Origin of the sequence: Microbacterium sp. UNCCL10, from assembly GCF_000746195.1 — a bacterium.
Classification (GTDB): Bacteria; Actinomycetota; Actinomycetes; order Actinomycetales; family Microbacteriaceae; genus Microbacterium; species Microbacterium saccharophilum.
On record NZ_JQKT01000007.1, the window covers coordinates 1,300,510 to 1,526,148 of the forward strand.

At 71.0% G+C, this 225,639-nt stretch carries 223 protein-coding genes, 1 tRNA gene and 1 pseudogene (2 of these 225 cut by a window edge); 65 read left to right on the forward strand and 160 right to left on the reverse strand.

Going from position 1 to position 225,639, the window contains the following annotated elements:
- On the reverse strand, positions 1–550 hold the 5' portion of the coding sequence (locus tag BR85_RS06425; RefSeq protein ID WP_028495783.1) for a TrmH family RNA methyltransferase. The gene continues 251 nt to the left of window position 1, outside the view; the window shows 550 of its 801 coding nt (coding positions 1–550); it begins with the start codon at positions 548–550; the stop codon falls past the left edge of the window.
- Positions 551–611: 61 nt separating this feature from the next.
- Between BR85_RS06425 and BR85_RS06430 the strand changes: the two genes are divergently transcribed.
- Both BR85_RS06430 and BR85_RS06435 read left to right on the forward strand, forming a co-directional pair.
- Positions 612–1,469: a Sir2 family NAD-dependent protein deacetylase gene (locus BR85_RS06430; protein WP_051526178.1), complete on the forward strand. Its 858-nt coding sequence runs from the start codon at positions 612–614 to the stop codon at positions 1,467–1,469.
- Positions 1,470–1,504: 35 nt separating this feature from the next.
- Positions 1,505–2,110 carry a histidine phosphatase family protein gene (locus tag BR85_RS06435; protein ID WP_028495785.1) on the forward strand — a complete coding sequence of 202 codons (606 nt, stop codon included), beginning with the start codon at positions 1,505–1,507 and terminating at the stop codon, positions 2,108–2,110.
- A gap of 224 nt (positions 2,111–2,334) precedes the next feature.
- On the opposite strand, the gene BR85_RS06440 is transcribed toward BR85_RS06435, so the two are convergent.
- The 5 genes from BR85_RS06440 to BR85_RS06460 are packed head-to-tail and all read right to left on the reverse strand — an operon-like array spanning position 2,335 to position 8,311.
- Complete coding sequence (locus BR85_RS06440; RefSeq protein WP_036272521.1) at positions 2,335–3,132, reverse strand: HpcH/HpaI aldolase/citrate lyase family protein; 798 nt, start codon at positions 3,130–3,132, stop codon at positions 2,335–2,337.
- Positions 3,133–3,143: 11 nt separating this feature from the next.
- A complete protein-coding gene (locus tag BR85_RS06445; RefSeq protein ID WP_028495787.1) occupies positions 3,144–3,623 on the reverse strand; it encodes a MaoC family dehydratase in 480 nt (159 codons plus the stop codon).
- Between the two features lie 18 nt (positions 3,624–3,641).
- Positions 3,642–4,805 carry an acyl-CoA dehydrogenase family protein gene (locus BR85_RS06450; protein ID WP_028495788.1) on the reverse strand — a complete coding sequence of 388 codons (1,164 nt, stop codon included), beginning with the start codon at positions 4,803–4,805 and terminating at the stop codon, positions 3,642–3,644.
- Positions 4,795–6,702, reverse strand: coding sequence for an acetyl/propionyl/methylcrotonyl-CoA carboxylase subunit alpha (locus BR85_RS06455; RefSeq protein ID WP_028495789.1), 1,908 nt, complete (start codon positions 6,700–6,702; stop codon positions 4,795–4,797). Before BR85_RS06455 ends, BR85_RS06450 begins: the two co-directional genes overlap by 11 nt.
- 4 nt (positions 6,703–6,706) lie before the next feature.
- Positions 6,707–8,311, reverse strand: coding sequence for a carboxyl transferase domain-containing protein (locus BR85_RS06460; RefSeq protein ID WP_028495790.1), 1,605 nt, complete (start codon positions 8,309–8,311; stop codon positions 6,707–6,709).
- Positions 8,312–8,420: 109 nt separating this feature from the next.
- Between BR85_RS06460 and BR85_RS06465 the strand changes: the two genes are divergently transcribed.
- On the forward strand, positions 8,421–9,059 hold the full coding sequence (locus tag BR85_RS06465) for a TetR/AcrR family transcriptional regulator (RefSeq protein ID WP_424960583.1): 639 nt from the start codon (positions 8,421–8,423) through the stop codon (positions 9,057–9,059).
- Between the two features lie 173 nt (positions 9,060–9,232).
- On the opposite strand, the gene BR85_RS06470 is transcribed toward BR85_RS06465, so the two are convergent.
- From BR85_RS06470 to pdhA, 3 genes are read right to left on the reverse strand one after another with little or no spacing between them, the layout of a single operon-like run.
- Positions 9,233–10,618, reverse strand: coding sequence for a dihydrolipoamide acetyltransferase family protein (locus BR85_RS06470; protein ID WP_028495792.1), 1,386 nt, complete (start codon positions 10,616–10,618; stop codon positions 9,233–9,235).
- Entirely contained in the window at positions 10,615–11,625 is a 1,011-nt protein-coding gene (locus BR85_RS06475) for an alpha-ketoacid dehydrogenase subunit beta (protein WP_028495793.1), read from the reverse strand. The genes BR85_RS06470 and BR85_RS06475 overlap by 4 nt, the downstream gene beginning before the upstream one ends.
- Positions 11,622–12,752, reverse strand: coding sequence for a pyruvate dehydrogenase (acetyl-transferring) E1 component subunit alpha (pdhA, locus tag BR85_RS06480; protein ID WP_036272302.1), 1,131 nt, complete (start codon positions 12,750–12,752; stop codon positions 11,622–11,624). The genes BR85_RS06475 and pdhA overlap by 4 nt, the downstream gene beginning before the upstream one ends.
- A 169-nt stretch (positions 12,753–12,921) precedes the next feature.
- Here pdhA and BR85_RS06485 point away from each other — a divergent pair, with 169 nt between their 5' ends.
- A complete protein-coding gene (locus BR85_RS06485) occupies positions 12,922–13,395 on the forward strand; it encodes an Lrp/AsnC family transcriptional regulator (protein WP_028495795.1) in 474 nt (157 codons plus the stop codon).
- Here BR85_RS06485 and BR85_RS06490 read toward each other — a convergent pair.
- Complete coding sequence (locus BR85_RS06490; RefSeq protein WP_231478577.1) at positions 13,343–14,389, reverse strand: EamA family transporter; 1,047 nt, start codon at positions 14,387–14,389, stop codon at positions 13,343–13,345. The two genes, BR85_RS06485 and BR85_RS06490, sit on opposite strands and share 53 nt — an antisense overlap.
- A 75-nt stretch (positions 14,390–14,464) precedes the next feature.
- Between BR85_RS06490 and BR85_RS06495 the strand changes: the two genes are divergently transcribed.
- Positions 14,465–15,025: a CGNR zinc finger domain-containing protein gene (locus BR85_RS06495; protein WP_028495797.1), complete on the forward strand. Its 561-nt coding sequence runs from the start codon at positions 14,465–14,467 to the stop codon at positions 15,023–15,025.
- Here BR85_RS06495 and BR85_RS06500 read toward each other — a convergent pair.
- Entirely contained in the window at positions 14,985–15,884 is a 900-nt protein-coding gene (locus BR85_RS06500) for an alpha/beta fold hydrolase (RefSeq protein WP_028495798.1), read from the reverse strand. The two genes, BR85_RS06495 and BR85_RS06500, sit on opposite strands and share 41 nt — an antisense overlap.
- A gap of 65 nt (positions 15,885–15,949) precedes the next feature.
- Here BR85_RS06500 and BR85_RS06505 point away from each other — a divergent pair, with 65 nt between their 5' ends.
- On the forward strand, positions 15,950–16,717 hold the full coding sequence (locus tag BR85_RS06505; RefSeq protein WP_081782678.1) for an exonuclease domain-containing protein: 768 nt from the start codon (positions 15,950–15,952) through the stop codon (positions 16,715–16,717).
- Positions 16,718–16,877: 160 nt separating this feature from the next.
- On the opposite strand, the gene BR85_RS06510 is transcribed toward BR85_RS06505, so the two are convergent.
- The 4 genes from BR85_RS06510 to glgA form a co-directional block, all read right to left on the reverse strand.
- Complete coding sequence (locus BR85_RS06510; RefSeq protein ID WP_028495800.1) at positions 16,878–17,378, reverse strand: hypothetical protein; 501 nt, start codon at positions 17,376–17,378, stop codon at positions 16,878–16,880.
- A gap of 69 nt (positions 17,379–17,447) precedes the next feature.
- Positions 17,448–17,699, reverse strand: coding sequence for a type B 50S ribosomal protein L31 (locus BR85_RS06515; RefSeq protein WP_028495801.1), 252 nt, complete (start codon positions 17,697–17,699; stop codon positions 17,448–17,450).
- Between the two features lie 86 nt (positions 17,700–17,785).
- Positions 17,786–18,571, reverse strand: a complete 786-nt coding sequence (locus BR85_RS06520; RefSeq protein WP_028495802.1) for an ABC transporter ATP-binding protein — start codon at positions 18,569–18,571, stop codon at positions 17,786–17,788.
- 10 nt (positions 18,572–18,581) lie between these two features.
- Positions 18,582–19,775, reverse strand: a complete 1,194-nt coding sequence (gene glgA, locus BR85_RS06525) for a glycogen synthase (protein ID WP_028495803.1) — start codon at positions 19,773–19,775, stop codon at positions 18,582–18,584.
- Positions 19,776–19,821: 46 nt separating this feature from the next.
- On the opposite strand from glgA, the gene glgC reads away from it, so the two are divergent.
- Genes glgC through BR85_RS06540 form a run of 3 tightly spaced genes read left to right on the forward strand, consistent with a single transcriptional unit; the run spans position 19,822 to position 22,466 of the window.
- On the forward strand, positions 19,822–21,066 hold the full coding sequence (glgC, locus tag BR85_RS06530) for a glucose-1-phosphate adenylyltransferase (protein ID WP_028495804.1): 1,245 nt from the start codon (positions 19,822–19,824) through the stop codon (positions 21,064–21,066).
- Between the two features lie 25 nt (positions 21,067–21,091).
- Entirely contained in the window at positions 21,092–21,727 is a 636-nt protein-coding gene (gene serB, locus BR85_RS06535) for a phosphoserine phosphatase SerB (protein ID WP_028495805.1), read from the forward strand.
- 31 nt (positions 21,728–21,758) lie between these two features.
- Positions 21,759–22,466 carry an alpha/beta fold hydrolase gene (locus BR85_RS06540; RefSeq protein ID WP_028495806.1) on the forward strand — a complete coding sequence of 236 codons (708 nt, stop codon included), beginning with the start codon at positions 21,759–21,761 and terminating at the stop codon, positions 22,464–22,466.
- Positions 22,467–22,481: 15 nt separating this feature from the next.
- Here the strand turns inward: BR85_RS06540 and fabG are convergent, their stop codons facing one another.
- On the reverse strand, positions 22,482–23,192 hold the full coding sequence (gene fabG / locus BR85_RS06545) for a 3-oxoacyl-ACP reductase FabG (RefSeq protein ID WP_028495807.1): 711 nt from the start codon (positions 23,190–23,192) through the stop codon (positions 22,482–22,484).
- A gap of 108 nt (positions 23,193–23,300) precedes the next feature.
- On the opposite strand from fabG, the gene BR85_RS06550 reads away from it, so the two are divergent.
- The 4 genes from BR85_RS06550 to BR85_RS06565 all read left to right on the forward strand — a co-directional run bounded on the left by BR85_RS06550 (position 23,301) and on the right by BR85_RS06565 (position 25,188).
- The gene (locus BR85_RS06550; protein ID WP_231478578.1) at positions 23,301–23,750 is read left to right on the forward strand and encodes a DUF4190 domain-containing protein; all 450 of its coding nucleotides are present in this window, start codon (positions 23,301–23,303) and stop codon (positions 23,748–23,750) included.
- Between the two features lie 61 nt (positions 23,751–23,811).
- On the forward strand, positions 23,812–24,159 hold the full coding sequence (locus tag BR85_RS06555) for a DUF3099 domain-containing protein (RefSeq protein WP_028495809.1): 348 nt from the start codon (positions 23,812–23,814) through the stop codon (positions 24,157–24,159).
- Positions 24,160–24,169: 10 nt separating this feature from the next.
- Positions 24,170–24,373, forward strand: coding sequence for a hypothetical protein (locus BR85_RS06560; protein WP_028495810.1), 204 nt, complete (start codon positions 24,170–24,172; stop codon positions 24,371–24,373).
- Complete coding sequence (locus BR85_RS06565) at positions 24,370–25,188, forward strand: SURF1 family cytochrome oxidase biogenesis protein (RefSeq protein ID WP_028495811.1); 819 nt, start codon at positions 24,370–24,372, stop codon at positions 25,186–25,188. The genes BR85_RS06560 and BR85_RS06565 overlap by 4 nt, the downstream gene beginning before the upstream one ends.
- A gap of 35 nt (positions 25,189–25,223) precedes the next feature.
- On the opposite strand, the gene BR85_RS06570 is transcribed toward BR85_RS06565, so the two are convergent.
- A complete protein-coding gene (locus tag BR85_RS06570; protein ID WP_028495812.1) occupies positions 25,224–26,822 on the reverse strand; it encodes an ABC-F family ATP-binding cassette domain-containing protein in 1,599 nt (532 codons plus the stop codon).
- 144 nt (positions 26,823–26,966) lie between these two features.
- On the opposite strand from BR85_RS06570, the gene BR85_RS06575 reads away from it, so the two are divergent.
- Positions 26,967–27,602: a biotin transporter BioY gene (locus tag BR85_RS06575; RefSeq protein WP_028495813.1), complete on the forward strand. Its 636-nt coding sequence runs from the start codon at positions 26,967–26,969 to the stop codon at positions 27,600–27,602.
- An 84-nt stretch (positions 27,603–27,686) separates the two neighbouring features.
- Here BR85_RS06575 and BR85_RS06580 read toward each other — a convergent pair whose 3' ends face one another.
- From BR85_RS06580 to sufB, 13 genes are all read right to left on the reverse strand, one after another.
- On the reverse strand, positions 27,687–28,718 hold the full coding sequence (locus BR85_RS06580; RefSeq protein ID WP_028495814.1) for an ABC transporter substrate-binding protein: 1,032 nt from the start codon (positions 28,716–28,718) through the stop codon (positions 27,687–27,689).
- A gap of 23 nt (positions 28,719–28,741) precedes the next feature.
- Positions 28,742–29,566, reverse strand: coding sequence for an ABC transporter ATP-binding protein (locus tag BR85_RS06585; RefSeq protein WP_036272305.1), 825 nt, complete (start codon positions 29,564–29,566; stop codon positions 28,742–28,744).
- Positions 29,563–30,582 (reverse strand): FecCD family ABC transporter permease, encoded by a 1,020-nt coding sequence (locus tag BR85_RS06590; protein ID WP_231478581.1) that lies wholly within the window; start codon positions 30,580–30,582, stop codon positions 29,563–29,565. Before BR85_RS06590 ends, BR85_RS06585 begins: the two co-directional genes overlap by 4 nt.
- Positions 30,579–31,589 (reverse strand): FecCD family ABC transporter permease, encoded by a 1,011-nt coding sequence (locus BR85_RS06595; RefSeq protein ID WP_028495817.1) that lies wholly within the window; start codon positions 31,587–31,589, stop codon positions 30,579–30,581. Before BR85_RS06595 ends, BR85_RS06590 begins: the two co-directional genes overlap by 4 nt.
- Positions 31,586–32,530, reverse strand: a complete 945-nt coding sequence (locus tag BR85_RS06600) for a siderophore-interacting protein (RefSeq protein ID WP_028495818.1) — start codon at positions 32,528–32,530, stop codon at positions 31,586–31,588. The genes BR85_RS06595 and BR85_RS06600 overlap by 4 nt, the downstream gene beginning before the upstream one ends.
- Positions 32,531–32,575: 45 nt before the next feature.
- Complete coding sequence (locus BR85_RS15655; protein ID WP_231478582.1) at positions 32,576–32,728, reverse strand: hypothetical protein; 153 nt, start codon at positions 32,726–32,728, stop codon at positions 32,576–32,578.
- A gap of 111 nt (positions 32,729–32,839) precedes the next feature.
- Entirely contained in the window at positions 32,840–33,973 is a 1,134-nt protein-coding gene (locus BR85_RS06605; protein WP_231478583.1) for an MFS transporter, read from the reverse strand.
- Positions 33,970–35,130: a MalY/PatB family protein gene (locus tag BR85_RS06610; protein ID WP_028495819.1), complete on the reverse strand. Its 1,161-nt coding sequence runs from the start codon at positions 35,128–35,130 to the stop codon at positions 33,970–33,972. The genes BR85_RS06605 and BR85_RS06610 overlap by 4 nt, the downstream gene beginning before the upstream one ends.
- A gap of 22 nt (positions 35,131–35,152) precedes the next feature.
- Positions 35,153–35,482 carry a metal-sulfur cluster assembly factor gene (locus BR85_RS06615; protein WP_028495820.1) on the reverse strand — a complete coding sequence of 110 codons (330 nt, stop codon included), beginning with the start codon at positions 35,480–35,482 and terminating at the stop codon, positions 35,153–35,155.
- Between the two features lie 9 nt (positions 35,483–35,491).
- Positions 35,492–36,271 (reverse strand): Fe-S cluster assembly ATPase SufC, encoded by a 780-nt coding sequence (gene sufC, locus BR85_RS06620; RefSeq protein ID WP_028495821.1) that lies wholly within the window; start codon positions 36,269–36,271, stop codon positions 35,492–35,494.
- A 15-nt stretch (positions 36,272–36,286) separates the two neighbouring features.
- A complete protein-coding gene (locus tag BR85_RS06625; RefSeq protein WP_028495822.1) occupies positions 36,287–36,616 on the reverse strand; it encodes a non-heme iron oxygenase ferredoxin subunit in 330 nt (109 codons plus the stop codon).
- Positions 36,613–37,797: a Fe-S cluster assembly protein SufD gene (gene sufD, locus BR85_RS06630; protein ID WP_028495823.1), complete on the reverse strand. Its 1,185-nt coding sequence runs from the start codon at positions 37,795–37,797 to the stop codon at positions 36,613–36,615. Before sufD ends, BR85_RS06625 begins: the two co-directional genes overlap by 4 nt.
- A complete protein-coding gene (sufB, locus tag BR85_RS06635; RefSeq protein WP_028495824.1) occupies positions 37,797–39,215 on the reverse strand; it encodes a Fe-S cluster assembly protein SufB in 1,419 nt (472 codons plus the stop codon). Before sufB ends, sufD begins: the two co-directional genes overlap by 1 nt.
- A 242-nt stretch (positions 39,216–39,457) precedes the next feature.
- On the opposite strand from sufB, the gene BR85_RS06640 reads away from it, so the two are divergent.
- Together BR85_RS06640 and BR85_RS15660 are read left to right on the forward strand one after the other, a co-directional pair.
- Positions 39,458–40,579, forward strand: a complete 1,122-nt coding sequence (locus BR85_RS06640) for a COX15/CtaA family protein (protein ID WP_028495825.1) — start codon at positions 39,458–39,460, stop codon at positions 40,577–40,579.
- Positions 40,580–40,691: 112 nt separating this feature from the next.
- On the forward strand, positions 40,692–41,108 hold the full coding sequence (locus BR85_RS15660) for a hypothetical protein (RefSeq protein WP_028495826.1): 417 nt from the start codon (positions 40,692–40,694) through the stop codon (positions 41,106–41,108).
- A 611-nt stretch (positions 41,109–41,719) separates the two neighbouring features.
- Here BR85_RS15660 and BR85_RS06650 read toward each other — a convergent pair.
- Positions 41,720–42,646, reverse strand: a complete 927-nt coding sequence (locus tag BR85_RS06650; RefSeq protein ID WP_028495827.1) for a heme o synthase — start codon at positions 42,644–42,646, stop codon at positions 41,720–41,722.
- A 202-nt stretch (positions 42,647–42,848) separates the two neighbouring features.
- Between BR85_RS06650 and tkt the strand changes: the two genes are divergently transcribed.
- The 6 genes from tkt to pgl are packed head-to-tail and all read left to right on the forward strand — an operon-like array spanning position 42,849 to position 50,961.
- Positions 42,849–44,945, forward strand: coding sequence for a transketolase (gene tkt / locus BR85_RS06655; protein WP_028495828.1), 2,097 nt, complete (start codon positions 42,849–42,851; stop codon positions 44,943–44,945).
- Positions 44,942–46,066, forward strand: coding sequence for a transaldolase (tal, locus tag BR85_RS06660; RefSeq protein WP_028495829.1), 1,125 nt, complete (start codon positions 44,942–44,944; stop codon positions 46,064–46,066). Before tkt ends, tal begins: the two co-directional genes overlap by 4 nt.
- The gene (locus BR85_RS06665) at positions 46,063–47,682 is read left to right on the forward strand and encodes a glucose-6-phosphate isomerase (protein ID WP_028495830.1); all 1,620 of its coding nucleotides are present in this window, start codon (positions 46,063–46,065) and stop codon (positions 47,680–47,682) included. Before tal ends, BR85_RS06665 begins: the two co-directional genes overlap by 4 nt.
- A gap of 12 nt (positions 47,683–47,694) precedes the next feature.
- Positions 47,695–49,245: a glucose-6-phosphate dehydrogenase gene (gene zwf, locus BR85_RS06670; RefSeq protein ID WP_028495831.1), complete on the forward strand. Its 1,551-nt coding sequence runs from the start codon at positions 47,695–47,697 to the stop codon at positions 49,243–49,245.
- Complete coding sequence (locus tag BR85_RS06675; protein WP_028495832.1) at positions 49,242–50,174, forward strand: glucose-6-phosphate dehydrogenase assembly protein OpcA; 933 nt, start codon at positions 49,242–49,244, stop codon at positions 50,172–50,174. Before zwf ends, BR85_RS06675 begins: the two co-directional genes overlap by 4 nt.
- A 7-nt stretch (positions 50,175–50,181) precedes the next feature.
- A complete protein-coding gene (pgl, locus tag BR85_RS06680; RefSeq protein WP_028495833.1) occupies positions 50,182–50,961 on the forward strand; it encodes a 6-phosphogluconolactonase in 780 nt (259 codons plus the stop codon).
- A gap of 23 nt (positions 50,962–50,984) precedes the next feature.
- On the opposite strand, the gene BR85_RS06685 is transcribed toward pgl, so the two are convergent.
- The 11 genes from BR85_RS06685 to BR85_RS06735 all read right to left on the reverse strand — a co-directional run bounded on the left by BR85_RS06685 (position 50,985) and on the right by BR85_RS06735 (position 62,796).
- Positions 50,985–51,341 (reverse strand): RNA polymerase-binding protein RbpA, encoded by a 357-nt coding sequence (locus BR85_RS06685; RefSeq protein ID WP_028495834.1) that lies wholly within the window; start codon positions 51,339–51,341, stop codon positions 50,985–50,987.
- Positions 51,341–51,589: a preprotein translocase subunit SecG gene (secG, locus tag BR85_RS06690; protein WP_028495835.1), complete on the reverse strand. Its 249-nt coding sequence runs from the start codon at positions 51,587–51,589 to the stop codon at positions 51,341–51,343. The genes BR85_RS06685 and secG overlap by 1 nt, the downstream gene beginning before the upstream one ends.
- 100 nt (positions 51,590–51,689) lie before the next feature.
- Positions 51,690–52,478 (reverse strand): triose-phosphate isomerase, encoded by a 789-nt coding sequence (gene tpiA, locus BR85_RS06695; protein WP_028495836.1) that lies wholly within the window; start codon positions 52,476–52,478, stop codon positions 51,690–51,692.
- The gene (locus BR85_RS06700; protein WP_028495837.1) at positions 52,469–53,683 is read right to left on the reverse strand and encodes a phosphoglycerate kinase; all 1,215 of its coding nucleotides are present in this window, start codon (positions 53,681–53,683) and stop codon (positions 52,469–52,471) included. Before BR85_RS06700 ends, tpiA begins: the two co-directional genes overlap by 10 nt.
- Positions 53,684–53,688: 5 nt before the next feature.
- A complete protein-coding gene (gap, locus tag BR85_RS06705; RefSeq protein WP_028495838.1) occupies positions 53,689–54,693 on the reverse strand; it encodes a type I glyceraldehyde-3-phosphate dehydrogenase in 1,005 nt (334 codons plus the stop codon).
- Positions 54,694–54,796: 103 nt separating this feature from the next.
- Positions 54,797–55,423: a superoxide dismutase gene (locus BR85_RS06710; protein ID WP_028495839.1), complete on the reverse strand. Its 627-nt coding sequence runs from the start codon at positions 55,421–55,423 to the stop codon at positions 54,797–54,799.
- A gap of 144 nt (positions 55,424–55,567) precedes the next feature.
- Entirely contained in the window at positions 55,568–56,545 is a 978-nt protein-coding gene (gene whiA, locus BR85_RS06715; RefSeq protein ID WP_028495840.1) for a DNA-binding protein WhiA, read from the reverse strand.
- 41 nt (positions 56,546–56,586) lie between these two features.
- Positions 56,587–57,468, reverse strand: coding sequence for an RNase adapter RapZ (gene rapZ / locus BR85_RS06720; protein WP_028495841.1), 882 nt, complete (start codon positions 57,466–57,468; stop codon positions 56,587–56,589).
- 24 nt (positions 57,469–57,492) lie between these two features.
- Positions 57,493–59,394, reverse strand: a complete 1,902-nt coding sequence (uvrC, locus tag BR85_RS06725; protein ID WP_028495842.1) for an excinuclease ABC subunit UvrC — start codon at positions 59,392–59,394, stop codon at positions 57,493–57,495.
- 1 nt (position 59,395) lies between these two features.
- Positions 59,396–62,281 carry an excinuclease ABC subunit UvrA gene (gene uvrA, locus BR85_RS06730; RefSeq protein ID WP_028495843.1) on the reverse strand — a complete coding sequence of 962 codons (2,886 nt, stop codon included), beginning with the start codon at positions 62,279–62,281 and terminating at the stop codon, positions 59,396–59,398.
- A gap of 77 nt (positions 62,282–62,358) precedes the next feature.
- The gene (locus BR85_RS06735; protein WP_028495844.1) at positions 62,359–62,796 is read right to left on the reverse strand and encodes a MarR family winged helix-turn-helix transcriptional regulator; all 438 of its coding nucleotides are present in this window, start codon (positions 62,794–62,796) and stop codon (positions 62,359–62,361) included.
- Positions 62,797–62,834: 38 nt separating this feature from the next.
- On the opposite strand from BR85_RS06735, the gene BR85_RS06740 reads away from it, so the two are divergent.
- The gene (locus BR85_RS06740) at positions 62,835–63,071 is read left to right on the forward strand and encodes a hypothetical protein (RefSeq protein WP_028495845.1); all 237 of its coding nucleotides are present in this window, start codon (positions 62,835–62,837) and stop codon (positions 63,069–63,071) included.
- Between the two features lie 7 nt (positions 63,072–63,078).
- Here the strand turns inward: BR85_RS06740 and BR85_RS06745 are convergent, their stop codons facing one another.
- Entirely contained in the window at positions 63,079–63,501 is a 423-nt protein-coding gene (locus tag BR85_RS06745; RefSeq protein ID WP_028495846.1) for a VOC family protein, read from the reverse strand.
- A 16-nt stretch (positions 63,502–63,517) separates the two neighbouring features.
- Positions 63,518–65,587 (reverse strand): excinuclease ABC subunit UvrB, encoded by a 2,070-nt coding sequence (uvrB, locus tag BR85_RS06750; RefSeq protein WP_028495847.1) that lies wholly within the window; start codon positions 65,585–65,587, stop codon positions 63,518–63,520.
- A gap of 78 nt (positions 65,588–65,665) precedes the next feature.
- Here uvrB and BR85_RS06755 point away from each other — a divergent pair, with 78 nt between their 5' ends.
- Entirely contained in the window at positions 65,666–66,268 is a 603-nt protein-coding gene (locus BR85_RS06755) for a DUF4126 domain-containing protein (protein ID WP_028495848.1), read from the forward strand.
- Here the strand turns inward: BR85_RS06755 and coaE are convergent.
- Positions 66,235–66,864, reverse strand: coding sequence for a dephospho-CoA kinase (gene coaE, locus BR85_RS06760; protein ID WP_028495849.1), 630 nt, complete (start codon positions 66,862–66,864; stop codon positions 66,235–66,237). The genes BR85_RS06755 and coaE overlap by 34 nt on opposite strands.
- Positions 66,865–67,013: 149 nt before the next feature.
- Between coaE and BR85_RS06765 the strand changes: the two genes are divergently transcribed.
- Complete coding sequence (locus tag BR85_RS06765) at positions 67,014–67,418, forward strand: response regulator transcription factor (RefSeq protein ID WP_051526180.1); 405 nt, start codon at positions 67,014–67,016, stop codon at positions 67,416–67,418.
- Here BR85_RS06765 and BR85_RS06770 read toward each other — a convergent pair.
- The 3 genes from BR85_RS06770 to rpsA all read right to left on the reverse strand — a co-directional run bounded on the left by BR85_RS06770 (position 67,393) and on the right by rpsA (position 71,771).
- On the reverse strand, positions 67,393–68,562 hold the full coding sequence (locus BR85_RS06770) for a hypothetical protein (protein ID WP_051526181.1): 1,170 nt from the start codon (positions 68,560–68,562) through the stop codon (positions 67,393–67,395). The two genes, BR85_RS06765 and BR85_RS06770, sit on opposite strands and share 26 nt — an antisense overlap.
- Complete coding sequence (locus BR85_RS06775) at positions 68,562–70,205, reverse strand: sensor histidine kinase (protein WP_051526182.1); 1,644 nt, start codon at positions 70,203–70,205, stop codon at positions 68,562–68,564. Before BR85_RS06775 ends, BR85_RS06770 begins: the two co-directional genes overlap by 1 nt.
- Before the next feature lie 111 nt (positions 70,206–70,316).
- On the reverse strand, positions 70,317–71,771 hold the full coding sequence (gene rpsA / locus BR85_RS06780; protein ID WP_028495850.1) for a 30S ribosomal protein S1: 1,455 nt from the start codon (positions 71,769–71,771) through the stop codon (positions 70,317–70,319).
- 216 nt (positions 71,772–71,987) lie between these two features.
- Here rpsA and BR85_RS06785 point away from each other — a divergent pair, with 216 nt between their 5' ends.
- Positions 71,988–72,209, forward strand: coding sequence for a DUF1653 domain-containing protein (locus tag BR85_RS06785; protein WP_028495851.1), 222 nt, complete (start codon positions 71,988–71,990; stop codon positions 72,207–72,209).
- Here the strand turns inward: BR85_RS06785 and BR85_RS15850 are convergent.
- Positions 72,206–72,892 carry a YchJ family protein gene (locus tag BR85_RS15850; RefSeq protein WP_331280842.1) on the reverse strand — a complete coding sequence of 229 codons (687 nt, stop codon included), beginning with the start codon at positions 72,890–72,892 and terminating at the stop codon, positions 72,206–72,208. The genes BR85_RS06785 and BR85_RS15850 overlap by 4 nt on opposite strands.
- On the opposite strand from BR85_RS15850, the gene BR85_RS06795 reads away from it, so the two are divergent.
- Genes BR85_RS06795 through BR85_RS06805 form a run of 3 tightly spaced genes read left to right on the forward strand, consistent with a single transcriptional unit; the run spans position 72,891 to position 75,148 of the window.
- Entirely contained in the window at positions 72,891–73,442 is a 552-nt protein-coding gene (locus tag BR85_RS06795) for a hypothetical protein (RefSeq protein ID WP_155947961.1), read from the forward strand. The two genes, BR85_RS15850 and BR85_RS06795, sit on opposite strands and share 2 nt — an antisense overlap.
- Entirely contained in the window at positions 73,427–74,197 is a 771-nt protein-coding gene (locus tag BR85_RS06800; RefSeq protein ID WP_051526184.1) for a hypothetical protein, read from the forward strand. Before BR85_RS06795 ends, BR85_RS06800 begins: the two co-directional genes overlap by 16 nt.
- Before the next feature lie 33 nt (positions 74,198–74,230).
- Positions 74,231–75,148, forward strand: a complete 918-nt coding sequence (locus BR85_RS06805) for a 5'-3' exonuclease (RefSeq protein WP_028495854.1) — start codon at positions 74,231–74,233, stop codon at positions 75,146–75,148.
- A gap of 25 nt (positions 75,149–75,173) precedes the next feature.
- Here BR85_RS06805 and BR85_RS06810 read toward each other — a convergent pair whose 3' ends face one another.
- The 3 genes from BR85_RS06810 to trpD all read right to left on the reverse strand — a co-directional run bounded on the left by BR85_RS06810 (position 75,174) and on the right by trpD (position 77,880).
- Positions 75,174–76,166: a PHP domain-containing protein gene (locus BR85_RS06810; RefSeq protein WP_028495855.1), complete on the reverse strand. Its 993-nt coding sequence runs from the start codon at positions 76,164–76,166 to the stop codon at positions 75,174–75,176.
- 36 nt (positions 76,167–76,202) lie between these two features.
- On the reverse strand, positions 76,203–76,697 hold the full coding sequence (locus tag BR85_RS06815) for a hypothetical protein (RefSeq protein ID WP_028495856.1): 495 nt from the start codon (positions 76,695–76,697) through the stop codon (positions 76,203–76,205).
- 121 nt (positions 76,698–76,818) lie between these two features.
- Positions 76,819–77,880, reverse strand: coding sequence for an anthranilate phosphoribosyltransferase (trpD, locus tag BR85_RS06820; protein WP_028495857.1), 1,062 nt, complete (start codon positions 77,878–77,880; stop codon positions 76,819–76,821).
- A 122-nt stretch (positions 77,881–78,002) separates the two neighbouring features.
- Between trpD and ctaE the strand changes: the two genes are divergently transcribed.
- The 5 genes from ctaE to BR85_RS06845 all read left to right on the forward strand — a co-directional run bounded on the left by ctaE (position 78,003) and on the right by BR85_RS06845 (position 82,913).
- Positions 78,003–78,647, forward strand: a complete 645-nt coding sequence (gene ctaE / locus BR85_RS06825) for an aa3-type cytochrome oxidase subunit III (RefSeq protein WP_036272310.1) — start codon at positions 78,003–78,005, stop codon at positions 78,645–78,647.
- 22 nt (positions 78,648–78,669) lie between these two features.
- A complete protein-coding gene (gene qcrC, locus BR85_RS06830) occupies positions 78,670–79,470 on the forward strand; it encodes a cytochrome bc1 complex diheme cytochrome c subunit (protein WP_028495859.1) in 801 nt (266 codons plus the stop codon).
- A gap of 36 nt (positions 79,471–79,506) precedes the next feature.
- Positions 79,507–80,595: a cytochrome bc1 complex Rieske iron-sulfur subunit gene (qcrA, locus tag BR85_RS06835; protein ID WP_028495860.1), complete on the forward strand. Its 1,089-nt coding sequence runs from the start codon at positions 79,507–79,509 to the stop codon at positions 80,593–80,595.
- A complete protein-coding gene (qcrB, locus tag BR85_RS06840; protein WP_028495861.1) occupies positions 80,592–82,409 on the forward strand; it encodes a cytochrome bc1 complex cytochrome b subunit in 1,818 nt (605 codons plus the stop codon). Before qcrA ends, qcrB begins: the two co-directional genes overlap by 4 nt.
- 78 nt (positions 82,410–82,487) lie before the next feature.
- A complete protein-coding gene (locus BR85_RS06845) occupies positions 82,488–82,913 on the forward strand; it encodes a rhodanese-like domain-containing protein (protein ID WP_028495862.1) in 426 nt (141 codons plus the stop codon).
- Positions 82,914–82,959: 46 nt separating this feature from the next.
- Here the strand turns inward: BR85_RS06845 and BR85_RS06850 are convergent, their stop codons facing one another.
- The 6 genes from BR85_RS06850 to BR85_RS06875 all read right to left on the reverse strand — a co-directional run bounded on the left by BR85_RS06850 (position 82,960) and on the right by BR85_RS06875 (position 88,830).
- A complete protein-coding gene (locus tag BR85_RS06850; RefSeq protein WP_231478584.1) occupies positions 82,960–83,856 on the reverse strand; it encodes a PP2C family protein-serine/threonine phosphatase in 897 nt (298 codons plus the stop codon).
- Positions 83,769–84,203, reverse strand: a complete 435-nt coding sequence (locus BR85_RS06855; protein WP_028495864.1) for a cytochrome c oxidase subunit 4 — start codon at positions 84,201–84,203, stop codon at positions 83,769–83,771. The genes BR85_RS06850 and BR85_RS06855 overlap by 88 nt, the downstream gene beginning before the upstream one ends.
- Positions 84,204–85,967 (reverse strand): aa3-type cytochrome oxidase subunit I, encoded by a 1,764-nt coding sequence (gene ctaD, locus BR85_RS06860; protein WP_028495865.1) that lies wholly within the window; start codon positions 85,965–85,967, stop codon positions 84,204–84,206.
- Complete coding sequence (ctaC, locus tag BR85_RS06865; RefSeq protein WP_028495866.1) at positions 85,967–86,857, reverse strand: aa3-type cytochrome oxidase subunit II; 891 nt, start codon at positions 86,855–86,857, stop codon at positions 85,967–85,969. Before ctaC ends, ctaD begins: the two co-directional genes overlap by 1 nt.
- 117 nt (positions 86,858–86,974) lie before the next feature.
- Complete coding sequence (gene erpA, locus BR85_RS06870) at positions 86,975–87,340, reverse strand: iron-sulfur cluster insertion protein ErpA (protein WP_028495867.1); 366 nt, start codon at positions 87,338–87,340, stop codon at positions 86,975–86,977.
- Positions 87,341–87,435: 95 nt separating this feature from the next.
- On the reverse strand, positions 87,436–88,830 hold the full coding sequence (locus BR85_RS06875) for a dipeptidase (RefSeq protein ID WP_028495868.1): 1,395 nt from the start codon (positions 88,828–88,830) through the stop codon (positions 87,436–87,438).
- A 48-nt stretch (positions 88,831–88,878) separates the two neighbouring features.
- On the opposite strand from BR85_RS06875, the gene BR85_RS06880 reads away from it, so the two are divergent.
- On the forward strand, positions 88,879–89,448 hold the full coding sequence (locus BR85_RS06880) for a DUF3043 domain-containing protein (RefSeq protein ID WP_028495869.1): 570 nt from the start codon (positions 88,879–88,881) through the stop codon (positions 89,446–89,448).
- Between the two features lie 19 nt (positions 89,449–89,467).
- Here the strand turns inward: BR85_RS06880 and BR85_RS06885 are convergent, their stop codons facing one another.
- Genes BR85_RS06885 through dnaE form a run of 5 tightly spaced genes read right to left on the reverse strand, consistent with a single transcriptional unit; the run spans position 89,468 to position 96,905 of the window.
- Positions 89,468–90,490: a quinone-dependent dihydroorotate dehydrogenase gene (locus BR85_RS06885; protein WP_028495870.1), complete on the reverse strand. Its 1,023-nt coding sequence runs from the start codon at positions 90,488–90,490 to the stop codon at positions 89,468–89,470.
- 50 nt (positions 90,491–90,540) lie between these two features.
- Positions 90,541–91,014, reverse strand: coding sequence for a transcriptional regulator NrdR (gene nrdR, locus BR85_RS06890; protein ID WP_028495871.1), 474 nt, complete (start codon positions 91,012–91,014; stop codon positions 90,541–90,543).
- Between the two features lie 12 nt (positions 91,015–91,026).
- A complete protein-coding gene (gene hisD, locus BR85_RS06895) occupies positions 91,027–92,328 on the reverse strand; it encodes a histidinol dehydrogenase (RefSeq protein ID WP_028495872.1) in 1,302 nt (433 codons plus the stop codon).
- A 32-nt stretch (positions 92,329–92,360) separates the two neighbouring features.
- Positions 92,361–93,386, reverse strand: coding sequence for a hypothetical protein (locus tag BR85_RS06900; protein WP_081782719.1), 1,026 nt, complete (start codon positions 93,384–93,386; stop codon positions 92,361–92,363).
- Between the two features lie 48 nt (positions 93,387–93,434).
- On the reverse strand, positions 93,435–96,905 hold the full coding sequence (dnaE, locus tag BR85_RS06905; protein WP_051526243.1) for a DNA polymerase III subunit alpha: 3,471 nt from the start codon (positions 96,903–96,905) through the stop codon (positions 93,435–93,437).
- Positions 96,906–97,057: 152 nt separating this feature from the next.
- Between dnaE and BR85_RS06910 the strand changes: the two genes are divergently transcribed.
- A complete protein-coding gene (locus tag BR85_RS06910) occupies positions 97,058–97,531 on the forward strand; it encodes an NUDIX hydrolase (protein WP_028495874.1) in 474 nt (157 codons plus the stop codon).
- Between the two features lie 130 nt (positions 97,532–97,661).
- Here BR85_RS06910 and BR85_RS06915 read toward each other — a convergent pair whose 3' ends face one another.
- From BR85_RS06915 to murC, 10 genes are all read right to left on the reverse strand, one after another.
- Complete coding sequence (locus BR85_RS06915; protein WP_028495875.1) at positions 97,662–98,111, reverse strand: DinB family protein; 450 nt, start codon at positions 98,109–98,111, stop codon at positions 97,662–97,664.
- Between the two features lie 114 nt (positions 98,112–98,225).
- Positions 98,226–99,152: an RluA family pseudouridine synthase gene (locus tag BR85_RS06920; RefSeq protein WP_028495876.1), complete on the reverse strand. Its 927-nt coding sequence runs from the start codon at positions 99,150–99,152 to the stop codon at positions 98,226–98,228.
- Between the two features lies 1 nt (position 99,153).
- A complete protein-coding gene (gene lspA, locus BR85_RS06925; protein ID WP_028495877.1) occupies positions 99,154–99,714 on the reverse strand; it encodes a signal peptidase II in 561 nt (186 codons plus the stop codon).
- 9 nt (positions 99,715–99,723) lie between these two features.
- On the reverse strand, positions 99,724–100,350 hold the full coding sequence (locus BR85_RS06930) for a DivIVA domain-containing protein (protein WP_028495878.1): 627 nt from the start codon (positions 100,348–100,350) through the stop codon (positions 99,724–99,726).
- Positions 100,351–100,458: 108 nt separating this feature from the next.
- Positions 100,459–100,761: a YggT family protein gene (locus BR85_RS06935; protein ID WP_028495879.1), complete on the reverse strand. Its 303-nt coding sequence runs from the start codon at positions 100,759–100,761 to the stop codon at positions 100,459–100,461.
- 3 nt (positions 100,762–100,764) lie between these two features.
- Positions 100,765–101,220: a cell division protein SepF gene (locus BR85_RS06940; RefSeq protein ID WP_028495880.1), complete on the reverse strand. Its 456-nt coding sequence runs from the start codon at positions 101,218–101,220 to the stop codon at positions 100,765–100,767.
- Between the two features lie 30 nt (positions 101,221–101,250).
- Positions 101,251–101,934, reverse strand: a complete 684-nt coding sequence (locus BR85_RS06945; RefSeq protein ID WP_028495881.1) for a YggS family pyridoxal phosphate-dependent enzyme — start codon at positions 101,932–101,934, stop codon at positions 101,251–101,253.
- Between the two features lie 7 nt (positions 101,935–101,941).
- On the reverse strand, positions 101,942–103,090 hold the full coding sequence (gene ftsZ / locus BR85_RS06950; protein ID WP_028495882.1) for a cell division protein FtsZ: 1,149 nt from the start codon (positions 103,088–103,090) through the stop codon (positions 101,942–101,944).
- Positions 103,091–103,275: 185 nt separating this feature from the next.
- The gene (locus BR85_RS06955) at positions 103,276–104,220 is read right to left on the reverse strand and encodes an FtsQ-type POTRA domain-containing protein (RefSeq protein ID WP_081782680.1); all 945 of its coding nucleotides are present in this window, start codon (positions 104,218–104,220) and stop codon (positions 103,276–103,278) included.
- A 2-nt stretch (positions 104,221–104,222) separates the two neighbouring features.
- Complete coding sequence (gene murC / locus BR85_RS06960; protein WP_028495883.1) at positions 104,223–105,623, reverse strand: UDP-N-acetylmuramate--L-alanine ligase; 1,401 nt, start codon at positions 105,621–105,623, stop codon at positions 104,223–104,225.
- Positions 105,624–105,722: 99 nt separating this feature from the next.
- Between murC and BR85_RS06965 the strand changes: the two genes are divergently transcribed.
- Both BR85_RS06965 and BR85_RS06970 read left to right on the forward strand, forming a co-directional pair.
- Positions 105,723–106,076 (forward strand): PadR family transcriptional regulator, encoded by a 354-nt coding sequence (locus BR85_RS06965; protein ID WP_028495884.1) that lies wholly within the window; start codon positions 105,723–105,725, stop codon positions 106,074–106,076.
- The gene (locus BR85_RS06970; RefSeq protein WP_028495885.1) at positions 106,073–107,380 is read left to right on the forward strand and encodes a hypothetical protein; all 1,308 of its coding nucleotides are present in this window, start codon (positions 106,073–106,075) and stop codon (positions 107,378–107,380) included. Before BR85_RS06965 ends, BR85_RS06970 begins: the two co-directional genes overlap by 4 nt.
- Before the next feature lie 9 nt (positions 107,381–107,389).
- Here the strand turns inward: BR85_RS06970 and BR85_RS06975 are convergent, their stop codons facing one another.
- The 10 genes from BR85_RS06975 to BR85_RS07020 form a co-directional block, all read right to left on the reverse strand.
- On the reverse strand, positions 107,390–108,463 hold the full coding sequence (locus tag BR85_RS06975; RefSeq protein WP_028495886.1) for a UDP-N-acetylglucosamine--N-acetylmuramyl-(pentapeptide) pyrophosphoryl-undecaprenol N-acetylglucosamine transferase: 1,074 nt from the start codon (positions 108,461–108,463) through the stop codon (positions 107,390–107,392).
- A gap of 10 nt (positions 108,464–108,473) precedes the next feature.
- On the reverse strand, positions 108,474–109,736 hold the full coding sequence (gene ftsW / locus BR85_RS06980; protein WP_051526187.1) for a putative lipid II flippase FtsW: 1,263 nt from the start codon (positions 109,734–109,736) through the stop codon (positions 108,474–108,476).
- Entirely contained in the window at positions 109,687–111,234 is a 1,548-nt protein-coding gene (murD, locus tag BR85_RS06985; protein ID WP_028495887.1) for a UDP-N-acetylmuramoyl-L-alanine--D-glutamate ligase, read from the reverse strand. Before murD ends, ftsW begins: the two co-directional genes overlap by 50 nt.
- On the reverse strand, positions 111,231–112,340 hold the full coding sequence (mraY, locus tag BR85_RS06990; protein WP_028495888.1) for a phospho-N-acetylmuramoyl-pentapeptide-transferase: 1,110 nt from the start codon (positions 112,338–112,340) through the stop codon (positions 111,231–111,233). The genes murD and mraY overlap by 4 nt, the downstream gene beginning before the upstream one ends.
- On the reverse strand, positions 112,337–113,749 hold the full coding sequence (locus BR85_RS06995) for a UDP-N-acetylmuramoyl-tripeptide--D-alanyl-D-alanine ligase (protein ID WP_028495889.1): 1,413 nt from the start codon (positions 113,747–113,749) through the stop codon (positions 112,337–112,339). The genes mraY and BR85_RS06995 overlap by 4 nt, the downstream gene beginning before the upstream one ends.
- 73 nt (positions 113,750–113,822) lie before the next feature.
- On the reverse strand, positions 113,823–115,637 hold the full coding sequence (locus BR85_RS07000; protein ID WP_028495890.1) for a peptidoglycan D,D-transpeptidase FtsI family protein: 1,815 nt from the start codon (positions 115,635–115,637) through the stop codon (positions 113,823–113,825).
- A gap of 5 nt (positions 115,638–115,642) precedes the next feature.
- A complete protein-coding gene (locus tag BR85_RS07005; RefSeq protein ID WP_028495891.1) occupies positions 115,643–116,215 on the reverse strand; it encodes a cell division protein FtsL in 573 nt (190 codons plus the stop codon).
- Positions 116,212–117,168, reverse strand: a complete 957-nt coding sequence (gene rsmH / locus BR85_RS07010; protein ID WP_028495892.1) for a 16S rRNA (cytosine(1402)-N(4))-methyltransferase RsmH — start codon at positions 117,166–117,168, stop codon at positions 116,212–116,214. The genes BR85_RS07005 and rsmH overlap by 4 nt, the downstream gene beginning before the upstream one ends.
- Before the next feature lie 98 nt (positions 117,169–117,266).
- Positions 117,267–117,698 (reverse strand): division/cell wall cluster transcriptional repressor MraZ, encoded by a 432-nt coding sequence (gene mraZ, locus BR85_RS07015; RefSeq protein ID WP_028495893.1) that lies wholly within the window; start codon positions 117,696–117,698, stop codon positions 117,267–117,269.
- Between the two features lie 159 nt (positions 117,699–117,857).
- Positions 117,858–118,235 carry a DUF3040 domain-containing protein gene (locus tag BR85_RS07020; protein ID WP_028495894.1) on the reverse strand — a complete coding sequence of 126 codons (378 nt, stop codon included), beginning with the start codon at positions 118,233–118,235 and terminating at the stop codon, positions 117,858–117,860.
- 66 nt (positions 118,236–118,301) lie between these two features.
- On the opposite strand from BR85_RS07020, the gene BR85_RS07025 reads away from it, so the two are divergent.
- Positions 118,302–119,399 (forward strand): polyprenyl synthetase family protein, encoded by a 1,098-nt coding sequence (locus tag BR85_RS07025; protein WP_036272312.1) that lies wholly within the window; start codon positions 118,302–118,304, stop codon positions 119,397–119,399.
- Positions 119,400–119,443: 44 nt separating this feature from the next.
- Here BR85_RS07025 and BR85_RS07030 read toward each other — a convergent pair whose 3' ends face one another.
- Positions 119,444–119,794, reverse strand: coding sequence for an Rv2175c family DNA-binding protein (locus BR85_RS07030; RefSeq protein WP_028495896.1), 351 nt, complete (start codon positions 119,792–119,794; stop codon positions 119,444–119,446).
- Positions 119,795–119,947: 153 nt separating this feature from the next.
- Between BR85_RS07030 and BR85_RS07035 the strand changes: the two genes are divergently transcribed.
- Together BR85_RS07035 and pknB are read left to right on the forward strand one after the other, a co-directional pair.
- On the forward strand, positions 119,948–121,138 hold the full coding sequence (locus tag BR85_RS07035; RefSeq protein ID WP_231478585.1) for a LysM peptidoglycan-binding domain-containing protein: 1,191 nt from the start codon (positions 119,948–119,950) through the stop codon (positions 121,136–121,138).
- Positions 121,139–121,217: 79 nt separating this feature from the next.
- The gene (gene pknB / locus BR85_RS07040; protein WP_028495898.1) at positions 121,218–123,149 is read left to right on the forward strand and encodes a Stk1 family PASTA domain-containing Ser/Thr kinase; all 1,932 of its coding nucleotides are present in this window, start codon (positions 121,218–121,220) and stop codon (positions 123,147–123,149) included.
- A 32-nt stretch (positions 123,150–123,181) separates the two neighbouring features.
- On the opposite strand, the gene BR85_RS07045 is transcribed toward pknB, so the two are convergent.
- The 3 genes from BR85_RS07045 to BR85_RS07055 are packed head-to-tail and all read right to left on the reverse strand — an operon-like array spanning position 123,182 to position 126,183.
- Positions 123,182–124,519 (reverse strand): class II 3-deoxy-7-phosphoheptulonate synthase, encoded by a 1,338-nt coding sequence (locus BR85_RS07045; RefSeq protein ID WP_028495899.1) that lies wholly within the window; start codon positions 124,517–124,519, stop codon positions 123,182–123,184.
- 41 nt (positions 124,520–124,560) lie between these two features.
- A complete protein-coding gene (locus BR85_RS07050) occupies positions 124,561–125,244 on the reverse strand; it encodes a lysophospholipid acyltransferase family protein (RefSeq protein WP_051526188.1) in 684 nt (227 codons plus the stop codon).
- 3 nt (positions 125,245–125,247) lie between these two features.
- Entirely contained in the window at positions 125,248–126,183 is a 936-nt protein-coding gene (locus BR85_RS07055; RefSeq protein WP_028495900.1) for an ROK family glucokinase, read from the reverse strand.
- A 214-nt stretch (positions 126,184–126,397) separates the two neighbouring features.
- Here BR85_RS07055 and BR85_RS07060 point away from each other — a divergent pair, with 214 nt between their 5' ends.
- A complete protein-coding gene (locus BR85_RS07060) occupies positions 126,398–128,230 on the forward strand; it encodes an AMP-dependent synthetase/ligase (protein WP_028495901.1) in 1,833 nt (610 codons plus the stop codon).
- 55 nt (positions 128,231–128,285) lie between these two features.
- On the opposite strand, the gene BR85_RS07065 is transcribed toward BR85_RS07060, so the two are convergent.
- From BR85_RS07065 to BR85_RS07075, 3 genes are read right to left on the reverse strand one after another with little or no spacing between them, the layout of a single operon-like run.
- The gene (locus tag BR85_RS07065; protein WP_028495902.1) at positions 128,286–128,774 is read right to left on the reverse strand and encodes a peptide deformylase; all 489 of its coding nucleotides are present in this window, start codon (positions 128,772–128,774) and stop codon (positions 128,286–128,288) included.
- Positions 128,774–130,225 carry a MinD/ParA family ATP-binding protein gene (locus BR85_RS07070; RefSeq protein WP_028495903.1) on the reverse strand — a complete coding sequence of 484 codons (1,452 nt, stop codon included), beginning with the start codon at positions 130,223–130,225 and terminating at the stop codon, positions 128,774–128,776. The genes BR85_RS07065 and BR85_RS07070 overlap by 1 nt, the downstream gene beginning before the upstream one ends.
- 48 nt (positions 130,226–130,273) lie before the next feature.
- Positions 130,274–133,681: a pyruvate carboxylase gene (locus BR85_RS07075; RefSeq protein WP_028495904.1), complete on the reverse strand. Its 3,408-nt coding sequence runs from the start codon at positions 133,679–133,681 to the stop codon at positions 130,274–130,276.
- Between the two features lie 91 nt (positions 133,682–133,772).
- Here BR85_RS07075 and BR85_RS07080 point away from each other — a divergent pair, with 91 nt between their 5' ends.
- A complete protein-coding gene (locus tag BR85_RS07080; RefSeq protein WP_028495905.1) occupies positions 133,773–134,579 on the forward strand; it encodes a ParA family protein in 807 nt (268 codons plus the stop codon).
- A 130-nt stretch (positions 134,580–134,709) separates the two neighbouring features.
- On the opposite strand, the gene BR85_RS07085 is transcribed toward BR85_RS07080, so the two are convergent.
- From BR85_RS07085 to BR85_RS07095, 3 genes are all read right to left on the reverse strand, one after another.
- Entirely contained in the window at positions 134,710–135,255 is a 546-nt protein-coding gene (locus BR85_RS07085; RefSeq protein ID WP_028495906.1) for a MerR family transcriptional regulator, read from the reverse strand.
- A 97-nt stretch (positions 135,256–135,352) separates the two neighbouring features.
- Positions 135,353–136,039, reverse strand: a complete 687-nt coding sequence (gene ftsR / locus BR85_RS07090; RefSeq protein WP_028495907.1) for a transcriptional regulator FtsR — start codon at positions 136,037–136,039, stop codon at positions 135,353–135,355.
- Positions 136,036–136,530 carry an FHA domain-containing protein gene (locus tag BR85_RS07095; protein ID WP_028495908.1) on the reverse strand — a complete coding sequence of 165 codons (495 nt, stop codon included), beginning with the start codon at positions 136,528–136,530 and terminating at the stop codon, positions 136,036–136,038. Before BR85_RS07095 ends, ftsR begins: the two co-directional genes overlap by 4 nt.
- A 190-nt stretch (positions 136,531–136,720) precedes the next feature.
- Between BR85_RS07095 and BR85_RS07100 the strand changes: the two genes are divergently transcribed.
- Complete coding sequence (locus BR85_RS07100) at positions 136,721–137,068, forward strand: hypothetical protein (RefSeq protein ID WP_028495909.1); 348 nt, start codon at positions 136,721–136,723, stop codon at positions 137,066–137,068.
- Between the two features lie 18 nt (positions 137,069–137,086).
- Here the strand turns inward: BR85_RS07100 and BR85_RS07105 are convergent, their stop codons facing one another.
- Positions 137,087–137,476: a four-helix bundle copper-binding protein gene (locus tag BR85_RS07105; RefSeq protein WP_231478586.1), complete on the reverse strand. Its 390-nt coding sequence runs from the start codon at positions 137,474–137,476 to the stop codon at positions 137,087–137,089.
- Positions 137,477–137,598: 122 nt separating this feature from the next.
- Between BR85_RS07105 and BR85_RS07110 the strand changes: the two genes are divergently transcribed.
- Both BR85_RS07110 and lpdA read left to right on the forward strand, forming a co-directional pair.
- The gene (locus BR85_RS07110) at positions 137,599–138,150 is read left to right on the forward strand and encodes a copper resistance CopC family protein (RefSeq protein WP_051526189.1); all 552 of its coding nucleotides are present in this window, start codon (positions 137,599–137,601) and stop codon (positions 138,148–138,150) included.
- 9 nt (positions 138,151–138,159) lie between these two features.
- Entirely contained in the window at positions 138,160–139,560 is a 1,401-nt protein-coding gene (gene lpdA / locus BR85_RS07115; RefSeq protein ID WP_028495911.1) for a dihydrolipoyl dehydrogenase, read from the forward strand.
- 94 nt (positions 139,561–139,654) lie between these two features.
- On the opposite strand, the gene BR85_RS07120 is transcribed toward lpdA, so the two are convergent.
- From BR85_RS07120 to BR85_RS07135, 4 genes are read right to left on the reverse strand one after another with little or no spacing between them, the layout of a single operon-like run.
- Positions 139,655–140,320 (reverse strand): CYTH domain-containing protein, encoded by a 666-nt coding sequence (locus BR85_RS07120; RefSeq protein ID WP_028495912.1) that lies wholly within the window; start codon positions 140,318–140,320, stop codon positions 139,655–139,657.
- Positions 140,317–140,559 (reverse strand): hypothetical protein, encoded by a 243-nt coding sequence (locus BR85_RS07125; RefSeq protein WP_028495913.1) that lies wholly within the window; start codon positions 140,557–140,559, stop codon positions 140,317–140,319. Before BR85_RS07125 ends, BR85_RS07120 begins: the two co-directional genes overlap by 4 nt.
- A gap of 20 nt (positions 140,560–140,579) precedes the next feature.
- Positions 140,580–142,088: a CoA-acylating methylmalonate-semialdehyde dehydrogenase gene (locus tag BR85_RS07130; protein WP_028495914.1), complete on the reverse strand. Its 1,509-nt coding sequence runs from the start codon at positions 142,086–142,088 to the stop codon at positions 140,580–140,582.
- A gap of 15 nt (positions 142,089–142,103) precedes the next feature.
- Positions 142,104–143,069, reverse strand: a complete 966-nt coding sequence (locus tag BR85_RS07135) for an NAD(P)-dependent oxidoreductase (protein WP_028495915.1) — start codon at positions 143,067–143,069, stop codon at positions 142,104–142,106.
- Between the two features lie 147 nt (positions 143,070–143,216).
- On the opposite strand from BR85_RS07135, the gene BR85_RS07140 reads away from it, so the two are divergent.
- The gene (locus BR85_RS07140; RefSeq protein WP_028495916.1) at positions 143,217–144,152 is read left to right on the forward strand and encodes a LysR family transcriptional regulator; all 936 of its coding nucleotides are present in this window, start codon (positions 143,217–143,219) and stop codon (positions 144,150–144,152) included.
- Between the two features lie 10 nt (positions 144,153–144,162).
- A complete protein-coding gene (locus tag BR85_RS07145; RefSeq protein ID WP_028495917.1) occupies positions 144,163–144,894 on the forward strand; it encodes a glutamine amidotransferase in 732 nt (243 codons plus the stop codon).
- Positions 144,895–144,937: 43 nt separating this feature from the next.
- On the opposite strand, the gene BR85_RS07150 is transcribed toward BR85_RS07145, so the two are convergent.
- Positions 144,938–147,445: a glycogen/starch/alpha-glucan phosphorylase gene (locus BR85_RS07150; RefSeq protein WP_231478587.1), complete on the reverse strand. Its 2,508-nt coding sequence runs from the start codon at positions 147,443–147,445 to the stop codon at positions 144,938–144,940.
- A gap of 79 nt (positions 147,446–147,524) precedes the next feature.
- Positions 147,525–148,535, reverse strand: coding sequence for a YihY/virulence factor BrkB family protein (locus BR85_RS07155; RefSeq protein ID WP_028495919.1), 1,011 nt, complete (start codon positions 148,533–148,535; stop codon positions 147,525–147,527).
- A 157-nt stretch (positions 148,536–148,692) separates the two neighbouring features.
- Here BR85_RS07155 and BR85_RS07160 point away from each other — a divergent pair, with 157 nt between their 5' ends.
- Complete coding sequence (locus tag BR85_RS07160; RefSeq protein WP_028495920.1) at positions 148,693–150,363, forward strand: GspE/PulE family protein; 1,671 nt, start codon at positions 148,693–148,695, stop codon at positions 150,361–150,363.
- Between the two features lie 41 nt (positions 150,364–150,404).
- Here the strand turns inward: BR85_RS07160 and BR85_RS07165 are convergent, their stop codons facing one another.
- The 12 genes from BR85_RS07165 to BR85_RS07220 form a co-directional block, all read right to left on the reverse strand.
- Positions 150,405–151,754 carry an HNH endonuclease signature motif containing protein gene (locus BR85_RS07165; RefSeq protein ID WP_231478588.1) on the reverse strand — a complete coding sequence of 450 codons (1,350 nt, stop codon included), beginning with the start codon at positions 151,752–151,754 and terminating at the stop codon, positions 150,405–150,407.
- A gap of 142 nt (positions 151,755–151,896) precedes the next feature.
- Positions 151,897–153,174, reverse strand: coding sequence for a type II secretion system F family protein (locus BR85_RS07170; protein WP_331280843.1), 1,278 nt, complete (start codon positions 153,172–153,174; stop codon positions 151,897–151,899).
- Positions 153,132–154,271 (reverse strand): type IV pilus twitching motility protein PilT, encoded by a 1,140-nt coding sequence (locus tag BR85_RS07175; RefSeq protein ID WP_081782682.1) that lies wholly within the window; start codon positions 154,269–154,271, stop codon positions 153,132–153,134. The genes BR85_RS07170 and BR85_RS07175 overlap by 43 nt, the downstream gene beginning before the upstream one ends.
- A 1-nt stretch (position 154,272) precedes the next feature.
- On the reverse strand, positions 154,273–154,932 hold the full coding sequence (locus tag BR85_RS07180; RefSeq protein ID WP_028495923.1) for a hypothetical protein: 660 nt from the start codon (positions 154,930–154,932) through the stop codon (positions 154,273–154,275).
- A complete protein-coding gene (locus BR85_RS07185) occupies positions 154,929–155,573 on the reverse strand; it encodes a hypothetical protein (protein WP_028495924.1) in 645 nt (214 codons plus the stop codon). The genes BR85_RS07180 and BR85_RS07185 overlap by 4 nt, the downstream gene beginning before the upstream one ends.
- Complete coding sequence (gene pilM, locus BR85_RS14880) at positions 155,573–156,637, reverse strand: pilus assembly protein PilM (protein ID WP_051526190.1); 1,065 nt, start codon at positions 156,635–156,637, stop codon at positions 155,573–155,575. The genes BR85_RS07185 and pilM overlap by 1 nt, the downstream gene beginning before the upstream one ends.
- 26 nt (positions 156,638–156,663) lie before the next feature.
- Positions 156,664–157,476: a prepilin peptidase gene (locus tag BR85_RS07195; protein ID WP_028495925.1), complete on the reverse strand. Its 813-nt coding sequence runs from the start codon at positions 157,474–157,476 to the stop codon at positions 156,664–156,666.
- Complete coding sequence (locus tag BR85_RS07200) at positions 157,473–159,176, reverse strand: polymer-forming cytoskeletal protein (RefSeq protein WP_155947962.1); 1,704 nt, start codon at positions 159,174–159,176, stop codon at positions 157,473–157,475. The genes BR85_RS07195 and BR85_RS07200 overlap by 4 nt, the downstream gene beginning before the upstream one ends.
- Positions 159,164–159,706: a pilus assembly FimT family protein gene (locus BR85_RS07205; RefSeq protein WP_081782683.1), complete on the reverse strand. Its 543-nt coding sequence runs from the start codon at positions 159,704–159,706 to the stop codon at positions 159,164–159,166. Before BR85_RS07205 ends, BR85_RS07200 begins: the two co-directional genes overlap by 13 nt.
- On the reverse strand, positions 159,703–160,143 hold the full coding sequence (locus BR85_RS07210) for a type IV pilus modification PilV family protein (protein WP_028495928.1): 441 nt from the start codon (positions 160,141–160,143) through the stop codon (positions 159,703–159,705). Before BR85_RS07210 ends, BR85_RS07205 begins: the two co-directional genes overlap by 4 nt.
- A 97-nt stretch (positions 160,144–160,240) precedes the next feature.
- On the reverse strand, positions 160,241–160,657 hold the full coding sequence (locus BR85_RS15795) for a type II secretion system protein (RefSeq protein ID WP_051526191.1): 417 nt from the start codon (positions 160,655–160,657) through the stop codon (positions 160,241–160,243).
- Positions 160,658–160,905: 248 nt separating this feature from the next.
- Positions 160,906–161,202, reverse strand: coding sequence for a DUF1905 domain-containing protein (locus BR85_RS07220; RefSeq protein ID WP_028495929.1), 297 nt, complete (start codon positions 161,200–161,202; stop codon positions 160,906–160,908).
- Positions 161,203–161,260: 58 nt separating this feature from the next.
- Here BR85_RS07220 and BR85_RS07225 point away from each other — a divergent pair, with 58 nt between their 5' ends.
- Positions 161,261–162,436 (forward strand): serine hydrolase domain-containing protein, encoded by a 1,176-nt coding sequence (locus tag BR85_RS07225; protein ID WP_028495930.1) that lies wholly within the window; start codon positions 161,261–161,263, stop codon positions 162,434–162,436.
- Positions 162,437–162,442: 6 nt separating this feature from the next.
- On the opposite strand, the gene BR85_RS07230 is transcribed toward BR85_RS07225, so the two are convergent.
- From BR85_RS07230 to BR85_RS14890, 3 genes are all read right to left on the reverse strand, one after another.
- Positions 162,443–163,432 (reverse strand): aldo/keto reductase, encoded by a 990-nt coding sequence (locus BR85_RS07230; protein ID WP_028495931.1) that lies wholly within the window; start codon positions 163,430–163,432, stop codon positions 162,443–162,445.
- A 90-nt stretch (positions 163,433–163,522) separates the two neighbouring features.
- Positions 163,523–166,246, reverse strand: a complete 2,724-nt coding sequence (gene adhE / locus BR85_RS07235) for a bifunctional acetaldehyde-CoA/alcohol dehydrogenase (RefSeq protein ID WP_051526192.1) — start codon at positions 166,244–166,246, stop codon at positions 163,523–163,525.
- A 188-nt stretch (positions 166,247–166,434) separates the two neighbouring features.
- On the reverse strand, positions 166,435–167,046 hold the full coding sequence (locus tag BR85_RS14890) for a TetR family transcriptional regulator (RefSeq protein ID WP_051526193.1): 612 nt from the start codon (positions 167,044–167,046) through the stop codon (positions 166,435–166,437).
- Positions 167,047–167,174: 128 nt separating this feature from the next.
- On the opposite strand from BR85_RS14890, the gene BR85_RS07245 reads away from it, so the two are divergent.
- Positions 167,175–168,662, forward strand: a complete 1,488-nt coding sequence (locus BR85_RS07245) for an MDR family MFS transporter (protein WP_051526194.1) — start codon at positions 167,175–167,177, stop codon at positions 168,660–168,662.
- A 427-nt stretch (positions 168,663–169,089) separates the two neighbouring features.
- Here BR85_RS07245 and BR85_RS07250 read toward each other — a convergent pair whose 3' ends face one another.
- The 3 genes from BR85_RS07250 to BR85_RS07260 form a co-directional block, all read right to left on the reverse strand.
- Positions 169,090–170,112, reverse strand: coding sequence for an FUSC family protein (locus BR85_RS07250; RefSeq protein WP_028495933.1), 1,023 nt, complete (start codon positions 170,110–170,112; stop codon positions 169,090–169,092).
- Between the two features lie 246 nt (positions 170,113–170,358).
- Positions 170,359–171,141, reverse strand: a complete 783-nt coding sequence (locus BR85_RS07255) for an ABC transporter permease (RefSeq protein ID WP_028495934.1) — start codon at positions 171,139–171,141, stop codon at positions 170,359–170,361.
- A complete protein-coding gene (locus tag BR85_RS07260) occupies positions 171,138–172,196 on the reverse strand; it encodes an ABC transporter ATP-binding protein (protein WP_028495935.1) in 1,059 nt (352 codons plus the stop codon). The genes BR85_RS07255 and BR85_RS07260 overlap by 4 nt, the downstream gene beginning before the upstream one ends.
- Before the next feature lie 61 nt (positions 172,197–172,257).
- Here BR85_RS07260 and BR85_RS07265 point away from each other — a divergent pair, with 61 nt between their 5' ends.
- Together BR85_RS07265 and BR85_RS07270 are read left to right on the forward strand one after the other, a co-directional pair.
- The gene (locus tag BR85_RS07265) at positions 172,258–173,247 is read left to right on the forward strand and encodes a helix-turn-helix transcriptional regulator (protein WP_028495936.1); all 990 of its coding nucleotides are present in this window, start codon (positions 172,258–172,260) and stop codon (positions 173,245–173,247) included.
- 36 nt (positions 173,248–173,283) lie between these two features.
- Positions 173,284–173,946: a DNA alkylation repair protein gene (locus BR85_RS07270; RefSeq protein ID WP_081782684.1), complete on the forward strand. Its 663-nt coding sequence runs from the start codon at positions 173,284–173,286 to the stop codon at positions 173,944–173,946.
- 177 nt (positions 173,947–174,123) lie between these two features.
- On the opposite strand, the gene BR85_RS07275 is transcribed toward BR85_RS07270, so the two are convergent.
- The 4 genes from BR85_RS07275 to BR85_RS07290 all read right to left on the reverse strand — a co-directional run bounded on the left by BR85_RS07275 (position 174,124) and on the right by BR85_RS07290 (position 177,849).
- Positions 174,124–175,401, reverse strand: a complete 1,278-nt coding sequence (locus BR85_RS07275) for an MFS transporter (protein WP_028495938.1) — start codon at positions 175,399–175,401, stop codon at positions 174,124–174,126.
- 274 nt (positions 175,402–175,675) lie between these two features.
- The gene (locus tag BR85_RS15520; RefSeq protein ID WP_036272313.1) at positions 175,676–175,840 is read right to left on the reverse strand and encodes a hypothetical protein; all 165 of its coding nucleotides are present in this window, start codon (positions 175,838–175,840) and stop codon (positions 175,676–175,678) included.
- An 85-nt stretch (positions 175,841–175,925) separates the two neighbouring features.
- Positions 175,926–177,293, reverse strand: coding sequence for an HNH endonuclease signature motif containing protein (locus BR85_RS07285; protein WP_028495939.1), 1,368 nt, complete (start codon positions 177,291–177,293; stop codon positions 175,926–175,928).
- Between the two features lie 88 nt (positions 177,294–177,381).
- Entirely contained in the window at positions 177,382–177,849 is a 468-nt protein-coding gene (locus BR85_RS07290) for an IclR family transcriptional regulator (protein ID WP_051526195.1), read from the reverse strand.
- A 124-nt stretch (positions 177,850–177,973) separates the two neighbouring features.
- Here BR85_RS07290 and BR85_RS15670 point away from each other — a divergent pair.
- Positions 177,974–178,345: pseudogene (locus tag BR85_RS15670) on the forward strand (SDR family NAD(P)-dependent oxidoreductase); the annotation flags it as partial.
- 2 nt (positions 178,346–178,347) lie between these two features.
- On the opposite strand, the gene BR85_RS07295 reads toward BR85_RS15670, so the two are convergent.
- The 4 genes from BR85_RS07295 to BR85_RS07310 form a co-directional block, all read right to left on the reverse strand.
- Positions 178,348–178,956, reverse strand: coding sequence for a DUF305 domain-containing protein (locus tag BR85_RS07295; protein WP_028495941.1), 609 nt, complete (start codon positions 178,954–178,956; stop codon positions 178,348–178,350).
- The gene (locus BR85_RS07300; protein ID WP_028495942.1) at positions 178,953–181,076 is read right to left on the reverse strand and encodes a heavy metal translocating P-type ATPase; all 2,124 of its coding nucleotides are present in this window, start codon (positions 181,074–181,076) and stop codon (positions 178,953–178,955) included. The genes BR85_RS07295 and BR85_RS07300 overlap by 4 nt, the downstream gene beginning before the upstream one ends.
- A gap of 85 nt (positions 181,077–181,161) precedes the next feature.
- Positions 181,162–182,367, reverse strand: coding sequence for a 4-hydroxybenzoate 3-monooxygenase (locus tag BR85_RS07305; protein WP_197018590.1), 1,206 nt, complete (start codon positions 182,365–182,367; stop codon positions 181,162–181,164).
- Positions 182,368–182,457: 90 nt separating this feature from the next.
- Positions 182,458–183,288 (reverse strand): Crp/Fnr family transcriptional regulator, encoded by an 831-nt coding sequence (locus BR85_RS07310; RefSeq protein WP_155947963.1) that lies wholly within the window; start codon positions 183,286–183,288, stop codon positions 182,458–182,460.
- Positions 183,289–183,338: 50 nt separating this feature from the next.
- On the opposite strand from BR85_RS07310, the gene BR85_RS07315 reads away from it, so the two are divergent.
- Positions 183,339–183,854, forward strand: coding sequence for a hypothetical protein (locus tag BR85_RS07315; RefSeq protein WP_155947964.1), 516 nt, complete (start codon positions 183,339–183,341; stop codon positions 183,852–183,854).
- A 52-nt stretch (positions 183,855–183,906) separates the two neighbouring features.
- Here the strand turns inward: BR85_RS07315 and BR85_RS14895 are convergent, their stop codons facing one another.
- The gene (locus BR85_RS14895) at positions 183,907–184,581 is read right to left on the reverse strand and encodes a phosphatase PAP2 family protein (RefSeq protein WP_051526196.1); all 675 of its coding nucleotides are present in this window, start codon (positions 184,579–184,581) and stop codon (positions 183,907–183,909) included.
- A 114-nt stretch (positions 184,582–184,695) separates the two neighbouring features.
- Here BR85_RS14895 and BR85_RS07325 point away from each other — a divergent pair, with 114 nt between their 5' ends.
- Positions 184,696–185,094 carry a nuclear transport factor 2 family protein gene (locus BR85_RS07325; protein ID WP_051526197.1) on the forward strand — a complete coding sequence of 133 codons (399 nt, stop codon included), beginning with the start codon at positions 184,696–184,698 and terminating at the stop codon, positions 185,092–185,094.
- Between the two features lie 214 nt (positions 185,095–185,308).
- Here BR85_RS07325 and BR85_RS07330 read toward each other — a convergent pair whose 3' ends face one another.
- Positions 185,309–185,836 (reverse strand): hypothetical protein, encoded by a 528-nt coding sequence (locus BR85_RS07330; protein ID WP_028495946.1) that lies wholly within the window; start codon positions 185,834–185,836, stop codon positions 185,309–185,311.
- A gap of 194 nt (positions 185,837–186,030) precedes the next feature.
- On the opposite strand from BR85_RS07330, the gene BR85_RS07335 reads away from it, so the two are divergent.
- Positions 186,031–186,633 (forward strand): DUF998 domain-containing protein, encoded by a 603-nt coding sequence (locus BR85_RS07335; RefSeq protein WP_028495947.1) that lies wholly within the window; start codon positions 186,031–186,033, stop codon positions 186,631–186,633.
- Between the two features lie 27 nt (positions 186,634–186,660).
- Positions 186,661–187,110, forward strand: a complete 450-nt coding sequence (locus BR85_RS07340) for a hypothetical protein (protein ID WP_028495948.1) — start codon at positions 186,661–186,663, stop codon at positions 187,108–187,110.
- Positions 187,111–187,405: 295 nt separating this feature from the next.
- On the opposite strand, the gene BR85_RS07345 is transcribed toward BR85_RS07340, so the two are convergent.
- A complete protein-coding gene (locus BR85_RS07345; protein ID WP_028495949.1) occupies positions 187,406–187,678 on the reverse strand; it encodes a DUF1905 domain-containing protein in 273 nt (90 codons plus the stop codon).
- Between the two features lie 214 nt (positions 187,679–187,892).
- Here BR85_RS07345 and BR85_RS15200 point away from each other — a divergent pair, with 214 nt between their 5' ends.
- Positions 187,893–188,309: a tetratricopeptide repeat protein gene (locus tag BR85_RS15200; protein WP_197018602.1), complete on the forward strand. Its 417-nt coding sequence runs from the start codon at positions 187,893–187,895 to the stop codon at positions 188,307–188,309.
- 71 nt (positions 188,310–188,380) lie between these two features.
- Here BR85_RS15200 and BR85_RS07350 read toward each other — a convergent pair whose 3' ends face one another.
- Positions 188,381–188,608 carry a hypothetical protein gene (locus tag BR85_RS07350; RefSeq protein ID WP_028495950.1) on the reverse strand — a complete coding sequence of 76 codons (228 nt, stop codon included), beginning with the start codon at positions 188,606–188,608 and terminating at the stop codon, positions 188,381–188,383.
- A 175-nt stretch (positions 188,609–188,783) separates the two neighbouring features.
- Positions 188,784–188,857: transfer RNA gene (locus BR85_RS07355), tRNA-Pro, on the reverse strand.
- A gap of 113 nt (positions 188,858–188,970) precedes the next feature.
- Between BR85_RS07355 and BR85_RS07360 the strand changes: the two genes are divergently transcribed.
- The 3 genes from BR85_RS07360 (at position 188,971) to BR85_RS07370 (ending at position 190,692) form a co-directional block, all read left to right on the forward strand.
- A complete protein-coding gene (locus BR85_RS07360; protein ID WP_028495951.1) occupies positions 188,971–189,555 on the forward strand; it encodes a GNAT family N-acetyltransferase in 585 nt (194 codons plus the stop codon).
- A 67-nt stretch (positions 189,556–189,622) separates the two neighbouring features.
- On the forward strand, positions 189,623–190,321 hold the full coding sequence (locus BR85_RS07365) for a lysoplasmalogenase (RefSeq protein ID WP_231478590.1): 699 nt from the start codon (positions 189,623–189,625) through the stop codon (positions 190,319–190,321).
- Between the two features lie 2 nt (positions 190,322–190,323).
- The gene (locus BR85_RS07370) at positions 190,324–190,692 is read left to right on the forward strand and encodes an RNA-binding S4 domain-containing protein (RefSeq protein WP_197018603.1); all 369 of its coding nucleotides are present in this window, start codon (positions 190,324–190,326) and stop codon (positions 190,690–190,692) included.
- Between the two features lie 6 nt (positions 190,693–190,698).
- Here the strand turns inward: BR85_RS07370 and BR85_RS07375 are convergent, their stop codons facing one another.
- Together BR85_RS07375 and BR85_RS07380 are read right to left on the reverse strand one after the other, a co-directional pair.
- Complete coding sequence (locus BR85_RS07375; RefSeq protein ID WP_036272314.1) at positions 190,699–191,103, reverse strand: ribosomal maturation YjgA family protein; 405 nt, start codon at positions 191,101–191,103, stop codon at positions 190,699–190,701.
- A complete protein-coding gene (locus tag BR85_RS07380) occupies positions 191,100–191,996 on the reverse strand; it encodes an NUDIX domain-containing protein (protein WP_028495954.1) in 897 nt (298 codons plus the stop codon). The genes BR85_RS07375 and BR85_RS07380 overlap by 4 nt, the downstream gene beginning before the upstream one ends.
- A gap of 173 nt (positions 191,997–192,169) precedes the next feature.
- Between BR85_RS07380 and BR85_RS07385 the strand changes: the two genes are divergently transcribed.
- Together BR85_RS07385 and BR85_RS07390 are read left to right on the forward strand one after the other, a co-directional pair.
- On the forward strand, positions 192,170–193,990 hold the full coding sequence (locus BR85_RS07385) for a ribonucleoside triphosphate reductase (protein WP_051526199.1): 1,821 nt from the start codon (positions 192,170–192,172) through the stop codon (positions 193,988–193,990).
- Positions 193,963–194,691 carry an anaerobic ribonucleoside-triphosphate reductase activating protein gene (locus tag BR85_RS07390; protein WP_028495955.1) on the forward strand — a complete coding sequence of 243 codons (729 nt, stop codon included), beginning with the start codon at positions 193,963–193,965 and terminating at the stop codon, positions 194,689–194,691. The genes BR85_RS07385 and BR85_RS07390 overlap by 28 nt, the downstream gene beginning before the upstream one ends.
- 6 nt (positions 194,692–194,697) lie before the next feature.
- Here the strand turns inward: BR85_RS07390 and der are convergent, their stop codons facing one another.
- The 24 genes from der to BR85_RS07510 all read right to left on the reverse strand — a co-directional run bounded on the left by der (position 194,698) and on the right by BR85_RS07510 (position 220,223).
- Entirely contained in the window at positions 194,698–196,239 is a 1,542-nt protein-coding gene (gene der, locus BR85_RS07395) for a ribosome biogenesis GTPase Der (RefSeq protein WP_028495956.1), read from the reverse strand.
- The gene (gene cmk / locus BR85_RS07400; RefSeq protein WP_028495957.1) at positions 196,236–196,937 is read right to left on the reverse strand and encodes a (d)CMP kinase; all 702 of its coding nucleotides are present in this window, start codon (positions 196,935–196,937) and stop codon (positions 196,236–196,238) included. The genes der and cmk overlap by 4 nt, the downstream gene beginning before the upstream one ends.
- The gene (locus tag BR85_RS07405; RefSeq protein WP_028495958.1) at positions 196,930–198,048 is read right to left on the reverse strand and encodes a prephenate dehydrogenase; all 1,119 of its coding nucleotides are present in this window, start codon (positions 198,046–198,048) and stop codon (positions 196,930–196,932) included. The genes cmk and BR85_RS07405 overlap by 8 nt, the downstream gene beginning before the upstream one ends.
- Before the next feature lie 13 nt (positions 198,049–198,061).
- Positions 198,062–198,853, reverse strand: a complete 792-nt coding sequence (locus BR85_RS07410; RefSeq protein ID WP_051526200.1) for a pseudouridine synthase — start codon at positions 198,851–198,853, stop codon at positions 198,062–198,064.
- A complete protein-coding gene (gene scpB / locus BR85_RS07415; RefSeq protein ID WP_036272560.1) occupies positions 198,850–199,443 on the reverse strand; it encodes an SMC-Scp complex subunit ScpB in 594 nt (197 codons plus the stop codon). The genes BR85_RS07410 and scpB overlap by 4 nt, the downstream gene beginning before the upstream one ends.
- A 34-nt stretch (positions 199,444–199,477) precedes the next feature.
- The gene (locus tag BR85_RS07420) at positions 199,478–200,311 is read right to left on the reverse strand and encodes a segregation and condensation protein A (protein WP_028495960.1); all 834 of its coding nucleotides are present in this window, start codon (positions 200,309–200,311) and stop codon (positions 199,478–199,480) included.
- On the reverse strand, positions 200,295–201,128 hold the full coding sequence (locus tag BR85_RS07425; protein WP_051526247.1) for a ParA family protein: 834 nt from the start codon (positions 201,126–201,128) through the stop codon (positions 200,295–200,297). Before BR85_RS07425 ends, BR85_RS07420 begins: the two co-directional genes overlap by 17 nt.
- A gap of 132 nt (positions 201,129–201,260) precedes the next feature.
- Complete coding sequence (locus BR85_RS07430) at positions 201,261–201,872, reverse strand: vitamin K epoxide reductase family protein (RefSeq protein WP_028495962.1); 612 nt, start codon at positions 201,870–201,872, stop codon at positions 201,261–201,263.
- Between the two features lie 69 nt (positions 201,873–201,941).
- Positions 201,942–202,865 carry a site-specific tyrosine recombinase XerD gene (gene xerD, locus BR85_RS07435; RefSeq protein WP_028495963.1) on the reverse strand — a complete coding sequence of 308 codons (924 nt, stop codon included), beginning with the start codon at positions 202,863–202,865 and terminating at the stop codon, positions 201,942–201,944.
- A complete protein-coding gene (locus BR85_RS07440) occupies positions 202,862–203,500 on the reverse strand; it encodes an NUDIX domain-containing protein (protein ID WP_028495964.1) in 639 nt (212 codons plus the stop codon). The genes xerD and BR85_RS07440 overlap by 4 nt, the downstream gene beginning before the upstream one ends.
- Entirely contained in the window at positions 203,493–205,190 is a 1,698-nt protein-coding gene (locus BR85_RS07445) for a CTP synthase (RefSeq protein WP_028495965.1), read from the reverse strand. The genes BR85_RS07440 and BR85_RS07445 overlap by 8 nt, the downstream gene beginning before the upstream one ends.
- A gap of 6 nt (positions 205,191–205,196) precedes the next feature.
- On the reverse strand, positions 205,197–206,900 hold the full coding sequence (gene recN / locus BR85_RS07450) for a DNA repair protein RecN (RefSeq protein ID WP_028495966.1): 1,704 nt from the start codon (positions 206,898–206,900) through the stop codon (positions 205,197–205,199).
- Positions 206,897–207,829, reverse strand: coding sequence for an NAD kinase (locus BR85_RS07455; RefSeq protein WP_028495967.1), 933 nt, complete (start codon positions 207,827–207,829; stop codon positions 206,897–206,899). Before BR85_RS07455 ends, recN begins: the two co-directional genes overlap by 4 nt.
- Positions 207,830–207,925: 96 nt before the next feature.
- A complete protein-coding gene (locus BR85_RS07460) occupies positions 207,926–209,053 on the reverse strand; it encodes a DUF418 domain-containing protein (RefSeq protein ID WP_231478591.1) in 1,128 nt (375 codons plus the stop codon).
- The gene (gene argF, locus BR85_RS07465) at positions 209,032–209,955 is read right to left on the reverse strand and encodes an ornithine carbamoyltransferase (protein WP_028495969.1); all 924 of its coding nucleotides are present in this window, start codon (positions 209,953–209,955) and stop codon (positions 209,032–209,034) included. The genes BR85_RS07460 and argF overlap by 22 nt, the downstream gene beginning before the upstream one ends.
- Positions 209,952–211,202: an acetylornithine transaminase gene (locus tag BR85_RS07470; protein WP_028495970.1), complete on the reverse strand. Its 1,251-nt coding sequence runs from the start codon at positions 211,200–211,202 to the stop codon at positions 209,952–209,954. Before BR85_RS07470 ends, argF begins: the two co-directional genes overlap by 4 nt.
- On the reverse strand, positions 211,199–212,098 hold the full coding sequence (gene argB / locus BR85_RS07475; protein WP_028495971.1) for an acetylglutamate kinase: 900 nt from the start codon (positions 212,096–212,098) through the stop codon (positions 211,199–211,201). The genes BR85_RS07470 and argB overlap by 4 nt, the downstream gene beginning before the upstream one ends.
- The gene (gene argJ, locus BR85_RS07480) at positions 212,095–213,252 is read right to left on the reverse strand and encodes a bifunctional glutamate N-acetyltransferase/amino-acid acetyltransferase ArgJ (protein WP_028495972.1); all 1,158 of its coding nucleotides are present in this window, start codon (positions 213,250–213,252) and stop codon (positions 212,095–212,097) included. The genes argB and argJ overlap by 4 nt, the downstream gene beginning before the upstream one ends.
- A complete protein-coding gene (argC, locus tag BR85_RS07485; protein ID WP_028495973.1) occupies positions 213,249–214,295 on the reverse strand; it encodes an N-acetyl-gamma-glutamyl-phosphate reductase in 1,047 nt (348 codons plus the stop codon). The genes argJ and argC overlap by 4 nt, the downstream gene beginning before the upstream one ends.
- A gap of 571 nt (positions 214,296–214,866) precedes the next feature.
- A complete protein-coding gene (locus BR85_RS07490) occupies positions 214,867–215,841 on the reverse strand; it encodes an NAD-dependent epimerase/dehydratase family protein (RefSeq protein ID WP_028495974.1) in 975 nt (324 codons plus the stop codon).
- 58 nt (positions 215,842–215,899) lie between these two features.
- Entirely contained in the window at positions 215,900–217,480 is a 1,581-nt protein-coding gene (locus BR85_RS07495; RefSeq protein WP_028495975.1) for a hypothetical protein, read from the reverse strand.
- A complete protein-coding gene (locus BR85_RS07500) occupies positions 217,462–218,232 on the reverse strand; it encodes an ABC transporter ATP-binding protein (protein WP_028495976.1) in 771 nt (256 codons plus the stop codon). Before BR85_RS07500 ends, BR85_RS07495 begins: the two co-directional genes overlap by 19 nt.
- A 75-nt stretch (positions 218,233–218,307) precedes the next feature.
- The gene (locus tag BR85_RS15675) at positions 218,308–219,363 is read right to left on the reverse strand and encodes an alpha/beta fold hydrolase (protein ID WP_028495977.1); all 1,056 of its coding nucleotides are present in this window, start codon (positions 219,361–219,363) and stop codon (positions 218,308–218,310) included.
- 14 nt (positions 219,364–219,377) lie between these two features.
- Positions 219,378–220,223 (reverse strand): hypothetical protein, encoded by an 846-nt coding sequence (locus tag BR85_RS07510; RefSeq protein WP_051526201.1) that lies wholly within the window; start codon positions 220,221–220,223, stop codon positions 219,378–219,380.
- A gap of 126 nt (positions 220,224–220,349) precedes the next feature.
- Between BR85_RS07510 and BR85_RS07515 the strand changes: the two genes are divergently transcribed.
- Positions 220,350–221,474, forward strand: a complete 1,125-nt coding sequence (locus tag BR85_RS07515; protein ID WP_028495978.1) for an AAA family ATPase — start codon at positions 220,350–220,352, stop codon at positions 221,472–221,474.
- A gap of 28 nt (positions 221,475–221,502) precedes the next feature.
- On the opposite strand, the gene pheT is transcribed toward BR85_RS07515, so the two are convergent.
- The 3 genes in view from pheT to BR85_RS07530 are tightly spaced (at most 40 nt apart) and all read right to left on the reverse strand, a layout consistent with a single transcriptional unit that may run on beyond the window.
- Entirely contained in the window at positions 221,503–224,013 is a 2,511-nt protein-coding gene (pheT, locus tag BR85_RS07520) for a phenylalanine--tRNA ligase subunit beta (RefSeq protein ID WP_028495979.1), read from the reverse strand.
- Positions 224,013–225,053 carry a phenylalanine--tRNA ligase subunit alpha gene (gene pheS, locus BR85_RS07525; protein WP_028495980.1) on the reverse strand — a complete coding sequence of 347 codons (1,041 nt, stop codon included), beginning with the start codon at positions 225,051–225,053 and terminating at the stop codon, positions 224,013–224,015. The genes pheT and pheS overlap by 1 nt, the downstream gene beginning before the upstream one ends.
- Positions 225,054–225,093: 40 nt before the next feature.
- Positions 225,094–225,639, reverse strand: the 3' portion of a protein-coding gene (locus tag BR85_RS07530) for an amino acid ABC transporter permease (RefSeq protein ID WP_051526248.1). The gene runs 369 nt beyond the window's last position; only the last 546 of its 915 coding nucleotides appear in the window; its start codon lies off the right edge, out of view — the gene reads right to left on this strand; the stop codon is at positions 225,094–225,096.

The following is a 225,639-nucleotide window of genomic DNA, read 5'->3' on the forward strand; positions in this document are numbered from 1 at the left end:
TGCCGCCGGCCTCCGGCCATGCCGGCAGCCGCGTCCACGGCACCTGGAAGACCGTCCCCATGCTGACCCGGACGCTCCGGCGGTACAGCGGGTCGGCGCACCGCGGGGTGACGAGGACGGCGTCGGCGCCGATCCCCGCGGCCGCCCGGAACGCGGCGCCCACGTTCGTGTGGTCGACGATGTCCTCGAGCACCAGGACGAGCCGGGCACCGGCGACGACGTCGGCCACCGGCGGCAGGACGGGCCGGTGCATGGCGGCCAGGGCGCCCCGGTGCACGGCGTAGCCGGTGACCCGCTCGGCGACCTCGTCGGAGACGACGTACACCGGCGCGTCCCCGGCGACCTCCGCCGCGTCGGCGAGCCACTTCTCCTGCACGAGCACCGACCGCGGCCGGTGACCCGCGGCGACGGCACGGGCGATGACCTTCGCGGACTCGGCGATGTACAGGCCGCCCTCGGGCTCCAGGACGCGGCGCAGGGCCACATCTGTGAGGCTCCGGTAGTCCGCGAGCAGCGGATCGTTCTCGTCGTCGATCCGCAGGATGGGCATGGTTCCATGCTGTCACGGCCCGCGTAACATCCCCGAAAACGAGGGCGCGTAGGCTCGGGCCGTGGCAGCGCAGACGATCATCGACCCCGACCCGGCGGTCACCGCCGCGGTGGGGCGTGCGATCGACGCGCTGGCGGGGCGGAAGGTCGCGGTCCTGACCGGCGCGGGCGTGTCCACGGACTCCGGCATCCCGGACTACCGCGGGAAGGGCGCGCCGACCCGCACCCCGATGACGGCCCAGCAGTTCCTCTCCAGCGACGCCGCCCGCCGCCGCTACTGGGTGGGCAGCCATCTCGGCTGGCAGGCCTTCGCGGCATCCCGCCCCAACGACGGGCACACGGCGCTCGCCGACCTCGAACGCGCCGGCATCGCGACCGGCGTCATCACGCAGAACGTCGACGGCCTGCACCTGCGCGCCGGCAGCCGTCGCGTCGTCGAACTGCACGGCACGATGCGGCGCGTGTTCTGCACGCACTGCGGGCAGGTCTTCGACCGACGCGACCTCGCCGTGCGTGTGGAGGCCGACAATCCCTGGATCACGGTGCCGGAGAACGTCAAGCTCGGCCCCGACGGCGACGTGCTGCCGGAGTCCAGCGACGGTTTCGTCGTCCCGGACTGCAGCGTGTGCGGCGGGATGCTCAAACCCGATGTGGTGTTCTTCGGCGAGTACATCCCGGCCGAGAAGTTCCGCGCGGCGGAGCAGCTCGTCGGCACGAGCGACGCGCTCATCGTCGCCGGATCCTCGCTCGTCGTGAACTCCGGCATCCGGCTCGTCGAGCGGGCACGCCGCCGGCGCCTGCCCGTCGTCATCATCAACCGCGGCGAGACCCGGGCAGACGCCAAGGCGACCGTCAAGGTGGATGCCGGGACGAGCGAGGCGCTCCCCGTGCTCGCGCGGGCGCTGACCGCGCTGTCGTGATCCCGCCCGCTCCCCCCGGACCGTAGGCTCGAGACGTGACGACTCTCACGCTCGTGCGCCACGGCGAGACCGACTGGAACCTCAACCGGCTCATCCAGGGCTCGACCGACATCCCGCTCAACGACACCGGACGCGGTCAGGCCCGCGCGACCGGCCTCCGGCTGAGGGAGGAGCTCGCGGCGGAGTCGCCGCTCGTCGTCGCCTCCAGCGACCTGTCCCGCGCCCACGAGACCGCGCGCATCATCGCGGCGGAGCTCGGCGCCGCCGCGCCGCGCACCTACCCGCAGCTGCGCGAGCGCGGCTACGGGGACGCCGAGGGGGTCGGCGTGCACGAGTTCCTGGAGCGCTGGGGCGACTGGGGCACCGCCGAGGTCCCGAACGCGGAGCCGTGGGCCGACGTCCGCGCCCGTGCCGTGGCGGGCCTCCGGCGCGTCACGCGCGACGCGCGGCGTCTCACGGCCCCGGCGGCACCGTCGCTCGTGATCGTGTCGCACGGGGCGCTGATCCGCGAGCTCATCCGGCATGCGACCGGCGGCGCCTTCCCCGCCGAGGGCGAGAAGCTCGCGAACGGCTCGACGCACACGTTCCTCGTCGAGCGGGACCGCCTGAGCCTGCTCTCCTACGCCGGCGTCATCCACTGACGTCGGGGCCGTCGCGGCGGCTGCCGGCCGCCGCGCGGTGCAAACCGCAGGATGGAGTGTGACACGAGGGACGGATGTCGCCTCCCACGCCCCACCCGTCACACTCGGCCCTGCAGTTCGCCGCGCGCCGGGCTCACGGGCGCGCCGGACGCGACAGGCGCGCCGGCCAGTACGGGCGCGCCGGACACCACGGGCGCGCCGGAGGAGACGGGCGCGCCGGAGGGTCAGGCGTCGGCGCGGCGGACGAGGGTGCGGGCGTGCCGCAGGACAGGCTCGTCGACCATGCGCCCGTCGTGGGCGAACACGCCGCGCTGCCCCTCCGCGGCGGCGAGGACCTCCCGCGCCCAGGCGACCGCGCCGGGGTCGGGCCGGTAGGCGGCGCGGATCACCGGCACCTGGTCGGGGTGGATGCAGGCGGTCGCCGCGAACCCGCTGGCCGCCGCGTCCGCAGCCTCCCGCGCGAGTCCCTTCTGGTCGGCGATGTCCAGGTGCACGGCGTCGATCGCGGCCTTGCCGCGCGCGCCGGCGGCGAGCAGGACCCGTGCGCGGGCGTGCCGTGCGACGTCGCGGTACCCACCCTTGGGCTTGCGGCTCGACGTCCCGCCGAGCGAGGCCACGAGGTCCTCCGCGCCCCACATGAGCCCCACGACGTTCTCAAGCGCCGCGATCTTCTCGGCCGCGACGACGCCGCGCGCCGTCTCGCAGAGCGCGATCACGGCGAAGCGGGGGTCGAGGCGCGCGATCTGCTTGGCGGACTCCGCCTTGGCGACCATGACCGTGCGGTAGTCCGTCAGCGACAGGGTCGCGAGGTCCGACTCGATGTGCGCGCCGTCGAGCGCGTTGACGCGCACGACGGTGCGCTCGGGGTCGAGGTCGGACTCCATGACGGCGCCGCGGGCGAACGCCTTCGCGTCCGCCGAGACGGCGTCCTCCAGGTCGAGGATGACGCCGTCCGCCCGCTCCGCCGCCTTCGCGAACCGCTCCGGCCGGTCGGCGGGGCAGAAGAGCAGCGCCGGGCCCATCGCGAAGGCCGTCACGACGCGTCCTCCGCGGGCGTGCAGAGCATGAGCGCGACGCGCGTCGCGGTGGCCACGACCGTGCCGTGCTGGTTGCGTCCGGTGTGCCGCATCGTCACGAGGCCCTGACCGGGCCGCGACCGCGACAGCCGCTTGTCCACGATCTCCGTGTCGACGTACAGCGTGTCGCCGTGCAGCAGCGGCGCCGGGAAGGAGATGTCCGACAGGCCGAGCTGCGCCACGAGGGTCCCCTGGGTCACCTGCGCGACGGAGGCCCCGACCATCGTCGCGAGCGTCCACATCGAGTTCATGAGGCGTTCGCCGAACTCCTGGGTGGCCGCGTACGCGGCATCCAGGTGCAGCGCCTGCGTGTTCATCGTGAGGGCGGAGAACAGGACGTTGTCGGCTTCGGTGACGGTGCGTCCGGGCCGATGGTGGAAGACGTCGCCCACCTCGAGCTCTTCGACGTACCGGCCGCGCTGCAGGATCTCGGTCACGCTGTCACCGTACCGGTTTCACACGACGCCCAGAGCACGGGCGATGACGAGCAGCTGCACCTCGGAGGTGCCCTCGCCGATCTCCAGGATCTTCGAGTCGCGGTAGTGCCGGGCGACCGGGTATTCGTTCATGAACCCGTTGCCGCCGAAGATCTGCGTCGCGTCGCGGGCGTTGTCCATCGCGGCGTCGCTCGCGGTCAGCTTCGCGATCGCGGCCTCCGTCTTGAACGGCTGCCCGGCGTCCCGGAGGCGCGCCGCGTGCAGCCACGCGAGCCGCGCGACATGCACGCGCTGCTGCATCCGGGCCAGCAGGAACTGGATCGACTGACGAGTGGACAGGGCCTCGCCGAAGACGGTGCGGCTGCGGGCGTAGTCGGTGGCCGCCTCCAGGCATCCCTCCGCCGCCCCCGTGGAGAGGGCGGCGATCGCGATGCGCCCCTCGTCAAGGATGTGCAGGAAGTTCGCGAACCCGCGTCCGCGCTCGCCCAGCAGGTTCGCCTCCGGCACGCGGGCGCCGGAGAAGGTGAGCGGATGCGTGTCGCTCGCGTGCCAGCCGACTTTGTCGTAGCCCGGCTCGACCGTGAAGCCCGGAGTCCCGTTGGGGACGATGATCGTGGAGATCTCCTTGCGCCCGCCGGCCTCGCCCGTGACGGCGGTGACCGTGACGAAGCGGGTGACGGCCGTGCCGGAGTTCGTGATGAACTGCTTCGCGCCGTCGATGACCCACTCGCCGCCCTCCAGCCGCGCCGTCGTGCGGGTGGCGCCGGCGTCCGACCCCGCCTCCGGCTCCGTGAGCCCGAACCCGGCGAGCGCGCGGCCGGCGAGGAGGTCGGGCAGCAGCTCGGCGCGCTGCGCGTCGGTGCCGAAGCGGAACACCGGCATGGCGCCGAGGCTGACGCCGGCCTCGAGGGTGATCGCGACCGACTGGTCGACGCGGCCGAGCGCTTCGATCGCGAGGCACAGGGTGAGGTAGTCGCCGCCCTGTCCCCCGACCTCCTCGGGGAACGGCAGGCCGAACAGGCCGAGGTCGCCCATCTGCGCGACGACGTCGAGGGGCAGCGTCTTCGTGCGGTCGGCGTCATACGCCTGGGGCGCGACGACCTCGTCGGCGAAGGCACGCACGAGCCGAGCGAGCTCGAGCTGCTCCTCCTCGAGTCCGTACGTGGACAGGTCAATCGTCATCGGTTCCCTCCCGGGTCTCGGCGGCCACCTCGGCCAGCAGTTCGTCGCGGCGCACCTGCGCGCCGGCGACCGTGTGCACGCGTGCGACGCCGGCGTGCGGCGCCGTCACGGAGTGCTCCATCTTCATCGCCTCGACCGTCACGAGACGGTCGCCGGATGCCACGACCGCGCCGTCGGCGACGTGCACGGCCACGACCGTCCCGGGCATGGGGGCGCGCAGCTCGGGGCTCTCCGCCCCCGCGTCGCGGCCTCGGTCGGCGAGACGCTCGGCGAGCGCGGCCTCCCGGGTCACCGGGCGCAGACGATGCGTCGCGCCATCGGCGTGGACCCAGACGGCGCCGTCGGCGTCCACGGCGACGTCGGCCGCCGCGTCCGCGCCGGCCGCCGCGCGATGCAGCACATCGGCGTCGTCGCGCAGCAGCACCGTGCGGGGCTCGCGCCGCCCACCCTCGCGCCAGCCCGGGAGCGCGCCCCAGACCCCGGGAGTCGTCGGCTGCGGCAGGGCCGCGGCGGCGGCGGCGAGCGCATCCGCAGACGGCGGGTCGGGCTCGGGCGCCGGCATCCGGTCGATGAGGCCCGTGTCCAGGTCGCCGGCGCGCACGGCGGGGTCGGCGAGGAGGCGCCGGAGGAAACTGATGTTCGTGTCGACGCCGAGGAGGACCGTGTCGGCGAGGGCGGCATCGAGCCGGTCCAGCGCGACGGCGCGGTCGTCGCCGTGCGCGATGACCTTCGCGATCATGGGGTCGTAGTCGGCCGTGACGGCGCAGCCGGACTCCACGCCGGCGTCGGTGCGGACGCCCGCCGCCGCCCGCCACGTGAGCACGTCGCCGGTCGCCGGGAGGAACCCGCGCTCGGGGCTCTCCGCGTACACGCGCGCCTCCATCGCGTGGCCGTGGAACCGCACGTCATCCTGCGCGAAGGCGAGAGGCTCCCCCGCGGCGATCCGCAGCTGCTGCTCGACGAGGTCGATGCCCGTGACGAGCTCGGTCACCGGGTGCTCGACCTGCAGGCGCGTGTTCATCTCGATGAAGAAGCACTCGTCGGGCCGGTCGCCGGGGACGAGGAACTCCACCGTCCCGGCGCCGCGGTAGTCGACGCTCGCGGCGGCGGCGCACGCGGCGGCGCCCAGCCGGGCCCGCATGGCGGGATCGACGAGCGGCGACGGCGCCTCCTCGATGACCTTCTGATGCCGGCGCTGCAGCGTGCATTCGCGTTCGCCGAGATGCAGGATGCCGCCGTGCGCGTCGGCGAGCACCTGCACCTCGATGTGCCGGGGCCTCTCGATGAGCCGTTCCAGCAGCAGCGTGTCGTCGCCGAACGCGCTCGCCGCGACGCGCCTCGCGGCCGCGAGGGCCTCGGGGAGCTCGTCGAGCGTCCGGACGATCTGCATGCCCTTGCCGCCGCCGCCCGCCGAGGGCTTGACGAGGAGGGGCAGACCGACCTCGGCCGCCTGGGCGGCGATCGCGGCGTCGTCCAGGCCCGCGGCACTGAACCCCGGCACGATCGGGACGCCGTTGCCGGCCACCTGCGCCTTGGCGCGGATCTTGTCCCCCATGACCTCCAGGGCACGGACGTCGGGTCCGATGAAGACGATCCCGGCCGCCCGGCAGGCCCGCGCGAAGTCAGCGTTCTCGGAGAGGAACCCGTAGCCGGGGTGGATGGCCTGCGCGCCGGTCTCCCGCGCGGCGCGGAGGACCGCCTCCCCGTCGAGATAGGACTGCACGGCCGGGGCGGGCCCCAGCCGCACGGCGACGTCGGCCTCGCGGACGTGCGGGGCGCCGGCGTCGGCGTCGCTGTAGACGGCGACCGAGCGGATGCCGAGGGCCCGGAGCGTCCGGATGACGCGGCGGGCGATCTCGCCGCGGTGGGCGACGAGGACGGTGTCGAAGAGGGTCATCGCGTCACATCCGGAAGACGCCGAAGCGCGGTTCGGGCAGCGGGGCGCGGGAGACGACGTCGAGGGCGAGCCCGAGCACGTCGCGGGTGTCGAGCGGGTCGATGATGCCGTCGTCCCACAGCCGTGCCGTGGCGTAGAGCGGGTCGCCCTGCTCCTCGAACTGCGCCCGGATGGGGGCTTCGAACGCCGCGCGCGCGCCGGCATCCCACTCCTCGCCGCGCGCGGCGAGCTGATCGGCCTTCACCGTGGACAGCACGGAGGCCGCCTGCGGACCGCCCATGACGGAGATGCGGCTCGCGGGCCACGACCACAGGAAGCGCGGCGAGTAGGCACGCCCGCACATCGAGTAGTTCCCGGCGCCGAACGACCCGCCGATGATGACGGTGAGCTTGGGGACGCGGGTCGTCGCGACGGCCGTCACCATCTTCGCGCCGTCCTTCGCGATCCCGCCGGCTTCGGCATCCCGCCCCACCATGAAGCCGGAGATGTTCTGCAGGAACAGCAGCGGCACGCCCCGCTGATCGCACAGTTCGATGAAGTGCGCGCCCTTGAGGGCGGACTCGCGGAACAGGATGCCGTTGTTCGCGACGATCCCGACGGGATGCCCGTGGATGCGGGCGAAGCCGGTGACGAGCGTGTCCCCATACTCGCGCTTGAACTCGTGGAACGCGCTGTCGTCGACGAGGCGCGCGATCACCTCGCGCACGTCGTACGGCTGGTTGACGTCGGTGGGGACGGCGCCGTACAGCTCCGTGGGGTCCACGGCCGGCGGTGCGGTGGGAAGGACCGCCCAGACCGGCGCGGCGGGTGCAGGAAGGGTCTTCACGATGTCGCGGACGATCTCCAGGGCGTGCTCGTCGTCCTCGGCGAGATGGTCGACGACGCCCGACGTGCGCGCGTGCAGCTCTCCCCCGCCGAGCTCCTCGGCCGTCACGACCTCGCCGATCGCAGCCTTCACGAGCGGCGGGCCGCCCAGGAAGATCGTGCCCTGGCCGCGCACGATGACGGTCTCGTCACTCATCGCCGGGACGTAGGCGCCGCCCGCGGTGCAGGAGCCGAGGACGGCCGCGATCTGCGGGATGCCGGCGGCGGACAGCCGCGCCTGGTGGTAGAAGATGCGGCCGAAGTGATCGCGGTCGGGGAAGACCTCGTCCTGCATCGGCAGGAACGCGCCACCCGAGTCGACGAGGTAGATGCACGGCAGGCGGTTCTCCAGCGCGACCTCCTGCGCCCGGAGGTGCTTCTTGACCGTCATGGGGTAGTAGGTGCCGCCCTTGACGGTGGCGTCGTTGCACACCACCATGACGTGCCGCCCGTGCACGAGACCGATGCCGGCGATGACGCCGGCGGCGGGCGCCTCACCGTCGTAGAGCCCTTCCGCCGCGAGCGGGGCCAGCTCGAGGAACGGGCTCCCCTCGTCGAGCAGCCGTGTGACGCGGTCGCGCGGGAGGAGCTTGCCGCGGGCGACATGGCGCTCCCGGGATGCCGCCGGACCGCCCAGGGCGACGGCGGCGAGACGGTCGCGCAGCCGGTCGGCGGCCTCCTGCTGCGCCTCCTGCCGGCGCGCGAACTGCGCGTCGCGGACGAGGGCGCTCGTGAGAGTGGCCATGGCATCTCCATCGATGTCGGCGGACGGGACGGCGGACAGTGGCGCCGAGCCGATCCATCGGTTAGTGTGCACTAACTGAGAGCACCTAGGTTAGCGAGGATTAACTGACATGGCAAGGCGTTCTCCGTCCCCCTCCACCGCCACCGGCGCGATGACCGCGACCCCGCGCGAGCGCGCGAAGGCCGACCGCCACGAGGCGCTGCTGCGCGCAGCCGCGGCGCTGTTCGCCGAGAACGGGTTCGACGGCGTGAGCCTGGAGGACCTCGGCGCGGCCGTGGGCATCACGGGTCCCGCCGTGTACCGGCACTTCGCGAGCAAGCGCGCGCTCCTCGGCCGCATCCTGCTGCGCGCGAGCGAGGACCTGCTCACCGGCGGCCGCGCCGTCATCGCCGCGCACGACGATGCGGATGGGCGGCTCCGCGGCCTCATCGCCTTCCACGTCGACTTCGCGCTGGACGCCGCCGACGTCATCCGGGTGCAGGATCGCGACCTCGCCCGCCTCGACGACGAGGACCGTCACGGCGTCCGCCGCCTGCAGCGGGAGTACGTCGAGGTGTGGACCGACGTCCTCTCGGACCTGCATCCGCATCGCTCCCCCGGCGACCTGCGCGTGCGCGCACACGCCGGATTCGGTCTCATCAACTCGACGCCGCACAGCGTGCGCGGCCTCCGCGACGCGCCGGACGACGACGCCGTCCGGGCGCTCCTTGCCACGATGGCGCACGCCGCGCTCGCCACCGCGCACTGAGCCGGCCCGGGTCTGGCCGTCGCCCGCGGCATCCCGCCTGCCGGACGCAGGCGATCTGCCCGAGTCAGGCGGATGCCGGGAGGATCTGCCTGACTGCGGCGGATCGCCGGAGCCCGGCCGGCGTCCAGGTCACCGTGGATCGCCGGAGGCGGAGCCCTGCCAGCCGGCCCCGGCTACCGCAGCAGCATCGCCCGCCCCGGGTCGCCCAGCACGTCGGCGACGTCGCGGAGGAACAGCGACCCCTGCTCGCCGTCGGCGAGGCGGTGGTCGAACGACAGGCTCAGGGTGAGCACATCCCGCAGCGCGATCTCGCCCTTGTGCTCCCACGGGCGGCGGCGCACGGCGCCGAGACCGAGGATGCCGGCCTCCCCGGGGTTGAGGATGGGGGTTCCCGCATCCATCCCGAACACGCCGAAGTTCGTGATGGAGAAGGTCCCGCCGGTGAGGACGTCGAGACCCGCCTTGCCGGCGCGCGCCGTCTCGGCGAGGTCGCCGATCGCATCGGACAGCTCGACGAGGGTCAGCGCGTCGGCATCCTTCACGTTCGGCACGACGAGTCCGCGCTCGGTGGCCGCGGCGATGCCGAGGTTCACGTAGTGGTACTGGACGATCTCGCCGGCGGCCTCGTCCCACCGCGAGTTGAGTTCGGGGTGCGCGGCGAGGGCCAGGCAGACGGCTTTCGCCGCGACAGCGAGGATGCCGATCCGGTGGTCGGCGAGCCGGCGGTCGGCCTTCAGCCCGGCGAGGAGACGCGTCGTGGCCGTGACGTCGATCGTCAGGAACGTCGTGACGTGCGGGGCCGTGAAGGCGCTCCGCACCATCGCCTCCGCCGTGTGCTTGCGGACGCCCCGGATCGGGATGCGGGTCTCGCGTTCGCCGCGTTCGACGCGCGGCGCGGCGGGGCGGGCGGCGGTCGCGGCGGATTCCGCGGGCGCCGTGCGGGCGGCGAACGCCTCCACGTCGGCGCGCGTGATGATCCCCGTCGCGCCGGAGGCCTCGACGAGCGCGAGGTCGATGCCGAGGTCCTTCGCGAGCTTCCGGACCGGCGGGGTCGACCGGGGCCGCTCGTGCCGCGTGTCGTCCGGGGGCGAGGCCGTCACGACGTCGTGCGGCGCGGCCTCGAGGACCGCGGTGTCGGTCGCCGCCGCGCGCGCGCCGACGCGGGCACGCCGCTGCGGGCGGGCGGCGCCGCGCGGCGCCGCGCCGTACCCGACGAGGTTCGGCTGGGCGGACTCCTCCGACGCGGCTGCGGCGGGTTCCGCCGGGGCGGCCGGAGGTGCCGGGGCTGCCGGGGCGGCGGATGCGGCATCCGGCTCGGCGCCGGCGACCTCGAACGCGATGAGCACGTCGCCCACCGCGACGACGTCGCCGTCCGCGTGCCGCAGCTCCCGGACGGTGCCGGCGTACGGCGAGGGCAGCTCGACGATCGCCTTCGCGGTCTCCACGTCGGCGATGGTCTGGTTGAGGGTCACAGTGTCGCCCACCGCGACGTGCCACTGCACGATCTCCGCCTCGGGGAGCCCCTCCCCCAGGTCGGGCAGACGGAACTCGACGATCACCGCGGCACCTCCGAGAGACTGTTCGGGCGGTCCAGCACCCGGTCGACGCCGTCCAGGATGCGGTCGAGGTCGGGCACGTGATGCTTCTCCAGCTTCGCCGGCGGGTAGGGGATGTCGTGGCCCGTCACGCGGACGGGGGCGGACTCGAGGTAGTGGAAGCACTTCTCCGTGATGCTCGCGATGAGCTCGGCGCCGACGCCCGCCTCCCGCGCCGCCTCGTGGGTGACGACGACGCGCCCGGTCTTGCGGACCGAGGCCGTGACGGTGGCGTAGTCCACCGGCGAGATCGAGCGGAGGTCGATGACCTCGAGGGAGACGCCGTCGTCCTCGGCCGCCTCGGCGGCGTCCAGCGCCGTCGCGACCTGCGCGCCGTAGGTGAGGAGCGTGACGTCGGAGCCCTCCCGGACGACGCGCGCGACGCCCATGGGGGCGGTGTCGGCGATGTCGCCGTCGAGATCGACCTGGCCCTTCGTGTGGTAGAGCCGCTTGGGTTCGAAGAACACGACCGGGTCGTCGCAGGCGATCGCCTGGCGCAGCATGACGTAGGCGTCCTGCGGGTTGGAGACCGCCACGACGCGCAGCCCGGAGGTGTGCACGAAGTACGCCTCGGGCGACTCGGAGTGGTGCTCCGCCGCCCCGACGCCCCCGGCCCACGGGATGCGGATCGTGATCGGCATGGTGACGTTGCCGCGGGTGCGGTAGTGCAGCTTCGCGACCTGGCAGACGATCTGGTCGAATGCGGGGTACACGAAGCCGTCGAACTGGATCTCCACGACGGGCCGGTAGCCGCGGAAGGCCAGTCCCACCGCCGTGCCCATGATCCCGGACTCCGCCAGCGGCGTGTCGATGACCCGCATCGCGCCGAACTCGGCCTGCAGGCCGTCGGTGATGCGGAAGACGCCGCCGAGCTTGCCGACATCCTCGCCCATCACGACGACGCGGTCGTCGTCGGCCATCGCCCGCCGCAGTCCCGCGCCGAGGGCCTTGCCCATCGTCAGCTGGGTCATGACGCCTCTCCTTCACTCTCGAAGCCGGCGAGGTACGCGGCGAACCGCGTGCGCTGCTCGTCCAGGCCCGTGTGCGGCTCGGCGTAGACGTCGTCGAGCACCTCGATCGCGGGGCGGGTGACGGCGGTGAGCGCCGCCTCCCGCATGCCGGCCGTGAACCGATCCGCGTCGGCCTGCACCTCGGCGACGAACTCGTCGTCGAACGCCCCCCGGGAGCGCAGCAGCGCTTCGAGCCGGGTCAGCGGGTCCTTGCGGCGCCAGGCCTCGACTTCCTCGGCGGAACGGTACCGGGTCGGGTCGTCCGAGGTGGTGTGCGGACCCATCCGGTAGGTCACGGCCTCGATGAAGACGGGTCCCTTGCCGGTGCGGGCGTGGTCGAGGGCCCACCGCATGGCGGCGAGGCACGCCAGGACGTCGTTGCCGTCCACGCGGAGGCTCGGGATGCCGAACCCGGGAGCGCGGCCGGCGATGGGGAACTTCGCCTGCACCGTGACGGGCTCCGAGATCGCCCACTGGTTGTTCGAGCAGACGAACACGACGGGCGAGCGGAAGGACGAGGCGAACACCATCGCCTCGTTGACGTCGCCCTGGCTCGTCGCCCCGTCGCCGAAGTAGGCCACGGCGACCTGATCCTCCCCGTCGCGCTGGATGCCCATCGCGTAGCCGACGGCGTGCAGCGTCTGCGCGCCGATGATGATCTGCGGCGTGGCGGTGTTGAGCTCGTAGGGGTTGTAGGTCGAGTGCATCTCGCCGCGCCAGGCGAGGATGAAGTCCGCCGGCTTCGCGCCGCGGACCAGCTGGACGCCGAGCTCGCGGTAGCTCGGGAAGAGGAAGTCATCGGCCCGGCAGGCCCGCGCGGTCCCGATCTGCACGGCCTCCTGGCCCTGCGCGGGCGCCCACAGCCCGAGCTGCCCTTGACGCTGCAGCGCGACGCCCTCGGCGTCGAGGCGGCGCAGCAGCGCCATGTCGCGGTACAGGCCGCGGAGGGCCTCCGGGTCGAGGTCCTCGACCCACGGGTCGAGCTGCCGATCGGAGATGCGCCGCCCGTCGGGTGTGAGCAGCCGGGCGAGGTCGTCCAGGTCGGTCGAGGTCTCGACCGAGGGGTTCAGGGTGTGCGTCATCGTCATCCCTCCTGTTCCCGGCCGAGGGTCTTGTGGACGTCGGCCGATCCAGAGCGCCGGCATCGTCGCCGGCTGACCAGAGAGTACGTCCGCATCGCACCTAGCTCAAGCATCCCGTCGGGGGTTGAGCATGTTGCCAAAGCGCGGCGCGCAAGGCCTGCTATTGTTTCGCACTATGGGATCTTTGGACCACGTCGATCTGGAGCTGCTGAACGCGCTCGCCGATGACCACCGGGCCACCGTGGTCGCGCTCAGCGAGCGCCTCGGGCTCTCGCGCAACACGGTGCAGGCGCGCATGGCCAAGCTCGACCGCTCCGGCGTGTTCCTCTCCTTCGAGCGCGCCATGGCGCCGGCCGAGCTCGGCTTCCCCATCGAGGCCATGCTGAGCGTCACGGTGCACCAGGCCCACCTCCCGCGGATCACGACGGAGCTCGCCCTCATCCCCGAGGTGCTGCAGGCGCACGGCCTCAGCGGTCAGGTCGATCTGCTGGTCCGCGTCGCCGCCCGCGACACACAGCACCTGTTCGATGTCGACGCCCGCATCCTCGCGATCGAGGGCGTCGAGCGCACCGAGACCTCGCTCGTCATGGGCGAGGTCATCGGCTATCGGGTGCGGCCCCTGCTGGAAGAGGCTCGACGGGAGCGCTGACCCCCCCCCCCCCCCCGGCATCCATCCGCACGAGCACGACGCCGACGAGGATGAGCGCACCGCCGGCGAACTGGATCGGCGCGGGCGCCTCCCCGAGCAGCAGCCACGCGAAGGCGAGCGCGAAGAGCACCTCGGACAGGCCGATGAAGGACGCCAGGCGCGATCCGACGCGCGGAACGGCGACGACGCCGAGCGCGTAGCCGAGGGTCGTCCCGACGGCGCCGACGAACAGCAGGGGGACGATGCCGGGCAGCGCGACGCCGTGGAAGGCGACCGTGACGGCGGGAGCGGCGAAGGGCAGGATGCCGGTGACGGCGAGCACCGCCATGAACACCGCCCCCACGAGCAGCCCTCCGGAGGCGAGGGCGAGCGGCGGCAGGTCGTCGCCGGTGCGCTCGGACATGACGAAGTAGACGCACACGCAGATCGCCGCCGCGAGCGCGAACAGGGTGCCGAGGAGATCGAACCGCGCCCCCACGACGTCGACGACGAGCACGAGCCCCACGACCGCGACGGCGGATCCGGCGAGGACCAGGGCGGAGGGCGCGCGCCGCGTCCGCAGCCATACGAAGGCGACGAGGAACACCGGCGCGAGGTACTGGATGAGCAGCGCCACGGCCACCGGCATCCGCTGCATCGCGGAGAAGAACAGCAGCTGGCAGCCCGCGACGGGGATGAGCCCGAAGGCGAGGAGCGACGGCCAGTGCCGCCGCAGGAAGGACCGCTCCCGCAGGACGACCCGGACCAGCATGGGCGAGAGGATGAGCCCCGCGAGGCCCATCCGCACGATCAGCGCGGCCGACAACGACCACCCCGCTTCCAGGAGGGGTTTGACCAGCGGCCCGCTGGAGGAGAACGCGAGGGCCGAGACGACGGCGAGGACGATGCCGCTCGCCCGGCGGTCCGGCGCCGTGGTGACCAAGGTGGCGACGGAGACGGCGCCCGCGGGCGCGCCCGGGGCGGGGATGAGGGGCAGGGCTGCCGTCTGGGTCACCGTCGGTCCTCGACTGTCAGGGGTGAACTGTGTTTACACTGGTGACGGTACTGCCCGCGAGCGTCAGGAGTCAAGATGGTTTTCATCCGTGACACGGAATTGTCCCTCCGAGCCGCGACCGCCCTCGTGAACACGCTCCCCGAGACCGATTTCGAGGGCGTCGACCACCTCGCCGATCAGTCCGATCTGGCCGCGTTCCTCACCGAGTTCCCCTACACGGGGTCGATGCGCCGCGACGCGGAGGAGCTCGCGGCTCTGCGCGGCATCCGTCCCCGCCTGCACGCCCTGTGGCAGGCCGACCGGGCGGGTGCCGTCCCGCTCGTGAACGCGATGCTCCGCGACGGGCGGGCGCTGCCGCAGCTCGTCATCCACGACTCGTACGACTGGCACATCCACGCCACCGACGAGGGCGCCCCACTCGCCACGCGCATCCTCGTGGAGGCGGCCATGGCGTTCGTCGACGTCATCCGCTCGGACATGTACGACCGGGTGCGGGTGTGCGACGCCGACGACTGCCGATCGGTGTACGTGGACTACTCGAAGAACGGCTCGAAGCGCTACTGCGACACCGGCAACTGCGGAAACCGCATGAACGTCAACGCGTACCGCCGCCGGAAGGCGCGAGAAAGCGCCTGACGGCGGATGCCGCGACCCGCGGCGTCTCGTAGTGGATGAGGTGGCCGACGTCGTCGATCTCGACGAGCTCGGCCTGCGGGAACAGCGTCTGCAGGTGCCGCTCCGCCTCGATGGGCGTGATGTCGTCGCGCACGGCGGCGATCAGCAGCGTCGGCTGCGCGATCGCCGGCGCGAAGGCGCGCACGTCGTTGGACACCGACGCCACGAACGCGTCGTGCAGGACGTCGCGATCGGCGAACCGGGAGAAGTACGTGTCGTGCTGGTCGTGGATGAAGGCGCGCAGCGCGCGGTCGCTCGTCTTGGCCATCGAGACGCTCATGATCCGCACGACGAGGCGGCTGCGCAGCACCGCCTCACCCAGGCGACGCGGGAGGCGCGCGCCCGCCCAGTAGTAGAAGACGGCGAGGCGCGTGAGGATCCCGCGCGGACCCTCCAGGGCGGGCGCGCCGATGGGGTTCACGAGGATGACGCGCGGCGTCGGCAGCCCACGCGCCACGGCGGCGGCGGCGACGATGGAGCCGAAGGAGTGCCCGAGGATCTCCGCGCCCGGGGCGACGGCGGCCGCGAAGGCCGTGAGCCATTCGGCGTAGAGGTCGAGCGTGTGCCGGCGGCCCGGGACCGGTGCGGTCTCGCCGAAGCCCGGGAGATCGGGTGAGATGACGCGGATGCCGTCGAGGTGGGCGACGACCGGCTCGAGGCCGTGATGCTCGCCGCGGAAGCCGTGCACCGCGACGACGGTGACGGCGGCGTCCTCCGGGCCGTAGACCCAGTACGCCGTGGTCCCGCCGAGCACCGCGACCTCGCGCCGCCGCACGGGGATCGCGGCGAGCAGATCGGCGTACGGGTGCGGAGCGGTCACCCGTCGAGTCTACGAGTGCGGCGCGGCTCCCCCGCCGTGTCGGCGTCAGGACCTAGCGTCGGAGCATGGACATGTGGCAGCCCGAGCCGCTCGCCCTCTGGGACGACGCGTGGGAACAGGACCAGGCGCCGGCTCCCGCCCCCGCCCTTCCCGGCTGGGCGCAGGCGATCGGCGTCTTCGACCTGGAGACGACCGGTGTCGACGTCACGACCGACCGGATCGTGACGGCGCACGTCGGGCTGCTCGACGCCGACGGCGGCGTCGTGCGCGCGCACGGCTGGCTCGCCGATCCCGGCGTGGAGATCCCGGCCGGCGCGACCGCCGTGCACGGCATCACGACGGCGCGCGCACGGGCGGAGGGACGACCGGCGGCCGCAGTGGTCGCGGAGATCGTGGATGCCCTCCGTGCGCTCCTGGACGCCGGCATCCCCGTCGTCGCGTACAACGCGCCGTACGACTTCTCCCTGCTCAAGCACGAGGCGCTCCGGCACGGCATCCCGCCGATCCTCGATCCCGCACCGGTCATCGACCCGCTCGTCCTGGACAAGACCTACGACCGGTACCGCCGCGGCAAGCGGACACTGGAGGTGGTCGCGGCGCACTACGCCGTGACGCTGGACGGCGCGCACGATGCAGCGGCCGACGCGATCGCCGCGGGACGGGTGGCGCAGGCCCTCGCCGCACGCTTCGCGCTGCCGCCGACCGTGCACGAGCTGCACACGCAGCAGATCGGCTGGGCCCGGGCGCAGGCGGAGAGCCTGACGGAGTACTTCATCCGCATCGGCCGGCTCGACGCCGAGGACGCCCTGGACGGCAGCTGGCCGATCCGCTGACCGGCGGCCGTCCGGCGCCCGCGCTCACACGGCCGGGCGCGCATCCGGCCGTCGTCGGGCTCCGAGCCGCAGTCAGGCATTCCGCCGCAGTCAGGCAGATCCGGCACGAATCCGCCTGAACCGGGCGGATCGACTGAACCCGGCCGTCCGCCGCCCGCACTCACTGGGCCGGGAGGCAGCCGCCGTCCATGATGATGCCGCCCACCTCGACGGTGACGCGCTCCGCCTCGACGGCCCCGTAGACGCAGCCGCCGACCGGTCCCGCCGCCCCGAACAGGACGTCGCCGGCCCCCGTGCGGGTCTGGATCGCCGCGGCTCCGGCCTCCGCCAGGGCGGCGCGCACGTCGTCTTCGGTGAAGCCCCCGTCTGCCGTGCGGAGCTCCTCGAGGGCGAGGGTGATGGGCCCGACGAGGCGTTCGTTCGCCGCCTGCGCCTCCGCCCCCAGCGCCAGGCGCTGCCGGTACATGTCGTTCTGGGCCATCGCGGCATCCGGATCGTAGCCCGCGCAGCCTTCCGGGAGCGGCACGCCGTCCTGCTCCGGGCAGGCGGCGGTCGGCGACGCGGACGCCGACGGGGCGGCATCCAGCGTCACGGCGCAGCCGGCGGTCAGCGCCAGCAGGGCGAGGAGAGGCACGAGGAGCACGGATCGACGGACGGCCATGCCGCCCACGCTAACGGACCGCGGGCACGACGAAGGCCCCGCCGGAGCGGGGCCTTTGAGGACGGCTGCTTACTTGGAGCCGAAGTTCTTGAAGCGCTGGTTGAACTTCTCGACGCGGCCGGCGGAGTCCATGATGCGCTGCTTGCCCGTGTAGAACGGGTGCGACGCGGACGAGATCTCGACGTCGACGACGGGGTAGGTCACGCCGTCGAGCTCGATGGTCTTGTCGCTGGTCACCGTCGAACGGGTGAGGAAGGTGTCGCCGGAACCCAGGTCGCGGAACACGACGGCCTGGTAGTCGGGGTGGATGTCAGTCTTCATGATGGTCCTCTAGCCGGGTGTCCTGGATTTGGCCAGGACGGTCAAAGTCTGCGGTGCGAACGCACCAAAGAGAGATTCTATCAGGTTCAGGATGCCGCGCGCGCGGCGAAGCGTCCGCCGTCCTCGGAGAGCGCGATCTCCACGCCGAACGTCGCGGTGAGGTTCTCCCCCGTGAGCGTCTCGGCGATGGGCCCGGCGGCGACGATCGCGCCGTCGCGCAGGAGCAGGGCGTGCGTGAAGCCGACCGGCACCTCCTCGACGTGGTGGGTCACCATGATCATGGCGGGCGTGGTGGGGGCCTGCGCGTAGCCGCCGAGGAGGCCGAGCAGCTCCTCGCGGGCGCCGAGGTCGAGGCTGGCAGCCGGCTCGTCGAGGAGCAGCAGCTCCGGGTCGGTCATGACCGAGCGGGCGATCTGCACGCGCTTCTGCTCGCCGTCGGACAGTGTCCCGAACGTGCGCTCGGCGAGGTGCTCGAGCTTCCACTCGGCCAGCACGCGGCGCGCCCGGCGCTCGTCGATCGTCTCGTAGTCCTCGTTCCAGCGGCCGAGCACCGAGAACGCGGCCGTGAGGACGACATCGAGCACCGTCTCCTCCGGCGGGATGCGCTTGGCCATCGCCGACGAGGCGAAGCCGATGCGGGGCCGCAGCTCGAAGACGTCGGTGCGGCCGAGCCGCTCGTCGAGGATCGTGACGGCGCCGGAGGTCGGGTGGATGAGGGTCGCGGCAAGCTGCAGGATCGTCGTCTTGCCGGCCCCGTTGGGTCCGAGCACGACCCAGCGCTGGTCGTCGGAGACGGTCCAGGTCACGTGATCGACGATGTTACGGGCGTTGCGGCGGACGACGACGTCGGCGAAATCGAGGACCTGGGGCATGCCGTCCAGCCTATCGGCCGGCGGCGGTCACCTCGCGATACAGCGCGGCCGTGGCGTCCGCGATCGCGGCCCAGCTGAACTCCTGCGCGGCGCGCTCCCGCCCCGCGGCGCCGTAGGCGCGCGCGCGTTCGGGGTCGGAGACGACCTCGGTGAGCGTCGCGGCCAGGTCGGCGACGAACCGCTCCGGATCCAGGGGCGTCCCGGTGCCGTCCTGCACCTGCTCGATGGGCACGAGACGACCCGTCACGCCGTCGACGACGACCTCGGGGATGCCGCCGGTCGCGGTGCCCACGACCGCGGCGCCGCAGGCCATCGCCTCGAGGTTCACGATCCCGAGCGGCTCGTAGACCGACGGGCAGACGAACGTCGTCGCGGCGGTGAGGATGGCGCACAGCTGGTCGCGCTGGAGGAAGTCGTCGATCCACACGACGCCCTCGCGCGTCTGCTGCAGGCCGCGGACGAGCTCCTGCACCTCGGCCATGATCTGCGGGGTGTCCGGGGCGCCGGCGCACAGGACGACCTGCACCTCCTGCGGAAGGCGCTCGGCGGCGCGCAGGAAGTACGGCAGGCCCTTCTGCCGCGTGATCCGGCCGACGAACACGACGGAGGGACGGGACGGGTCGATGCCGTACTGCGCCAGCAGCGCGTCGTCGGACACGGGCCGCCAGGACTCGACGTCGATGCCGTTGTAGATGACCCGGACCTTCGCGGGGTCCAGCGCCGGATAGCTGCGGAGGATGTCCTGCCGCATGCCCTCGCTGACGGCCACGACGGCCGCGGCACCCTCGTAGGCGGTCTTCTCGATGTAGCTGGACACGGCGTACCCGCCGCCCAGCTGCTCCGCCTTCCACGGCCGCAGCGGCTCGAGCGAGTGCGCGGTGACGACGTGCGGGATGCCGTGCAGCAGCGACGCGACGTGCCCCGCGAAGTTCGCGTACCAGGTGTGGCTGTGCACGACCTCGGCGCCGGCGACATCGCCGACGATCTCCAGGTCGGTGCCGAGCGTCTGGATCGCGGCGTTCGCTGCGGACAGCTCCGCCGGCACCCCGTAGGAGGTGGTCCCGGGCTCGTCGCGGTCGGCGCCGAAGGCCCGCACCTCGACGTCGATGGCGGTGCGGAGCGCCTTCACGAGCTCCGTCACGTGGACTCCCGCTCCCCCGTACACCTCGGGCGGGTACTCCTTCGTGACGATGTCGACGCGCATGTGTCGAAACTAGTACAGAGCGCGAACCCGGGCCTAGGGTGGGGGCATGCCCGCAGCGCCGAAGGTCTTCGGAATCATCCTCGCCGGGGGCGAGGGCAAGCGACTCATGCCCTTGACCACGGACCGCGCGAAACCCGCCGTGCCCTTCGGCGGCCAGTACCGGCTGATCGACTTCGCGATCTCCAACCTCGTGAACTCGGGGCTGCAGCAGATCGTCGTGCTGACGCAGTACAAGTCGCACAGCCTCGACCGGCACGTGTCGCAGACCTGGCGGATGTCGGCGCTGCTGAACTCCTACGTCACCTCCGTCCCGGCGCAGCAGCGGCTGGGGAAGCGCTGGTTCGCCGGTTCGGCCGACGCGATCCTGCAGTCGTTGAACCTCATCCACGACGAGAAGCCCGACATCGTCGCGGTGATCGGCGCCGACCATGTCTACCGCATGGACTTCCAGCAGATGATCGACGCGCACATCGCCTCCGGCGCGCGCGCCACCGTGGCCGGCATCCGGCAGCCCATCGCCCTCGCCGACCAGTTCGGCGTGATCGATCTGGATCCTGCGGACAACCTGACGATCCGCGAATTCCTGGAGAAGCCGCAGAACCCGACGGGACTCTCGGACAGCCCGCACGAGGTGCTCGCCTCGATGGGCAACTACATCTTCGACACCGACGCGCTCATCGAGGCCGTCGAGGCCGACGGCGAGCTGCCGACGTCGAACCACGACATGGGCGGGGACATCGTCCCCTACTTCGTGAACCGCGGCGAGGCCGCCGTGTACGACTTCCAGCGCAACGACGTCCCGGGGTCCACCGATCGCGACCGCGACTACTGGCGGGATGTGGGGACGATCGACTCGTTCTTCGACGCCCACATGGACCTCATCTCGACGCTGCCGATCTTCAACCTGTACAACACCGACTGGCCGATCCACTCGCAGTCCGTCAACTCGCCGCCGGCGAAGTTCGTGCGGGACGGCGTCGGCCGGATCGGCAACGCGATCGACTCGATCGTCTCGCTCGGCTCCGTGCTATCCGGGACGCACCTCGAACGCAGCGTCGTCGGGCCGTGGACGCTCGCCGGAGGCGGGTCGACCATCACCGACTCGGTGCTCTTCGAGCACGTCAACGTGGGCGCCGGCGCCCGCGTCCACCGGGCGATCCTCGACAAGAACGTCGTGCTCGATGCCGGTGCGACCGTCGGCGTCGACCGCGCGCGCGACCTCGCCCGCGGGTTCACGGTGACCGACAGCGGCATCACCGTCGTCGGCAAGAACGTCCACGTCACGGGCTGAGCGAGCGCCGCGCTAGCGTGGTGGGGTGCCTGACGCCCGCTTCCTCGTCGTGTTCGACGCCGATTCCACGCTCATCCGCAACGAGGTCATCGAGCTGATCGCCGACGAGGCCGGCCGCGGCGCCGAAGTGGCGCTCGCGACGGAGGCCGCGATGCGGGGCGAGGTCGATTTCGCCACGAGTCTGCGCTCTCGGGTCGAGGCACTGGCGGGCGTCCCGGTGGCCGCGTTCGCGCGGGTCCTCGCCCGCGTCGAACCGACACCCGGCGTCGTGCCGCTGATCGAGGCGATCCACGCGCGCGGCGGCGTCGCTGCCGTCGTGTCGGGCGGGTTCCACGAGGTGCTCGACACCGTCGCGCCGTCGCTGGGCGTCGACGTGTGGCGCGCCAACCGGCTGGTCGCCGAGGACGGCGCCCTCACCGGCGTCGTGGACGGCGGGATCGTGGATGCCGAGGGCAAGGCAGCGGCGCTGCGGGGATGGGCCGCGGCGTACGGCGTGCCCCTGGCCCGGACGATCGCGATCGGCGACGGCGCGAACGACCTGCGGATGATGGCCGCCGCGGGCCTCGGGCTGGCCTTCAACGCCAAGCCCGCCGTGCGCGCGCAGGCAGACCTCGTCATCGAACGCGTGGACCTCGCCGAGGTCATCCCGCTCCTGCCCTGACGGTGTCGGCGGTCGGCGGTAACGTCCCGTCATGGACATCCTGCTGATCCCCGGTCTCTGGCTCGACGCATCATCCTGGGACGACGTCTCCCCTTCCCTGCGCGCGGCCGGCCATTCCCCGCACGCCCTCACCCTCCCCGGCGTGGGGGACTCCGCCGCGGACAGCGACGGCATCGGCATCGCGGACTGGGTGGCGGCGGTCGTCGCGGAGATCGACGCGCTGCCGGGCCCCGTGGTCCTCGTCGGTCACAGCGGCGGCGGCAACGTCGCGTGGGGCGCGGCCGACGCCCGCCCCGACCGCGTCCACCGGGTCGTCTTCGTCGACACCGTCCCGCCTCCGCCGGGCTCCGGGATCTCGGAGTTCCCCGTGGTCGACGGCGTGATCCCCTTCCCGGGGTGGGACTTCTTCGAGGACGAGGACGTGTGGGACATCGATGAGGCCACCCGCGCCGCGACGGCGCCGCGGACCCGGTCGGTGCCCGCGCGAGTGCCGACCGATCCGCTCGCCCTGACCGGCGATCGGCGCTTCGGCGTCCCGGTGACCCTGCTGATGGGCGGGATGGCGGAGGACGAGTTCCGTCAGGCGGTCGCGGAGTGGGGAGCGTACGGTGCGGAGTTCGGCGCCATCGCGAACGCACGGGTCGTCAAGCTCGGCACGGCGCACTGGCCGCAGTTCACGCAGCCGGAGCGGCTGGCGCAGGCGATCATCGCCGCGATCGGCGACGACGACACCCCATGAGGCGACGATGCAGGTTCAGTGCCCCATGCCCAGGCCGCCGTCGACGGGGATGACCGCGCCGGAGATGTACGCGGCGTCATCCGACGCGAGCCATGCGACGACCCCGGCGACCTCGTCGGCGGTCGCGAAGCGTCCCGCCGGGATGTTCTTCCGGTACTCCGCCTGAGTCGCCTCCGGCAGCTCCGCGGTCATGTCCGTCTCGATGAAGCCCGGGGCGACGACGTTGGCGGTGATGCCGCGGCCGCCGAGCTCACGTGTCAGCGATCGCGCGAAGCCGACGAGTCCGCTCTTGGACGAGGAGTAGTTGACCTGTCCGGCCGAGCCGTACAGGCCGACGACGCTGGAGATGAGGATGACGCGCCCCCACTTGGCGCGCAGCATCCCTTTCGCGGCGCGCTTGACGACGCGGAACGTGCCGCCCAGGTTCGTGGCCAGGACGGAGTCGAAATCGTCCTCGGTCATCCGCAGCAGGAGGGTGTCCTTCGTGACGCCCGCGTTCGCGACCACGATGCCGATGGGGCCGAGCTGCTGCTCCACCTCGGTGAACGCCGCATCGACGGCGGCTGCGTCGGTGACATCGGCGCGGACCGTCAGCGTCCCCTCGGGGCCCTCGCCGGAGCGGGCGGTGACGGCGACCCGGTATCCGGCGGCGACGAAGCGCTCGGCGATGGCGCGGCCGATGCCGCGGTTTCCGCCGGTGACGAGGACGACGCGATCCGTGGACATGGCTGCTCCCTGCTCGTGGTGAATCCGCACCAGCCTATCCGCGGCGCCGCGCGGCGCAGGTGAGCGCCCACCGGTACGCTGGAGATCCCGGTCAGAAGGAGCAGTCCCGTGAGCGAGCCCACCCCGCAGCCCCAGAACACGCAGCCGCCCGCCGCGCCCCCGGCCTACGTTCCGCCGGCCTACCCGCCGGCCGCCCAGACCCCGCCATACGCGGCGCCCGGCGCCTACCAGCCGCCCGCCTACCCGGGCACGGCCAACCCGTACGCCTACGGCGGGTACGCGGCGGCGCAGAAGACGAACACGCTCTCGATCGTGTCCTTGATCGCCTCGATCGCCGGCTTCATCTGGATCCTGCCGTTCGTCGGTTCGCTCGCCGGCGCCATCATGGGCCACATCGCGCTGAACCAGATCAAGCAGACCGGCGAGAAGGGCCGGGGCATGGCGCTCGCGGGCGTCATCGTCGGCTGGGCGGGACTCGCGCTCGTCGTCATCGGCGTCATCATCTTCTTCGGTCTGATCGCCGTGGCAGGTTCGACGACCGGCTTCTCCACCTCCTGACCGGAGCCATGCCCGGTGCGCAGGCGTACGCTGGAAGCACCAGAACACGTCGGGATACACCGTGAAACCGCACACGCCGCAATCGGCGACTTCGCTCCCTCGCGCGCCGCGGGACGAGGCCCACACCCGCATGACGAAGTACTTCGCCATGATGGCGGTGCGTCTCACGTGCTTCATCCTCATGGTCGTGGTGACGCCGTACTCCTGGTACACCTGGGTCTTCGCCGCGGGCGCCATCTTCCTGCCGTACTTCGCCGTCGTGATCGCGAACGTCAGCTCGGGGCAGGACGAGCCGCGGCTCGTGCCGCCGGAGCGGCAGATCGAATCGGGTGCACCCCCCGCCGCGCCGGAGCCGGCCGCTCCGCCGGTCATCCGCATCCGCGAAGCCGATCGCACGGACGAGTCGTGACGGACGAATCATGACAGGGGCGATCTGCTCCCGCGCCGGTTGCCGGGCGGGCGCGAACTGGCAGGTGCTCTGGCGGAATCCGCGCATCCATGGCCCGGAGCGCCGCAAGGTCTGGACGGCGTGCGACGAGCACGTCGACTACCTGCGTTCCTTCCTCGCGACCCGGGACTTCCCGGTCGAGGTGCGCCCGCTCGATGAGGCGGTGACCTCGTGAACCGGCAGACCGCGCTGCGATGGTCGGGGTACGTCGCCATCGCCGTCGCGTTCGCGATCGCGTGCGGGTTCCTCTCGAACTGGCAGTTCACCCGCGACGCCAGCCGCTCGACCCAGCTGCGGCTCATCGCCGACAACTACGACGCCGACCCCGTGCCGCTCGCCGAGCTGCTCCCCGCCGGAGCCGAACTCGACCCGGACGATCAATGGCGCCCCGTCATCCTGCAGGGCGAATACCTGCCGGACGACCAGCTGCTCGCCCGCAACCGCGCGCACGGCGGGACGAGCGCGTTCGAGGTGCTCGTGCCGTTCCGCACCGCCGACGGCCGCGTCTTCATCGTCGACCGCGGCTGGGTCGCGCCGGGCGCCGACCAGCCCGAGCCCGACGAGGTCCCGGCGGCACCCACCGGGACGACGGAGGTCGTGGTACGGCTGAAGCCCGGCGAACCGCTGCCGAACTCCGGCCGGTCCGCGCCGGAGGGGCAGGTGCCCACCATCCACCTCCCCCTCATCGCCGACGCGATGCCGGGCGATGACGTCGTCACGAGCGCGTACGGCCTCCTCGTCTCGGAGGACCCGGCACCGGCGACCGCGCCGTCCGCGCTGGAGCCGCCGTCGGAAGACCCCGGACCCCACCTGTCCTATGCGATCCAGTGGATCCTCTTCGCCATCATGGGCTTCGTCTTCATCTGGTACATGATCCGCACCGAGCGCCGGCACCGTCGCGAGGATGCCGAGGAACGCGCCGCGCGGACGGAGCGCCGCCGCGACCGCGACATGCAGGAAGAGGACGCCCTGCTCGACTCCGCGCGCTGACCGCGCGCCGCGTCACGCCAGGGTGCCGGACCGCGTCACGCCAGGGTAATGAGGTCGATGTAGTCGCGACCCCAGATGTCCTCGACGCCGTCCGGCAGGATCAGCACCCGCTCGGGGTTCAGCGCCTGCACGGCGCCCTCGTCGTGCGAGACGAGGACGACGGCGCCCTCGTAGTGCGCGAGCGCCCCGAGGATCTCCTCGCGCGACGCGGGGTCGAGGTTGTTGGTGGGCTCGTCGAGGAGGAGCATGTTGGCGCTGGAGACGACGAGGGTGGCGAGGGAGAGGCGCGTCTTCTCGCCACCGGAGAGGACGCCGGCGGGCTTGAGCACGTCGTCGCCGGTGAAGAGGAACGAGCCGAGCACCTTCCGCGCCTCGACCTGGGTGATGTCCGGCGCAGCCGACATCATGTTCTCCAGGACCGAGCGGTTCACATCCAGGTTCTCGTGCTCCTGGGCGTAGTAGCCGATCTTCAGGCCGTGCCCGGGCTCGAGCTGGCCGGTGTCGGGCTTGTCGACGCCGGCGAGGATGCGCAGCAGCGTCGTCTTGCCAGCGCCGTTCAGGCCGAGGACCACGACCTTGGAGCCGCGGTCGATCGCGAGGTCGACATCCGTGAAGATCTCGAGCGAGCCGTACGACTTCGACAGGCCGGAGGCCATGAGCGGGGTCTTGCCGCAGGGCGCGGGCTTCGGGAACCGCAGCTTGGCGACGCGGTCCTCCTGACGCACCTCGTCCAGCCCGGCCAGCATCTTCTCCGCGCGGGCGACCATCTGGTGCGCCGCGGCGGCCTTGGACGCCTTCGCTCCGAAGCGCGCGGCCTGCAGCTGCAGGGCCGTGGCCTTCTTCTCGACGTTGACGCGCTCCTTCTTGCGGCGCTCCTCGTCGGCCACCCGCTGCCGCAGGTAGTTCTTCCAGTTCATGTTGTAGACGTCGATGACCTGGCGCATGGCATCCAGGTAGAACACCCGGTTCACCGTCTCGCCCACGAGTTCGACGTCGTGGCTGATGACGATGAGGCCGCCCTTGTAGTTCTTGAGGAACTCGCGCAGCCACACGACGCTGTCCGCGTCGAGGTGGTTCGTCGGCTCGTCGAGGATCATCGTCTGCGCGTCGGAGAAGAGGATGCGCGCGAGTTCGATGCGCCGGCGCTGACCGCCGGAGAGCGTCTTCAGCGGCTGATCGAGGATGCGGTCCGGCAGCGACAGGTTGTGCGCGATGGATGCCGCCTCAGCCTCGGCCGCATAGCCGCCGAGCGCCTCGAAGCGCTCGGTGAGGTTGCCGTAGCGACGCATCGCGCGGGCCGCGACCGCGGGGTCGTCGGAACCCATCTCCAGCGACGCCTCGCTCATGCCGAGCGCGAGCGTGCCGAGGCCGCGCGCGTCGAGGATGCGGGTGCGGGCGAGCATCTCGGGGTCGCCGGAGCGCGGGTCCTGCGGGAGGTAGCCGAGCTCGCCGGAGCGCTCCACCTTGCCGTCGGCAGGCATGAGGTCGCCCGCCAGGACCTTCGTCAGCGTCGTCTTGCCGGCGCCGTTGCGGCCGACGAGCCCGATCTTGTCGCCGTCGGAGACGCGGAACGACACGTCCGACATGAGGGTGCGAGCGCCTACGCGGATCTCGAGATCGTGTACGGCGAGCACAGCAGACGTCCATTCATCGCGGGTGGAGGGGGCGGCCGAACGGCCAGCCTCCCAGTATAGGTCGGGATGCCGCACGTCGCCTGAGCATGACGGTATGACGCGCGCGTTCCAGGACCAGTCGCCCGTGCCTCTACGCTGAGAGCCATGTCAGCCATCGCCGCCGCTCCCCCGTCCCGCCGCGTCCTCGCCGACGTCGTCGCACGTCCGTCCTCGCGGGCACGCGCGTTCGCCCTGGACGCCGCCCTCGTCACCGCCGGCGCCGCCGTCGTGGCGCTGCTCGCCCAGGTCTCCATCCCCCTGTGGCCCGTGCCGATCACGGGCCAGACGCTCGGCGTCGTGGTCGTGGGCGCCGCCCTCGGCGCACGCCGCGGCGCCGCCGCCCTGATCACCTACCTGCTCGCCGGGCTCGCCGGCCTCCCCGTCTTCGCGGACTTCACCGGGTCGCTCGCCGCCGTCGCGAAGCCGAGCTTCGGGTTCGTGATCGGGTTCATCGTGTCGGCCTTCGTGGCCGGCTGGTTCGCCGAGCGCGCGTGGGACCGCCGTCCCGCACTCGCCTTCCTCGGGTTCGCCGCCGCGAGCGCGGTGCCGTTCCTCTTCGGCATCCCCTACATGGCGCTCATCCTCAACGTCGTGCTGGGCCTGGACTACTCCTTCATCGGGATCCTGGATGCGGGTCTGTTCCCGTTCCTCGTCGGCGGAATCGTGAAGGCGGCGCTCGCGGCGCTGCTCATCCCCGGCGCCTGGGCGCTCGTGCGGAAGGTCGACGCCGCCAAGAAGTGAGCGGATGCCTCCCGCGGAGGCATCCGGGAATGGGAGAGCCCCGGCCGTTCCGGCCGGGGCTCTCCTGTGTCACCGGGACCGCACTCAGCCCTTCGCGGCCGTCGCGGCGGCGAGCTGCTCGACGATCTCGGGCAGGATCCACGGCACGGTCAGCGCGGTGGGCGAGATGGCGGAGACGTTCTCCTCGCCGACGATGGCGCCGACGGCGCCCTTCGCGACGGCGGGGATCAGCTGCGTGCGAGCAGACGTCAGGAACGTGTTCAGCGCGTCCTCGCTCTCGACCTGCGTGAAGATGACGTCGGCGTCGATCTGGTCGAGCTTCTCGCCACTGACGGTCGTGTAGAACGTGGCGGCGCCGTCATCGAGGGCGGTGACCGACGGGGCGGTCACGAAGCCGAGGTCCTCCAGGATCTCCACGCGCGGGTCGGCCGGCAGGTAGAGGTAGAACGTGTCCACGTCATCCGCCGCGTAGGCGATGGTCGTGCCGGCGAACTCCGGGTGCGCGGCGGCGGCGTCGGCCACCTGCTGGTCGAGGCCGGCGAGCAGCTCCTCCGCCTCGGCATCCATCCCGAGCGCCTTGCCGGTGTCGGTGATCACGTCGCGCCACGGAGTGGACCAGAGCGCCTCCTCGGGGGCCACGACCGGGACACCGGCGTTCGTGACGGCGTCGTACTCCTCCTGCGTCAGACCCGAGTAGGACGCGATGAGGACGTCGGGGTCGGTCGCCAGCAGCTCTTCGATCGACAGCTCGTAGGTCGCGCTGTCGAGGATGACGGGCTCCTCCCCGCCGAGGTCGGCGATGGCATCCTCGACCCACGGCGTGATGCGGTTCTCGCCCCCGCCGTAGTCCATGGAGGACACGGCCACCGGGACGATGCCCAGCGCCAGTACGGCGTCCGTCACGCCCCACCCCCACGTCGCGACGCGTTCGGGGGCGGACTCGATCGTGGTGGTGCCGTAGATGTGCTCGAACGTGACCGGGAACCCGTCGGCGGTGCCGGTCGCGGCGTCCGACGTGGACGCCGGGTCGGTCTGCCCGGCGCAGCCGGACAGGACGAGGCCGCCGGCCACGGTGAGCGCGACGAGCGCTCCGAGGCGTGAGGTGCGTGCGGACATGGGTGCGTTCCTTTCGAATCGCGTCAGGCCTCGTCCGCGGCGGCATGGGCGCCGCCGGGGACGGGGATGACGAGGGGGGTGGAGGTGAGCGGGTCGGGGATGACGAGGGCGTCGAGGTCGAAGGCGCGGGCGACGACCTCGGAGGTCAGGACGTCGGCGGGGGCCCCGTGCGCCACGATCCGCCCTGCCTGCATGACGACGAGCTCGTCGGCGTAGCGCGCCGCGAGGTTCAGCTCGTGCAGGACGACGACGATCGTGGTGCCGTCGCTGCGGTTGAGGCTCCGCAGGAGGTCGAGGACCTCGATCTGGTGGCTGAGGTCGAGGAAGGTCGTCGGCTCGTCCAGCAGAAGGATGCGCGGCTCCTGCGCGAGGGCCATCGCGATCCACACGCGCTGGCGCTGACCTCCGGAGAGGTCGCCGACCGCGCGGTCGGCGAGGGGTGCGACGCCCGTCTTCGCCATGGCGTCGTCCACCCGGGCGGTGTCCGCTGCGCTCCAGCGCTGGAAGACGCCGCGGTGCGGGTGCCGGCCACGGGAGACGAGCTCCGCGACGGTCAGGCCGTCGGGCGCGGTCGGATGCTGCGGAAGCAGCCCCACGGTCTGCGCGAAGCGCCGGCGCGACAGGCTCGCGACGTCGGTGCCGTCGAGTTCGACGCCGCCCGCGAGCGGTGCGTTGACGCGCGCGAGGACGTTCAGCAGCGTCGACTTCCCGCACGCGTTGGCGCCGATGATCATCGTGATGCGGCCCGGCGCGATGTCGAGGTCGAGGTCCTCGATCACTCGGCGACCGGGGTAGCCCGCGGCGAGTCCTCGCACGCTCAGGCGCGGCGGGGCGGAGTCGGGAGTCACAGCTGTCGTCCTTTCGACGTCGCGAGCAGCCAGAGGAGGAAGACGGCGCCGATGGCGCCCGTCACGACGCCCACGGGGAGGGAGTAGCCGGGCAGGGCGAACTGTGCGACGAGATCGGCGGAGGTCAGGAGGAACGCGCCGACGGCGGCGCTCGTGCCGATCCCGACGGCGCCGTGTCCGAGGAGGGGACGCGCGATGGCGGGCGCGCACAGCGCGATGAAGGCGATCGGCCCGACGAACGCGCAGGTGACCGAGGTGAGGAGGACGGCGGCGAGGACCGCGACGATCCGCACGGTCGACGGCGGCACACCGAGGGAGGCCGCCGTCGCCGCGCCCATCTGGGTGAGCGGGAGCCAGCGGGCGCACGCCACGACCGCGGGGACGGCGAGGAGGACGGCCCCGGCCACGATCGCGACATTCCACCAGGGGGTGGAGGCGAGGCTGCCGGTGAGCCAGATGAGCGCCGCCTGGGCGAGCTCGACCTTGGCGCGCACCATCAGGTAGTTCGTGACGGCGACGCAGAGGAAGGCGACCCCCACGCCGGCGAGGATGAGGCGGAACCCGCCGTCGGCGCGGCGGCTGCCGGCCAGGAGCAGGAACGCCGCGACGACGAGGCCGCCGGCGAACGCGGCGATGGCCAGGAGCGGCCCGGTGAGACCGAGGATGAGGATCCCGAAGACGGCGGCCGCACCGGAGCCGGCGCTGATGCCGAGCAGGTCGGGGCTGGCCAGCGGGTTCCGCAGCAGCGACTGCAGGAGCGCGCCCGCGGCGCCGAGGGCGGCGCCGACGAGGAGCGCCATGACGAGGCGCGGCGCGCGCACCTGGAAGACGACGTAGGACTGCAGGCGATCGCCGCCGCCGAGCAGCGTCCGCCACAGCTCCGCCGGCCCGATCGCGTAGTCGCCGAGCGAGAGAGACACGATCGTCACGACGAGCACGGCGGCCAGCACGCCGGCGAGCACCGCGCCGCGACGGCGGCCGACGCGTGCGCGGATCTCCTGCACGGACGAGGTCACAGGCTCACCCGCCCACGGCGGAGCACGAGGGAGACGAGCACGGGGGCGCCCACGAAGGCCACGACGAGACCGGCCTGGATCTCGCCCGGCGGCGCGATGACGCGGCCCAGCACGTCCGCGGCGAGCAGCACGATCGCCCCGGCCGGCGCCCCGATGGCGAGGAGCCACCGGTACTCGCCGCCGATGAGGGCGCGGAGGGCGTGCGGCACGAGGAGCCCGAGGAAGACGATCGGGCCGGCGATCGACGTCGCGGCGCCGCACAGCAGCACCGCCGCGATGATGCCGAGGACGCGCGTCCGCGTGACGCTGTGCCCCAGTCCGGTGGCGGTGTCCTCGCCGAGGGCGAGGAGGTCGAGCCCGCGCGCGGAGGTGAAGGCGATGACGGCGCCGACGAGGATCGGGAGGACGACGACGGCCACGGTGTCCAGGCCCCGGGCCGTGAGACCGCCGACCTGCCAGTAGCGGAACACGTCGAACGCGGTGATGGAGGTCGTGAGGATGAGCGTCGTGACGGCGGTGAGCCCGGCCGTGACGGCAGCCCCCGTGAGCGCGAGTTTCGCGGGGTTCGCTCCGTCCGGACCCCGCGTGCCGATGAGCGCGACGGCGACGGCGGCGAGCGCCGCGCCCCCGAACGCGAACCAGACGAACCCGGCCGGCGCCGTGATGCCGAACAGGGTGATGGCGGCGAGGACGGCGACGGAGGCACCGGCGTTGACCCCCAGGAGACCCGGGTCGGCGAGCGGATTGCGGGTGAGGCCCTGCATGAGGGTGCCGGCGAGAGCCAGCGCGGCGCCGGCGAGCACGCCGATGACGGTCCGCGGCACCCGCTGTATGAGGATGATGGAGTGGTCGGCCAGTGACAGGTCGGGGCGCAGCAGGGCGTCGATCACGATGCCGGGGGCGACCGAGCGCGCCCCGATCATGAGGCTCACGACGATCATGACGGCCAGCAGGGCGATCGCGCCGGTGAGCAGCAGCCGTCCGCGCCGATCGCGCGCCGTGCTCATTCCTGCCGCTCGGACTGGCCGAGTCTCCAGTACCCCATGAAGGCGACGCGCTTGCGGTCCACGCCGCACCCCTGCACGAGGTGCCGGCGCAGGCCCTTGACGGTGGCCGCCTCGCCGGCGATCCACGCGTAGAACTCGCCCTCGGAATCCTCCGGGCTGTCCCACAGCAGGTCGTGGTCGACGTCGATGTCGGCGAGCTCCTGGCGGCGCGGCGCGGCGGCGCGGGCGAGGACGTCGCCCGCCGTCGCGCTCCACGCGGTGAGCGCCTCGGTCAGGGCGGCGCCGTGCGGGCGATCCGCGCGCGGCAGCCATGACACGCGGAACGTGTCGGGCACCGCGAGGTCAAGGTGATCGGCGACGGTGGGAACCTCGATGAAGGCGTCGACCTCGTAGGAGGCGTCGAGCGCCTCGAGGATCGCGCAGATCGCCGGCGCGGCGGTCTCGTCCCCGGCGAGCACGACGCGGCGCGCGGTCCCGGGGTGCCAGTCCAGACCCTGCCGGCGGTTCTCGCTCCGCTGATCGGGTCCGACGATGACGATCCCCTGCCCGGGGGCGGCCTGCTCCGCCCAGCTCCCGGCCGGTCCCGCATCGTGGTGGACGACGAAGTCGACGGTGAGGCGGCGCGCGACGGGGTCGATGCGACGGACGGTGTAGGTGCGCAGCGGGCCCCGGGTCGCGAGCGGCATGGCGCGCCAGAGGCTGTACCACTCTCCCGCATCGATGACGTCGGCGTCGTGCTGGCCGATGTCGCTGAGGGTGCCGTCCGGCAGCGGGAGGATGAGCTTGATGCGCTGGTCGAGACCAGCCGTCCCGAAGAGGTCGAACTCCTCACCCGTGAAGACGACACGCGTGAAGTGCGGCGACAGCCGCTGCACCTCGGCGACCGTCGCGGCGTACGGACGGTAGGCGGGGCGCGTGCGGACGTCCTCGGAGATGCTCACATGGTTAGGGTAGCCTTGCCTCTCCCTGGCATCCAAATCGGTGCGTCAGGCGGCGGGGCCGGCACCCGCGTCCGCGCGGGGACTGCGGTCCAGCCGCAGCCCCGGCACGAGCCCGAGCAGCGCGAGGGCCGTCGCGATGAGGAACACGACGGGGAACCCGGCGCCCGTCCCGGCGAGCGCCGTGAAGGTGAGGCCCATCGCCGCGATGGTCGCCGATGCGCCCACCGAGTCGGAGATCGACAGGGCGGAGGAGTTGAAGCCCTGGTTCTGCGGGGTGGAGTACGCGAGGGTCAGGACCGTGAGTCGGGGTTACATGAGGCCCATCCCGCCGCCTGCGAGCGCCCACCCGGCGATGAGGATGACCGGCGGCAGATGCAGCCAGGCGGTGAGCGCAGCGATCGCGGTCGCGCCGACCAGCTGCGCCGTGCCGATGAGCGAGATCCGGGTGCTGCCGATCCGGTCGCCGTAGCGGCCCTGTACGTCGGAGCCGGCCGCCCACAGGAGTGCGGCGACCGTGAGGGCGAGCCCGGCCCAGGTCGCGGAGAAGGCGTACTCGTCCATGAGCAGGTACGGGACGTAGATCTCCGCGCCGAACAATGCCCCCGCGATGAGGGCGCGCATCGCGACGACGCTCGGGAGCCCGCCGCGCAGACGCAGGGTCCCCGCCGGCACCAGCGGGCGGATGGCGACGGCGATGACGACGAGGGATGCCACGACCAGCACCGGGGCGAAGGCGCCGGCCTCCCCCGCGAGGCTCAGCGCGAGCGCGCCGATCGCGACGACGCTGGCCCAGCCGAGCCGCGCCGCCACCGGATCGGCGGCCGGGTGGTCGGTGCCGAGCGGGCGGTCGTGCAGGCGGGCCAGGACGAGCGCGAAGGCCACGACGGTGAGCCCCGCGACGCCCAGGAACACCCAGCGCCAGTGCAGGTACTCCGCGACGGCGCCGGCCAGGAACGGGCCCACGATCGAGGGCACCACCCAGGCGGCGGAGAAGGCCGCGAACACGCGGCCGTGCAAGGCGGCCGGATACACGCGCGCCACGACGACGTAGAGCGCGACGGTCTGCCCGCCGGTGCCGAGCCCCTGCAGGAGGCGCCCCGCGACGAGCACCTCCATGGTCGGTGCGGCGCCCGCGACGACGAGCCCGGCGACGAAGAGCACGACCGACGTGGTGAGCGGGAGGACGGGGCCGGCACGGTCGCACCACGCCCCGACGGCGACCATCCCGATGACGCTCGTCGCCAGCGTGCCGGAGAAGGCGACGGCGTACAGCGCCGCGCCGTCGAGGTCGGCACTGACGAGCGGCATGACGGTCGTGACGGCGAGGGACTGCGTAGCGGCGAGGAAGATCATCGCGACCGCGCCGATCGTCACCCACACGTAGCGCGGATGCCAGATGCCGCCGGCCGGGACGGTCCCGGGGTCTGTGCGCGCGTCGCTCACGTGCGGGCCAGCGCCCCGATCCGTCGCACCGCCTCCGTGAGCACCTCGGGCGCGCACCCGAAGTTCAGCCGGACGTGCCCGACGCCCTGCGGACCGAACAGCGGCCCGTGGTGCAGCGCGACCTTCGCGTCACGGAGGATACGGCGGGCCGGATCGTCGCCCCAGCCGTACGCGGAGACGTCGATCCAGGCCAGGTACCCGGCATCCGGTGTCCGGTAGCGGGCGCGCGGGAGATGCTCGGCGAGGAGGTCGGCCAGGAGACGGCGGTTGACGTCCAGGGCGGCCATCTGCGCATCGAGCCAGGCATCCGACTCGGGCGAGAAGGCCGCGACCCCGGCGAGGGCGCCGAAGAGCCCGGTGCGCCACTCGACCTCCGGCCAGAGCCCGTTGACGACGGCCGCCGTCCTCTCGGAGGCGCTGATCATGAGCGCGCACTTCAGGCCGGCGAGGTTGTACGCCTTCGAGGCGCTCGTGACGGCGTATCCGACCTCCGCGGCGGTCGCCGACGCCGCGAGGAAGGGCGTGAAGGTGCCGCCGGGATACACGAGCGGTGCGTGGATCTCGTCGCTGATGACGACGGCGCCGAACCTCTTCGCGAGGTCCGCGAGCGCGGCGAGGGTCTCGCGGGAGTGGACGGTGCCGGTCGGGTTGTGCGGGTTGCACAGCAGGACCGCGCGCGCGCCGCCGGCGAGGGCCGCCTCGATCCCCCGCAGGTCGAGCTCCCAGGCATCGCCGGTGTCCCGCAGCGGCACTTCTTCGACGACGCCCCCCGCCTCCGGGATGCACATCGAGAAGGGCGGGTAGACCGGCGGCGCGATGACGACCCGGTCGCCGGGCCGGATGGTGGCACGGAGCAGCTCGACGACGCCCATCATGACGTCGCCGGTCGAGCGGATCCGGGTCGGCTCCATCTCCCAGCCGTAGCGCCGGGCCGCGAACGCCGTGAACGCGCCTCGCAGACCGGGGTCCGGCGGCGTGTAGCCGGTGTCGCCGCGGGTCACGGCCTCCGTGAGGGTCCGCGCGATGGCCGGCGCGAGAGCGAAGTCGGTCTCCGCGACGAACATCGGGATGACGTCTCCCGGGTAGGACCGCCACTTCGTGCTCGACCGCTGACGCAGCTCGTCCAGGGGCAGGGCTTCGAGGGGGCTGACACTCACGCCCCGAGCCTACCGGCGCCCGTCAGATGGCGAAGCCGAGGGCGCGCATCATGTCGCGGCCGTCGTCGGTGATCCGTTCCGGGCCCCACGGCGGCATCCACACCCAGTTGATGCGGAACTGCGCGACGACCTCGTCCAGTGCCTGCGCCGTCTGCTCCTCGAGCACATCGGTCAGCGGGCAGCCGGCGGAGGTGAGCGTCATGTGGATGACGAGGGCGTCGTTCTCCTCATCCCAGGAGAGGTCGTAGATGAGGCCCAGGTCGACGACGTTGATCCCGAGCTCGGGGTCCATGACGTCCTTGAGCGCTTCGGTGACCTCGTCGTACTTCTCGGGGGTGAGGGTCGCGGTCATGAGGGGATCCTAGCTCTCGACCTCGACGGCGGGCTCGGCGACGGGGAGGTACCGGTCGTAGCCCTCGTCCTCGAGCCGGTCGGCCAGCTCCGGGCCGCCTTCCTCCGCGATCCGGCCGTTCACCATGACGTGCACGTAGTCGGGGGTGATGTAGCGGAGGATGCGGGTGTAGTGCGTGATGAGCAGGACGCCGAGGTCGGTGCTCTCCTTGGCGCGGTTCACACCCTCGGAGACGATCTTCAGCGCGTCCACGTCGAGCCCGGAGTCGGTCTCGTCGAGGATCGCGAGCGCGGGCTTGAGGAGCTCGAGCTGGAGGATCTCGTGGCGCTTCTTCTCCCCGCCGGAGAAGCCCTCGTTGACGTTGCGCTGCGCGAACTTCGGGTCCATCCGCAGATTCTTCATCGCACCCTTGACGTCCTTCGTCCACGTGCGGATGGCCGGGGCCTCGCCGTCGATCGCAGTCTTGGCGGTACGGAGGAAGTTGGTGACCGTGACACCGGGGATCTCGACGGGGTACTGCATCGCGAGGAAGAGCCCCGCGCGGGCGCGCTCGTCGACCGTCATCGCCAGCACGTCCTCACCGTCGAGGGTGATGGTGCCGGAGGTCACGGTGTACTTCGGGTGACCGGCGATCGTGTACGCCAGCGTCGACTTGCCGGAGCCGTTGGGGCCCATGATGGCATGGGTCTCACCGGTGCGCACCGTGAGGGTCACGCCGTTGAGGATCGGCGTCTCACCGGCATCCGTCTCGACCGTCACATGCAGGTCGCGGATCTCGAGAACAGACATTGCTGACTTCCTTCTTCAGTTCACAACTTTGGTCACGGCGGGGTCGATGAGCACGTCATCGCCGTCGATCGTGACCTCGTAGACGGGGACCGGCTCGTACGCCGGGAGGTTGAGGGGGCGTCCGGTTCGCAGCGAGAACGCGGAGCCGTGCGCCCAGCACTCCAGCGTGTCGCCCTCGACGAACCCGTCGGAGAGCGAGATGTCGCCGTGCGTGCACGTGTCGCCGATCGCGTGCACGTCGCCGTTGGAATCGAGCACGACGGCGATGGGCACGCCGTCGACCTCGACCCGCACAGGCGTGTCCTGCTGCAGGTCGCCCATGGTGAGCACCTTCTGCGCGGTCATGCGTCAACCTCCTGGGCGAGTTCCGCCTCGATGGCAGCGGTCAGCTCGTCCTCCAGCGCAGGGATGCCGAGCTTCTGGACGATCTCGGTCAGGAACCCGAGCACGACGAGACGGCGGGCCTCGTCCTCGGAGATGCCGCGCGCCTGCAGATAGAAGAGCTGCTCGTCGTCGAACCGGCCGGTCGCGCTCGCGTGCCCCGCACCGACGATGTCGCCGGTCTGGATCTCGAGGTTCGGGATGGAGTCCGCGCGTGCGCCGTCGGTGAGGACGAGGTTGCGGTTCGCCTCATAGGAGTCGGTGCCGGTGGCGTCGGGGCCGATGAGCACATCGCCGATCCAGACGCTGCGCGCGCCGGCGCCCTGCAGGGCGCCCTTGTACAGGACGTCGCCGACGGTGTGGCGGCCCTTGTGGTGGAGGTAGACCTGGCTCTCCAGGTGCTGGTCGGCATCGGCGAACGACAGGCCGTACAGCTTGCCGTGCGCGCCGTCGCCGGCGAGCTCCACGGAGGGGTTGATCCGCACGACGCCGCCGCCGAGGCTCACGACGGCGTGGGTCAGGGTCGCGTCGCGGTCGACGCGGGCCTGGTGCGCGCCGGCGTGCACGGCGTCGTCGTCCCAGCGCTGCAGGGAGATGACGGTGAGCGCCGAGCCCTCGCGGGCGATGATCTCGACGTTCTGGGCGTGCACGGCGGTGCCTTCGTGCCGGATCACGACGACGCCGCGGGCGTTCGCCTGCGCCTCGATCACGACGTGCGCGTGCGCGAGGCCGCCGGTGCCGGTGAGGCGGATGATGACGGGCTCGTCGAGCTCGACACCCGCCGGGATGCTGATGAGGGGCGCGGACTCCTCCTGCGCCCAGGCGATCGCGCTCGGCAGGTCCTCGGGGCGGAAGACCTCGCCGCGCGGCGCCTCGCCCACGCGCAGACGGCGCTGCTCGACGACCGCGGGGGCGGTGACGTCGACGCCGATGACGTCGTGCGGTCCCGCCTCGTCGACGAAGAGCTGCTGCAGACGCGCGACGGGCGTGTGCTTCCAGTTCACCTCACGGCCGGTCGGCGCGCCGAAATCGGCGGGCTCGAACGACCAGGGACGCTCCGAGCGGGTCTGGACGGGGACGAATGCCGCCGCAGGGTCGATGTGGCCCTCCGCGACGCGCGCGGGGGCCGGGGTCGCTGTCGTCATCAGCCGACGGATCCTTCCATGCCCATCTCGATGAGCTTGTTGAGTTCGAGGGCGTACTCCATCGGCAGTTCGCGCGCGATGGGCTCGATGAACCCGCGCACGATCATGGCCATGGCCTCGGCCTCCGGCATCCCCCGGCTCATGAGGTAGAACAGCTGCTCTTCGCTGACCTTCGAGACGGTGGCCTCGTGGCCGAGCTGCACGTCGTCGACGCGGATGTCGATCGACGGGTACGTGTCGGAGCGCGAGATCGAGTCGACCAGCAGCGCGTCGCAGCGGACGGTGTTGGCGGAGTGGTGCGCGTTGGCGTCGACGCGGACCTCGCCGCGGTAGCCTGCGCGGCCGCCGCCGCGGGCGATCGACTTGGAGACGATGGAGGACTGCGTGTACGGCGCCATGTGGATCATCTTCGCGCCGGCGTCCTGGTGCTGCCCGGGACCGGCGAAGGCGACCGAGAGGGTCTCGCCCTTGGCGTGCTCCCCCATCAGGAAGATCGACGGGTACTTCATCGTGACCTTCGAGCCGATGTTGCCGTCGACCCACTCCATCGTCGCGCCCTCGTGGGCGACGGCGCGCTTGGTGACGAGGTTATAGACGTTGTTCGACCAGTTCTGAATCGTCGTGTAGCGCACGCGGGCGTTCTTCTTCACGATGATCTCGACGACGGCGGAGTGCAGCGAGTCGGACTTGTAGATCGGGGCCGTGCACCCTTCGATGTAGTGCACGTAGGAACCCTCGTCGGCGATGATGAGCGTCCGCTCGAACTGGCCCATGTTCTCCGTGTTGATGCGGAAGTAGGCCTGCAGCGGGATCTCGACGTGCACGCCCGGCGGCACGTAGACGAACGACCCGCCCGACCACACGGCGGTGTTCAGCGCCGCGAACTTGTTGTCGCCGGCGGGGATGACGCTGCCGAAGTACTCCTCGAAGAACTCGGGGTGCTCGCGCAGGGCCGTGTCGGTGTCCATGAAGATGACGCCCTGGTCCTCCAGCTCCTTCTGGATCTGGTGGTAGACGACCTCGGACTCGTACTGGGCCGCGACACCGGAGACGAGGCGCGAACGCTCCGCCTCGGGGATGCCGAGCTTCTCGTACGTGTTCTTGATGTCGTCCGGGAGGTCCTCCCAGGACTGCGCCTGCTTCTCCGTGGAGCGCACGAAGTACTTGATGTTGTCGAAGTCGATCTCGGAGAGATCGGCGCCCCACGTCGGCATCGGCTTGCGGCCGAACAGCTGCAGGCCCTTCAGACGGGTCTTCAGCATCCACTCCGGCTCGGACTTCAGGGCCGAGATGTCGCGCACGACACCCTCGCTGAGACCGCGGCGGGCGCTGGACCCGGCGGCGTCGGCATCGTGCCAGCCGAATTCGTACACCCCCAGGCCTGCGAGCTCCGGACGGTCGATGAGCACATCCGACATCGTTTACCTCCTCTAGGCCGCAACGGTGTCAACCGTCCCGGCATTCCCTGTCCCTCGTGGAGTTCCGCGGGTGGGATGCCGCTTGCAGGGCCGCTCTTGTGGCGCTGACGACGCGCCTAGACTTGGGGTGGACCCGGCACGCCGCGCGCGCCGTCGTCACAACCCCTCAAGTCTACAGGCAACGTCTGCCCGCGGCGTGGCCGCTCCGTGGACGCAGGGGCGACACACAGGAGGACCCGCGCATGACCCTCGCGCAGACCGCACCCCGCTCGGCCCACCGCCCGGACCGGGTCGGCCGACCGCTGCGGATCCTGGCGTGGGCGTCCTTCGTCGCCGAGGTCGTCATCATCGGCACCGGCGGCGCCGTGCGCCTGACCGGGTCGGGGCTGGGCTGCACGGAATGGCCGCTCTGCACGCCGGACTCGCTCGTCCCGCTGCAGGCCCAGGGCATCCACGGGCTCATCGAGTTCGGCAACCGTCTGATGACCGGCGTCGTGGGGATCATCGCCCTGGCCGTGCTGCTGCTCACGATCGCGGCCTTCGCGGGGCGGCGCCTCGTGACCCGCGCGCTGTGGTTCGCCGCGGGCGGCATCGTGCTGGGCGTCGGCGCCTACGTCGTGGCGAACCCGGTGGGCCTCGGGGCGTTCGGGTTCTCGAGCGCGCTGCTGCTCGCAGTCCTCGCCGCCATGGTCGACTCGGTGCGGCGAACGGAGCGCCGCCGCGACCTCCTCGTGCTGGCGTGGATCGTCCTGGCGGGCGTCATGGCGCAGGCCGTCGTCGGGGGCCTCGCCGTCGTCAGCGACCTCAACGCGTTCGTCGTGGGCTTCCACTACACCGCGTCGCTGCTGCTCGTCTGTGTGACCGCCGCGTATCTGGTGCGTCTCGCCGCCGTCCCCGGGCCCCGCGAGCGGGCCGTGCCGTCCTGGTTCGCGATCCTCGCCCACGTCACGACGCTCGCCCTCGCCGCGACGATCTTCTTCGGCGTGCTGACCACGAGCAACGGGCCGCATTCGGGTGACGAGGATGTCATCCGCAACGGCTTCGACGCGACGTTCCTCGCGCACGTGCACGCCTGGCCGGGCTACATCCTGGCGGCGCTCGTGGCCGTTCTGACCGTCGTCGCGTGGGCGCGACGCCTGCCCGTGCGGCGCTGGCTGCTCGTCCTCGTCGCCGCCGTCGCCGTGCAGATCGTCGTCGGCGTGTGGCAGGCCCGGGAGGGGCTGCCCGAGCTCCTCGTCGGCATCCACATGGTGCTCGCCTCCCTGTCGGCGGCGGCGATGACCGTCGTCATCCTGAATCTGAAGGCGCCGATCGGCGTCCTCTCCGCGCCGTCGACCGACGACGCGTCCACAGTCGTTTCATAGGCGACGCATCGGCCCCGCACGGACGGGACCGCAAGAGTATCCGGATGCCGTTCCGCCGGCCGCGGACGCATTGCGCCGCCGCACGGCCACCCCAACCATCAAGGAGAACCACATGAACCCCCGCCCCCGTCTGACCCGCAGCATCCCGTTCTGGCTACTCGTGGCCGGATCGCTCGCCTCGGTGGGCGTCGGCTCGTACGTCCTGACGACCAACATCGGCACCATGGTCACGACCCTCACCGACGGCACCGCGACCGGTGTCGAGGTCTACGCCGGACAGGTGTGGGGCGTTCTCGGCGCCATCCTCATCGGCGTCGGCCTCATCGGCCTGGCCCTGGCCCTGACGCTCGGCGCACTGCGCGCCTTCGCCCCGGCCCCCACCGTCGAGGTCATCGAGGCCGCCGCGTGGGACGAGCCCGTCGAGGCGACCTCTCCCGTCGCGCCCGTCGCCGAGGCGCCGGCCGAGACCGTCGTCGCGCCGGCTCCCGCCGCGGACACCGAGGTCGCGGAGACCCCCGTCACCCGCTGACGTCCCCGCGTCAGCGTCGCACCGCGCCGCATCCCGGACCCAGGCCCAGCCTCGGGTCCCCGGATGCGGCGCGGTGCTGTCTTGACGGCTTCGCGCCGCGGCGTCCCGCCGGCCCGCGGCGTGGCGCTCACCCGCCGCGTGGCGCTCACCCGTCGCGCGCGCTCGCGCCGCGCTCCCCCGCCGCCGCGCACCCGCATTGCGCTCCCCGCATTGCGCTCCCCGCCGCCGTGCTCAACCGCGCCGCCTCTTCGCCCACCCGCGCCGAATGGCGGGTGCTCGCACCCCGCACCCGCACTTCGACGCGAGTGAACACGGGCGCCGAAGGCGGCGCCGCTCGCGCCTGCCCGCCCCACGCCCATCGCGCTGCGCTCCCCGCCGCCGCGTTCGACCGCGCTGAAGTGTGGGTGTCGCGGCATCCGACCCGCCATTCAGCGCGGACGAACGGCCACCCCGGCACTCACCCGCGCCGAATCGCGGGTGCTCGCACCCCGCACCCGCACTTCGGCGCGACTGAACCTGGGCAGCGAACGCGAGCCACTCAGGTCCCGGGTCCGGCGCGGGTCACATCAGGTCGCGGCAGCACGGCAACGGCCGCGCCAGGGTGCCCGGCGCTAGAAGGGCAGCAGCGGGTCGACCGCGATCGCGACGAACACGAGGGTGAGGTAGGTGATCGACGCGTGGAAGACCCGCATGGCGGTGGTGTCGGCACCGCGCACGGCGCGGTTGTAGAGCACGTGAGCCTCGTAGATGAACCAGGCGCCGAAGACGACCGCCGTCACCGAGTAGACGAGGCCCATGCCGGCCACCGGGATGAGCAGCAGCGAGGATGCCACGGTCGCCCACGCGTACAGGATGACCTGGAGCCCCACCTGCGAGCCGTTGCGCGTCGCGCCGAGCATGGGCACGTCGACCTCGGCGTAGTCGCCCTTGTACTTCATCGACAGCGGCCAGTAGTGCGGCGGCGTCCACAGGAAGACCAGCAGGAAGAGGATGAGGGCCGCCCAGCTGAGCGAGCCGGTCACGGCCGACCAGCCGATGACGACCGGGAAGCAGCCCGCGATGCCGCCCCACACGATGTTCTGCTCGGTGCGGCGCTTCAGCAGGATCGTGTAGATCACGACGTAGAAGAAGATCGCGAACGCGCTGAGCGCCGCCGCGAGCCAGTTCGTCGTCACGAGCAGCCAGACCGTGGATGCCACGGCGAGCGTCCAGGAGAAGATGAGCGCGCCGCGCGGAGTGACCTCCCCCGTGACCAGCGGCCGGTTCACGGTACGGTGCATGTGCGCGTCGATGTCGCGATCGAGGTACATGTTGAACGACGCGGCCGAGCCGGCGCTCATCGAGCCGCCGATGACGGTCGCGAGGACCAGCCACAGGTCAGGCAGTCCGCCGGCCGCGAGGATCATGACCGGAACCGTCGTGACGAGCAGCAGCTCGAGGACCCGCGGCTTCGTCAGCGCGACGTACGCGCGGACGGTACGGCCCAGGGACTGGCGTGTCGAGGCGTGCTCGACCTCGCGCGTCGTCGTGATGTCCATCGCCCCCGCCGCTGTTGATCGGTCCTGTCCAGTCTATGGCATCCGCTCCGGAGGGATCGGCGTCACGCGACGCCATCCATGACCCGTCGCGCATACCGACTCGTTATGCTGAGGGGCATCTGCGCGCCCGCGCCGGTCCCCTCCTCCTGAGGCCGCGATCCGGCCCGCATCGGGCGCACATCCCCAGACGAAAGGCGACCGAGTGTCAGAGCTGCAGTGGGACGAGATCGATCGACGCGCGGTGGACACCGCCCGGATCCTCGCGGCGGACGCCGTGGAGAAGGTGGGCAACGGTCACCCGGGCACCGCGATGAGCCTCGCTCCCGCGGCCTACCTGCTGTACCAGCGGGTGCTGCGCCACGACCCGACCGACACCGACTGGCTCGGCCGCGACCGCTTCATCCTCTCCGCGGGACACTCCTCCCTGACGCAGTACGTGCAGCTCTACCTGGGCGGGTTCGGTCTCGAGCTCGACGACCTGAAGTCCCTGCGCACGTGGGGCTCGAAGACGCCCGGCCACCCGGAGTACGGCCACACGGCCGGCGTCGAGATCACGACCGGCCCGCTCGGCCAGGGCCTCGCCTCCGCCGTCGGCTTCGCGTACGCGGCCCGCTACGAGCGCGGCTTGTTCGACCCGGAGGCGGAGGCCGGTGAGAGCCCGTTCGACCACTTCGTGTACGTCATCGCGGGTGACGGAGACCTGCAGGAGGGCATCACGAGCGAGGCCTCGAGCCTCGCCGGCCACCAGCAGCTCGGCAACCTCATCGCGCTGTACGACTCCAACCAGATCTCCATCGAGGACGACACCAACGTCGCCTTCACCGAGGACGTCGCGGCGCGCTACGAGGCCTACGGCTGGCACGTGCAGACGGTGGACTGGAAGAAGACCGGCGAGTACGTCGAGGATGTCGCGGAGCTCCACGCCGCGATCCAGGCGGCGCAGGGCGAGACCGCGAAGCCGTCGCTCATCATCCTGAAGACGATCATCGGCTGGCCCTCCCCCGGCAAGCAGAACACCGGCAAGATCCACGGCTCCGCCCTCGGCGGCGACGAGCTCGCCGCGACCAAGAAGGTCCTGGGCTTCGACCCCGAGCAGACCTTCGTCGTCGCGGACGACGTCCTGGAGCGCACGCGCGGGCTCGCCGACCGCGACGCCGAGGCCCGCGCCGCGTGGCAGAAGTCCTTCGACGCCTGGGCTGCGGCGAACCCCGAGCGCAAGGCCCTCCTCGACCGCGTCCAGGCCCACGAGCTCCCCGCCGACATCGACGGCGCCCTGCCGTCGTTCGAGGCCGGCAAGGACGTGTCGACGCGCGCCGCGAGCGGTCTGGTCATCAACGCCCTCGCCGAGCAGCTCCCCGAGCTGTGGGGCGGCTCAGCCGACCTCGCCGAGTCGAACCTCACCACGATCAAGTCCGGCAAGAGCTTCATCCCGGCCGAGTGGTCCACGCACGAGTGGTCCGGCGACCCGTACGGCCGCGTCCTGCACTTCGGCATCCGCGAGCACGCCATGGGCGCCATCGTCAACGGCATCGTGCTCCACGGTCCGACGCGCGCGTTCGGCGGCACGTTCCTGATCTTCAGCGACTACATGCGCCCCGCCGTGCGACTGGCAGCGCTCATGGACGTCCCGTCGATCTTCGTCTGGACGCACGACTCCGTCGCGCTCGGCGAGGACGGCCCCACCCACCAGCCCATCGAGCAGCTCGCGACCCTGCGCCTCATCCCGAACTTCACGGTGGTCCGCCCGGCCGACGCGAACGAGACGGCGGCGGCGTGGCTCGAGATCCTCCGCCGGCACGGGCGCCCGACCGGCATCGCGCTCACGCGCCAGAACATCCCGGTCTTCGCCCGCGGCGAGGGCGACGCGGACGGCGACACGTTCGCCTCCACCGCCGGAGTCGCCCGCGGCGCGTACATCCTCGCCGAAGCCCCCGGCGGCACGCCGGATGTCATCCTCATCGCCACCGGCTCCGAGGTGCAGCTGGCCGTCGAGGCGCGGGAGACCCTCCGCGCCGAGGGCGTCAACGCCCGCGTCGTGTCGGCTCCGTCGCTCGAGTGGTTCGCGGAGCAGGACGCCGCCTACCGCGAGAAGGTGCTCCCGGCATCCGTCACGGCACGCGTCTCCGTCGAAGCCGGGGCCACGGGCCTCTGGCGCGGCGTCGTCGGCGACCGCGGCGTGTCCGTGGGAATCGACCACTTCGGCGCATCCGCCGACTACAAGACCCTGTTCGAGAAGTTCGGCGTCACCGCCGACGCGGTCGTCGAGGCCGCACGCGCCACTGTCAAGGAGAACTCATGAGCACCCCCACCAAGGCACTGTCCGACGCCGGCGTCAGCATCTGGCTCGACGACCTGTCCCGCGCGCGCATCGAGTCGGGGAACCTCGCCGAGCTCATCGCGACACGGGATGTCGTCGGCGTGACGACGAACCCGACGATCTTCCAGGGCGCGATCGGCAACACCGCCGACCACTCGTACGACGAGCGCATCGCCGCCCTGTCGGCGCGCGGGGCCGACGTCGATGAGGCGATCTTCGAACTGACCACGGAGGACGTGCGCGACGCCGCCGACCTGTTCCGCCCGGTGTACGACGCCACGGCGGGCGTCGACGGTCGCGTGTCGATCGAGGTCTCCCCCGACCTCGCGCACGACACCGACGCGACCGTCGCCGAGGCGAAGAAGCTGTGGGCGAAGGTCGACCGCCCGAACACGCTCATCAAGATCCCCGCGACGAAGGCCGGCCTTCCGGCCATCACGGCGGTCCTCGCCGAAGGCATCTCCGTCAACGTCACGCTGATCTTCAGCCTCGAGCGCTACGCCGCCGTCATCGACGCGTACCTGGCCGGCATCGAGCAGGCGCAGGCGAACGGCCACGACGTGTCCGGCATCCACTCGGTCGCCTCCTTCTTCGTGTCGCGCGTCGACACCGAGATCGACAAGCGCCTGACGGCGATCGGCACCGAGGACGCGCTGGCCCTGAAGAGCAAGGCCGGTGTGGCGAACGCCCGCCTCGCGTACGAGCTGTTCGAGCAGAAGTTCGCCGACGCCCGCGCGACCGCGCTGACGGATGCCGGTGCGAACGTGCAGCGGCCGCTGTGGGCCTCGACGGGCGTCAAGGACCCGAACCTGCCCGACACCCTCTACGTGACCGAGCTCGTCGCGCCCGGCACCGTCAACACCATGCCGGAGAAGACGCTCGAGGCGACCTTCGACCACGGCGTCGTCACGGGTGACACGGTCACCGGGAACTACGCCGACGCGCACGCCGTCTTCGACGGCCTCGCCGCGGTCGGCATCGACCTCGTCGACGCCACCCAGCTGCTCGAGGACGAGGGCGTCGAGAAGTTCATCGCCTCGTGGCACGACCTGCAGGGCACCGTCACGGCTGCGCTGCAGTCGGCGCCCGAGGGCGCACGTTGAGCTTCGAGATCCACGTCTCCGGCCACGTCAAGGACGTCGTCGATCAGACTCTGCCGGGGCTCGTCGCGAGCCTCGTGGCAAGCGGCATCACCGCCGGCGACGCGGACCTGTGGGGTCCCGCCGCCGCCGAGGAGGCCGGACGCCGGCTCGGGTGGGTGGAGGCCGTCTCGGTGTCCCGTCCGCTCGTGGCGGAGATCGCCGCGCTGCGCGCGGAGCTCGTCGCCCAGGGCCTCACGCGGATCGTCCTCGCGGGCATGGGCGGCTCCTCGCTCGCGCCCGAGGTGATCGCCGCGACCGCCGGCGTGCCCCTCGTGATCCTCGACTCCACGGCCCCCGGACAGGTCCTCGCGGCCCTCGACGGCGACGCCGAGAGCGGCGGCCTCGACAGGACGGTCCTCGTGGTCGCGTCGAAGTCCGGCTCCACCGTCGAGACCGACTCCGCCAAGCGGGCGTTCGAGGCCGCCTGGAGCGACCTCGGCATCGACCCCGCGGAGCGGATCATCGTCGTGACCGACCCGGGCTCGCCGCTCGATGAGGCGTCCCAGGCCGCCGGGTATCGCGTGTTCCACGCCGACCCCGCCGTCGGCGGGCGCTACTCGGCGCTCACCGCGTTCGGCCTCGTCCCGGCCGGTCTCGCCGGCGTCGACATCGCCGAACTCCTCGACGAGGCCGAGGCGACGCTCCTCGAGGTCGCCATCGACGACCCGAAGAACCCTGCTCTCGTGCTCGCCGCCGCGATCGCCGGCGGCGCGCCGCGCCGCGACAAGATGGGGCTCGTCAGCGACGGCACCCACATCGTGGGGCTTCCGGACTGGATCGAGCAGCTCGTCGCGGAGTCGACGGGCAAGATGCGCACCGGCATCCTCCCGGTCGTCCTGCTGCCGGTCTCCCCCGAGGTCGAGCAGACGCCCGCGGACCTGCAGATCGTCCGCCTCGTCGACGACGCGCAGCACTTCCAGATCCTCGAGCAGCACCCCGACGAGGTGCTCGTCAGCGGATCCCTCGGCGCCCAGTTCGTCGTGTGGGAGTACGCCACGGCGATCGCGGGTCGCGTGCTCGGCATCAACCCGTTCGACCAGCCCGACGTCGAGTCCGCCAAGACCGCGACGCGCGGGATGCTGGAGGCCGCACCCGCCCCGGGCGCACCGGCGTTCACGGAGAACGGCGTCGAGGTGCGGGTCACCGACCCTGCCCTCGCCGCCTCCGGCACCCTCGCCGGGGTCCTCGACGCGCTGTGGCGCGCCGTGCCCGCCGACGGGTACGTCGCCGTCCAGGCGTACGTCGACCGCGTCGCCGTGCCGCAGCTGTCCGGCTTCCGCGAGCTCGTCGCCGCCGATTCCGGTCGTCCGACGACGTTCGGCTGGGGTCCCCGCTTCCTGCACTCCACCGGTCAGTACCACAAGGGCGGTCCGGCGCACGGCGTGTTCCTGCAGATCCTCGAATCGACTGACGTCGACCTGGAGATCCCGGGACGCCCGTTCACGTTCGGGCAGCTCATCCGCGCGCAGGCCGCGGGCGACGCCGAAGTGCTCGCCGCACACGGGCGCCCCGTCGTCACCCTCACCCTCACCGACCCGCAGGCCGACGTCCTGACGCTCTTCGAAGCGGCACAGTAGGAGTTCCCCCAGATGACTGTCGAGATCTCGCGCGGGCGCAATCCGCTGCGCGACACCGGTGACCGCCGCCTGAACCGCATCGCCGGTCCGAGCGCGCTGGTCATCTTCGGCGTGACGGGTGACCTGTCGCGCAAGAAGCTCATGCCCGCCGTCTACGATCTCGCCAACCGCGGGCTCCTGCCTCCCGGTTTCGCGCTGGTCGGCTTCGCGCGCCGCGACTGGGAGGACCAGGACTTCGCGAAGGTCGTGTACGACGCGGTCCGCCAGAACGCCCGCACGCCGTTCCGCGAGGAGACGTGGGGGCAGCTGCTGCAGGGCATCCGCTTCGTCTCCGGCGAGTTCGGCGACCCGGACGCGTTCCGGCGCCTGCGGGAGACCGTGGAGCGACTCGACGTGGAACGCGGCACGATGGGCAACCACGCCTACTACCTGTCGATCCCGCCGAAGGACTTCCCCATCGTCGCGAAGCAGCTGAAGGACTCCGGGCTGGTCGACGACACGGCCGACGACGGCGAGAGCTGGCGGCGCGTCGTCATCGAGAAGCCGTTCGGCAGCGACCTGCAGTCGGCGCGTGAACTCAACGACGCCCTCGAGGTGGCCTTCCCCTCCGACTCGATCTTCCGCATCGACCACTACCTCGGCAAGGAGACGGTCCAGAACATCCTGGCCCTGCGCTTCGCGAACGAGCTGTACGAGCCGATCTGGAACGGCAACTACGTCGACCACGTGCAGATCACGATGGCCGAGGACATCGGCGTCGGCGGACGCGCCGGCTACTACGACGGCATCGGCGCGGCGCGCGACGTCATCCAGAACCACCTCCTGCAGCTCCTCGCCCTCACGGCCATGGAGGAGCCCATCTCCCTGGACGCGAAGGACCTGCGCGCCGAGAAGGAGAAGGTCCTCGCCGCCGTGCGGCTGCCCGAGGACCTGTCCACCGCGACCGCGCGCGGTCAGTACGCCGGTGGGTGGCAGGGCGGCGAGCGGGTCACCGGGTTCCTCGCCGAGGACGGCATGGACACCGACTCGCACACCGAGACCTACGCGGCCGTGAAGCTCGAGATCGCGACGCGTCGCTGGTCGGGCGTGCCGTTCTACCTGCGCACCGGGAAGCGCCTGGGCCGTCGCGTCACGGAGATCGCCGTCGTCTTCAAACGCACCCCGCAGCATCTCTTCCTGCGCAGCCAGACCCTCGAGCTCGGCCAGAACGCCCTTGTGATCCGCATCCAGCCGGATGAGGGCGTCACGATCCGGTTCGGCTCCAAGGTCCCCGGCGCTGCGACCGAGGTGCGCGACGTCACGATGGACTTCGGGTACGGTCACGCGTTCACCGAATCGAGCCCGGAGGCGTACGAGCGTCTCATCCTCGATGTCCTGCTGGGCGACCCGCCGCTGTTCCCGCGGCACGAGGAGGTCGAGCTGTCCTGGAAGATCCTCGATCCTGTGGAGGAGTACTGGGCGGCGCAGGGCGGTCCGCTCGAGCAGTACTCCCCCGGCTCGTGGGGTCCCGCATCCGCCGATGAACTTCTGGCCCGCGACGGCCGCGTCTGGAGGCGCCCGTGATCGTCGATCTGCCCGACACCACCGTGTCGAAGATCGCCCGCTCCCTCGTCAACGTGCGGGAGGAGGGCGGCGCCGTCGCGCTCGGCCGCGTGCTGACGCTCGTCATCGTGACGACCCACGGCCTGCAGGAGGATGCCATCGAGGCGGCCAACGACGCCTCCCGCGAGCACCCCATGCGCGTCATCGTGCTGATGTGCGACCCGGAGGGCGAGGCGAAGCTCGACGCCCAGATCCGCGTGGGCGGCGACGCCGGCGCGAGCGAGGTCATCGTGCTCCGCGCCAAGGGCGAGGCCGCGAGCAACGAGGAGAGCCTCGTCACCGGCCTTCTCCTGCCCGACGCCCCCGTCGTGGCGTGGTGGCCGGACGAGCCACCGGCCCGGCCCGCGCAGTCGCCGGTCGGGCGGATGGCGCAGCGCCGCATCACGGATGCCGCCACGAAGCCGTACGCGAAGGACCGCCTGTCCCGCCTCGGCCCCTCCTACGCGCCCGGCGACACCGACCTCGCGTGGACCCGTCTCACGCACTGGCGCGAGCAGCTGGCCGCCGTCCTCGACCAGCCGCCGTACGACCCCGTGACCGATGTCGAGGTCGTCGGCGCGGGCAGCTCCCCGTCGACGGGGCTGCTGGCCGCCTGGCTGCGCCTCAAGCTCGACGTCGACGTCACATGGCGGTACGCACGCAGCGACGTCTGGGACCACGGCATCAAGAGCGTGCGTCTCGTGCGGGCCTCGGGCGACGTCGTCCTCGAGCGCAGCAACGACATCGACGCGACGCTGACGCAGCCCGGCCAGCCCTCGCACGACATCGTCCTGCCCCGCCGGACGCTGCGCGAATGCCTCGCCGAGGAGCTCCGCCGCCTCGATCCCGACGTCCTGTATGGTCGGGTGATCACCGAGGGCTGGGAGCTTTTGGGACCCCCCACGATCTAGGAGTCAGATGGCCGAGTTCTGGACCGAGAAGCGGGTCGTGATCAGCCCGGATGCCGATTCCCTGGCATCCTCCGTCGCGGCACGCTTCCTCGATCGCGTCGCGAAGCGCACGGCGGACGGCAAGCGCATGCACGTCGCGCTGACCGGCGGCGCCATCGGCACGCACGTGCTCGAGGCGATCGGAACCCACCCCGGGCGCACCGCGATCGACTGGTCCGGGGTGCACTTCTGGTGGGGCGACGAGCGTTTCGTGCCGCGGGCGAGCCCCGATCGCAACGAGGCGATGGGCCGGCGCGTGCTGCTGGACGCCCTCGACGTGCCCGCGCCGAACGTGCACGCGATGGCGGCATCCGACGACGGACTCGACCTCGAGGGCGCCGCGGACGTGTACGCCGCCGAACTCGCGGCGTTCGGGACTGCGGAGCGCGCCTGGCCGTCCTTCGACATCTGCTTCCTGGGGGTCGGACCCGACGCCCACATCGCGTCGCTGTTCCCCGACCGTGGCGAGATCCAGGTCACCGACCGCGCGGTCGTCGCGGTGCGCGACTCCCCCGCCCCGCCGGCGGAGCGCATCACCCTGACGCGCCCCGTGATCAACGCCTCCAAGCGGGTGTGGATGGTGCTGTCCGGGCCCGACAAGGCCTCGGCGCTGGGCCTGGCCCTGGCCGGCGCGAGCTACGCGAGCGTTCCGGCCGCGGGAGCCAAGGGGCGCAAGCGGACGATCCTGTTCGTCGACGAGGCCGCCGCCGCACAGGTCCCGGCCGAACTCATCGACCAGGAGTACTGAGCCTCAGCTCAGCTGAGCTCAGCTCAGCTCTGGCCGCGCCGCTCGCGGAGCTGCTGCAGCGCGTCCTCGAGGAGCGCGTCGGCCTCTTCGTCGGTGCGGCGCTCCTTCACGTAGGCGAGGTGCGTCTTGTACGGCTCCGCCTTGGCGAGCGCCGGCGGGTTCTCCTTGTCGCGACCGGCGGGAAGCCCGGAGTGCGGGGAGTCGATCGTCTCGGGGATCTCCTCCGCGGCGATGCCGGCGGCGAAGTAGCGCACGGTCTCGTTGCCGAGCGCATCCCAGTACGACACGGCGACGCGGTCGGCGTGGTGGCCGTGATCCTGCTCGCCCATCGGACCGGCACCGACACGGGTGCCGCGGATTGCATTTCCTCCGGTTGCCATCAGATCCCCTGGAACTTGGTGATGAGGCCGAGCGCGACGATCGAGACGAACCAGACCAGCGCGAGCACGACGGTGAAACGGTTGAGGTTGCGTTCGGCGAGACCCGAGGAGCCCAGCGCGGAGCTCATGCCGCCGCCGAACATGTCGGACAGGCCGCCGCCGCGCCCCTTGTGAAGAAGGATCAGGAAGGTCAGCAGGAGGCTGGTGATGCCCAGCAGCACCTGCAGCACGAACTCGAGGGTCTGCACAGTCGTTGAAGCCTTTCGCGGCGATCACGTCCGATCGCACAAGGGTCGAGTATACCGGCTGGGGCGGCGCGGCCCGGTGTCCCGGGCCGCGCCGCTCACATCAGACGCCGACGTGCTTCTGGAAGCGGATGATCGCGGCGAACTCGTCGGCGAGGAGGCTGGCTCCCCCGACGAGCGCGCCGTCGACATCCGGCTCCCGCATGAAGCTCGCGATGTTGCCGGACTTGACCGAGCCGCCGTACAGGACGCGGGTCCGCTCGGCGGCCTCGGCGCCGAGCGCGGCGCCGATGACCTGCCGAAGCTTGGCGCACACGTCCTGGGCCTGCTCGGGCGTGGCCGCCTGTCCGGAGCCGATGGCCCACACGGGCTCGTAGGCCACGACGATGTCGGCATCCGCCGGGACGCCGACGAGGGCCTTCTCGAGCTGTCCGACCGGGACAGCCGACGCACCGAACTCCTCGAGGTCGGCCGCGGTCTCGCCGACGCAGATGACCGGGACCAGGCCGTGCTTCAGCGCGGCCTGCACCTTCGCCGCGACGACCTCGTCGGTCTCGTTGTGGTACTCGCGCCGCTCCGAGTGACCGATGATGACGTAGGTGCAGTCGAGCTTCTTCAGGAACGCACCGGAGACCTCGCCCGTGTAGGCGCCGGAGTCCTTCGTCGACAGGTCCTGCCCGCCGAGGGCGAACGGGATCTTGTCGGCGTCGAGGAGCGTCTGCACGGTCCGGATGTCGGTGAACGGCGGGAAGACCGCCACCTCCACCGAGCCGTCCTCGTGCTTGGCCTCCTTGAGGGTCCAATGCAGCTTCTGGACGAACGCGACCGCCTGCAGGTGGTCGAGGTTCATCTTCCAGTTGCCCGCGATGAGCGGGACTCTGCTCACTGCCATCCGAGGATCTCCAATCCGGGCAGCTTCTTGCCCTCGAGGAATTCGAGGCTCGCGCCACCGCCGGTCGAGATGTGCCCGAACCGGTCGTCGGGGAACCCGAGCTGACGGACGGCGGCCGCCGAGTCGCCGCCGCCGACGACGGACAGGCCGTCGACATCGGTCAGCGCCTGTGCGACGGCCTTCGTGCCCGCGGCGAACGCCGGCATCTCGAACACGCCCATGGGGCCGTTCCAGAAGACCGTCTTGGCGCCGCGGATCGCGTCCGCGAAGAGCTCCGCCGTCCGGGGGCCGATGTCCAGGCCCATGCCGTCGGCGCCGAACGCGGTGTCCTCCAGCGCGTCCGCGGCGGCCACCACATGGTCGGCGTCCGCGGCGAACCCGGATGCCATGACGGCATCCACGGGGAGGACGATCTCGACGCCGCGCTCCTGCGCCGTGGCGAGGTAGCCCTTCACGGTGTCGAGCTGGTCCTGCTCGAGCAGGCTCTTGCCGACCTTGTGGCCCTGTGCGGCGAGGAAGGTGAACATCATCCCACCACCGACGAGGACCTTGTCCACGCGCGGCAGGAGGTGCTCGATGACGCCCAGCTTGTCGCTGACCTTCGAACCGCCCAGCACGACGGCGTACGGCCGCTCCGGCTTCTCGGTGAGGCGGTCGAGCACGTCGACCTCCTTCTCGATGAGGAAGCCGGCCGCGGACGGCAGCAGCTCGGCGAGGTCGTAGACCGACGCCTGCTTGCGGTGCACGACCCCGAACCCGTCGGAGACGAGGGCGTCGCCGAGTTCGGCGAGCTGCTGCGCGAAGGCGCCGCGCTCGGCGTCGTCCTTCGCGGTCTCCCCCGCGTTGAAGCGGAGGTTCTCGATGACGGCGATCTCGCCGTCCTCCAGGGCGGCGACGGCATCCTTGGCAGAGGGGCCGACGGTGTCGCGCGCGAAGGCGACCGGCTTGCCGAGCAGCTCGGACAGTCGCTGGGCGACCGGCTCGAGGCTGTACTTGGCGTCCGGCGCGCCGTCCGGGCGACCCAGGTGCGAGCAGGCGATGACCCGCGCGCCCTGGTTGATGAGGTGGTTCAGCGTGGGCAGAGCCGCCCGCACGCGGCCATCGTCCGTGATGACGCCGTCCTTCAGGGGGACGTTGAAGTCGACACGGACGATGACGCGCTTGCCGGCAAGCGAACCCAGTGAATCGAGGGTGCGCAGAGCCATGGTCGTCAGAGCTTGCTGGCGACGAGCTCGGTGAGGTCGACGAGGCGGTTGGAGTAACCCCACTCGTTGTCGTACCAGCCGACGACCTTGACCTGGTTGCCCATGACGCGGGTCAGCCCGGCGTCGAAGATGCAGGAGTGGTCGTCGGTGACGATGTCGCTGGAGACGATCTCGTCCTCGGTGTACTTCAGGATGCCCTTGAGGGGACCCTCGGCGGCAGCCTTGTACGCGGCCTTGATCTCGTCGACCGTGACCTCGCGCGACAGCTCGACCGTGAGGTCGGTGGCGGAGCCGGTGGGCACCGGCACGCGCAGGGCGAAGCCGTCCAGCTTGCCCTTCAGCTCGGGCAGGACGAGGCCGATGGCCTTGGCCGCACCGGTCGAGGTGGGGACGATGTTGAGGGCGGCGGCGCGGGCGCGACGCAGGTCGCTGTGCGGGCCGTCCTGCAGGTTCTGGTCGGCCGTGTAGGCGTGGACCGTCGTCATGAGACCGCGCTCGATGCCGAAGTTGTCGTTGAGGACCTTGGCGAGCGGCGCGAGGCAGTTCGTCGTGCACGACGCGTTGGAGATGATGTGGTGCGTCTCCGGGTCGTAGTCGCCCTCGTTGGCGCCGATGACGAAGGTCGCGTCCTCGCCCTTGGCCGGAGCCGAGATGAGGACCTTCTTCGCACCGCCGGCGAGGTGCTTCTTGGCGTCCTCGGCATTGGTGAAGCGGCCGGTGGACTCGATGACGATGTCGACACCGAGCTCGCCCCAGGGGAGGTTCGCGGGGTCGCGCTCCTCGAAGACCTTGATCGTCTTGTCGCCCACGGTGATGGAGTCGCCCGTGTAGGTGACGTCCTGGTCGAGGCGGCCGAGGATGGAGTCGTACTTGAGCAGGTGCGCAAGCGTCTTGTTGTCGGTGAGGTCGTTCACCGCCACGATTTCGAGGTCCGCACCCTGCGCGAGAGCCGCCCGAAGGAAGTTGCGTCCGATTCGGCCGAAGCCGTTGATTCCGATCTTGACAGTCACGGAAGTTCTCCTGATTTTGTCGTGCGCTCATGCGCGGTTGTTGCGGTTTCAATCAATGGACAACGGCGTCCAGGCGGGCCCCCCGCAGGGGCGGCCTCCATGATCATGACAGTACCAGGAGGCCCTCGGTCTTCTGGCGGGCCGTGTCAAAGCGGGTCTGCACGTTGGCCCAGTCGGCGATGTTCCAGAACGCCTTCACGTAGTCGGCGCGGACGTTCTTGTAGTCGAGGTAGTACGCGTGCTCCCAGACGTCCAGGAGAAGCAGCGGGACGGTGCCGGCGGCGAACTGCGACTGCTGGTCGAAGAACTGCTGGATGATGAGGTTCTGGCCGATGGAGTCCCAGAAGAGCCCCGCCCAGCCGGAGCCCTGCACGCCGAGGGCGGCCGCGGTGAAGTGCGCCTGGAACTTGTCGAACGAGCCGAAGTGGTCGGTGATGGCGGCCTCGAGCTCGCCGGTCGGCTTGTCGCCGCCGTTGGGCGAGAGGTTCGTCCAGAAGATCGAGTGGTTGGTGTGGCCGCCGAGGTTGAACGCGAGGTCCTTCTCGAGCTTGTTCACGTATGCGAAGTCGCCCTTGTCGCGCGCTTCGGCGAGCTGGTCCAGCGCCGTGTTCGCGCCGGTGACGTACGCCTGGTGGTGCTTGGAGTGGTGCAGCTCCATGATGGTGCCGCTGATGCTGGGCTCGAGCGCCGCGTAGTCGTAGGTGAGTTCGGGGAGGGTGTACTTCGCCATGATCTCTTCTTCCTATCGGCGCCGCGACGGATCGCGGCGGGGGACGTTGTCATCCTATTGACTGGCAACGTCGCGGGCATCGGGTTGCTTCCCCCGCTGACGGGGTGTAACGCGACGGGGCGGACGGCAGCCCGGCGCGGGGCGTCAGTCCTCGAAGCCGGCGGGGACGGCGGACTCGGTGTCCGGGATGCCGTCGACGGCGGCCTTCTTGTCGGCCATCGCGAGGAGACGGCGGATGCGGCCGGCCACGGCGTCCTTCGTCAGCGGCGGGTCGGCGTGGTGGCCGAGCTCGTCGAGGCTCGCGTCGCGGTGCGCGAGGCGCAGCTCGCCGGCCTGCTTGAGGTGATCGGGGACCTCGTCCGCGAGGATCTCCAGCGCCCGCTCCACGCGCGCGCAGGCGGCGACGGCGGCCTGCGCGGAGCGGCGCAGGTTGGCGTCGTCGAAGTTGACGAGGCGGTTGACGCCCGCGCGCACTTCGCGCCGCTGACGCAGCTCCTCCCAGGACGCCGCGGTGCGGGCGGCGCCCATCGCGGAGAGGGCGAGGCGGATGGCCTCCCCGTCTCGGACGACGACGCGCGGGACGCCGCGCACTTCGCGGGCCTTCGCGGCGATGCCGAGGCGATGGGCGGCTCCGACGAGGGCCATCGCGGCCTCGCCGGACGGGCAGGAGATCTCCAGGGCGGCGCTGCGTCCGGGCTCGGACAGCGATCCGGCCGCGAGGAACGCGCCGCGCCACACGGCGGCGAGGTCGGGGCGTGCGCCCGTCGTGAGCTTGTTGGGGAGGCCGCGCACGGGACGCCGGCGCTGGTCGAGGAGGCCGGTCTGGCGCGCGAGGGTCTCCCCGCCTTCGATGACGCGGACGGCGAAGTGCCCGCCGGCGCGTCCGCCGGACGCCTGCACGCGGTGCAGCTCGGGGCGGACCCCGTAAATCTCCATGAGGTCGCGCGCCACCCGGCGGGCCAGCGGTTCGGTCTCGACCTCCGCCTCGACGGCGACGCGTCCGGCGATGGAGTGCAGTCCGCCGGAGAAGCGCAGGAGCGCCGTCAGTTCGGCGACCCGGGCCGTGGGTCGAGCGTCGCGAACGGCTGCGAGCTCGCTCTTCACGTCAGCGGTCAACGGCACGGCGATCCTTCGCTTCGGGGGTTCGGGGACGAAGGTCCAGCCTACTCGCGACCCAGGTCGCGGTGTTTCACCCGCACGGCCACACCGGGCACCTGACCGAGGCGCTCGGCGAGTTCGCGCGCCGTCACGACGGAGCGGTGCTTGCCGCCCGTGCAGCCGATCGCCACGACGGACTGGCGCTTGTTCTCGCGCTGGTAGCCCTCCAGGACGGGGCGCAGCGCCACGGCGTAGGCGTCGATGAACTCGCGGGCCCCCTCCTGGGCGAGGACGTAGTCGCGCACGGCCTCGTCCTCGCCGGTGAGGGCCTTCAGCTCCGGGATCCAGAACGGGTTCGGCAGGAAGCGCATGTCGGCGACGAGGTCGACGTCGGGCGGCAGGCCGTACTTGAATCCGAAGCTCATGACGGTCACGGTGTGCCGCGCGGCGCCCTCTTCGCTGAACGCCTCGATGATGCGCGTCGCGAGCTGGTGGACGTTGTCGCGCGACGTGTCGACGATGAGATCGGCGCTCTCGCGGATGGGGGCGAGCCGCGCGCGCTCCCGCCTGATGCCCTCCAGGATCGTCCCGTCCCCCTGCAGCGGGTGCGGGCGGCGCACCGACTCGAAGCGGCGGACGAGGACGTCGTCGGCGGCATCCAGGAACAGCACCCGCAGGTGCCGGCCGTCGCGCAGCGCCCGCGTGATCTCCGGCAGCTGGGCGAACAGGTCGCGCCCGCGCACGTCCACGACGGCGGCGATCTTCGGCAGCGCGCCGACGGCGAGGCCGGTGAGGTCCATGAGCGGTCGCAGCATCTGCGGCGGCAGGTTGTCCACGACGTACCAGCCCAGGTCTTCCAGGGCGTTCGCGGCCGTGGTCCGGCCGGCACCCGACATGCCCGTGACGATCAGCACCTCGCCGACAGCCGCTTCGTCACCCGTGCTCATCGCCCCAGTTCCTCCGGGTCCAGCCTACCCGGCGGACAGATGCTGGTGGATCGTCGCTGCGAGCTTCGGGCCGACGCCGGGCAGCGCCTCGATCTCCTCCGTCGTGGCGGCCTTCAGCGCCGCGACGGAGCCGAAATGCCGCAGCAGCGCCTTGATGCGCGCATCTCCCAGGCCCGGCACCTCGCTGAGCACCGAGGTGATGTCTCGGCGGCGGCGCTTGCGCTGGTGCGTGATCGCGAAGCGGTGCGCCTCGTCGCGCAGTCGCTGCAGGAGGTAGAGGGCCTCCGAGGTGCGCGGCAGGATGACGGGGTACTCCTCCCCCGGCAGCCACACCTCCTCGAGGCGCTTGGCGATGCCGCACAGGGCGACCTCGGTGTGACCGGCATCCAAAAGCGCCCGGGCGGCGGCCTCGACCTGCGGCTGCCCGCCGTCGACCACGAGGAGCTGCGGCCGGTAGGCGAACCGGGGCTTGCGCCGGGTCGTCACGACCTCGCCGTCGGCCATCGGATCGGCGGGGCGCTCCTCCTCGTCCTCCTCCGGACGGTCGAGGTAGGCGAGCCGGCGCCGCAGCACCTGGTACATCGAATCGGTGTCGTCGGTGGTCTCCGCGACGCCGAACGACCGGTACTGGTCCTTGCGCGGGAGCCCGTCCTCGAACACCACCATGGATGCCACGACGTTGGTGCCGCTGAGGTGGGAGACGTCGAAGCACTCGATGCGCAGCGGCGCCTCCTCGAGCCCCAGCGCCTCCTGCAGGTCGGTGAGCGCCTGCGAGCGGGCCGTGTAGTCGCTCGTGCGGCGCGTCTTGTGCAGCATGAGCGCCTGCTTCGCGTTGAGGGTCGCGGTCCGCATGAGGTCGGCCTTGCGCCCGCGCTGGGCCACCTGGATGCTCACCCGCTTGCCGCGGCGCTCGCACAGCCACTGCTCCAGCTCGGCCTCGTCCTCGGGCAGGACGGGGACGAGCACCTGGCGCGGGATGTCGGCGGCGGACGCCTCCCCGTACGTGCGCTGCAGCACCTGATCGACGAGGTCGGCGCCGGAGATGTCGAGCTCCTTGTCGATCGTCGTGGCGCGCACGCCGCGCACGCGTCCCCCGCGGATGACGAAGTGCTGCACGGCCGCGGACAGCTCGTCCTCGGCGATGCCGAACAGGTCGGCGTCGGTGTCGGAGGCGAGGACGAGCGCGCTGCGGTTCAGGACCGCGTCGATCGCCTGCAGCCGGTCGCGGTAGAGCGCCGCGGACTCGTAGTCCATCGCCGCCGACGCCTCGTTCATCCGCTTGGTGAGCGCCTTCGTGAAGCGCTGATCCCCGCCGGACATGAAGGCGACGAAGTCGTCGACGATCGCGCGATGCTCCTCGACGGTCACCTTCATCGAGCAGGGTCCGCCGCACCGGCCGATCTGCCCCGGGAAGCACGGCCTCCCGGTGGCCATCGCCTTCTTGTAGGACGCGTCGCTGCACGTGCGGATCGGGAAGACCTTGATCATGAGGTCGATCGTGTCGTGCACGGCCCACACCTTCGGGTACGGGCCGAAGTACTTCGCGCCGCGGATCTTCCGGTTGCGCGTGACGATGACGCGGGGCGCCTCGTCGGCGAGCGTGATAGCCATGTACGGGTAGGACTTGTCGTCCTTGTAGCGGACGTTGAACGGCGGATCGAATTCCTTGATCCACATGTACTCCAGCTGGAGCGAGTCCACGTCGCTGTCGACGACGGTCCACTCCACGGAGTTCGCCGTCGTGACCATCCGGCGGGTGCGCTCGTGCAGCGTGTGCAGCGGGGCGAAGTAGTTCGACAGCCGCGCGCGCAGGTTCTTCGCCTTCCCGACGTACAGCACCCGGCCGTCGGCGTCGCGGAACCGGTAGACGCCGGGATTGGTCGGGATCTCCCCCGGCCGCGGCTTGTAGGACAGCGGTGATGCCACGTCAGCCGGCCTTGCGCGCCGCTTCGACTCCCAGGAGCTCGGCGAGGAACATGCCGGTGTGGCTGCCCGGGATCGACGCGACCCGCTCGGGGGTGCCGGTCGCGACGACCTGCCCGCCGCCGGCGCCGCCTTCGGGTCCCATGTCGATGACCCAGTCCGCGGACTTGATGACGTCGAGGTTGTGCTCGATGACGATGACGGTGTTGCCCTTGTCGACGAGCCCGTTCAGCACGCCGAGCAGCAGGCTCACGTCCTCGAAGTGCAGACCCGTGGTCGGCTCGTCGAGGACGTAGATGCTGCGCCCGTTCGAGCGGCGCTGCAGCTCGGTGGCGAGCTTGACGCGCTGCGCCTCGCCGCCGGAGAGCGTCGTCGCCGACTGCCCGAGCCGCACGTAGCCCAGGCCCACGTCGACGAGGGTCTTCAGGTAGCGGTGGATCGCCTGAATGGGCTCGAAGAACTCCGCGGCCTCCGCGATCGGCATGTCGAGCACCTCGGCGATGTTCTTGCCCTTGTAGTGCACGGCCAGGGTGTCGCGGTTGTAGCGCTGCCCGTGGCAGACCTCGCAGTCGACGTAGACGTCGGGCAGGAAGTTCATCTCGATCTTGATGGTGCCGTCGCCCGAGCAGGCCTCGCACCGGCCGCCCTTGACGTTGAAGCTGAAGCGGCCGGGCTGGTACCCGCGCGCCTTGGCCTCGGGCGTCTCGCTGAAGAGGGTGCGGACGCGGTCGAACACGCCCGTGTACGTGGCGGGGTTCGACCGCGGGGTGCGGCCGATCGGCGCCTGGTCGACGTGCACGACCTTGTCGAGGTTGTCGAGGCCCGTGACGCGCGTGTGCTTGCCGGCGACCCGGCGCGCGCCGTTGAGACGGGTGGCGAGCACTTCGTACAGGATGCCGTTGACGAGCGAGGACTTGCCCGATCCGCTGACGCCCGTGACGGCCGTGAGCACGCCGAGCGGGAAGTCGACGGTGACGTTCTGCAGGTTGTTCTCCCGGGCGCCCACGACCGTGACCTGGCGGCTCTTGTCCACCTTGCGCCGACGGGCCGGCGTCGGGATGGCGCGGCGGCCGCTGAGGTACGCGCCCGTGAGGGAGTCACGGTCCTCCAGGAGCGAGGAGAGCGGCCCGGAGTGCACGACGCGTCCGCCGTCGACGCCCGCGCGGGGGCCGATGTCGACGACCCAGTCGGCCGCGTGGATCGTCTCCTCGTCGTGCTCGACGACGATGAGGGTGTTGCCGAGCCCCTTGAGCTTGAGGAGCGTCTCGATGAGACGTCGGTTGTCACGCTGGTGCAGACCGATCGACGGCTCGTCGAGCACGTACAGGACGCCGGTCAGGCCCGACCCGATCTGGGTGGCCAGGCGGATGCGCTGCGCCTCGCCGCCGGAGAGCGAGCCCGCGGACCGGCTGAGGCTCAGGTAGTTCAGGCCCACCTGGATGAGGAAGTCGAGGCGGGCGCGGATCTCCCGCAGCACGGCGGCCGCGATCTGGGCTTCGCGGTCGGTGAGTTCGAGCTTCGCGAAGTACTCCTGCGCCTCCCCGAGGCTGAGCCGCGAGGCATCGGCGATCGAGTGACCGTGCACGAGCACGGCGAGGACCTCGGGCTTGAGCCGGTCGCCGTTGCAGACCGGGCAGGGCACCTCGCGGAGGTACTCCGCCCAGCGCTGGCGCTGCGTGTCGGATTCGGCCTGGGTGTACTGCCGCTCGATGTACGGCACGACGCCTTCGAACCCGGAGGTGTACCGCATCTCCCGGCCGTAGCGGTTGCGCCACTTGACGGTGACCTTGAAGTTCTCGCCGCGCAGCACCGCGTTCTTCGCGTCGGCGCTGAGCTCGCGCCACGGGGTGTCGAGGGAGAACCCGAGATCGTCCGCCAGGCCCGCGAGGAGGCGCTCGTAGTACTGGTAGAGCCCCTTGCCCTGCGTCGTCCAGGGGATGATGACACCCTCGTTGATCGAGAGGTCCTCGTCGCCGAGCATGAGATCCGTGTCGACGGACATGCGGGTGCCGAGGCCGGAACAGGCGGGGCACGCGCCGAAGGGCGCGTTGAACGAGAAGGTGCGCGGCTCGATCTCGGTCAGCTGCAGGGCATGCCCATTGGGGCAGGCGAGCTTCTCGCTGAAGCTCTGCCACGCGTCGTCGCCCTCCTCGTCCACGAAGTTGACCTGCATGACGCCGCCGGCGAGGCCCAGCGCCGTCTCGACCGAGTCGGTCACGCGGCTGAGGATGTCGGGAGCCGCGACGAGACGGTCGACCACGACCGCGATGTCGTGCTTGTAGCTCTTCTTCAGGGCGGGCGGCTCCGCGAGCTGGACGAGGTCGCCGTCGACGACGGCGCGGGCGTAGCCCTTCGCGGACAGTTCCTTGAAGAGGTCGACGAACTCGCCCTTCTTCTGCGAGACGACGGGCGCGACGATCTGGTAGCGCGTGCGCTCCGGGAGCTCCATGAGCTGGTCGGCGATCTGCTGGACGGTCTGGCGCTGGATCTGCTCGCCGCACTCCGGGCAGTGCGGGATGCCGATGCGCGCCCACAGCAGGCGCATGTAGTCGTGGATCTCGGTGATCGTGCCGACGGTCGACCGGGGGTTGCGGTTCGTCGACTTCTGGTCGATGGACACCGCGGGGCTCAGCCCCTCGATGAAGTCCACGTCGGGACGGTCGACCTGACCGAGGAACTGCCGCGCATACGAACTCAGCGACTCGACGTAGCGGCGCTGACCCTCCGCGAAGATCGTGTCGAACGCGAGGCTCGACTTGCCGGAGCCGGAGAGACCCGTGAACACGACCAGGGCGTCACGCGGAATGTCCAGGTCGACGTTGCGGAGATTGTGGACGCGGGCACCGCGGACGGTGAGTTTCGAGGGGCTGGCGACGGGGACGATGGGCACCGGTCAAGTCTAGGTCGGCCCTCCGACACGGGGTTCCGACTTCGCTCTCGGCGATGCCGCCGCGACCCGGGGCGGCGTCAGACCCGGACCGCTCCGGCGAACGGCGCGAGGCCGTCCCGCAGCCGGGCGAGCGCAGCCGCGTCCAGTCCGGTCCGCGCCATGACCTGCCCCGGTACGTCCAGGGCGCGCTCCCGGAGCGCCCGTCCCTCCGCGGTCAGGGCGATCTCGAGCACGCGCTCGTCGGCGGCGCGCCGGGTCCGCGTGACCCGCCCCTGCGCCTCCAGGCGCTTGACGAGGGGCGAGAGGGTGGCCGGCTCCATCGCGAGTTCGTCGGCCAGTTCGCCGAGCGAGCGGGGTGCGCTCTCCCACAGTGCGAGCATCACGAGGTACTGCGGGTGGGTGAGCCCGAGCGGCTCCAGGACGGGCCGGTAGATCGACACGACGTTGCGCGCCGCCGTCACGATGGCGAAGCAGAGCTGGTTCTCCAGCTTCAGCAGATCATCCCGGGGATCCATGCGGTCAGTGTACCGAATCGCTTAGTACACTAAACATCATGGCACGAAACGAATCCGATCCCCGACCGCTGCGGACGCGCGTGCGGGAGGCAGGCGGATGGTACGCGTACCTGAACATGCGGCTCATCAAGATCGCCGGCCCCGCCTCCGTCGGCCCCTACGACACCGAGCCCGAGCCCGTGCGCACCGAGCGCGCCTGCCCGCTCTGCGGCCACCCCATGTCGGCTCATTCCTTCGACCGGTCCGGCCCCAAGCCGCTCATGACCTGCCCGTGACCCGGCTTCAGCCGAGCCGCACCGACCCGTCCGCCGCGAGCGGCCACGCCGGGTTGACGGCGACCTCCCACGGGTGCCCGTCGGGATCGAGGAAGACACCGGAGTAGCCGCCCCACCCCGTGGGCGCGCCGTCCCTTCCGATCACGCCGCCCGCGTCGCGCGCCGCGCGCAGCACGGCATCCACCTCCGCCGGTTCGGCGACGTTGTGCGCGAGCGTCACGCCGCCCCACCCGCCGCCGTCCGTGACACGGGAGTCCTCCGCGAGCGCGGCGCGCGACCAGAGCGCCAGCGCCATGCCGCCGGCCTGGTAGAACGCGACCTCGCCGGGCACCGACGCCTCGTGCAGCTCCCAGCCGAGCGCCCGGTAGAAGGCGACCGCCCGTTCGAGGTCGGCGACGCCGAGCGTGATGAGACTGATGCGCTGCTGCATCGGCGGGCTCCCTGTGTCAGGCGTGGCCGGCGCGCTCCATGGCGCGCAGCTCCTTCTTGAGATCCTGCACCTCGTCGCGCAGGCGTGCGGCGAGCTCGAACTTCAGCTCCGCCGCGGCGGCCAGCATCTGGTTGGAGAGGTCGCCGATCGTCGCCTCCAGCTGGTTCGCGCCCTCGGCGGCGATGCCCTCCCTTCGCAGCTGCGGCGTCGGCGACTTCCCCTTGCCGGATTTGTTCTTCCGGGACAGCAGCTCTGCGGTGTCGGATGCCTCGCGGGCGAGGACGTCGGTGATGTCGGCGATCTTCTTCCGCAGCGGCTGCGGGTCGATGCCGTTCGCGAGGTTGTACGCGACCTGCTTCTCGCGGCGACGGTCGGTCTCGTCGATCGCCTTGCGCATGGAGTCGGTCATGTTGTCGGCGTACATGTGGACCTGACCGGACACGTTGCGCGCCGCGCGGCCGATCGTCTGGATCAGCGACGTGCCGGAGCGGAGGAAGCCCTCCTTGTCGGCGTCGAGGATGGCCACGAGCGACACCTCCGGGAGGTCGAGGCCCTCCCGGAGGAGGTTGATGCCGACGAGCACGTCATAGACGCCGGAGCGCAGCTCGGTGAGCAGCTCGACCCGGCGGAGGGTGTCGACGTCGGAGTGCAGGTACCGCACCCGCACGCCGTGCTCGCCGAGGAAGTCGGTGAGCTCCTCCGCCATCTTCTTGGTGAGGGTCGTCACGAGCACGCGCTCGTCCTTCTCGACGCGGATCCGGATCTCCTCGAGCAGGTCGTCGATCTGGCCCTTGGAGGGCTTGACGATGATCTCCGGGTCGACGAGGCCGGTCGGGCGGATGATCTGCTCGACCACGCCGTCCGCGATGCCCATCTCGTACCGCCCCGGGGTGGCGGAGAGGTACACGGTCTGCCCGATGCGGTTCTTGAACTCGTCGAAGCGCAGCGGGCGGTTGTCCAGCGCGCTGGGCAGCCGGAAGCCGTGCTCGACGAGCGTGCGCTTGCGCGAGGCGTCGCCCTCGTACATCGCCCCGATCTGCGGGACCGTGACGTGGGACTCGTCGATCACCATCAGGAAGTCGTCGGGGAAGAAGTCCAGCAGCGTGTGCGGCGGCTCCCCCGGCATCCGGCCGTCGAGGTGACGCGAATAGTTCTCGATGCCGGAGCAGAACCCGAGCTGCTGCAGCATCTCGAGGTCGAACGTCGTCCGCATCCGCAGGCGCTGCGCCTCGAGGAGCTTTCCCTGCCCCTCCAGCTCCTTCAGCCGCTGCTCCAGCTCGTGCTCGATGGTCCCGATGGCGCGCTGCACCGTCTCGGTGCCGGCGACGTAGTGGGATGCCGGGAAGATGGGTACGCTGTCGAGCTTCTGCACGATGTCGCCGGTGAGCGGATGCAGCATGTACAGCGCCTCGATCTCGTCGCCGAACAGCTCGATGCGCACGGCGTACTCCTCGTACACCGGGATGATCTCGATCGTGTCGCCGCGGACGCGGAAGTTGCCGCGCGAGAAGTCGACGTCGTTGCGGTTGTACTGCATCGCGATGAACTTGCGGATGAGGGCGTCGCGGTCGTACCGCTCCCCCACCTGGAGGGCCACCATGGCGCGGAGATACTCCTCCGGCGCGCCGAGGCCGTAGATGCAGGAGACCGTGCTCACCACGACGACGTCGCGGCGGCTCAGCAGCGAGTTCGTCGTGGAATGCCGCAGCCGCTCCACTTCGGCGTTGACCGAGGAGTCCTTCTCGATGAAGGTGTCGGTCTGCGGGACGTACGCCTCCGGCTGGTAGTAGTCGTAGTAGCTGACGAAGTACTCGACGGCGTTGTGCGGCATGAGGTCGCGGAACTCGTTCGCGAGCTGCGCCGCGAGGGTCTTGTTGTGCGCCAGGACGAGCGTGGGCCGCTGCACCTGCTCGATGAGCCAGGCCGTCGTCGCGGACTTGCCCGTTCCGGTTGCTCCCAGGAGCACGACGTCGGTCTCACCCGCATTGATGCGCGCCGCGAGCTCGGCGATCGCCTGCGGCTGATCGCCACTGGGCATGTATTCGCTCACGACCTCGAAAGGGCGCACGGATCTCGTGGTCTGCATCCATCCAGCGTAGGCGCGGCCTGCGACAGTCGGGCGGGTGTTCGCGGTGGGCGACCGGCGCGCGCGTACGCTGGGGGCGTGCTGGAGTTCCTCGTCGGGTCGGGCCTCGCCGCCGCGGCCGGCCTCAACGCGTGGATGCCGCTGTTCCTGCTCGGGATCGTGGACCGGTTCGTCACGGGCGTCGACCTCCCCGCCGGGTGGTCGTGGCTCTCCAGCGATGTCGCCCTGTGGATCACCGGGGTGCTCCTGGTCGTCGAGATCGTCGCGGACAAGATCCCCGCCGTCGACTCGGTCAACGACGTCCTGCAGACCGCCATCCGCCCCGCCGCGGGCGGCATCGTCTTCGGTGCGGGCTCGAGCGCGGAGACCCTCCGCATCGAGGACCCCGCGACCCTGTTCGCCGGCAACGGCTGGATACCCATCGCCGTCGGCATCGCCATCGCGCTCGGGGTGCATCTCGTGAAGGCGACCGTCCGCCCCGTCGCCAACGCGGCGACCCTCGGGCTCGCCGCTCCCGCCGTCTCCACGGCGGAGGACGTCTCCTCGCTCGCCCTCGCCGCGGCGGCGATCTTCGCGCCGGTGATCGCCGGCATCCTGCTGATCGCGCTCGTCGTGGGCGCGGTGCTCCTGCTGCGCCGACGGCGCCGTCAGAGGGACCGCGACGACGCGCCGTCCACCTGAGCGGGGCGGAGACGCTCCCACAGCGCATCGGTCTGCGCGAGGGTGTCCTCCAGGCTGCCCGCCGTGTCGATGACGACGTCGGCGACGGCGAGACGCGCCGCGTCGTCCACCTGGGCGGCGATGCGGGCGGCGGCGTCGGCCTCTGTGAGGCCCCGCAGCTCGACGAGCCGGCGACGCCGCAGATCCGCCGGCGCGTGCGCCACGACGATGAGCTCCCACGGGTCCTCGACACGCGCCTCCACGAGCAGCGGCACGTCGTACACGACGACCGCATCCGGGTCGGTGGCCAGCGCCTCGGCGAACCGGCGCGCGGACTCGCGGCGCACGGCGGGGTGGACGATCGCGTTGAGCCGGGCACGCGCCGCGGCGTCGGCGAACACGAGGCCGCCCAGAGCCGCACGGTCCAGCGAGCCGTCCGGCCCGATGACGGCGGAGCCGAACTGCGCGGCGATCTCGTCGAGGACGGGCGACCCGGGCGCCTGCACCTCCCGCACGATCTGGTCGGCGTCCACGATCACGGCGCCGTGCTCGGCGAGACGACGGGCGATGGTGGACTTCCCGGATGCGATTCCGCCGGTGAGAGCGACGAGGGCCATGGCTTCATCGTGCCATGCGCGCGGCCCGAACGATCCGTCGCCGGATCCGCCGGACGTGGCATGCCTGGTCCCGCCTACCGGTGTCGTGGGATAGCATCACCCACGACACCACCCCACCCCCCGGTCGTGGCGTCCTGGAGGATGAGTACGTGGAGAAGCGCGTCGCCGTCGTCGTCGAAGACGATGCGGACATCCGCTCCCTTCTCGCCGAGGTCCTGGGCGGCGGAGGGTTCGTCGTGCACGCCGCGAGCAGCGGCGAGGAGGGTGTGGCCCTCTGCGAGGAACTCGATCCCGTCGTGACGACACTCGATGTCAGCATGCCCGGGATGGACGGCTTCGAGGCGGCGCGACGCATCCGCGCGGTCAGCTCGACCTACATCATCATGGTCAGCGCGCGCTCCGAGCAGATCGACGCGCTGCGGGGCATGCGCGCCGGCGCCGACGACTACGTGACGAAGCCGTTCCGCCCCCGCGAGCTGCGCGCGCGGATCGAGGCGATGCTGCAGCGTCCGCGGGTGACCGACGAGGCTAGCGGCCGCTCGCAGACGGCGTGACGTCGTCGACGTCGACGACATCCGTCCCGGTCTCCCCCGCCGTGGCGCGGGCGGCGGCGATGAGACCCTCCGTCGTGATGCCGGCGCGTGAGGCGATGGCGGTGCCCACGGTGACGATCGGCAGGACGCTCAGCTCCGCTTCGCGGACACCGTCGAAGACGGCATCGCGCACCGCGGTGGCGATGTAGCGCGCCTCGGACGACGACGGCAGCAGCGCCACGGCCAGCCCGCCGTTGCCGTCCTCGCCGACGAAGGACTGCGTCGGCGCGGCACGGCGCGTCGCCTGCCGCCACGCCGTCGCCACGGCATCCGCCTCGCCGCGCCCGAACGCCGTCGTGATCTGCGGGAGATCGTCGACGCGGACGGAGACGACACCGACGGTCTCGCCGCGCTCCTGGGCCCGCAGGACGAGTTCATCGAACAGCCGGGCGAACGAGTCGGCGCGGAGCACGCCGTCGTCGGTGCGCTGCAGGTCGGAGGTGATGCTCACGCCGCGGACGCCCGCGAGCCCGGCGCGCAGGATCGACGTCGTCAGCAGCGCGACGATCGTGAGCACGACGGTGACGATGCTGGTGGACTCCGTGCTGAACCACGTGCGGAACAGCGCACTCTCCGGTCCCTGCGTCACGAACACGACGGTGCGGGCGATGTAGTAGATGCTCTCCGCCGCGAGGATGAGCGCGAGTCCGATCGCGTTGCGGTTGCGCCGCATCTCGCCGCTGAACGACTCCCCCGCCCCGAGGCCGGCGAACAGGGCGATGAGGAGGAACATGACGAACGCCCCGGCCCAGTCGCCCGCGGCCGCGTCGAGCAGGGCCGCCGCGAGGGTGAGGACGGCGCCGCCGGCGACCGCGGAGGCCGCGACCGGGATGTGTCGCTCGTTGAAGCGACGGCATCCCAGCCACATGCATCCGGCGGAGCTCACGAACGCGGCGTTGCCGAGCGCGATCGGCCAGATGGAGTCGGGGTCGAGCGCCCACATCATGTACGCCACCGACGTCAGCATCCCGGCGAGGAAGCTGAGCGCCCAGATCCGGCCGACCATCTCGGCCTTGCGGAGGAAGGTCTCCAGCAGGAACAGCGTCCCCGCCACGAGGACGACGACCGCCGTGACGACCGAGACGCTGAAAGCATCGAGTCCCATCAGGCGCTCCTTCTTCTCTTGCGCAGCGGGATGCGGACGGTGAACGCGCTCCCCTCGCCTTCCACGCTGCGCACCGTGACGTCGCCGCCCTGCTTGCGGACGATCTCCTGGCTGATCGCCAAGCCCAGCCCGCTGCCGTGCGTCGACGTGTTGCGGACGGCATCCGCACGGTAGAACCGGTCGAACAGCATCGGCAGCTCGTCGGCGGGGATGCCGGGACCGTCGTCGCGGACGACGATCCACCCGTCGTCGATGTCGGCGGTGAGGCTGATGCCGATGCTGCCGCCGTCGCGGTGGTACTTGACGGCGTTGCTCAGGAGATTGTCCACGACCTGCCGGATGCGCACCGGGTCGACCCACGCCGACACCTGCTCGACCTCGGCGGTGTCGATCGTGAGACCGCGGGCGCGCGCGGACGCCTGGATCCCTTCGACGGCAGCGTGCACGATGGCCGTCAGGTCGGTCTGCTCGCGGTGGAAGCTCAGCGCGACACCGCCGCGGGCATCGGCGGAGGCGGCGAGGATGTCGGAGACGATGGTCAGCAGCCGGTTCGCGTTCCGCTCGACGACCTCGAGGTTCGTCCGCGCCGGGGCCGGCAGGTCGTCGCGGTCCAGCGCCAGATCCAGGTAGCCGAGGATCGAGGTCAGGGGCGTCCGCAGCTCGTGCGACACGGATGCGATGAGGTCTTCGCGGGCCCGGAGCGCCATCACCTCGGCGGTGACGTCGCGGGAGACGACGAGGGCGCCGTCGGCGTCCGGGGTCGCCCCGCGCAGGCGGCGTGCCGTGACACTCAACGCGCGTCGCCGCGTGCCGGGCGCGCCGTACCAGATGAGCTCGGACTCGAAGGTCTCGCCCTGCGCGGCCCGGACGATGGGCTCGTCGTCCTCCTCGAGCGGGCTGACGCCGTCGGCACTGTAGAGCTTCCGCGCCGAGACCGGGTCACCGCCGGCAACGCCCTGCAGGCGCGCGTGCGCGTCGTTGGCCACGGGGGTCGTGCCGTCGGCGTCGATGCGCACGACGCCGAAGTCGACGGCATCCAGCACTTCCGTCACGAGCACCTCCTGCCGTCGTGCGCGATCGAGGGTGCGCTTGAGCGCCTCGCCCTGCTTGCTGAGGAGGACGCGCTGCGCAGTCGAGCGGCGGGACGTCAGGTACCCGGCGAACGCGATGGCCGTCATCGCGAGCGGCAGGAGCACCATGGTGGGGCGGAAGTGCGGACTCGGCACCAGGATCGAGGACGTCCAGAAGGCGGCGCTGACCGCCGCGCTGCCCGCGATCATCCCGAGGAGACCGAACGAGGAGGCCAGCCACAGCGCCGGGAAGACCCAGAGCAGCGCGAAGCCGGAGGTGGGGCTGGACATCTCGAGCAGCGCGATCGCGACGGTGTCGATCGCGGGCAGCGCCGTGATGGCGAGCGGGGGCAGTCTGTTCCACGGGACGGCGACGGCGATGCCCGTGGCGACGAAGACGACGACGACACCCGCGATGAGCAGGTCCACGTCGAGGATGGCGTTGCTCAAGGCCATGACCACGGTGGCGACGAGGGCGACGAGGCCCATGAGGAGCTGGTTGATCCCGGTGGCGCGCTCGCGCGTGCGGTCATCCGCGCCGGCGCCCAGGGTCCACGGAGCGCGAGCGGTCATGCGTCGACGCTATCGCGGTCCGGCGCCGCTGCGCGCCAGCGGCGCCGGGGATGCGGAAAGGGCCGGAACCCGAAGGTTCCGGCCCTTTCTGTGCTCAGGGTAGAGCGTGGATCAACGACCCGAGAGCTTCTCGCGCAGAGCCGCGAGCGCCTCGTCGTCGGCGAGGGTGCCGCCGGCGCTGCTGTCCGAGGAGAACGAGCTCGAGCTCGAGGAGGACTCGGCGGGAGCGGCAGCCTCGGCCTCGAGGGCCTTGGTGACGGCAGCCTTGTGCGCCTCCCAGCGACCCTGGGCAGCCGCGTACTCGGCCTCCCACTTCTCGCGGGCCTCGTCGGAGCCTTCCTTCCAGGCGTTGGTCTCGGGGTCGAAGCCCTCGGGGTACTTGTACTCCCCGTTCTCGTCGTACTCCGTCGCCATGCCGTAGAGGGCCGGGTCGAACTCGGTGCCGTTGGGGTCGACCGACTCGTTGGCCTGCTTGAGCGACAGCGAGATGCGGCGACGCTCGAGGTCGATGTCGATGATCTTGACGAAGACCTCTTCGCCGACCGACACGACCTGCTCGGCGAGCTCGACGTGCTTGCCGGAGAGCTCCGAGATGTGCACGAGGCCCTCGATGCCGTCCGCGACGCGCACGAACGCACCGAACGGAACGAGCTTGGTGACCTTGCCCGGCGCGACCTGACCGATCGCGTGGGTGCGGGCGAAGACCTGCCAGGGGTCCTCCTGCGTCGCCTTGAGCGACAGGGAGACGCGCTCGCGGTCCAGGTCGACCTCGAGGATCTCGACGGTGACTTCCTGACCGACCTCGACGACCTCGGAGGCGTGCTCGATGTGCTTCCAGGACAGCTCGGAGACGTGCACGAGGCCGTCCACGCCACCCAGGTCCACGAACGCACCGAAGTTGACGATCGACGACACGACACCCTTGCGGACCTGACCCTTGTGCAGGTTGTTCAGGAACGTGGTGCGCGACTCGGACTGCGTCTGCTCGAGCAGGGCGCGGCGCGAGAGCACGACGTTGTTGCGGTTCTTGTCCAGCTCGAGGATCTTGGCCTCGATCTCCTGGCCGAGGTACGGCGTGAGGTCGCGGACGCGGCGCAGCTCGATGAGCGAGGCCGGGAGGAAGCCACGGAGGCCGATGTCGACGATGAGGCCGCCCTTGACGACCTCGATGACCGAACCGGTGACGACGCCGTCGTTCTCCTTGATCTTCTCGACGTCTCCCCAGGCACGCTCGTACTGTGCGCGCTTCTTGGAGAGGATGAGGCGGCCTTCCTTGTCCTCCTTCTGGAGAACGAGGGCTTCGACCTCGTCGCCGACCTTGACGACCTCGTTAGGGTCGACGTCGTGCTTGATGGAAAGCTCACGCGAGGGGATGACGCCCTCGGTCTTGTAGCCGACGTCGAGGAGGACCTCGTCGCGGTCGATCTTCACGACGGTGCCTTCGATGAGGTCTCCGTCGTTGAAGAACTTCAGGGTCTTTTCGACCGCGGCCAGGAAGTCCTCAGCAGATCCGATGTCGTTGATGGCGACCTGCTTGATGGCCGGGGCGGTCGTTGCGGTAGTCATGTAGTGGGTTGTCCTTGTTGGGTTGGGGTGTCGGGCTTCACGCCGTCGACGGCATCCGAAAGCAAGCGGATGCCTCGAGCCGAAGCGGTTGGAGTTTGATTGCGATGTCACCAGCGCATGGCGAAAGAGCCACACGAGTGACAGTCCAGGGTACCAGAATCCGGGCTCGCCCATCCGGAAGCGGGGCGGCTCCGGCCCGCTCATTACGCTGAACCCGTGGATGAGCTGCGGCCGGGCGTGTACCGGCACTTCAAGGGCGCCCGCTACGAGGTCATCGGCGTGGCGCGGCACAGCGAGACCGAGGAGCCGCTGGTCGTCTACCGTCCGCTGCACGGCGAGCCGTCGCTGTGGGTGCGGCCGCTCGCGATGTGGGTCGAGGACGTCGACCGCGATGGGTATCGCGGGCCTCGCTTCGTGCGCGAGGACGCGCAGGCCTAACGCGCGTCGACCTCGCCGTCGAGGTACCACCAGCGCTCGCGCTGGAAGACGAAGCGGCTCACCTCGTGCAGGATGCCCCGGCCGCCCCGGTCGTGGACCCAGTGCGCACGGAACTCGACGGTGCCGCGCGTGTCGGTGGGCCGGCCGGCCTCCGTCCCGAGGATCTCGAGGCGCTCCCATCGCGGGGCGTCCTCGAGCGTCAGGTCGGCGGGGCGGGTCGAGAGATGCCAGGTCGCCGCCAGGTGACCGGCGTCGCGGAGCGCGAAGGCGGTGTACCGGGAGCGCATGAGGGCTTCCGCCGTCGGTGCAGGCGCGCCGTCGAGCAACGGGCCACAGCACTCCCCGAAGGTTCCGCCCGCGCCGCACGGGCACGCCGACATCGCCGCCGGCCGGTTCCCTCGCCGCTCCGCGGCCGCTCCGAATGACATGCGCACCTCCGGTGTCGACGGTAGTCGAGCCGCGCGTCGCGGATGCTGAATGCTGACCTCGGGCGATGGTCCACCCGGGCCAAAGTGCGAGTCACGAGGCCGCCCACCCGCACATCGACGCCGACTTCTGTCCGGGCGAGGCCTGACGGCGACGACCGGGTGCCTCCTCCCCCGGCCCCGTGCATCTGCGTACGGCCGTCCAGGCTGTGGAGAACCCTCGAAGGTGTCGACGCGGATGGCTAACGTGGGGCACATGTTCGTCCGAGGTCGCCGGATGGCGGGCGTTTGGGCCGTTGCGGCCGTAGCGCTCGCGCTGACGACCGCCTGCACGCCAGACGCCGCTCCGACACCGAGCCCGTCGCCGACGGGGTTCGCGTCGGAGGAAGAAGCGTTTGCCGCGGCGGAGGAGACCTATCGCGCCTACGTGGATGCGCTGAACCAGGTGGATCTTTCGGACCCGGCGACCTTCGAGCCGGTGTATGCGCTCACCACCGGGGAGGCCTACGAGGCGATCCGCAAAGACCTGACAACTATGGGTGGGGATGGCTGGTCAGTGTCTGGGGAAACCCGCCCGACGTTGCTCAAGTTGTCGTCATACGACGCAGGAAGTACGGTCTTGGCAGTCTGTGTAGACGTGAGCGGCGTGGATCTCCTCGACATGGACGGCAACTCCGTCGTACAACCTGATCGACGTGATATCCAGTCGATGAGCGTGACCCTGGAACGCGGGGGCGACGGAACTGGCGAAATGCTAATCAGTCAGTTGGTCGGACGAACGGGCGGTCCCCGATGCCCCGAATCCTGAGCGTTGGTGGGGCACTCGCGCTCCTCTTCTCCATGGTTGTTCCGGCTGCTGCGCCAAGCTATTGCTCGACCTCTGGTTGGGGCGGGAACTGCGACGTCACCAACACCGGTACCTCCGTCGACATCGGCGCTTCGCACAACACACCCGGCCGCGGAGGCGGGGACAACCGCGGTGACCGCGACGACGACATCCGACCACCATCGGACGGCGGAAGCGGCACGGCGCCCGAGTGCACCGGCCTGTGCCGCGGCAACTACGAGGTCGAGCTCATCCGCGAGGTGACGCTCACCGACCTCGCGTCATTCGCGCCGGCCGCGCCTCCGTTGACGGGCCAGCCGGCGGGCGTCGCGATCGTGGGGATGCCCGCCAACTTCGTCGTCGCGGCGAGCACCCACACCGTCACGGGTGAGCTCTTCGACCTGCCGGTCAGCGTCCGGTTCACGCCGGCCTCCTATCTCCTCGTGCATGGCGACGGCACGGCGCGGGAAGCATCCACGGGCGGCCAGACGTGGGAGGCACTCGGGCAGGCGCAGTTCAGCGCGACCGCGACGAGCCACGCCTACGGATCGCGCGGCACGTTCACGGCGCACGCGGCCGTCCGCTACTCCGCGGCGGTCGACTTCGGCAACGGCTGGGCCCCCGTCCCCGGTGTCCTGGAGCTGTCCACCGGCGGTTACGCCGTCGACGTGCTCGAGGTGCGCACGGCCCTCGTCGAACGCACCTGCGTCGAAGACCCCGGCGGGCCGGGCTGCTGACGGGGTGTCGTCCGCGCATGCCAGGATGAGGCCGTGACCGACCGCCTCATGCTGCTCGACACCGCGAGCCTCTACTTCCGCGCGTTCTACGGCGTCCCCGACACCGTCAAGGCGCCCGACGGCCGCCCCGTCAACGCCGCCCGCGGCCTGCTCGACATGATCGCGAAACTAGTCACGACCTACGAGCCGACCCACCTCATCGCCTGCTGGGACGATGACTGGCGGCCGCAGTGGCGCGTCGACCTCATCCCGAGCTACAAGACGCACCGCGTCGCGGTCGTCGTCGAGGGTGCCCCCGACGTCGAGATCGTCCCCGATCCGCTCGAGGTGCAGATCCCCGTCATCCGGGAGGCCCTGGACACCTTCGGCATCCCGATCATCGGACGCGCCGACCACGAAGCGGATGACATCATCGGGAGCCTCGCGACGCAGTCGTCCCGGCCGGTCGAGGTCGTCACGGGCGATCGCGACCTGTTCCAGCTCGTCGACGATGCAAGCGACGTGCGCGTCATCTACACCGGGCGCGGGATGAGCAACCTCGAAGTGCTGACCGACGCGACCGTCGTGGCGAAGTACGGCATCCTGCCCTCGCAGTACGCGGATTTCGCCGCCCTGCGCGGCGACCCCTCCGACGGCCTCCCCGGCGTCGCGGGCATCGGCGAGAAGACCGGCGCGAACCTGCTCGCGACCCACGGCGACCTCGCCGGCATCATCGCTGCCGCCCAGGAGGGGGCAGGGCTGACGGCCGGCATCCGCGCGAAGATCCTCGCCGCCGGCGACTATCTCGCCGTCGCCCCGGCGGTGGTACAGGTCGTCCGCGACCTCGACCTCGGCGACGTGGATGGCCGCATCACCGCGCCCGACGACGACACCGTCGCCACGCTCGCGGCGAAGTGGGCGCTCGGGTCCTCCGCGACGCGCGCGCAGGCCGCGCTCGCCTCGCGCGTCTGACACCGCCCGCCGCCGCCCCGCCCGCTCAGCCGCGCGCCGTCCATTCCCGCAGACGCTCGAGCGGCCACGTCGTCACGATGCGCTCGGGCGGCACACCGGCCGCCTCCGCCCGCACCGCCCCGTAATCGAGGAGCGACAGCTGGCCCGGCGCGTGGGCGTCGGAGTCGATCGAGAACAGGCACCCCTCCGCGAGCGCGATCGCGATCAGCTCGTCCGGCGGATCCTCGCGCTCGGGTCGCGAATTGATCTCGACCGCGACGCCATGCGCCGCGCACGCGGCGAACACGGCACGCGGATCGAACGTGGACGGCGGGCGTTCGCCGCGCGACCCGCGGATGAGCCGCCCGGTCACATGCCCGAGGACGTCGACATGCGGGTTCGACACCGCCGCGACGAGACGCCGCGTCATCGGCCCGTGCTCCATCCGCAGCTTCGAATGCGCGGATGCCACCACGACGTCCAGCTCGGCGAGCAGGCCCTCCTCCTGGTCGAGCGCGCCGTCGTCGAGGATGTCGACCTCGATGCCCGACAGCAGCGTGAAGCCGTCCCCGCGGAATCCCGCGACGACCTGGAGCTGCTCGCGGAGCCGCTCCGGGGACAGCCCTCGCGCGACCGTGAGACGCGGCGAGTGGTCGGTGAGGGCGAGATACTCGTGCCCCAGGGCGCGCGCCGCGTCGACCATGAGATCGATGGGCGTGAGACCGTCGGACCATTCGGAGTGCGCGTGCAGATCGCCGCGCAGCAGGCTCCGCAGCCGCGAGGTCGTGGCCGGCTCGTTCCGGGCGCGGAGCTCGGCCAGGTAGTCGGGCACCTCACCCGCGAGCGCCTGCTGGATCACCGCGAACGTCGAGTCGCCGATGCCCTTTCGCCGCCGGAGCGCCGCGGAATCCCTCAGTTCGGCCTCGCTCAGACCCGCGATGGCGCCGGATGCGGCGCGGAACGCCTTCGACTTGTAGCGCGAGGATCGCTCACGCTCCAGGAGCGTGGCGATCTCGTTGAGCGCATCGACGGGGTGCATACGCGGAAAGGGCCCGCTCGCGCGGGCCCTGCCGGGTCAGGCGGTGGTGACCGTCGATCGACGGACGACGACCGGGATCGACGCGAGGCGATGGATGGCCCAGCCGAAGAGGATCGACAGGATGCCGATGCCGATCGCGAAGGCCGCGACACCGAAGGACACGACGGACGTGAACAGCGAGGCCCGGAGGAACGACGCGTTCATCATCGTGGCGCGCACCGGGTCGTCCTGCTCGAGCTCGGCGTACGTCTTGCCCTCGGATGCGGACAGGGCGTGGTGCTGAATGATGTCGGCCTGCACGAAGGCGGTGAAGGGGCCGGCGACCGTCTGGCCCTGGAACGCCATCGCGTCGTCCGGAACGGTGATGTTCTCGGCGCGGAGCTGGCTGGAGACCATGACCCACACGACGATGCCGACGATGATGAGGGCGAGTCCGCCCAGGATGCCGAGGATGCCGACGACCTTGACGAGGCCGGCCTTCTTCTGGGGCGACTCGATGGTGTCGGCCGTGCCGACTGCTGCTTCTGACATGTGGGGGGTGTCCTCTCGGCGATGGCTTGTGATGCCTTCGTTGTGCCCTCACGGTAGCGAACACGGCGCCCACCGGGCCAGGGGGCGCGGCCGTGCAAATCCCCGCCCGACGCGGGAGGCGTCAGGCCGCGGAACCGGCCGTCGCCTGCACCCAGGCGTCGAGCTTCGCGGCCGCGGCGCCGGAGTCGATGGTCTCCGCCGCCGCGTCGCGTGCTTCCGCGAGACGCTCGACGATGGGACGCTGCACCTGCCCGGCATCCTGGAAGAGCCGATACGACACGATGCCCGCGGCGGCGTTCAGCAGCACGATGTCGCGCACCGGGCCGGGCTCGCCCTGCAGGACCCGGTGCACGATGGCGGCGTTGTGCGCCGCGTCGCCGCCGAGCAGGTCGCCGATGTCGGCGAGCGGGATGCCGATGTCCCGCGGGTCGAGGTCGTGTTCGTGGACGTCGCCGCGGCTGATCTCCCACACGCGGCTGTGCCCGGTCGTGGTCAGCTCGTCCAGCCCGTCATCGCCGCGGAACACGAGCGCCGTGGCGCCGCGCGTACGGAACACGCCCGTGATGAGGGGCACGCGGTCCAGGCTCGCGACGCCGACCGCGTTCGCTTCGGCGCGCGCCGGGTTGCACAGCGGTCCGAGGAAGTTGAAGACGGTGGGGACGCCGAGCTCGGCACGCGTGGGACCGGCGTGTCGGAAGCCCGGGTGGAACGCCGAGGCGAACGCGAACGTGATGCCGACCTCGCCGAGCACCTCGGCGACGCGCTCGGGGCTGAGCGTCAGATCGATCCCCAGAGCACCCAGGACGTCGGACGAGCCGGACGCGGAGCTGGCCGCCTTGTTCCCGTGCTTGACGACGGGGATGCCGCTCGCGGCGGCGACGATCGCGGACATCGTGGAGATGTTGACGGTGCCGAACCGGTCCCCTCCGGTCCCCACGATGTCGAGGACCTCGGCGGGCACGGGAAGCGGGAGGGCGGCCTCCAGGATGGCGTCGCGGAAGCCCACGATCTCATCGACCGTCTCCCCCTTGGCGCGCAGCGCGAGCAGGAATCCGGCGAGCTGGGAAGGGGTCGCCTCGCCGGCCATCACCTTCCGCATCGCCCACGTCGATTCGGACACGCTGAGGTCCCGCCGATCGAGGATCGACGTGAGAATCTCGGGCCACGAGGAGAGCTCCACCATGGACACCGATCCTATCGGCACACTTCCGGCGCATTCCCGGCCGGTTCTTAGGGTCCCCTAACCGAATGGAATCTCGACATCACCTTCAGGGATGCGAAAACCTGGCGGCGATATCAGCCATAATGGGGTGCGTGACGACCTCTTCAGCGACGTATCCCCAGGCCTTGCGGTCCGTCAAGCGGCCGGACCCGGTCGCGGTCGGAACCATCGTGTGGCTCGGCAGCGAAGTCATGTTCTTCGCGGGCCTTTTCGCCATCTACTTCACCCTTCGCAACTCCTCGCCGGAGCTGTGGGCGGATCGCACCGAGCTGCTGAACATCCCGTTCGCCGCGGTGAACACCGTCATCCTCGTGCTGTCCTCGTTCACGGCCCAGGCGGGCGTGTTCGCGGCCGAGCGGTTCCAGCCGTACCGCAAGGGCTCGTTCTGGCAGTTCCGCCAGTGGGGCATGGTCGAGTGGTTCTTCCTCAGCTTCATCATGGGCGCCGTGTTCGTCTCCGGTCAGGTGTGGGAGTACGCCACGCTCGTCGCTGAGGGGATGCCGATCAGCGCGGACTCGTACGCGTCGGCCTTCTACATCACCACCGGCTTCCACGCCCTGCATGTCACCGGCGGACTCATCGCCATGCTCCTGGTCATCGGCCGCGCCTTCGCGGTCAAGAACTTCGGACGCAAGGAGATGACCACCTCGATCGTCGTGTCGTACTACTGGCACTTCGTCGACGTCGTCTGGATCGTCCTTTTCTTCGTCATCTACTTCGTCAAGTGACAGAGCGGAGCTGAAACTTCCCATGGCATCGAAGACCCCGCGTCGCTCGTCCGGACGCCGCAGCAAGTGGGCCACGGCCGCCCTCATCGGGATCGGCCTGCTGGTCACCGGCGGCGTCTACGCCGGCGCGTCGGCAGCCATGGCTGCGACCGAGACGCCCACCGCAGCGACCCAGCTCACCGTCGACGACGGCAAGAAGCTGTTCCAGGCCAACTGCGCCACCTGTCACGGCCTCAACCTCGAGGGCACGAACGACGGCCCGTCGCTGTTCGGCGTCGGCGAGCTCGCGGTCGAGTTCCAGGTGGCCACCGGCCGCATGCCGCTGCAGATGCAGGGCCCGCAGGCCCCGCAGAAGCCGGTCCAGTTCACGCAGGAGCAGATCGAGGCCATGGCCGCGTGGGTGCAGTCCGTGGCCCCCGGCCCCACCTACCCGGACGACGAAGTGCTCGACGGCGAGGGGGACGTCGCCAACGGCGCCGAGCTCTTCCGCATCAACTGCGCCATGTGCCACAACGTGGCCGCGGCCGGCGGTGCCCTCACCGAGGGCAAGTACGCCCCGGCGCTGACCGAGACCAGCCCGCTGCACATGTACGCGGCGATGGTCACCGGCCCGCAGAACATGCCCGTCTTCAACGACCTGAACCTCTCCACCGAGGAGAAGCGCGACATCATCTCCGCGCTGCTCTTCCTGCAGGAGAACGAGTCCGCGGGGGGCTTCTCGCTCGGTTCGCTCGGCCCGGTCTCCGAGGGTCTGTTCATCTGGATCTTCGGCATCGGCACACTCATCGGCATCACCGTGTGGATCACGGCGAAGTCGAACTGATCGATCACTGACTGTACGGAACGGACGAGGAGCACCATGGCACACGAGGAAGACGCACTCGAGCACGAGAGGGCTTCATGGAAGCCCTCCCCCGGGCTCGCTGTAGCGGTTCCCGACCCTGTGCAGAACCCCGGACTGCCCCCGCACCGGGCGCGGATGACGGACAAGGACCCCGCGGCGATGACCCGCGCGGTCCGCACGGTCTACACCCTGTTCTATCTCTCCCTCGCGGGCAGCATCTGGGCGACCGCCGCCTACATGCTGTTCCCCATCGAGAGCGGTCGCATCGTCGACATCCGCAACAACAACCTCTTCATCGGCCTCGGCATCGGCCTGGCCCTGCTGGCACTCGGACTCGGCGCGATCCACTGGTCGAAGGCCGTCATGTCCGACAAGGAGTTCATCGAGCCCCGGCACGCGACGCGTGGGCGCGACGCGACGCGCGAGGGCGCCGTGCAGGCGTTCCGTGACGCGAACGAGGAGTCCGGCTTCGGCCGGCGCACCGCCATCCGGGGTTCCCTCATCGCCGCCGTCGCCGCGTCGATCCTCCCCGGCATCACCCTCTTCCGCGGCCTCGCGCCGCACAGCGACAAGTCGACCGAGGAGGGAGCCCTCGCCGGTGACCCGGTCGCGCTGCTCAAACAGACGATGTGGAAGGAAGGCGAGCGCCTCGCGCACGACCCGAGCGGCGAGCCCATCCGCGCCGCGGACGTCACGCTCGGCTCCGCCGTGCACGTCATCCCGGAATCGCTCGCCGAGCTCGGGCACAGCGAGGGCTACCTCGAGGAGAAGGCCAAGGCCATCGTTCTCCTCATGCGTCTCCTCCCGGAGGACCTGCCGGCCGAGTACAACAACCTCGACTGGGCCTACGACGGCATCGTCGCCTACTCCAAGGTGTGCACGCACGTCGGCTGCCCCGTCGCCCTCTACGAGCAGCAGACCCACCACCTGCTGTGCCCCTGCCACCAGTCGCAGTTCGACGTGTCGCGCAGCGCCGCCGTCATCTTCGGCCCGGCCGCTCGGCCGCTGCCGCAGCTGCCGATCACCGTCGACGCCGAGGGCTACCTCGTGGCGAAGAGCGACTTCACCGAACCTGTCGGCCCGAGCTTCTGGGAGCGCCATTGAGCACCGCGACTGTCACTGAGACAGGAACTGACAAGACCCAGAACGAGAAGCCGCTCGGCGGCCGCTTCGTCGCGGGTGCGGCGAACTACATCGACGAGCGCACGAGCATCTCGGGCTTCGTCAAGGAGCTCGGCCGCAAGATCTTCCCCGACCACTGGTCGTTCATGCTGGGTGAGATCGCCATGTGGGCGTTCGTCGTCGTGCTGCTCTCGGGTACGTTCCTGACGTTCTTCTTCCAGGCCTCCATGACCGAGACGCACTACAACGGCGCGTACATCCCGCTCCGCGGTGTCGAGATGTCCGCGGCGCTCGAATCGACCCTGCGGATCTCCTTCGACATCCGCGGTGGACTGCTGGTCCGGCAGATCCACCACTGGGCCGCGCTCGTCTTCGTCGCCGGCATCGGCGTGCACATGCTGCGCATCTTCTTCACGGGCGCGTTCCGCAAGCCGCGCGAGCTGAACTGGGTCATCGGCTTCATCATGTTCATCCTCGCGATGGCCGAAGGCTTCACGGGATACTCTCTCCCCGACGACCTGCTCTCCGGCAACGGCCTGCGCATCATCGACGGCATGGTCAAGGGCATCCCCCTGATCGGAACCTGGACCTCGTTCCTGCTCTTCGGCGGCGAGTTCCCCGGGTCGCTCATCGTCGGCCGTCTCTACACGCTGCACATCCTCCTGCTGCCGGCGATCCTCGTCGCGCTGCTGGTCGTGCACCTCATGCTGATGATCATCAACAAGCACACGCAGTTCGCCGGCCCCGGCCGCACGAACAGCAACGTCGTGGGCTACCCGATGATGCCCATCTACATGACGAAGATGGGCGGGTTCCTCTTCATCACGTTCGGCGTCATCGTGCTGATCGCCTCGCTGTTCACGATCAACCCGATCTGGAACTACGGTCCGTACGACCCGTCCCCCGTCTCGGCCGGCACCCAGCCCGACTGGTACATCGGCTTCGCCGACGGTGGCCTGCGCCTCGCCCCGTCGAACTGGGACATCGTGTTCCTCGACCGCACCTGGTCGTTCGGCATCCTGGTGCCGCTCGCGGTCATCGGCCTGTTCATCGTGGCCGTCCTGATCTACCCCTTCCTGGAGGCGTGGATCACGGGTGACAAGCGCGAGCACCACATCGCCCAGCGCCCGCGCAACGCCGCGACCCGCACCGCCATCGGTGCCGCCGGCGTCACGTTCTACGCGGTCCTGTGGGCGGCGGCGTCCTCGGACATCATCGCCACGCACTTCCACCTCACGATGGAAGGCGTCATCCACACGCTGCAGGCGCTCCTGATCGTCGGCCCCGTCATCGCCTACTTCGTCACGAAGCGCATGTGCCTCGCGCTGCAGAAGAAGGATCGCGAGATCGCCCTGCACGGCTACGAGTCCGGTCGCATCGTCCGCCTCCCCGGCGGCGAGTACATCGAGGTGCACCAGCCCGTCGACGAGTACGAGCGCGTCAAGCTCGTCGAGAACGAGACGATGGCTCCCCTCGTGGTGCGCCCCAACGACAAGGGACGCATCCCCTGGCACGAGAACCTGCGGGCGAGCCTGTCGCGATGGTTCTTCGAGGACCGCCTCACGCCGCTGTCGCAGGGCGAGATCGAGGCGGCGCTGGCCCACCAGCACCACTCCCTCGACCACATCGCCGACGAAGAGGCGCTCGAGCTGCAGGGTGCGCACGAGCGTGCCGGAGTCCCCGACGCGCCGCTGCACCCGATCGACGACGGCCACAACACCGAGACGGCGAACCGTCCGTCGAACATCATCGTCTCGGACGACCCGACCACGAAGAAGCCCACGAAGGGCGACTGACCGCATCGGCAGGAAAGCGGCGAGGACTGACCGTCATGGTCGTCCTCGCCGCTTTCGCGTTCGCCTATCGTGAGAGCCATGACCGATGCGCTCGCCTACTTCTCCGCCAAGCTCCAGCTCGAGACGGATGCCTCCGACGTGTACGCCGCCCAGAAGGCCGGCGAGCGGTTCACCCTGGTGGACGTGCGCGGTCAGGATGCCTGGGATCAGGGCCGCGTCCGCGGCGCGATCCACATGCCCTACCGCGAGATCGCCGAGCGTGCGCCGGTGGAGATCGACCCCGGTCTCGAGGTCGTCGTGTACTGCTGGAGTCCGGGGTGCAACGCCGGCACGAAGGGCGCCCTCGAGTTCGCGAAGCTCGGCTACCGCGTCCGCGAGATGATCGGCGGCTTCGAGTACTGGGCGCGCGAGGGGCAGCCCATCGAGAACGCGGACGGCCCGCTCCCCCGCACGTTCGACCCGCTCGTGATGGTCGTCCGGGAGAGCGCGGGCCCGGTGGCCTGAACCGCGGCCACCTGCATCGTGGCCTGAACCGTGGCCTGCACGGTGCTCAGGCGGTCGCGAGGCCCTCTTCGACGACCTCACCGAATCGGGCTGCCGCGGCGCCCGCCAGGCGCGGCACGGCGGCGAGATCCGGTGCACCGTCCACGACGTCGCACACGACCGCCGTGACGTTGTCGCGGGAGGCCGCGTCGAGCGCGAGCGCCACGATGAGCGCGGCCGCCTCGGAGGGGTCGGGGGTGGTCGCGAGGATCGCCGCGACGTCCGGCTCGGGCACGTAGTCCGTCACCCCGTCGCTGCAGAGCAGCCAACGGTCCCCGAGGAGCGCGTCGCGCGTCTCCACCCGGATGACGTCCCGCTCGTCGCCGCTCAGCGACGCCGTGATGATGTTGCGGCGCGGGTGCGACCAGGCGTCCTCGGCACGCACGAGCCCCTGGTCGATGAGCGCCTGCACGAAGGAGTCGTCGCGCGTCTGGCGCGTGAGCGTGCCGTCCCGGAGGAGATAGGCGCGGGAGTCGCCGGTGTGGGCGAGAAGCAGGGCGCCGCCGGCCGCGAGCCACAGGCCCGTGCAGGTCGTCGCCATGCCCGCGAGCGCGGGGTCGCGGCGTACGTGCGCGCCGAGGTCCCAGTTCGCGGCGCGGATGCGGCCGGCGAGTTCGGTGGCGTCCGCGCAACGGGGGCTCCCGGCCACCAGGCGGTGCACGAGCGCCGCCGAGGCCAGGTCGCCCGCCGGTCCCCCGCCGACGCCGTCCGCGACGGCGGCCGCCCAGGGCGCGGCGAACGCCGCGTCCTGGTTGACCTCGCGGTACGAGCCGACGTCCGAGGAGACACCGGCCCGCAGGCGGTAGAGCGTCGGACTCAGCGTGCGAAGTACCCGCGGTAGTACTCGAACACCCAGCCGACGATCGCGACCGTGAAGATCGCGATGCTGATCGGCATCAGCCACGTTCCGACCGAGAGACCGATCATGCCGAACGCGGCGGAGGAGGCGAGCACGATGGGCCACCACGACCAGGGGCTGAACTCGCCCATCTCCGGGTCGCCGTCGTCGATGTCCGCCGTCAGGACGTCCTCGGGCAGCTCGCCGCCCTGCGCGCGGTGCACGCGGTTGACGTAGAACCCGATGAGGATCGACATGAAGGCCGTGAACAGCAGGGCGACGGTGCCGACCCACTCGATGGCGTTGGGCCACGGCAGGTCGGGGTGCGCGAGGATGTTCCACCCCGTGTAGACGACCGCGACGAGGAGGAAGAACCCGGTCAGCAGCCACCAGAGGTTGACGTTGGTCTTCACTTACTTGACCTCTCCCTCGGCGGTGTCGACGACCGGTGCATCCGGGGCGTCCTTGGCGGGGCCCACGCCGACCGGGATGCCGGCCTCGGGGTGGTTCAGGTCGAACGCGGGACGCTCGCTGCGGATCCGCGGGATCGACGTGAAGTTGTGGCGCGGCGGCGGGCAGGAGGTCGCCCATTCGAGCGATCCGCCGTAGCCCCACGGGTCGTTCACGGTGACCCGCGGCGCCTTGCGGGCGGTCAGCCACACGTTGAACAGGAACGGGATCATCGAGGCGCCGAGCAGCATGGCGCCCACAGTGGAGACCTGGTTGCCCCACGTCCAGCCGTCAGCCTCGGAGTAGTCCGCGTAGCGGCGGACCATGCCGTCCACGCCCAGCCAGTGCTGGATGAGGAAGGTCATGTGGAAGCCGATGAACAGCATCCAGAAGTGCACGTAGCCCAGACGCTCGTTGAGCATCCGACCGGTCCACTTGGGCCACCAGAAGTAGAAGCCGGCGAACATCGCGAACACGACCGTGCCGAAGACGACGTAGTGGAAGTGCGCGACGACGAAGTACGAGTCGGAGAGGTGGAAGTCCAGCGGCGGCGAAGCGAGGATGACGCCGGTGAGACCACCGAAGACGAAGGACACGAGGAAGCCGAGCGCGAAGACCATGGGCGTCTCGAACGTCACGGAGCCTCGCCACAGCGTGCCGATCCAGTTGAAGATCTTCACACCCGTCGGCACCGCGATGAGCATCGTCATGAGCGCGAAGAACGGCAGCAGCACGGCGCCGGTGACGTACATGTGGTGCGCCCACACCGACACCGACAGGGCTGCAATCGCGATGGTCGCGTAGATGAGGGTCTTGTAGCCGAAGATCGGCTTCCGGCTGAACACAGGGAAGATCTCCGACACGATGCCGAAGAACGGCAGCGCGATGATGTACACCTCGGGGTGCCCGAAGAACCAGAACAGGTGCTGCCACAGCAGGACACCGCCGTTGGCGGGGTCGTAGATGTGCGCACCGAGCACGCGGTCGGCGGCGGCGGCGAGGATCGCGGCGGCCAGCACCGGGAACGCCATGAGGATGAGGATGCTCGTGATGAGCGTGTTCCAGGAGAAGATCGGCAGGCGCCACATCGTCATGCCGGGCGCGCGCATCGTGATGATCGTCGTGATGAAGTTCACGGCGCCGAGGATCGTTCCGAAACCGCTCATGCCGAGACCCAGCATCCAGAGGTTTCCACCCGCGCCTGGTGAGAACGTCGCATTCGCGAGCGGCTGATACGCGAACCAGCCGAACGAGGCCGCACCCTGCGGGGTGAGGAAGCCGGCGACCGCGATGAGCGAGCCGAACAGGAACAGCCAGAAGGCGAAGGCGTTCAGGCGCGGGAACGCGACGTCGGGGGCGCCGATCTGCAGCGGCAGGATGGCGTTCGCGAAGCCCGCGAACAGCGGCGTCGCGAACATCAGCAGCATGATCGTGCCGTGCATCGTGAAGAGCTGGTTGTACTGCTCCTTCGTCGGGACGATCTGCATGCCCGGCTCGAAGAGCTCCGCGCGGATGATGAGCGCCATCACGCCGCCGAGGAGGAAGAACAGCACCGACGCGATGAGGTACATGTACCCGATCGTCTTGTGGTCGGTGGAGGTGATCCACTTGACGATCAGGTTGCCCTTCTGGTCAACGCGGGACGCGCTGAGCAGTGCGGCCTGCCGCGGGGGCAGGGTCGTCGGGCGGCTCTGGGTGTCGGCTTGCAGCGGAACCGTGGTAGCCATCAGTTCTCTCCCTCGGATGCGCCGGTGCCGGGCAGGTTCTGCAGCCGGTCGTAGGCGTCGTTGATGTCACCGGTCTGGCCGGCGTCGCGCAGCGACTCCAGGTAGTCCTGGTATTCGGCGTCGGAGACGACGTTGACGTTGAACAGCATCATCGAGTGGTACTGGCCGCACAGCTCGGCGCACTTGCCCGCGTACTCACCCTCGCGCGTGGGCGTGAAGGACCAGTAGTTGTCCCGCCCGATGTACATGTCCTTCTTGTAGAGGAAGTCGATGATCCAGAAGGAGTGGATGACGTCGCGCGACTGGAGCTTGATCTTGACTTCCTTGTCGACCGGGAGGACCAGGGTCGGCAGATCGGTCGTGACGTTGCCCTGCGCGTCGGTCTGCGCCTGGACACCCATCGTCCAGACCGCGTCGTCGGCCTCTTCGCAGTCGCTCTCCGTGTACTGGAAGTCCCAGGCCCACTGCTTGCCGATCGCCGTGATGCAGACGTCCGGGTCGTCGTACTGGGTCTCGAGGACCGCCTGGTCGCGCGCGGTGAAGGCGAAGAAGCCGAGCACGAGGATGAGCGGGACGACCGTGTAGAAGATCTCGATCGGCATGTTGTACCGCATCTGCACGGGAAGGCCCGACTGGCCCTTCCGGCGGCGGTAGGCGATGGCCGCGAACCCCATGAGCGCCCACGTGATCACGCCGACGGCGAGCAGCACGATCCACGAGTTCACCCACAGCCCCGACACCATGGCGGTGTGGTTGGTGGCCTGAGAGCCGTCCTCCTGGAAGCCGGGGAGGTAGCCGTTCAGCTCGGACGGGGTGCAGCCTGCAAGCGCGATGGCGGAGGCAACCCCCATCGGGATGACGGCCCAGCGGAGTCGGCGTTTGGCGCGCACGGTTCACCTTTCGGGGTCATGAAGGTCGATCGATGCCAGTCTAGGGCAACCTCTCACCCGATCCAGGCCAACCGTCCAGGATGTCGGGGGTCGCCCGACGCGGTTTTTCCGGCGCGATCAGTGGAAGCTGTCGCCGCAGGCGCAGCTGCCCGCCGCGTTGGGGTTGTCGATCGTGAAACCCTGCTCCGAGATCGTGTCCTTGAAGTCGATCGACGCGCCGTCGAGGTACGGGACGGACATGTCGTCGACGATGACCTCGACGCCGTCGAAGTCGACCGTGGCGTCGCCGTCGAGGTACCGCTCGTCGAAGTAGAGCTGGTAGATCAGGCCCGAGCATCCACCCGGCTGCACGGCGACGCGCAGTCGCAGGTCGTCGCGGTTCTCCTGCTCGAGCAGGCTCTTCACCTTCGCGGCGGCGGCGGCGGTGAGGCCGACACCGTGTGCCGGCGTGGTCTCGACGGGGGTCGTGGCGATGTCGGTCATGGCGCTCCCAGGTTTCGGGCCGTTGTCAGACGGCTGGATGCCATGATTCTACGCCGCCCGCGCGCGCCCGGGCCCGCGCTGGGCGACGGCGCGCGTCAGAGCGTCGACGCGTCGAGGCTCTCCAGCAGCAGGGCCTCGGACACGAGCGCACGGCGGAACGTGTCCAGGTGCAGCGACTCGTTCGGGCTGTGCGCCCGGGCGTGCGGGTCTTCGACACCCGTCACGAGGATCTGCGCGGCGGGGAACTCGTGGACGAGGTCGGCGATGAACGGGATGGAGCCGCCCACCCCGATGTCGACGGGATCGACGCCGTAGCCCTCCGCCAGCGCGTCCCGCGCCTGGGCGACGGCGGCGCCGCTCGTGTCGACGAGGAAGGCGTCGCCGAGGTCGACGTCGGTGAACTCCAGCGCGGCCCCGAACGGCGCATGTGCCCGCAGGTGGGCCTCCATGGCGGCGTAGGCGTCCTTCGCGCTCTGTCCCGGCGCGATCCGCGCGCTGATGACGACGGAGATCTCGGGGCTGAGGGTGTTCGAGGCGTTGCGGACCGAAGGGGCGTCGATGCCGGTCACCGTGATGGACGGCTTGTTCCAGATGCGGCTCAGGATGGTGCCGCGCCCGACAGGGCTCACACCCTCGGGCAGGCCCGCTTCGCTGCGCAGCGTCTCCTCGGTGTAGTCGGGGGTCTCCGCGTCGCGCTCGGTGAGCCCCTCCACCGCGACGGCGCCGTCGTCGTCCCACAGGGTCGCCAGGAGCTTGACGGTCGCCATCATGGCGTCCGGGACCGCTCCCCCGAACATTCCGGAGTGGGAGGCGTGGTCCAGCGTCCGCACGGTCAGCGTGAATCGCGCGTTGCCGCGCAGCGAGACGGTGAGGGCCGGAGTGACGGCATCCCAGTTGCCGGAATCGGCCACGACGATCACATCGGCGCGGAGCGCCTCGGCGTTGTCGCGGAGGAACTGCGCGAAGGACGCGGAGCCGGCCTCCTCCTCCCCCTCGATGAAGAGGTTCACGCCGAGGTCGAAGTCGGCGCCGAGGGCCTCGACGAGGGCGCGGAGGGCGCCGACGTGCGCCATCACGCCCGCCTTGTCATCGGCCGAGCCGCGCCCGTAGAGGCGGCCGTCGCGGACGGTCGGCTCGAACGGCGGCGTCTCCCACAGCGCCTCGTCGCCGACGGGCTGCACGTCGTGGTGTGCGTACAGGAGGATCGTGGGCTTGCCGCCCCGCGCGGCGCGCGTGGCGAGGACCGCCGGCATGCCGGGGTTCCCGGTCGCGGGGATCGTCGCCGTCTTGATCTGGACGGCGTCGAAGATGCCGAGTCCGTCGAGCAGCCCCTTCACGGCCTCCGCGCTGCGCTGCACCTCGGCCCGGTCGAACCCGGGGAACGCGATCGACGGGATGCGCACGAGCGTGCCCAGATCTGCGAGGGCGGCGGGCACGGCGGAGAGCGCGGCGTCGCGGACGGCGTCACGGCGGGACAGGTCGGAAGTCATGCGGGTAATCTTAGAGGGCACGTTTCCCGCGAACCGAGGACCCCACCCGTGGCCAAGACACCTTCCGTCCCCGCATCCGACGCCGAGTCGGACGCGACCTCCGGCCCCGGCAAGAACCGGCCCACGCCGACGCGCGCCGAGCGGGAGGCAGCCCGCAAGCGCCCGCTCGTCGCCGACACGAAGGAAGCCAAGGCACGCGCCAAGGCGGAGCTCGCGGCCAAGCGCGAGAAGGCGCGGATCGGCATGGCGAACGGTGACGAGAAGTATCTGCCGCTGCGCGACCGCGGCCCGCAGCGCCGCTTCGCCCGTGACTTCGTCGACTCCGGCTGGCACCTCGGCGAGCTGCTCATGCCGCTCATGGTCGTCGTGATCCTGCTGAGCCTCGTGCCCAATGCCGCCGTCACCTACTACGCGTTCGTGGCCCTCTGGGTGTTCATCCTCTTCGCCGTCGGCGACATGATCATCACCAGCATCCGCGTGAAGAAGCTCGCGAAGGCGAAGTTCGGCGCGGACCGCATGGAGAAGGGCCTCGGCTGGTACTCGGCGATGCGCAGCGTGCAGATGCGCTTCATGCGTCTGCCGAAGCCGCAGGTCAAGCGCGGCCAGCACCCCGCCTGAGGCCCGCGCCGGCCCGGCGTCAGCGCTTCGCGAGCTCGCGGTTGATCTGCCGCGCCCAGAACGGGCCGCGGTAGATGAACCCGGTGTAGCCCTGCACGATCGTGGCGCCCGCGGCGAGACGCTCGCGGACGTCGTCGGCGGTCTCGACTCCGCCGGCCGCGATGATGCAGAACTCCGGCGGCACGGCGGCCCGGACGATCCGGAGCACCTCGAGGGCGCGGGCGCGCAGCGGCGCGCCGGACAGCCCGCCCGCGCCCGCGGCATCCACCGTCTCGGCCGGCGTGGTCAGTCCGGCACGGGAGATCGTCGTGTTCGTCGCAACGAGACCGGCCAGTCCCAGGTCGACGGCGAGGCGCGCGATCGCGTCCACCTCGTCGTCGGCGAGGTCGGGCGCGATCTTCACCAGGAGCGGCGTCGTGCCCGCGGCATCCCGCACGGCGGTCAGCAGCGGCCGGAGGGTCTCCACGGCCTGCAGGCCGCGGAGACCGGGGGTGTTGGGCGAGGAGACGTTGACGACAAGGTAGTCCGCGACGGCCGCGACCTCCCGCGTGCTCGCGACGTAGTCCTCGGTCGCCGCCGCGACGTCGACGACGCGGCTCTTGCCGATGTTCGCGCCGAGGACGAGAGTGCCCGCGCGGCGACGCGCCGTCCGCAGGCGTGCTGCGGCGGCCGCCGCCCCCGCGTTGTTGAAGCCCATCCGGTTGACCAGTGCCCGGTCGGCGACGAACCGGAACAGCCGCGGACGGGGGTTGCCGTCCTGCGGGATGGCGGTGACGGTGCCGACCTCGACGTGCCCGAAGCCGAGCGCGTAGATCCCGGCCGTGGCGGTCGCGTCCTTGTCGAATCCGGCCGCGATCCCGAACGGCGAGTCGAAGACGAGGCCGAGCGCCTCGGTGCGCAGCCGCGTGTCGGGGCGGGTCATGGCACGCACGAGCGGCCGGAGCGGCCAGACCCCCAGGGCGCGGATCACGAGCATCGCGGCGTGGTGCGCCGTCTCGGGGTCCATGCGGGTGAACACGTGGCGGAAGACGAAGGGATACATCGCGTCCAGCCTACGGTCACGGGGCCTGCCGTCCTGCCCGCGTCCCGGGTTCATGACTCGCCGTCGACGGCGCGCGCGACGTGATCGGCGCGCAGCTGCGAGATCGAGGCCTCGAAATCCTCCAGCGAGTCGAACGCCTGGTAGACGCTCGCGAAGCGCAGGTAGGCGACCTCGTCGAGGTCGCGGAGGGGGCCGAGGATCGCGAGGCCGATCTCGTTCGTGTCGATCTGCGACGAGCCGGTCTGCCGCACGGCCTCTTCGACCGCCTGCGCGAGGACCGCGAGGTCCGCCTCCGTCACGGGGCGACCCTGGCAGGCCTTGCGGACCCCGGACATGACCTTCTCCCGGCTGAACGGCTCGATGACACCGGAGCGCTTGATGACGTTCAGGCTCGCGGTCTCGATCGTCGAGAAGCGTCCGCCGCACTCCGGGCACTGCCGACGGCGACGGATGCTGAGGCCGTCGTCGCTGGTCCGGGAGTCGATGACGCGCGAATCGGAGTGACGGCAGAAGGGGCAGTGCATGGCGGCTCCAGCCTACGCGTCGAACCGTGCGGTGACGGCCTCGCCGTGCGCGGGCAGCACCTCGGCTGTGGCGAGCGCGACGATGTCCTCGCGCACCGCCGCCAGCGCCGCACGATCGTACGCGATCACCTGCTGCGGGCGGAGGAACGTGGATGCCGACAGTCCGGCGGCGTAACGCGCCTGCCCGCCGGTGGGCAGCACGTGGTTGCTTCCGGCGAGGTAGTCGCCGAGGCTCACCGGCGAGTGGTCGCCGACGAAGATCGCGCCCGCGTTGACGAAGTCGGCGACGCGCGGCTCGGCGAGGTGGAGCTCGAGGTGCTCGGGCGCGTAGGCGTTGCTGAACGCCGTGGCGACGGCGAGGTCGTCGACGAGGACGATCGCGGACTGCGGGCCGGTGAGCGCCTGCGCGATCCGGGCGGCGTGCAGGGTGGCCGGCGCGCGCACCGCGACATCGGCCTGGACCGCCTCGGCCAGCCGCGCGGAGGTCGTGACGAGGACGGCGGCGGCCTGCTCGTCATGCTCCGCCTGGCTGATGAGGTCGGCGGAGACGAGCGCGGGATCGGCCGAGTCGTCGGCGACGATGAGGATCTCGGTGGCGCCGGCTTCGGAGTCGGTGCCGACCATGCCGGCCACGACGCGCTTGGCGAGGGCGACGAAGTTGTTGCCCGGCCCGGAGATGACGTCGACCGGCGCCAGGCCCAGCGACGGCACACCGTAGGCGTAGGCGCCGATCGCGCCCGCGCCGCCCATCGCGTAGACCTCGGCGATGCCGAGGAGACGCGCGGCGGCGAGGATGACGGGGTGCACGCGTCCCCCGTGCTCGCGCTGCGGCGGCGAGGCGAGCGCCACCTGCGTCACCCCGGCGACCTGCGCGGGGACGACGTTCATGACGACGCTCGACGGGTAGACCGCCTTGCCGCCGGGGACGTAGACGCCGACCCGGCGGACGGGCACCCAGTGCTGCTCGACGCGCGCGCCGGGGCCGAGGTCGGTGACGACCGGCGGCGGCACCTGGGCGGCCGACGCGAGCCGCACGCGACGGATCGCCTCCTCGAGGGCACGGCGGACGTCGGGATCGAGCCCCGCGAGCGCCTCGTCCAGGTGCGCGTCCGGGACGCGGATGTCGTGGCCGGCGACCCCGTCGAACTGCTCCGCCTGCTCGCGCAGCGATTCCTCGCCCCGCGCCGCGACGTCATGCACGATGCGGGCGGCGGTCGTGAGGGCCTCGTCACGCGCGGCGGTGGCGCGCGGCACGGCGGCCAGCAGCTCGGCCGGAGTGAGGGCGCGGCCGCGCAGATCGATCGTGCGGAGCATCACTCCAGACTACCGGTGCGCGACCGGGACGCTCAGCCGCGCGTCACGCCCGACGTGTCGTGCAGGTAGCCGACGCGACCGTCCTCGTGGCGGACCACGAAGGTGTCGCCGCGGTCCTCGATGACGAGCGCCCAGGCGGTGGGGCCCACCGTGAACAGCGGCATCCCGAGCTCGTCGACGACGTCGCGCTCGACCGGGGAGAGCGCCCAGAACGCCTGGTGCGCGGCGGGCTGCGCGTCGTCGGGCTGCGGCTCCTGGAAGAGCACCGCGGTGGGGTCCGCCGGCTCGTTCGCGTCCGGCCATGATGCGTCCGCGGGCTGATCGACGGGAGCGTCCTGCGCCGGCGCGACGAACGCGGGCACAGCCGCATCCTCAGATCCTCGCGGTTCGGGCCGCTCCGGGCGTGCGGGCCGGGCGGGGCGCGGGACCACGGCGCGCGTCGGACGGGCGACGCGGTGCGCGACGATCTCGGTGCGGCCGCGGAAGTCGTCGCCGAGGGTCGGGAGGATCGGGGCGAACACCGTCAGGACGACGCCCGCGAGCATGAGGAAGAACTCCACCCACACGACCCAGGTCGCGACGAAGACGCGCGAGCCGGCCAGCGAGACAAACGCGCTCCACAGGATGCTGAGCCAGACGACCGCGGAGACCGAGAACGCGACGGAGGCGAACTGATCGATTCCCAGCGAGCCGACGCGGCGGATGCCGTCCGGCGAGAGGCGGCGCAGTGCGAGGAGGAAGACGGCGACCGAGGGCACGCCGATCGTGAGGACCCAGTCGATGCCGGCGCCCCACACGGTCACCCCCGACCCGATGGGACCGTAGATCGGGAAGAAGGAGACAATGAAGGCGAGCAGCCACACGCCGCCGAGCGCGACCTCGCGGAGGGAGAAGGGCCCGACGCCGTAGGGGCCCGTGGGGTGGTCGTCAGCGGGGCTGTCGGCCGCGGGCGCGACCGTCCCGGCATCCGACGCGGTGTCGTCCGCGGAGCGCCCTCCGAAGGACGGGGTCGCCGCCGTCTCGTGGATGCTGTCGGGGGTGGGCTTCTCGTCGTTCACGATGATCCTTCCGGGGCCGTTCAACGGGCGTCTGCGATCCTACCCGCCTCACCCCAGGCACTGCGGCCCGAGAAGGCCCTTCAGCTCGCCGTACAGGTCGACGCTCACCGAGACCGGCAGGGGCACCTCGAACACCTTCGCCGTTCCGCCCTTGTGCAGCTTGAGCGCCACCTCGGTGGAGCCCCGGTGGCGTCCGAGCACCTCGGCGAGCTGCTCGATCATCGTCTCCGTGGCGCGATGCTCCGGCATGAGCAGGACGAGCGGACCGGACGCGTCGACGGCGCCGAGGTCGGGGACGAACGCCGTCTGCCCATGGAGGTTCAGCCCGTCGTCGCGGCGCGACACCCGTCCCCGGACGACGAGGATGGCATCCGATACCAGCAGCGACTGGAACTCGGCGTACGTCTTGCCCATGAACATGACGGTGACCTCGCCGTCGAAGTCCTCGATCGTGATCATGCCGTACGGGTTGCCGCTCTGCTTCGCGACCCGATGCTGCACGCTCGTGACGAGCCCGGCGACGGTGACCTGATCGCCGTCCTGCACGTCGTCGGAGGCGAGCAGATCGTGGATCGAGGTGCTGGCGTGCTTGGCGAGGGGGATCTCGAGACCCGCGAGCGGATGATCGGAGACGTACAGGCCGAGCATCTCCCGCTCGAAGGCGAGCTTGTCCTTCTTGGTCCACTCCGGGCGGTCCGGCACTTTGGCCGGCATGATCTCCTCGGCCTCGTCGTAGAGGCTGTCGAAGTCGAACCCGATGGCGCCGGTGGCGGCCTTGCGCTTCGTGTCCACGGCCGCCTCGGTGGCGTCCTCGTGGATCTCCATGAGCGCGCGGCGGGTGGACCCCAGCGAATCGAAGGCTCCCGCCTTGATGAGCGACTCGACGGTGCGCTTGTTCGCGACGTGGATCGGCACCTTCGTGAGGAAGTCGTGGAAGCTCACGAACGAATCGTCCTGGCGCGCCTGCACGATCCCGTCGACGACGTTCGCGCCGACGTTGCGGATCGCGCCGAGACCGAAGCGGATGTCCTCGCCGACGGCCGCGAAGTACCGGATGGACTCCCCCACGTCGGGCGGGAGGACGCGGATGCCCATGCGCCGGCACTCGTTGAGGTACACGGCGAGCTTGTCCTTCGCGTCGCCGACGCTCGTGAGGAGCGCGGCCATGTACTCCGCGGGGTAGTGCGCCTTCAGGTACGCGGTCCAGTACGACACGAGACCGTACGCGGCGGAGTGCGCCTTGTTGAACGCGTAGTCGGAGAAGGGCAGGAGGATCTCCCACAGCTTCTCCACCGCGCCGTCGGAGTACCCGTTGGCGCGCATGCCGGCTTGGAAGCCCTCGAACTGCTTGTCCAGCTCGGACTTCTTCTTCTTGCCCATCGCGCGGCGCAGGATGTCGGCCTGGCCGAGGCTGAACCCGGCCACCTTCTGCGCGATGGCCATCACCTGCTCCTGATAGATGATGAGGCCGTAGCTCGTGCTCAGGATCTCGCTGAGCGACTCCTCGAACTCCGGGTGGATCGGGGTGATCTCCTGCTGGCCGTTCTTGCGCATCGCGTAGTTGATGTGCGAGTTCGCCCCCATCGGTCCCGGACGGTACAGGGCGATGACGGCGGAGATGTCCTCGAAGTTGTCCGGCTTCAGCAGGCGCAGGAGCGAGCGCATGGGCCCGCCGTCGAGCTGGAAGACGCCGAGCGTGTCGCCGCGGGCCAGCAGGTCGTACGCCGCCTGGTCGTCGAGGGTCAGATCCTCCAGGACCAGCTTCTCGCCGCGGTTGGCGGCGATGTTGTCCAGCGCGTCATCGATGATCGTGAGGTTCCGCAGCCCCAGGAAGTCCATCTTGATGAGACCGAGGGACTCGCACGACGGGTAGTCGAACTGCGTGACGATCTGGCCGTCCTGCTCCCGCTTCATGATCGGGATGATGTCGATCAGCGGCTCCGAAGACATGATGACGCCGGCCGCGTGAACGCCCCACTGGCGCTTCAGGTTCTCCAGGCCCACCGCGGTGTCGAAGACGGTCTTCGCCTCCGGGTCGGTCTCGATGACGGCGCGGAACTCGCTGGCCTCCTTGTAGCGCGGGTGCTTCGGGTCGAACATGCCCTCCAGCGGCATGTCCTTGCCCATGACGGCCGGGGGCATCGCCTTCGTGAGCTTCTCGCCCATGCTGAACGGGAAGCCGAGCACGCGGCCGGCATCCTTCAGCGCCTGCTTGGCCTTGATGGTGCCGTAGGTCACGATCTGCGCGACGCGCTCGTCGCCGTACTTCTCGGTGACGTACTGGATGACTTCGCCGCGGCGCCGGTCGTCGAAGTCGACGTCGAAGTCGGGCATCGAGACGCGGTCGGGGTTGAGGAAGCGCTCGAAGATGAGGCCGTGGCGCAGCGGGTCGAGATCGGTGATCCGCATGGCGTACGCGGCCATGGAGCCGGCGCCGGAACCGCGGCCAGGGCCGACGCGGATGCCGTGATCCTTCGCCCAGTTGATGAAGTCGGCGACGACGAGGAAGTACCCCGGGAAGCCCATCTGGACGATGACGCCGGTCTCGTACTCCGCCTGCCGGCGCACCTCGTCGGGGATGCCGTTCGGGTAGCGGTACTGCAGCCCCTTCTCGACCTCCTTGACGAACCAGCTCTCCTCGGTCTCGCCGTCGGGGACGGGGTAGCGCGGCATGTAGTTGGCCGACGTGTTGAACTCGACGTCGCAGCGCTCCGCGATGAGCAGCGTGTTGTCGCATGCGATCTCGTGGTCGCGGAAGATCTGGCGCATCTCGGCCGGTGTCTTGACGTAGTAGCCGTCGCCGTCGAACTTGAACCGATTGGGGTCGTCGAGCGTCGAACCGGACTGCACGCAGAGGAGGGCGGCGTGGCTCGTCGAGTCGTGCTGGTGCGTGTAATGCAGGTCGTTGGTCGCGACGAGCGGGATCGAGAGGTCCTTCGCGATGCGGTGCAGGTCGGTCATGACCCGGCGCTCGATGGACAGCCCGTGGTCCATGATCTCGGCGAAGTAGTTCTCCTTGCCGAAGATGTCCTGGAACTCCGCCGCGGCGGCACGCGCGGCGTCGTACTGGCCGAGCCGCAGGCGGGTCTGCACCTCGCCGGAGGGGCAGCCGGTCGTCGCGATGAGTCCCTTGGAGTACTGCTGCAGCAGCTCGCGGTCCATGCGGGGCTTGAAGTAGTACCCCTCGATCGACGCCTTGCTGGAGAGCCGGAAGAGGTTGTGCATCCCCTCCGTCGACTCCGACAGGAGGGTCATGTGAGTGTAGGCGCCCGACCCCGACACGTCGTCGCTGTTCTGGTCCGGGCTCCCCCACCGCACGCGCGACTTGTCGCTGCGGTGCGTGCCGGGGGTGACGTAGGCCTCGATGCCGATGATGGGCTTGATGCCGGCATCCTTCGCCGTCTTGTAGAACTCGAACGCCGCGAAGGTGTTGCCGTGGTCGGTCACGGCGATGGCGGGCATGCCCTGCCGGGCCGCCTCCTGGACCATCGGACCGATGCGCGCGGCCCCGTCGAGCATCGAGTACTCGCTGTGCACGTGCAGGTGTACGAAGGAGTCGGATGCCACCCGTCGAGTCTACGAAGACTCCCGACATCCCCGGTCCGGGCAGGCCGTGCCGGCGGCAGGTCGCTTCACCCTCGAGTTGAAGGTCAAGCCTCTAGCCTGGACGAATGGCCACTCCCGAATTCGTCCTGGCGCTGCGCGAGAAGATCGGCACCGCCCCGCTCCCCCTGGTCGGCACGACCGCCGTCGTCTTCCGCGACGAGAAGGTGCTGGTCGGCAAGCGCGCCGACAACGGCGAGTGGCGATGCGTGTCCGGAATCGTCGACCCGGGCGAGGAGCCTGCCGACGCCGCTGCCCGCGAGTGCCTCGAGGAGGCGGGCGTCGTCGTGCGCGTCGAGCGGCTCGCGCTCGTGCACCAGGTGCCGCGCATCACGTACGCCAACGGCGACCAGGCCGACTACCTCGACCTTGTGTTCCGCTGCACGTGGGTCTCCGGCGACCCGCACCCCGCCGACGGCGAGCTCACCGAGGTCGGCTGGTACGGTCTCGGCGAGCTCGGCGAACTCGCACCCGAGCAGGTGCGTCTCGTGGCGCTGGCGATCGCGGAGGACGACCCGGCGACGTTTCGCGGCGGCCGCTGAGCGCGACGCGCCGCGCCCGTCGCCGCGCCCGTCTGCCGTGATCAGGCGATCGGCCCGGCTCAGGCACATCGCCGCGGGATCCGCCTGACTCCGGCGGATCGCCTGAACCCGCGCTGAGGGATGGCGTGGGCTAGAACTCCTCGTCGAGCGCGTACTGCTGCTGCCACGACGCCGGACGCGGGATCTCGAGCCCGTACAGGTAGCGGATGAGCTGACCGTGGTGCTGCGTCTCGTGCTCCAGGAGCGCAAGCGCGTATTGCCAGTCATCGTCGGAGTCGACGGTGTCGAGCCACTGCGCGACGTCGGCCGCGGTGGACTCCAGTGCGGCACGGAGCGCCACGGCATCCGTCGTCTGCTCGTGGGTGACGGGACTCGTGAAGCCCTGCCAGCCGCCGGCCCTCGCCGCGCGCGGGTAGCTCTCCCGTGCCCCGAGGACGCACCACACCTGCTCGCCGATCGGATTCGACGGCAGTCCCGGCAGGCGCGCCGCGAGCTGCGCGGCCGTGAGGGCGCTCAGGAGATCGAGCCAGAGCACGTTTGCGCGGGCGAAACGCCGGGCGAGTACAGAGGTCGCGGTCATCGGAAGTCCTTTCGCATGAGCACGCGCGGGTACCCGTTCAGCACGGAGCCGGCCGTATGTCGATCGTCATGCCGACAGGATGCCAGAGGCCGCCGTCGTCGCGGAGACCGGCGCTCAGTCCTGGTCGCCGCGGAGGACGTCGAGGGCGTGGGCGAGGTCGGCCGGGTAATCCGACGTGAAGGTCACCCAGTCGGTCGTCGTGGGGTGCGCGAAGGACAGCTCGTGGGCGTGCAGCCACTGGCGGGTGAGACCCAGGCGCGCCGACAGGGTGGGGTCCGCGCCGTACAGCGGGTCGCCCGCGCACGGATGGCGGTGCGCGGCCATGTGCACGCGGATCTGGTGCGTGCGGCCCGTCTCGAGGTGGATCTCCAGGAGCGAGGCTCCGGGAAACGCCTCGATCGTCTCGTAGTGCGTGACGGAGTCCTTGCCGGTGGGCGTGACCGCGAATTTCCACGAGTGCGTGGGATGCCGGCCGATCGGCGCGTCGATGGTGCCGGCGAGCGGGTCGGGGTGGCCCTGCACGACGGCGTGGTAGATCTTGTCCACCTCGCGCTCCTTGAACGCGCGCTTGAGTGCTGTGTACGCCCGCTCGCTCTTCGCGACGACCATGAGCCCGCTCGTGCCGACGTCGAGTCGGTGCACGACGCCCTGGCGCTCGGCGGCGCCGGTCGTGGCGATCCGGAATCCGGCGGCCGCGAGCGCACCGAGCACGGTGGGACCCTCCCAGCCGACGGAGGGGTGCGCGGCGACCCCGGCCGGCTTGTCGACGACGACGATGTCGTCGTCGTCGTACACGATCCCGAGGTCGGGGACGGCGATCGGCACGATCTCCGGCTCGCGCCGAGCCTGCCAGGTCACCACGAGCCAGCCGCCGGCTGCGAGCTTGTCGGCCTTGCCGAGCGAGCGCCCGTCCAGCTCGACGCCGCCGGCCTCGGCGACCTCGGCCGCGAAGGTGCGGGAGAACCCGAGGAGCTTGGCGAGGGCGGCGTCCACGCGGACGCCGTCGAGGCCGTCCGGGACGGGGAGACTGCGCGAATCCATGTCAGGCGTCCGCGGACGTGACGGCATCCTCACCGTGCGCCGCGCTGCGGCGCTCCCGGGTGCCGTCCAGGTGCAGGCCGAGCAGGACGAGGAGGGCGACCGTGATCATCATCGAGACGATGAAGATGTCGGCGACGTTGTAGATGGCGGGCATCATCCAGGGTGTGTGGATGAAGTCGACCACGTGCCCGGTCGGGAAGCCCGGCTCACGCAGCAGCCGGTCGGTGAGGTTGCCGAGGATGCCGCCGAGCAAGAGCCCCAGGACGACGGCCCACCAGCGCGACCGGACCTGCCGGACGGCCAGGACGACGATCGTGACGGCTGCCGCGGCGAGGATGATCGTGAAGACCCAGGTCACGCCCTCGCCGAGCGAGAACGCGGCGCCGGGGTTGCGGGTCAGGTAGAACTGCAGAAAGTCACCGACCACGGGGACCCGCTCCTGGTAGGGCAGGTTCTCGAGCGCGAGATGCTTGCTGAACTGATCGGCGGCCAGCACCAGCACCGCGAGGAACGCGATGATGGTGCCGGCCGCCGCAGCACGCAGGGGGGCCTTGCCTGTCAAAGGCGAGGCCTAGGAGGCGGAGATCGGCGTGGCGCCCGAACCCGTGCCCGCGACATCGAGCTCGCGGAGCTTCTCCTCGATCAGGTTGCGCAGCTGGGTGCGGTAGTCGCGCTCGAACTGGCGGAGCTCGGTGATGCGACCCTCGAGCTTGGCGCGCTCGCCCTCGAGTCGGGCGACCTCGTCGCGGGCGCGGGCCTCGGCCTCGGCGACGATCGACGCCGCCTTGCCCTCAGCCTCGGAGATGAGCTTCTCCTTCTGCGCGAGACCTTCGGCGACGTGCTCGTCGTGCAGGCGCTGGGCCAGCTCGATGATGCCGGCCGATGCGGCGGCGGGAGCGGCGGAGGCGGCCGGAGCCGGCGCGGGGGTCTCGACGGCGGCGACGGGGGCCGGCGCCTCCTCCTCGACGACGGGCGTCTCCTCGGCCTGCTCCTGCGGAGCCTCGGAGGCGGGAGCCGGCGTGGAGCCGGACTCGTACGCGGCGAGCTTGGCCTTCAGCTCCTCGTTCTCGGCGATCGTCTTGCGCCATTCGACGACGATCTCGTCGAGGAAGTCGTCGACCTCATCCGGGTCGAACCCTTCCTTGAACCGGACGTGCTGAAACTGCTTGGTGACGACGTCTTCGGGGGTCAAAGCCATGGTGTTTCCTCTTATCGGGGCCCGAACTCGGGCCGATTCAGGGGTGACCCGCGTGCCGCGAGCCGTACTCCCCCAGCATAGACCGCGCGCCACACGGTCGCGAGAACGTCACATCTGGGCGATCGTGCGGACGACGGAGAGCAGGATGAAGCACAGCAGCATCGTCAGCGGGAACCCGAGATCGATGGCGATGACGCCGAGACGCAGCGGAGGGATGAGGCGGCGGAAGAGCTTGATCGGCGGGTCGGTGACCGTGTACACGATCTCCGCCAGCACGAGCCCGAACCCGCGGGGGCGCCACTCGCGGTTGAACAGCGGGATGTACTCCATGATCAGCCGCGCGAGCAGCAGAAGGATGTAGACGAGCAGCAGGACGTTGGCGATCTGGGCGATCAGCCGGACGAGCTCCACGACTTAGTTCGAGAAGGGCGCAGCCTCGGGGTCGGCCTGCGCGACGGCCCCGTCGCCGGAGACGGCGACGTTCTCGGGCGAAAGCAGGAAGACCTTGCTGGTCACGCGCTCGATACGGCCGTAGAGGCCCAGCGACAGTCCGCTCGCGAAGTCGATGAGCCGGCGCGCGTCGGCGTCGCTCATCTGCGAGAGGTTGATGATCACGGGGATGCCGTCGCGGAAGTTCTCGGCGATGATCTGCGCATCCCGGTACTGCTTGGGGTGCACCGTGAGGATCTCGCTGACCGTGCCGGCCGTCGGCTGGCGGACGACCGTGGGGCGGTGGATCGGGGTCACAGGGGCTGCCTTCTCGACGGAGCGTTCGCGACGGTTCGGCGTCTCGGCGACGGGCTCGTCGTAGGCTTCCTCCTCGTCGGCGAGGCCCAGGTACACCATGGTCTTCTTGAGCGGGTTCGACATCGCATCCTCCGTTTGCTGTCTGTCTTGAGGTTAACCGTGGACGGGCCTCGGACCCGTGATTGCGGAGCCGATCCGCAGGTGTGTCGCACCGGCAGCGATGGCCGCCTCGAAGTCGCCGGTCATGCCGGCGGAGATCCAGTCGGCGTCGGGGACCACGGCGCGGACGACGGCGGCGGCGTCGGCCAGGCGGGCGAATGCCGGCGCGGGATCCTCACCGAGCGGCGCGACGGCCATGACGCCCCGCACGCGCAGCGAGGGGCAGGCTTCGGCGACGTGTCCGGCCAGGGCGGGCAGATCGGCCGGCTGCGTGCCCCCGCGGCCCGGGTCGCCCGTGAGGTTGACCTGCAGCAGGACGTCGAGGGGTGCCGCGTCGGGCGCGGCCGCATGCAGCGCGTCGGCGAGCTTGGCGCGGTCGACCGAATGGACGGCATCCGCGGCCGCGCGGATCGCGCGCGCCTTGTTCGTCTGCCCCTGGCCGATGAAATGCCAGCGGAGGCCGGGCAGGCCCGCCAGCGCCTCGTGCTTGGCGGTGAGCTCCTGCTGCCGGTTCTCCCCCACGTCGCGGACACCCAGGGCGTAGAGGCTCTCGATGAGGGTCGGCGGGTGGAACTTCGTCACGACGATGCGCGTCACCGTCTCCGGAGCGCGCCGCGACGCCCGCATCGCGCTGGCGATGCGGGCGTCGACGTCGGCGAGACGCTCCGCGAGGTCCACGGGCTCGTTACTTCAGGAAGTCCGGGATGTCCAGGTCGTCGTCCCCGAAGGCGGACTCGTAGCCCGTCGTCACGGGCGCCGAGACGGACACCGATTCCTTGACGTCGGCGACCTCGAGGTCGCGCGCGGCCTCTTCGGCGGGCACGGCGGGCAGGACCGGCGTGGAGGCCGGACGGCTCACGGCGATGGGCTCGACCTTGAGAGTCGGCTCGCCGCTGTCGAAGCCGGCGGCGATGACCGTGACGCGCACCTCGTCGCCGAGGGTGTCATCGATGACCGTGCCGAAGATGATGTTGGCCTCGGGGTGCGCGGCCTCCTTCACCAGCTGGGCGGCGTCGTTGATCTCGAAGATGCCGAGGTTCGAGCCACCCTGGATCGACAGCAGCACACCGTGCGCACCCTCGATGGAGGCCTCCAGGAGCGGCGATTCGACGGCCAGCTCGGCCGCCTTGATCGCCCGGTCCGCGCCCCGCGCGGAGCCGATGCCCATGAGCGCGGAGCCCGCGCCCTGCATGACCGACTTGACGTCGGCGAAGTCGAGGTTGATGAGACCCGGCGTCGTGATGAGGTCGGTGATGCCCTGGACACCGGCGAGGAGCACCTGGTCGGCCGTGGCGAACGCCTCGATCATCGAGATGCCGCGGTCGCTGATCTCCAGGAGGCGGTCGTTCGGCACCACGATGAGGGTGTCGACCTCTTCCTTGAGCTTCGACACGCCGAGCTCGGCCTGCTGCTGACGGCGGCGGCCCTCGAACGAGAACGGCTTCGTGACGACACCGATGGTCAGGGCGCCGATGGACTTGGCGATCCGGGCCACGACGGGCGCGCCGCCCGTGCCGGTGCCGCCGCCCTCACCGGCGGTGACGAAGACCATGTCCGCGCCCGCGAGCGCCTCCTCGATCTCCTCCGCGTGGTCCTCCGCCGCGCGGCGACCCACCTCGGGGTCGGCGCCGGCGCCGAGGCCGCGCGTCAGCTCGCGTCCGACGTCGAGCTTCACGTCGGCGTCGCTCATCAGCAGCGCCTGCGCGTCGGTGTTGACCGCGATGAACTCCACACCTCGCAGCCCGAGCTCGATCATCCGATTGACGGCGTTCACGCCGCCGCCACCCACACCCACGACCTTGATCACCGCGAGGTAGTTCTGGTTCTGGCTCATGCCGGCCTCCGTCTCATCCGAACCACAATGTCTAAACCTTGAACCTCAAGTAGAGGTTTAAAGAATTGCCGAGTATGCAATTCCTTGATTGAAAGTAAGCGGGCGGGATGCCGCGGCGCGCCAGGCACTGGGCGTGTCGCGACATCGGCACGCACATTCGATGCGTCGCCGTCGGAGCGGCGTGATCAGCGGACGACGACGGCGGCCGGGGAGGACACGTCGTACGTGCCGACGGCGCTCGGCGGGAGGGAGATCATCGTCTGCGCGAGCACGATCGCCTTGCGCGCGGAGTCGTCGGCGTTTCCCCACACGACGGTCGTGCCGGTGCCGCCCAGGGTGAGGGTGACGTCGTTCGCGGTCGTGGCGGAGATGCCGGTGACCTGCGCGCGGATGTCGTCGGGCAGGGCACGGAACACGGTGCCGGCGGCGGTGAAGGCCTTGGACCCCACTCCCCCGGCGATCTCGAGCGTCGGGTGGTCGGCGGGCGGCTCGGGGGTCGTCGACAGCGCGACGCCCGCGGCATCGACGAGGGTCCACCCCGCGGCGGAGGGGACCGAGCCGATCGGCGTCCGCTCGACGATCCGGATGATGAGCTCGTGCGGCGGCCGCGCCTCGATCGCGTAGGACTCGACGAGCGGGAACGCGACGAGGGCGGCCTTGACCTCGCTGGAGTCGACGAGGGGCAGCGGCGTGCCGATCTGATCCGCCAGCGCCGTCTCGACGGCGGCGGCGTCGAGGGTCGAGGCGCCGACGACGCTGACCTTCTGCACCGCGAACAGCGGGCTGTAGGCGGCGCCGAGGGTGCCGAGGATGAGCGCCGCGAGCGCGACGCCGACGGTGAGCCACACCATGCGGCGGCGGCGCTGGCGCACGGTGAAGCGCCGCACCTCCGCGCGGAGTGTGCGGCGGCGGGCACGGGCGGCGGCCCAGACGTCGCGGACGCCGATCCGGTCATCGCCGCCGGTGCCGGCATCCGCCGTCAGGGGCACGACGGGGGCGATCTCGTCGGGGCGACGCGTGGCCGCCTCCTCGAACCAGAGCGGTTCGATCGGCGCGGTCTCGTCGAGGTCGACCCGTCCGCGCGGCTCGGCCGCCGGCGGCGGTGGCGGGAGCGGGCTCGGCCGGCGCACGACTACCCCCGTGCCCCGGAGAGGGCCTGCAGGACCTGCGGGATGATGAGGTTGACGTTGCCGCAGCCCAGCGTGATGACGTAGTCGCCGTCGCGTGCGACGGAGGCGGTGTAGTCCGCCGCCTGCTGCCAGTCCGCGACGAAATGCACCTTGTCGGGGTCGTGGAACGCGCCGCTCACGAGCTCGCCCGTGACCCCGGGGACCGGGTCCTCGCGCGCGCCGTAGACGTCCAGGACGACGGTGTGGTCGGCGAGCGATTCGAGGACGTCGGCGAACTCGCGGTACATCTCCTGCGTGCGCGAGTAGGTGTGCGGCTGGTGCAGCGCGATGATGCGGCCGCCGCCCACGACGGTGCGGGCTGCGGCCAGCGCGGCGGCGACCTCGGTGGGGTGGTGGGCGTAGTCGTCGTAGACGCTGACGCCCCGCTCGGTGCCGTGCAGCTCGAACCGGCGCACGGTTCCGCCGAAGGTCTCGACGGCGCGGAGGGCGGGCTCGAGGGCGTAGCCGAGCGTCAGGAGCACGGCGACGGCGCCCGCGGCGTTGATCGCGTTGTGCGCGCCGGGAACCGTGAGGTGCCCGGTGACGCTCTCGCCGCCGTGGCTCAGCGTGAAGGTGACGGGTCCGTCTGTGCGGATGTCGGTGAGGCGGACGTCCGCCCCCTCGGCCTCGCCGAAGGTCAGGACGTTCGGGTGGGTGAGGCCTGCGGCGACCTGCCGGGCGCCGGCGTCGTCCGCGGAGATGACGACGGCCTCCCGCGCCTCGTTCGCGAACCGGACGAACCCGTCGTAGAACGCCTCGCGCGTGCCCCAGTGGTCGAGGTGGTCGGGGTCGACGTTCGTGATGAGTGCGACCGAGGTGTCGTAGAGGAGGAACGTGCCGTCGGACTCGTCGGCCTCGATGACGAACAGCTCATCGCCGCCGGTGCCGCTGGAGACCCCGAGATCGGCGATGACGCCGCCGCTGACGAAGGTGGGCGCCGTGCCGAGGCTGCGGAGCGCCGTCACGATCATGCCGGTGGAGGTGGTCTTGCCGTGCGCGCCGGCGACGCTCACGAGTCGGCGTCCGCCGATGAGCCAGTACAGCGCCTGCGAGCGGTGGATGACGTGCAGGCCACGCTCCTTCGCGAGGAGGAACTCGGGGTTCTCCGGCCAGATGGCGCCGGTGTGCACGACGGTATCGGCGTCCGCCGGCAGGTTCGCCGCGTCGTGGCCGACGTGGACGGTCGCGCCGCGCGCCGCGAGGGCGCGCAGCGTGGGGCTGTCGGCGCGGTCCGAGCCGGACACGCGGATGCCGCGGTCGAGGAACATCCCGGCGAGACCGGACATGCCGGAACCGCCGATGCCGATGAAGTGGGCGGCGGTGATGTCCTCGGGGATGGGAAGGCTCAGGTCGGGTCGAATCATGACCCGACAAGTCTAGGTCGGCCCCGCCGAGCCGGAGCCTGCGGCGCGCTGACCGCAGCGCCCTTGCGATATTCCCGGTACGGGCATATGTTCGGGGTCATGAGCACTCTGGCTGATACGGGCTTCTGGATCCTCACATCCCTGGCCGGAGGCCGCCGGCACGGCTATGCGATCCTCCGCGAGGTGGCGGACGGATCCGGAGCCGGCCCGAAGGTCACGACGCTGTATGCGACGCTCGACCGGCTCGTGCAGCAGGGGCTCATCGCCGCCGACGGCGAGGAGATCGTCGACGGACGCGCGCGAAGGTACTTCCTGCTGACGGATGCCGGGCGGCGGCGCCTGGAGGAGGAGACGCAGGCGCTGGAAGCCCGCGCACGTGCGGCGCGGGCAGCCCTCGCCCACCCCGCCGTCGCACCCGCCGGGCGCGTGACGCCGGCGATGGGTGCCGCATGAGCGGTGAGAGCGAGTTCGCCCGCCTGCTGCGCTGGTACCCGGCCTCCTGGCGCCGCGACCATGGCGACGTCGTCCTCGGGACGATGCTCGACGTGGCTGACGCCGATGGACGCGACGCGCCGACCCGCGCGGAACGGCGCGCGGCGTTCGTCGACGGTCTCGGACACCGGCTCGACCGGCGCATCGCGATCGGTGCGGCGGTTGCCGCCGTCGGTGTCGCGATGCTCGTATGGACGGTGCAGCTGGCTCTGGCCGCCGGATGGCCGCAGGCGGTCGCGGTCCTGTCCGGCGCGGTCCCCCTGTTCGCCGTCGTCTCGCTCGTCGCGACGGCGCGCGTGCGCGGGATGCGGCCCGGTGCCGCGCTGCTGGGCGGTCTGATCGGCGTCGCCGCAGCCACCGCTCTCGCCCTCACCATGCTCTCGTGGAGCATCGGCTTCGACGAGGCGGACGCCGGGGCGGTGCGCTCGCCCCTCGGGGCGGCGTTCCTCGTGCTGCTCTGCGTGGCCTGGACGCTCGGCGCCGCGGCGACGACGATCCTGCTCGGCGAGCTGCTGCGGAAGCGCCTCCGCGATGTCGGCGCGTACGCCGCCGCCCTCGCCATCGGCGTCGTCTGCTGGCCGGTCCTCGCCTACAGCCTGCTCAGCGTCGCGAGTGCCGTCCTGCTCGCCCTCGGGATGCTCACCGCCGCCGCCGTCGCGACGCGCCCGCGTGCCGTCCTCGACGCGCCCGCCGCGCCCGCCGCATCCGCGCCCGCCGCACCATTCTCGGTATCCCGCCGCCGACGTCGCCTCATCGCCGTCCTCGCGGGTCTGTCCCTGGCGGCCGGGGCCGCCGCGGGCGTCTTCGCGTTCGCGGGCCCGCTGTGGACGACCCTGGACGCCACCGAGGCCATGCGGGTCGGGATCGGCGCGGGCGCTGTCGGCGCGATCCCCCTGGCGCTGTGCCTGGGCTTCCGGCGTGCGCGCGGCGTGCACCGCTGGGGCCCGCCGCTCCTTGCCGCGCTGGGCCTCGTGGTGCTCGCGGTGGGGAACGTGTTCGGCTCCGGCGACGGCTCGACGCTCCCGCTGCTCGTGGCCGCGGCACCCGTCGCCGGTGGCGCCGCATGGCTCGTCGCAACGCTCCCCCGCCTGCTGGCCGCGCGCGTCGTGCTCGCGATCGTCGTCGCGGTCGCGACCCTCGTCCTCAGCCCGATGCTGCAGATTCTGCCGTTCGTCTCCCCCGTCGTCGCGGCCGGTCTGCTCCTGAGCAGCATCCTGACCACGCCGCGTCGGCGGGCTGCGGACGGCGTCGCCGCGGAGACCTGAGAGCGCGGGTCAGCGCGCGAGCGCCTCGTCGACCAGGGCGACGACGTTCTCGGTGCCCGTGCGCGTCCCGACCGAGGCTGCGGCCGCCCGCATCCGCTCCAGCGCGGCGGCGTCGCCGAGGAGAGGCACGAGCTCATCGCGCACGTACGCCGGCGTGAAATCGGCATCCGTGACGAGCCGCGCGGCGCCCGCCGCGACCGAGGATGCGGCGTTGAGCGCCTGCTCGCCGTTGCCGACGGCATACGGGACGTAGACGGCGGGGATGCCGAGGGCGCTGATCTCGCTGACGGTCGCCGAGCCGGCGCGGGAGACGATGACGTCGGCGAGGGCGAAGGCGAGGTCCATGCGGTCGATGTAGGGCACGACGCGGTACGCCGGGTCGCCGGAGTCCGTGGCCTCGTTGCGCTCCCCCGCGGCGTGCAGCACCTGCCAGCCGGCGGCGGTCACGTCCCGCCACGAGGCGGCGAGGGTCTCGTTGAGGCGGCGGGCGCCGAGCGACCCGCCGAAGACGAGCAGCACGGGCTTGTCGGCATCCAGTCCGAAGAGTGCCGCCGCCTCGCCGCGGAGCGCGGCACGGTCGAGGTCGACGATCTCGCGCCGCAGCGGCATCCCGACCGTGCGGGCCCCCCGCAGCGGCGTGCCGCCGAAGGCGACTCCGACCCCGGCGGCGGAGCGGGCGCCGAGGATGTTCGCGAGTCCCGGCCGTGCGTTGGCCTCGTGCACGACGAACGGGATGCGCTCCCGGCGCGCCGCGACGTAGCCGGGCGCCGACGCATAGCCGCCGAAGCCGACGAGGATATCGACGCCGCGGTCGCGGATGTGCGCACGGACCTGCGCGATGGCGCGCTGGAAGGCCACCGGGAATCTGAGCGCGGCGCCGTCGGGGCGGCGCGGGAAGGGGACCTTGTCGACGACCAGCAGCTCGTAGCCGCGCTCGGGCACGAGCCGGGCCTCCAGGCCCTCCTTCGTGCCGAGCACCAGCACCGTCGCCTCCGGGTCGCGGGCGCACAGCGCGTCGGCGACGGCGAGGAGGGGATTGACATGGCCGGCGGTCCCGCCGCCGGCGAGCAGATACGTCGTCACCCGGTCGAGGTTACCGGGCGCGCGTCGTCCGCACGGGCCGGGCGGGCACCGGCATCCGGTCGACGGGCGGGGGCAGCGTGCGCGCGAACGACAGCAGGACGCCGCACGCGAGCAGGACCGACAGCAGCGACGTGCCGCCCTGCGACATGAACGGCAAGGGCACGCCGAGCACGGGCGAGAGCCGCAGCACGACGGCGATGTTGATGAGGGCCTGCCCGACGACCCACACCGTGATGCCGCCCGCGGCGATGCGGACGAACGGGTCGTGGGTCTTGCGGATGACGTGGAAGGCGCCGACCGCGAACAGCGTGTACAGGGCGAGCACGACGATGCAGCCGATGAGGCCGAGCTCCTCGCCGACGATGGCGAAGATGTAGTCGTTCGCGGCGGCCGGCAGCCACTCGTACTTCTCGCGGGAGTTGCCGAGGCCGAGCCCGAAGACACCGCCGTTGGCGAGCCCCCACACGCCGTGCAGCGGCTGGTAGCAGGACGTGTCGTAGCAGGCGAGGCTGTCGACGTCGAGGAAGCTCATGATGCGCTTCATGCGGTTCGGGCTCGTGACGGCGAACGCCGCCGCGGCGATGAGGACGCCCACGAGCGGCAGCAGGAAGATCCGCAGCTTCACGCCGGAGAAGAACAGGCAGCCGAGGAGGATCAGCATGAGGATCATGGCGGTGCCGAGGTCGTGACCGGCCATGACGGTGCCGATGACGATGATCCCGACGGGCACGACGGGGATGAACACGTGCCGCCAGAGGCCGAGCAGGGTCTGCTTGCGGTACAGGACGTAGCCGAGCCACAGCGCCAGCGTGAGCTTGAGGAACTCCGACGGCTGCGCCTGGAACCCGCCGATCGCGATCCAGTTGGTGTTGCCGTCGTTGGTGATGCCGAGCCCCGGCACGAACACGAGCAGCTGGAACAGGAGCGCGCCGATGAGCGCGGGCCACGCGATGCGCTTCCAGAACTGCAGCGGGAAACGGCTCACGACGAACATCAGCGGGATGCCGATGACGGCGAACACCGCCTGCTTCAGGACGACTTCGAACGGGCTCTGCCCACCGGCCGTCGAGGTCGCCATCGTCGCCGAGAGCACCATCACGAGGCCGAAGCCGGTCAGCAGCAGGGCGGTCGAGGCGATCAGCAGGAACTCGCTCGGGACCGGCGCGAACGCCCGGCCCAGGGAGACCCGCGCCGAGAAACCGCTCGGGCCGCTCGGGCCGCCGTCAGCCGGCGGGGTGCTCGGTCGGGTTCGCCCCGTCGTGGTCGTCGCCACCGGCTCCCCTTCCGATCCGTTCCTGCACCGCGTCCGCGAACCGCTTCCCGCGGTCCGCGTAGGACGCGAACTGGTCGAAGGATGCCGCGGCGGGAGCGAGGAGGACCACGTCTCCGTCACGCGCGATGCCCGCCGCCAGTTCGACGACCTCTGTCATGACGTCTTCAGTCTCGGCGGCGTCGACCTCGAACACCGGGACCGCGGGCGCGTGTCGCTCGAACGCCGCCGTGATCGCGGCACGTTCGACGCCGATGACGATGGCGGCTTTGACGGCGGTGCCGGGTCCCGCGACGAGCTCGGCGATGTCGACGCCCTTGAGGAGGCCGCCGACGACCCACACCGCGCCGGGGAACGCCGCGAGCGACGACGCGGCGGCGTGCGGGTTCGTGGCTTTCGAGTCGTCGATCCAGGTGACGCCGGCGGCGACCGCGACGAGCTCGATGCGGTGCGGGTCGAGGCGGAAGGTCGTCAGCGCGTCGCGGATGGCGGCGGGGGCGACATCGAGCGACCGGGCCAGCGCGCTCGCGGCGAGGATGTTCGCGACGACGTGCGGAGCGCCGAGGCCGCGGGCGGCGAGGTCATCCACCGTCGTGAGTTCCAGGGCGCTCGTGCGCCGGTCGTCGAGGAAGGCGCGGTCGACGAGGATGCCGTCGACGAGGCCCACATCGCTGGGACCGGGAACGCCGAGGTCGAAGCCGATGGCGCGGCATCCCTCCACGACGTCGGCGTCCTCGACCATCTCGCGGGTCGCGGCATCCGCCTTGTTGTAGACGCACGCGACGCGGGTGTTCTGGTAGACGAACGCCTTCGCGTCGCGGTATCCGCGCGCCGAGCCGTGCCACTCGAGGTGGTCGTCGGCGAGGTTCAGGCAGACGCTCGCGTGCGGCGAGAGGGGCTCGGGGCCGGTCTGCAGGCTCAGGTACCAGAGCTGGTGGCTGGAGAGCTCCACGACGAGGACGTCGAAGCCACCGGGGTCGCGCACGGCGTCGAGCACCGGCACGCCGATGTTGCCGCACGGGGCGGCGCGCAGGCCCCCCGCGACGAGCATCGCAGCGGTGAGCTGCGTCGTCGTGGTCTTGCCGTTCGTGCCGGTGATCGTGAGCCAGTCGGCGGGGCGGCCGTCCGGGCGCACGACCTTGTCGCGCACGCGCCAGGCGAGCTCGACGTCGCCCCAGAGGGCGATGCCCTCCGCGCGCGCCCAGGCGATGACGGGATGGTGCGGCGGGAAGCCGGGCGAGGCGATGACGACCTCCGGCGCATGGCCGGCGACGGCGTCCGGGACGGTGTCGAGGGTGCCGGTCCACAGCCGCGCGCCGATGACCGGGAGGAGGCGGGCGTACTCTTCGTCGGCCGTCTCGGTGGCCACGAGCACGTCGGCGCCGAGCTCGGCGAGCGTGTCGGCGACGGAGAACCCGGTCACCGAGAGCCCGAGGACGACGACGCGCAGACCCGACCAGTCCGCGTGCCAGCTGGTGAGGGTGTCGAGCCGGGCGCTCATAGGGCCGCGAGCCAGGCGACGTAGAAGAGGCCGACGCCGCTGACGGCGAGCATGCCCGCGATGATCCACATCCGGACGACGATCGTGATCTCCGGCCAGCCGCGCATCTCGAGGTGGTGGTGGAAGGGGCTCATGAGGAAGAGCCGCTTGCCCCCGGTGGCCTTGAAGTAGTACCGCTGCAGGATGACCGAGCCGGGGCCGATGATGAAGATGCCCGCGACGATGACCGAGAGCACCTCGGTGCGCGACAGGACGGACATCGCGACGATGACGCCGCCGATCGCCATCGAGCCGACATCGCCCATGAAGATCTTCGCCTTCGGGGCGTTCCACCACAGGAACCCGACCAGCGCGCCGACGAACGACGCCGCGACGATCGTGAGGTCCATGGGATCGCGGGTGTCGTAGCAGGCCGACTGGTAGGCGGCGACGAGCGAATCGCTCGTGCAGCGCTGCTGGAACTGCCAGAAGGTGATGAGGCTGTATGCGGAGACCGTGAAGATCCCCGCCCCGGTCGCGAGACCGTCGAGGCCGTCGGTGAGGTTCGTGGCGTTCGACCACGCGACCGACAGGAACGACACCCACGCGAGGTACAGCAGCCAGCCGATGACGGCGCCGAGCGCCATGAAGGAGAGCATCGGGATGTCGCGGAAGAACGAGATGTACGGCGATGCGGGGGTCTCCCCCACGTCGTTGGGGAAGTTCAGCGCGACGATGGCGAACGGGAGCGCGACGATGACCTGGCCGACGATCTTCCGCCAGCCTGACAGCCCGAGGCTGCGCTGCTGGCGCACCTTCATGAAGTCGTCGATGAATCCCACGGCGCCCAGGCCCACCATCATCCAGATGACGAGGAGGCCGGAGATCGTCGGCGGGGCCCCGCCGGTGAGCGTGCCGACCGTGTAGCCGACGATGGAGCCCGCGATGAAGATGAGGCCGCCCATCGTGGGCGTCCCGCGCTTGGCGTGGTGGCTCGGGTTGGTGGCGTCGTCCGGGGTGCGGATCACCTGCCCCCAGCCGATCCTCTCGAAGAGCCGGATGAACAGCGGCGTCAGGAAGAGGGTGAAGGCGAGGGAGATCGTCGCGGCTGCCAGCAGGGATCTCACGAGAACGATTCTCCCAGACGATCGCCGAGATGCCGGAGACCCGCCGAGTTCGAGGACTTCACCAGCACGCGGTCGCCGTCGCGCAGTTCGCCCATCAGGTAGTCGTACGCCTCGTCCGCGGTCTCGAAGAAGACCGCCTCGCCGTCCCACGAGCCTTCGCCGATGGCGGAGATGAACAGGCGCCGGGCGTCCGTGCCGACCACGACGATGCGCTCGATCCGCAGCCGCACCGCGAGGAGGCCGACGCGGTCGTGCTCCTCCCCGGCGTACTCGCCGAGCTCGCTCATCGCGCCGAGGACGGCGACCTTGCGCTGGCCGGGCTCCGTGATCTGCGCGAGGGTGCGCAGGGCCGCCGCCATCGAGTCGGGGCTGGCGTTGTACGCGTCGTTGATGATGCGGATGCGGTCCGAGCCGAGGGGCTGCATGCGCCAGCGCTCGGCGATCTCCACGGTCTCGAGCCGCGCGATGGCATCGGCGAGCGGGACGCCGAGGGCGTCGGCGGCGGTGATCGCCGCGAGGGCGTTCATGATGTGATGCTGCCCGAGCACGCGCAGGCGCAGCGGCATCCGCTCGTCGCCGCGCACGATCGTGCAGGTCGTGCCGGATGCCGAGACCTCCACGTCCTCCGCCCGGATCTCCGCGGCGGCACCGCGGCCGAACCAGCGCACCGACACGTCGCGGGCGGCCGCGACGGCGCCCATCGTGACGACGCGCGGGTCGTCGGCGTTGAGGACGGCGACACCGCCGGGGCGGACGGCCTCGACGAGCTCGGTCTTGGCTTTGAGCGTAGCCTCGACACCGCCGAAGCCGCCGGCGTGCGCGAGCCCGACCATGAGGACGACGCCGACGTCGGGGGTGACGAGCCCCGCGAGCCGAGCGATCTGGCCGGGGCCGGCCGCCCCGAACTCGCTCACGAGGTAGCGGGTGTCCTCCGTGACGCGGAGCATCGTCAGCGGCGCGCCTACCTCGTTGTTGTACGACGCCCGCGGGGCGACGGTCTCGCCCTCGTCCTGCAGGATGCGCGCGAGGAGGTTCTTCGTCGTGGTCTTGCCGTTGGACCCCGTGATGCCGACGATCCGCAGCCGGCCGCCGGCGCGCACGCGGGCGACGACCTCCCGCGCGAGCGCGGCGATCGCGGCGACGACGTCGGGGACGACGATCTGCGTGATGTCCGCGTCGACGGGATGCTCGACGAGGGCGAGGGACGCGCCGGCGTCGGCGGCGGCCGGGACGAACAGATGCCCGTCGGTGACCTCGCCGGGTTTGGCGACGAAGACGTCGCCCATCCCGATGTTGCGGGAGTCGGTGTCGACGGTCCCGGAGACCACCGTGTCGGGCGTGTCCGTGCCGGCGAGCCGGAGCTCCCCCGCGACGGCGCGCGCCATCTCTGTCAAGGTCATGCGGATCATGCTGTCAACACCTCGTGCACGGCGCGCCCGGAGGCCGCTGTGCTTGTCGCGTCTGTCTCTACCCCGTGAAGGGTCATCCCGTGATGGGAAGAAGGGGGGTCTTCGAATCCGACGGCATGATGCGGTAGTGCGTCAGCACCTGCGTCATGGCCTTCTTGAAGACGGAGCGGTTGGCCGACGACATGCGCACCTTCTCAGGTTCGTCGAAGACGCCGATGACAACGTACTCCGGATCGTCCGCGGGGGCGTAACCGATGAGGGACGTGAAGTACAGGTTGTCCTTGTATCCGCCCTGGCCGTCGGAGACCTGCGCCGTGCCGGTCTTGCCGGCCATCCGGTAGCCCGGGATCTCGATGTCCTCTGCCAGGGTGCCCTGCGCGAACACGTTCTCCAGCATGAGGCTCACCTGGTCGGCCGTGGACTCCTCGATGATCCGCTCGGGCTCGGGGAGGTCGGGCTCGATCACCGTGCCGTCGGTGCGCGTGCAGCTCTCCACCAGCGAGAGGGGCTCGCGCACGCCGCCGTTCGCGAAGGTCTGGTAGACGCTCGCGACCTGGGGCACCGTGACGGTGAAGGCCTGCCCGAACGTCGTCGTGTAGTACGTCTGGTTGTCCCAGTCCGCGGCATCCGCCGAGAATCCGACGTCCGGCTCGCCGGACCAGTTGAGACCCGAGGGGCTGCCGACGCCGAACCTCTCGAGGTACTCCTGACGCGTCTGCGGGTCGACCGTCGTGCCGAACTGCGACATCGCGACGTTCGAGGAGTTCACGAGGCCGCCGGTGAGGGTCATGTTCTGCGTCGCGTGGTGCTCGGAGTCGTTGATGACGGCGCCGTTGGGGAACTCCATCCGGTCGGGGGTGAGCACCGTCGACCACGGAGTCAGGCCCGCCTGCTCGATCGCCGTCGCGGCCGTCACGGGCTTGAAGGTCGAGCCGGGCTCGTACGAGTAGCGCAGCAGCCGGGTCGCGCGATCCTCCGGGTCGGAGGCAGCGGGGTCGTTGGGGTCGACGGTCGCGGTCTCGGCGGCGGCGCGGATCTTCCCGGTCGCGACCTCGACGACCATGATCCCGCCCCAGCCGGCCTGGAGCCGTTCGGTCTCCTCCGCGATCAGCTGCTGCATGTACCACTGCAGGTCGCGGTCGATCGTCAGCTGCAGGGTGCCGCCGTCCTCGGCGGGGGTCACCGATTCCGTGCCGGGGATGATGACGCCGTCGGCGCCGCGCTGGTAGCTGCGCGAACCGTCGGTGGCGGCCAGGCAGGAGTCCTGCAGCGCCTCGACGCCCTCGAGCGGCGTGCCGTCGGAGCCGACGAAGCCGAGGAGGTTGCCGGCGACGGCGCCGTCCGGGTAGGTGCGCGAGGGATGCTGGTCGAAGCTGAGGTACGGGATGCCGAGGTCGGCGAGGGCGCGGTACTCCTCCGTGGAGACGTACCGCTTGATGTACTCGAACCGGTCGCCGGGCTGCTCCGCCAGCGCGTTCACGACGATCGCCTCGACGTCGGCGGCGGACTGCCCCGTCACCTGCGCGATCTGGGCGGCGAGTTCCGGCCAGGTGACCTTGACGGGCTTCTCGTCGTCGCCGTACACGATGTCGCCGTCGGCATCCTTCTCGTCGATGCCCTCGATGGCCAGCAGCGGGTCGATGCCGACGTCGTAGAGGATGGTGCTCGTGGCGAGGACGCTGCCGTTGGTGTCGACGATGGCGCCGCGCGCGCCGTGCAGCGTCACGGAGGCCCCCGTCGCGTACTCGCGGGAGTCGGCGATGTGGTCGTTGGCGTTGACGACCTGGATGTCGACGAGGCGGATGACGAAGGCCGCGAGGATGCCCAGGACGACGGCGAGGGCGACGACGGTGCGGCGGCGCGGGCTGCGGGTGGCTCGTGTCGTCATGTCATTCAGTGTGTGGCGGGCGTCGGCAGACCGTCGGCGATCGCGGGGGGTGTCGGGGTATTGAGGAGCAGAGTCTGATCGACCGTCGCGCCGGACTCGAGGCTCGCGTCGGGGTCGGTCACGAGCGGGACGCCGCTGATGAGCGCGTTGGTGACGGCGGCGCGCGTGAGCGCGTTCACGGACGACGACGAGGATGCCGCGCCGCCGGTGCCGACGATGGCGCCGTCACTGAGCCGGAGGTAGTTGGGCGTCTGACCCACGACCATCCCGAGCGCCGACGCGTTGGCCGCGAGGTACTGCGGCGAGCTCAGACCGGCGACGTCGTCCTGCAGCATCTGCGTCTCCCACGCCAGGGCGCGCTGCTGCGACGTCAGCGAGGACATCTCGTAGGTGCCCTGCGTCGTGAGGATCGACAGCCCCATCTGCGCCGCGGCGATCGCGAGGGCGCCGCCGACGGCGACGATGCCGTACAGCAGGCGCGGGCGGCGGGCGGGCAGCGGCGCGTCGAGGGCGCGCAGCGTCCGGCCGGGGGTGTGCTGCGGAGCCGGGGCTGCGACCCGGAGGGCTTCGGCGCTCATGCCGCCTCCCGCACACGTTCGGCGGCACGGAGCCGGACGGGGGTGGCGCGCGGGTTCCGTGCCTTCTCCTCGTCCGAGGCGAGCTCGGCGCCCTTGACGAGCAGACGGAAGCGCGGCGCGTGCTCGGGGAGCTCGACCGGGAGCCGCGCCGGCGCGGTCGAGGCGGTGGCCTCGGCCAGGGCGCGCTTGACGATCCGGTCCTCGAGGGACTGGTACGACATGACGACGATCCGCCCGCCGACGGGCAGGAGGTCCAGGGCCGCGGGCAGGGCGTTCTCGAGGGCCGCGAGCTCCGCGTTGACCTCGATGCGCAGCGCCTGGAAGACGCGCTTGGCGGGGTGCCCGCGCTCGCGCTGCACGGCGGCGGGTGTCGCGGAGATGAGGATGTCGACGAGCTGGCCGGACCGCTCGATGGGCGCCGTCCGGCGCGCCTCGAGGATGGCGCGGGCGTAGCGGCCGGCGAGCTTCTCCTCGCCATACCGCTCGAAGATGCGGCGCAGGTCGCCCTCGCCGTAGGTCGCGAGGATGTCGGCGGCGGTCGTGCCCGCGCTCTGGTCCATGCGCATGTCGAGCGGGGCGTCCTGCGCGTACGCGAACCCGCGCTCGGACTCGTCCAGCTGCAGCGAGGAGACGCCGAGGTCGAAGAGGATGCCGTCGACGTGCGTGCGGCCGGTGGAGGCGACCGCATCCGCGATGCCGTCGTAGACGGTGTGCACGAGCGTGACCCGGTCACCGAAGCGCGCGAGCCGCTGCCCCGCGATGCGGAGGGCGTCGGTGTCGCGGTCGAGCCCGATCAGGTGGACGCCGGGGAAGCGCTCGAGGAGCGCCTCGGAGTGGCCGCCCATGCCTTCGGTGGCATCGACGAGGACGGCGCCCTCGTGGGCCAGGGCGGGGGCGAGCAGCTCGACGCAGCGGTCGAGGAGGACGGGGGTGTGGATGTCGCGGAGGTTCATGATGCGAGGGGTCCGATCCCAGGTCCTGATCCCCATCCGCTCCGACCTGACACCGGGGAAGTGCGTCAGGGCGTGCGGCTGGGAGTCACGACCGGGGCTCAGAAGAGTCCCGGGATCACCTCCTGCTCCATGTCCGAGTAGCTGTCTTCGTTCGAGTCCGCGTAGACGTTCCACGCCTCCGCGTCCCAGATCTCCGCGTGGGCGCCGACGCCGGTGACGACGAGTTCGCGGCCGAGGTTGGCGTACGCGCGCAGGTGCGGCGGGAGGGTGATGCGGCTCTGGCTGTCGGGCTTCTCGTCGCTCGCGCCGGAGAGGAACATGCGCTGGAAGTCGCGGGACTGCTTGTTCGTCAGCGGGGCCTCGCGGATGCGCTCGTAGACCCGCTCGAACTCCTTCGTGCTGAACACGTAGAGGCAGCGCTCCTGACCGCGCGTGACGACGACGCCGTCGCCGAGATCGGTGCGGAACTTCGCCGGGAGGATGACGCGGCCCTTGTCGTCGAGCTTGGGGGTGTAGGTGCCCAACAACATCGGCTCCACCCCCTTCTGCGCCCGGCCGCCTCAGATACCCGCCACTTTACTCCACTTTGCTCCACTTCACTATCGAAATCTGAGCCCATTCCCCACCGGGCACGAAAAAGAGCACCGACCCGGAGGTCGGTGCTCTGTGGTGTGTGCGCTGCTGGCGGGTCAGCCCCCGTCGTGACGGCGGTCCCAGCGTTCGTTGATGCGGTCCATGAAGGAGGAGGCGGGCTGCGTCGCCGGGCCGGCCTTCTTCTGCGCGGTCTCGGAGGGCCGCGCGGACGCACCACCCCGCGATGGCGTCACGGCGAGCACGACGCCGCCCACCATCACGAGGAAGGCGATGACGCCGACCACGATGAGGCTGGTGGAGACCCCCACCACGAGGGCGGCCAGGCCCACGAGGACCAGGACGGAGCCGTAGACGATGTTGCGGTAGCTGAGGGACTGCCCCTCACGGGGCGCGCTCACGACATCGGCGTCGTTGCGCATGAGATGACGTTCCATCTCATCCAGCAGCCGCTGCTCCTGCTCTGACAGTGGCATGCTTCCCCCTCTGTGGAGTGTCGTTGGGACGATTCTACGCGTCCCCGCGAGAACTAGGCTAGGCCCGTGAACCTCCCTGATGCGCTGATCGAGGCTGTTTCCCAGCGACTGGAAAGGTTCACGGCCGGCCAGCTCTCCGCCGCCGCCGATCTGGGCGCCGAGGCGCAGGCCTTCGTGCGGTCCGGTGCCGATGCGATGGACGGCGGCAAGCGCCTCCGGGCTCGTTTCTGCCTCACCGGATGGCAGGCCGTCCGGGAGTTCCAGGGGGCCCGTGCGGCCGCCCCGACGCCCGACGTCGTCGCCGCCGCGGCGGCGCTCGAGATCTTCCACGCCGCCGCGCTCGTGCACGACGACGTCGTCGACAACTCCGACACCCGGCGCGGGCGGCCGGCGGCGCACCGGCGCTGGGAGTCCGCGCACCGTGACGCATCGTGGGACGGCGATCCCGCCGGATTCGGCCGGTCGGCGGCCATCCTGCTGGGCGACCTGCTCGTGGCGTGGAGCGACGACCTCCTGGAGGAGGGACTCGCGACCGCGGATGCCGCGCACGCGGCGCCGGCCCGCCGGGTGTACGCCGTCATGCGCCGCGACGTCACCGTCGGGCAGTTCCTCGACGTGGCCGAGGAGGCCGCCTACCGCACGGCCCCCGACAGCGAGCACGCGGCGCGGGCCCTGCGGGTGGCGTCGCTGAAGTCGGCGCGCTACAGCGTACAGCATCCGCTGCTGCTGGGCGCCGCCCTCGCCGGGGCCGACACCGCGCAGAGCGACGCGCTGGAGCGGTTCGGCCACCCCATCGGCCTGGCGTTCCAGCTGCGCGACGACGTCCTCGGCGTGTTCGGTGACGCCGCCGTGACCGGGAAGCCCTCCGGCGATGACCTCCGCGAGGGCAAGCGCACCCTCCTCATCGCGTACGCGCGCGAGGCGATGGCGCCGGGAGCACGGCGCGTGCTGGACGAGCTCGTCGGCGACCCCGCACTCGACGATGAGCAGATCGCCGCCCTGCAGTCCACGATCGTCGACACCGGGGCCCTCGCCCGCGTGGAGGAGCTCATCACGGAGTACGCGCTGGAGGCCGACCGCGCGCTCCGCGGCGCTCCCCTCGGCACCACGGCGGTCGGGGCACTGCGCGACCTCGCCCTCGCGGCGACGGCACGCGCGGCCTGACGACGCGCCGCCGGGGCAGAGGCGGCCTCAGTGACGGGTGGCGCTCAGGCGAGCGCCTGCGCCACGCGGCGGACCTCGCTCTTGCGACCGGCCCTGAGCGCCGCGATCGGGGCCACGCCGATGGACTCCTCCGGTTCGAGCAGCCAGTCGATCACCTCGTCGTCGGTGAATCCGCCGTCCTCGAGCACGATGATGGTGCCGCGCAGCGCCGGCAGCGGGTGCCCGTCCATGAGGAAGGCGGCGGGCACCTTGACCGTGCCGTCACGGCGCGATGCGACGAGGTGCTTGTCGTCGAGCAGCCGCCGGATGCGCCCGAGCGGCTCCCCGGTCAGCGCTACGAGGTCGGGCAGGGTCAGCCAGTCGGTCGGGATGGTCGGCGTGGATTCTCCGGTCACACGTCCACTATTCCACTCACCGCCGCTCCCGCGCGCCCTCGGTCGGAACCCTGCTTCGATGACTTCCGTCTCACGGGTCACTCCTTTATCACTGGTTGACTCGAATTCACTTCCGTGACACGGTGGCGGAGGTCGAACCAGAGGGAGAAGCTCGTGAGACGACGACCTGACAACCTGCCGACGACGACGCTGCCGCTGGCCGTCGTCGGTGCGCTCGCCCTGTCGCTCACGGCCGCGCCCGCGCAGGCCGCCGATGCCGGCACGCCGCGCGGAGCCGGTCTCGGCGCGGCTCCGGCATCGGCCCTTCGCCCCTCGACGAGCCCGCCGCGTGCCGCCGCCACCGCGGCGCCCGCCGCCGCCCCGGCCGCCACCGCGCACACCGTCGCCGCCGGCGACACCGTGAGTGCCGTCGCGGCGCGATACGGCCTCCGCACGGCGGACGTCCTCGCGTGGAACGGCCTGACCTGGACGTCCGTCATCCGACCCGGGCAGATCCTGCGCCTCTCCCCCTCGGCCGCGAGCACCGCCCCTCCGACGGCGGCCGCGGCACCGGCGGCGACCCACACGGTCCGCGCCGGCGACACGCTCTGGGCCATCGCGCGGACCTACGGCATGTCGGTGAGCACGCTGAGCGCCCTCAACGGACTCGGCGCCTCGTCGGTGATCCAGCCCGGGCAGCAGCTCGCGATCGCCCTCTCCGCGGAACCGGCGGCGAGCACGACACCGGCGCCGCCCGCGGCACCGGCGCCGCCCGCGGCACCCGCATCCCCACCCGCCTCCGCATCGCACACGATCGCCCCGGGCGACACGCTCTGGGCCATCGCGCAGCAGCACGGCACCTCGGTCTCCGCGCTGCTCGCCGCGAACGGGCTGTCCGCGTCGTCGATCATCTACCCGGGCCAGACGCTGCGGCTCCCCGACCCCGGGGCCCTCGCGGGCCTGGACGCCGAGCAGATCGCCAACGCGACGCTCATCGTGCAGGTCGGACGCCAGCGCGGCGTCCCCGACCGGGGCATCGCGATCGCGCTCGCGACGGCCATGGTCGAATCGTGGATGCGGAACCTGGACTGGGGCGACCGCGACTCCCTCGGTCTTTTCCAGCAGCGTCCCAGCCAGGGCTGGGGTACCGCCGGGCAGGTCCTGGACCCCGTCCGCGCCATCGCCGTGTTCTACGGCGGTCCGGGCGATCCCAACGGCGCGATGTCGCGCGGACTGCTCGACATCCCCGGCTGGCAGGACATGGACTTCTCCGACGCCGCGCAGGCGGTGCAGGTCTCGGCCTACCCCGACCGGTACGGGCAGTGGGAGAAGCAGGCGTACGCCTGGCTCTCCGCGCTCGGATAGCGCGATCGACCGCGACCCCGCACGGTTCGGGGGTGAGCCGCTCCCCGGCGTCGGGGCATCCGCTCCGTAGACTCTTCGCGTGAGCACGAGCCAGCAGACGGATCCGCTGATCGGCCGTCTGGTCGACGGCCGATACCGCGTGCGTGCTCGCATCGCCCGCGGCGGCATGGCGACGGTCTACGTCGCGACCGATCTGCGCCTCGAGCGACGGGTCGCCCTCAAGGTCATGCACAGTCACCTGTCCGACGACACGGTGTTCCAGAGCCGGTTCATCCAGGAGGCGCGCTCCGCCGCGCGCCTGGCCGATCCGCACGTCGTGAACGTGTTCGATCAGGGCCAGGACGGCGAGATGGCGTACCTCGTCATGGAGTATCTGCCCGGCATCACGATGCGCGAGCTGCTGCGCGAGCAGCGACGCCTCACGATCCCGCAGACCATCACCATCATGGATGCCGTCCTCTCCGGCCTCGCCGCCGCGCACCGCGCCGGGATCGTGCACCGCGACGTGAAGCCGGAGAACGTGCTGCTGGCCGAGGACGGCCGCATCAAGATCGGCGACTTCGGCCTGGCCCGCGCGACGAGCGCGAACACCGCGACGGGTCAGATGCTCCTCGGCACGATCGCGTACCTCGCGCCCGAGCTCGTCACACGCGGCACGGCCGATGCCCGCAGCGACATCTACGCGCTCGGCATCATGCTCTACGAGATGCTCGTGGGCGAGCAGCCCTACAAGGGCGAGCAGCCGATGCAGATCGCCTACCAGCACGCCACCGACTCGGTGCCCCGGCCGAGCGCGAAGAACCCGGGCGTGCCGGAGCAGTTCGACGAGCTCGTCATGTGGGCCACCGAGCGGGAGCCCGACGACCGCCCCGTCGACGCGCGGGCCATGCTCGACCGGCTCCGCGAGATCGAGAAGGACCTCGGCGTCTACCCGCAGGTCGTGCGCACCTCCCCCGCCGTGCTCGCCGACGCCGACGGACTGGACTCCGGCGAGCTCACGAAGGTGATGCCCGGCACGTTCACGGCGCCGACCGTCACGACCGACGAGGACAACGCGACGCGGCTGCGCCGCCGCACGCGTCGCAACGCGGCGAAGGGCGTCTGGATCCTCGTCCTCGTCCTGATCCTGGCCGGTGCCGCCGGCGGGGTCGGCTGGTGGTTCGGCTCGGGGCCGGGCTCGCTCATCGCGGTGCCCGACGTCCGGGGCGGCACGTTCGCGGAGGCCCAGGCCGAGCTCGCGGAGTTCGGGCTGCGGGCCGTCGAGGGAAGCGACACGAGCCTCGAGGTCGATGCGGGCCTCGTGATCCGCTCCGAGCCCGGCGAGGGCGCGCGCGTGGAGAAGGAGGCGGAGGTCACGGTCGTGGTTTCCGCCGGACCCGCCTCGCAGCAGGTGCCGACGCTGTCCGGGATGACGCTGGAGCAGGCCACGCAGGCCCTCGCCGACATCCGGATGACCGTCACGGCGACCCACTCCCGGTTCACGGATGCCGCCGAAGGCACCGTCATCGACGCGACCCTCACGCCGCGCGACGGCGGCGCGGGCGTCGACTGCAAGGACGGCTGCACGGCGCTGGAGGGCTCCGGCGCCGACCTGTACGTGTCGCTCGGCCCTGTCCCGGACGTCGTCGGCGACAGCGTCGACGCGGCGCGGGAGAAGCTCACGGCCGTCGAGCTCACCCCCGAGGTGACCGAGGCGTTCAGCGACAAGGTCGAGCAGGGCCGCGTCATCAGCATGGGCGCCCGCGCGGACGGCGGGAACTTCCGCCCCGGCGACACGATCCCCCTCGTGGTCTCGAAGGGCCCGCAGCTGTTCGAGATCCCCGGCGTCGTCGGCCAGACGCGCGACAACGCCGCGCAGCGCCTGCGGGACGCCGGCTTCGAGGTCAACTACTCCCCGCTCTGGAACGTGTGGCCGGACGGTCTCACGAAGGTCACCGCGCAGGACCCCGAGGGCGGCGCGTTCCGCCGGGCCGGGACGACGGTCACGATCCAGATCACCGCCACCGGCTGACGCCGCGCGGACACGCGGGGGTCAGCAGCGGGTCAGCGCTTCTCGAGCTCCTCGGCGACGAGGAACGCGAGCTCGAGGCTCTGCATGTGGTTCAGGCGCGGGTCGCACAGGCTCTCGTAGCGGGTCGCGAGCGTGGCCTCGTCGATCATCTCCGAGCCGCCCAGGCACTCCGTCACGTCGTCGCCGGTGAGCTCGACGTGGATGCCGCCGGCGAACGTCCCGACGGCGCGGTGCGCCTCGAAGAAGCCGCGCACCTCGTCCACGACGTCGTCGAAGCGCCGCGTCTTGTAACCGGTCGGCGTCGTGATGCCGTTGCCGTGCATGGGGTCGGTGACCCACAGCGGCGTCGCGCCGGCGTCCCTCACGGCTTCCAGGAGCGGGGGCAGCGCATCGCGGATCTTGCCGGCACCCATGCGCGTGATGAAGGTCAGGCGGCCGGGCTCGCGCTCCGGGTCGAGCTTGTCGATGAGCGCCAGTGCCGTCTCCGGCGACGTCGTGGGGCCGAGCTTGACGCCGATGGGGTTGCGGATCTTCGAGAAGTAGTCGACGTGCGCGCCGTCGAGGTCGCGCGTGCGCTCCCCGATCCACAGGAAGTGGGCGGACGTGTTGTACGGCGTGCCGGTGCGCGAGTCGATGCGCGTCATGGGCCGCTCGTAGTCCATCAGGAGCCCCTCGTGCCCCGTGTAGAACTCGACGCGGCGCAGCTCGTCGAAGTTCGCGCCCGCGGCCTCCATGAACTTGATGGCGCGGTCGATCTCGCCGGCGAGGCCCTCGTAGCGCTCGTTGGCCGGGTTCTCCGCGAAGCCGCGGTTCCAGCTGTGCACCTCGCGGAGGTCGGCGAAGCCGCCCTGCGTGAACGCGCGGATGAGGTTCAGCGTCGAGGCGGCCGTGTGGTACCCCTTCAGCAGACGCTGCGGATCGGCGGCGCGCGAGGCCTCGGTGAAGTCGTAGCCGTTGACGATGTCGCCCCGGTAGGCCGGCAGTGTCACCTCGCCGCGGGTCTCGGTGTCGCTGGAGCGGGGCTTGGCGAACTGCCCGGCCATGCGCCCCATCTTCACGATGGGCATCGAGGCCCCGTAGGTGAGGACCACGGCCATCTGCAGCACCGTCTTGATGCGGTTGCGGATCTGCTCGGCGGTCGCGCCGGCGAACGTCTCGGCGCAGTCGCCGCCCTGCAGGAGGAACGCCTGGCCGCTGGCCGCGCGCGCCAGGCGCTCGCGGAGGAGGTCGACCTCGCCGGCGAAGACGAGCGGCGGGAGCGTCGAGATCTCGTTCGACACGGCGGCCACGGCATCCAGGTCGCCCCACAGCGGCTGCTGCTTGATCGGGAGCGTGCGCCAGTGGTCGAGATCGTGCTGCGGGGAGGGCATTCGGTCAGTCTACCGGCGCGGAAACACCCCTCTCGCCTTTGCTACGCGGGCGGTCGGCGGCCCTTGACGGTCGACGCGTAGACGTCCTCGTACTCCTGCTCGCCGAGGCGCTGCAGGGCGACCATGATCTCGTCGGTGACGGAGCGCAGGACGTACCGGTCGCCCTCCATCCCGCGGAAGCGGGAGAAGTCCAGCGGCTCGCCGATGACGATGCCGACGCGGCCGATGCGCGGGATCGTGCGGCCGATCGGCATGATCGCGCCGGTGTCGACCATGACGACGGGCACGACCGGGACGTGCGCCTCGAGCGCCATCCGCGCGAGGCCCGTGCGGCCGCGGTAGAGCTTGCCGTCGGGGCTGCGGGTGCCCTCCGGGTAGATGCCGAGCAGGTCGCCGCGGCCGAGCACCTGCAGGCCCGTGTTCAGCGACGCCTCCGACGCCTTCCCGCCGCCGCGGTCGATCGGGATCTGGCCGGTCGCCTTCATGAACATGCGGGTCGACCAGCCCTTGATGCCCTTCCCCGTGAAGTAGTCGCTCTTCGCGAGGAACGACATGGGCCGGTCGATCATGAGCGGCAGGAAGATCGAGTCGCTCACCGACAGGTGGTTGCTCGCGAGGATGGCGGCACCGGAGGAGGGGATGTTGTTGCGGCCCACGATCCATGGCCGGAAGATCGCCTTCACGATCGGTCCGATGACCACGTACTTCATGAACCAGTAGAACATCGGTCAGCCCCGGATCCTCGCGAGGTCGGCCACGCCGATGAGACCCGCGTCGTTGCCGAGGGTCGCGATCGCGAAGGATGCCACGGGCCGGTCGCCATAGCCCGGGAGCGCCGTCGAGTAGGCGAGCTGCACGGGGTCCAGCAGCCGGTCGCCGAGGCTCGCCACTCCCCCGCCGATGACGAAGAGGTCGGGGTCGAGCACCGCCTGGAAGCCGCCGCACGCCTCGCCCAGAGCGGTCGCCACGCGGCGGAGCGCCTCGAGCGCGCCGGGGTCGTCCGCCAGGACGAGCTGCGCGATGGCGGCGCCGTGCAGGTGCCCGTCCGGGTCGCGCATCGCGGCGAGGGGCGCGCCGATCCCGCCGGCGTCCGCGATGTCGTTCGCCTCCCGCTGCAGCGCCCGCCCGGAGGCATACTGCTCGAGGCATCCGTTCTGCCCGCACCCGCAGGGACGGCCGCCGCGGACGAAGCGGATGTGGCCGAGCTCCCCGCCGATCCCGTTGCCGCCGATGAGGAGCGCACCGTCGATGATGACGGCGCCGCCCACACCCGTGCCCATCGTCAGCATCGCCATGTTCCGGGAGCCGCGACCGGCGCCGAACCGGTACTCGCCCCACCCGGCGGCGTTCGCGTCGTTCTCGAGGGTCACGGGACGGCCGATGCGGGTCTCGAGCTCCGCGCGCAGCGGTTCGTTGGTCCAGTCGATGTTCGGCGCGTGGATGATGACGGAGCGTGTCGCGTCGATGAATCCCGCCGCGGCGACGCCCACGGCGTGCACGTCGTGCCGGGATGCCAGTTCGCGCACCATGGCCGCGACCGCGTCGGCGAGTGCTGCGGGATCCACCGGGGTGGGCACGCGCAGCTGCTCGACGATGGTCCCGTCCTCTGCCACGACGCCACCGGCGATCTTGGTCCCGCCGATGTCGATGCCGACGTTCAGCACACGTATCCCTTCCGCCCGCGTGCGCCGCGGGGCATCCGTGAATTCTAGTGCGCGGGCGGTTGCCGTCGCAGGCGCGCGGGCCGTGCCGGAAAGGGGTGAATCGCGGTTTCACAATTGATGAACCCGAGTCTCACTAGCGTGGGCCCGCGGGCGACTAGACTCGTGCCCAACCCGTCACATCCGACGCCACCCGGTACCGAAGGAGTTGCCGCCCATGAGCGCCGTCCAGTTCGAAGTCCCTGCCATCGTCCCCGCGGACCCGCAGGCGAACGTCGCCGATCTTCTCGCCGAGCGTGTGAAGGCGACGCCCTCGCTCGCCCTCTTCGCCGTTCCGGAGGGGGACGGCTGGCGCGACATCACCGCCGCCGAGTTCGAGCGCGAGGTCATCGCGCTCGCGAAGGGACTCGCCGCCTCCGGCATCCAGCCCGGCGACAAGGTCGGGTTCATCGCCCGCACGACCTACCACTGGACCCTCGTCGACTTCGCGCTGTTCTACGCCGGGGCGGTGATGGTCCCGATCTACGAGACCAGCTCCGCGGCGCAGGTGAGCTGGATCCTCTCCGACTCCGGTGCCATCGCCGTCATCGCCGAGTCGGCGGAGCACGCCGCCCGCATCGCCGAGATCCGCGCCGAGGTGCCGCTCATCCGCGACGTCTGGGTCATGGACGAGGGCCACCTCGACACGCTGCGCGCCACGGGCGCCGACGTCGCCGACGAGGAGATCCAGCGCCGCCGCGGCCTCGCCGTGGGCAGCGACATCGCGACCCTCATCTACACGTCGGGCTCGACGGGACGCCCGAAGGGCTGCGTGCTCACGCACAGCAACTTCGTCGAACTGAGCCGCAACTCCGCGAAGGCGCTGCACGAGGTCGTCGCCAAGCCGGGCGCGTCCACGCTGCTGTTCATCACGACGGCACACGTTTTCGCACGGTTCATCTCGATCCTCGACATCCACGCCGGCGTGAAGACGGGCCACCAGCCCGACACGAAGCAGCTGCTGACCGCGCTCGGCTCCTTCAAGCCGACGTTCCTCCTCGCCGTGCCGCGCGTGTTCGAGAAGGTGTACAACTCGGCGGAGCAGAAGGCCGAGGCCGGCGGCAAGGGCAAGATCTTCCGCGCCGCCGCGCACACCGCCGTCGAGCACTCCCGCCTCAAGCAAGAGGGCAAGAAGGTCCCGCTGCTGACGACGATCAAGTTCCGCCTCTTCGACAAGCTCGTCTACGGGAAGCTCCGCACCGCCATGGGCGGAAACGTCGAGTACGCCGTCTCCGGCTCCGCTCCCCTGGGCCCGCGCCTGGGGCACTTCTTCCACAGCCTCGGCGTCACGATCCTCGAGGGTTACGGCCTCACCGAGACGACCGCCCCGGCGACGGTGAACCTCGCTACGAAGTCGAAGATCGGCACCGTGGGCCCCGTGCTCCCCGGCGTCGGCGTCCGACTCGCCGACGACGGCGAGATCGAGGTGCGCGGCATCAACGTCTTCAAGGAGTACTGGCGCAACCCGGAGGCGACCGCCGAGGCGTTCGACGACGGCTGGTTCAAGACCGGTGACGTCGGCGCGTTCGACGAGGAGGGCTTCCTCACCATCACGGGCCGCAAGAAGGAGATCCTCGTCACCGCCGGCGGCAAGAACGTCGCCCCGGCCGCCCTCGAGGACCCGATCCGCGCCAACCCGATCGTCGGCCAGGTCGTCGTCGTGGGCGACCAGAAGCCGTTCATCGGCGCGCTGATCACGCTCGACTCCGAGATGCTGCCGACGTGGCTCGCGAACAACGACCTGCCCGCCGACATGTCGCTCGCGGACGCCGCGAAGGATCCGAAGGTGCGCGCGGAGGTCCAGCGTGCCATCGACATCGCGAACAAGAACGTCTCGCGGGCCGAGTCGATCCGCAAGTTCGCGATCCTCGACTCGGAGTGGACGGAGGCCAGTGGCCACCTGACGCCGAAGATGAGCATCAAGCGGAACGTCATCATGAGCGACTTCGCCGACCAGGTCGAGGAGCTCTACGCGGTGCCGGTCAACACGACGAACGTGTCGCTCGGCTGAGCGGGCGGATGACGCGGAGAGGGGCCCGGGCATCCGCCCGGGCCCCTCTCCGCTGTCAGAACCAGCTGGATTCGCGGATCTCGCGCATCGCCTGCCGGCGGGTCTCCGCCGGGAGCCGGTCGAGGTAGAGCTTCCCGTCGAGGTGGTCGCACTCGTGCTGCAGGGCCTGGGCGAGCAGCCCGTCGCCCTCCAGCACGATCTCGTTGCCGTCGAGGTCGATGCCCGTGACCTTCGCGTGCGGGTGACGGATCGCGTCGTGCCACAAGCCGGGCACCGACAGGCAGCCCTCGCCGACGGGCTCGGGGTCGCCGGACACCTCGAGCACCGGATTGAGCACGTACCCGATGTCGCCGTCGATGTTGTAGCTGAACGCGCGGAGGCCGACGCCGATCTGCGGCGCGGCGACACCGGCGCGGCCGGCGGGCTCGACCGAATCGAGCAGATCGCGGACGAGGGCGCGGATGCCGTCGTCGACGACGTCCACGGGCGCGCTGGGCGTGCGGAGGACGGGGTCGCCGAACAGGCGGATGGGACGGACGGCCATCAGGCGGCGGCGGACAGGGCGCGCAGGCCCTCCACGACGGCGGCGGCGACCTCGCGGGCGGCCAGGCGCGTCTCGGGGCGGAGCTCGCGGAAGCTGATGGCGCTGCCGGCGGCGATGTGCGGGTCGTACGGGACGCGCACGACGGTGCGCACACGGCTGCGGAAGTGCGCCTCGAGCTCGGCTGCGCGCACGAGCGGCGTACCGGGGCGCGAGGTGTTCAGCACGACGACGGCGCCGCGCACCTGCTCGGCGAAGCCGTTCGTCTCCAGCCAGGTCAGCGTCTCGGACGCGAGACGCGCCTCGTCGACGCTCATGCCGGCGACGACGACGAGCTGATCGGCCAGCTCGAGGGTCGCCTCCATGACGGAGTGGACGATGCCGGTGCCGGTGTCGGTCAGCACGACGGAGTAGTAGTGCGCGGCCACGGCGGCGACGTCGTGGTAGTCGCGGTCGTTGAACGCCTCGGACACGCGCGGGTCGGCGTCGGAGGCGAGCACATCCAGACGCGTCTCATCCCGCGCGACGACCGCGGAGAGGTCATTGAAGCCCACGACCTCGCCGCGCATGCGGACGAGGTCACGGACGGTCTTGCCGCTCGTGCTGCCGACGCGCTCGGCGAGCGTGCCGCGGTCGGGGTTGGCATCCACCGCGATGACCCGGTCTTCCCGGGCGTCGGCCAGCGCCATCCCGAGGAGTGTCGTGACGGTCGTCTTACCGACGCCGCCCTTGCGGGAGAGCACCGGCACGAACTTCGCGCCGCCGGTGAGGGGCGCCGCGATGCGGCGATCCATCTCCTTGCGGGCGCGGGCGCGCTTGCTGTCCCCGAGGTTGAGGCGGTGACCGGAGACGACGTAGAGCAGGTGCTGCCAGACGCCCTCCGGCTCGGGGCGCACGACGTGCGCGGGGTCGAGCAGGCGGTCGGCGGTGAGCAGGTCGGGGGTCTCGCGGCTCGCCTCGAAGTCGTCGAGCCGGCGGGACTGGAGCGAGACGTCGGCGGGGCGCGGGTGGCGCAGGCGCTCGACGGCGTGCTTCGCGTCGACGTCGTCGACGTGGTGCGCCGCGCGCCGCGTGGCGGGCTGGGGCCCGGTGACGGACGGGACGATCACGGCGTCCTCGATGTCGGCGTCGTCCGCCGCCGGCGCGGGAGGAGCCGCGTCCTCGGCGGGGATGACCGTGACGTCGTCGGTGTGGATCGTCGCGGGCTCGGATGCCGCCGTGTCGATGACCTCGTCGGTCGGGGCGTCGTCCCGCTCGAGGAGCTCCGTGCGGCCGTCGTCGACCACGTCGTCGTCGACGTCGTCGTCGTCCGGGGCGTACGCCGGCAGCGCGACCTCGACCTGCGCCGTGGCGCCGTCGATGATGCCGATGCCCGTCGTGTCGATGCTGTCGGTGCTGTCGAGGACGCCGTTCTCGGGATCGTCGGGCGTCGGGTTGTTGCGGTCAGGGGTCACTGGTGCTCACTCCACGTCGCTGTCGGGCGGTCCGCCCGACGTTCCAGACTACTCGGCGGGGCGGACGACCAGCAAAAGGTCACCCGCCTCCACCTGCGCCGTGGCGGGGATCGCGAGCCGTTCGACGACGCCGTCGACGGATGCGGTGATGGCCGCTTCCATCTTCATTGCCTCGATGGACGCGACCGGCTGACCGGCCGTGACGGTGTCGCCGACCTCGGCCTTCAGCGTCACGACGCCGGAGAAGGGGGCCGCGACCTGGCCCGGACGCGATGTGTCGGCCCGCTCCGCCTGCCGCGCCTCGACCGTGATGCCGCGGTCGCGCACGAAGACCGGCCGCAGCTGCCCGTTCATGGTGGTCATGACGGTGCGCATGCCCTTGTCATCGGCCTCGCCGATGGCTTCGAGCCCGAAGTACAGCTGCACGCCGCGCTCGATCTCCACGACGTGCTCGGTGCCCGGCACGAGACCGTACAGGTAGTCGGCGGTGTCGAGCACGCTGAGGTCGCCGTACGTGTCGCGCACCTCGCGGAACGCCCGGGTCGGCGCCGGGAAGAGCAGCGTGTTGAGGGTGTGGCGGCGCGTCGCGGAGTCGGCCGCGAGAGCCGCGGTGTCCTCGTCGGAGATCTCGGTGACGCCGACGCGCACCTCGCGCCCCCGCAGCACCTTCGTGCGGAACGGCTCCGGCCACCCGCCCGGCAGGTCGCCGAGCTCGCCGGCCATGAAGCCGACCACCGAGTCCGGCACGTCGTACTTCTCGGGGTTTGCCTCGAAGTCGGCGGGGTCGGCCTTGACGGCGGCGAGGTGCAGCGCGAGGTCGCCCACGACCTTCGACGACGGGGTCACCTTCGGCACGCGGCCGAGGATGGCGTTCGCCGCGGCGTACATGTCCTCGATGAGCTCGAAGTCGTCCGCGAGCCCCAGCGCGATCGCCTGCTGGCGGAGGTTCGAGAGCTGGCCGCCGGGGATCTCGTGGTGGTACACGCGGCCCGTGGGGCCCGGGAGCCCCGACTCGAACGGGCGGTACATGTGACGCACGGCCTCCCAGTACGGCTCGAGGTCCGCCACGGCGCCCAGGTCGAGCCCGGTCTCGCGCTCCGTGTGCGCGAGCGCGGCCACGAGGGCGGAGAGGGAGGGCTGGCTCGTGGTCCCGGCCATGGGGGCGGCGGCCGCGTCGACGGCATCCGCACCCGCGGCGCTCGCGGCCAGCAGCGTCGCGAGCTGCCCGCCGGCGGTGTCGTGCGTGTGGACGTGCACCGGCAGGTCGAAGCGCTCGCGCAGGGCCGTGACGAGACGTGCGGCGGCGGCGGGGCGGAGGAGCCCGGCCATGTCCTTGATCGCGAGGATGTGCGCACCGGCATCCACGATCTGCTCCGCGAGGCGCAGGTAGTAGTCCAGCGTGTAGAGGTCCTCGCTCGGCGAGAGCAGGTCACCGGTGTAGCAGACGGCGACCTCGGCGACGGCGGTGCCGGTCTGCAGGACCGATTCGATCGCCGGACGCATCTGCGACACGTCGTTGAGGGCGTCGAAGATCCGGAAGATGTCGACGCCGCTCGCGGCGGCCTCGCTCACGAAGGCGTCGGTGACGGCGGTGGGGTACGGCGTGTAGCCCACGGTGTTGCGGCCGCGCAGCAGCATCTGGATCGCGACGTTGGGCAGCGCCGCGCGCAGCGCGTCCAAGCGCTCCCACGGGTCCTCGCCGAGGAAGCGCAGCGCGACGTCGTACGTCGCCCCGCCCCACGCCTCGACGGACAGCAGCTGCGGGGTCAGGCGGGCGACATAGGGCGCGACCGTGACGAGGTCCTTCGTGCGCACGCGCGTCGCGAGCAGCGACTGGTGGGCGTCGCGGAACGTCGTCTCGGTGACCGCGAGGGCGGTCTGCTCGCGCAGCGCCTTCGCGAAGCCGGCGGGGCCGAGCTCGAGGAGCCGCTGACGCGATCCGGGTGCCGGCTCGGTGGTGAGGTCGACGTTCGGGAGCTTCGAGGCGGGGTCGACGGTCAGCGGGTTGTCGCCGTTCGGGCGGTTGACGGTCGTGTCGGCGAGCCAGGCGACGAGCTTCGAGCCGCGGTCCTTGGACTCCTTGCCCTTGACCAGCTCCGGTCGCTCGTCGATGAACGACGTGCTGAGGTCGCCGGCGATGAACGCCGGGTCATCGAGCACGCGCTGCAGGAAGGGGATGTTCGTCGAGACGCCGCGGATGCGGAACTCCGCCAGAGCACGCCGCGAGCGCTGCACGGCGGAGGCGAAGTCGCGTCCGCGGCAGGTGAGCTTCGCGAGCATCGAGTCGAAGTGGGGGCTCACCTGCGAGCCGGCGGCGGTCGTGCCGCCGTCCAGGCGGATGCCGGCCCCGCCGGGCGAGCGGTAGGTGGTGATCTTGCCCGTATCGGGGCGGAAGCCCTGCGTCGGGTCCTCGGTCGTGATGCGGCACTGGAGCGCGGCACCACGCAGCCGGATGTCCTCCTGGCGCAGGCCCAGATCCTCGAGGGTCTGCCCGGCGGCGATGCGCATCTGCGACTGGACGAGGTCGACGTCGGTGACCTCCTCGGTCACGGTGTGCTCGACCTGGATGCGCGGGTTCATCTCGATGAAGACGACCTCGCCGGTGCGGGGACCGGCGGTCTCGAGGAGGAACTCGACCGTGCCGGCGTTCTCGTAGCCGATCGACTCCGCGAACGCGACGGCGTAGGCGTGCAGGGCGGTGCGGACGCCGTCGTCGAGGTTCGGCGCGGGGGCGATCTCGACGACCTTCTGGTGGCGGCGCTGCACGGAGCAGTCCCGCTCGAAGAGGTGCACGGTGTGCCCGGTCTTGTCGGCGAGGATCTGCACCTCGACGTGGCGGGGCCGCTGGACGGCCTGCTCGAGGAACACGCGCGCGTCGCCGAAGGCGCTGTCGGCCTCGCGCATCGCCTCGGCGAGGGCGGGCGCCAGCTGATCCTTGGACTCGACGCGGCGCATGCCGCGTCCGCCGCCGCCGGCGACCGCCTTGACGAAGATCGGGAAGCCGATGTCGTCGGCCTGCCCGAGAAGGAGGTCGACGTCGTCGGAGGCCGGCGTGGAGCGGAGCACGGGGACGCCGGCGGCGACGGCGTGCTCCTTCGCGGTGACCTTGTTGCCGGCCATCTCGAGGGCGCGGGCGGGCGGGCCGATGAACGCGATGCCGTTCGCAGCCGCCTGCGCGGCGAGCTCCGGGTTCTCGGAGAGGAAGCCGTAGCCGGGGTAGATGGCATCCGCCCCGCTCTCCTTCGCGACGCGGATGATCTCGGCGACGTCGAGGTAGGCGCGGACCGGGTGGCCCTTCTCGCCGATCTCGTATGCCTCGTCGGCCTTCAGCCGGTGCAACGAGAAGCGGTCCTCGTACGGGAACACGGCGACGGTGCGCGCCCCCAGTTCGAACGCTGCGCGGAATGCGCGGATAGCGATCTCACCGCGGTTTGCGACCAGGATCTTGCGGAACATCTGCACCTCTATGGACCTAGGGCGCCACTGCGCGGCCGCCACGAGCGGGCTGAGTACCCTCTCAGCCTAGGGGAAGGTAACGTAGAGCCTCGTGCACGTACTCTCGGTCAGCTCCCTGAAGGGCGGCGTCGGCAAGACGACCGTGACGTTGGGCCTCGCCTCTGCCGCGTTCGCCCGGGGCGTGCGGACCCTCGTGGTCGATCTCGACCCGCAGTCGGATGTCTCGACGGGCATGGACATCCAGGTCGCCGGTCGCCTGAATGTCGCCGACGTCCTGGCCAACCCGAAGGAGAAGGTCGTCCGTCAGGCGATCACCTCCAGCGGCTGGGCGAAGGTGCACCCCGGCACGATCGACGTCATGATCGGCAGCCCGTCCGCGATCAACTTCGACGGACCGCATCCGAGCGTCCGCGACGTGTGGAAGCTCGAGGAGGCGCTCGCGACGATCGAGCCCGACTACGACCTCGTCCTGATCGACTGCGCCCCGTCGCTGAACGCCCTCACGCGCACGGCGTGGGCGGCCTCGGACCGCGTCATCGTCGTCACCGAACCGGGCCTGTTCTCCGTGGCCGCCGCCGACCGCGCGCTGCGCGCGATCGAGGAGATCCGCCGCGGTCTCTCGCCGCGCCTGCAGCCCCTCGGCATCGTCGTGAACCGCGTGCGCCCGCAGTCCATCGAGCACCAGTTCCGCATCAAGGAGCTGCGCGACATGTTCGGCCCGCTCGTGCTGTCGCCGCAGCTGCCGGAGCGCACGTCGCTGCAGCAGGCGCAGGGCGCCGCGAAGCCGCTGCACATCTGGCCCGGCGACTCCGCCCAGGAGCTCGCGGCCGACTTCGACTCGCTGCTGGATCGGGTCGTCCGCACCGGCCGGATCCCCGCCGTCGGCGCCGCGGGCTGACCCCGGGCAGTCGGCGGCCGGCAACCCGTGCCTCGCCGCCCGGAATCCGTCGGCGCAGGTGGTAATCCGCGGCCGCGCCGCTCGTTCATCTGCGCGTCGCCCGGCCGAGCCGGGCGGAGGCGGCGCGGGGTCAGGCGGTCTTGACGGAGCGGCGCGCGGCGAGTTCGTCGACGGGGTCCGGCGCCTGCGGGTCGAAGTCCAGCAGCGTCGACTCGACCTCGTGCAGCACCTTGCCGACGGCGATGCCGAAGACGCCCTGGCCGCGGCTGACCAGGTCGATGACCTCGTCGTTCGACGTGCACAGGTACACCGAGGCGCCGTCGCTCATGAGCGTCGTGCCGGCGAGGTCACGGATGCCGGCGGCGCGCAGCTGCTCGACGGCCGTGCGGATCTGCTGCAGCGAGATGCCGGTGTCGAGGAGCCGCTTGACGAGCTTGAGCACGAGGATGTCGCGGAAGCCGTACAGCCGCTGCGACCCGGAGCCGCTGGCGCCGCGGACGGTGGGCTCGACGAGCTCGGTGCGGGCCCAGTAGTCCAGCTGACGGTACGTGATGCCGGCGGCGCGGGCGGCGACCGCGCCGCGGTAGCCCACCTCGTCGTCCATGGCCGGCAGGCCGTCGGTGAACAGGAGGTCGGTGGCGAACGGCTGTCCGCCTGGCGCGTCATGCGCGTTCATGTGAGCCTCCTGCGTGTCATGGCGTTCTCTAACGCTAGATGAGGGATGCCGGTGCGGCAACGACATCCGCTCTGAGCGTTCGGCGTGTCGCGCGCGGTCAGGGCAGCAGCCGCTCGAGGGCCGCGTGCACGAAGCTCGCGCGCACCTCGTCGAGCCGTCGCAGCAGCTCGGGAGCGAGTTCCCCGGCGCGCCCGCGCGAGGCGGCGTCGGTCCGGCGCAGCAGCGGCGCGAGGGCGCTCTCGACGAGCGAGACCTCGCGTTCCGCCGCCTGGCGGAGACCCCGCACGTGGCGGGGCTGGATGCCGTGGGCGTCAAGCGCTACGAGGGTGCGCAGCAGCGCGAGCGCACGCTCGTCGAACGTCTCCGCCGCCGTGATGAGGCCTGCGCTGATCGCGTCGTTGAGCAGGCCGGCCTTCGCGCCGGCGGCGTTGAGCAGCTCGTCGCGGTGGTAACGGCGGGCCGTCTGCACGATGGATGCCGGGACACCGGGTGCGGCGGCCGCGTCGGGGCCGTGCTCCTCGAGGTACTCCCGGATGCGCGCGAGCGGCAGGTAGTGGTCGCGCTGCAGCGTGAGTGCGACGCGGAGCCGGTTCACATCGGCGGGCGAGAACTTGCGGTAGCCGGACTCGGTCCGCATCGGCGTGACGATCCCCTGGACCTCGAGGAAGCGCAGCTTGCTGCTGGTGAGATTCGGGAACTCGGGCGTCAGGCGCGCGAGCACCTGGCCGATGCTGAGGTGCCCCGCAGACGACGGACGCCCGCGGGGTGCTGCGGCCGGGGTCACTCTCCGGTCACCGCGCCGCGGTCGAGAGGCGACACGAAGAAGTTCAGCCGGAACTTCCCGATGCGCAGCTCGGCCCCGTCGGACAGTGCCGCGCGGTCGACCCGCTCCCCGTTGACGTAGGTGCCGTTGAGGGAGCGCTGGTCGACGAGTTCGAAGGTGTTGCCGGTGCGGGTGATCTCGGCGTGCCGACGCGAGACGGTGACGTCGTCGAAGAAGATGTCGGCCTCCGGGTGACGACCGACCGTCGTCACGTCCGTGTCGAGCAGGTAGCGGGCTCCCGCCGTCGGGCCGGAGCGGACCAGCAGCAGGGCGGAACGGGACGGCAGCGCACCGATGGCTTCGACCTCGACAGCACTCAAGTCGCTCCCGAACGGGATGAACGACAGGTCGGCGTCGTGACCGAATGTCTGGGTCGTGTCCGACGATCCGGAACGTCCCCGACCATCGGCGCCGCGCCGGATGTCGTCGTCGGGTCGAGCGTTGTCCTCCACGGTGTCCTCCTCCTTTGACACCCTAACGGATCACGGCCTCCGAGGAAGAGGCCGAATCGGGGGTTCGGGCTGTGCGCGGAATGTTTCCGCGTGTGTCGGCGGACGTGACCTGCTCGAGGCCGGAACGTAGCCTCTCCCTACCGAAACCGCCTCAGCCGGAAACGACCGGCTCAGTCACAAGGAGCATCCCGTGTCCCCGCAGCCCAGCCGCCTCACGACCACCCCGGTGCGTCAGGTCGCGGCGTGCATGTGCGCTCGCGGCGGAGCCTGCTCGACGTTCGCGCCGGGTCATGCGGTCCACCTCATCCAGGCCCGCCTCGTCTCCGCGACGCCGGCCGAGTGGGTCGACGTCCTCGTGGGCGAGCGGCACGACGACGGCACGGTCATCGTCCACACGCTGGAGGGCGAGCGGATCGAGCTCTGGAACGGGGCGGGCGCGTCGGATGCCGTGCAGCCGGGCGCGCCCGTCGCGTTCCACCCCCGCTACCACGTGCTGAGTGTCGGCACGCGGCAGTTCAACGCGCTCCGCCTCGGCTGACGGCGGACCGGTCGGGGCTCACGCCATCGACATCGCGTTCTTCATCGCCATGCACGCGTCCATGCAGGCCCGGCAGGAGTCCGCGCACATCTTGCACACGGCGCTCATGTCGGCGTGCGGCATGCACATGTCCATGCACGTCTGACACATCGCGATGCACGCGTCGAGCATCGACATCAGGGATGCCGGCGTCATCCCCTGCATCCGCATCATGGCGCGCATCATCGTGTTGCACATGTCGGCGCAGTTCATGCACGCCGGCGCGCAGTCCATCATCTGCCCGTCCATCATCTGGACGGAGCAGACGACGCACGCCTGCTCACACGCCGCACACGCGTCCATACACGCCTGCATGACGGCCATGTCGATCTGTGGCATGCCCTCCATCGACATCATGTCCTTCGACATGGCGTCCCTCATCATCGCGTCCATCCCGTACCCGCTCTCGTCAGCCGCGGGCCGGCGTGCCCGCCTGCCGCCATGCTAGGCGGGCGGCCGCCCCTCCGGAAGGCATGGCTAGGCTCGTTGGGGTGACCTCCCCCGCTCCTCGTCCCCGCCGCCGCGCCACGGCGCTGGCCGGTCTCGTGCTCGGAGTCCTGCTGGCGGTGACGGCCTCGCCGGCGTTCGCGCACGATGAGCTCATCGGCACCGACCCGGCGGCGGGAACCACGGTGGAGAAGCTGCCCGCGTCGCTGACGCTGACGTTCTCCGGCGTGCTGCTGACCGACGCCGGAGCCACCGAGGTCTCCGTGCTGGACTCCTCCTGCACGCCTCTCGCCGACGGCGCGCCCGTCGTGGACGGCACCCGCGTGACGCAGGCGCTGTCCGGCGAGGCGACGGGCGCCGTGACGGTGCTGTGGCGGACGGTCTCCAGCGACAGCCACCCGATCTCCGGCGAGTTCGCCTTCCTGGTCGGCGACGACGCCGCGGATGCGACGTGCGAGGCAGCGAACGCCCCCCGCGGCGACGGATCGACGTTCGATGCGACGCCTCTCCTCATCGGCGGTGGCGTGATCGTCGTCGGTGCCGGCATCCTCGCCGCCGTCCTGCTGGCACGGAGACGACCCTCCCGCGAGGACTAGGCTGGAGGCATGCCTCATTACGACGTCGTCATCCTCGGCGCCGGCCCCGGCGGGTATGTCGCGGCCGTCCGCTCTGCCCAGCTCGGCCTGTCCGTCGCCATCGTGGAAGAGAAGTACTGGGGTGGTGTCTGCCTCAACGTCGGCTGCATCCCCTCGAAGGCTCTTCTGAAGAACGCGGACCTCGCGCACACCTTCCTGCACAAGGCGGAGCTGTTCGGCATCCGCGGCGATGTCCAGTTCGACTACGGGACGGCGTGGGACCGCAGCCGCACCGTGGCGAACACCCACGTCAAGGGCATCCACTTCCTGATGAAGAAGAACAAGGTGACCGAGTACGAGGGTCGCGGCACGTTCCTGGATGCCAAGAGCCTCCAGGTCGCGAAGGCCGACGGCTCGACCGAGACCCTCACCTTCGACAACGCGATCATCGCGACCGGCTCGACCGTGCGCCTGCTGCCCGGCGTCACGCTGAGCGACAACGTCGTCACGTACGAGGAGCAGATCCTCACGCGCGACCTGCCGAAGTCGATCGTCATCGTCGGCGCCGGCGCCATCGGCATGGAGTTCGCGTTCGTCATGACGAACTACGGCGTGAAGGTCACGATCATCGAGTTCCTCGACCGTGCCCTCCCGAACGAGGACGTCGAGGTCTCCAAGGAGATCCAGCGCCAGTACAAGAAGTACGGCGTCGAGATCCTCACCTCCACGAAGGTGGAGTCGGTCGTCGACTCCGGCGGCAAGGTCACCGTCAGCTACACCGCGAACGCGGACGGCGCGAAGGGCTCCATCGAGGCCGACAAGGTGCTCATGTCGATCGGCTTCGCCCCGCGCATCGAGGGCTTCGGTCTCGACAAGACGGGCGTGAAGCTCACCGACCGCGGCGCGATCGAGATCGACGACCACATGCGCACGAACGTCGAGGGCATCTACGCCATCGGCGACGTGACCGCAAAGCTGCAGCTGGCCCACGTGGCCGAGGCGCAGGGCGTCGTCGCCGCCGAGACGATCGGCAAGGCCGAGACGCAGACCCTCGGCGACTACCGCATGATGCCCCGCGCGACGTTCTGCTCGCCGCAGGTCGCCTCGTTCGGCCTCACCGAGCAGCAGGCGCGTGACGCCGGCTACGACGTCAAGGTCGCGAAGTTCCCGTTCAGCGCCAACGGCAAGGCCAACGGGCTCGGCGAGCCGGTCGGCTTCGTCAAGCTCATCGCGGACGGCGAGCACCTCGAGCTGCTCGGCGGCCACCTCATCGGCCCCGACGTGTCCGAGCTCCTCCCCGAGCTGACCCTCGCGCAGAAGTGGGACCTCACGGCCCTCGAGGCGGCCCGGAACGTGCACACGCACCCGACGCTGTCGGAGGGTCTGCAGGAGGCGTTCCACGGTCTCGCGGGACACATGATCAACCTCTGAGCCATGCGCTCCGGGCGCTCAGGGTAACCTGGCTCCCACGACTGACGCCGCCCCATCGAAGCCGGGGGCGGCGTCAGTGCTTTCCGGGCCAGGGTTACGGGGCGGTGGGCGGCGTGCCGCCGAGGATCCGCGCGAGCTTCGAATCGGATGCCGCGACGCGGCCGCCCGCCTGAACGACGAGCTCGTCGGCGGCGGCGAACAGCGCGGCGCGAGCGGCAGCGTCGGCCGGTGCGGCGGGACCGAGCTCGAGCTCCCATTCGCGCCAGGAGGCCGTGACGCCGCGGCGGACGTCGGTCGCCTCGACGCGATCGTCGACGAACTCCGCGACGAGGCCCCCGTCCGCGTCCCGCAGCGCGTACGCGGTGCGGGCGTTGCGGATGCGGGCGAGCGCGAGGAACGGCGGCGCGGCGATGCCTGCCAGAGCCGCGACGATCTCGGCCGGGACGACAGGCTCGTCCGCGCTGTCGTCGGCGTCGGCGTCGCCGAGCGGCCAGTGGGTCTCGTGCTTGCCCTCCGGCGTGGACTGCTTGATGTGCCAGCCGGCGTCGGGACCGCCGGTGCGGCGGCGGAGCGCCGTCGCCGCACGGGCGAGCGCGCCGTCGGCGGTGTCGAGGTAGCGCGCGTCGAGCGCGCGCGGTTCGGCCTCGCCGACGCGGGCGACGCCCGGCAGGGCGCGCCAGTCCGGCAGCGGCGTGCCGGCGTCGACGTCGTACTTGCGCTCGATCTCGAGCGAGCGCGTCGGCTCGGTCGCGCCGGTCACAGCCCCCGGTCGTCCCGGTCGGCCTCGTCGCGCTCGGGGTCGATGTCGTCCTGCGCCTCGAGGAAGCGGAACGTGGCCTGCGTGGGCCCGTCGTGCTCGCCGGTGTTCTCCGGCGCCCCGTCGCGCGTGTAGACGACCTGGGTCTCGCTGTACGGCAGGATCAGGCGATCCTGCGTCTCGTCATCGATCGGAATGACCTGCCCGTCGAGCGGGCCTCCCTGCAGTCGTGCGATAGCCATCGTGACCTCCTGCGGCCAGCCTAGTGCGTGGGGAACCCGAGACTGATCTGGCTCTCGCTGGGCTCCGGCCAGCGTGTCGTGACGACCTTCCGGCGGGTGTAGAAGTTGAACGCCTCCGGCCCGTACATGTGCGTGTCGCCGAACAGCGAGTCCTTCCAGCCGCCGAAGGAGAACGCCCCGATCGGCACCGGAATCGGCACGTTGATGCCCACCATGCCGACCTCGATGTCGTACTCGAACTGCCGGGCGGTCTTTCCGTCGCGGGTGAACACGGCGGTGCCGTTGGCGTACCGGTTGGCGTTGATGAGGTCGACGGCCTCGTCGTAGCTCGCGACGCGGACGACGGAGAGGACGGGACCGAAGATCTCCTCGTCGTAGACGCGCATGCCGGGCTGCACGCCGTCGACGAGCGACGGCCCGATGAAGAACCCGTCGCCGTCCACGGGGAGGTCCCGGCCGTCGACGACGACGCGCGCGCCCTCCCCCTCGGCGCCGGCGACGAAGCCGGTGACCCGCTCGAGCGCGTCGCGCGTGATGAGGGGTCCCATCTCGCTCGCGGGGTCGGCGCCGTCGCCCACCTTGAGCTTCCCGACGCGCTCGGACACCTTCGCGATGAACTCGTCGGCGACGTCGCCGACCGCCACGACGACGGACACGGCCATGCAGCGCTCCCCCGCCGACCCGTAGCCGGCGGACACGGCGGCGTCGGCGGCGGCGTCGAGGTCGGCGTCGGGCATCACGATCATGTGGTTCTTCGCACCGCCGAGGGCCTGCACGCGCTTGCCGTTCTCGGCGGCGCGCGCATAGATGTACTTCGCGATGGGCGTCGACCCGACGAACGAGACCGCGCGGATGATCGGGTCGTCGAGGATCGCGTCGACGGCCACCTTGTCGCCGTGGACGATGTTGAGGATGCCGTCCGGCAGCCCCGCCTCGGCGAACGCCTCGGCGAGCCAGACCGCCGCCGAAGGGTCGCGCTCGGAGGGCTTCAGGATGACGGCGTTGCCGGCGGCGATCGCCGTCGTGACCATCCACAGCGGCACCATGGCGGGGAAGTTGAACGGCGTGATGCACGCGACGACGCCGACGGGCTGACGCACCTGGTGCACGTCGACGCCGGAGGCGACCTGCTCGGAGTAGTCGCCCTTCAGGTGGTGCATGAGGCTCGTGCAGAACTCCACGTTCTCCAGGCCCCGGGCGACCTCGCCGAGCGCATCGTCGACGGTCTTGCCGTGCTCGGCCGTGATGATGCGGGCGAGCTCCTCGGCGCGGGAGGAGATGATCTCGCGGAGCCGGAACATGACCTGCTGCCGCTTGCCGAGACCCGTGTCGCGCCAGCCGCGCTGCGCGGCCTGCGCGGTGCGGGCCGCCTCGTGCACGAAGTCGGCCGACGCGAGCGCGACCTCGCCGGTCTGACGGCCGGTGGCGGGGTTGAAGACCGGGCCGACCCGGTCGTCGGCCGTGACGCGGCGGCCGCCGACGACGTGCGGGATGGCGGTGAGTGCGGTGGTGTCGATCGTGGTGCTCATGGAATCCTCCAGGGCTCAGGCGGATGCGGGGACGGATGTGGGGGCGGATGCGGCAGGCGCCGCGTCGCGGGAGGGGTCGTAGCCGCGCAGCGTGCCGTCGGGCGAGGCGAGCTTGGCGACGAGGGTGCAGTCCTTGCCGCCGAGGCCCTCCGCGATGAGCTCGTCGAGCTGGGCGAGTGCGAGCTCGGCGGCGGGCAGGTGGACCCCGGTGGCCTCCCCCGCCTGCACCGCGAGGCCGCAGTCCTTGCGGGCGAGGTCGACGGAGAACGTCGGCTCGAAGTTGTTGTTGGCGGCCGCCTTCTCGACGACGCCGGGCACCGGGTACCAGGTGCGCATGGCCCAGGACGAGCCGGAGGACACGCTCGCGACATCCCAGAAGACCTTGGCGTCCAGGCCCAGCTGCTCGGCGAGCTGCGAGCCCTCCGACATCGCCATGACGGAGATGAACAGCATCATGTTGTTGACGAGCTTCGCCGCGATGCCGGCGCCGGCCTCACCGCAGCGGATGACGTTGCCGGCCATGGGGGCGACGAGGTCGGCGGCGCGGGCGACGTCGTCCGGACGTCCGCCGAGCATGAAGGTGAGGGTGTGCGCCTCGGCGCCCGCCGTGCCGCCGGAGATCGGGGCGTCGACGAAGGACAGCCCGCGCGCGGCGGCTTCGTCGTGGCACCAGCGCGACGTGTCGACGTCGACGGTGGAGGTGTCCAGGAGCAGCGTCCCGGGCGCCGCGTGCGCGAGGATCCCGTCCTCCCCGCCGTATACGAGGCGCACGTGCTCGGGCTTGGGCAGCGACGTGAAGCACGCGTCGGCGCCGTCCAGCGCCTCGCGGATCGAGCCGACGACCTGCACGCCGCGGGCGGCGGCGGCCTCGGCTGCGGCGGGGTTGACGTCGACCCCGCGGACGGTGTGTCCGGCGGCGACGAGGTGGGCGGTCATGGGCGCTCCCATGTGGCCGAGTCCGATCCAGGCGATCGTGGACATGTGTGTGCTCCCTGCAGCGTCGAAGGTCACTGGCGGGTCGTCCTCGACCGCGCCGCATCCCCAGGCTAAGCAGGCCTGCGATGCGGATCAACGCACACGGTGGTGGCAATCTTGCACCCCGGCTGTGCGCGGGTGCACACTCGGGCCATGCCCGCCGCTGCCCCCGAGCCGCCGCTCGACGCCCTCATGACGTTCCTCGCCGTCGCGCGCCTCGGCCGGTACACGGCGGCCGCCGAGGTGCTCGGCGTCAACCACTCGACGGTGTCGCGGCGCATCGCCGCGCTGGAGCACGCGATGGGCGGCCGCGTGCTCGTGCGGACGACGGGCGGGTGGGAGGTCACCGACCTCGGCCGCCGCGCGGTCGCGATCGCGCAGCACATCGAGGGGTCGCTGCGCGAACTCGTCGCCGACGAGGACGGCGACGCCGTGCACGGGATGGTGCGGATCGCGGCGCCGGAGGCCTTCACCTCGGTCTTCCTCGTCCCGGCCATGACGGCGCTGCGCGAACGGCATCCACGGCTCGCCGTCGAACTGCTCGCCGCGACGCGGCGCGCGCAGCAGAACCGGTCGGGCGTCGACCTCGAGATCGTCGTCGGCCGCCCGCAGGTGCTGCGGGCGTACGCGACGCCGCTGTGCTCCTACGACCTGCGGCTGTACGCGACGCCGGAGTACCTGACCGCGCACGGGGAGCCGGTATCCGTCGCCGATCTCGCCGCGCATCCCCTCGTCTACTACGTCGAGTCGTCGCTGCAGGTCGACGAGCTCGACCGCGCGATCCAGGAGCTGCCGGCCTCTCCCCCGTCGATCCGGTCGACGAGCGTGTTCGCGCACGTCGCGGCGACGGCGGCCGGGGCGGGCATCGGCATCCTCCCCGACTTCCTGGGCGACGCCGATGCGCGGCTCGTCCCGGTGCTGACCGAGACGTTCTCGCATCCGCTGGCGTACTGGGCGGTCGCGCGGGACGAGGGTCCGCGAAATCCCGCCGTCGCGGAGACGCTCGCGGCGATCACGGCGCACATCCGCACCGTGCAAGGCGACGGGGCCACGGTCGCCGCGGCGGAGGAGGCCGCCGCGCCCGCCTAGACTTCTGCGGGTGAAGCCCTTCCTCCTCCTCGCAACGCGGTCCGAGGACGTCCCGGCGGACGAGGAGTACGGGCTCTTCCTGCGCTACACCGGTCTCGACGAGCGCGACCTCGTCCGGGTGCGGATGGAGGCGGGGCCGCTGCCCGAGGTCGACCTCGATGCGCTCTCCGGCATCTTCGTCGGCGGCGGACCGTTCAACGCGTCCGATCCGGCGGCGAGCAAGTCCGCCGTGCAGCGGCGGGTGGAGGCGGAGTTCGCCGCGCTCCTGGATGAGGTCGTCGCCCGCGACTTCCCGTTCCTGGGCGCCTGCTACGGCGTCGGCACCGTCGGGGCGCACCAGGGGGCGGTCATCGACCGCACCTACCGGGAACCCATCTCGGTCATCGAGGTGACCCGCACCGATGCGGGGCGCGGCGACCCGCTGCTGGCGGCGCTGCCCGACACGTTCACGGCGTTCGTCGGCCACAAGGAGGCGATCCGCGTCCTCCCGCCGTCGGCGACGCTCCTCGCGACCTCCCCCGGCTGCCCCGTGCAGATGTTCCGGGTGGGTCAGAACGTCTACGCGACGCAGTTCCACCCCGAGCTCGACGTCGACGGCATCACGACCCGCATCCATGCGTACGCCGATCACGGGTACTTCGCCGACCACGAGCTGGAGGACACGCTCGCGGCCGTGCGGAGGATGCCGGTGACGCACACCGGCGAGATCCTCCGCACGTTCGCCCAGCGCTACGCCCGCTGAGCGCGCTGCCCGTTGAGCGGGGCGCCGCCGCAGCGGCGCGCGATCAGAGCATCGGGGGCGTGTGCCAGATGCGGTCGATGTAGTCGCGCATCGAGCGGTCGGACGAGAAGAACCCGCAGCGCGCGACGTTGAGGATCGCGGACCGGGTCCACGCGTCGGTGTCGGCGTAGGCGGCATCCACCCGCGCCTGCGCGTCGATGTACGACGAGTAGTCGGCGAGCACCATGAAGCGGTCGTCGTAGAGCAGGTTCGACACGATCGGCTCGAAGACCGACTTGTCGCCGTCGGAGAACGCGCCCGAGGCGATGAGGTCCATGGCGCGGCGGAGGTTGTCGTCGGCCTGGTAGAAGTCGGCCGGCTTGTAGCCCGCCGCCCACAGGTCCTCGACCTGCGGCTCGCTCATCCCGAACAGGAAGAAGTTGTCGTCCCCGACGAGCTCGCGGATCTCGACGTTGGCGCCGTCGTCCGTGCCGATCGTGAGCGCGCCGTTGAGGGCGAACTTCATGTTGCCGGTGCCGGAGGCCTCCTTGCCGGCGAGCGAGATCTGCTCGGACAGGTCGGCGGCGGGGATGACGCGCTCGGCGAGCGTGACGTTGTAGTTCGGCGGGAAGAGGACCTTCAGTCGCCCTTCGACGCGCGGATCGGCGTTGACGACCGAGCCCACCGCGTTGACGAGGTGGATGATGCGCTTGGCCATCGCGTAGCCGGGCGCCGCCTTCGCGCCGAAGATGAAGGTGCGGGGCTGGATGTCGGATGCCGCGACGCGGCCCGACGTGATGCTCTCGTACTGCGTGACGATGTGCAGCACCTTGAGCATCTGGCGCTTGTACTCGTGCAGGCGCTTGACCATGACGTCGAGCATGTGCCCGTCGCTGACCTCGAAGCCGTCCCGCTCGAAGAGCACCTCGTTGAGGCGGCGCTTGTTCGCGGCCTTGACCTCGCCGAACGCGGCACGGAAGTCGGGGTTCTCGGCGTAGGACTCGAGCTCACGGAGGCGCTCGAGGTCGGTGAGCCAGCCGGTGCCGATGGCCTCGGTGATGAGCTCGGACAGGCCGGGGTTCGCGAGGCGCACGAAGCGGCGCGGGGTGATGCCGTTGGTGACATTGGTGAACTTGCCCGGGAAGAACTCGTTGAAGTCGGGCAGGACCTTGTCGCGCAGCAGCTGGGAGTGCAGCTCGGCGACGCCGTTCACCTTGGAGCCGGCGACCGTCGCGAGGTACGCCATCCGCACGGAGCGCTCCGGGAACTCGGAGATGATCGACATGTTGCGGATGCGCATCTCGTCGTCGCCGAAGCGCTCGCGCACCTCGTCGAGGAAGTCGTCGTTGATGCGGTAGATGATCTCGAGGTGGCGCGGCAGGAGGCGGCCGAGCAGGTCGACCGACCAGACTTCCAGGGCCTCGGGCAGCAGCGTGTGGCAGGTGTACGCAAAGCACTGCTTCGTGATCTCCCACGCGGCATCCCACTCGAGGTCGCGCTCGTCGACCAGCACGCGCATGAGCTCGGGGACGGCGATGACGGGATGCGTATCGTTGAGCTGGAAGATGACGCGGTCGGGCAGCGTCGCGATGTCGTCGTCGCCGAGCGTCGTGGCGAGGAAGTCGCTGATGGAGGCCGCGACGAAGAAGTACTGCTGCTGGAGGCGCAGCTCCTTGCCCTGGGGCGTGGAGTCCTCCGGGTAGAGCACCTTGGAGATGTTCTCCGCGAACGTCTGCGCGCGGACGGCCTCTTCGTAGTCGCCGGAGTTGAAGATGCGCAGGTCGAACGCGTCCGTGGCGACGGCGCTCCACAGGCGCAGCGTGTTGACGCGGCCGTTGAGGTAGCCGGGGACCATGTAGTTGTAGGGGACGGCCTGGACGTGCCAGCCCGGCACCCAGCGCGAGCGGGTGACGCCGCCGTCGTCGTACGTCTCGGTGTGGCCGCCGAAGGCCACCTTGCGGGCACCCTCGGGGTGCGGGAACTCCCACGGCGAGCCGAGGGTGAGCCAGGCGTCGGGCTGCTCCACCTGCTGGCCGTCGACGAAGGTCTGCCGGAAGATGCCGTACTCGTAGCGGATGCCGTAGCCGATGTTCGGGACGCTCATGGTGGCGAGCGAGTCGATGAAGCAGGCGGCGAGGCGGCCGAGACCGCCGTTGCCGAGACCCGGCTCGACCTCCTGCGCGCGCATCTCGTCGATGTCGATGCCGCACTGCGCCATCGCCTCGGTGGCGATCTCGCCGAGACCGGAGGCCAGGAGGTTGTTGTCGAGCTGGCGGCCGAGGAGGTACTCGGCGGAGAGGTAGCAGACGCTCTTGACCTTCGTCTCTCGCTGCCGGCGGAGGTCTTCGAGCCAGCGCGCCATGAGGTAGTCGCGCACCGTCATCGCGAGCGCGAAGTACTTGTCGTTGACACTGGAGGCGGACAGCGGGACGCCGCGCTCATAGTTGAGGTTCCGCAGGAACTGTCGGACGAAGCCGTCGACGGAGCTGGCAGGTCCGGTGACCGGAGCAAGGGCGAGCGGGTGCGTCGCTCCGAGGGGGTGGGTGGCGGGGGAATTCGGGTTCTCAGGCACGGTACGACGGTACACACTGCGGCTGGGAACTGTGACCGTTCCCAGCGTGAATATCCGAGATGTTTACATCACTGTGATGTCACTTCGACGCGGCCTCGGCCTTGCGGCGTTCCTCCGCCTCGGCGGTGCGCGCCGAGCGCAGTTCGTCGGTCGCGAGCTGCACGGCATCCTCGGCCTTGCGGACGCGCCGCTGCAGGAATGTCTTCGCGCCGTAGCGGGCGCGGACGCGGTCGGCATCCTCTTCGACGCCCGTGACGATGTAGGACGTCGCGATGAGGATCACCTGCGCCGAGAGGTTGAACCACAGCAGCAGCGCGATGAGCGACGCGAACGATGCGAGCAACGGGTTCGAGCCGGCGCCGCCGACGAAGAGGCCGGAGAGCTGCTGGAGGACGGTGAGCCCCACGGCGCCGAGCAGCGAGCCGGCGATGACCGTGCGGGCGCGGGCCTTGACGCCGGAGAGGAAGCGGAAGAGCACGGCGATGGCAACGGCATCCAGCAGGAAGGTGACGGCGATCGTGAACGCCCGCCCGCCGAAGACGATGAGCGGATTGTCCTCGGAGAGGCCGAGGAGATCGCCGATGAGCCCGAGGCCGGCGGCGCCGACGAACGTGACGCCGGCCGAGGCGCCGAGGGCGGCGCCGATGCCGATGGCGAGGACGAGGTTCCGCAGCAGGACCCAGATGAAGAGGGTGTCCTCCGTGAGCTTGTCGGCGATGATGCGCATCGCGGTGCGCAGCGACCCGATGGCGCCGATCGCGGCGCCGATGAGGCCGATGGCCGAGAGGACCCCGGCGAAGGACAGGCTGAGCGGGGCGCTCACCTCGGCGGGGTCGATGAGCCCGTCCTCGCCGACGAGGCCGGGGATGACGTTGTCGACCGCCTCGACGATCGCGTCCATGGCGTCGGGGTTGCCGGCGAGCCAGAGTCCGGCGATCGAGAAGCCGAGGAGCACCCCGGCGAAGACACTGAAGAGGGTGCGGTAGGTGACGCTGTCGGCGAGCATCGGCCCCCGGTGCTCGCTGTAGCGCAGGTAGGCGCGGACGATCTTCTTGGAGAGGACCCAGGCCGTGATGCGCTGCAGGTTCATCGCGCCAGGCTATCGAGCCGTGTGGATCGAGCGGCGGGGGTTGACAGAGGCGGGCGGGGTCGCGCGTCTTTCTCATCCGTCACGGAAGTCACACGAATCTCAGTGTTCACATCCGTGCCACCAGCCGCATAGGATAACCCCAGGGGAAGGGGAAACGGTGAAGGGACTCGCCGAAACCCTCGTGCGCTCTGGGATCATTCGCGCCGAGGACATGTGGGATGCCGTCGCGCAGTTCGGCGACGGACCCGAGCTGCGCCAGCAGCTGGTCGCGGCGCGCCTCGTGACCGAGACGCAGATCGCGGAAGGCATCGCCGAGCAGACCGGGTATGCGTTCGTCGACCTCGGTTCTGCCGGCCTCAGCGCCGAGACGATCGCCACCGTGCCCGCCTCGCTCTGCCGCCGCTACCACCTCATCCCCGTCGAGCGCGGACGCCGCAGTCTCACGATCGGGATGCTGGATCCCACCGATCTCATCGCGATCGACGACGTCGCGACGGCGACCGAGCTGAACATCCGGCCGGTCGTGGTCGCCGCCGATGCCCTGGAGGCCATGTTCGGCCGATTCCTGCGGTCGGACGAGGAGCTCATCGACCTGTCGGAGCAGATCGGCGAGATCGCCGCGGCCGACTCGGGCGCGGCGGCGACGGAGTCGATCGAGGAGGGCGTCGACGACGCACCGGTCGTGCGCTTCGTGAACCTTCTCATCGCGCAGGCCATCAACGACCGCGCGAGCGACATCCACATCGAGCCCGGCGAGCGACAGCTCACGGTGCGATATCGCATCGACGGCGTGCTGCACGAGATGCAGCGCGCCGACCGCGCCATTCAGGACGGCGTGCTGTCGCGCCTGAAGATCATGGCCGCCGTCGACATCGCGGAGCGGCGGAAGCCGCAGGACGGCCGCCTGTCGGTGCATCACGACGGCCGGCAGATCGACCTGCGTCTGGCGACGCTGCCGACGGTGTGGGGCGAGAAGATCGTCATGCGCATCCTGGACAGCTCGGCGCAGTCGCTGACGATGGGAGACCTCCGCTTCTCGATGCGCAATGAGCAGCGGTTCCGCGGCGCGATCACGCGCCCGCACGGCATGGTGCTCGTGACCGGCCCGACCGGGTCGGGCAAGTCGACGACGCTGTACACGGCGCTCAACACGGTCGCGAATCCGCGGATCAACGTCATCACCGTCGAGGACCCGGTCGAGTACCGGATGGCCGGCATCAACCAGGTGCAGGTGAACCCGCGCGCCGGGATGACCTTCCAGGCGGCGCTGCGCTCGATTCTGCGCTCCGACCCCGACGTCGTGCTCGTCGGCGAGATCCGCGATCAGGAGACGGCGACCATCTCTATCGAGGCGGCGCTGACCGGTCACCTCGTGCTGTCGACGCTGCACACGAACGACGCCCCCAGCGCACTGACGCGTCTGACGGAGATCGGTTGCGAGCCGTTCCTCGTCGGCACGGCGCTGTCTGCCGTTGTCGCGCAGCGTCTCGCGCGCCGCCTGTGCGTGCGGTGCCGCGAGTCGTACACCGAGTCGCGCGAAGTGCTGACGTCGGTGAAGTTCCCGCACAATCCGCTCGACCCGCCCGTGCTGTATCGCGCCGTCGGATGCTCGGACTGCTCCGGCACCGGCTACCGCGGCCGCGTGGCCCTGCACGAGGTGATGGAGGTGAGCGAGCGGCTCGAGCAGCTGATCGTCGCTCATGCCACCGGCACCGAGCTGCGTCAGGCGGCGCTTGAGGAGGGCATGGTCGCGCTGCGGGAGGACGGCTTCAGCAAGGTCCTCGAGGGGATCACCACCATCGAGGAAGTGCTGCGCGTGTCGATCTGAGGTCGCCCCGACGCCCGCGTCACGACGCGGCGGGAGACGGCTCAGGCGGCGAGGTAGTCGTAGCGTCGGCGTCCGCCGAGGCGGGGGGTCTGCTGTGGGTCGATGTGCGCGGGTGGGATGAACCACACCCGCGCGTCGACACCCTTGCCGTCGATGCGGATGTCCCAGCCGTTGTCGTGGATGCGGTGGTGACAGCTCTCGCAGAGCAGCACCCCGTTGGCCAGGTCGGTCGGGCCGCGGTCTCTCGCCCACCACCGGATGTGGTGCACCTTGGTATGCCCGGGTGGAACCCCGCACATCGCACAGCCGCCGTCGCGTTCGGTGAGGGCGAGCTTCTGCGCCCGGGTGAACAGGCGCCGCTGCCGGCCCCAGTCCAGGATCTCGCTGTCCCCGCCGAGCACGACCGGGATGATCCCGGCATCCGCCGCCATCCGCCGGGCCGTCGAGATCGACACCGGGGCGGCGAGCCCGTCGATGGTGGCGTGCCCGGTCCCGGAGCGGAGATCATCCAGGGTCATCCGCACCACGACCGTCGCCCCGCGCAGCGGGGTGTCCCGCCGGTCGCAGCCGAGCAGGTGCTCGCAGATCTTCACCAGCGCATCAGCGCGCATCATCGCCACGCTCCGCCGCGGGGCATCCACATCGCTCGAGGCATCCGCGTCGCGCTGCGCGCCGAGCTCGGCGCCCACGATCGCGTCGATCGCGACCATGATCGCCGCGCCGTGCTCCGGATCGAACGCACCGGTCAGGTGCAGCATCCCAGACCGATCCTCCTGCACCCGCAGGAACCGCTGCGCACGCAACTCCTCCTCGCGAGGCTGCACACCGTCCGGATCCAGGTGCGCCTCCGCGCGGATGATGAGCTTCGACAGCTGATCCAGAGTGAGCCCAGGAGCCTGCTCCACGAGCGTCCGCTCCGCCGCCTCCAGGCCATCCGAGGTGGCGCGGAGGGCGACCCGATCCAGCATCGACACGATCGCCGACGCCGCGAGGGCCCCGATCGACCCGGCCGCCAGCGCCGCACCGACATGCGGATGCTTCGCCGGGGCCTCTCCCCCGCTGAGCAGCAGCCGCGGGGCCGTCGCATCCCCGACCTGCACCAGCCGCGACGCCTCCCCGTTCGTCGTGCCCAGCGTGGACGCGAGCAGCGCCGTCGCGGTGCGGAACCCGTTCGCCTTCGCGAGACTGTCGGCCCCGAGCTCGGGCCGGGACTGCCGGGCGATCTCCGCCGCGACCTGCGTCCACGCCGCCTCCAACAACCGCCGCGCCACCCCCAACGCATCATTCACCGCGATCAACCGCGCCCCCTCGACACCCTCCAGACGGCCCACCGGCCACACCTCGCGGGCCGCCGTCACCGCCTCGAGCAGGGCATCCATCGGAGAAGTCATGCTCTGAAACTACCCGCCACCACCGACATTCCTCGAAGATCTGTTCTAGCTGTGGAGAGTACCGGAACAACGCGGACTGTGCAGAAAATGAAGCGGGGCGCCGGACCTCCCCCGTCCCCCGCCCCGCACGCCCGAACGCTGCCTACTGGTTCCCGATCTCGCCGTAGATTCCGAAGATCGGCATGTAGAGCGAAACGACCATGCCGCCGATGAGGATGCCGATCCCGACGATCAGGATGGGCTCGATCGAGGCGGTGAGCTGCTCGGTGGCGGTCTCCACTTCGTCCTCGTAGAAGTCGGCGATGCTCGAAAGCATGTCCGGGAGCGTGCCCGACTCCTCGCCGACGGATGCCATCTGCGCGACCATCGGCGGGAAGATCTCCGCCTTCGCGAGCGGCGCAGAGAACGACCGGCCCTGCTTGACCGACTCCTGCACTTCGCGCACGGCCTTCTCGATGGCGTAGTTGTTCGACGCCTCCCCCACGATCCCGAGCGCCTGCACGAGCGGCACACCGGCGTGCAGCATCATCGACAGCCCGCGGCTGAAGCGAGCGACCGCGATCTTCGTCGTGAGCGGACCGAACACGGGGAGCTTCAGCTTGATCGGATCGATGACGCGGCGGACGCGGTCACTGTTCTTGTTCCGCATCCACCAGAACGACCCGCCGATCCCGAGAACGATGAGAAGCGGCAGGAGCCAGATCATGTTGTTCGACAGAGTTACGAGGATCTGCGTTGGCAGCGGCAACTCAGACCCCATACCGGTGAACATCCCGGCGAAGATCGGGACGATGAACGTCACCATCGCGATGACCCCCAGAATCGCGATGCACAGCACGATCACTGGGTAGGTCGTCGCCGACTTGATCTTGTTGTGGAGCTCCGCCTCGCCCTTATAGGTCTCCGCGACGCTCGTGAGCGACGCGCCGAGGAAGCCACCCGTCTCACCGACTCGCACCATGCTGACGAACAGCGGCGGAAACACCAGCGGATGCTTGCCGAGCGCGACGGACAGCGCGGATCCGGACTCCACTGCGGCGTGCACCTGCAGCAGCGCCTGCTGCAGCTTCTTGTCCTCTGCCTGCTCGATGAGGATCGACAGTGTCCGCATGAGCGGCAGCCCGGCGTTGATGAGCCCGGCCATCTGCTTCGCGAAGACCGCGAGCACCTCCGCCTTGACGGTCTTCTCGAGACCCGGGATGGTGATCTCGCGGTTGAGGCCCGTCTTGGATGTGAGGGCGACCTCGAGCGGTGTGAGCCCCTGCGCGCGGAGCTTGTTCGCGACCGCCGACTCGCTCGCCGCCTCGATCGAACCCTTGACGACGCCGCCGCCCTTGGCGTCGATCGCGCGATACGTGTACTCCTCGATGAGAGGCATCAGCGTGTCCAGCTCTCGGTGCGCGATCCGTGCATCGACCACGACTCGATGTCGAGGTCGCGGGGTCGGACGCGGACGTCATCCAGGCTCTTCGGGTCGTACGCCGCCAGCTTGGCGGCGGCCAGCGACACCGTCCCGTCTTCGACGAGCCGCTTGAGGTCCTGATCGAGCGTGTGCATGCCGAGGCCGCCGCCGGCCTGGATCATCGAGTAGATCTGGCTCACCTCGCCCTCGCGGATGAGGTTGGCGATGGCGGACGTGTTGATGAGCACCTCGGTCGCGATCGCGCGACCGGCGCTCTGCGCCATGGGCAGCAGCGTCTGCGTGATGATGCCCTGCAGCGTGTCGCCGAGCTGCGTGCGCACCTGCGGCTGCTGCGCCGGCGGGAAGGCGTCGACGATGCGGTTGATCGACTTCGCGGCGCTCTGCGTGTGCAGCGTGGACAGCACGAGGTGGCCGGTCTCGGCGGCGGTGAGGGCCGTCGCGATCGACTCCGGGTCGCGGAGCTCACCGATGAGGATGATGTCGGGATCCTGACGGAGCACGCGACGAAGGGCTTCCGCGAAGGATGCCGTGTCGCTGCCGATCTCGCGCTGGTGGATGAGCGACCGCCGGCTCGTGTGGCGGAACTCGACGGGGTCTTCCACCGTCACGATGTGCGCCGGGAGTGTGCGGTTGACCGCATCGATCATGGCGCTGAGGGTCGTCGACTTGCCGGAACCGGTGGGGCCTGTCACGAGGACGAGACCGCGCGGCTTCATGGCGAGGTCGTGCGCGATGGCGGGCACGCCGAGCTCGTCCAGGCTCTTCGCTTTGTCGGCGATGAAGCGCATCGCGACGGCGACCTGACCGAGCTGGCGGAACACGTTGACGCGGAACCGCGCGACGCCCGGCACGGAGAACGAGAGGTCGACTTCGCCGCGCTGCCGGAACTCGACGATCTGCTCGCCGGAGAGCATGTCGCCGAGCGCGGTCTCGAGCCAGCTCGCCGTCGTCGGGTCGGGGTAGTCGAGGATCGGCTCGAGATCCCCGTCGACGCGCATGAGGGGTGGGTGACCGGCGGTCAAGTGGACATCGGATGCCGACGCGCGGGCCGCAATGGCGAGCATGCCCGCGAGGTCACTGTTGATGGTCGTCATGTCAGTCCTCGGTCCGGAAGAAGGTGAGCACGGTGAGTGTGAGGGTGCCGTCGTCGAACGCGGCGTTCAGCGGAGAGACAAGACGAGGGCCCCTGCCCAGCGCGTCGATGAACGCGGTCGCGGTCTTCGCGTCCGGAACCGCGACCTCGATGTTCACTGTCGCCTGACGCTGCGGCGTCGCCGTCGGCTCCGTCGGGGTGGGTGCAGCGGCGGGATCGGTCGTCGCGGCGGAATCCGTCTCCTCGTCACCCCCCGTGCTCTGTGCACCGGCGGCCGGGACTTCGGTCGGAGCCTCCACCGCGGCAGCTCGAGGAGTCCAGTCCTCCGCATCGGCGACCGTGATCGTCTGGATCGTCAGATCGAGGTCGGTCGCGGCCCCGTTGACGATGTCGAAGACGTCGTCGGACTTCGTGATGGCGGGGATGTCGGCGCGAAGCTCGGCGAGCTGCCGGTCGAGGTCGGCCTCACCATCCTGCGCGGCGGTCAGCTGCGCCACCTGCACCTCATAAACGGCGTTGGTCTGCGCGACCGTCCGCGTGCTGGCATCCGTCGTCTGGGACTGGGACCACATCGGGAGGGCGATCAGAGCAACGCCGGCGACCAGGATCGCCGCGATCACGACGATCCCGAGCAGGTTGATGAACTGCTTGTTGGGGTTCACTCCGATACCTCCGCCGCGAAGTCGCCCGTGTAGGCGGTCTGGTCGTAGTCGATCCGGATCAGGTAGGTGTAGACGCCCGTCTCCGCCGTGACCTCGCGCCCGTCGGCCGAAAGCACGCCGTCGAGACCGCGGATGGAGCGGATGAAGGCTCCCGTCTCCAGCGGCGAGTCGCTCTCGAGCGTCAGGTCGCCGGATGCGCCGATCTCGGCTGCCGGGTCCTCTCCCACGGGAAGGAGTCCGGCCGTCAGCGTGAACCCCGTGAGTGTGACTCCGTCGGGGAGCGCCGTCTCGGCAAGGCTGGTCAGCCGTGACCATTCCAGGTCTGCGCCCATCGCCTGGGTGCGGAATCCCTCGAGTTCCGAAACGAGATCGAGCTTCGCGCGGACGGGCGCGAGCGCAGCGACCTGCGAGAGGAGATCATTGGTGCGGGCGTTCTCCAGCGCGAGGCGCACGGCAGCCGTCGCCTGCAACCAGAACGCGCCCCCGGCCAGGAGCGCGACGACCGCGAGCGCCGCGACGACCCCGCGAAGCCACCGTCGAACCAGGATTCCCCGTTCCCGGCGATCGATCTCGGCTCGAGGCATGAGGTTGACGCGCGGCATACCGCCGAGTCCGCTGACTGCGGGATGTGCGAGCGCCATCAGCGACCCTCCCCCAGCGCGAGACCGATCGTGGTGACGAGGTTGAGGTCGTCATCCGAGCTCTCGATCGGCACCTTGCTGCGCAGGAGCTGGGACGCGCTCAGGAACTCGACCGGCATCGGGATGCTCGCCGCCAGGGCGTCGGATACCCCCGGAACCGTCGCACCGGCACCGGTGAGGAGGACGCGGGTGATGGGCTGCTGGTCCACGGCGCGGTCGGTGTAGAAGCGGAGCGTGCTGGCGAGCCTCGTCACCAGATCGTCGATCGCCGAGGAAGACATGCCGCTTGTGGGCCGCACGCCCGCGGCGCGCGCCGCCGCGCGGGATCTCCGCGCGCCCGCCGTCGGTGGCACGGTCTCCAGTGCCTCCTCGAGGATCGGTGCCGCGGCGTCGGCCATCTCCCCGAGCTGGAAGAGTTCGCGCACATGCACCGCGTTGGTCGTGATGTCGATCGGGATGATGCGGACGAACCGCGGCACTCCTCCCTCGAGAACGACGACATAGCTCGTGTGGTCGCCGAGGTGGAGGGCGGCGACGGTCTCACCCGGCGCCGCCACTCGACGGGCGGCGCGCGCGAGACCGAACGGCGCCAGGTCCACGACATCGACCTTGATCTTCGCCTTGCCGATCGTGCCGACCACCTGCTCGACGCTCTCCGCGACGGCCGCGACGAGGAGCCCTGTCACCTGCCCGGCGTCTTCCAAGACGGGGTAGAAGTCGAGCACCGCCTGTTCCGCCGGGACCGGCAGCAGGTCCTGCACCTGGAAGGGCAGCGCCTGCCGGAGCAGGTCGGGTCGCATCGCGGCCGTCGTGTACTCACGGACGAGGATGCGGCGGCTCGCGAGACCCAGTACGACGTGCTTGCCCTTGATACCGGCGCGCGACCACAGCTGGCGGAGAGCAAGCGCGACAGCGTCGGGGTCGTTCACCTCGGAGTCGCCCGCGGCCTCGGGTGGAAGCGGCACCGCGCCGTACGCGACGAGCATCGGCGACTTACCGACGGTCACCTCGGCAGCCCGAACCCCTTCCTCGGTGATCTCCAGTCCGACGATCGTGTTCGCCATCCTGCTCTCCTTTCCTTGCCGGCGGCTCAGCTCGCGCCGAGCAGCCCCAGATACCAGTGGGCGATGTCCTCGCCGGCGACGATGCCGATCCAGGCGCCTGCGATCATCCACGGCCCGAACGGGATCGCAGTCTTGCGTGTCGCGCGGCGCGCGAGCATCAGTGCGACGCCGATGACGCCGCCGAGAAGGAAGGCGGCGAAGGCTCCGACGATGAGGGATCCCCACCCGAGCCAGCCGAGCGCCATGCCGAGCACGCCGGCGAGCTTGACGTCTCCCCCGCCCATACCGCCGGGGCGTACCAGCCGCAGCAGGAAGTAGAAGGCGTAGAGCGCAGCGCCGCCGATCGCAGCACGGAGAAGCCCTTCCCAGGGTGCGCCGAGGAGGCATGCCGTGGTGAAGAGGACGGCGAGGACGACATACGCCGGGAGCACGATGGCGTTGGGTAGTCGTCGCGTGTCGAGGTCGATGAGCGCGAGCGCGATGCTGATGGATGCGAGATAGAGGTACGCCAGGACGACCGGGATCTTCGCGGCGTCAACGACGTCGGCGAGGAACAGCCCTGCAACGCCGACGAACGCGACGCCGGTGGCCAGTTCTATGAGCGGGTATCGCGCCGAGATCGGCGCGCCGCAGGACGCGCACTTGGCACGCAGCAGCAACCACGACGCCACCGGGATGTTCTGCCACGGCCGCACCGGAGCGTCACAGCGCGGGCACCGGCTCTCACGGGTGAGCGGGATCTTCGCCGGGACCCGGTAGATCACGACGTTCAGGAATGAACCGATCACGAGCCCGAAGACACCGGCGACGACGAAGATGTAGACGGTCAGCGGTGTCATGGCGTCGCGACGTCGTGTCTCGAGAGGAGCGCGCCGAGTGTCGCGATGCCAGTGGGGCCGCCACTCTCGTCATCGCCGAAAGGCGGGCTGCCCGGGAAGCCCACGGGCGTATACCAGTAGTTGGGCTTGCCCGTCATGACGCCGGCTTGGATCGAGCCGCGCCATCCTTCACCGCTGTTGGGGAAATCCACCGTGCACTGAGTGAAGATCATGGCGGAGATTTTGGAGGTCAGACCGGACGGCAACATCTTGGACCCATCGATACTGATGGCGGGAACACCGGCGCAGTTTCGATTGAGTGTCTCCGGGGAGACGAACCACAGACGATGCTCGTGGCCGTCCGCCGATTCGAAGTCCTGGTCCTCGATGTTGAAGGAGGGCGCCACGAAGATCACGTCTGTCTTCAGGCCGGTTACGCCGCTGTACTGATGCAGGTCCAGTCGCGCGCACGCGCTGGCATCGATGATCGTGGGCACGGTGAGGCTCTTGATCTTGTTGATCATCGCGTGCTCCGGATACCAGCTGTACGCGCAAGCACCGGTCCAGGTGATCTTTGCGAAGGCGCCACTGGCGACGAGAGCATCCAAGTCGGTCTGGGTGATTCCCTCCCATTGCGGAGCATTCGGCAACTGAGGGACCGCGACAATCGGCTGGACGCTCGTCTTCGTGACGGAGGTCACCGCCCATGCAGCCTGCGTTCCGCTCGGAAAGGTGAATGTCCCGCCATACATGATGCGGTCGCGCGCGACTGGCTTGCCCCCGGACAGGTTGAGGTTCGCGCCCGCATAGATACTCTGAACGAACTTGGAGCTGAGGGACGTCCCCGTGACGTTGAGCTTGGCGTGGACGCTGCCGTCGATGGTCATTCCCCCGGACATCGTCACGCTCCCGAACGCGGAGACCACATCACCGTGAATGACGGGGCCACCGCCGAGTGTGACATCACCCTTGCCATAGATTCCGCCATCGATGACGCTTCCCCCCGAAACGCTCACCTTGCCGCTCAAGGACACGAGATCTCCGTGGATCTTGGTTCCACTGCCGATGGTCACGTCCTTCTCGGCATAGACATCGCCCGTCACTTCACATCCCCCGACGCCGAAGACCGTGCCCGCGGGGAGGTAGACGGAACCCGCTAGTGCGCCGCCGGAGTTGCATGTGAAGTCGCCGGATCCCCCAGCGTCAGGAATGACCCACACGGTCGATGGGCTAGCCGCATCCACGGCCTGAATCTTCAAGGCGCTCAGGTTGAGCGGCGCGCGGGTGATGAGCGCAGGTTCCTTCTGCACCACAGGGACCGGGTTGTATTCGTACACGGCTTCTGTCGTCGTGGTCGCTCCGCCCGGAGAGCGGCCCACCGCGCGGAAGATCACCCGCCCGGAGAGCGTCACGCAGTCGCGCGCGACCTCATAGGTCGAGCCCGCGCCCAGGTCACCACTGACAGGATCCGACTCGATAGGGGTGTCATCGCAGATATCCGCGTCGCGCAACGCCACCGCGAGAGCCTCGGCGAGACCTGCGTCAGCTGCGGCGCGCGACTGCGCGCTGCTTCTGCTCGACACGACGAGTCCCGAGGTGTTGACCACGATCGTGGCCAGCGCGAGCCCCCCGATCGTCAGAACCAGCATCACCATCAGGACGGTTACGAGGGCGGATCCCTCGTCGCGGCCGCCACGCACACGACGTTTCAGTGCCAGCATGTGAGTCCTCCCCCTCCGACCGCCTGCGCCGTGGCGCCGTCGGTGACGCCGACCGTGACCTGATCCATCGTGATCTCCATGCCGATCTGCACGCTCTTGACACCGATTAGGGCGAAGACGGCATCTGCGCCGAGCGTTCCGTGAACCCCCGTGGCCAACTTCCCCCACGAGGAATCGGCCGCCGGTAGTTCGCCGCTCGTGTCGGCGCGGTAGACGAGTGCTCCTGCCAACAGCTCCCACGCCCGGCACTCCGGTGTCCCGCTCCCGTCGACGTAAACGACATCCAGCCGGGTCCCGGCGCCGTTGACGTGGATCGCCGTCGAGTTTCGGATGGATCGGGCGAGACTGCTCGCCACCACGTTCGCAGCACCAGTGGCAGAGTCTCGCGCGACCCCGTCACGCTGCGCCGTGACACCCTTCGCGAAGGTCACGGCGATGAGGCCGAGCACGAGCGCAGCCACAGCAATGGTGACAAGGAGCTCAACCAGTGTCATGCCCCGGTCGTTGCGCTTGCCGCCACCATCGATCATGATGCCGCTCCGACGGTGAGACGCGTCGGAACCCGGGCGATGGTTGCCGAGCTGTCGGCCACGGTGACGGTGACGAGGACCGAGCGAGGATAGTCACTCGCCGCCGGCGGGCAAACCTGGGTGTATCCCGGGTCGGCGGATGCCGACGCCGTGATGACGAGCCCCGGATTGGCCGGGTCGCTCGCCGCGAGCCCCGACACGGCCGCGACCAGCGCGCTGCAGGTCTTGGTCGAGCCAGCCGACGTAGGAAACTGCTCCCGCAGTTGAGCAATTCGGTCATTCGCGAGTGTTGTCGCGGCGACGACGTCCCGGTTCTCCGTGCTGAGGCTCACGCCGGAGATGAGCAGCGGAAGGACGGCCAGCGAGATCACCGCGAAGAGGAACATCGCGATGATCACCTCGACGAGGCTGAAGCCATCGTCGGATTGGGTGGTCATGCGGGAACACCTCCGAGAGGGTGAGGTGAGTGGTGCCGTGGAGTGACGTCGAGGCCGGCCCGTTCGGGTCGGGCCGGCCTCGAGGTCTGGTCAGGTGTTAGCAGCCGGGGCCGGACTTCACCGCGGTGGTGATCTTGGTGCTTACGCCGGACACACAGAAGTTGTCGACCTGCAGGGGGTCGCCGGCGACCTTCGGCGCGACAGACAGCGTGATCCCAGGGATCTGGCTGGTGCTCTGGGCCTCGAGGGAATCCAGGTTGGTAGCGACTGCGGCAGCCGCCGTGTTCTGAGCAAGGTCAGATGCCACCTGCGACGCACCGTTTGCGACGATAGATTCGAGAGCACTCTCCTCTGCCTGGTCCTGCAGGCCCAGGAAGACGGGCACCGCGATCGCGGCAAGGATGCCGAGGATCACGACGACCACGATGAGTTCGATGAGTGAGAAGCCGCTCTCGTCGCCAGATTCCTCGCGGCGGGCCTTCTCAGCCTGGACATAGTTACGGATGGTGCGCATGTGCGTGCCTCCAGTTGGGGGATTGAACAGGACCGGCTCCTGGTGCGCACGCCGAAAGTTGCGATCCGGGGGGAATCGTCGCTCTCCGGGGGGATCACGCGGTTTCGGGAAACCGTGGGATATGCAGAGCCTGGTTTGGAAAGACCCGCCGCGAGGACGATCTCCCTCTCCGGTCCCCATCATGAGAGTTCTCTCATCTTGTTGTCAATGGGGAGTTTGGGAAAATTGTTACTTCTGTGTTTCGGCCCCTATGCGTCCAGCACGTCGACCCGCACCCGTACGACGTCGCCGTCGCCGATCCCCTCCGCCTCGCGCACGGATCGCTTCAGCGGCAGCACGTAGGCACCGCGCCCGCCATCCGGGAAGATCAAGGTCCGCCACGACGTGCCGCCGATGGTCGCCGCCACCCGGACCGACCCGAACCCACGGGCGGGCCGCGGGATCTCGCGGATCTCAGCGCTGAGATCTTCGGGCAGGGCCGCGAAGAACCACGACTCCGTGCGGGCATCCCACCGGAAGACCTCGCCGTCGAACTCCAGGATCATGCCGCCAGGGTAGCCACGACGTCCTACTCTCGGATCAGACGTGAGGCGAAGGAGCGGCATGGCTGACCCCCGGGACGACGCCCTCGACGCGGCACTCAACGCGGCGATCGCCAACGGCATCCCGTTCGTGATCGCCGGGATCACCTCGCCGACGGCGACCACCTTCCTGCGCGCCGCCGGCTTCCGCTCCCCCGTGACGAGCACGCCGGCCACGGAGGACACGGTCTTCGCGCTGTACTCGGTCACGAAGCTCTTCACCACAACGGCGGCGCTGCAGTGCATCGAGGACGGTCTCCTCGATCTCGACGCACCCGCGCGCACCTACCTGCCGGAGATCGGCGACCGCGAGGTGCTGGTACGCCTCGACGACGACGGCACGATGACCACGCGGCCGCCGGCGCGCGAGATCACACCGCGGATGCTGCTGCTCCACACCGCCGGCATCGGCTATGACATGTTCGACGCGCGCTGCGCGCTCATCGCACGCTCGCGGGCGCAACGCCCGTCGGCGACCCCGCTCCGTGACACCCTGTCCACTCCCCTCATGCACGACCCCGGCGAGCGGTGGACGTACGGGATGTCGATCGACTGGCTGGGCCTGATCGTCGCCGCCGTGCGCGGACGGCGCCTCGAAGACGTGTTCCGGGAACGGATCTATGCGCGGTGCGGCATGACGTCGACGTCGTTCGATGTGTCGGAGGGCATGCGGGCTCGTCTGGCCACTCCGCACCGCCGCGGACGGGACGGCGTCATCGCCCCGACCGCCTTCTCGCCACCGGCAACGCCCGAGCTCGACATGGGCGGCCAGGGCCTCTTCTCCACCGTCCCCGACCTCCTCGCGCTGCTCCGCGTCTGGCTCGGCGACGGCTCCGCCCCTGGCGGCCAGGTGCTCCGCCCCGAGATGATCGACTGGGCGACGCGCGGCGAGCCGGGCCTGACGGTCACTCCCCTGCCGGCCGCGATCCCCGCGCTCACCCGTGAGGTCGAGTTCCTGCCCGGCATCCGGACGTCGTGGGGGTATTCGTTCCTCGTGAACGAGGAGGACGTGCCGGGCGGCCGTCGCGCCGGCTCGGTGTCGTGGGCCGGACTCGGCAACACCCACTACTGGATCGACCGGGCGTCCGGCATCGCGGGCGTCTGGGCGACGCAGCTGCTGCCGTTCTACGACCCGGCCGCCGCAGACGGGGCGGCCGCGTTCGAACGGGCTGTCTATGCGGAGCGGACCCCGCGCTAGAAGCCCTCACCACTGCGGGTGGATGTCGGCCCGCAGCAGCCGGTCGTAGACATCGACGACGGCATCCTCGAACACGGTGAGGTCGGTCTGCCCGACGAGCTCCCCGGCGACGGCGTTGTTCTGCGCCTGCGTGACGCTGCGCGCCCCCGGGATGACGCTCGTCACGCCGGGTCGGGACGCGACCCAGGCGAGTGCGGCGGCGGGCAGCGTGACGCCCATCGGCACGGCGGCGGAGAGCTCCGCGACGGCCCGCAGACCCGTCTCGTAGTCGACGCCGGAGAAGGTCTCGCCCTTGTCGAACGCCTCGCCGTGCCGGTTGTAGGAACGGTGGTCGTCGGCCGCGAAGGTCGTCGCCGCGGTGTATTTCCCGGACAGAAGTCCGGAGGCCAGCGGCACGCGCGCGAACACCGCGATGCCGGCCCGTTCGGCGGCGGGCAGCACCTCGTCGAGGGGCTTCAGCCGGAACGGGTTCAGGATGATCTGGATGTTTGTGACGTTCGGTCGCGCGATGGCGGCGAGCGCCTGCGCGCACGTCTCGACCGAGACGCCGTATGCGGCGATGGTGCCGTCGGCGACGAGCGCATCGAGGGCGTCGTACGTGGCGTCCGACTCGATGACGGCGGTGGGCGGGCAGTGCAGCTGCACGAGGTCGAGGGTGTCCGTGCGGAGGCTCCGACGCGAGCGATCGGTCCACGCGCGGAAGTTCGCCGACGTGTAGTTCTCCGGCTCCTGGGCCATGCGGCGGCCCATCTTCGTCGCGACGGTGACGCCGTGGTCGGGGCGTTCGGCGAGCACGGCGCCGATGATCGCCTCGCTGCGCCCGTCGCCGTACACATCGGCGGTGTCGATGAGGGTGACACCGGCGTCGAGCGACGCGCGGATCACCTCGCGGGCGTCGTCTTCGGAGACGTCGCCCCAATCGGCGCCGAGCTGCCAGGTGCCGAGACCGATGACGGAGACGTTGCGACCGGTACGGCCGAGGCTGCGCTGCTGCATGCTCTCAGCCTACGGCGGCCCCGAGAGCCGCCGCCCGCGCGCGCACGCAGAAGGGCCGGGGATGCTCCCCCGGCCCTTCTGGCGCCTTGACTACGCGCGCTGCGTGTCGCGCTTGGCGGGCTTCACCGCGGGCTTCACCACGGCGATCGTGCCGGTGACGGCTTCGGCCTCCGTGTGCGTCGTCTTGCGCTGGGCGCGGACCTCGTCGAACGACGTGCCGTAGTACGCGGCCTCCATGAGTGTGCGCATGTCGGCGAGCATCGGCATCCGCGGGTTGGCGGGTGCGCACTGGTCCTCGTAGGCGGCCATGGCGACCTCGTCGAGGCGACCGATGAAGCTCGCCTCGTCGACGCCCTGCTGCTGGAACGACCGCTCGATGCCGACCTTGTCGCGCAGCTCCTCCACGGCGCGGGCGTAGCTTTCGACGCCCTCCTCCGGGGTGGATGCCGGCAGGCCCAGGTGCGCGGCGATCTCCTGGAAGCGCTCCGGGGCGACGTAGCGCTCGTACTTCGGCCAGCTGGTGAGCTTCGTGGGGATGCGGCCGTTGTACCGGATGACGTGCGGCAGGTAGATCGCGTTGGTCCGGCCGTGCACGAGGTGGAACTTCGATCCCGTGACGTGGGCCATGGCGTGCACGATCCCGAGGAACGCGTTGCCGAAGGCCATGCCCGAGATCGACGCGGCGTTGTGCATCTTCTCGCGGGCCCGGATGTCGGCGGCATCCGTGCTGTTCGGCTTCGCCTTCGCGCTGCGCTCGATGTTCTCGAAGATCAGCTTGATGGCGTGCAGGCACAGGCCGTCGGTGTAGTCGTTCGCGTAGACCGACACGTACGCCTCGGTGGCGTGCGTGAGGGCGTCGAAGCCGGCGTCGGCGACGAGGAACCCGGGCAACGCCGAGGTGAGCACGGGGTCGATGATCGCGACCGACGGGGTCAGGGCGTAGTCCGCGAGCGGGTACTTCATGCCCGTCACGTCGTCGGTGATCACCGCGAACGGCGTCATCTCGGAGCCCGTGCCGGACGTGGTCGGGATGCAGACGAGCTTGGCGAGCTTGCCGAGCTCGGGGAACTTGAACGCGCGCTTGCGCACGTCGAAGAACTTCTCCCGCATGTCGGAGAACTGCGTCTCCGGGTTCTCGTACAGCAGCCACATGACCTTCGCGGCATCCATCGGCGACCCGCCGCCGAGGGCGACGATCGTGTCGGGCTGGAAGGAGCGCATCTCGGCGGCGCCGGCCTGGACGCTCGAGACGGTCGGCTCGGGGAGCACCGTGTCGATGATCTGCAGGTGCACGCGGCCGGGGCGGCGGTTGAGCACGTCGATGATCTTGTCGACGTAGCCGAGGTTGGTCATCGTGGCATCCGTCACGATCGTGACGCGCTCGACGCCCTTCATGTCGATCAGGTAGCGGATGGCGTTCGGCTCGAAGTACGTCTTCGCCGGCACCTTGAACCACTGCAGGTTGTTGTTGCGCCGTCCGACGCGCTTGACGTTCAAGAGGTTCACCGCCGAGACGTTGTTGGAGACCGAGTTGTGGCCGTACGAGCCGCAGCCGAGCGTGAGCGAGGGCATGAACGCGTTGTAGATGTCGCCGATGCCGCCGAGCGCCGAGGGGCTGTTCTCGATGATGCGGACGGCCTTGACGACCGCCGCGAACTTCGCGATGACCGCCTGGTCGTTGGAGTGGATGGCGCCGGAGTGTCCGAGACCGTCGAAGTCGACCATCTGCTTGGACAGCTCGATGCCCTCATCGGGCGTCGCGGCGCGGAGCACGGCGAGGACGGGGGCGAGCTTCTCGCGCGTCAGCGGCTCGTGTGGGCCGACGCCGGAGACGTCGGCGAGGAGGATCGAGGTGTCCTCCGGGACGGTGAAGCCGGCCTGCTCGGCGATCCAGACGGGCGACTGTCCGACGACCTTCGCGTTGAGCTTGGCCTCGGCGCAGTTCGCGCTGTCGGCGCTGACACCGAAGATGAACTCCTCCAGCATCCGCTTCTCGTCGGCGGTCACGCGGTAGGCGTGCAGCCGGGCGAACTCGGCGAGGGCCTCCTCCGCGATCGGCTCGTCGAGGATGACGGCCTGCTCCGAGGCGCACACCATGCCCATGTCGAAGGACTTCGACAGCACGATGTCGTTGACGGCGCGGCCGACCTTGGCGGTGCGCTCGATGAAGGCGGGGACATTGCCCGCGCCGACGCCGAGGGCGGGCTTGCCGCAGGAGTACGCGGCCCGGACCATCGCGTTGCCGCCGGTGGCGAGGATGAGCGCGACGTCGGGGTGGTTCATCAGCTCGCCGGAGGCCTCCATGGAGGGCTCCTCGATCCACTGCACGCAGTACTTCGGGGCGCCGGCGGCGATGGCCGCATCCCGCACGATGCGGGCGGCCTCGGCCGAGCACTTCTGTGCGGACGGGTGGAAGCCGAAGACGATCGGGTTGCGGGTCTTCAGCGCGATGAGCGCCTTGAAGATCGCCGTCGACGTGGGGTTCGTGACGGGGGTCAGTGCGCAGATGACGCCGACCGGGTCGGCGATCTCGGTGATGCCCGTGATGTCGTCGTGCGAGATGACGCCGACGGTGCGCTGCTTGATGATCGAGTGCGTGACGTGCTCGCACGCGAACATGTTCTTCACGGCCTTGTCTTCGAACAGACCGCGGCCGGTCTCTTCGACCGCCATGACGGCGAGGTCGCCGTGGTGGTGGAGCGCGGCCACGGACGCCTTGCGGACGATGTGGTCGACCTGCTCCTGCGTGAACGATGCGTACTCCGCGAGGGCCTGCTGACCCTGTTCGACCAGAGCATTGATCGAGGTGGACATGATTCCTCTTCTCCTCCCGGCACGGGTGCCTTCACCCGCACCGTTGCTTGCCGGGGGTTCGAGATCCAGCCTCAGACCCTCTCGTGCCTCCAGTATGCACCTTGTGGTCTGACCACACAAGTGGGTGCGCGAAAACGCGCCCGTGCGGGGCAGCGGGGGCGGGAGGGGCAGGAAGCGCCGGGATGCCGTCAGCCGAGGGTGCGGGAGAACGCGGCGCGCGCGTCGCGGAAGACGTCGACGGGTTCGCCGGCACGCTCGGCGAGCGCCTCCGCTCCCCAGCGGTCCCAGGTCACGCGCCAGAGCGCGGCGACGACCGCGCCCACGACCTGCGCATCGAGGCCATCGACGTCCGGCCGCGCCTCCCCGATCCGGGCGCGGACGGCGGCCGAGATCTCGGCATCCTGCGCGCCGACGTACGTCTCCAGCTCGGGCTCACGCGCGAGCAGCTGCGCGATGCGCCGGTGCTCGTGCCGGTCGGGGTCGCCGGCATCCTGGATCGCGGAGTCGAGCGCGTCGGCGAAGGCGGACAGCACCGCACCGAGGTCGGACGCGTCCGCATCGAGCGCGACCGCGCCGAGCGAAGCGAGCAGCCGCCCTTGGACGGGGAACGCCGCCCCCTCCTTCACCGGGAAATAGCGGAAGAACGTCCGAGAGGAGATGCCCGCGCGCTGCGCGATCTGCTGCACCGTCGTCTCGCGCAGGCCCTGCGCCTCGAAGAGGTCGAGCGCCGCGCGGTGGATCTGCGACGTCGTCTCCAGGCGGCGCCGGGCGAGCAGGTCGAGGTCGGCATCCATGCTCATGCTCCGTTTCTAGCATCCGATTCCTGCATCCACCCCCGAGACGGTGATGGCACTTTGTGTCATTCTGTCACACTGTGCCATAATGGATTGTTTGGCCGAACGGCCGTCGACGAATCGGAGCATGCCGCATGACCCCTCCCCACGAAGGACCCACCGCAGAGCTGGAAGAAGAGCTCGCCCTCGCCGCCAAGGCCGACGAACCCGAGCGGGTCGAGAAGCGACGCATCGCGAAGGTGATCGGCGTGCTGGCACTGTCGGCGTTCGTCATGATCCTCAACGAGACCGTGCTCGGCGTCGCGCTGCCGGTCATCATGGACGATTTCGCCATCGCCGCCTCGAGCGCGCAGTGGCTCACCACGGGCTTCCTGCTGACGATGGCCATCGTGATCCCGACCACGGGGTTCCTCATCCAGCGCTTCACGACGCGTTCGCTGTTCGTCGTGGCCGTCGGGATGTTCCTCGTCGGCACTCTGGTCGGCGCTCTCGCGCCCACCTTCATCGTCCTGCTCGTCGCCCGCATCGTGCAGGCCGCGGGCACGGCGATCATCATGCCGCTCCTCATGACCACGACGCTCACGTCCGTGGCGCCGCGCTACCGCGGCACGGTGATGGGGCTCAACTCCGTCGTGATCTCGGTCGCCCCCGCGATCGGCCCGACCCTCTCGGGCATCGTCATCCACAGCTTCGGCTGGCGCGCCGTCTTCGGCTTCATGCTGCCGGTCATCGCCATCCTCTTCCTCGTCGGCGTCGTCGCCATCCGCACCAACCACGAGACCCGGCGCCCGTCCTTCGACGTCGCCTCCGTGATCCTGTCGGCGTTTGCATTCGGCGGCATCGTCTACGGACTGGCCTCGATCGAGTCGCTGATCACGCACGGAGCGTGGCAGCCGATCGTCGCCTTCGTCGTCGGCATCGCCGCGCTCCTCGTCTTCGTCGTGCGTCAGGTGTCGCTGCAGCGCACCCGCGACGCGGCCCTGCTCGACCTGCGCCCGTTCACCGTGCGGAACTTCCGCCTCAGCGTCTTCATCGTCATGATCGCCTTCGGCACGATGCTCGGCACCGTCACGGTGCTGCCGATCTACCTGCAGAAGGGTCTCGGCATCAGCGCGCTGGCCACGGGCCTCGTGCTGCTGCCCGGTGGCGTCATCCAGGGCGTGCTCTCCCCCGTCATCGGGCGCGTGTACGACAAGATCGGCCCACTGCCGCTCGTCATCCCCGGTGCGGTGCTCCTGGCCGCCGGCCAGTGGGCGCTGACGACGCTCGGGGATGCCACGCCGCTCGGCGTCGTCATCGCGATGCACCTCGTGTTCTGCGCCGGCATGGCGCTCATCATGACGCCGCTCATGACGCTCTCGCTGAGCGCGCTGAACCCGCGCCTGTATGCGCACGGCAGCGCGATCATGAACACGCTGCAGCAGCTCGCTGGCGCCGCGGGCACCGCCGCGCTCGTCGCCGCCCTGACGATCGGCGCCGCGGCAGCGGCCGGCGACGAGGTCGCGACGGGGATCGCCGAGGTCGTGGGCACGCAGCACGCGTTCGTCGTCGGGGCGATCATCGCCTCGGTCGCCGTCGTGGCCGCGCTCTTCGTGCGCCGGACGCCGGTTCAGCACCGCTGAGCCTCGGGGTTGTCGCGCCGCGGTCGGACTTCGGTCCGGCCGCGGCGTTCTGCGTTGCGGGCGGGGGTTTGGGGTCAGTCGAGGTCGCCTCGGGGGCCCTGTTGCGGCGCGAACTGACACCAATGCGCCGGGCGCCAGGGAGCGCGCGGGATTGGGGTCAGTCGAGGTCGCCTCGGGGGCCCTGTTGCGGCGCGAACTGACACCGATGTGCGGGGCAGCCAGGGAGCCCGGGGTTTGGGGTCGCTCGAGGTCGCCTCGGGGACCCTGTTGCGGCGCGAACTGACCCCAATTCGCGGTGCAGCCAGGGAGCCGGCGGGACTGGGGTCACTCGAGGTCGCCTCGATGAGCCCCAGGCGGCGCGAACTGACACCAATGCGCCAGGCAGCCCAGGGTGAGCAGTGCGCCACACCACCCCTGCCAGCCCGGGTCAGCGCGGAGCGCGGCGGCGCAGCGCGGCCGAGGCCACGGCCACGGCCGTACCGATCGCGACCCCGATGAGCGTGTCGAGGGCGCGATCCGCGAGGAGCGTCCCCGGATCGGCGGGGGCCACGAGCTGGATCATGAGCAGCGCGAGCGGGGTCACGAAGAGCATCGCGATGCCGTAATTGCGGCCCACGTAGAGCTCGGCGCCCACCTGGCACAGGACGGCCACGCCGATGGTCGCGAGCGGCGGCAGGTCGAGAGCGAGAAGCCCGGCCGCGATGAGCACGCCGAGCAGGGTGCCGGCGAGGCGCTGCAGCCCGCGGATGACCCGCGCCGTGAGCCGCGCGCCGCCGAGCGCGGCGACCGCGCCCACCATGGCCCAGTACCAGTGATCGCCGATCAGGGCGAGACCCGCCAGACCGGCCAGCACGGCGCCGATCCCGACGGTCACGGCCTGCGCGACGGCATCCCGGGACGACGGCGTCCGCCGCCGCTCGACGGGACCCAGCCGTCCTCGGCGGCGCGAATACGCGATCGAGGCGGTGAGAGCGATGCTGAAGGCGGCCGACGCTCCGCCGACGACGAGCACGTCGAGGAAGGAGCGCGGATCGGCCGGCAGGCTTGCGCAGGCGCCGGTGGCGAAGACCGCGAAGAGAGCACCGGGCGGATGCCATCGCCACGCCGCCGCGAGGAGCGTCACGACCGTCGCGATGAACGCGACGACCAAGACGCGGATCCCGGTCGACGCCTCGAGCACGGCCGCTGCCGTGCCGATGAGCATGACGAGGATGAGCATCCCGCCGGCGGCGGCCTGCATCCGGATGCGGTCGGCGTATCCGTCGTGCCGGCCGTAGAGCGAGGCGAACGCGCCGAAGCTCGCGTAGATGCTGAGGTCGAGGCGTCCGATCGCCCAGAGGACCAGCAGCGGCACGGCCAGCGAGATCGCAGCCCGCGCGGCGACGCGGTGGTCGCCGCGGTGCGGCGCCAGGGCGACGAACCCCGACCAGAACCCGCGCGCCGCACCCATCCCTCGATCGTAGGTGCGGCACCAGTGCCTCCCGGGCCGCGTGCGCCGCGGATCGGTGTCAGTGGACGTCGCCTCGGCCGCCGCGGCGCGGCGCGAAGTGACACCGATTCCCGCGCGTTCGACGCGGCGCGAATACGCGCTCGACGCGGCGAATACGCGCTCGAGGTCGCCACGAGGGGCAAGGGGTCGGGTGGGGTCGCCTCGATGCCTCCGAGGCGACCACAACCGACCCCAAAGCACCGAGCGTCAGCTGCTGCGGCGCATCGACCGGATGCCGACGGTCAGGCCGACGGCGGCGAGCGCGAGCGCCGCGACCCAGCCCCACAGCACGACGGGGCTGCCGATGTCACCGGCGAACAGGACGCGCTCGGCCTGCACGACCCAGTTGATCGGGTTGACGGTCGCGACCGCCCGCATCCACGCCGGACCGGCGTCGAGCGGCAGCAGCATCCCGGAGAGGATCAGCAGCGGGAAGATCAGCGTCTGCTGCACGCCCCAGAACAGCCACTCGCGGTCCTTCGTGGCCAGCGCGAGCGAGTACGAGAGCGAGCCGAGCCCGACGCCGAACACGGCGAGGAGCAGCAGGCCGATCACGAGGCCGCCGACCTGGATCGTGAAGCCGAACGGCCACGCGATGAGGACGATGATGAGGCCCTGCACCATGATCGGCGCGACCTCCTTGAGCGCCCGCCCGACCAGGAGCGACGAGCGTGCCAGCGGCGCGACGAGGGTCCGCTCGTGCGAGCCGGTCATCATCTCGTACTGCAGGTTGGACCCCACGGCTCCGGTGCCGAACAGCACGATCATGACGAGGACGCCGGGGACGAACCACTGCAGCGTCTCCCCCGCCGGCGCGCCGGACTGGCCGATGAGCAGGGGTGCGAAGAGCCCGAGGAAGACGAGGGGCTGGAGCAGGCTGAAGATCAGCGTGAAGGGGTCGCGCACGACGGCCTTGAGCTCGCGTGTCAGGACGTTCCACGTGTCGCGGGCGGCGTTCTCCCGCACCGGGGTCGAGGTTGTCGTGGTCATCGGATCGCTCCTGTCTGGTGTGCCGACGCGGCCGGCTCGTCGGATGCCGTGGATGCCGCGGCATCCGTCTCTTCCTCGCCCGGCGCCCCTTCGCCGGCCTCGCGCAGGGTGCGACCGGTGAGCGCGAGGAAGACATCGTCGAGGGTGGGCGGGACACCGGTGGCCCGCTCGACGCGGAGCCCCTCGGCATCCAGGGCCCGCACCGCGGCGGGCAGCAGCCGGTCGCCGTCGGGGGCGGTCAGCGTCACGGAGGCGCCCTCCCGTGCGACGTCCCGTTGGGCGAGGCGTCGCACGATGTCGACGGCCCGCTCGGCGTCACCGTCGGAGCCGAAGCCGAGGGTCACGACGTCGCCCGCGAGCTCCGCCTTCAACCGCGTCGCGGTGTCATCGGCGATGACGCGACCGCGGTCCATCACCATGACGCGCTCGGCGTACCGATCGGCTTCCTCGAGGTAGTGCGTCGTGAGGAACACCGTCGTGCCGTGCTCGGCGCGCAGGCGCAGGATGTGCTCCCACAGGTTCGCCCGGCTCTGCGGGTCGAGGCCCGTCGACGGTTCGTCGAGGAACAGCAGCGGGGGCGCGTGCATGAGCCCGAGGGCGATGTCGAGGCGTCGCTTCTGCCCGCCCGAGAGCTGCTGCACCGTGCGCGTCGCGAACGAGGCGAGGTCGAGCGATGCGATGAGCTCGTCCGCACGGGTGCGGGCGTCGGGGGCCGGCATCCCGTAGAACGCGCCCTGGCTGAGCAGCTCGTCGCGGACGCGCTGCGAGAAGCTGCCGCTCGTGAGCTGCCCGACGTACCCGATGCGCGCTCGCACGGCGGCGGGACTGCGGAGGATGTCGTGACCCACGACGCGCGCCGTGCCGGCCGTCGGCGGGAGGAGGGTCGTCAGCATCCGGAGGCTCGTCGACTTGCCGGCGCCGTTGGGCCCCAGGAAGGCGACGAGTTCACCGCGCGTGACGGTGAACGTCAGGTCGGTGACGGCCTCGACGGTCTTCTTCTTGACGGTGAAGCGCTTGGTGAGTCCCTGCGCCTCGATGATCGGTTGGTTCGTCATGCCGCGAGCGTAGGATCGGATGCGGACAGATCCTGTCCTGATCGCCGAGGAAGATAGTCCCATGTCCTACACCACGTCGCGTGCCCTCTCGCTGCTGAACCTCCTGCAGACGCACCGGCACTGGCCCGGTTCCGATCTCGCCGACCGGCTGGGTGTCACCGAGCGGACCGTACGACGCGACGTCGAGCGGCTGCGCGAGCTCGGGTATCGCATCGAATCCTCCCCCGGTGCCGCCGGTGGCTACCGGCTGGAGGCCGGCAGTGCGCTGCCGCCGCTGCTCCTCACCGACGACGAGGCCGTCGCGATGGCGATCGGGCTGCGGGTCGCGGCAGCCCAGCGACTGGTGTCGGGGCCGGAGACGACGCTCACCGCGCTCGCGAAGCTCGAGCAGGTCCTGCCCGCGCCGCTGCGCCGACGGGTGACCGCACTGGCCGAGGCCGTGCAACCGGCGGGCCTGAACGCCGGCGCGGCGGTCTCCGGCGAGGTGCTCGGCGAGCTGGCGCTGGCGTGCCGCGACCACGAGCGGGTGCGCTTCACCTACACGTCGACCGCCGGCGAGGTGACGCGCCGCCGCGTCGAGCCGCACGCCCTCGCTCCCGCCGATCGGCACTGGTACCTGCTGTGCTGGGATCTCGACAAGGCGGATTGGCGGACCTTCCGGGTGGACCGGCTAGCGGATGTCGAGCACACGCGGGTGCTGTTCGCACCGAAGCCGCTGACCGCCGAAGAGATCGAGGAGTTCGTGCTGGTCGCACGGAGCTGGGTGCGGCAGGCCGTCGAGGCGGATGCCGTGATGGAGCTGCCGATCGACGACATGCGCGCGTACTTCGGTCAATGGGGGCAGGGCGCCGAGCCGGAGGACGAGTCGCACACGCGCTGGCCGGTCGGCGGTGCGGACTTCCGCGAGACGATGTACGGCCTCACCTGGATTCCCGCGGGGGTCGAGTACACGCTCGACCTCGCGGAGCCGGCACGCGGCGAGTTGCGCGAGGCGATCGAGCGGATGCTGCGGGCGATCGACGCTCCTCCCCCGATGCCGCGCGAGCGGTGACGCGCCTACGCTGGATCCAGTATGCGAGGAGGAGCCATGGCGACGGTCGACGAGGTCCGGACGGAACTGGCGGCGCTGGAGGACCCGCGCATGCGCGAGGTGAACGAGCGGCACGGCGATGACCACGGCGTGAATCTCACGAAGCTCCGGGCGGTTGCGAAGAAGCTCGGCACCGATCCCGACTTCTCCCGCGAGCTGTGGGCGACCGGCGAGACGCCGCTGCGCCTCGTCGCGCTGCTGATCGCCAAGCCGCGTCACTTCACGGCCGACGAGCTGGATGCCATGCTGCGCGAGGCGCGCGTACCCAAGGTCGTGGACTGGCTCGTCAACTACACCGTCAAGCCCGGCCCGCATGCCGAGGAACTGCGGCGCCGGTGGATCGACGATGAGGATGCCACCGTGTCCGGCGCCGGCTGGGCGCTGACGGCGCACACGGTGACGAAGAAGCCCGAGCTGCTCGACCTGCCGGCGGTGCTCGACACCATCGAGGCGGAGATGAAGGACGCGCCCGACCGCCGGCAGTGGGAGATGAACACGACGCTCGCGATGATCGGCATCCATCACCCGGGCCTCCGGCCGCGCGCGCTCGATATCGGCGAGCGGCTCGAGGTGCTCAAGGACTACCCGACCCCGCCGAACTGCACGTCGCCGTTCGCGCCGGCGTGGATCGGCGAGATGGTCGGCCGGCAGGGGCGTTAGCGGGGTCGCGGACCTCCCCCGCCGGCTCGGGGCGGGTACGCCTGCGAAGCACACTGCAGGACCGGGCGTGACTGCTGGGGCAGGTGTGGCTCAGCGGGCCCACTGGTAACGGCCGATCCTGCGCATCGCGCCGCGCAGCCGGCGATGATGGGGCGTGAGCGGTGACGACGCGCCCGGTCACTCCTCCTGCGGGGAATCCTCCGCGTCGAGAACCGGCGGGGCGGCGGCGATGTGCGAGATCGAACGCCAGACCAGCACGAGCGTGATGGCCGATCCCGCGAACGCGAACCACCACGGCGCTGTGAGGCCCCACGCCTGCGCGATGAGCCCGCCGAGGAACTGCCCGATGACGAGGCCGCCGAACACCCCGACCATGTTGACGGAGGCGATGCGGCCCTGCAGCGGGAGGGGTACCAGGCGCTGTCGCACGGTGGTCGAGATCGTGCCCCACACGAACGCGTAGGCGCCGAAGCCGAACATGATGATGAACGCGACGACGCCGGAGGTCGTGAGTGCGAAGGAGAGGTGCATGAGCACCTCGAGCGAAAGGCAGACGCGCATGAGCGTCGCGAATGACACGTGCCGCTCGAGCCAGCCGAAGCATCCCGTGCCGATGAGCCCGCCCAGCGCCGACGCCGTCGTCAGCGCCCCGAACCCGACGGCGCCCATGCCCAGGTGCTCCGTCGCGTAGAGCACGAGGATGCCCCACGGGGCCGCCCACGTCACGTTGAACACGAGGATGATGACGACGAGCGTCCGAACGGGCGCGTTGCCGCGCAGCCAGCGCAGACCCTCCCGGATGCGGTGGCTCGTCCCCGCGGGAGTGGCGTCGGTATCGGCATCCGGATCGGGGATCTGCGTCCGTGCGATCCGGGAGATGAGGATGACGGCGAGGCTCACGCACAGGATCTGGACCAGGAACGGCCAGAACGACCCGAGCGCGAAGAGGAAGGCGCCGAGCGGCGGGCCGGCGAGCTGATTGCCGACGAGGAACCCGGCCTGCAGTCGCGCGTTGCCGATCCCGAGGTCGGCGGGGCGCACCATCATCGGCAGCAGCGTGCTTCCGGCGGTGTCGGCGAACACCTCGGCGGTGCCGTAGAGGAACGACGTGACGAGCACGATCCACACCGTGACCTGGCCCGTCGCGAGGAAGACGACGAGGCCGAGCACGATGACGGCCCGCGACGCGTTGGCCACCATGACGAGCCTGCGCCGGTCATGGTGATCGGCGATGGACCCGGCGAGCAGCCCGAACAGGAGCCACGGCAGGAACTGCATCATCGCGCCGGCCGCGACCAGCAGCGGCGACGAGGTGAGCGAGGCGATGAGCAGCGGAGCGGCGGAGAGGGCGATGCCGTCGCCGATGTTGCTGGTCCAGGAGGACGCGAGGAGCCAGCGGAAGTCGACGCCGAGCCGGCGGGGTGCTATCAGCTCGCCGAGCGAGCGCCGCGACATGCGCCTCTGTTCGCCGTCCTCGCCCTCCGCCGCCCCCGCTCCGCTACTCGGCATCGGCCGGCGTCGTGGCGAAGGCGGGGTGGGGCTCAAGACACATGGATTAGAGGGTACCCCGCGGCTCCGACGCGCCGCGGGCGCTGTCCGCGGACAGGCGTCGGAATGTCGCGGGTCTCACCGGGGCCGGATGAACTTCAGGCCGAGAAGCACCGCGATCACCTGCATGGTGAGGCGCGCGGCCGCTGAGGCAGGGGCCACGGGCCTGCGGTGCCGCTGATCAGGTCTTCTTGTTCGTGGCGTTTCGCCGGATGAGTCCGAAGAGGATGGTGCCGACGAACAGGACGATCCCGATGAGCCCGAGCCAGAACAGCCCCTCGAAGACGAAGCCGACGATCGACAGCACGACCCACACCACGAGCAGGATGATGAGAACTGTCCACATGTCGCTCACGGTACGCGCGATGTCGCGGACAGGATAGGGCTCCGCCGCGTCGCCGCCCGGACGGGCGTGCGCAGCGGGATGCGGATCAGAAGGGGGCGTCTTCCGCGCCCGGAGGGACGTGCTCGGCGAGCGAGAAGGCGACGGCCGGTGTCGGTGCGTCTTCGCGGTAGATCGTGCCGAGGGGTGACGTCCATTCGAGGACCCCACCCCCCAATTGTCGGACCCGCCAGGCGGTGAACTGCTTCATCGAGTGATGCCGCTGGCACAGGCACCCCAGATTCCGCGTCTCGGTCTTCCCGCCCTTCGCTGCGTCGTGCGTGTGGTCGATCTCGCAGCGGATGGCCGCCAGCCGGCATCCGGGGAAACGGCAATGCTGGTCACGCGCCTGCAGGTATCGCCTCATCGGCATCGGGACGCGGTAGCTGTCCACGGCGAGCACCGTTCCCCTCACGGGGTCGGTCACGAGCCGCTCCCAGGTGGGGGCGTCACCGGCGAGCCGCCGTGCGGTGCCCGCATCGATCGGGGACCGGCCGACGAGGTCGCACGGCTCATCCGCCCCGCCGATCGCGACCGCGGGGACCACGACCTGCACCCGAGCGCGGATCGCACCCAGCGGACCCGCGGTCGTGTCGTACGTGTCGTCGAGCGCCGGAGTCCCCGCGAGGAGCAGGTCGGCGAAGACGTCGGCGCGCACCTGGTCGGTGGTCCGTGCGTCGGTGCTGATGACCTCGCGTCGGTCGTCTGCCGACGGCACGGCATCCTGGCCATCGGCGGGCGCCTCCGCGCCGGCACGCTCGTCGCGCGTGTCGATGATCGCCCGCGCCTGCCGCGTGAGCCGGTCGTGGATGCCTTCGGCGATCACGGTGGGGAGGGTCGCGATCAGATCCGACATGCCGTTCTGACCGGGCATCAGCCGCACGCAGCGCTGGGCGGCAGCCGCTTCGTGCCGCTCGCTGAACGACCGCGGATGCATGCGCTGCGCGAGGATCTCCAGCTCCGCCCGCACGCGGTTCGGCGTGTCCTTCCGGCAGCGTTCGATCGCGACGGCTTCGAACGCCGGTCGCACCTCAGCGGGGAGGACCACCCCGGCATCCACGATGACCATCACATGTGCACGCGTGATCGCTCCCTGCTCCCACGCACCGAGCGCGGCCGGGTAGTCCTCGACGATCGTGCGCGCCTCATCGATCCGGCGCTGCACCGTGCGGTCGGTGACGCGCATCGCGCCGCCCAATTCCGCCGCGATGGAGCGGACCGCCATCTCATGCGCCTGCACCACGGCGGGCGCCCCGGCGGCCTGCTTCTCGGCCAGGCGACCGGCGCGGGCGAGCAGGCGCAGCTGCGCGATCTGGACCAGGGACAGCCGGCGCTCGACGCCTGCGACCTCGTAGACGAGGTCGGTGAGCGCAGCGAGATCTGCGTCCGATCCGAGGGCCTCCGCCGTGCTGGTCATGCCTCCATTGTGGCGAGGGCCTCCGACATTGCGGCTGCTCCGGCGCGACTCCCCACGGGCGCCGAGGAGCACCCGCATCCCCCATCGCTCAGCTCGGCGAGGCCACCTCGTCGGCGACCTCGATGAGGTCGCGCGCCCACTTCGCACCGAGCTCCCGCGTGTACCGGGCGATCGGGACGGCGATGCTGATCGCGGCGCGGTGCCCGCCGGGCCGACCCACCGAGATCGCCATGGCGGCGAGGCCCAGCTCGCTCTCCTCGAAGTTCCAGGCGATGCGACTCTCCCGCACGTCGGCGAGCTGGTCGAACAGCGAGTCGAGGTCGACGTCGAGGTGCTGCCCGCGCGGCCCCGCCATCGCGAGTGCGTACCGGGCCCGTACCTCCTCGTCGGTCAGGTCGGCCAGGAGGGCCTTTCCTCCCGACGTCATGTGCGCGGGCAGCCACACCCCGACCCGCAGGCCGAAACGGAGGAACTGCGAGGTCGCCTCGATCCCGTCCAGATGCTGGATGCGGGTGCCCACGAGCGTCGAGATGTGCACGGTCTCCCCCGTGCGCACGAACAGCGCACGCCGGACTCGCCGCCTTCATCGCGTCACGTGACTCGTCGTTCACCACGGGCTTCGTCTTCGACGCCTCCGGTGGACGCGCCGACTACTGAGCCCGAACCCGAGGAGCAACCCCATGGCCCAGATCATCCGCAGCGCCGTCGTCACGGGAGGTGCCGGCGGCATCGGCAGCGTCCTGTCCGACCGCCTGGCACGCGCCGGCTACCGCGTCGTCGTCGCCGGCGCCTCCGCCGAGGCCGCCGACCGCGTCGTCGCGGCGCTCCCCGGCGACGGCCATGTCGCCGTCGCCGGCGACCTCACCCTCCCTGAGACGAACCGCGCCGCCATCGCGGCGGCGCGGAACGAAGGCCTGTTCAGCGTGCTCATCAACGGCGTGGGCATCTCGCCGAAGGAGCAGGGACGCAAGCGCCCCTTCTACGACGTCTCGCCCGAGGAGTGGGACCTCGTGATGGCGGTCAACGTCAAGGCACCGGGAGCGCGAACCGCCGGTCAGAGGCTCGCGAGGATGTCCTCCATGGTGGCGATCTCCGCGGTCTGCGACACGATGATCCGCTCCGCGAGGGCCACCACGTCGCGGTTGCGCCCGTCGTCGACCTCGTCCTCCGCCATCTCGATGCCGCCCCGGTGGTGATCGATCATCTCCTCGAGGAACAACCGGGATGCTTCGACCCCGGTCGCGTCCTCGAGGGCTCGCATGTCCGTGTCCGACATCATGCCTCCGTGGCCCATGTCGCCCATGTCGCCCATGTCGCCCATGTCGCCCATCGGCAGATCCCACTCGTCGAGCCAGGACTCCATCAGCTCGATCTCGGCGCTCTGGTCTGTTTTGATCTGATCGGCGAGGCGGACGACACGGGGGTCGATCCCGTCCGCCGCGGTGACGAGATCGGCCATCTCCACGGCTTGCTCGTGGTGCGGGATCATCATCATCGTGAACCGCAGGTCCGCGGTGTTCACGTCCTCGGCGACCGACCTGGACGACGGTCCCATCCCCGGCATGTCGTCTGATCCGCGGCCCCCGGTGATGTACGTGCACCCGGCGAGGGTGAGGACAGCGGTCAGGGTGATCGCGGCGATCGTCGCAGCGCGGCGCTTCATCCGGTGCCTCCTCGGTCATGCCCCGTGACGGTGTCCGGGCTCAGGTCCAGGCGGCGCAGCAGCTGCGCGTTGAGCGCGACGACGACGGTGGACAGCGACATCAGGAGCGCACCGATCGACATCGGCAGGACGAAGCCGATCGGGGCGAGCACACCGGCCGCCAGCGGGACCGAGATCAGGTTGTAGCCGGCCGCCCACCAGAGGTTCTGCTTCATCTTCCGGTAGCTCGCACGCGACAGCTCGATCACCGACACGACGGAGCGGGGATCGTCGCTCGCGAGGATCACGCCGGCGGATGCGATGGCGACGTCGGTGCCGGCGCCGATCGCGATGCCGACGTCGGCCTGAGCGAGCGCGGGGGCATCGTTCACGCCGTCGCCGACCATCGCGACCTTGCGGCCCTCGCCCTGCAGCTCTTTCACGGTGGATGCCTTGTGCTCCGGCCGGACACCGGCGAAGTACCGGTCGATCCCCACGTCATGGGCGACGGCGGCGGCGACGGCTTCGGCATCCCCGGTGATCATGACCACCTGCACGCCGCGCTCCTGCAGCGCGCGGACGGCGGCGCGGGACTCGGGGCGGATCTCGTCGGCCAGTCGCAGCGCGCCGGCCACCGCCCCGTCCCGCAGAATGTGCAGGATGATGGCCCCCTCCTCCCGCCATGTGTCGGCGATGGGCAGCTCGGCGACGCCCTCCTGCTCGAGCAGGTACGGGCCTCCGACCTGCACTGTCCGCCCGGCGGCACGCGCCCGGACGCCCACCGCCGGCGACGATGCGAAGTCCGTCGCGGCGGGCACGGCGAGCCGCTTCTCCTTCGCGGCGTTCACGATCGCGCGGGCGAGGGGATGCTCCGAATCGGCCTCGGCCGCCGCGGCGAGCGCCAGCAGCGCATCGGCTCCGATCGCCTCGCCGGCGGGCTCGACGGCCGTGACGGCGGGGGCGCCTCGCGTGAGCGTCCCGGTCTTGTCGAACAGGATGGTGTCGACCGTGCGCATGCTCTCCAGCGCGAGCCGGTCCTTCACCAGCACGCCGCCGCGCGCGGCGCGCTCGGTCGCGATGGACACGACGAGCGGGATCGCCAAGCCCAGCGCGTGCGGGCAGGCGATGACCAGGACCGTGATGGTGCGGACCACCGCGTCTTCCGGCATCCCCACGATCGTCCACACCACGGCGGTGATCACGGCGGAACCGAGCGCGAACCAGAACAGCCAGGCCGCGGCGCGGTCGGCGATGCGCTGCGCCCGTGAGGAGGAGTTCTGCGCGTCGGTGACGAGCTTCTGGATTCCGGCGAGCGCGGTGTCGTCGCCGACCGCGGTGATCTCCACACGGACGCCGGAATCGGTGGCGACCGTGCCGGCCACGACCTGGTCGCCGTCGCTGCGCCGCACCGGGCGGGATTCACCGGTGATCATCGATTCGTCCATGCTCGCCGAACCCTGGACGATCCGGCCATCCGCGGGGACTCTCCCGCCCGGACGCACGACGACGAGGTCGCCGACCCGCAACTCCGCCGGCGCGACCGTGACGGTCGCATCCCCCTCCACTCGTTCGGCTTCGTCCGGCAGCAGGGCGGCGAGCGAATCCAGCGCGGACGTGGTCTGGGCGAGCGAGCGCATTTCGATCCAGTGGCCGAGCAGCATGATGACGATGAGCAGCGCCAGCTCCCACCAGAAGTCGAGCCCGTGGTCGACGAGACCGAGACTCGCGCCCCACGAGGCGAGGAACGCGACGGTGATCGCCATGCCGATCAGCAGCATCATGCCGGGCGTGCGGGCCTTGAGCTCGGCGACGGCGCCCGTGAGGAACGGCGCGCCGCCCCAGACGTACATCACCGTTCCCAGCACGGGTGAGATCCACCCGACCCATGCCGCATCCGGCAGCGGGTAGCCGAGGACCATGGCGAACATCGTCGAGAAACCCACGACCGGGACGGCGAGGATGAGCATGATCCAGAACAGACGCCGGAACGTCGCGACGTGGTCGCCGTGACCGGCGTGATCGGCGTGGTCGTGCGCGGCGTGGTCGGCCGCCGGGGCGTGTCCCATCGCCGCGTGGTCGTGCTCGGCGGTCCCCGCGTGCCCGTGACTCGGCACGTGATCGTGGCGATCGTCCTGGCTCATCGAGCCTCCTTCGCGACGTGCAGGTGGTGCCCTTCGCACGATACCCCCCTGGGGTATTCGCACAACCCCCTGACCACGCCGGCTCTCAGCCGAACAGGCCCACGTATCCCTCCATCAGCGACTGCTGTGCCGCCCGAGAGCCGACCAGTCTTTCGAGACGAGCAGATGCGAGCCGGTCGCGGCGCACGGGGTCGGCATCCGGCATGACGTGCAGCAGGTCGGTCATCTCGATCGAGAAGTCGATGCGCTGCCACGCGCGTTGCAGCGCGACCCGAGAGTAGCCGCTGAGCAGGTCTTCGTCACCGTGCGAGTAGTACCGTGCGAACGCCTCGCCGAGCGACTTGGCGTCTGCCGCCGCGAGGTTCAGGCCCTTCGCGCCCGTGGGGGGAACGACATGGGCGGAGTCGCCGAGCAGGAACGCGCGGCCCTGCCGCATCGGCTCCGCGGCGAAGTACCGCAGCGGCGCCACCGCCTTCTGCAGGATCTCGCCGCGGTTGAGCTGCCACGGCTCATCCGTGGCGACGCGCGCCTCCAGCTCGTCCCAGATCCGCTCGTCGGGCCACTCGTCGAGCGAATCGGACACGTCGACCTGTACGTAGTGCCGGCTCAGCTGGGGTCCGCGCGCCGAGATGAGCGCGAATCCGCGTGGACTGTACGCGTAGACGCCGGTGTGGTCGCTCGGCGGTGCGGATGCCAGGATGCCGAGCCACCCGAACGAGTACTCGAAGTCGTACGAGCGCACGGCTGTCGACATCGCTCGCCGCGTCGGTCCGTGGAAGCCGTCGGCGCCGGCGATGAAATCCGCCTCGATCGTGTGCGGCACGAGACGGTCGGGGTCTGCCTCATCGGGCGCGCGGAAGCTGATGGACGGGGAATCGGAGGTGAGGCCGGCGAGCGCGACATCCTGCGCATCGAACACGATGGTGTCGCCGTCCTCGAGGCGCGCCGCAATGAGGTCTTTGACGACCTCCTGCTGCGGATAGCGCGTGGTCCTCTTGCCGGTCAGTCCGTAGATGTCCAGCTCGTGGGTCGCACGATCGAAGCGGAACTTCGTCGACTCGTGGAAGACCCCCTCTTCATGGAGCCGCTTCCCCACCCCGAGATCCGTCATGAAGTCGACGGTGCTCGGTTCGAGCAGCCCCGCACGCATCCGCGATTCCACGTAGTCGCGGTCGCGTGCTTCGACGATGATCGAGGAGATTCCGCTGTTGCTCAACGCCTTGCCGAGCAGAAGCCCGGCGGGACCGGCCCCGATGATGGCGACCTGGGTTCGCATGGTGACGCTCTTCATGCGCCGAAGCGTAGGGGGCGGGCGGAGCGGGCGGCTGTGACTTTTGTCCGCCGCGCGACGTGGATGCGCTGCGGCACCCGCAGCCGCCCGTCAGGGCAGAGGGAGGAGGTCGCCCCCGAGGATCCGCCCCACCGCGGTCAGATCGCAGATTCTCACGCCACCGCGGACGGGGCTGACGACACCGTCATCCTGCAGTTTCCGGAGCTCGCGAGACACGACTTCCCGAACCGTCCCGATGGAGCCCGCGATCTCCTCGTGGCTGGTGAGCACCGCGAGGTCGCCGTGCACCGGTTTGGCCGTTTCGATCAAGTAGGACACCACGCGGATGCGCACCGATGCGAGCGCGCTCCGGGCGAGGACAGCCTGATCCCGCATCGCCTGTTCGGCGACGGCTGCCGCGATCTCGCATCCGACGCGAGGATCCGTCATCGCGTATCGGCGGATCAGGGCGATCGGAACGCGCAGCAGCGTGACCTCCGACAGGGCGGATGTCGTCACGGCACGGTATCCGAACGGGCCGTCCTCGCGATCGTCGAGTTCGGCCTGCGACAGCTGCAGCGCGAGCGCCCGCAGACCGAGCACCTCGCCCGGACCGCACAGCCGAATGGCCAGCATCCGCCCGTCAGGAGACCCCACCGCGAGCTTCAGCTCGCCGTCGACGACCAGCGATACGGCGACCGCCCGTGTGAGGTGTTCCCCGCGGTACACGCTCGCGCCGGGCGCGAACGACGCCATGCCGGACTGATCGAGAATGCTCTGCTGCTGGTCGGGCGTGAACCGGCCGAAAAGCGTGCGGCTCCACACTTCTCGGATGCGCTCCTGCGAGCTGGCTTGCATCCCGACCTCCGATGAAATCGTAGTCTCCGGCCGCGCGGTCACCGGCGAGAGCCCGACCCACGGGCCTATCGCCTCGCGTGCCATGCCGGTAGCCTCGGCGGAAACGCCCGTCCGGAACAGTGAGGCGAGGTGCGATGAGAAGTCGATCACGGCGGATGCCGGCCCTTGCCGTCGCCGTCTGTATCGCCGTCGTCGGAGTCCTCTCCGGATGCGCGCAGTCCAGTTCGAGCAGTCGGCACAGCCTGTACGAGAGCATCGACGAACTCGCCGCGGACAGCTCCTCCATCGTCATCGGTAGCGTGACGGCGCAGTCCATGCAGGACGGGGCGACCGTCTCCTCCGTCGAGGTGACGAACGCACCGGCGAACCCGCAGCTCGGCGCTAACCTCGCCGAGGACGTGGACCCCGCCCCGGTGGGCGCGACCGTGGAGGTCCGGCAGGACGCCCCGCCGTTCCTCGAGGCTCAGGAGCAGTACCTGCTGTTCCTGACTCCGACAGGGTTGTCGGGGTCGCAGGCGACCCAGTTCTTCATCACAGGATCCGTCGCAGGCCTGTACGTCCGGGACGGGCAGGAGTTCCGCCGGGTGGTCGACGACAGCGGCGACACCCTCCCCGACACGATCGCCACCACAGGGGACGAAAGCGGATAGCGGCTCGGGACGGGAGGCTTCCGCGTCCCTCCGCCGGGGCCGTACCTGCCCTCTACGACATCAGCTCTGTCCGCACCACGGCGGCGCTCCACCGTCCCAGCGCGGCGCCCGCGATCGTGTCGGAGATGTGGTGCTGACCGCGGTACACCCGCGAGAACGCGATTGCCGAGGGGATCACGTACCGAAGGAGGGGTCCGAGCAGCCGCGCGCGACGGGCACCGTGGCGCTCGAGCAGGTCGGCAAGCGTGCCGTGCAGCGCGAAGGCCGCCGCCGTGTGCCCCGACGGGAATGACGACGTCGCGTGCGGAGGCTCCGGGCGCCACACGCCCTCGGGGCGTGGCCGGCCCACCAGCGCCGCGGATGCGACGAAACACGCGGTCTCGAGGGCGAGCACCGCGGCAGGGGCGATCGCGGAGCGCCGGTCGCGCGTCAACAGCCACGTGACACCGCACCAGAGTGCCCCGTTGGCGATGGTCTGCGGCACGCCGGAGTACCACGAGAGCGGCTCGGTGGTCCGGTCGATCACCTCGCGTGGCGTGCTCAGGACAGCGGGATCAGTCGCGGCGGCGGGTTCGTCCGATCGGTGGCCGAACGCGTTCTGGAGTGCCCGCACGGCCCGGCCCTCACGGGGGTCGTCGCCGCCGAGGAGCCGCACCGCCCGGCCCGTCGCGGCGAGCACGGCGATCGCGCCGAGCCCCGGCAGGACGACGGCTCGCAGCAACCGCATGCCCGTAGCCTAGTGGCGCAGTACAGGCGCGGACCGAGTCCCGCGTCGATCCTCACGCCGCCGCAGGCCTGGGGGCCACTCGAGCTGAGTCGCTCGTCGGCGTAGGGTGCCGTCATGGCGGACCTCACCGTTCTCGGCAAGCTCCGTGTGATGTTCGGCACACCGGGCGGGGACGTGGAGCACGCTGAGGAGCTATATCACGAGGATGCTGTCCTGGAGTTCCCACAGTCTGGTGAGCGATACGACGGGCGTGAGGTGTTCACGTCGTGGCGGAGCCAGTACCCCGCCAGCGTCGCCTTTGAGGTCCTTCGTGTCACCGTCCGAGACAACGTGGCCGTGGTCGAGCTGACCGCGAGCTACGACGGCGGGGCGCCGATGTTCGGTGTGAGCATTCTCGAGTTCCGCGGGGAGAAGATCGCGCGCGAGCGCGTCTATGTCGCTGAGGGATGGGACGCCCCGGAGTGGCGCAGACCTTGGTTGTCGACGGTGCCGGTCGACAACCCCGGATTGTGAACTACGTCGTCCATCTCACCGATGGCGGGCAAGCCGCTCGGCGTCACGGCAATGTATGTTCCTGACTCGGCCGCTGGATCGAACGGGGAGCTCGTGCCGGGCGCCGCGCCGGCGATCTCAGCGATTGGCCCCGCGAGCGCTGGTCGCGCCGCTGGCCTGGGCACCTCATCCCTCCGAGGCTGGTTCTCTCGCCGCGACCCCGTGATGCGACGGTTCAGCTCAACTCGGCGCAGATATCACGGCTGCGGCCGACGTTCCGCCCCAACGTGGTCACGCCATCGGCGGTGTTGGTGAGCTCGACGACGCCGATGTAGAGGGTCGTCGAGGGACCCGCCGGGTTGTCTGTAGGAAAGAGGATGACCAGGTTGTGGCCGGTGTCGCGCGTGCGGGATGAGCCGTCGGCGTAGGTCGTCGTGGTCTGCGTGAACCCTCTGCCTGGAAGGGTCACCGATGCGCCGGTCTCGGTGTTGGTCACCACATAGGTCGAGCCTTTGCCGGCCAGCCTCACCATGGAGTTGCCGTCTCTGTCGACCCGTTCTCGGGTCACCGTGTTCGCCTCCGTCACTGCTTGCAGGCTCACCTCGAAATCGCAGGCCAGACCCGCCGGGAGCACGATCGGGTCCGCCGCGATCGCCGCGGCCGGCACCGCGAGAGCCGTAAGTGCGATTCCCAGGACCGCCGCCGCACCGACTCGTTTCCGGGTCGAGAACATCGTGACCACCTCGTCGTCGTCATGCGGCATGGATTCTCGAGCGCAACGAGCGGGTCATGGACGGCCCAGAGTGCCGCTGCGAGCAGTGTGGCACTCGGCGGGATGCGAGCGGGGCCGAGCTGGCCGGAGGCGACGAGCACCGTCAGCGTGGGTCGCGATCTGCCGCCGGATAGAGTGCGGCGCAGGAGGATGCCCTTGACCGCTGCAGGTATGGCCGTCGGACGGTGAGCGCCGCGGTGTTCGCTGCCGTGACGGCGCTCGTCGCCGGCGGCGTCACGGTTGCACTGGTCGCAGCCCTCCATGTCCTCGAGCCCGAGTACGACCCGTCCTGGCGGATGATCAGCGAATACTCCCTCGGGCGATACGGATGGGTCATGCGTCTCGCCTTCGCGACGATGGCCATCAGCCCTGCCGCGACATGCGTCGCCCTGTGGCCGTTCGGTGGCGCGTGGACCCTCTGCCTGGCCGTCGTCGCACTGGGCGCGCTCGGTGCTGCGTTCATCGACGCGGATCCGATCACGACTGCGCGCGCTCACGCTACGTCTGTGGGTCGGGCGCACACGGTGCTCGGCACTGTGCTGCTCGCCGGCTTTCCGCCTGCCGCACTGATCGCGGGGATCGGGGTGGCGCCGTCGCTCGGTTGGCTGCCGGCGACAGCATCCGTCGTTCCGTTCGCCGGCCTGGTGTGGTTCGTGCGTGCCGCCGCCCCAGCCCGCGGGCAGGGCGGCTCGCCGCAGATCCGAATCGGGTGGCCGGACAGGATCTGCCTCCTCGCTTACCTCGCGTGGGTGGTCGTCGCCGCGATGGGCGTGCTGCGTGCCGCGTGACCCAATGGCGCTCGCTAGCCTGATGCCGTGCCGACCCTCCTCGAGGACTTCCTCTCCCGCGACACGTCCCGCGTGCTCCACGCCACGTGGGAGATCATCCGCAGTCGCGACGAAGCGCAATTGGATGCGCTCCTCCCCCACATCGCGCAGATTCGCACTGCGACTGAAGGCCTCGATATGGGCGGGATGCTGCGATCCAATGCGGGCAACGTCGACCATGCGATCGCGAAGCTCGAGAGCTATCGGCGCCGGGAGTGCTGGTGCGCGAGCTATCCAGGCATGGATCAATACGAGCCCGCGAAGGAGCAGGACCGCGGTCACATTCGGATCATCTCCGCCAGCGAACCAGGCTGGTCGATGAGCTATGTGTGCAAGTGCACCGTCTGCGGGCGGGTTTTCAACGTCGAACAGGGCGACCACCACGTCATGTGGTGGAGATGGGTGCCGCGCGGGGAGAAACGTCGTCGAGCGCGCTAGTTCCTCTACCGGCTGACTGCCCGCGGGGACTCCCACGTCAGTCAGCGGGTGTCGCCGATGCCACAGCGATCTCAACCGGCTTGGCGTCCCGCCGAGTGGAGCAGTCGTACCCGGCCGGCCGATGCCGAGCCGCCTCCCAGGTGGGGGCGGTACGCTGGTCGTGATAGGCGGACTTCTCATTCGTCTCGCCCCGGCTGTGTGGTAACAGTCGGGGCTTCTTCTTTGCGTGGGCGGCTAGTGCGTCCGCGCGTCGGTCGGCGGCAGCGAGCGGGGTTCAACGCACTCACCGCTGCGGTCACCTCTTCGTGACCGTCACCTCGACCTCGTCACCGATGTCCTTTGCAAGCTGAGCGCGAACCTTGGCGTTGAGAGACACCATGTGGCCGCCGGTGCCGGTGGGCATGGCACTGACGTTCGTGAGAACGACATCGTCGACCCGCGCGTCAACCCGGACGGTCTTGCCGGTGCCGAACCGGTCCGCCGAACCGGGAATCTCGACACAGCTCCAGGTCTCGCCCTTGACCTCGACACCAATCGTGGCGGTGAACGTCAGATCCTCTGCACCCATGCGCGCCAGCCTACGTGCGGACGACGCCAGTGTTGATATGAGTCTGCGCGCTACCGCGACAAGCTTCGCTGCGCCACCCGAGAACCGGTCGCTGACCTTGCCGAATCGGGGCGGCTAGGGTTGCGGGGTGAGTAGTCGCACTGATTGGCAGTCCCGTGTTGCGGCATTCTGGGACTCCTTTGACGACAGCGATCCTGAGCGGATGTTGACTGGCATGCGAACGCTCATCGGCGAGCGACCCCAGGGAGATGGGCTGGCACTGGCGGAGTGGGGCGGCGTGCACGACGCACTCGACCGTGGGGCCGAGGCCGTCGAACCCTACCGCCTTGCCCTAGCCGCTGGCCTCGACGCCGAGCACGAACATCAGATCACTCTCCAACTCGCGAGCACTCTGCGAAACCTGGGCCAGCACGACGAGGCGATCGAGCTTCTCGAACACCTCGACGCCCCAGAGCTGGGTGACGCACCAGCCGTCTTCCTTGCGCTTGCGCTGCACAGCGCCGGTCGACCGAATGATGCGCTTCGCGTCGCATTGACGTCCCTGGCGCCACACCTTCCGATGTACCGCCGCGCCGCAACTGAATACGCAGCGGAACTCGCGCCGGACGACGAGTCGACCGGCGGGCGCTAGTCGATAAGTCCTTCCGCGGTGCCACGCCGTGCGTCGCCGAGTAGTCAATGAACGGTCCTCCGCCGCGCGAATCAGCCGGGTTCGTCGTTCGCGGCGGTCTCAATCCAGTCGACTGCTTCGTCGGAGAGAAAGAAGCCGTCGGGTCCGGACTCGCCGACCCACCACGCGTTCGAGGTCACAGATCCGCCGGCCGACGCGATCCTGCTGACCACCTCCGGCGACACCGCTTCACCATTGTGGGCGATCAGCCACGCTTTGGTGTCGGAGTCCAGCTTCGCCCACCACTCGATGATCTCCATGCGGCCACCATCGCACCTCATCGGGCCGGCCGGAACCCGGTCCGTCTCATATAGCCCGCGCGCCAGGTCGGGTCGCTCCCCGTCGGCACGACACCCGGAACCAACAGACGCCCAGAATCAACAGAGGCCCGGAACCTCGCGATCTCCGCGTGATTCCGAGCCTCTTGTCTGTCCGTCGGGATGACAGGATTTGAACCTGCGACCCCTTGACCCCCAGTCAAGTGCGCTACCAAGCTGCGCCACATCCCGGACGTCGTCCGCGCGCGGACAACTCCCCCATCCTACCCGCTCGTCCGCGCACCCGCGAACCGAGACACGGTGAGCGCCTTTCGCGTGTCGGGGCCCGTCGCTAGCGTCGGGGAATGACCGAGATCACGATCCTTCCAGCGACCCCCGACCGGTTCGCCGACGTCGAGCAGGCGATGACCGGTGGCGGTGACGGCGGGTCGTGCTGGTGCCAGTGGTGGATGCTGTCGGCGTCGCAGTTCGACGCGACATCACGCGAGGAGCGGCACGAGATGCTGCGCGCGCAGACCGATCAGCCCCTCCCGCCTGGGCTCATCGGGTACCTCGACGGCGCCGCCGCGGGCTGGGTCAAGGTCGCTCCGCGCCCGGCGCAGCCCCGACTCGCCCGCACCCGCGACTTCCGTGCCTCCCCCACCCCGATGGACGACGAGACCGCCTGGGCCGTCAGCTGCTTCGTCGTGCGCCGCGAGCACCGCGGGCAGGGGCTCAGCAAGGCGCTCCTGGACGCCGCCGTCGACCACGCCCGCGCGCACGGGGCGCTCCTCGTCGAGGGTTACCCGCTCGACACCGCCGTGAAGAGCGCGACGACGAACGAGCTCTACCACGGGTCGCTCTCCACGTTCCTCGCCGCCGGATTCACCGAAGTCGCGCGCCCGAAGCCGAACCGGCCGATCGTGTCGCTGTCGCTCGCGGAGCCCTGACCCGCCACGCCCTACGATGGAGCGCAGCCGCCACCCGAGGCGGCCGGTACCGGTACGAAGGAGCACCGTGTCGCAGACCCACGCCGCCGCATCACCCGCGCCCGCCCGCATCCGCGACACGCGATGGTGGGGCTTCGGCCTGTACGCCCTCATCTCCCTCGTGCACGTCGCCGCGCTGACGTTCGACCTCGAACCGATCTCGTACCCGACGAAGCTCCTCCTCATGCCCGCCCTCGCCCTCGCCGTCATCTGGGCGCTGCGCGGCTCCCTTCGCTCCACACCCGCCACCCTGCTGCTCGCCGCCATCGCGTTCTCCTGGCTCGGCGACGGCGCGGCGTTCTTCTTCCCGTTCCTGGCCGACGAGCTCCCGGCCATGCTGCTGTGCTTCGGCATCGCGCACGTCCTCTACATCTGGCTGTTCCTGCGCCCCGTCGCTCGGCGCCCGTTCGCGCCGTGGTCGCTCGTCTACGCGGCGTGGTGGATCGGCATGATGCTGCTCCTATGGCCGAGCCTCGGCGCCCTCGCCATCCCCGTCGCCGTGTACGGGCTCGTCCTCGGCGGCACCGCCGCAGCATCCACCCGCGGCAGCGCCCTCACCGCGGTCGGCGGCGCGTTCTTCCTCGCGTCGGACTCGATCCTCGCAGTGCGCCTGTTCCTCGACGGCGGTTTCTCCGAGATGCTGGCCGGCCCGTGGATCATGATCACGTACACGATCGGGCAGGGCCTGCTCGCGCTCGGAATCGTGCGGCTCCTGCGTCATCGGTGATGATGGATGCCGTGTCCCCCACCGTGCGCGTCGATTCCTGGCTGTGGGCCGTCCGCGTCTACAAGACGCGCTCGGCGGCGACGACGGCATGCCGTGCCGGACACGTGCGGGTCAACGGCGAGAAGGCGAAGGCCGCGCAGCCGGTGCGGATCGGCGATGAGCTGCGGATCCGCATCGCCGGGTTCGACCGCATCCTCATCGTCCGGCAGCTGCTGACCAAGCGCGTCGGGGCGCCGCTTGCGGCCGTGGCCGCCGACGACCGCACGCCCGTCCGCGAGCCCACCGCGATGCTCGCCGTGCGCGACCGCGGCGCCGGGCGCCCGACGAAGCGGGAGCGGCGCGAGATCGACCGGCTGCAGGGCCGCGACTGACGCAGGTCAGCGCGCCCCGCTGACGACCCGCGACACCCCGAGGTCGACGGCGAGCAGGACCACCGTCGCCACGGCGTAGATCAGCAGGTCCCGCGGATCGAAGACGGTGCCGAGCACCAGCATGATCGGCGTGAACGCCGCGCCCCACGCATCCGGCAGCCCGGTGAGCTGGAACAGCTCGACCGCGGTGCACCAGACCAGCACGATCCCCGCGACGGCGAGCGCCGGCAGTCGCGGCGCCAGGACGACGACGAGCACCCACACCACGACCACGTACAGCGCGTCACCGGCGACATCGGTCGCCACGGTGTCGGGCAGCACGCCGCTGACGAACAGTCCGGCCGCGACCGTCACCACCAGGACCACGGCGGCGACGACGCGACGCACCGTCCCGGCGCGCGCCGGCCTCACAGCCGGTCGCGCAGCCACGACACGGGTTGCACGGCGCCGCCCACGGCGACGACGCGCTCCCCCAGGGCGCGGTCGCTCGTCACGACGGTCACGGCGCGCCCCGCCGAGTCGAGCTCGCGTGCGCGGTCGACGATCGCGTCGTCCCCGTGTCCCGCGGCGCGGACGAGGTCGATCCCCGCGACATCATCGGCCGCACGGGCAGCGCCCTCGAGCACGACGTGGAACTCGGGGAACCACGTGTCGGCGGCAAGACCGAGGCCTGCAGCATCCACCCCGCCGGCGGCGAGCGCGGCCACCTCGCCGAGCAGCCGCCCGGCGGCACCGGCGCGGTCGCGCCACCATCCGTCCGGCACCGCGCCGACGACGTTCGCGGCGTCGACGACGACGGCCGGGCGGACGTGCAGAAACGATCGCAGCATCGGCCAGGAGTCGGCGAACGCGGGGTGCAGCGGGTAGTCGTCGACGGCATCCACCGGCACCCACGCGAGCTCATGGCTCTCCGGGTCGCTGATCACGGGCTCGAAGGGCCGGATCACATCGGCGACGAGCGTCGCGTACGACCAGACGTCGAGGTCGAGCACGCTGAGCAGCCGCGGCCGCACGGCGGATGCCGGGACGCCGGCCTCCTCCGCCGATTCGCGCAGGGCGGCATCGCACGCCGACTCGCCCTCGTGCCGGGCACCGCCGGGCAGCGCCCACGTGTCGCCGTGGTGGCTCCACGACACCCGGTGCTGCAGCAGCACGCCGCGCTCCGGATCTGCCGCGAGCAGCCCCGCGGCTCCGAAGCGCCCCCAGTACCGGGAGCCGTCGCCGGCCACGACCCAGGCGTCTCCGGGGTTGCGCGGGCCCAGCGGGCGGGGCGGCTCACCGGGCGCGGGCGGCTGGATGGTCACCGTCCCAGACTGTCACATCGCGCGGAGCCTGGCCCGCCGGCGGACACGGGCGGACACACACCCACGGCTGTGGTCTGTCCATATTCGCGACACGCCACATCTGGACTTCCTGCGGCACTTCACCCCCACATATTGTGGTCAGACAACATAGCCCTTCCCCGAGAGGAACTCCCATGCCCCGTGCCGTGTCCGTCGCCGAGACGATCGACGAATATCTCGCCCGCTCGGACTGGCGCGTCAACGCCAACGCGAACCAGGGCTACTCCCTCGGCGGGATGATCCTGAACGCGGCGGGCAAGCTCGTCGCGAACTACTGGCTCGACGAGGTGTACGCCCCCGCCGCCGGCGCGGCGCACCGGGACGGCAGCATCCACATCCACGATCTCGATGTCTTCGCCGGATACTGCGCCGGCTGGTCGCTGCGGATGGTGCTCGAACAGGGGTTCAACGGCGTCCCCGGGAAGATCGCCTCCGCGCCGCCGCGGCACTTCTCCAGCGCACTCGGTCAGCTCGTGAACTTCCTCGGGACGCTGCAGAACGAATGGGCCGGAGCGCAGGCGTTCAGCTCCTTCGACACCTACCTCGCCCCGTACGTGCGGCGCGACGGCCTCGACTACGCCGCGGTGCACCAGGCACTGCAGGAATTCGTCTTCAACCTCAACATCCCCTCCCGCTGGGGCACGCAGACCCCGTTCACCAACCTGACGTTCGACTGGGTCTGCCCCGACGACCTCCGCGACCAGCGCCCGCTCATCGGCGGCGAGGTGTGCGACTTCGCGTACGGCGACCTGGCTCCGGAGATGGCGCTCATCAACCGCGCGTTCATCGAGGTGCTGACGACCGGCGACGCCGACGGGCGCGCGTTCACCTTCCCGATCCCCACCTACAACATCACCCGCGACTTCGACTGGGACGGCCCCAACGTCGAGGCCCTGTTCGCCATGACGGCGAAGTACGGGCTCCCCTACTTCCAGAACTTCGTGAACTCCGACCTCGACCCGCACATGATCCGCTCGATGTGCTGCCGTCTGCAGCTCGACCTCACCGAGCTGCTCAAGCGCGGGAACGGCCTCTTCGGCTCGGCGGAGCAGACCGGCTCGATCGGCGTCGTCACGGTCAACTGCGCGCGCCTCGGCTTCCTGCACTCCGGCGACGAGGACGCGGCGCTGACCCGCCTCGACGAGCTGCTGGTCATCGCGCGCGACAGCCTCGAAGCCAAGCGCGAAACCATCAGGCGCCACCTCGACGCCGGCCTCTTCCCGTACACGAAGCGGTACCTCGGCACCCTCGACAACCACTTCTCCACGATCGGCGTCAACGGCGTCAACGAGTATGTGCGGAACCTCACGCGGGACGCCGACGACATCACGACGGATGCCGGTGCGGCCCTCGCCACCCGGCTCCTCGACCGCGTCCGGGAGCGCATGGTGCAGTTCCAGGAGGAGACCGGGCACATGTACAACCTCGAGGCGAGCCCCGCCGAGGGGGCCACGTACCGGTTCGCGAAGGAGGACATCGCGCGGCTGCCCGGCATCCGGCATGCCGGCACCGACGCGAACCCGTACTACACGAACTCCTCGCAGCTGCCGGTCGGGTACACGGCCGACCCGTTCCTCGCGATGGCGATGCAGGAGCCGCTGCAGCAGAAGTACACCGGCGGCACCGTGCTGCACCTCTACCTCGGCGAGGCACTGCCCACCGCCGCGGCGTGCCGGGAGCTCGTGCGCCGGTCGCTGGAGCGCTTCCGGCTCCCCTACATCACCGTGACGCCCACGTTCTCGATCTGCCCGCAGCACGGCTACCGCTCCGGCGAGCACGCGACCTGCCCGGAGTGCGGCGCGACCTGCGAGGTGTGGACCCGCGTCATGGGTTACTTCCGGCCCATCGCGTCGTTCAACATCGGCAAGAAGGGCGAGGCTGAGGAGCGGCAGTACTTCATCGCTGAGACGACCGGCCAGGAGACGACGTGCACACCGCTGGCGCACACGAGCTGAGGATCGCGGGCATCACCGCGTTCTCGACGGTGGACTGGCCCGGGATGCTGACGGCGACGCTGTTCCTGCAGGGATGCCCGTGGGACTGCTTCTACTGCCACAACCCGGGCCTCATCGACCGGCGCGCGGAGACGCCGTTCTCCTGGAGCGACGTGACCGACCTGCTGTGCGAGCGGATCGGGCTGCTCGACGGCGTGGTCTTCAGCGGCGGCGAGCCGACGATGCAGCGCGCGCTGATCCCGGCGATGCAGGTCGTCCGCGCGCTCGGGTTCCGGGTCGGGCTGCACAGCGCCGGCCCCTACCCCGGCCTGCTGGCCGCGGCGCTGCCCTACGTCGACTGGATCGGCCTGGACGTCAAGGCCGCCCCCGAGGGCTACGAAGCTGTGACCGGCCGCGGGCCCAGCGGCGCGCACGCGTGGCGGTCGCTGGAGATCGTGCTGGGGGAACGGCTGCTGCGCGCCGGCTCTCCCCACCCCCTGGAGGTCGAGGTGCGGACGACCGTGCATCCCGCGGCGATCGACGACGACGGCGTCCGGGCGCTCGGCCGGCGACTCGCCGACGCGGGCGTGGAGTCCTGGGCCGTGCAGCGGTTCCGCGACGTCGGCACCCGGCATCCGCTCCCCCGCGCGGAAGAGGCGGTCGGCGCGCTCGCGCTCGACCGCCTCCCCGCGGAACGGTTCCGCACCCTCACGGTGCGGTGACGCCGCTCAGCGCTGGCGCTTCTCCCGGACCCGCATGTTGACGACGATCGGGGTGCCCGCGAAGCCGAAGATCTCGCGAAGGCGCCGCTGGATGAACCGGCGGTAGCCCGGGTCGAGGAACCCGGTCGTGAACAGCACGAACGTCGGCGGGCGCGTGGAGGCCTGCGTGCCGAACAGGATGCGGGGCTGCTTGCCGCCGCGGAGCGGGTGCGGGTGCTCCGCGATGAGCTCGGCGAGGAAGGCGTTGAACTTGCCGGTCGGGATGCGCTGATCCCACGACTCCAGCGCCGTCTCCAGCGCGGGGACGAGCTTGTCCAGGTGCCGGCCGGTGCGGGCGGAGAGGTTCACGCGCGGCGCCCAGGCGACGTGCGCGAGGTCCTTCTCGATCTCCCGCTCGAGGTACCGGCGCCGGTCGATGTTCTCCATGTCGTCGTCGTTCAGGCGGTCCCACTTGTTGAACGCGAGGACGAGCGCGCGGCCCGACTCGAGCACGAGGTCGATGATCCGGACGTCCTGCTCGCTGATCGGCTCGGTGATGTCGAGGACGACGACGGCGACCTCAGCCTTCTCGAGCGCCGCGGAGGTGCGCAGCGACGCGTAGAAGTCCGCGCCCTGCTGCAGGTGCACGCGACGACGGATGCCGGCGGTGTCCACGAGGCGCCAGAGCTTGCCGCCCAGCTCGACGATCTCGTCGACCGGGTCGCGGGTCGTCCCGGCGAGGTCGTTGACGACGACGCGCTCCTCACCGGCGGCCTTGTTCAGCAGCGACGACTTGCCGACGTTCGGGCGGCCGAGGATCGCGACGCGGCGCGGCCCGCCGAGCTCGTTCTTCGCGACGGCGGAGACGCTCGGGAGCACCTTCATCATCTCGTCCAGGAGGTCGGCGACCCCGCGGCCGTGGATGGCGGAGACGGGGTGCGGCTCGCCGAGCCCGAGGTTCCAGAGCGCGGCGGCCTCGGGCTCGTGGCGCTGGTCGTCGATCTTGTTGGCGACGAGGAAGACGGGCTTCCCGCTCTTGCGGAGGAGGCGGACGACCTGCTCGTCGGTCGAGGTCGCGCCGACCATCGCGTCGACGACGAACAGCACGACGTCGCAGAGGTCGATGGCGATCTCGGCCTGCGCGGCGACGGAGCGGTCGATGCCGCGGGCATCGGGCTCCCAGCCGCCGGTGTCGACGATCGTGAACTTCCGGTCCATCCACTCGGCCTTGTAGGTCACGCGGTCGCGGGTGACACCGGGGGTGTCCTCGACGACGGCCTCGCGACGGCCGAGGATGCGGTTGACGAGCGCCGACTTGCCGACGTTCGGGCGGCCCACGATGGCGACGACGGGAAGCGCGGGCAGCACCTCGACGACCTCGCCGCCGGCGGTGAAGCCGCCGAGGAGGTCGGCATCCTCGTCATCCAGGTCGTAGTCGGACAGCGAGGCGCGCAGCGCCGCCGCCCGCTGGTCGGCGAGCTCCTCGTCGAGGTTCGCGAGCTTCTCCTCGAGCCGGTCGGGACCGCCCTCGTACTCGTCGCCGTCGTGCTGCGATCGCAGATCGCTCATCGCTGGTCCCCTGTCCCTGCCCGGACGACGTCGAGAACGGCGTCCACTGTCTGTGTGAAGTCGAGGTCGGTGGAGTCCACGACGGTGACGCCGGGCGCCGCCGTGAGGAAGTCCACGACCTTCGAGTCGGATGCGTCGCGCTTGTGCAGCGCGGCGGCGACCGCCGCGGCGTCGTGCGACGTCAGCTCGGCGCTGCGCCGGGCGGCGCGCACCTCGGGCGCCGCGGTCAGCAGGATGCGCACGGGCGCGTCCGGAGCGACGACGGTCGTGATGTCGCGGCCCTCGACGATGACGCCGGGCCGGCCGGAGTCGGCGACGAGACCGCGGAAGATCCCGTTGACGGTCTCCCGGACCACGGGCACGCGGGCCACGCCGCTGACCGCCTCGGAGATGCGCGGTTCGCGGATGGCGTCGGTGACGTCACGCGCGCCGACCCGCACCCAGTACTCGTCCGGGTCGAGGGAGATGGCGTATTCGAAGTCGCCGGAGGCCTCCAGGACCGCGACGGCGTCGGACGTGTCGGCGCCGTGCTCGAGGACGTGCCAGGCGAGCGCCCGGTACGCGGCGCCGGTGTCGAGATAGCCGTAGCCGAGGCGACGGGCCACCTCCTTCGACACGCTCGACTTGCCGCTGCCGGCGGGGCCGTCGATCGCGACGGTGACCGGCTCGCTGCCGGAATCCATCGTGGGGTCAGTCATTCGTGGTGCTCGCAATCTTCCATCCGCGCGCCTGCAGGCCGTCGACGGCCTGCCGGACGGCGCCCGGGACGACGCTGATCTCGGCGAGACCGAACTGGGCTCCCGGGGAGTGCTCGAGGCGGAGGTCTTCGACGTTGACCTGCAGCTCGCCCAGTTCGCCGAAGAGGCGGCCGAGCTGGCCGGGCGTGTCGTCGACCATGACGACGACGGTCTCGAACCGGCGGTTCTGACCGTGCTTGCCGGGGAGGCGCTCGACGCCGTCGTTGCCGCGGCGGATCGTGTCGGCGACGGTGCGGCGCGCACCGGGGGTCTCCGGGTCGCGCAGGGCGTCGGCGACGCCGCGCAGGTCGTCTGCGAGCGCATCCAGGACGTCGACGACGGGGCGCGCGTTGGCTCCGAGGATCTGCACCCAGAGCTCGGGCGCCGACGCGGCGATGCGGGTCGTGTCGCGGACGCCCTGACCGGCCAGGCGCATCGACCCGTCCGGCGCGTCGACGAACCGTCCGGCGAGGAGGCTCGCGACGAGCTGCGGCACGTGGGAGATGAGCGCGACGGCGGCGTCGTGCTCCTCCGGCGTCATCTCGATGGGGGTGGCGCCGAGGTCGAGTGCGAGGCCCTCGACGAGGGCCAGGTCGGATGCGGGGGTCTCCGCGTCGCGGCAGACGACCCAGGGGCGCCCGACGAAGATGTCGGCGCGGGCGGAGATGGCTCCGCCGCGCTCCCGCCCGGCCATCGGGTGCGAGCCGATGTAGTGGGTCAGGTCGACGCCGCGCGCGCGCAGCGTGCGCAGCGGGTCGAGCTTGACGCTCGCCACATCGGTGACGACGGCGTCCGGGAAGAGGCTCAGTTCGCGCTCGATGACGTCGGCGGTGACGTCCGGCGGCACGGCGACGACGATGAGGACCGGGTTGTCGTCCTCCCGTGCGGCGCGGCCCGCACCGTAGTCGATCGCGAGGCGCAGCTGCGCGGGCGACGCGTCGGCGAGCGCGACATCGATCCCGAGGGCGCGCAGCGCGTGGCCGATGCTCGACCCGAGCAGACCGGCGCCGACGATGCGCACCATCCCGCTCACGCGCGCGGCGCGCGCAGGAACGCTGGCGGAATCGGTCACGGGGTTCTCCGGATCAGGAATCGGGGGACGCCGTGTTCTCAGGAGCGGTGGGCTCCGGCGCGTCCCGGCGCGCGAGAGTGAGCAGCGCGCCGCGTTCCACTGTAGTCAACTCGCGCGCCTTCCCCGCCGGGAGGGTTCCCAGGTGGAGCGGCCCGAACTGGCGCCGGACGAGCTCGATCACCGGGTGACCGACCTCCGCCATCATGCGCCGGACGATCCGGTTGCGGCCGGAGTGCAGCGTCAACTCGACGAGACTCGTCGTGCCACTGGCATCCAGCAGTCGTGCCTTGTCGGCCGAGATGAACCCGTCCTCCAGGTCGAAGCCCTTCGTGAGACGGGAGATGACCTGCGGGGTGACGCGCCCGTCGACCTTCGCGATGTAGACCTTGTTCACCCCGAACGACGGGTGTGCGAGAACGTGCGCGAGATCGCCGTCGTTGGTGAGGACGAGGAGGCCGCTCGTCTCGGCATCCAGGCGTCCGACGTTGTAGAGCCGCTCGGAGAACTCCTGCGTGTAGCGCCGGAGATCGGGTCTGCCCTGCTCGTCCTTCATCGTCGAGACGACGCCGGTCGGCTTGTTGAGCATGACGTACCGCTTCGTGCTGTCGAGTTGGATGGCGGTGCCGTCCACGTCGACGATGTCCACGGCCGGGTCGATCCGCCGGCCCAGCTCGGTCACGACGACGCCGTTGACGCGGATGCGGCCCTCCACGATGTACTGCTCGCACACCCGCCGCGATGCGACGCCGGCGTTCGCCAGCACCTTCTGCAGGCGGACGCCCTCGGTGTCTCGTTCTTCGGTCATCTCAGTACCTCGCTGTCGAAGCCGTCCGAGCCGTCATCGAGCAGGGGGGCGATGTGGGGCAGCTCGTCGAGCGAGTTGATGCCCAGGTTGACCAGGAGAGCGTCGGTGGTCTCGTAGTGGATGGCCCCGGTCTCGGGGTCGGTGAAGGCTTCTGTGATGAGGCCGCGGGCGAGGAGCGTGCGGACGACGGAGTCGACGTTCACGGCGCGGATGGAGGCGACCTGGCCGCGCGTCACGGGCTGCTTGTACGCGATCACGGCGAGGGTTTCCAGCGCCGCCTGCGACAGGCGCGACGGGGCCTGCGCGTTGACGAACTCGGACACGAGAGCATCGTGCTCCTCGCGGACGTAGAGGCGCCACCCTCCCCCGACCTCGCGCAGCTCGAAGCCGCGGCGCGGGCCGCCGGTCTCACCGTCGTAGTCGGCGACGAGGCCCTCGACGGCTTGGCGCACGGCGGCGACCGGTGCGGCGACCGCGGCGGCGAGCGCGACGAGGCTCTGGGGCTCGTCGACGACCAGCAGGATCGCCTCCAGGCGCCGCGCGACCTCGACGGGCGTCGCCTGGACGGGCGCCTCGTCGGCCTCGGTCATGCGGTCATCGACCGGGGTGTCATGGACCACGGGGTCATCGGTCATAGTCGGCTCCCAGGGTGGCGAGGTTCTCTTCGGACCAGCGTTCGGCGGTCCAGCGCAGCGTGAGCTCGCCGAGCGGCTCGAGCTGCTCGAACGAGATGGCGGCGTGACGGTACAGCTCGAGCACGGCGATGAACCGCGCGACGACGATGCCGGGCTGGGTCACCCCGGCGATGAGCTCACGGAAGCTGAGCATCCCGGCGCCCTTGAGCGCGGAGACGACGACGGCGGCCTGCTCGCGGATGGAGATGAGCGGCGCGTGCAGGTGGTCGAGCCCGACGTGCGGGATCTCCTTCGGCGTGAAGGCGAGGAGCGCGATGGCCGCGAAGTCGTCGGCGGACAGGGTCCACACGAGTTCCGGCGCCGCGCGACGGTACCTCTCGTCGAGGCGCACCGACCGGGCGTGCCGACGGTCCTCCCGCTCGAGGCAGCGCGCAAACCACGCCGAGACCTCCTTGAACGCGCGGTACTGCAGCAGGCGCGCGAACAGCAGGTCTCGCGCCTCGAGCAGGGCGACGGCTTCCGCGTCCACGAGCTCGCCCTGCGGCAGGAGTCCGGCGACCTTCATGTCGAGGAGGGTGGCGGCGACGACGAGGAACTCCGAGGCCTGCTCCAGCTCCTCCTCGGCGTCGAGCCCGCGGAGGTACGAGATGAACTCGTCGGTGACCCTGCTGAGCGAGATCTCGGTGATGTCCAGCTCGTGCTTGGACAGCAGCGTGAGCAGCAGATCGAAGGGTCCGTCGAAGACCCCGAGCGTCACGCGGAAGCCCGCGGCATCCGGTGTCGTCTCCTGTGCCGCGGAATCCTCGTCAGGCGACGGCGCCACGGGCGACCAGCTCCCGCGCCAGTCGCAGGTAGGCCTGGGCGGCCGGGTGCTCGGGCGCGAACTTGGTGATCGGGACGCCGGACACCGAGGCGTCCGGGAACTTCACGGTGCGGCCGATGACGGTCTCCAGCACGTCGTCGCCGAACGCCTCGACGACGCGCTCGAGCACCTCGCGGGAGTGCAGCGTGCGCGGGTCGTACATCGTGGCGAGGACGCCGTCGAGCGTGATCGAGGGGTTCAGCCGGTCGCGCACCTTGTCGATCGTCTCGATGAGCAGCGCGACGCCGCGCAGCGCGAAGAACTCGCACTCCAGCGGGATGAGCACGCCGTGGCTCGCGGTCAGGGCGTTGACGGTGAGGATGCCGAGCGACGGCTGGCAGTCGACGAGGATGACGTCGTACTCGCCGGAGACCTTCCGGAGCACGCGGGCGAGGATCGTCTCACGGGCGACCTCGTTGACGAGGTGCACCTCCGCGGCGGACAGGTCGATGTTCGCGGGGATGACGTCGAGGTTCTCCACCGACGTGGAGACGATGACATCGTGCGGGTCGCGCTTGGTGTCCAGCAGCAGGTCGTAGATGGTGGGGACGTCGTGGGTCGCGATGCCGAGACCCGCCGACAGGGCGCCCTGCGGGTCGAAGTCGACGGCCAGCACACGACGGCCGTACTGGGCGAGGGAGGCGGCCAGGTTGATGGTCGTCGTCGTCTTGCCGACGCCGCCCTTCTGGTTGCACAGCGCGATGATGCGCGCCGGACCGTGGCCGTCGAGCTTGGGCGGCGTGGCGAAGCCGTGGTACGGGCGACCGGTGGGACCCATCGGGGTGTCATCCGTGGAAGCCTTCTTCTTGCTCCCTCGCGCCTTCTCCGTCGTCACCGACACTCCTGCCTCCTGTTGCGTGCCCCTGATTCTCGCACAGACACGCGCGCGAACCCGGCCCCCACGCCCGTGTCAGAGGCTCCCGAGCACATCCAGACGCAGCTGGGCGGCGACGGCGATGACGACGTAGTCGAGCAGCACGATGAGGGGCAGCCAGGACAGCACGAAGGCGCCGACGCGGCGCGCACCGGCACCCCACAGCCCCTCCCGCAGCGACCACCCGAGGACGGTCCAGAACAGCGGGATCGTCATGAGCCAGACGACCATGCACCAGGGGCACAGCGACCCGTACTCGAAGACGCTGCGGTAGGCGAAGAAGTGCACGAGCAGGAACCCGCCGAGCACGAAGACCCCGAACACCCGCCAGTACCAGGCGCGCATGCCCTGCGGCGAGGCCAGCGCGCTCACCCCGGCGTAGATCGGTCCGACGAAGAGGACGATGCCGATGATCGAGTTGCTGAAGCCGAGAAGGTTGCCACCGGGCGAGAGGAGGTTGGGGCCGCACGTGACGATGGGGCTGATGTCGCACGTGATGAGCGCGTCCTCACCCATCAGCTGTCCGGTGTACTCGCGGTACAGCAGGAACGAGACGATCCAGGCGATGAGCCCGGCCACGATCCAGAAGACCGCGAGCCCGGTGCCGGGGCGGTAGGTCGGGGCGTCCAGGCGCTCGGGTGTGCTCACGCGCCCATCATGACCGTTCGCCCGCCCGGACGCGTGGCGCCCCCGCCGTGACAAACCGAGCCGGCCCGGTCACCGCGCACGGGGGTGGGAGGTGACGTAGACGTCGCGGAGCGCGTCGACGGTCACGTGGGTGTAGATCTGGGTCGTCGCGACCGAGGCATGCCCGAGGAGCTCCTGCACGACGCGCACGTCGGCGCCGCCCTGCAGCAGGTGCGTCGCGAACGAATGACGGAGGGTGTGCGGCGACACGTGCGCCGTGAGGCCGGCGCGCTCGGCGGCCTGCTGGATGACGAGCCACGCGCTCTGCCGGGACAGCGGGGCGCCGCGGGCGCCGAGGAACAGCCGCGGCGTCGCGCGGCCACGGCGGGACAGCTCGGGGCGGGCGCGCGCGAGGTAGGCGTCGACGGCGGCCCGCGCGTACGAGCCGACCGGGACGATGCGCTCCTTCGCCCCCTTGCCGCGCACGCGCAGCACGTCGCCGTGGGCGAGGTCGTCCACGTCGAGCTGCACGATCTCGGTGGCCCGGGCCCCGGTCGCGTAGAGCAGCTCGAGCAGCGCGCGGTCGCGCAGCCGGACGAGGTCGCCGTCGCTCGCCGTGCCCGGCGCGGGCCCCGCCGCGTCCAGGAGCGACTCGACCTGGTCGATCGTGAGCGCCTTCGGAAGCCGCTGCGGGGTCTTCGGCGGGCGCAGCCGGCCGGTCGGGTCTTCCGCGGCGATCCCCTCGCGCACGAGGAACCGGTGCAGCCCGCGGACGGAGGACTGCAGCCGGGCGAGGGAGGTCGCGGCCGGAGGCGGCTCTGCCGACGCCCGCTCCGCGGCGAACTCGGCGACGGTCGGCGCCGTCACGTCCTCGATCGTCGCGATCCCCCGCTGGGTCAGCCACGTCGTGTAGACGGCGAGGTCACGACGGTACGCGCCGACGGTGTGCTCGGAGAGACCGCGCTCGATCGAGATGTGCCTGAGGTAGGCGTCGACGGCGCGTTCGAGCTTCACGTCGTGGCTGCCCCGATCGCGCGCGACCGGCGCGGCCACGGGGCGTCTGCCGGCGCGAGCGTCTCCCACCCGCGGCCCCGCGACACGTGCGCGGCGAGCACGCCGACCACGAGCGACGGGTTCTGCACGCGACGGTCGAGGACGGCATCCACGACCTCGTCGAGCGGCACCCAGCGCACCTCGATGTCGGCCTCCTCTGCGGAGCGCGCGAACACCTCCGGGGCGGGGGCGAGATCGCGCGCCAGGTAGATGCGGATGGCCTCGTCGCTGCCGCCGGGGGTCGTGTAGAACTCCCCCAGCACGTCCCACCGCCCCGCGACGAGGTCGGCCTCCTCCGTCAACTCCCGCTGGGCGGCGAGCAGCGGGTGCTCCTCGGCGATGTCGAGCAGGCCGGCGGGGATCTCCCATTCGCGCATCCGCACGGGATGCCGGTATTGCTTGATCAGGAGCACCCGGTCCTCGTCGTCGAGCGCGAGGATCGCGACGGCGCCGGTGTGGTCCATGTACTCCCGGACGATGCTCTCCCCGCCGTACGAGACCTCGTCGCGGCGGATGTTCCAGACGCGACCCTCGTAGACCGTCTCGCTGCGGGTGACGTCGACCTCAGCCGGGTCGTCCTGCAGCGGCTCAGGCATTCTCGTCGTCGTCGAACAGCTCGCTGGCGCGGTGCCGCTCCAGCGCCGCCGCGATCAGCCCCCGGAACAGCGGGTTCGCCTCGGTCGGGCGCGAACGCAGCTCGGGGTGGGCCTGCGTGGCGATGTAGTACGGGTGCACGTCACGGGGCAGCTCGACGTACTCGACGAGGTTGCGGTTCGGCTCCAGGCCGGAGAACACGAGGCCGGCGTCGGCGATCTGCTGCCGGTACGCGTTGTTGACCTCGTAGCGGTGCCGGTGACGCTCCGACGCGACGGTCGAGCCGTACAGCTCGGCGGCCAGCGACCCCTCCGCGAGCGCGGCCTCCGACAGGCCGAGGCGCATGGTGCCGCCCATGTCGCCGCTCTCGATGATGTCGACCTGCTCGGCCATCGTCGCGATGACGGGGAAGGCCGTCTCGGGGTCGAACTCGCTGGAGGACGCGCCCTCGAGCCCCGCCATGTTGCGGGCGTACTCGATGACCATGCACTGCAGGCCCAGGCAGATCCCGAGCGTCGGGATGCCCTGCTCGCGCGCGAACTTCAGCGCGCCGAGCTTGCCCTCGATGCCGCGGATGCCGAAGCCGCCCGGGATGACGATGCCGTCGACCGGCGCGAGCGCCTTCTCGGCGCCCTCGGGCGTCTCGCACGTGTCGGAGGGGATCCAGGTGATCTTGACCTTCGTCTCCTGCGCGAAGCCGCCGGCCTTGAGCGCCTCCGTGACCGACAGGTACGCGTCGGGGAGGTCGATGTACTTGCCGACGAGGCCGATCGTGACCTCGTGCTTGGGGTTGTGCACCGCCTGGAGCACCTTCTGCCAGCGCGTCCAGTCGACGTCGTCGGCCTTGCCGAGCCCGAGCGCGCGGACGATGTAGTCGTCGAGGCCCTGCTCGTTGAGCATGCTGGGGATGTCGTAGATCGACGGCACGTCCACAGCATTGACGACGGCATCCTCGTCGACGTCGCACATGAGCGCGATCTTGCGCTTGTTGGACTCGGTGACGGGACGGTCGCTGCGCAGGACGAGCGCGTCGGGCTGGATGCCGATGGAGCGCAGCGTCGCGACGGAGTGCTGCGTCGGCTTGGTCTTCTGCTCGCCGGACGCGCCCATGAACGGCACGAGCGACACGTGCACGAAGAACACGTTGCCGCGACCGAGCTCGTGACGGATCTGACGCGCCGACTCGATGAACGGCTGCGACTCGATGTCGCCGACCGTGCCGCCGATCTCCGTGATGATGACGTCGGGCTTGGGCGTCTCGTCGGCCTGCAGCCGCATGCGCCGCTTGATCTCGTCGGTGATGTGCGGGATGACCTGCACGGTGTCGCCGAGGTACTCGCCGCGTCGCTCGCGCGCGATGACCTGGGAGTAGATCTGACCGGTGGTGACGTTGGCGGCCTGGCTCAGCTCGATGTCGAGGAAGCGCTCGTAGTGCCCGATGTCGAGGTCGGTCTCGGCGCCGTCATCGGTGACGAAGACCTCGCCGTGCTGGAACGGGTTCATCGTTCCCGGGTCGACGTTGAGGTAGGGGTCGAGCTTCTGCATCACGACCCGGAGGTCCCGCGCGGTGAGCAGATTGCCGAGACTGGCGGCCGTCAGACCCTTGCCCAACGAGGAAACGACACCGCCCGTCACGAAAATGTGCCTGGTGGTGTCGTTCGAAATGATGCCCGAGTCTGAAGTGTCCGTCACGGGCTTTCATCCTATCAGTCGTGGTGAGCCGAGGCTGAGCAGCTCCCGTGCGTGTTCCAGCGCGGCGTCCGAATCGGGCAGGCCGGAGAGGAGACGCGCCATCTCCGCCTCACGGTCGGCGCCTGTGAGGACGCGGACGCTCGAGGCGGTGACCGAGCCGTCGCTGGCCTTGACGACGCTGAGGTGGTTGTTCGCGAAGGCGGCCACCTGCGCGAGGTGGGTCACGGCGATCACCTGGCTCGTCTGCGCGAGCTTCGCGAGGCGCCGGCCGACCTCGATGGCCGCGGCGCCGCCGATGCCGGCATCCACTTCGTCGAACACGAACGTCGGGACGGGGTCGGTCGCCGCGATGACGACCTCGATCGCGAGCATGACGCGGCTGAGCTCGCCGCCGGACGCGCCGCGTGCGACGGGGCGCGGATCGGCGCCGGGGTGCGGGGAGAGGAGGATCGTCACATCGTCCCGGCCGTGCGCCGTCTCCGCGCCGGGCGCCACCGTCACGACGATGCGCGCGTCGGGCAGAGCGAGGTCGCGGAGCTCCGCGGTGACCGCCTCCCCCAGCTTCTCCGCCGCGGCCGTGCGGGCGGCGGTCAGCGTCGCGGCGTGCGCGTCGACGAGCGCCGCGGCCTCCTGCGTCTGGGCGGTGAGGCGCTCCACCCGGTCGCCGTCGTCGTCGAGCTCGGCCAGCCGCGCCGCGCCGCTCTCGCGGAGCGCGAGGACCTCCTCGAGCGTCCCGTGAGCGCGGAGCAGGGCACCGAGGGCCGCGCGGCGCTCTTCGACGGCAGCGAGCTCGTGCGGGCCGGATTCGTCGAGGTCGGCGAGGTAGCTGCTGAGCTCGCCGGCGACGTCGGCGACGCGGTAGCCGAGCTCGCCGAGCGTGTCCGAGACGGTGGCGAGGGCGGGGTCGCTGTGCGAGACGCGATCGAGGATGCGGCGGGCTTCGCCCAGCAGCGCCTGCGCGTCGGGCTGGTCGTCGTCGCTGGAGAGCGCGGCGTGCGCCGTGGCGGCGGCGAGGCGGAGGTCCTCCGCGTTCGCGAGGCGCTCGGCGCGCTGCGACAGCTCGACGTCCTCGCCCGCGTGCGGGTCGACCTGTTCGATCTGCTCGAGGGCGACACGCAGGTCGTCCGCTTCGCGGGCGCGGCTGTCGCGCTCGGCGGTCAGCGTCGCGAGCTCGTCCGTGACGGCGCGCCAGTGCGTCCACGCGTCGCGGTACGCGGCCAGCGCGGCGGCGACCTCGTCTCCCCCGAACCGGTCGAGCGCGTCGCGCTGCGCGGCGGCGCTGCGCAGCCGCAGCTGGTCGGACTGGCCGTGCACGACGACGAGCTGGTCGGCGAGGTCGGCGAGCACGCCCGCGGGCGCCGTGCGGCCGCCCACCGTGGCGCGGCTGCGGCCCTCGCTGGAGAGCGTCCGCCCGAGGTACAGCTCCGCACGCCCGTCGCCGATCGGCTCGACCTCGCCGCCGGCGTCATGCACCCTCTCCACGACGGGCCCGTCCTCCGGCACGATCCAGACACCCTCGACCCACGCCTGGGCGGCGCCGGAGCGGACGGCGCCGGAGTCGGCGCGCTGGCCGAGGAGCAGCCCGAGCCCCGTGACGACCATGGTCTTGCCGGCGCCGGTCTCACCCGTGATGGCGGTGAACCCGGTGCCCATCGGCAGGGTCGCCTGCGCGATCACACCGAGATCGCGCAGACGCATCTGCTCGATCACTCGGCCACCCGCGTGTCGGCGCGTGTCGGCCCCCGCCATCCCGTGACGGGGAGCTGGAACTTCCGCACCAGCCGGTCTGTGAACGGCGCGGGATGCAGGCGCGCGAGCCGCACCGGGATGTCGGAGCGGCGCACCACGACGCGGGCGCCGGGGGGCAGGTCGTGCGAGCGGCGCCCGTCGGCCCAGAGGATGCCGATGCCGTCGGTGCGCGCCAAGACCTCGATCGCGACGGCGGCCTCGGGCCCGACGACGAGCGGGCGGGCGAACAGCGCGTGCGCGGACAGCGGCACGACGGCGAGGGCCTCCACGCTCGGCCAGATCACGGGGCCGCCGGCGGAGAAGTTGTAGGCGGTGGAGCCCGTCGGCGTCGAGACGACGACGCCGTCGCAGCCGAAGGTCGACAGGGGCCGGCCGTCGATCTCCATGACGACCTCCATCATCCGCTCGCGGGAGGCCTTCTCGACGGTCACCTCGTTGAGCGCCCACGTCTCGTAGATGACGGTGCCGCCGGCGTCCTTGACCCGCGCGGACAGGGTCATCCGCTCTTCCACCTCGTAGTCGCGCGCGATGACCCGCTGCATGGCGTCGTCGATGACGTCCGCCTCGATCTCCGCGAGGAACCCGACGTGGCCCATGTTGATGCCGAGGATCGGCGCGGTGCCGTCGCGGACGAGCTCCGCGGCACGCAGGATCGTGCCGTCGCCGCCCAGCACGATCGCGATCTCCACGTCCGCGACGGGAACGTCGAAGCCGAGCAGTGCGATCGGTGCGAGATCGGAGAGCGCCGCCACGAGGGCGTCGTCGTCCGCGGCGAGGACCGGGCGGGCGCCGGCCGCGATGAGCGCGGCGATGACGCGGCGAGCGGCGGCGACGGTGTCTTCCCGGTGGGCGTGCGCGACGACGAGGATGTCACGAGGCGCGTTCGTCATCAGGCTCCCGCCGGTCGGTTCACGGTGCTCCACCATTCTGTCTGTCGCGGGCGCTGAGGCGAAACGGCGCGCGTGCCCCTCCCGGCATCCACGCCGTCACGCCCGTCCGGGCACGGCGAGGCGGGCCGCGGCGGCGACGAAGCGCTCCATGGGGCCGCGGCCCAGCAGCAGGGCCCAGGCCGTGCACGCCGCGATGGTCGTCAGCGCGAACGGCCAGAACGGCTCGAGGGCGCGGAAGCCGCCCAGGTCGCCGACGTCGCCGATCGTCGCGGCGGCGAGGAGCGCCCACGCGAACACCTGGCCGACGTAGGCGGTGAGCGGCATCGTCCCGACGGCGCGCAGCGGCAGCAGGACCCAGGTGAGCGGCGTGCGGCAGACGAGGAGGCAGAGACCGAGGACGGCGAGCGCGAACCCGCCGGACCCCACGACCTCGAGGATGCCGCCGGAGTGCGCGGCGGCGGTCCACACGTGGCAGAGGTACTCGCCGTCCTCGGGCGCGCGCGAGACGGCATCCGCCGTGTACGCGATCACGGCCGCCGCGGCGCCGCCGGCGGTCAGCACGACCTGCGTGCGCGCGGCGCGCAGGTCGGAGCGTCCCGCCGCGAGCCCCGCGACGAGGAAGGCCGTCCAGAGCGGGAACGGGTAGCCCCAGCCGAGCAGGAGCCCCAGGGTCTCGCCCGCGACGCCCTCCCACACCGGCAGCGCGTCGAGCGCGGGCTGCACCCACGGCATGACGAGCGCGAGCCCCCCGGCGATGATCCAGAGGACACCCGCCCGGAGGCGGAGGAGCGGGAGCGCGAGCAGGAACAGCAGGGCGTAGGCGGGCAGGATGATCAGCAGCGGGACACCGGTGATGATGAGCGCGAGGCCCACGAGCCAGAGGACCCCGCCGCGCACCGCGAGACGGCGACGCACGAGCGCGAGCGCGGCGCCGGCGACCGGGCTCGGCCCGCCGGAGACGAGCGCGATCGACACGCCCGCGAGCACGGCGAACAGGATGGACGAGCGGCCGTTGGCGACATCCGCCCAGGTCGCCGGGTCACCCCAGGAGAACTCCTCCTCGATCGTGAGCATGTGCGCCGCGAACATCCCCAGCACGGCGAGGGCGCGCGCGAGGTCGACGCCGTGCAGGCGTCCCGCCCGGTTCCACGCCCGCGGGTCTTCGCGATGCAGCCTGCGACTGTCCGGCCGGCCGCCGGGGGTCACTGCTGACGCAGCAGCCACACGAGCAGGGCCTTCTGGGCGTGCAGACGGTTCTCCGCCTCGTCCCACACGACGCTCTGCGGGCCGTCGATGACCTCGGCGTCCACCTCGTAGCCGCGGTCGGCGGGCAGGCAGTGGATGAAGATCGCGTCGTCCTGCGCGAGCGCCATGGTCGCCGTCGTCACCTTGTAGCCGCCGAGGTCCTGCAGGCGCGCGGCCTTCTCCTCCTCCTTGCCCATCGACACCCACGTGTCCGTGACGATGACGTCGGCACCGGCGGCCGCTGCGGCGGGGTCGGTGCTGAGCGTCACGGAGCCGCCGGTCTGCGCCGCGATCGCGCGCGCGTCGGCGACGACGTCGGCGCGGGGCGCGTACGCCTCCGGCGAGGCGACGCGCACGTGCATGCCCGCCGTGACGCCGGCGAGGAGGTAGGAGTGGCCCATGTTCGACTTGCCGTCGCCGAAGAACGTGAGGGTGAGACCGGCGAGGTCCCCCTTGTGCTCCCGGATCGTCAGGAGGTCGGCGAGGAGCTGGCACGGGTGGAAGTCGTCGCTCAGGGCGTTGACGACCGGCACGCGCGTGCCGCGTGCCATCTCCTCCAGCCCCGCCTGCGCGTAGGTGCGCCAGACGATCGCGGCGACCTGGCGCTCGAGGACGCGCGCCGTGTCGGACGGCGTCTCCTTGCCGCCGAGCTGGCTGTTGGCCGTCGAGATGATCAGCGGCGACCCGCCGAGGTCGGCGATGCCGACCGCGAACGACACGCGCGTGCGCGTGGAGGACTTGTCGAAGATGACCGCGACGGTCTGCGGACCGGCGAGCGGCTTGACCTTCCAGCGGTCTTTCTTCAGGTCGAGGGCGAGGTCGAGGATCTCCGCCTGCTCGGCGGGGCTCAGGTCGTCGTCGCGGAGCAGATGGCGGGTCACGCGGACACCTCCGGGGTCGGGTGGTTCTCATCGAGCAGCAGCGCGTCCTCGACGGTGCGCAGGGCCTTGCCGAACAGGTCCTGGAACTCGTCGATCTCGACGTCGCCGATCGTGAGCGGCGGCGCGAGGCGGATCGTGGACTCGTTGGCCGCGTTGACGATGAGGCCGTGCTCCTGCGCCGCCGCGACGACGGCCTTGGCGACGGGATGCCGCAGCGCGACGCCGACGAGGAGCCCCTGACCGCGGCATCCCTCGACGAGGTCCGACCCGATCGCGGCGACGGCCTCGCGCACCTGCGCGCCGCGCACGGCGGCGTTCTCGACGAGTCCGGCGCGCTCGATCTCGCTGAGGACGGCGGAGGACACCGCGGTGGCCAGGGCGTTGCCGCCGAACGTCGAGCCGTGGGTGCCCGGGTAGAACAGCTCCCCCGCGGCGCCGAACGTGATGAGCGCGCCGATCGGGATCCCGTTGCCGATGCCCTTGGCGACCGTGATCGCATCCGGCGTGATGCCGGCGTGCTGGAAGCCGAACCAGGCGCCGGTGCGTCCCGCGCCGGTCTGGATCTCGTCGACGATCAGCAGGGCGCCGTGCCGTGCGGTGATCTCGCGCGCGGCGGCGAGGTAGCCCTCCGGCAGCTCGATGACGCCGGCCTCGCCCTTGATGGGCTCGACGAACAGAGCGGCGACCCGGTCGTCCATCGCGGCCTCGAGCGCCTCGACGGTGGAGTCGAGGAACTCGACGCCCGGCACCATCGGCTCGAACGGCGCCTGCATGTAGGGCTTCCCGGTGAGGGCGAGGGTGCCCATCGTGCGGCCGTGGAAGGCGTCCTTCAGGGCGAGGATGCGGGGCCGGTCGGCGCCGCCGTGCAGGCGGGCGAGCTTGAACGCCGCCTCGTTGGCCTCGGCGCCGCTGTTGCCGAAGTACACCCGGCCCTCCGGGCCGGTGCCGGCGAGCCGCTTCAGCTGGGCCGCGAGGGCCAGCTGCGGCGGGGTCGCGAAGTAGTTCGACACGTGCGTGAGGGTCGCGGCCTGCGTCGCGGCCGCCTCGACGAACGCAGGATGGGCGTGCCCCAGCGAGACGACCGCGATGCCGCCGAGGAAGTCGAGGTAGCGCCGCCCCTCGTCATCCCACAGGTACGCGCCTTCGCCGCGCACGAACAGCGCGTAGCGGTCGCCCGAGTTCAGGACGAGGTCGCGGGAGGCGGCGTCCTTCCAGCTCGGCTTGTCCGTCGTCGATGCGCCGGTCACTGCGCCACCACCTCTGTTCCGATTCCCTGTTCCGTGAAGATCTCCACCAGCACCGAGTGCGGCTGGCGGCCGTCGATGATCGCCGCCGTGTCGACGCCGCCGTCGACGGCGTCGAGGCAGGCCTGCATCTTCGGGATCATGCCCGACTCCAGCCGCGGCAGCATCGCGCGCAGCTCGGAGGCCGTCAGGTGCGACACGAGCGAGTCCCGGTCGGGCCAGTCGGCGTAGAGCCCCGGCACGTCGGTGAGGACGACGAGCTTCGTCGCCCCGAGCGCGACGGCGAGGGCCGCGGCGGCGGCATCCGCGTTGACGTTCAGCGAATGGCCCGGGTTGTCGAGGTCGGGCGCGATGGAGGAGACGATCGGGATGCGGCCCGCGGCGAGCTGGTCGAGGACGGGCTGCGGGCTCACCTGCACGACGTCGCCGACGTGCCCGAGGTCGTGCTCCTCGCCGTCGATGACGACGCCGCGGCGGCGGCCGCCGAACAGGCCGGCATCCTCACCGGAGAGCCCCGTCGCGAACGGGCCGTACGCGTTGATCTTCGCGACCAGCTGCGGGTTGATCTGGCCGGTCAGGACCATCCGCACGACGCTGATCGCCTCCATGCTCGTGACGCGGTACCCGCCCTTGAACTCGCTCGGGATGGAGAGCCGGTCGAGCATCTTGGAGATCTGCGGGCCGCCGCCGTGCACGACGACCGGCTTGACGCCGACGAACCGGAGGTAGGCGATGTCCTGCGCGAACGACTCCTGCAGCTCCTCGGAGATCATGGCGTTGCCGCCGTACTTGATGACGATGATCTGGTCGCGGAAGCGCTGCAGCCACGGGAGCGACTCGATGAGGACGCCGGCCTTGACGGCGGCCTCCTCGGGGGTGGTCTGCTGGATGTCGGTCATGAGGAGTACGCGCTGTTCTCGTGGACGTAGTCGTGCGTGAGGTCGTTCGTGAGGATCGTCGCCTCGGACTCGCCGGTGCGCAGGTCGATGAGGATCGACGTGGCGCGCGGGGTGAGGTCGACCTCTTCGCGGGGCCGGTCGGGGCCGCCCTGTGTGCAGACGCGGACGCCGTTGAACCACACGTCGACGTCGTACGGGTCGAACGCGGCGTCGGTCGTGCCGATCGCGGCGAGCACGCGCCCCCAGTTGGGGTCGTTGCCGAAGATCGCGGCCTTGAAGAGGTTGTTCCGGGCGACGGAGCGGCCGACGGCGACGGCGTCCTCCTCGGATGCCGCGTGCACGACCCGGATCGCGATCGCGTGGCTCGCGCCCTCGGCGTCGGCCTGCAGCTGCTCGGCGAGGTCCTGGCACACCTCGGTGAGCGCCGTGGCGAACACGGCGAGGTCGGGTTCCAGTCCGGTGGCGCCGCTCGCGAGCAGCGTCACCTGGTCGTTCGTCGACATGCAGCCGTCGGAGTCGAGGCGGTCGAACGTCCGGGCCGTCGCGCGTCGCAGCGCCGCGTCGGCGTCGGCCGGCTCGAGTCGGGCGTCGGTCGTAATGACGACGAGCATCGTGGCAAGTCCGGGCGCCAGCATCCCGGCGCCCTTCGCCATGCCGCCGATGGTCCAGCCGTCGCGGCTGACGACCGAGCGCTTGGGCTTCGTGTCGGTCGTCATGATCGCGAGCGACGCGTCATCGCCGCCGGCGGCGCTGAGCGACGCGATCGCCTCGGCGGTGCCGGCGAGGACCTTGCCGCGGAAGACCTCGTCGCCGGTGCCGATGAGGCCCGTCGAGCAGACCAGGATGTCGCCGGCACTGACGCCGAGCAGCTCCGCGGCCTTCTCGGCCGTCTGATGCGTCGTCTGGAAGCCGAACGACCCCGTGAAGCAGTTCGCGCCGCCGGAGTTCAGCACGACGGCCTCGACGACGCCGTCCGCGATGGCCTGCTGCGACCAGATGATGGGGTTCGCCTTGGCGCGGTTGCTCGTGAAGACGGCGGCGCCGGTCTTGTGTGGCCCGCGGTTCACGACGACGGCGAGGTCCTTCCCGCCGCTGCTCTTCAGGCCGGCGGTGACGCCCGCGGCTTCGAATCCCTGCGCTGCCGTGACACTCACGGGGCGACTCCGTTCACGCTCAGGCCCGTGGCCTCGGGGAGGCCGAGGGCGATGTTCATCGACTGGATGGCGGCGCCGGCGGTGCCCTTGACGAGGTTGTCGACGGCCGCGACGACGACGACGCGGTTCGCGGCGCGGTCGATCGCGAGGCCGATGAGCGCCGTGTTCGCGCCGAGGACGTCGGCGGTGCGGGGGAACTGGCCGGCCGGAAGGAGCTGCACGAACGTCTCGTCGCCGTACGCGTCCTCCCACGCGGCGCGGATGTCGGCATCCGTCGCCCCGTCCGCGATCGGGGCCGTGGAGGTCGCGAGGATGCCGCGCGCCATGGGCACGAGCACGGGCGTGAACGAGATGCCGACGGGGCCGGTCGCACCGGCATCCACGAGGGCCTGCCGGATCTCCGGGATGTGCCGGTGCGTCCCGCCCACGGCGTACGGGTTCGCGGAGCCGAGGATCTCAGAGGCCAGGAGGTTCGTCTTCAGGCTCTTGCCGGCGCCGGACGGGCCGACGGCGAGCACCGTGACGATGTCGGCGGCGTCGATGACGCCCGCCGCGACACCGGGCGCGAGGCTCAGGCTCACGGTGGAGGCGTTGCAGCCCGGGGCCGCGATGCGCGTCGCACCGGCGAGGTGCTCGCGCTGCTTGCGGCCGCCGACGAGGAGCTCGGGCACCCCGTACGTCCACGGCTCGTGGAACGCGCCGCCGTAGAAGGCGTCCCACGCGTCCGGGGAGGTCAGCCGGTGGTCGGCGCCGGCGTCGATGACGAGCGGGGTGTCGACCAGCGCGTCGGTGTACTGACCGGACTGCCCGTGCGGCAGCGCGAGGAAGACGACGTCGTGACCGGCGAGGGTCTCCGGCGTCGTGTCCTGCAGGGTCAGGTGCGCGAGGGAGCGCAGGTGGGGCTGGTGCTCGATGAGCGGCTGCCCGGCATTGGAGTGCGCGGTGACCGTGCGGATCTGGACGTCGGGGTGGGCGGCGAGCAGGCGCAGGATCTCGCCGCCCGCGTAGCCGGAGGCGCCGGAGACGGCGACCGAGATGGTCATGCTTCAACCTTATTGTCTGAGAGGGCGTCGCCTCGGACGGCGACCGGGACCGGAGACCGGCGACACCTGCGCTCGACCCGTTCGGGGAGCACGCGGGGTCGCCTAGAGTCGGCGGCCGCTCAGACGCCGGCGCGCGCGGAAGACCGTCGAGACGGTGCGGTTCGCGGGCGCGGGCATGCCGAGACGATAGCGCCGCGGCGCGGCATCCGCCAAATCGCGGCACCGGAGCGGCGCGTCGCGCGTCGCGCGTCGCGCGGTCGAAAGCAGCACCCGCGGTCGAACATTCCGCAGCGCGTGCCGCTTTCGACAGCGCGAGCCCCGGGCCCACCGTCGGGTGGGCGATCCGGCGCGGGGTCGGGGCGGGGGGCTGCGCGGGTCGGGGCTGCGCGGGGTCGGGGTTGCGCGAGGTCGGGGTCCGGCGCGCGGGCAGGGCCGAGCGCGCACGGGAGGCGATGTCCGCGCGGGAGGATCAATGCGCCGGAAAGGGCCTCCCGAGGCGTCATCTCCTCCCCAGACAGAGGCCTGATGGGCAGAGAGCACCCGGGCGGGCAAAGAGCACCCGGGCGGCCGCTCAGGCCAGGGCGGCGATGAGGTCGATCTCCTCGGCGCGGCTGAGGCCGCTGGCGCGCGCCCGGTCGAGACCGCGTTCCCGCTCGTCGGCGAGGACGCGCGCGACGGTCTCCTCGAGAGGGCGGATGCTGCCGCCGGCGGCGCGGTACGCGTCGCCCCGGCGCGTCGCGAAGCCCGGCATGTCGCCCGGCAGCCACAGCGGGAGGGAGCGGGGCCCCGCCCACGGCGCCACGCCCTGCTCGACGAGCCAGTCGGGTGAAGCCGCGCGGAGGGCGCCGGTGTGGCCGGCGACAGCGCGGGCCACCCCGAGCATGTCGCCGAGCGGCATCGAGGGGCCGATCGCGTTGACGGTGCCGGTCCACCCGCGCCCGCCGGCGGCGAGGATGAACTCGGCGAGGTCGTCGACGTCGATCACCTGCGCCGTGAGCCCCTCGGCATCCGGCACGAGCACGGGCCCGGAGCCGGCGAGGGCGCACCGCGACGGCCAGTACCCGAACCGGTCGGTGGGGTCGCCGGGGCCCACGATGAGGCCTGGGCGCGTGATCGCGGCGCGGTCGCCGAGCGTCCCGACGGCCCGCTCGGCGGCGGACTTCGCTCGCGAGTAGTCGTACTCGTCGCCGGGCTCTGCGGGCACGGCGAGCGCGGCGGATTCGTCGGCGTCGACCTCGGTGTTCTCGGCGTAGACCGACAGGCTCGACACGTAGCTCCAGTGCGCCGCCTGCCCGCCGAGGGCGTCGACCGCCGCGGCCACGGCGACGGGATCGGAGGAGATGTCGACGACCTCGTCCCACTCCTCCCCCGCGACCTCCGCATAGGCGTCCGCGGTGGCGCGGTCGGCGACGACGAGCGCGGCGCCCGCGGGGGCGGGCCGGCCGCCTCGGGCCAGGCAGGTGACGGCGGCGCCGGCATCCACCCATCGCCGCGCGAGGCGACCGCTCAGCCATCCGGTGCCGCCGAGGACGAGTACCCGTGTCATCCCGCCATCCCAGCAAACCGGCCCGCCGCCCGCCACCCGGTCCGCTGAGAGCGCAACCTCAGACCGGGAACGCCTTGATCCGCGCGAGGAGGTCCGGGCCGGTGCGGTCGAGCGTGCGCCCGCCGACGACCACCCCGGCGACGACGACGCCCCCGCCGACCACCATCCCGACGGCGAGCGCGAGCCCGCCGGTCAGGGCCGAGCCGGTCGCCACCCCGATCGCCGCGAGCACGAGCGCGGGTGTCGCGAGGGCGGCGCAGGCGAGCCACACGACGAACACGAGGAGGCCGCTGACGAAGGTCTGGCCGGGCACGCTCTTGAACGGGCTGTCCCCCGCCGCGGCGACCGGCGTCACGATGAGCGCGGACGACACCGCGGTGACCCCGTACCCGACCAGCAGCAACCCCCATGCGCCGCCGAGGACGGCGGGCAGGTGCTCCAGCCGCCCGGCGACCGCGAGGGTCACAACCGCGATGACGAGCGTCAGCGGCACGCCGATGCACGCCGCCGCGAGGACCCGCCCGAGCCGGTCCTCCCGCCCCCGCACGCCGCTCGCGAGCACCGTCGCGAACGCCGTGCCGTCGTAGGAGATGTCGGAGTAGCCGGCCACGGACAGGACGAAGGCGGCGGCGAGCGCCGACGCCGTGAACAGGGCGCTGTCGACGCCCGCGGAGAAGGCGAAGAGCACCGGGAACAGCGGCACGACGAGCAGCTGTCGGAGGTAGCGCGGGTCGCGGACCCACGCGGTGAGCGCGCGCGCCCACGTCGCACCGACGCCGCCCGTCGGCATCCGCCCGAACAGGCCCAGCGTGCCGCGCCGGACGGCGCGTGCCGCCGTCTGCGGCGGGGAGGTCAGCGACGCCTCGAGCGCGCGCGACCAGAGCAGCCAGATGACCGCGAGCGTGGCCACGGCGATCGCGAACTTCACCGCCGCCGTCAGCCACGTTCCCGCGGCGATGTCGCCGGGCACGGCCCAGGCGGCGCCGAACGGGGTCCAGCCGAGGATCGCCCCGGCCTGCGTGAAGCGCGCCACGAGGTCTCCCGTGCTGTCGAGGAGCGCCAGGATGCCGGCGACGATCGGCCCCGACATGATCAGCAGCGTCAGCACGACGGTGCCGACGACCTCGCGGCTGCGCCGGTTGCCGCCGAGCCCCGTGGAGAGCGTCCCCATGAAGCGCGTCGCGACGACGCAGGTCAGCACGGCGAGCGCGGATGCCGGGACGGAGGCGATCGCCGCGGCAGGCCAGCGCACCCACAGCGCGACGGTCGCGAACGCACCGAGGGCCGTCACGATGCCGGGGATGCCGGTGAGCCCCGTCGCGGTGAGGGCTGCCATGACCTGCCGCGTCGTGAGCGGGAAGGGCGCGAGCCGCGCGCCGTCGATCGTGGTCTCCATGCCGGCGATCAGCAGCGGACCGACGATCCAGCCCACCAGCAGCGCCGAGCCGCCGACGACGGCCACCGTCCGGGCGACGTCGGGCCCCTGGAGGAGGCCCACCGCGATGAGCCCGGCCACGACGGCGACGAGCACCCACAGGGCGGAGAGCACCCCGAAGCAGAAGCCGACGAGCTGCCAGGGCCGGCGGGCGAGGGTGTTGCCGAGGATGCGGAAGCGCAGCCTCAGGACTGTCGCAACCACTGCGGCCCCTCGGAGATGTGCCGTCCGCCGACGAGCGCGACGAAGCGGTCCTGCAGGCTCTCCCCCGCGCGGACGTCGTCCACCGTCCCGGCAGCCAGGACCCGGCCCGCGGCGATGACGGCGACGTGGTCGCACATCCGCTGCACGAGATCCATCGAATGACTGGAGACGATGACGGTGCCGCCGGAGGCGGTGTAGCTGCGCAGCACGTCCTCGATGTTGGCCGCCGAGACCGGGTCGACGGCTTCGAACGGCTCGTCGAGCACGAGGAGGCGGGGAGCATGGACGAGCGCGCACGCGAGCGCGACCTTCTTGGTCATGCCGGCGGAGTAGTCGGCCACGATCGTGCCCGCCGCGTCGCCGAGGTCCATCATCTCCAGCAGGTCGGCGACGCGCGGGGCGATGTCGGGGCGCGGGATGCCGAACAGCATGGCCGTGTAGGTGATGAGCTGCTCGCCGGTGAGCCGGTCGAAGAGGCGGATCCCGTCGGCGAGGTTGCCGATCATGGCCTTCGCGGCGACCGGGTCGGCCCACACGTCCACGCCGTGCACCCGCACGCCGCCGGCGTCGGGGCGCAGCAGTCCCGTGGCCATCGACAGCGTCGTGGTCTTGCCGGCGCCGTTGGGCCCGACGAGGGCGTAGAACGATCCGGCGGGCACGACGAGGTCGATCCCCGCGACGGCGACGTTGTCGCCGAACCGCTTCACGAGCCCGGTCAGCTGCAGGGCCGGCACGGCGGGTGACTCGCTCATCGCCCGAGCCTATCGCCGGGGCCCCGTGCCCCGTCCAGCACTGTTGCGCCCTCGCGCGCGAGGGCGCGGATGCGTTCACACCCCCCGCGCGAGGACCCAGGCCGCCGCGGCGGCACGGGAGGGGGCGCCGAGCTTCGCACGGGCGTTGGCGACGTGCCGGTGCACGGTGTGGATGCTGAGGAAGAGCCGGTCGGCGATCTGCGCATCCGTCATGCCGCGGGCGACGAGGAGGAGGATCTCGCGTTCGCGCTCGGTGAGGGGGGACGGGAGGGATGCCGTCGGCGACGCGTCGACGGCATCGGCCGGATCCCCGGCGTCGTCCCCGTCGAAGGCGAGCGCATGCCGGATGATCGCCGCGCTGTCGCCATGCCAGGGGTGGTGCGCGGTGCCGTCGAGCACCTCGAGCCGCGCGTGCGGGATGGCATCGGCGGTCTCCGCGCCGAGGGCGAGCGGAATCGCCCGGTCGCCACGACGGTGCAGGACGAGGGTCGGCGCGGAGACGGCTGCCGCGTCGTCGCGCGCGTCGAAGGAGTACACGGCGGCGAGCGCGGCGGCCGCCGCGGCGGCGGTCCCCGTCGCGCGCTGGTGCTGCAGGAACGCGCGCTGCTCCTCCGGCGTCGCATCGGGGTAGAAGATCTCCGCCATGACGCGGGAGCTGACGCCCCAGCTGCGGCGGACGAGGTCGACGAGGGCCGCCCGGTCGGCGGCGCTCGCGATCGCGTCGCCGTGCAGGTACGAGCCGCAGAGGATCAGGCGGCGGACGCGATCGGGATGCCGTGCGGCGAAGGCCACGGCGATGGGACAGCCCGAGGATCCCGCGAGCAGCGTCACCTGCGGAGCCCCGGCGGCGTCGAGGACGGCGAGGAGGGCGTCGGCGTGCGGCCCGAGCCCGGCGGGGGTCTCCCGGCGCGAGCGCGACAGCCCGCTGCCGGGAGCGTCCATGCGGATCACCCGGCGCCGGTTCTCGAGCGTCGCGAGGAAGCTCCGCAGCGGCGGGTAGTCGGCATCCCGTTCGAGGTGGCTCATCCACCAGCCGCCGAGGAGCAGGGGCGCGCCCGTCCCGCGCTCGGTCCAGGCGACATCGTCCGATCCCGACCGCGCATACCGGATCGGCGGGGCAGCGGCCTCCACGACATCAGTATGGATCATGCCCGCCCCGCGGGGACGGGGAGTGCGCGGCGCTGGCGGCGGAGGGCGATCCAGGTCGCGTCCGCGCGTGCCACCGTGTCTCCGCCCGCGTCGACGAGACGCACGGACGTCTCGTAGCGGCGACCGTGGTGCTCGCGGGTCCAGCTGTAGACGACGAGTTCTTCGCCGACGTGCGGGCGGCGCTCGACGGATGCCGTCATGGTGCCGAGCAGGCACAGTTCCCGGGAGCGCAGCGCGGCGGCCGGGTAGCTCGTGCAGTCCATCGCCCCCCAGACGGCCGGGAAATGCGCGAGGCCGGCGGTGGCGGTCTCCGCGCCGACGACCCACGGTGCCGCGAGGAGGTCGGGGCGGCCAGGGACCGGGCCCGGGGTGACGCCCATCCCGTCGGAGCGGGCGGGACCGCACACGACGCAGTCGGACAGCGGATGCCGGATGCCGACGAGCGGATGCGCGGCGCGTGCGGCCACGGCGTCGGCGAACGTCGGCGGCACGGGGGCGGGTCCGTCGTCCAGGACTCCGGGCGCGGCCTCGGCCACGACGCGGCGGCCGCGGATCACCTCGATGCCGCCACGGCCGGCGGTGACGACGTCGAGGGCGCGGCCGAGCGGGACGGGGCGCCGGAGGGTGACCGTCACGACGTCGGCGTCGACGTGGCGCGCGATGGTGCCGGCTGCGAAGCCGCCGTTGGCGGCACGCCGCGGGCCGTTCAGCCGCCGGTCGATCGTGACCGTGCCGACGGCGGACCGGTCGGGGCCGCCCGCGCGGGCGCGGCCGGTCGGGAGGAGGGCCAGCCGGCCGAGGAGGGCGGGCTGGTCGATGACGTGGAAGGTGAGTGCTGACATGCCCGGCAGTCAACGCCGCGGGCATGCCTCGCCGCGTCGCGCGGATGGGGCATCCGGATGGCCCGAAAGCGCCATCCGCCGTCGCCCCGCCGACCGCGCGTCGGGACGTCCTGGCACAGTGGGGGCATGCTGCAGACTCTCGCCGTCGCCGGGTACCGATCGCTGCGTGATGTCATCGTTCCGCTCGCTCCGCTCACGGTCGTGACGGGACCGAACGGGTCGGGCAAATCGAACCTGTACCGGGCCCTCCGGCTGCTGGCGTCGGCCGCGCGCGGCGAACTCGTCGGCGCCGTCGCGCGAGAGGGCGGCCTGCCGTCCCTGCTGTGGGCGGGGCCCGAGGACGGGGGCGAGCAGGGCACCGTGCGTCGGAAGCCGGTCGCCGTGCAGTTGGGTTTCGCGTCCGATGAGCTCGGCTACCTCGTCGACCTCGGCATCCCCCAGGCCGACCAGGCGAGCCCGTTCGCCCGCGATCCGGAGATCAAGCGTGAGCAGGTGTTCGCGGGCGCGATCGCGAAACCCGCCACCCTCCTCATCGACCGGCTGCGCGGCCACACGCGCGTGCGCGACGGCGCCTGGACAGACCTCGACCAGACGCTCGCGTCGTACGAGAGCATCGTCACCGACCTCGCCGACGGCGACACCGCGCCCGAACTGCTGACCCTCCGGCGCATGATGAGCGCGTGGCGGTTCTACGACCACTTCCGGGTGGATGCCGACGCCCCCGCCCGGCGCGCGCAGGTCGGCACCCGCTCGCAGACCCTCGCCCACGACGGCGCGAACCTCGCCGCCGTATGGGCCACGGTCGTCGATGCGGGGCACGGGGCGGCGCTGGACCGCGCCGTGTCGGAGGCGTTCCCCGGCAGCCGGGTGCGGATCGACGCGGCCGACGGCCTGTTCCGGCTGAGGCTGCACCAGCCGGGGCTCCTCCGGCCCCTGGATGCCGCCGAACTCTCCGACGGGACACTCCGCTACCTCCTGCTGTGCGCGGCGCTGCTGCCCGCGCGCCCGGCTCCCCTCATCGTCCTCAATGAGCCGGAGGCGAGCCTGCACACGGCGCTGCTCGAGCCGCTCGCCGCGCTCATCGCCGCGGCGGCCGAGCGGACGCAGCTCATCGTCGTCTCGCACGCCCGCGCGCTCGTCGACCGGCTGCCGGACGACGGGCGCATCGAGCTGCGGCGCAGCACCGGCGGCACGACGGTCGAGGGACAGGGGTTCCTCGACGTCCCGGCGTGGAACTGGGGCAGCCGGTAGTCCGGCGAACGCGCCGGCGCGCCTCGGGCTACTCGCGCAGCGCGGCGCCAAACCGCTCCGCCGCGACGGCGACGCCGGCGAGCTTCGCGTCGGTCGCCTCCGCGGCCGTCAGCGTCCGGTCGTCGGCGCGGAAGCGCAGGGCGAACGTCAGGCTTTTCGAGCCCTCCGGCAGGCCCGGCCCGCGGTAGTCGTCGACGAGCCGCAGCGACTCGAGGAGCTCCCCGGCTCCCTCGCGCAGCGCCGCACGCACCGCCGCGGCCGGCACGCCGGCATCCACGACGAGCGAGACGTCCTGCGTCGCCGCGGGGTAGCCGGACAGCGAGCCGGCGACGACGCGCTCCCCCGCGAGCTCCAGCAGCGCGTCGAGGTCGAGTTCGGCGACGACGACGCGACCCGGCAGATCGGCGGCTTCGGCGACGGCCGGGAGCAGTTCGCCGGCGTAGCCGACCTCGGCCCCGCGGACGGAGAGCACGGCGGTACGGCCCGGGTGCAGCGCGGCGCGCTGCCCCTGGGCGACCTCGATCTCGACACCCGCGGCGGCGGCGATCGTGCGTGTCGCGTCGAGCGCGTCGCCCACATCGAACGGCTCGGCCGGCCGGCCGGGCTGCTTCGCGACCCGGTTGCCGGTCAGGAGCACGGCGACATGCCGCGGCTGCGGCGGGATGGCGGCATCCAGCGCGGCGAGGGTGTCGGCATCCGGTCGTGCGGTCGCGGCGGGCACGACGTCGGTGCCGTACGCGACGCCTGACTCGGGCAGGAACACCGAGCCGGTCTCGAAGAGGCTCAGATCGGTGAACCCGCGGGAGACGTTGCGGTGCGCGACCTGCAGGAGCCCGGGCACGAGCGAGCGGCGCAGGAAGGGCGCCTGCCCGTCGAGCGGGTTCGCGATCCTGATCGAGGGCAGGTGCGCGCCCGACGCGGAGCCGTGCAGGTCGTTCTGCTCCTCCGTCGTGAAGCCGAAGGACGGCGTCTCGACGTAGCCGGCGGCGGCGAGGGTGTTCGCGACGCGGCGACGGCCGTGCTGCGACGGGGTGAAGCCGCGGCCCGAGGGCGGCACCGGGAGCACCGACGGGATGCGGTCGTACCCCGTGATGCGGGCGACCTCCTCCGCGAGGGTCCACTTGTCGGTGAGGTCGGGGCGCCACGTCGGCGGGATCACGTCCCAGCCGTCGTCCGTGGCGGCGACCTCGCAGCCGATCATCTCGAGGGCGCCGGTGATCTCCGCCTCGGCGTAGTCGACGCCGATGAGCCCCGACACGAAGCCGCGCGGAAGCGGGACGGACGCGACGAAGACCTCGGCGAAGAGGGCCCCGCCGGTCTCGGTGTCGAGGGTGCCACCGGCCAGCTGCACCATCAGGTCGGCGACGCGGCGCGCGGCGACGAACGGGATGAGCGGGTCGACGCCGCGCTCGAAGCGCTTGGACGCCTCGGAGGGCAGCTTGTGGCGACGGGCGGTGCGCGCGATCGAGACGGTGTCGAAGATCGCCGCCTCGATGAGGACGTTGCGCGTGGCATCGCTCATCTCGGTCGTGCCGCCGCCCATGACCCCGGCGAGGCCGATGGGCCCGGATTCGTCGGTGATGAGCAGGTCCTCGGCGCTGAGCGTGCGCTCCTTGCCGTCGAGGGTCGTGAGCTTCTCCCCCTCGCCCGCCCGGCGGACGGTGATGCCGCCCTGCAGCTTGTCCAGGTCGTAGCCGTGGATCGGGTTGCCGAGCTCGAGCATGACGTAGTTCGTGATGTCGATGAGGACGCCGAGGGAGCGGATGCCGGCGAGCGTCAGCCGCGCCACCATCCACGGCGGCGTCGGCCGGCTGGGGTCGACGTCGCGCACGATGCGCACGACGAACTCGCTCGCGCCGACGTTCCCGCGGATCGGGTTCTCGTCCACGACGGCGACGGGGAACCCGCCGGTGGGCTGCCCGAGCTCCTCGAAGTCCCGGAGGCCCGGGTCGCGGAGCGCTCCGCCGGTGGCGTGCGCGTACTCGCGCGCGACGCCGCGCAGGCTCAGCGCGTAGCCGCGGTCGGGCGTCACGTTGATCTCGACCGCGACGTCGTCGAGGCCGAGGAGCGCGATGGCGTCGGTGCCGACCTCGGGGTCGAGTCCGAGCTCGGCCAGGCGCAGGATGCCGGAGTGCTCGTCGCCGAGGCCCAGCTCCTTCGCGGAGGCGATCATGCCGTCCGAGACGTGGCCGTAGGTCTTGCGCGCCGCGATCGGGAAGGGTCCGGGCAGCACGGCGCCCGGGAGCGTCACGACGACCTTGTCGCCCTCGAAGAAGTTCCGCGCGCCGCAGACGATGCCGCGGACGCCGCCGTGGGCATCGCCCACGTCGACCTGGCACCAGCGGATGGTCTTGCCGTTGGACTGCGGCTCCTCGACGAACTCGACGACCCGGCCGACGACGATCGGGCCGGTCAGGTCGAAGCCGTGGACGTCCTCCTCCTCGAAGCCGACCGAGACGAGCGAGGCGAGGACGTCCTCGGGGGTCGCATCGGCTGCGACATCGACGTACTCACGCAGCCAGGAGAGCGGGACGCGCATCAGACCACCATTCCGAACTGCTCGCTGAAGCGGACATCGCCTTCGGCCATGTCGCGCATGTCCTTCACATCCGAGCGGAACATCAGGGTCCGCTCGATCCCCATCCCGAACGCGAACCCGGAGTAGACCTCCGGGTCGATCCCGGCCGCGCGCAGCACATTGGGGTTGACCATGCCGCATCCGCCCCACTCGATCCAGCGGGCGCCGCCCTTGAAGGTGGGATGCCAGAGGTCGAGCTCCGCGCTCGGCTCGGTGAACGGGAAGTAGTTGGCGCGCAGGCGCGTCTTCGCCTCGGCGCCGAAGAGGGCACGCGCGACGTGGTCGAGGGTGCCGCGCAGGTGCGCCATCGTTATGCCCTTGTCGATGACGAGGCCCTCGAACTGGCTGAACACGGGCAGGTGGGTGGCGTCGAACTCGTCGGTGCGGAACACGCGGCCAGGCGAGACGATGTAGATCGGCAGGTCGCGGGTGAGCATCGTGCGCATCTGCACCGGGCTCGTCTGCGTGCGCAGCAGCAGGTGCCGCGCGACCGGATCGACGTAGAACGTGTCCTGCATCTGCCGCGCCGGGTGGTCGGCGTCGAGGTTCAGCGCGTCGAAGTTGTACCACTCGTGCTCGAGCTCGGGGCCTTCCGCGATCTCCCATCCCATACCGACGAAGATGTCGCCGACCTGGTCCTGCAGGAGGGTGAGCGGATGCCGTGCGCCGACGCGCGCGCGCTGCGGCAGGGCCGTGACGTCGATGCGCTCCGCCTCGAGCTTCGCGGCCGTCTCGGCCTCGGCGAGCTCGGCCTCGCGCGCGGCGAGCGCCTGGGTCACGCGTCCGCGCGCCCCGCCGACGAGCTTGCCGACCTCGGCCTTGCGCTCGTTCGGCACGTTCCGCAGCTGCGCGTTCAGGCGCGCGAGCGGCGAACCCTCTGCGGTGTGGGCGGAGCGGGCCGCCTTCAGAGCGGCGGTGTCGCCGGCCGCGGCGATCGCGGCGAGCGCGTCCGCGACGGCGGCGTCGACCGCTTCGGGCGTGATTTCGGGTGCGTCAGACACGAAGAACGAGTCTACCGGCGGCGTGTCCCCACCCCGTGCGTCACACCGAGCCCCCGGCCTGGCCCGTGCGGTTGTCGGTACGGGCCTGCGTCGCGATGAGCTGCGTGTCGGTGGTCTCCTGCAGCGGCGCGATCGTCAGCTGCACCTTGGGCGAGCGCTTCGTGCGCTCCTGGACGCGGTGCGCGACGTAGCTGAGCGCCAGGCACATGGCGATGTAGATCGTGCCGGCGATGATCGCCGACGGGATCAGCGGCGAGCCGAAGTTCGCGTTCGAGCCCAGCAGCTTCGCCGTGTACAGCAGCTCGGGGTAGGTGATGATGAAGCCGAGCGCGGTGTCCTTCAGCGTCACGACGAGCTGGGCGATGATGACCGGCATCATGGCGCGGATCGCCTGCGGCAGCAGGATGAGCCGCATGACGCCCGCCTTGCGGAGCCCGACGGCGTAGCCCGCCTCCTGTTGGCCGCGCGGCAGCGACTCGACACCCGCGCGGATGACCTCCGAGAGCACGGAGCCGTTGTACAGGACGAGTGCGAGGACGACCGCCCAGTAGCTCGACATCCGGATGTCGATGACGGGCAGGCCGTA

Bases quoted from the DNA above. Each gene is read 5' to 3' on its own strand.
- BR85_RS06740 (WP_028495845.1), top strand. From the start codon at position 62,835: ATGGCACGAAACGAATCCGATCCCCGACCGCTGCGGACGCGCGTGCGG.
- BR85_RS07310 (WP_155947963.1), bottom strand. From the start codon at position 183,288: ATGGCACGCGAGGCGATAGGCCCGTGGGTCGGGCTCTCGCCGGTGACC.
- coaE (WP_028495849.1), bottom strand. From the start codon at position 66,864: ATGGCCCTCGTCGCTCTCACCGGCGGAATCGCATCCGGGAAGTCCACC.
- BR85_RS07510 (WP_051526201.1), bottom strand. From the start codon at position 220,223: ATGTCAGCACTCACCTTCCACGTCATCGACCAGCCCGCCCTCCTCGGC.
- zwf (WP_028495831.1), top strand. From the start codon at position 47,695: ATGACTGTCGAGATCTCGCGCGGGCGCAATCCGCTGCGCGACACCGGT.
- BR85_RS07060 (WP_028495901.1), top strand. From the start codon at position 126,398: ATGAGCGCCGTCCAGTTCGAAGTCCCTGCCATCGTCCCCGCGGACCCG.
- BR85_RS06460 (WP_028495790.1), bottom strand. From the start codon at position 8,311: ATGGCCACTCTCACGAGCGCCCTCGTCCGCGACGCGCAGTTCGCGCGC.
- BR85_RS06540 (WP_028495806.1), top strand. From the start codon at position 21,759: ATGGACATCCTGCTGATCCCCGGTCTCTGGCTCGACGCATCATCCTGG.
- BR85_RS07250 (WP_028495933.1), bottom strand. From the start codon at position 170,112: ATGGGTGCGGCGCGCGGGTTCTGGTCGGGGTTCGTCGCCCTGGCGCCG.
- BR85_RS06970 (WP_028495885.1), top strand. From the start codon at position 106,073: ATGAGCGGTGAGAGCGAGTTCGCCCGCCTGCTGCGCTGGTACCCGGCC.
- BR85_RS07455 (WP_028495967.1), bottom strand. From the start codon at position 207,829: ATGACGAACGCGCCTCGTGACATCCTCGTCGTCGCGCACGCCCACCGG.
- qcrC (WP_028495859.1), top strand. From the start codon at position 78,670: ATGGCATCGAAGACCCCGCGTCGCTCGTCCGGACGCCGCAGCAAGTGG.
- BR85_RS06575 (WP_028495813.1), top strand. From the start codon at position 26,967: ATGTCAGCCATCGCCGCCGCTCCCCCGTCCCGCCGCGTCCTCGCCGAC.
- BR85_RS15655 (WP_231478582.1), bottom strand. From the start codon at position 32,728: ATGGGCCTCACCTTCACGGCGCTCGCCGGGACGGGCGCCGGGTTCCCC.
- BR85_RS07500 (WP_028495976.1), bottom strand. From the start codon at position 218,232: ATGAGCGAGTCACCCGCCGTGCCGGCCCTGCAGCTGACCGGGCTCGTG.
- BR85_RS07260 (WP_028495935.1), bottom strand. From the start codon at position 172,196: ATGACGAACCAACCGATCATCGAGGCGCAGGGACTCACCAAGCGCTTC.
- BR85_RS07350 (WP_028495950.1), bottom strand. From the start codon at position 188,608: ATGGAGATCATCGAGTGGTGGGCGAAGCTGGACTCCGACACCAAAGCG.
- BR85_RS06485 (WP_028495795.1), top strand. From the start codon at position 12,922: ATGGGATCTTTGGACCACGTCGATCTGGAGCTGCTGAACGCGCTCGCC.
- BR85_RS07085 (WP_028495906.1), bottom strand. From the start codon at position 135,255: ATGAACGCGCATGACGCGCCAGGCGGACAGCCGTTCGCCACCGACCTC.
- sufC (WP_028495821.1), bottom strand. From the start codon at position 36,271: ATGTCTGTTCTCGAGATCCGCGACCTGCATGTGACGGTCGAGACGGAT.
- BR85_RS07200 (WP_155947962.1), bottom strand. From the start codon at position 159,176: ATGCTGGCACTGAAACGTCGTGTGCGTGGCGGCCGCGACGAGGGATCC.
- argB (WP_028495971.1), bottom strand. From the start codon at position 212,098: ATGACCGACATCCAGCAGACCACCCCCGAGGAGGCCGCCGTCAAGGCC.
- cmk (WP_028495957.1), bottom strand. From the start codon at position 196,937: ATGACTGACCCCACGATGGATTCCGGCAGCGAGCCGGTCACCGTCGCG.
- argC (WP_028495973.1), bottom strand. From the start codon at position 214,295: ATGACCATCTCGGTCGCCGTCTCCGGCGCCTCCGGCTACGCGGGCGGC.
- BR85_RS06915 (WP_028495875.1), bottom strand. From the start codon at position 98,111: ATGACCGCGACCTCTGTACTCGCCCGGCGTTTCGCCCGCGCAAACGTG.
- BR85_RS06930 (WP_028495878.1), bottom strand. From the start codon at position 100,350: ATGGCTTTGACCCCCGAAGACGTCGTCACCAAGCAGTTTCAGCACGTC.
- BR85_RS06580 (WP_028495814.1), bottom strand. From the start codon at position 28,718: ATGTCCGCACGCACCTCACGCCTCGGAGCGCTCGTCGCGCTCACCGTG.
- pgl (WP_028495833.1), top strand. From the start codon at position 50,182: ATGGCCGAGTTCTGGACCGAGAAGCGGGTCGTGATCAGCCCGGATGCC.
- BR85_RS07300 (WP_028495942.1), bottom strand. From the start codon at position 181,076: ATGAGCCAGGACGATCGCCACGATCACGTGCCGAGTCACGGGCACGCG.
- BR85_RS06455 (WP_028495789.1), bottom strand. From the start codon at position 6,702: ATGACCCTCTTCGACACCGTCCTCGTCGCCCACCGCGGCGAGATCGCC.
- BR85_RS07425 (WP_051526247.1), bottom strand. From the start codon at position 201,128: ATGGGTCCCACCGGTCGCCCGTACCACGGCTTCGCCACGCCGCCCAAG.
- BR85_RS06875 (WP_028495868.1), bottom strand. From the start codon at position 88,830: ATGACTTCCGACCTGTCCCGCCGTGACGCCGTCCGCGACGCCGCGCTC.
- BR85_RS06815 (WP_028495856.1), bottom strand. From the start codon at position 76,697: ATGTCAGAAGCAGCAGTCGGCACGGCCGACACCATCGAGTCGCCCCAG.
- BR85_RS06510 (WP_028495800.1), bottom strand. From the start codon at position 17,378: ATGGCCGTCCGTCGATCCGTGCTCCTCGTGCCTCTCCTCGCCCTGCTG.
- rapZ (WP_028495841.1), bottom strand. From the start codon at position 57,468: ATGAGCACGGGTGACGAAGCGGCTGTCGGCGAGGTGCTGATCGTCACG.
- BR85_RS07285 (WP_028495939.1), bottom strand. From the start codon at position 177,293: ATGACCAGCACGGCGGAGGCCCTCGGATCGGACGCAGATCTCGCTGCG.
- sufB (WP_028495824.1), bottom strand. From the start codon at position 39,215: ATGTCGGATGTGCTCATCGACCGTCCGGAGCTCGCAGGCCTGGGGGTG.
- BR85_RS07330 (WP_028495946.1), bottom strand. From the start codon at position 185,836: ATGCCGCATGACGACGACGAGGTGGTCACGATGTTCTCGACCCGGAAA.
- BR85_RS15795 (WP_051526191.1), bottom strand. From the start codon at position 160,657: ATGCGCACCATCCGTAACTATGTCCAGGCTGAGAAGGCCCGCCGCGAG.
- BR85_RS15520 (WP_036272313.1), bottom strand. From the start codon at position 175,840: ATGTGGACAGTTCTCATCATCCTGCTCGTGGTGTGGGTCGTGCTGTCG.
- BR85_RS07315 (WP_155947964.1), top strand. From the start codon at position 183,339: ATGAGAAGTCGATCACGGCGGATGCCGGCCCTTGCCGTCGCCGTCTGT.
- BR85_RS06770 (WP_051526181.1), bottom strand. From the start codon at position 68,562: ATGGGACTCGATGCTTTCAGCGTCTCGGTCGTCACGGCGGTCGTCGTC.
- murC (WP_028495883.1), bottom strand. From the start codon at position 105,623: ATGATTCGACCCGACCTGAGCCTTCCCATCCCCGAGGACATCACCGCC.
- BR85_RS06640 (WP_028495825.1), top strand. From the start codon at position 39,458: ATGACCCTCGCGCAGACCGCACCCCGCTCGGCCCACCGCCCGGACCGG.
- BR85_RS06940 (WP_028495880.1), bottom strand. From the start codon at position 101,220: ATGTCGAACCCGCTCAAGAAGACCATGGTGTACCTGGGCCTCGCCGAC.
- dnaE (WP_051526243.1), bottom strand. From the start codon at position 96,905: ATGCTCGACGGGGCCGCGCGCATCGGTCCGATGGTCCAGGAGGCGGCC.
- BR85_RS06560 (WP_028495810.1), top strand. From the start codon at position 24,170: ATGACAGGGGCGATCTGCTCCCGCGCCGGTTGCCGGGCGGGCGCGAAC.
- qcrA (WP_028495860.1), top strand. From the start codon at position 79,507: ATGGCACACGAGGAAGACGCACTCGAGCACGAGAGGGCTTCATGGAAG.
- BR85_RS06495 (WP_028495797.1), top strand. From the start codon at position 14,465: ATGGTTTTCATCCGTGACACGGAATTGTCCCTCCGAGCCGCGACCGCC.
- BR85_RS06615 (WP_028495820.1), bottom strand. From the start codon at position 35,482: ATGACCGCGACCCTCACCCCCGAGAAGTACGACGAGGTCACCGAAGCG.
- BR85_RS06465 (WP_424960583.1), top strand. From the start codon at position 8,421: ATGGCAAGGCGTTCTCCGTCCCCCTCCACCGCCACCGGCGCGATGACC.
- BR85_RS06625 (WP_028495822.1), bottom strand. From the start codon at position 36,616: ATGACCGCGCAGAAGGTGCTCACCATGGGCGACCTGCAGCAGGACACG.
- BR85_RS07265 (WP_028495936.1), top strand. From the start codon at position 172,258: ATGTCCTACACCACGTCGCGTGCCCTCTCGCTGCTGAACCTCCTGCAG.
- glgC (WP_028495804.1), top strand. From the start codon at position 19,822: ATGCCCGCAGCGCCGAAGGTCTTCGGAATCATCCTCGCCGGGGGCGAG.
- BR85_RS14895 (WP_051526196.1), bottom strand. From the start codon at position 184,581: ATGCGGTTGCTGCGAGCCGTCGTCCTGCCGGGGCTCGGCGCGATCGCC.
- BR85_RS07020 (WP_028495894.1), bottom strand. From the start codon at position 118,235: ATGCCACTGTCAGAGCAGGAGCAGCGGCTGCTGGATGAGATGGAACGT.
- BR85_RS07205 (WP_081782683.1), bottom strand. From the start codon at position 159,706: ATGATCGATGGTGGCGGCAAGCGCAACGACCGGGGCATGACACTGGTT.
- BR85_RS07135 (WP_028495915.1), bottom strand. From the start codon at position 143,069: ATGTCCACGATCGCCTGGATCGGACTCGGCCACATGGGAGCGCCCATG.
- pheT (WP_028495979.1), bottom strand. From the start codon at position 224,013: ATGCGCGTCCCGCTCTCCTGGCTGCGTGAGTACGTCGATGTCGCAGCC.
- BR85_RS06775 (WP_051526182.1), bottom strand. From the start codon at position 70,205: ATGACCGCTCGCGCTCCGTGGACCCTGGGCGCCGGCGCGGATGACCGC.
- BR85_RS07440 (WP_028495964.1), bottom strand. From the start codon at position 203,500: ATGCCTGAGCCGCTGCAGGACGACCCGGCTGAGGTCGACGTCACCCGC.
- rsmH (WP_028495892.1), bottom strand. From the start codon at position 117,168: ATGAACCTCCGCGACATCCACACCCCCGTCCTCCTCGACCGCTGCGTC.
- BR85_RS06710 (WP_028495839.1), bottom strand. From the start codon at position 55,423: ATGGCGAAGTACACCCTCCCCGAACTCACCTACGACTACGCGGCGCTC.
- ctaE (WP_036272310.1), top strand. From the start codon at position 78,003: ATGGGGTGCGTGACGACCTCTTCAGCGACGTATCCCCAGGCCTTGCGG.
- mraZ (WP_028495893.1), bottom strand. From the start codon at position 117,698: ATGTTGTTGGGCACCTACACCCCCAAGCTCGACGACAAGGGCCGCGTC.
- BR85_RS06885 (WP_028495870.1), bottom strand. From the start codon at position 90,490: ATGTATCCCTTCGTCTTCCGCCACGTGTTCACCCGCATGGACCCCGAG.
- BR85_RS07370 (WP_197018603.1), top strand. From the start codon at position 190,324: ATGGATGCCGTGTCCCCCACCGTGCGCGTCGATTCCTGGCTGTGGGCC.
- BR85_RS06475 (WP_028495793.1), bottom strand. From the start codon at position 11,625: ATGACCCAGCTGACGATGGGCAAGGCCCTCGGCGCGGGACTGCGGCGG.
- uvrB (WP_028495847.1), bottom strand. From the start codon at position 65,587: ATGCAGACCACGAGATCCGTGCGCCCTTTCGAGGTCGTGAGCGAATAC.
- trpD (WP_028495857.1), bottom strand. From the start codon at position 77,880: ATGGTGGAGCTCTCCTCGTGGCCCGAGATTCTCACGTCGATCCTCGAT.
- sufD (WP_028495823.1), bottom strand. From the start codon at position 37,797: ATGACGACAGCGACCCCGGCCCCCGCGCGCGTCGCGGAGGGCCACATC.
- hisD (WP_028495872.1), bottom strand. From the start codon at position 92,328: ATGCTCCGCACGATCGATCTGCGCGGCCGCGCCCTCACTCCGGCCGAG.
- BR85_RS06735 (WP_028495844.1), bottom strand. From the start codon at position 62,796: ATGGATCCCCGGGATGATCTGCTGAAGCTGGAGAACCAGCTCTGCTTC.
- BR85_RS06845 (WP_028495862.1), top strand. From the start codon at position 82,488: ATGACCGATGCGCTCGCCTACTTCTCCGCCAAGCTCCAGCTCGAGACG.
- BR85_RS07305 (WP_197018590.1), bottom strand. From the start codon at position 182,367: ATGAAGAGCGTCACCATGCGAACCCAGGTCGCCATCATCGGGGCCGGT.
- BR85_RS07385 (WP_051526199.1), top strand. From the start codon at position 192,170: ATGCCCCGTGCCGTGTCCGTCGCCGAGACGATCGACGAATATCTCGCC.
- BR85_RS07000 (WP_028495890.1), bottom strand. From the start codon at position 115,637: ATGACGACACGAGCCACCCGCAGCCCGCGCCGCCGCACCGTCGTCGCC.
- BR85_RS07325 (WP_051526197.1), top strand. From the start codon at position 184,696: ATGGCGGACCTCACCGTTCTCGGCAAGCTCCGTGTGATGTTCGGCACA.
- BR85_RS06995 (WP_028495889.1), bottom strand. From the start codon at position 113,749: ATGATCCGCATGACCTTGACAGAGATGGCGCGCGCCGTCGCGGGGGAG.
- BR85_RS07050 (WP_051526188.1), bottom strand. From the start codon at position 125,244: ATGTTCTACTGGTTCATGAAGTACGTGGTCATCGGACCGATCGTGAAG.
- BR85_RS07225 (WP_028495930.1), top strand. From the start codon at position 161,261: ATGGCTGACCCCCGGGACGACGCCCTCGACGCGGCACTCAACGCGGCG.
- tpiA (WP_028495836.1), bottom strand. From the start codon at position 52,478: ATGGCAGTGAGCAGAGTCCCGCTCATCGCGGGCAACTGGAAGATGAAC.
- BR85_RS06595 (WP_028495817.1), bottom strand. From the start codon at position 31,589: ATGAGCACGGCGCGCGATCGGCGCGGACGGCTGCTGCTCACCGGCGCG.
- BR85_RS06700 (WP_028495837.1), bottom strand. From the start codon at position 53,683: ATGGCTCTGCGCACCCTCGATTCACTGGGTTCGCTTGCCGGCAAGCGC.
- rpsA (WP_028495850.1), bottom strand. From the start codon at position 71,771: ATGACTACCGCAACGACCGCCCCGGCCATCAAGCAGGTCGCCATCAAC.
- BR85_RS07245 (WP_051526194.1), top strand. From the start codon at position 167,175: ATGACCCCTCCCCACGAAGGACCCACCGCAGAGCTGGAAGAAGAGCTC.
- ftsZ (WP_028495882.1), bottom strand. From the start codon at position 103,090: ATGAGCCAGAACCAGAACTACCTCGCGGTGATCAAGGTCGTGGGTGTG.
- BR85_RS15660 (WP_028495826.1), top strand. From the start codon at position 40,692: ATGAACCCCCGCCCCCGTCTGACCCGCAGCATCCCGTTCTGGCTACTC.
- BR85_RS06440 (WP_036272521.1), bottom strand. From the start codon at position 3,132: ATGGGCCCGGCGCTGCTCTTCTGCCCCGCCGACCGGCCGGAGCGGTTC.
- BR85_RS06800 (WP_051526184.1), top strand. From the start codon at position 73,427: ATGCCCCGAATCCTGAGCGTTGGTGGGGCACTCGCGCTCCTCTTCTCC.
- BR85_RS07185 (WP_028495924.1), bottom strand. From the start codon at position 155,573: ATGGCGCTCGCACATCCCGCAGTCAGCGGACTCGGCGGTATGCCGCGC.
- BR85_RS15200 (WP_197018602.1), top strand. From the start codon at position 187,893: ATGCGAACGCTCATCGGCGAGCGACCCCAGGGAGATGGGCTGGCACTG.
- BR85_RS07295 (WP_028495941.1), bottom strand. From the start codon at position 178,956: ATGAAGCGCCGCGCTGCGACGATCGCCGCGATCACCCTGACCGCTGTC.
- BR85_RS07230 (WP_028495931.1), bottom strand. From the start codon at position 163,432: ATGCAGCAGCGCAGCCTCGGCCGTACCGGTCGCAACGTCTCCGTCATC.
- adhE (WP_051526192.1), bottom strand. From the start codon at position 166,246: ATGTCCACCTCGATCAATGCTCTGGTCGAACAGGGTCAGCAGGCCCTC.
- scpB (WP_036272560.1), bottom strand. From the start codon at position 199,443: ATGACCGAGGCCGACGAGGCGCCCGTCCAGGCGACGCCCGTCGAGGTC.
- BR85_RS06450 (WP_028495788.1), bottom strand. From the start codon at position 4,805: ATGACGATTGACCTGTCCACGTACGGACTCGAGGAGGAGCAGCTCGAG.
- BR85_RS07045 (WP_028495899.1), bottom strand. From the start codon at position 124,519: ATGCCCTCCCCGCAGCACGATCTCGACCACTGGCGCACGCTCCCGATC.
- tal (WP_028495829.1), top strand. From the start codon at position 44,942: ATGAGCACCCCCACCAAGGCACTGTCCGACGCCGGCGTCAGCATCTGG.
- glgA (WP_028495803.1), bottom strand. From the start codon at position 19,775: ATGCGCGTCGACATCGTCACGAAGGAGTACCCGCCCGAGGTGTACGGG.
- BR85_RS07255 (WP_028495934.1), bottom strand. From the start codon at position 171,141: ATGACCACGACAACCTCGACCCCGGTGCGGGAGAACGCCGCCCGCGAC.
- murD (WP_028495887.1), bottom strand. From the start codon at position 111,234: ATGAGCGCCCGGCTCGACACCCTCACCAGCTGGCACGCGGACTGGTCG.
- pilM (WP_051526190.1), bottom strand. From the start codon at position 156,637: ATGGCGAACACGATCGTCGGACTGGAGATCACCGAGGAAGGGGTTCGG.
- BR85_RS07490 (WP_028495974.1), bottom strand. From the start codon at position 215,841: ATGACACGGGTACTCGTCCTCGGCGGCACCGGATGGCTGAGCGGTCGC.
- ctaD (WP_028495865.1), bottom strand. From the start codon at position 85,967: ATGGCTACCACGGTTCCGCTGCAAGCCGACACCCAGAGCCGCCCGACG.
- BR85_RS06650 (WP_028495827.1), bottom strand. From the start codon at position 42,646: ATGGACATCACGACGACGCGCGAGGTCGAGCACGCCTCGACACGCCAG.
- BR85_RS07165 (WP_231478588.1), bottom strand. From the start codon at position 151,754: ATGACTTCTCCGATGGATGCCCTGCTCGAGGCGGTGACGGCGGCCCGC.
- BR85_RS07075 (WP_028495904.1), bottom strand. From the start codon at position 133,681: ATGTTCCGCAAGATCCTGGTCGCAAACCGCGGTGAGATCGCTATCCGC.
- BR85_RS06745 (WP_028495846.1), bottom strand. From the start codon at position 63,501: ATGCAGCAGCGCATCAGTCTCATCACGCTCGGCGTCGCCGACCTCGAA.
- BR85_RS07065 (WP_028495902.1), bottom strand. From the start codon at position 128,774: ATGGCCGTCCGTCCCATCCGCCTGTTCGGCGACCCCGTCCTCCGCACG.
- BR85_RS14890 (WP_051526193.1), bottom strand. From the start codon at position 167,046: ATGAGCATGGATGCCGACCTCGACCTGCTCGCCCGGCGCCGCCTGGAG.
- BR85_RS07140 (WP_028495916.1), top strand. From the start codon at position 143,217: ATGCCCGCCGCTGCCCCCGAGCCGCCGCTCGACGCCCTCATGACGTTC.
- der (WP_028495956.1), bottom strand. From the start codon at position 196,239: ATGAGCGATCTGCGATCGCAGCACGACGGCGACGAGTACGAGGGCGGT.
- BR85_RS07195 (WP_028495925.1), bottom strand. From the start codon at position 157,476: ATGACACCGCTGACCGTCTACATCTTCGTCGTCGCCGGTGTCTTCGGG.
- BR85_RS06520 (WP_028495802.1), bottom strand. From the start codon at position 18,571: ATGCCCCAGGTCCTCGATTTCGCCGACGTCGTCGTCCGCCGCAACGCC.
- BR85_RS06920 (WP_028495876.1), bottom strand. From the start codon at position 99,152: ATGGATTCGCGCAGTCTCCCCGTCCCGGACGGCCTCGACGGCGTCCGC.
- BR85_RS07220 (WP_028495929.1), bottom strand. From the start codon at position 161,202: ATGATCCTGGAGTTCGACGGCGAGGTCTTCCGGTGGGATGCCCGCACG.
- pdhA (WP_036272302.1), bottom strand. From the start codon at position 12,752: ATGACGATGACGCACACCCTGAACCCCTCGGTCGAGACCTCGACCGAC.
- BR85_RS07210 (WP_028495928.1), bottom strand. From the start codon at position 160,143: ATGACCACCCAATCCGACGATGGCTTCAGCCTCGTCGAGGTGATCATC.
- BR85_RS07410 (WP_051526200.1), bottom strand. From the start codon at position 198,853: ATGACCGAAGAACGAGACACCGAGGGCGTCCGCCTGCAGAAGGTGCTG.
- BR85_RS07105 (WP_231478586.1), bottom strand. From the start codon at position 137,476: ATGTCGAAGGACATGATGTCGATGGAGGGCATGCCACAGATCGACATG.
- BR85_RS07515 (WP_028495978.1), top strand. From the start codon at position 220,350: ATGCTGCAGACTCTCGCCGTCGCCGGGTACCGATCGCTGCGTGATGTC.
- BR85_RS07270 (WP_081782684.1), top strand. From the start codon at position 173,284: ATGGCGACGGTCGACGAGGTCCGGACGGAACTGGCGGCGCTGGAGGAC.
- BR85_RS07005 (WP_028495891.1), bottom strand. From the start codon at position 116,215: ATGAGCGCCGAAGCCCTCCGGGTCGCAGCCCCGGCTCCGCAGCACACC.
- BR85_RS06910 (WP_028495874.1), top strand. From the start codon at position 97,058: ATGGCCACTCCCGAATTCGTCCTGGCGCTGCGCGAGAAGATCGGCACC.
- BR85_RS15850 (WP_331280842.1), bottom strand. From the start codon at position 72,892: ATGTGCCCCACGTTAGCCATCCGCGTCGACACCTTCGAGGGTTCTCCA.
- BR85_RS07360 (WP_028495951.1), top strand. From the start codon at position 188,971: ATGACCGAGATCACGATCCTTCCAGCGACCCCCGACCGGTTCGCCGAC.
- fabG (WP_028495807.1), bottom strand. From the start codon at position 23,192: ATGTCCACGGATCGCGTCGTCCTCGTCACCGGCGGAAACCGCGGCATC.
- BR85_RS06965 (WP_028495884.1), top strand. From the start codon at position 105,723: ATGAGCACTCTGGCTGATACGGGCTTCTGGATCCTCACATCCCTGGCC.
- BR85_RS06505 (WP_081782678.1), top strand. From the start codon at position 15,950: ATGGACATGTGGCAGCCCGAGCCGCTCGCCCTCTGGGACGACGCGTGG.
- BR85_RS07130 (WP_028495914.1), bottom strand. From the start codon at position 142,088: ATGAGCACCACGATCGACACCACCGCACTCACCGCCATCCCGCACGTC.
- lpdA (WP_028495911.1), top strand. From the start codon at position 138,160: ATGCCTCATTACGACGTCGTCATCCTCGGCGCCGGCCCCGGCGGGTAT.
- BR85_RS07175 (WP_081782682.1), bottom strand. From the start codon at position 154,271: ATGACGACCATCAACAGTGACCTCGCGGGCATGCTCGCCATTGCGGCC.
- BR85_RS07275 (WP_028495938.1), bottom strand. From the start codon at position 175,401: ATGTCGCGGCGCTCGCTCGGCGAGCTGATAGCACCCCGCCGGCTCGGC.
- BR85_RS07345 (WP_028495949.1), bottom strand. From the start codon at position 187,678: ATGGGTGCAGAGGATCTGACGTTCACCGCCACGATTGGTGTCGAGGTC.
- BR85_RS06515 (WP_028495801.1), bottom strand. From the start codon at position 17,699: ATGAAGACTGACATCCACCCCGACTACCAGGCCGTCGTGTTCCGCGAC.
- erpA (WP_028495867.1), bottom strand. From the start codon at position 87,340: ATGACCGACATCGCCACGACCCCCGTCGAGACCACGCCGGCACACGGT.
- BR85_RS06810 (WP_028495855.1), bottom strand. From the start codon at position 76,166: ATGCACCCCGTCGATGCGCTCAACGAGATCGCCACGCTCCTGGAGCGT.
- nrdR (WP_028495871.1), bottom strand. From the start codon at position 91,014: ATGCACTGCCCCTTCTGCCGTCACTCCGATTCGCGCGTCATCGACTCC.
- BR85_RS07155 (WP_028495919.1), bottom strand. From the start codon at position 148,535: ATGAACCTGCAGCGCATCACGGCCTGGGTCCTCTCCAAGAAGATCGTC.
- BR85_RS06795 (WP_155947961.1), top strand. From the start codon at position 72,891: ATGTTCGTCCGAGGTCGCCGGATGGCGGGCGTTTGGGCCGTTGCGGCC.
- BR85_RS07125 (WP_028495913.1), bottom strand. From the start codon at position 140,559: ATGGCTATCGCACGACTGCAGGGAGGCCCGCTCGACGGGCAGGTCATT.
- BR85_RS06685 (WP_028495834.1), bottom strand. From the start codon at position 51,341: ATGGCAACCGGAGGAAATGCAATCCGCGGCACCCGTGTCGGTGCCGGT.